At 60.6% G+C, this 230,686-nt stretch carries 180 protein-coding genes, 1 pseudogene and 2 riboswitches (2 of these 183 running past the window's edge); of the genes and pseudogenes, 96 read left to right on the top strand and 85 right to left on the bottom strand.

Going from position 1 to position 230,686, the window contains the following annotated elements; translation table 11 throughout:
- Together JN524_RS03345 and JN524_RS03340 are read right to left on the bottom strand one after the other, a co-directional pair.
- A protein-coding gene (locus JN524_RS03345; protein WP_202368463.1) for a cystathionine gamma-synthase crosses the window boundary here: on the bottom strand, positions 1-1,059 show its 5' portion. It extends 114 nt beyond the left edge of the window; only the first 1,059 of its 1,173 coding nucleotides appear in the window; the start codon lies at positions 1,057-1,059; its stop codon lies beyond the left edge, outside the window.
- Positions 1,056-2,432 (bottom strand): pyridoxal-phosphate dependent enzyme, encoded by a 1,377-nt coding sequence (locus JN524_RS03340; protein ID WP_098964290.1) that lies wholly within the window; start codon positions 2,430-2,432, stop codon positions 1,056-1,058. The genes JN524_RS03345 and JN524_RS03340 overlap by 4 nt, the downstream gene beginning before the upstream one ends.
- Positions 2,433-2,824: 392 nt before the next feature.
- Between JN524_RS03340 and metE the strand changes: the two genes are divergently transcribed.
- Positions 2,825-5,113: a 5-methyltetrahydropteroyltriglutamate--homocysteine S-methyltransferase gene (gene metE, locus JN524_RS03335; RefSeq protein WP_202368578.1), complete on the top strand. Its 2,289-nt coding sequence runs from the start codon at positions 2,825-2,827 to the stop codon at positions 5,111-5,113.
- A gap of 125 nt (positions 5,114-5,238) precedes the next feature.
- Here metE and JN524_RS03330 read toward each other — a convergent pair whose 3' ends face one another.
- Positions 5,239-6,174 (bottom strand): Ppx/GppA family phosphatase, encoded by a 936-nt coding sequence (locus JN524_RS03330; RefSeq protein WP_202368462.1) that lies wholly within the window; start codon positions 6,172-6,174, stop codon positions 5,239-5,241.
- A 429-nt stretch (positions 6,175-6,603) separates the two neighbouring features.
- On the opposite strand from JN524_RS03330, the gene JN524_RS03325 reads away from it, so the two are divergent.
- Both JN524_RS03325 and map read left to right on the top strand, forming a co-directional pair.
- Positions 6,604-6,831: a ParD-like family protein gene (locus JN524_RS03325; protein WP_003225727.1), complete on the top strand. Its 228-nt coding sequence runs from the start codon at positions 6,604-6,606 to the stop codon at positions 6,829-6,831.
- A complete protein-coding gene (gene map, locus JN524_RS03320) occupies positions 6,828-7,619 on the top strand; it encodes a type I methionyl aminopeptidase (protein WP_202368461.1) in 792 nt (263 codons plus the stop codon). The genes JN524_RS03325 and map overlap by 4 nt, the downstream gene beginning before the upstream one ends.
- Positions 7,620-7,731: 112 nt before the next feature.
- Here the strand turns inward: map and JN524_RS03315 are convergent, their stop codons facing one another.
- From JN524_RS03315 to ribBA, 5 genes are all read right to left on the bottom strand, one after another.
- Positions 7,732-8,886: an ABC transporter ATP-binding protein gene (locus JN524_RS03315; protein ID WP_202368460.1), complete on the bottom strand. Its 1,155-nt coding sequence runs from the start codon at positions 8,884-8,886 to the stop codon at positions 7,732-7,734.
- A gap of 17 nt (positions 8,887-8,903) precedes the next feature.
- Positions 8,904-9,713, bottom strand: a complete 810-nt coding sequence (locus JN524_RS03310; protein ID WP_202368459.1) for an ABC transporter permease — start codon at positions 9,711-9,713, stop codon at positions 8,904-8,906.
- Between the two features lie 6 nt (positions 9,714-9,719).
- Positions 9,720-10,634: an ABC transporter permease gene (locus JN524_RS03305; RefSeq protein WP_202368577.1), complete on the bottom strand. Its 915-nt coding sequence runs from the start codon at positions 10,632-10,634 to the stop codon at positions 9,720-9,722.
- The gene (locus JN524_RS03300) at positions 10,631-11,656 is read right to left on the bottom strand and encodes an ABC transporter substrate-binding protein (protein WP_102356547.1); all 1,026 of its coding nucleotides are present in this window, start codon (positions 11,654-11,656) and stop codon (positions 10,631-10,633) included. The genes JN524_RS03305 and JN524_RS03300 overlap by 4 nt, the downstream gene beginning before the upstream one ends.
- A 375-nt stretch (positions 11,657-12,031) precedes the next feature.
- On the bottom strand, positions 12,032-13,141 hold the full coding sequence (gene ribBA, locus JN524_RS03295) for a bifunctional 3,4-dihydroxy-2-butanone-4-phosphate synthase/GTP cyclohydrolase II (RefSeq protein ID WP_041062555.1): 1,110 nt from the start codon (positions 13,139-13,141) through the stop codon (positions 12,032-12,034).
- A 69-nt stretch (positions 13,142-13,210) separates the two neighbouring features.
- Here ribBA and JN524_RS03290 point away from each other — a divergent pair, with 69 nt between their 5' ends.
- Complete coding sequence (locus JN524_RS03290) at positions 13,211-13,504, top strand: DUF1330 domain-containing protein (RefSeq protein WP_202368458.1); 294 nt, start codon at positions 13,211-13,213, stop codon at positions 13,502-13,504.
- Between the two features lie 137 nt (positions 13,505-13,641).
- Here the strand turns inward: JN524_RS03290 and JN524_RS03285 are convergent, their stop codons facing one another.
- The 7 genes from JN524_RS03285 to JN524_RS03255 all read right to left on the bottom strand — a co-directional run bounded on the left by JN524_RS03285 (position 13,642) and on the right by JN524_RS03255 (position 18,971).
- The gene (locus JN524_RS03285) at positions 13,642-14,205 is read right to left on the bottom strand and encodes an NUDIX hydrolase (protein WP_041062549.1); all 564 of its coding nucleotides are present in this window, start codon (positions 14,203-14,205) and stop codon (positions 13,642-13,644) included.
- 1 nt (position 14,206) lies between these two features.
- Positions 14,207-14,959 carry a GntR family transcriptional regulator gene (locus JN524_RS03280; protein ID WP_007968636.1) on the bottom strand — a complete coding sequence of 251 codons (753 nt, stop codon included), beginning with the start codon at positions 14,957-14,959 and terminating at the stop codon, positions 14,207-14,209.
- A gap of 58 nt (positions 14,960-15,017) precedes the next feature.
- Positions 15,018-15,407: a carboxymuconolactone decarboxylase family protein gene (locus tag JN524_RS03275; protein WP_202368457.1), complete on the bottom strand. Its 390-nt coding sequence runs from the start codon at positions 15,405-15,407 to the stop codon at positions 15,018-15,020.
- 132 nt (positions 15,408-15,539) lie between these two features.
- Entirely contained in the window at positions 15,540-16,025 is a 486-nt protein-coding gene (locus JN524_RS03270; RefSeq protein ID WP_202368456.1) for a flavin reductase family protein, read from the bottom strand.
- A 12-nt stretch (positions 16,026-16,037) separates the two neighbouring features.
- Complete coding sequence (locus JN524_RS03265; RefSeq protein WP_202368455.1) at positions 16,038-17,519, bottom strand: aldehyde dehydrogenase; 1,482 nt, start codon at positions 17,517-17,519, stop codon at positions 16,038-16,040.
- A complete protein-coding gene (locus JN524_RS03260; RefSeq protein WP_202368454.1) occupies positions 17,516-18,349 on the bottom strand; it encodes an alpha/beta fold hydrolase in 834 nt (277 codons plus the stop codon). The genes JN524_RS03265 and JN524_RS03260 overlap by 4 nt, the downstream gene beginning before the upstream one ends.
- A 31-nt stretch (positions 18,350-18,380) precedes the next feature.
- On the bottom strand, positions 18,381-18,971 hold the full coding sequence (locus JN524_RS03255) for an amino acid synthesis family protein (RefSeq protein WP_065616192.1): 591 nt from the start codon (positions 18,969-18,971) through the stop codon (positions 18,381-18,383).
- Between the two features lie 449 nt (positions 18,972-19,420).
- Here JN524_RS03255 and JN524_RS03250 point away from each other — a divergent pair, with 449 nt between their 5' ends.
- Entirely contained in the window at positions 19,421-20,464 is a 1,044-nt protein-coding gene (locus JN524_RS03250) for a WD40/YVTN/BNR-like repeat-containing protein (RefSeq protein ID WP_202368453.1), read from the top strand.
- Positions 20,461-22,845, top strand: coding sequence for an efflux RND transporter permease subunit (locus JN524_RS03245; RefSeq protein WP_202368452.1), 2,385 nt, complete (start codon positions 20,461-20,463; stop codon positions 22,843-22,845). The genes JN524_RS03250 and JN524_RS03245 overlap by 4 nt, the downstream gene beginning before the upstream one ends.
- Positions 22,846-23,150: 305 nt before the next feature.
- Here the strand turns inward: JN524_RS03245 and JN524_RS03240 are convergent, their stop codons facing one another.
- Together JN524_RS03240 and JN524_RS03235 are read right to left on the bottom strand one after the other, a co-directional pair.
- A complete protein-coding gene (locus JN524_RS03240; protein WP_041062520.1) occupies positions 23,151-23,870 on the bottom strand; it encodes a FadR/GntR family transcriptional regulator in 720 nt (239 codons plus the stop codon).
- Positions 23,871-24,056: 186 nt separating this feature from the next.
- Positions 24,057-25,793: an IlvD/Edd family dehydratase gene (locus JN524_RS03235; RefSeq protein ID WP_027613081.1), complete on the bottom strand. Its 1,737-nt coding sequence runs from the start codon at positions 25,791-25,793 to the stop codon at positions 24,057-24,059.
- Between the two features lie 194 nt (positions 25,794-25,987).
- Between JN524_RS03235 and JN524_RS03230 the strand changes: the two genes are divergently transcribed.
- The 8 genes from JN524_RS03230 (at position 25,988) to JN524_RS03195 (ending at position 32,755) form a co-directional block, all read left to right on the top strand.
- Positions 25,988-27,310 (top strand): MFS transporter, encoded by a 1,323-nt coding sequence (locus tag JN524_RS03230; RefSeq protein WP_202368451.1) that lies wholly within the window; start codon positions 25,988-25,990, stop codon positions 27,308-27,310.
- A gap of 158 nt (positions 27,311-27,468) precedes the next feature.
- Positions 27,469-28,461, top strand: coding sequence for an AraD1 family protein (gene araD1, locus JN524_RS03225; protein ID WP_202368450.1), 993 nt, complete (start codon positions 27,469-27,471; stop codon positions 28,459-28,461).
- Positions 28,462-28,470: 9 nt separating this feature from the next.
- Entirely contained in the window at positions 28,471-30,051 is a 1,581-nt protein-coding gene (locus tag JN524_RS03220) for an aldehyde dehydrogenase (NADP(+)) (RefSeq protein ID WP_202368449.1), read from the top strand.
- A 122-nt stretch (positions 30,052-30,173) separates the two neighbouring features.
- Positions 30,174-30,521 carry a DUF5629 family protein gene (locus JN524_RS03215; protein WP_202368448.1) on the top strand — a complete coding sequence of 116 codons (348 nt, stop codon included), beginning with the start codon at positions 30,174-30,176 and terminating at the stop codon, positions 30,519-30,521.
- Positions 30,518-31,693 carry a lactonase family protein gene (locus JN524_RS03210; protein WP_202368447.1) on the top strand — a complete coding sequence of 392 codons (1,176 nt, stop codon included), beginning with the start codon at positions 30,518-30,520 and terminating at the stop codon, positions 31,691-31,693. Before JN524_RS03215 ends, JN524_RS03210 begins: the two co-directional genes overlap by 4 nt.
- Before the next feature lie 157 nt (positions 31,694-31,850).
- Entirely contained in the window at positions 31,851-32,030 is a 180-nt protein-coding gene (locus tag JN524_RS03205) for a hypothetical protein (protein WP_047598402.1), read from the top strand.
- Positions 32,031-32,291: 261 nt separating this feature from the next.
- Positions 32,292-32,501: a hypothetical protein gene (locus JN524_RS03200; protein ID WP_202368446.1), complete on the top strand. Its 210-nt coding sequence runs from the start codon at positions 32,292-32,294 to the stop codon at positions 32,499-32,501.
- Complete coding sequence (locus tag JN524_RS03195; protein ID WP_202368445.1) at positions 32,498-32,755, top strand: hypothetical protein; 258 nt, start codon at positions 32,498-32,500, stop codon at positions 32,753-32,755. Before JN524_RS03200 ends, JN524_RS03195 begins: the two co-directional genes overlap by 4 nt.
- A 99-nt stretch (positions 32,756-32,854) precedes the next feature.
- On the opposite strand, the gene JN524_RS03190 is transcribed toward JN524_RS03195, so the two are convergent.
- The 3 genes from JN524_RS03190 to JN524_RS03180 are packed head-to-tail and all read right to left on the bottom strand — an operon-like array spanning position 32,855 to position 38,318.
- Entirely contained in the window at positions 32,855-33,439 is a 585-nt protein-coding gene (locus JN524_RS03190) for a glutathione S-transferase (protein WP_202368444.1), read from the bottom strand.
- Positions 33,436-37,077, bottom strand: coding sequence for an SbcC/MukB-like Walker B domain-containing protein (locus JN524_RS03185; RefSeq protein ID WP_202368443.1), 3,642 nt, complete (start codon positions 37,075-37,077; stop codon positions 33,436-33,438). Before JN524_RS03185 ends, JN524_RS03190 begins: the two co-directional genes overlap by 4 nt.
- Positions 37,074-38,318 (bottom strand): exonuclease SbcCD subunit D C-terminal domain-containing protein, encoded by a 1,245-nt coding sequence (locus JN524_RS03180; protein ID WP_202368442.1) that lies wholly within the window; start codon positions 38,316-38,318, stop codon positions 37,074-37,076. The genes JN524_RS03185 and JN524_RS03180 overlap by 4 nt, the downstream gene beginning before the upstream one ends.
- Positions 38,319-39,014: 696 nt before the next feature.
- Between JN524_RS03180 and JN524_RS03175 the strand changes: the two genes are divergently transcribed.
- From JN524_RS03175 to JN524_RS03155, 5 genes are all read left to right on the top strand, one after another.
- A complete protein-coding gene (locus JN524_RS03175; protein ID WP_237402920.1) occupies positions 39,015-39,476 on the top strand; it encodes a hypothetical protein in 462 nt (153 codons plus the stop codon).
- Positions 39,477-39,554: 78 nt separating this feature from the next.
- Positions 39,555-39,857 carry a hypothetical protein gene (locus tag JN524_RS03170; protein ID WP_202368440.1) on the top strand — a complete coding sequence of 101 codons (303 nt, stop codon included), beginning with the start codon at positions 39,555-39,557 and terminating at the stop codon, positions 39,855-39,857.
- A 21-nt stretch (positions 39,858-39,878) separates the two neighbouring features.
- Positions 39,879-40,160, top strand: a complete 282-nt coding sequence (locus JN524_RS03165) for a hypothetical protein (RefSeq protein WP_237402919.1) — start codon at positions 39,879-39,881, stop codon at positions 40,158-40,160.
- A 175-nt stretch (positions 40,161-40,335) separates the two neighbouring features.
- Positions 40,336-40,638 (top strand): hypothetical protein, encoded by a 303-nt coding sequence (locus tag JN524_RS03160; protein WP_112997813.1) that lies wholly within the window; start codon positions 40,336-40,338, stop codon positions 40,636-40,638.
- 150 nt (positions 40,639-40,788) lie between these two features.
- On the top strand, positions 40,789-41,157 hold the full coding sequence (locus tag JN524_RS03155) for a hypothetical protein (RefSeq protein WP_202368439.1): 369 nt from the start codon (positions 40,789-40,791) through the stop codon (positions 41,155-41,157).
- A 137-nt stretch (positions 41,158-41,294) separates the two neighbouring features.
- Here the strand turns inward: JN524_RS03155 and JN524_RS03150 are convergent, their stop codons facing one another.
- From JN524_RS03150 to JN524_RS03115, 8 genes are all read right to left on the bottom strand, one after another.
- Positions 41,295-42,932, bottom strand: coding sequence for a BatD family protein (locus tag JN524_RS03150; protein WP_202368438.1), 1,638 nt, complete (start codon positions 42,930-42,932; stop codon positions 41,295-41,297).
- Positions 42,929-44,665: a tetratricopeptide repeat protein gene (locus JN524_RS03145; protein ID WP_202368437.1), complete on the bottom strand. Its 1,737-nt coding sequence runs from the start codon at positions 44,663-44,665 to the stop codon at positions 42,929-42,931. Before JN524_RS03145 ends, JN524_RS03150 begins: the two co-directional genes overlap by 4 nt.
- A complete protein-coding gene (locus tag JN524_RS03140) occupies positions 44,662-45,741 on the bottom strand; it encodes a vWA domain-containing protein (RefSeq protein WP_202368436.1) in 1,080 nt (359 codons plus the stop codon). The genes JN524_RS03145 and JN524_RS03140 overlap by 4 nt, the downstream gene beginning before the upstream one ends.
- Positions 45,734-46,231 (bottom strand): DUF4381 domain-containing protein, encoded by a 498-nt coding sequence (locus JN524_RS03135; RefSeq protein WP_007968588.1) that lies wholly within the window; start codon positions 46,229-46,231, stop codon positions 45,734-45,736. Before JN524_RS03135 ends, JN524_RS03140 begins: the two co-directional genes overlap by 8 nt.
- Entirely contained in the window at positions 46,228-47,172 is a 945-nt protein-coding gene (locus JN524_RS03130; RefSeq protein WP_027613096.1) for a DUF58 domain-containing protein, read from the bottom strand. Before JN524_RS03130 ends, JN524_RS03135 begins: the two co-directional genes overlap by 4 nt.
- 5 nt (positions 47,173-47,177) lie before the next feature.
- Positions 47,178-48,137 carry an AAA family ATPase gene (locus JN524_RS03125; RefSeq protein WP_003218556.1) on the bottom strand — a complete coding sequence of 320 codons (960 nt, stop codon included), beginning with the start codon at positions 48,135-48,137 and terminating at the stop codon, positions 47,178-47,180.
- A gap of 394 nt (positions 48,138-48,531) precedes the next feature.
- Complete coding sequence (locus JN524_RS03120) at positions 48,532-48,885, bottom strand: hypothetical protein (RefSeq protein ID WP_095136368.1); 354 nt, start codon at positions 48,883-48,885, stop codon at positions 48,532-48,534.
- Entirely contained in the window at positions 48,876-49,160 is a 285-nt protein-coding gene (locus JN524_RS03115) for a hypothetical protein (RefSeq protein WP_202368435.1), read from the bottom strand. Before JN524_RS03115 ends, JN524_RS03120 begins: the two co-directional genes overlap by 10 nt.
- Before the next feature lie 62 nt (positions 49,161-49,222).
- On the opposite strand from JN524_RS03115, the gene JN524_RS03110 reads away from it, so the two are divergent.
- The gene (locus JN524_RS03110; protein ID WP_202368434.1) at positions 49,223-50,614 is read left to right on the top strand and encodes a hypothetical protein; all 1,392 of its coding nucleotides are present in this window, start codon (positions 49,223-49,225) and stop codon (positions 50,612-50,614) included.
- A gap of 46 nt (positions 50,615-50,660) precedes the next feature.
- On the opposite strand, the gene cui is transcribed toward JN524_RS03110, so the two are convergent.
- The 3 genes from cui to JN524_RS03095 all read right to left on the bottom strand — a co-directional run bounded on the left by cui (position 50,661) and on the right by JN524_RS03095 (position 52,495).
- Positions 50,661-51,236, bottom strand: coding sequence for a colicin immunity protein Cui (cui, locus tag JN524_RS03105; protein ID WP_202368433.1), 576 nt, complete (start codon positions 51,234-51,236; stop codon positions 50,661-50,663).
- A gap of 78 nt (positions 51,237-51,314) precedes the next feature.
- The gene (locus JN524_RS03100) at positions 51,315-52,115 is read right to left on the bottom strand and encodes a colicin-like pore-forming protein (protein ID WP_202368432.1); all 801 of its coding nucleotides are present in this window, start codon (positions 52,113-52,115) and stop codon (positions 51,315-51,317) included.
- Positions 52,116-52,168: 53 nt separating this feature from the next.
- The gene (locus JN524_RS03095; RefSeq protein ID WP_202368431.1) at positions 52,169-52,495 is read right to left on the bottom strand and encodes a hypothetical protein; all 327 of its coding nucleotides are present in this window, start codon (positions 52,493-52,495) and stop codon (positions 52,169-52,171) included.
- A 686-nt stretch (positions 52,496-53,181) separates the two neighbouring features.
- Between JN524_RS03095 and JN524_RS03090 the strand changes: the two genes are divergently transcribed.
- Positions 53,182-58,077 carry an NAD-glutamate dehydrogenase gene (locus JN524_RS03090; RefSeq protein ID WP_202368430.1) on the top strand — a complete coding sequence of 1,632 codons (4,896 nt, stop codon included), beginning with the start codon at positions 53,182-53,184 and terminating at the stop codon, positions 58,075-58,077.
- A gap of 165 nt (positions 58,078-58,242) precedes the next feature.
- On the opposite strand, the gene JN524_RS03085 is transcribed toward JN524_RS03090, so the two are convergent.
- From JN524_RS03085 to pdxR, 4 genes are all read right to left on the bottom strand, one after another.
- Complete coding sequence (locus JN524_RS03085; RefSeq protein ID WP_202368429.1) at positions 58,243-58,956, bottom strand: ATPase; 714 nt, start codon at positions 58,954-58,956, stop codon at positions 58,243-58,245.
- 241 nt (positions 58,957-59,197) lie between these two features.
- A complete protein-coding gene (locus JN524_RS03080; RefSeq protein WP_202368428.1) occupies positions 59,198-59,599 on the bottom strand; it encodes a cupin domain-containing protein in 402 nt (133 codons plus the stop codon).
- Positions 59,600-59,787: 188 nt separating this feature from the next.
- Positions 59,788-60,081: a putative quinol monooxygenase gene (locus JN524_RS03075; protein WP_103486380.1), complete on the bottom strand. Its 294-nt coding sequence runs from the start codon at positions 60,079-60,081 to the stop codon at positions 59,788-59,790.
- 123 nt (positions 60,082-60,204) lie between these two features.
- Positions 60,205-61,638, bottom strand: coding sequence for a MocR-like pyridoxine biosynthesis transcription factor PdxR (gene pdxR / locus JN524_RS03070; RefSeq protein WP_202368427.1), 1,434 nt, complete (start codon positions 61,636-61,638; stop codon positions 60,205-60,207).
- A 317-nt stretch (positions 61,639-61,955) separates the two neighbouring features.
- Between pdxR and JN524_RS03065 the strand changes: the two genes are divergently transcribed.
- Complete coding sequence (locus JN524_RS03065) at positions 61,956-62,396, top strand: carboxymuconolactone decarboxylase family protein (RefSeq protein WP_202368426.1); 441 nt, start codon at positions 61,956-61,958, stop codon at positions 62,394-62,396.
- Between the two features lie 293 nt (positions 62,397-62,689).
- Here the strand turns inward: JN524_RS03065 and JN524_RS03060 are convergent, their stop codons facing one another.
- Entirely contained in the window at positions 62,690-63,004 is a 315-nt protein-coding gene (locus JN524_RS03060) for a hypothetical protein (RefSeq protein WP_202368425.1), read from the bottom strand.
- Between the two features lie 207 nt (positions 63,005-63,211).
- On the opposite strand from JN524_RS03060, the gene JN524_RS03055 reads away from it, so the two are divergent.
- The 3 genes from JN524_RS03055 to JN524_RS03045 are packed head-to-tail and all read left to right on the top strand — an operon-like array spanning position 63,212 to position 65,395.
- Positions 63,212-63,877 (top strand): secretin and TonB N-terminal domain-containing protein, encoded by a 666-nt coding sequence (locus JN524_RS03055; RefSeq protein ID WP_337248644.1) that lies wholly within the window; start codon positions 63,212-63,214, stop codon positions 63,875-63,877.
- Entirely contained in the window at positions 63,874-64,425 is a 552-nt protein-coding gene (locus JN524_RS03050) for an RNA polymerase sigma factor (RefSeq protein ID WP_027613107.1), read from the top strand. The genes JN524_RS03055 and JN524_RS03050 overlap by 4 nt, the downstream gene beginning before the upstream one ends.
- 31 nt (positions 64,426-64,456) lie before the next feature.
- Positions 64,457-65,395, top strand: coding sequence for a FecR family protein (locus JN524_RS03045; protein WP_202368423.1), 939 nt, complete (start codon positions 64,457-64,459; stop codon positions 65,393-65,395).
- Between the two features lie 212 nt (positions 65,396-65,607).
- Here the strand turns inward: JN524_RS03045 and JN524_RS03040 are convergent, their stop codons facing one another.
- Both JN524_RS03040 and gspH read right to left on the bottom strand, forming a co-directional pair.
- On the bottom strand, positions 65,608-66,216 hold the full coding sequence (locus JN524_RS03040) for a prepilin-type N-terminal cleavage/methylation domain-containing protein (RefSeq protein WP_202368422.1): 609 nt from the start codon (positions 66,214-66,216) through the stop codon (positions 65,608-65,610).
- Positions 66,213-66,665, bottom strand: coding sequence for a type II secretion system minor pseudopilin GspH (gspH, locus tag JN524_RS03035; protein ID WP_202368421.1), 453 nt, complete (start codon positions 66,663-66,665; stop codon positions 66,213-66,215). Before gspH ends, JN524_RS03040 begins: the two co-directional genes overlap by 4 nt.
- A gap of 132 nt (positions 66,666-66,797) precedes the next feature.
- Here gspH and JN524_RS03030 point away from each other — a divergent pair, with 132 nt between their 5' ends.
- The 3 genes from JN524_RS03030 to JN524_RS03020 all read left to right on the top strand — a co-directional run bounded on the left by JN524_RS03030 (position 66,798) and on the right by JN524_RS03020 (position 68,772).
- Positions 66,798-67,229 carry a type II secretion system protein N gene (locus JN524_RS03030; protein ID WP_202368420.1) on the top strand — a complete coding sequence of 144 codons (432 nt, stop codon included), beginning with the start codon at positions 66,798-66,800 and terminating at the stop codon, positions 67,227-67,229.
- Positions 67,230-67,354: 125 nt separating this feature from the next.
- Positions 67,355-68,059: a DUF6602 domain-containing protein gene (locus JN524_RS03025; RefSeq protein WP_202368419.1), complete on the top strand. Its 705-nt coding sequence runs from the start codon at positions 67,355-67,357 to the stop codon at positions 68,057-68,059.
- Between the two features lie 164 nt (positions 68,060-68,223).
- Positions 68,224-68,772: a hypothetical protein gene (locus JN524_RS03020; protein WP_202368418.1), complete on the top strand. Its 549-nt coding sequence runs from the start codon at positions 68,224-68,226 to the stop codon at positions 68,770-68,772.
- Between the two features lie 128 nt (positions 68,773-68,900).
- Here the strand turns inward: JN524_RS03020 and JN524_RS03015 are convergent, their stop codons facing one another.
- The 3 genes and pseudogenes from JN524_RS03015 to JN524_RS03005 form a co-directional block, all read right to left on the bottom strand.
- Positions 68,901-70,556 (bottom strand): HEPN domain-containing protein, encoded by a 1,656-nt coding sequence (locus tag JN524_RS03015; RefSeq protein WP_202368417.1) that lies wholly within the window; start codon positions 70,554-70,556, stop codon positions 68,901-68,903.
- A gap of 401 nt (positions 70,557-70,957) precedes the next feature.
- Entirely contained in the window at positions 70,958-72,739 is a 1,782-nt protein-coding gene (locus JN524_RS03010) for a HEPN domain-containing protein (protein ID WP_202368416.1), read from the bottom strand.
- Between the two features lie 388 nt (positions 72,740-73,127).
- Positions 73,128-73,416: pseudogene (locus tag JN524_RS03005) on the bottom strand (DUF6124 family protein); the annotation flags it as partial.
- A gap of 446 nt (positions 73,417-73,862) precedes the next feature.
- Here JN524_RS03005 and JN524_RS03000 point away from each other — a divergent pair.
- Complete coding sequence (locus JN524_RS03000) at positions 73,863-74,222, top strand: DUF6124 family protein (RefSeq protein ID WP_007968533.1); 360 nt, start codon at positions 73,863-73,865, stop codon at positions 74,220-74,222.
- A 227-nt stretch (positions 74,223-74,449) separates the two neighbouring features.
- Here the strand turns inward: JN524_RS03000 and gspI are convergent, their stop codons facing one another.
- The gene (gspI, locus tag JN524_RS02995) at positions 74,450-74,824 is read right to left on the bottom strand and encodes a type II secretion system minor pseudopilin GspI (RefSeq protein WP_202368415.1); all 375 of its coding nucleotides are present in this window, start codon (positions 74,822-74,824) and stop codon (positions 74,450-74,452) included.
- Positions 74,825-74,972: 148 nt separating this feature from the next.
- Here gspI and gspG point away from each other — a divergent pair, with 148 nt between their 5' ends.
- The 9 genes from gspG to JN524_RS02950 all read left to right on the top strand — a co-directional run bounded on the left by gspG (position 74,973) and on the right by JN524_RS02950 (position 97,746).
- Complete coding sequence (gene gspG / locus JN524_RS02990; RefSeq protein ID WP_041062388.1) at positions 74,973-75,431, top strand: type II secretion system major pseudopilin GspG; 459 nt, start codon at positions 74,973-74,975, stop codon at positions 75,429-75,431.
- A gap of 8 nt (positions 75,432-75,439) precedes the next feature.
- On the top strand, positions 75,440-76,393 hold the full coding sequence (gene gspK, locus JN524_RS02985) for a type II secretion system minor pseudopilin GspK (protein WP_202368414.1): 954 nt from the start codon (positions 75,440-75,442) through the stop codon (positions 76,391-76,393).
- Positions 76,390-77,574, top strand: a complete 1,185-nt coding sequence (gene gspL / locus JN524_RS02980) for a type II secretion system protein GspL (protein WP_202368413.1) — start codon at positions 76,390-76,392, stop codon at positions 77,572-77,574. Before gspK ends, gspL begins: the two co-directional genes overlap by 4 nt.
- Positions 77,567-78,115, top strand: a complete 549-nt coding sequence (gene gspM, locus JN524_RS02975) for a type II secretion system protein GspM (protein WP_202368412.1) — start codon at positions 77,567-77,569, stop codon at positions 78,113-78,115. Before gspL ends, gspM begins: the two co-directional genes overlap by 8 nt.
- The gene (gene gspD / locus JN524_RS02970) at positions 78,112-80,493 is read left to right on the top strand and encodes a type II secretion system secretin GspD (RefSeq protein ID WP_202368411.1); all 2,382 of its coding nucleotides are present in this window, start codon (positions 78,112-78,114) and stop codon (positions 80,491-80,493) included. Before gspM ends, gspD begins: the two co-directional genes overlap by 4 nt.
- A gap of 307 nt (positions 80,494-80,800) precedes the next feature.
- A complete protein-coding gene (gene gspE, locus JN524_RS02965; RefSeq protein WP_202368410.1) occupies positions 80,801-82,207 on the top strand; it encodes a type II secretion system ATPase GspE in 1,407 nt (468 codons plus the stop codon).
- Positions 82,207-83,418 (top strand): type II secretion system inner membrane protein GspF, encoded by a 1,212-nt coding sequence (gspF, locus tag JN524_RS02960; protein ID WP_202368409.1) that lies wholly within the window; start codon positions 82,207-82,209, stop codon positions 83,416-83,418. The genes gspE and gspF overlap by 1 nt, the downstream gene beginning before the upstream one ends.
- Positions 83,419-83,931: 513 nt before the next feature.
- The gene (locus JN524_RS02955) at positions 83,932-85,044 is read left to right on the top strand and encodes a substrate-binding domain-containing protein (protein WP_202368408.1); all 1,113 of its coding nucleotides are present in this window, start codon (positions 83,932-83,934) and stop codon (positions 85,042-85,044) included.
- 204 nt (positions 85,045-85,248) lie between these two features.
- A complete protein-coding gene (locus JN524_RS02950) occupies positions 85,249-97,746 on the top strand; it encodes a filamentous haemagglutinin family protein (RefSeq protein ID WP_202368407.1) in 12,498 nt (4,165 codons plus the stop codon).
- Between the two features lie 64 nt (positions 97,747-97,810).
- Here the strand turns inward: JN524_RS02950 and JN524_RS02945 are convergent, their stop codons facing one another.
- The 3 genes from JN524_RS02945 to JN524_RS02935 form a co-directional block, all read right to left on the bottom strand.
- Positions 97,811-98,080, bottom strand: a complete 270-nt coding sequence (locus JN524_RS02945) for a type II toxin-antitoxin system mRNA interferase toxin, RelE/StbE family (protein WP_202368406.1) — start codon at positions 98,078-98,080, stop codon at positions 97,811-97,813.
- Positions 98,070-98,261: a type II toxin-antitoxin system RelB family antitoxin gene (relB, locus tag JN524_RS02940; protein WP_003225628.1), complete on the bottom strand. Its 192-nt coding sequence runs from the start codon at positions 98,259-98,261 to the stop codon at positions 98,070-98,072. The genes JN524_RS02945 and relB overlap by 11 nt, the downstream gene beginning before the upstream one ends.
- A gap of 272 nt (positions 98,262-98,533) precedes the next feature.
- Positions 98,534-99,481, bottom strand: a complete 948-nt coding sequence (locus tag JN524_RS02935) for a SphA family protein (RefSeq protein WP_202368405.1) — start codon at positions 99,479-99,481, stop codon at positions 98,534-98,536.
- A 210-nt stretch (positions 99,482-99,691) separates the two neighbouring features.
- Between JN524_RS02935 and JN524_RS02930 the strand changes: the two genes are divergently transcribed.
- The 11 genes from JN524_RS02930 (at position 99,692) to JN524_RS02880 (ending at position 110,421) form a co-directional block, all read left to right on the top strand.
- Positions 99,692-100,789, top strand: coding sequence for an AraC family transcriptional regulator (locus tag JN524_RS02930; RefSeq protein ID WP_202368404.1), 1,098 nt, complete (start codon positions 99,692-99,694; stop codon positions 100,787-100,789).
- Between the two features lie 183 nt (positions 100,790-100,972).
- Complete coding sequence (locus tag JN524_RS02925; RefSeq protein WP_202368403.1) at positions 100,973-101,860, top strand: Dyp-type peroxidase; 888 nt, start codon at positions 100,973-100,975, stop codon at positions 101,858-101,860.
- 25 nt (positions 101,861-101,885) lie between these two features.
- A complete protein-coding gene (locus JN524_RS02920; RefSeq protein ID WP_202368402.1) occupies positions 101,886-102,851 on the top strand; it encodes a Gfo/Idh/MocA family protein in 966 nt (321 codons plus the stop codon).
- A 186-nt stretch (positions 102,852-103,037) separates the two neighbouring features.
- Positions 103,038-103,784 carry a GntR family transcriptional regulator gene (locus tag JN524_RS02915; protein WP_047597718.1) on the top strand — a complete coding sequence of 249 codons (747 nt, stop codon included), beginning with the start codon at positions 103,038-103,040 and terminating at the stop codon, positions 103,782-103,784.
- Between the two features lies 1 nt (position 103,785).
- Positions 103,786-105,516 (top strand): fumarate reductase/succinate dehydrogenase flavoprotein subunit, encoded by a 1,731-nt coding sequence (locus JN524_RS02910; protein ID WP_202368401.1) that lies wholly within the window; start codon positions 103,786-103,788, stop codon positions 105,514-105,516.
- Between the two features lie 25 nt (positions 105,517-105,541).
- Positions 105,542-105,787 (top strand): 4Fe-4S dicluster domain-containing protein, encoded by a 246-nt coding sequence (locus tag JN524_RS02905; RefSeq protein ID WP_003225615.1) that lies wholly within the window; start codon positions 105,542-105,544, stop codon positions 105,785-105,787.
- A 230-nt stretch (positions 105,788-106,017) separates the two neighbouring features.
- Positions 106,018-107,421 (top strand): ABC transporter substrate-binding protein, encoded by a 1,404-nt coding sequence (locus JN524_RS02900; protein WP_442964265.1) that lies wholly within the window; start codon positions 106,018-106,020, stop codon positions 107,419-107,421.
- Positions 107,422-107,556: 135 nt separating this feature from the next.
- Positions 107,557-108,339: an ABC transporter permease gene (locus JN524_RS02895; RefSeq protein ID WP_202368399.1), complete on the top strand. Its 783-nt coding sequence runs from the start codon at positions 107,557-107,559 to the stop codon at positions 108,337-108,339.
- Entirely contained in the window at positions 108,339-109,187 is an 849-nt protein-coding gene (locus JN524_RS02890; protein ID WP_202368398.1) for an ABC transporter ATP-binding protein, read from the top strand. The genes JN524_RS02895 and JN524_RS02890 overlap by 1 nt, the downstream gene beginning before the upstream one ends.
- Positions 109,184-110,146, top strand: a complete 963-nt coding sequence (locus JN524_RS02885) for a HEAT repeat domain-containing protein (RefSeq protein WP_202368397.1) — start codon at positions 109,184-109,186, stop codon at positions 110,144-110,146. Before JN524_RS02890 ends, JN524_RS02885 begins: the two co-directional genes overlap by 4 nt.
- Positions 110,143-110,421 (top strand): DUF971 domain-containing protein, encoded by a 279-nt coding sequence (locus JN524_RS02880; protein WP_202368396.1) that lies wholly within the window; start codon positions 110,143-110,145, stop codon positions 110,419-110,421. Before JN524_RS02885 ends, JN524_RS02880 begins: the two co-directional genes overlap by 4 nt.
- Positions 110,422-110,550: 129 nt before the next feature.
- On the opposite strand, the gene JN524_RS02875 is transcribed toward JN524_RS02880, so the two are convergent.
- The 3 genes from JN524_RS02875 to JN524_RS02865 all read right to left on the bottom strand — a co-directional run bounded on the left by JN524_RS02875 (position 110,551) and on the right by JN524_RS02865 (position 114,987).
- Positions 110,551-112,209 carry a phosphoethanolamine transferase gene (locus JN524_RS02875; protein WP_202368395.1) on the bottom strand — a complete coding sequence of 553 codons (1,659 nt, stop codon included), beginning with the start codon at positions 112,207-112,209 and terminating at the stop codon, positions 110,551-110,553.
- Between the two features lie 207 nt (positions 112,210-112,416).
- Positions 112,417-113,154: a TorF family putative porin gene (locus JN524_RS02870; RefSeq protein ID WP_202368394.1), complete on the bottom strand. Its 738-nt coding sequence runs from the start codon at positions 113,152-113,154 to the stop codon at positions 112,417-112,419.
- Positions 113,155-113,244: 90 nt separating this feature from the next.
- Positions 113,245-114,987, bottom strand: a complete 1,743-nt coding sequence (locus JN524_RS02865; protein WP_202368393.1) for an amidohydrolase — start codon at positions 114,985-114,987, stop codon at positions 113,245-113,247.
- A gap of 103 nt (positions 114,988-115,090) precedes the next feature.
- On the opposite strand from JN524_RS02865, the gene JN524_RS02860 reads away from it, so the two are divergent.
- The 11 genes from JN524_RS02860 to JN524_RS02810 all read left to right on the top strand — a co-directional run bounded on the left by JN524_RS02860 (position 115,091) and on the right by JN524_RS02810 (position 129,826).
- The gene (locus JN524_RS02860; protein WP_202368392.1) at positions 115,091-116,008 is read left to right on the top strand and encodes a LysR family transcriptional regulator; all 918 of its coding nucleotides are present in this window, start codon (positions 115,091-115,093) and stop codon (positions 116,006-116,008) included.
- Positions 116,009-116,124: 116 nt separating this feature from the next.
- Complete coding sequence (lexA, locus tag JN524_RS02855) at positions 116,125-116,742, top strand: transcriptional repressor LexA (protein WP_202368391.1); 618 nt, start codon at positions 116,125-116,127, stop codon at positions 116,740-116,742.
- Entirely contained in the window at positions 116,742-117,359 is a 618-nt protein-coding gene (gene imuA, locus JN524_RS02850) for a translesion DNA synthesis-associated protein ImuA (protein ID WP_097087240.1), read from the top strand. The genes lexA and imuA overlap by 1 nt, the downstream gene beginning before the upstream one ends.
- A gap of 7 nt (positions 117,360-117,366) precedes the next feature.
- Positions 117,367-118,782, top strand: a complete 1,416-nt coding sequence (locus JN524_RS02845; RefSeq protein ID WP_202368390.1) for a Y-family DNA polymerase — start codon at positions 117,367-117,369, stop codon at positions 118,780-118,782.
- Positions 118,779-121,856 carry an error-prone DNA polymerase gene (locus JN524_RS02840; protein ID WP_202368389.1) on the top strand — a complete coding sequence of 1,026 codons (3,078 nt, stop codon included), beginning with the start codon at positions 118,779-118,781 and terminating at the stop codon, positions 121,854-121,856. The genes JN524_RS02845 and JN524_RS02840 overlap by 4 nt, the downstream gene beginning before the upstream one ends.
- A 255-nt stretch (positions 121,857-122,111) precedes the next feature.
- The gene (locus tag JN524_RS02835) at positions 122,112-122,798 is read left to right on the top strand and encodes a CsgG/HfaB family protein (protein ID WP_171061824.1); all 687 of its coding nucleotides are present in this window, start codon (positions 122,112-122,114) and stop codon (positions 122,796-122,798) included.
- Positions 122,799-122,826: 28 nt separating this feature from the next.
- Complete coding sequence (locus tag JN524_RS02830; RefSeq protein ID WP_007969675.1) at positions 122,827-123,195, top strand: DUF4810 domain-containing protein; 369 nt, start codon at positions 122,827-122,829, stop codon at positions 123,193-123,195.
- The gene (locus JN524_RS02825; RefSeq protein ID WP_027613674.1) at positions 123,192-123,851 is read left to right on the top strand and encodes a DUF799 domain-containing protein; all 660 of its coding nucleotides are present in this window, start codon (positions 123,192-123,194) and stop codon (positions 123,849-123,851) included. The genes JN524_RS02830 and JN524_RS02825 overlap by 4 nt, the downstream gene beginning before the upstream one ends.
- Before the next feature lie 238 nt (positions 123,852-124,089).
- On the top strand, positions 124,090-124,779 hold the full coding sequence (locus tag JN524_RS02820) for a GntR family transcriptional regulator (protein ID WP_202368388.1): 690 nt from the start codon (positions 124,090-124,092) through the stop codon (positions 124,777-124,779).
- Between the two features lie 133 nt (positions 124,780-124,912).
- Positions 124,913-127,024: a hybrid sensor histidine kinase/response regulator gene (locus tag JN524_RS02815; RefSeq protein WP_202368387.1), complete on the top strand. Its 2,112-nt coding sequence runs from the start codon at positions 124,913-124,915 to the stop codon at positions 127,022-127,024.
- 168 nt (positions 127,025-127,192) lie between these two features.
- Positions 127,193-129,826 (top strand): excinuclease ABC subunit UvrA, encoded by a 2,634-nt coding sequence (locus JN524_RS02810; RefSeq protein ID WP_202368386.1) that lies wholly within the window; start codon positions 127,193-127,195, stop codon positions 129,824-129,826.
- Between the two features lie 364 nt (positions 129,827-130,190).
- Here JN524_RS02810 and JN524_RS02805 read toward each other — a convergent pair whose 3' ends face one another.
- From JN524_RS02805 to JN524_RS02780, 6 genes are read right to left on the bottom strand one after another with little or no spacing between them, the layout of a single operon-like run.
- Positions 130,191-132,134 carry a response regulator gene (locus JN524_RS02805; RefSeq protein ID WP_202368385.1) on the bottom strand — a complete coding sequence of 648 codons (1,944 nt, stop codon included), beginning with the start codon at positions 132,132-132,134 and terminating at the stop codon, positions 130,191-130,193.
- Entirely contained in the window at positions 132,124-132,999 is an 876-nt protein-coding gene (locus tag JN524_RS02800; protein ID WP_202368384.1) for a sensor histidine kinase, read from the bottom strand. The genes JN524_RS02805 and JN524_RS02800 overlap by 11 nt, the downstream gene beginning before the upstream one ends.
- Entirely contained in the window at positions 132,992-134,002 is a 1,011-nt protein-coding gene (locus JN524_RS02795) for an ATP-binding protein (RefSeq protein ID WP_202368575.1), read from the bottom strand. The genes JN524_RS02800 and JN524_RS02795 overlap by 8 nt, the downstream gene beginning before the upstream one ends.
- Positions 133,999-134,403: an anti-sigma regulatory factor gene (locus JN524_RS02790; protein ID WP_027613681.1), complete on the bottom strand. Its 405-nt coding sequence runs from the start codon at positions 134,401-134,403 to the stop codon at positions 133,999-134,001. Before JN524_RS02790 ends, JN524_RS02795 begins: the two co-directional genes overlap by 4 nt.
- Positions 134,400-134,762 carry an STAS domain-containing protein gene (locus JN524_RS02785; RefSeq protein WP_095136273.1) on the bottom strand — a complete coding sequence of 121 codons (363 nt, stop codon included), beginning with the start codon at positions 134,760-134,762 and terminating at the stop codon, positions 134,400-134,402. Before JN524_RS02785 ends, JN524_RS02790 begins: the two co-directional genes overlap by 4 nt.
- Positions 134,763-134,766: 4 nt before the next feature.
- On the bottom strand, positions 134,767-135,618 hold the full coding sequence (locus JN524_RS02780) for an STAS domain-containing protein (RefSeq protein ID WP_095136271.1): 852 nt from the start codon (positions 135,616-135,618) through the stop codon (positions 134,767-134,769).
- Positions 135,619-135,868: 250 nt separating this feature from the next.
- Between JN524_RS02780 and JN524_RS02775 the strand changes: the two genes are divergently transcribed.
- The gene (locus tag JN524_RS02775; protein ID WP_202368383.1) at positions 135,869-136,138 is read left to right on the top strand and encodes a hypothetical protein; all 270 of its coding nucleotides are present in this window, start codon (positions 135,869-135,871) and stop codon (positions 136,136-136,138) included.
- 62 nt (positions 136,139-136,200) lie between these two features.
- On the opposite strand, the gene JN524_RS02770 is transcribed toward JN524_RS02775, so the two are convergent.
- Positions 136,201-136,722 (bottom strand): DUF4142 domain-containing protein, encoded by a 522-nt coding sequence (locus JN524_RS02770; protein ID WP_097087254.1) that lies wholly within the window; start codon positions 136,720-136,722, stop codon positions 136,201-136,203.
- Positions 136,723-136,926: 204 nt separating this feature from the next.
- On the opposite strand from JN524_RS02770, the gene JN524_RS02765 reads away from it, so the two are divergent.
- Together JN524_RS02765 and JN524_RS02760 are read left to right on the top strand one after the other, a co-directional pair.
- Positions 136,927-137,169 carry a DUF465 domain-containing protein gene (locus JN524_RS02765; protein WP_027613686.1) on the top strand — a complete coding sequence of 81 codons (243 nt, stop codon included), beginning with the start codon at positions 136,927-136,929 and terminating at the stop codon, positions 137,167-137,169.
- Between the two features lie 108 nt (positions 137,170-137,277).
- Positions 137,278-137,442, top strand: a complete 165-nt coding sequence (locus JN524_RS02760; protein ID WP_167734148.1) for a hypothetical protein — start codon at positions 137,278-137,280, stop codon at positions 137,440-137,442.
- 133 nt (positions 137,443-137,575) lie between these two features.
- Here the strand turns inward: JN524_RS02760 and JN524_RS02755 are convergent, their stop codons facing one another.
- From JN524_RS02755 to JN524_RS02740, 4 genes are all read right to left on the bottom strand, one after another.
- On the bottom strand, positions 137,576-138,646 hold the full coding sequence (locus JN524_RS02755; RefSeq protein WP_202368382.1) for an SMP-30/gluconolactonase/LRE family protein: 1,071 nt from the start codon (positions 138,644-138,646) through the stop codon (positions 137,576-137,578).
- Positions 138,643-139,788: an SRPBCC family protein gene (locus tag JN524_RS02750; RefSeq protein WP_202368381.1), complete on the bottom strand. Its 1,146-nt coding sequence runs from the start codon at positions 139,786-139,788 to the stop codon at positions 138,643-138,645. Before JN524_RS02750 ends, JN524_RS02755 begins: the two co-directional genes overlap by 4 nt.
- Positions 139,789-139,900: 112 nt before the next feature.
- A complete protein-coding gene (locus JN524_RS02745) occupies positions 139,901-140,764 on the bottom strand; it encodes a LysR family transcriptional regulator (RefSeq protein ID WP_202368380.1) in 864 nt (287 codons plus the stop codon).
- 370 nt (positions 140,765-141,134) lie between these two features.
- On the bottom strand, positions 141,135-142,853 hold the full coding sequence (locus JN524_RS02740; protein ID WP_202368379.1) for a hydrogenase maturation protein: 1,719 nt from the start codon (positions 142,851-142,853) through the stop codon (positions 141,135-141,137).
- A gap of 295 nt (positions 142,854-143,148) precedes the next feature.
- On the opposite strand from JN524_RS02740, the gene JN524_RS02735 reads away from it, so the two are divergent.
- The 10 genes from JN524_RS02735 (at position 143,149) to JN524_RS02690 (ending at position 157,592) form a co-directional block, all read left to right on the top strand.
- Positions 143,149-143,658, top strand: coding sequence for a sigma-70 family RNA polymerase sigma factor (locus JN524_RS02735; protein WP_135295930.1), 510 nt, complete (start codon positions 143,149-143,151; stop codon positions 143,656-143,658).
- Positions 143,655-144,617, top strand: coding sequence for a FecR domain-containing protein (locus JN524_RS02730; protein ID WP_202368378.1), 963 nt, complete (start codon positions 143,655-143,657; stop codon positions 144,615-144,617). Before JN524_RS02735 ends, JN524_RS02730 begins: the two co-directional genes overlap by 4 nt.
- Before the next feature lie 190 nt (positions 144,618-144,807).
- On the top strand, positions 144,808-147,729 hold the full coding sequence (locus JN524_RS02725; RefSeq protein ID WP_202368377.1) for a TonB-dependent receptor: 2,922 nt from the start codon (positions 144,808-144,810) through the stop codon (positions 147,727-147,729).
- A gap of 269 nt (positions 147,730-147,998) precedes the next feature.
- Positions 147,999-148,475 (top strand): MbcA/ParS/Xre antitoxin family protein, encoded by a 477-nt coding sequence (locus JN524_RS02720; protein WP_202368376.1) that lies wholly within the window; start codon positions 147,999-148,001, stop codon positions 148,473-148,475.
- Positions 148,472-148,975: an RES family NAD+ phosphorylase gene (locus JN524_RS02715; protein WP_202368375.1), complete on the top strand. Its 504-nt coding sequence runs from the start codon at positions 148,472-148,474 to the stop codon at positions 148,973-148,975. Before JN524_RS02720 ends, JN524_RS02715 begins: the two co-directional genes overlap by 4 nt.
- Positions 148,976-149,091: 116 nt before the next feature.
- Positions 149,092-151,734, top strand: coding sequence for a TonB-dependent receptor (locus tag JN524_RS02710; protein WP_202368374.1), 2,643 nt, complete (start codon positions 149,092-149,094; stop codon positions 151,732-151,734).
- A gap of 331 nt (positions 151,735-152,065) precedes the next feature.
- Positions 152,066-153,916 carry an extracellular solute-binding protein gene (locus JN524_RS02705; RefSeq protein WP_202368373.1) on the top strand — a complete coding sequence of 617 codons (1,851 nt, stop codon included), beginning with the start codon at positions 152,066-152,068 and terminating at the stop codon, positions 153,914-153,916.
- Positions 153,903-154,967: a microcin C ABC transporter permease YejB gene (locus JN524_RS02700; RefSeq protein WP_202368372.1), complete on the top strand. Its 1,065-nt coding sequence runs from the start codon at positions 153,903-153,905 to the stop codon at positions 154,965-154,967. Before JN524_RS02705 ends, JN524_RS02700 begins: the two co-directional genes overlap by 14 nt.
- Positions 154,967-155,989 carry an ABC transporter permease gene (locus JN524_RS02695; protein WP_202368371.1) on the top strand — a complete coding sequence of 341 codons (1,023 nt, stop codon included), beginning with the start codon at positions 154,967-154,969 and terminating at the stop codon, positions 155,987-155,989. The genes JN524_RS02700 and JN524_RS02695 overlap by 1 nt, the downstream gene beginning before the upstream one ends.
- Position 155,990: 1 nt before the next feature.
- On the top strand, positions 155,991-157,592 hold the full coding sequence (locus JN524_RS02690; protein WP_202368370.1) for an ABC transporter ATP-binding protein: 1,602 nt from the start codon (positions 155,991-155,993) through the stop codon (positions 157,590-157,592).
- A 141-nt stretch (positions 157,593-157,733) separates the two neighbouring features.
- Here the strand turns inward: JN524_RS02690 and JN524_RS02685 are convergent, their stop codons facing one another.
- The gene (locus JN524_RS02685) at positions 157,734-158,051 is read right to left on the bottom strand and encodes an SCP2 sterol-binding domain-containing protein (protein ID WP_027613701.1); all 318 of its coding nucleotides are present in this window, start codon (positions 158,049-158,051) and stop codon (positions 157,734-157,736) included.
- A 62-nt stretch (positions 158,052-158,113) separates the two neighbouring features.
- Positions 158,114-158,824, bottom strand: coding sequence for a histidine phosphatase family protein (locus JN524_RS02680; protein WP_202368369.1), 711 nt, complete (start codon positions 158,822-158,824; stop codon positions 158,114-158,116).
- Between the two features lie 204 nt (positions 158,825-159,028).
- Here JN524_RS02680 and sohB point away from each other — a divergent pair, with 204 nt between their 5' ends.
- Together sohB and JN524_RS02670 are read left to right on the top strand one after the other, a co-directional pair.
- Positions 159,029-160,060 (top strand): protease SohB, encoded by a 1,032-nt coding sequence (gene sohB, locus JN524_RS02675; protein ID WP_027613703.1) that lies wholly within the window; start codon positions 159,029-159,031, stop codon positions 160,058-160,060.
- A 142-nt stretch (positions 160,061-160,202) separates the two neighbouring features.
- The gene (locus tag JN524_RS02670; RefSeq protein WP_237402916.1) at positions 160,203-164,978 is read left to right on the top strand and encodes a dermonecrotic toxin domain-containing protein; all 4,776 of its coding nucleotides are present in this window, start codon (positions 160,203-160,205) and stop codon (positions 164,976-164,978) included.
- A gap of 24 nt (positions 164,979-165,002) precedes the next feature.
- Here the strand turns inward: JN524_RS02670 and JN524_RS02665 are convergent, their stop codons facing one another.
- Both JN524_RS02665 and JN524_RS02660 read right to left on the bottom strand, forming a co-directional pair.
- Positions 165,003-165,497: a DUF934 domain-containing protein gene (locus JN524_RS02665; RefSeq protein WP_202368368.1), complete on the bottom strand. Its 495-nt coding sequence runs from the start codon at positions 165,495-165,497 to the stop codon at positions 165,003-165,005.
- Complete coding sequence (locus JN524_RS02660; RefSeq protein ID WP_202368367.1) at positions 165,481-167,139, bottom strand: nitrite/sulfite reductase; 1,659 nt, start codon at positions 167,137-167,139, stop codon at positions 165,481-165,483. Before JN524_RS02660 ends, JN524_RS02665 begins: the two co-directional genes overlap by 17 nt.
- A gap of 524 nt (positions 167,140-167,663) precedes the next feature.
- On the opposite strand from JN524_RS02660, the gene JN524_RS02655 reads away from it, so the two are divergent.
- On the top strand, positions 167,664-168,737 hold the full coding sequence (locus tag JN524_RS02655) for an ABC transporter substrate-binding protein (RefSeq protein ID WP_202368366.1): 1,074 nt from the start codon (positions 167,664-167,666) through the stop codon (positions 168,735-168,737).
- A gap of 6 nt (positions 168,738-168,743) precedes the next feature.
- Here JN524_RS02655 and JN524_RS02650 read toward each other — a convergent pair whose 3' ends face one another.
- Positions 168,744-168,962 carry a DUF2970 domain-containing protein gene (locus JN524_RS02650; protein ID WP_007967863.1) on the bottom strand — a complete coding sequence of 73 codons (219 nt, stop codon included), beginning with the start codon at positions 168,960-168,962 and terminating at the stop codon, positions 168,744-168,746.
- A 177-nt stretch (positions 168,963-169,139) separates the two neighbouring features.
- Between JN524_RS02650 and JN524_RS02645 the strand changes: the two genes are divergently transcribed.
- Positions 169,140-176,156, top strand: a complete 7,017-nt coding sequence (locus JN524_RS02645; RefSeq protein ID WP_202368365.1) for an NEL-type E3 ubiquitin ligase domain-containing protein — start codon at positions 169,140-169,142, stop codon at positions 176,154-176,156.
- Between the two features lie 50 nt (positions 176,157-176,206).
- Here JN524_RS02645 and metH read toward each other — a convergent pair whose 3' ends face one another.
- Positions 176,207-179,917 (bottom strand): methionine synthase, encoded by a 3,711-nt coding sequence (gene metH / locus JN524_RS02640; RefSeq protein WP_123586532.1) that lies wholly within the window; start codon positions 179,915-179,917, stop codon positions 176,207-176,209.
- A 156-nt stretch (positions 179,918-180,073) separates the two neighbouring features.
- On the opposite strand from metH, the gene JN524_RS02635 reads away from it, so the two are divergent.
- The 3 genes from JN524_RS02635 to nfuA all read left to right on the top strand — a co-directional run bounded on the left by JN524_RS02635 (position 180,074) and on the right by nfuA (position 184,219).
- Positions 180,074-182,368, top strand: a complete 2,295-nt coding sequence (locus JN524_RS02635; RefSeq protein WP_202368364.1) for a fatty acid cis/trans isomerase — start codon at positions 180,074-180,076, stop codon at positions 182,366-182,368.
- A 180-nt stretch (positions 182,369-182,548) separates the two neighbouring features.
- On the top strand, positions 182,549-183,577 hold the full coding sequence (locus JN524_RS02630) for an acyltransferase family protein (protein ID WP_202368363.1): 1,029 nt from the start codon (positions 182,549-182,551) through the stop codon (positions 183,575-183,577).
- A gap of 57 nt (positions 183,578-183,634) precedes the next feature.
- A complete protein-coding gene (gene nfuA, locus JN524_RS02625) occupies positions 183,635-184,219 on the top strand; it encodes a Fe-S biogenesis protein NfuA (protein WP_003225494.1) in 585 nt (194 codons plus the stop codon).
- A 140-nt stretch (positions 184,220-184,359) separates the two neighbouring features.
- Here the strand turns inward: nfuA and cobM are convergent, their stop codons facing one another.
- The 4 genes from cobM to JN524_RS02605 all read right to left on the bottom strand — a co-directional run bounded on the left by cobM (position 184,360) and on the right by JN524_RS02605 (position 186,505).
- Positions 184,360-185,106, bottom strand: a complete 747-nt coding sequence (cobM, locus tag JN524_RS02620) for a precorrin-4 C(11)-methyltransferase (RefSeq protein WP_202368362.1) — start codon at positions 185,104-185,106, stop codon at positions 184,360-184,362.
- A gap of 81 nt (positions 185,107-185,187) precedes the next feature.
- Positions 185,188-185,601 carry a cobalamin biosynthesis protein gene (locus JN524_RS02615; protein WP_202368361.1) on the bottom strand — a complete coding sequence of 138 codons (414 nt, stop codon included), beginning with the start codon at positions 185,599-185,601 and terminating at the stop codon, positions 185,188-185,190.
- The gene (locus JN524_RS02610) at positions 185,598-186,296 is read right to left on the bottom strand and encodes a CbtA family protein (RefSeq protein ID WP_202368360.1); all 699 of its coding nucleotides are present in this window, start codon (positions 186,294-186,296) and stop codon (positions 185,598-185,600) included. Before JN524_RS02610 ends, JN524_RS02615 begins: the two co-directional genes overlap by 4 nt.
- Before the next feature lie 11 nt (positions 186,297-186,307).
- Entirely contained in the window at positions 186,308-186,505 is a 198-nt protein-coding gene (locus tag JN524_RS02605) for a CbtB domain-containing protein (RefSeq protein WP_003225486.1), read from the bottom strand.
- 123 nt (positions 186,506-186,628) lie between these two features.
- Positions 186,629-186,850, bottom strand: a riboswitch (cobalamin riboswitch).
- A 939-nt stretch (positions 186,851-187,789) separates the two neighbouring features.
- Positions 187,790-188,002: riboswitch (cobalamin riboswitch) on the top strand.
- Positions 188,003-188,100: 98 nt separating this feature from the next.
- Here JN524_RS02605 and cobW point away from each other — a divergent pair.
- From cobW to JN524_RS02575, 6 genes are all read left to right on the top strand, one after another.
- The gene (gene cobW / locus JN524_RS02600; RefSeq protein ID WP_202368359.1) at positions 188,101-189,171 is read left to right on the top strand and encodes a cobalamin biosynthesis protein CobW; all 1,071 of its coding nucleotides are present in this window, start codon (positions 188,101-188,103) and stop codon (positions 189,169-189,171) included.
- Positions 189,172-189,174: 3 nt separating this feature from the next.
- On the top strand, positions 189,175-193,023 hold the full coding sequence (cobN, locus tag JN524_RS02595) for a cobaltochelatase subunit CobN (RefSeq protein ID WP_202368358.1): 3,849 nt from the start codon (positions 189,175-189,177) through the stop codon (positions 193,021-193,023).
- 143 nt (positions 193,024-193,166) lie between these two features.
- Positions 193,167-194,165 (top strand): ATP-binding protein, encoded by a 999-nt coding sequence (locus JN524_RS02590; RefSeq protein ID WP_202368357.1) that lies wholly within the window; start codon positions 193,167-193,169, stop codon positions 194,163-194,165.
- Positions 194,150-194,824 (top strand): vWA domain-containing protein, encoded by a 675-nt coding sequence (locus JN524_RS02585; RefSeq protein ID WP_202368573.1) that lies wholly within the window; start codon positions 194,150-194,152, stop codon positions 194,822-194,824. The genes JN524_RS02590 and JN524_RS02585 overlap by 16 nt, the downstream gene beginning before the upstream one ends.
- Before the next feature lie 172 nt (positions 194,825-194,996).
- The gene (locus JN524_RS02580) at positions 194,997-196,643 is read left to right on the top strand and encodes a phospholipase D-like domain-containing protein (protein WP_202368356.1); all 1,647 of its coding nucleotides are present in this window, start codon (positions 194,997-194,999) and stop codon (positions 196,641-196,643) included.
- A gap of 379 nt (positions 196,644-197,022) precedes the next feature.
- On the top strand, positions 197,023-198,582 hold the full coding sequence (locus tag JN524_RS02575; RefSeq protein WP_202368355.1) for a TerC family protein: 1,560 nt from the start codon (positions 197,023-197,025) through the stop codon (positions 198,580-198,582).
- A 103-nt stretch (positions 198,583-198,685) separates the two neighbouring features.
- Here the strand turns inward: JN524_RS02575 and JN524_RS02570 are convergent, their stop codons facing one another.
- The 6 genes from JN524_RS02570 to JN524_RS02545 all read right to left on the bottom strand — a co-directional run bounded on the left by JN524_RS02570 (position 198,686) and on the right by JN524_RS02545 (position 207,706).
- Positions 198,686-199,762: a GGDEF domain-containing protein gene (locus JN524_RS02570; protein WP_202368354.1), complete on the bottom strand. Its 1,077-nt coding sequence runs from the start codon at positions 199,760-199,762 to the stop codon at positions 198,686-198,688.
- Entirely contained in the window at positions 199,746-200,624 is an 879-nt protein-coding gene (locus JN524_RS02565) for a DUF4434 family protein (protein ID WP_202368353.1), read from the bottom strand. Before JN524_RS02565 ends, JN524_RS02570 begins: the two co-directional genes overlap by 17 nt.
- A complete protein-coding gene (locus JN524_RS02560; protein WP_202368352.1) occupies positions 200,624-203,785 on the bottom strand; it encodes an NfrA family protein in 3,162 nt (1,053 codons plus the stop codon). The genes JN524_RS02565 and JN524_RS02560 overlap by 1 nt, the downstream gene beginning before the upstream one ends.
- Positions 203,782-205,956: a cyclic di-3',5'-guanylate-activated glycosyltransferase NfrB gene (nfrB, locus tag JN524_RS02555; RefSeq protein WP_202368351.1), complete on the bottom strand. Its 2,175-nt coding sequence runs from the start codon at positions 205,954-205,956 to the stop codon at positions 203,782-203,784. Before nfrB ends, JN524_RS02560 begins: the two co-directional genes overlap by 4 nt.
- Positions 205,953-207,107, bottom strand: a complete 1,155-nt coding sequence (gene wecB, locus JN524_RS02550) for a non-hydrolyzing UDP-N-acetylglucosamine 2-epimerase (RefSeq protein ID WP_202368350.1) — start codon at positions 207,105-207,107, stop codon at positions 205,953-205,955. Before wecB ends, nfrB begins: the two co-directional genes overlap by 4 nt.
- A gap of 176 nt (positions 207,108-207,283) precedes the next feature.
- The gene (locus JN524_RS02545; protein ID WP_202368572.1) at positions 207,284-207,706 is read right to left on the bottom strand and encodes a thioredoxin family protein; all 423 of its coding nucleotides are present in this window, start codon (positions 207,704-207,706) and stop codon (positions 207,284-207,286) included.
- A 199-nt stretch (positions 207,707-207,905) separates the two neighbouring features.
- Here JN524_RS02545 and JN524_RS02540 point away from each other — a divergent pair, with 199 nt between their 5' ends.
- The 9 genes from JN524_RS02540 (at position 207,906) to JN524_RS02500 (ending at position 215,335) form a co-directional block, all read left to right on the top strand.
- Positions 207,906-208,319 (top strand): hypothetical protein, encoded by a 414-nt coding sequence (locus JN524_RS02540; protein ID WP_202368349.1) that lies wholly within the window; start codon positions 207,906-207,908, stop codon positions 208,317-208,319.
- Between the two features lie 344 nt (positions 208,320-208,663).
- Positions 208,664-209,512: a transporter substrate-binding domain-containing protein gene (locus tag JN524_RS02535; RefSeq protein WP_202368348.1), complete on the top strand. Its 849-nt coding sequence runs from the start codon at positions 208,664-208,666 to the stop codon at positions 209,510-209,512.
- A gap of 51 nt (positions 209,513-209,563) precedes the next feature.
- A complete protein-coding gene (locus JN524_RS02530) occupies positions 209,564-210,226 on the top strand; it encodes an amino acid ABC transporter permease (RefSeq protein ID WP_003225455.1) in 663 nt (220 codons plus the stop codon).
- 9 nt (positions 210,227-210,235) lie between these two features.
- Entirely contained in the window at positions 210,236-210,898 is a 663-nt protein-coding gene (locus tag JN524_RS02525) for an amino acid ABC transporter permease (RefSeq protein ID WP_134786515.1), read from the top strand.
- Positions 210,895-211,692, top strand: a complete 798-nt coding sequence (locus tag JN524_RS02520; protein ID WP_202368347.1) for an amino acid ABC transporter ATP-binding protein — start codon at positions 210,895-210,897, stop codon at positions 211,690-211,692. The genes JN524_RS02525 and JN524_RS02520 overlap by 4 nt, the downstream gene beginning before the upstream one ends.
- 29 nt (positions 211,693-211,721) lie before the next feature.
- Entirely contained in the window at positions 211,722-212,111 is a 390-nt protein-coding gene (locus tag JN524_RS02515; protein WP_007912330.1) for a RidA family protein, read from the top strand.
- Positions 212,112-212,241: 130 nt separating this feature from the next.
- Positions 212,242-213,006: an IclR family transcriptional regulator gene (locus JN524_RS02510; protein WP_027612656.1), complete on the top strand. Its 765-nt coding sequence runs from the start codon at positions 212,242-212,244 to the stop codon at positions 213,004-213,006.
- Between the two features lie 39 nt (positions 213,007-213,045).
- Positions 213,046-214,260: an amino acid deaminase gene (locus tag JN524_RS02505; RefSeq protein ID WP_202368346.1), complete on the top strand. Its 1,215-nt coding sequence runs from the start codon at positions 213,046-213,048 to the stop codon at positions 214,258-214,260.
- A gap of 139 nt (positions 214,261-214,399) precedes the next feature.
- Positions 214,400-215,335: a sugar kinase gene (locus tag JN524_RS02500; RefSeq protein ID WP_202368345.1), complete on the top strand. Its 936-nt coding sequence runs from the start codon at positions 214,400-214,402 to the stop codon at positions 215,333-215,335.
- A 109-nt stretch (positions 215,336-215,444) separates the two neighbouring features.
- On the opposite strand, the gene JN524_RS02495 is transcribed toward JN524_RS02500, so the two are convergent.
- Together JN524_RS02495 and JN524_RS02490 are read right to left on the bottom strand one after the other, a co-directional pair.
- On the bottom strand, positions 215,445-215,720 hold the full coding sequence (locus tag JN524_RS02495; protein WP_003225447.1) for a peptidylprolyl isomerase: 276 nt from the start codon (positions 215,718-215,720) through the stop codon (positions 215,445-215,447).
- Positions 215,721-215,759: 39 nt separating this feature from the next.
- Positions 215,760-218,309 carry a PAS domain-containing hybrid sensor histidine kinase/response regulator gene (locus tag JN524_RS02490; protein WP_202368344.1) on the bottom strand — a complete coding sequence of 850 codons (2,550 nt, stop codon included), beginning with the start codon at positions 218,307-218,309 and terminating at the stop codon, positions 215,760-215,762.
- Positions 218,310-218,442: 133 nt separating this feature from the next.
- Here JN524_RS02490 and JN524_RS02485 point away from each other — a divergent pair, with 133 nt between their 5' ends.
- On the top strand, positions 218,443-219,555 hold the full coding sequence (locus JN524_RS02485) for a PilT/PilU family type 4a pilus ATPase (protein WP_202368571.1): 1,113 nt from the start codon (positions 218,443-218,445) through the stop codon (positions 219,553-219,555).
- A gap of 109 nt (positions 219,556-219,664) precedes the next feature.
- Here JN524_RS02485 and JN524_RS02480 read toward each other — a convergent pair whose 3' ends face one another.
- The 8 genes from JN524_RS02480 to JN524_RS02445 all read right to left on the bottom strand — a co-directional run.
- Positions 219,665-221,620 carry an acetoacetate--CoA ligase gene (locus JN524_RS02480; protein ID WP_202368343.1) on the bottom strand — a complete coding sequence of 652 codons (1,956 nt, stop codon included), beginning with the start codon at positions 221,618-221,620 and terminating at the stop codon, positions 219,665-219,667.
- A 139-nt stretch (positions 221,621-221,759) separates the two neighbouring features.
- On the bottom strand, positions 221,760-222,533 hold the full coding sequence (gene hbdH, locus JN524_RS02475; protein ID WP_027612662.1) for a 3-hydroxybutyrate dehydrogenase: 774 nt from the start codon (positions 222,531-222,533) through the stop codon (positions 221,760-221,762).
- A 7-nt stretch (positions 222,534-222,540) separates the two neighbouring features.
- On the bottom strand, positions 222,541-223,932 hold the full coding sequence (locus JN524_RS02470) for a GntP family permease (protein WP_202368342.1): 1,392 nt from the start codon (positions 223,930-223,932) through the stop codon (positions 222,541-222,543).
- A gap of 283 nt (positions 223,933-224,215) precedes the next feature.
- On the bottom strand, positions 224,216-225,631 hold the full coding sequence (locus JN524_RS02465) for a sigma-54 interaction domain-containing protein (RefSeq protein WP_202368341.1): 1,416 nt from the start codon (positions 225,629-225,631) through the stop codon (positions 224,216-224,218).
- A gap of 169 nt (positions 225,632-225,800) precedes the next feature.
- Positions 225,801-227,375, bottom strand: a complete 1,575-nt coding sequence (locus tag JN524_RS02460) for an ABC transporter ATP-binding protein (RefSeq protein ID WP_134786510.1) — start codon at positions 227,373-227,375, stop codon at positions 225,801-225,803.
- A 9-nt stretch (positions 227,376-227,384) separates the two neighbouring features.
- A complete protein-coding gene (locus tag JN524_RS02455) occupies positions 227,385-228,407 on the bottom strand; it encodes an ABC transporter permease (protein ID WP_098964175.1) in 1,023 nt (340 codons plus the stop codon).
- A complete protein-coding gene (locus tag JN524_RS02450) occupies positions 228,407-229,468 on the bottom strand; it encodes a microcin C ABC transporter permease YejB (protein WP_027612667.1) in 1,062 nt (353 codons plus the stop codon). The genes JN524_RS02455 and JN524_RS02450 overlap by 1 nt, the downstream gene beginning before the upstream one ends.
- A protein-coding gene (locus JN524_RS02445; RefSeq protein WP_202368340.1) for an extracellular solute-binding protein crosses the window boundary here: on the bottom strand, positions 229,468-230,686 show its 3' portion. 650 nt of this gene lie beyond the right edge of the window; only the last 1,219 of its 1,869 coding nucleotides appear in the window; its start codon lies off the right edge, out of view — the gene reads right to left on this strand; its stop codon occupies positions 229,468-229,470. Before JN524_RS02445 ends, JN524_RS02450 begins: the two co-directional genes overlap by 1 nt.

Below are 230,686 nucleotides of genomic sequence, written 5' to 3'. Positions count from 1 at the left end.
TGGAATGGTCGCGTGAGTCATGATCGCCGGGTGCTCAATCAGGCTTTCGACGCCGCCCAGGCTCTCTGCCAGGGCAAAGATCTTCACGTTTTCCAGAAAACGCCGTGCACCCTCCAGATCACTGTTCAGATCCACCGAGATCATCCCGCCAAAACCATGCATCTGCCGTTTGGCCAACTCATGCTGCGGGTGCGACGGCAGGCCCGGGTAGTAGACGCGTTTGACCTGCGGTTGCTGCTCCAGCCACTTGGCCAGTTCCAGCGCGTTGCTGCAGTGACGTTCCATGCGCAGCGCCAGAGTTTTCACCCCGCGCAGGGTCAGGAACGCATCGAACGGGCCGGAAATCGCGCCGACCGCGTTCTGCAGGAAGCCGAGTTTGTCCGCGAGTTCGGCATTCTGCCCAACCACCGCGATACCACCGATCACATCGGAGTGACCGTTCAGGTACTTGGTGCTCGAGTGCAGCACGATGTCGAAACCCAGCTCCAGCGGGCGCTGAATGTACGGGCTGGCAAAGGTATTGTCAGCGACGCTGATGATCCCGCGTGCGCGGCAGATGCGCGCAATCGCGGCCAGATCCGACAGGCTCAGCAGCGGGTTGGTCGGCGACTCGACAATCACCAGGCGGGTGTCATCCTGCAGCGCCGCTTCGAACGCCGCCAGGTCAGTCAGATCGACGTAGCTGAAACGATGCCCGGCACTGCGCTGACGGACCTTGTCGAACAGGCGGAACGTGCCGCCGTACAGGTCATTGCCGGAGATGACGTGCGAACCGGCATCGATCAGTTCGAGCACGGTGGAAATCGTCGCCAGCCCGGAAGCGAAAGCAAAGGCGCGGGTGCCACCTTCCAGATCTGCCACGCAACGCTCCAGCGCAAAACGCGTCGGGTTGTGCGAGCGCCCGTAGTCGAAGCCCTTGTGCACGCCGGGGCTGTCTTGCAGGTACGTCGAGTTGGCGTAGATCGGCGGCATCAGCGCGCCTGTGGTCGGGTCAGGCGTTTGCCCGGCGTGGATCACCCGGGTCGCGAAGCCTTGGGAATTCTTGTCGTGCTGACTCATGCGAGGGATCTCCGCAATTGGTTGAGCATGTCGGTGCGGGTAATCAGGCCGTGGAAGCCCGAAGCATCGGCAATGATCGCGACGAGGCCGCGACTGAGCACCGCTTCAAGCTCGGCAAGGTTGGCACCGGGGGCGAGGGTTTGCAGTTTGTCGGTCATCACGCTGGACACCGATTGACTGAAGCGCGCGGCGTCTTCGTGCACCGGCAGCAGAATGTCCGATTCATCGATCACGCCGACCAGTTGTTTGCCTTCAACCAGCACTGGCAATTGCGAAACATCCGCCAGGCGCATGCGCTGGAACGCGGTCAGCAGGGTGTCGTCGGGGCCGACGCTGATCACGCGGCCATCTTCGAAGCGCCGGGCGATCAGATCGCGCAGGTCGCCATAGCGCTTGCGCTGCAACAGGCCCTGATCGGTCATCCACTGGTCGTTGTAGACCTTTGACAGATAGCGCGTGCCGGTGTCGCAGACGAAGCTGACCACGCGTTTCGGCTCGGTCTGTTCGCGGCAATAACGCAGCGCGGCGGCGAGCAGGGTGCCGGTCGACGAGCCACCGAGAATGCCTTCGGCGCGCAGCAACTGGCGGGCGTGGTCGAAGCTTTCTTCATCGCTGATCGAGTAGGCGTGGCGCACGCTGCTGAGGTCGGTGATTGACGGAATGAAATCTTCGCCGATGCCTTCCACCGCCCACGACCCGGGCGTCGGCATGGTGCCGTCGCGGCTGTACTGAGCCATCACCGAACCGACCGGGTCGGCGAGGACCATTTGCAGATCCGGTTGTACCCGTTTGAAGAAGCGGCTCAGCCCGGTCAGTGTGCCGGCGGAACCGACGCCAACCACGATCGCGTCCAGATCATGCTCGGTCTGCGCCCAGATCTCCGGCGCGGTGCTGCACTCGTGTGCCAGCGGGTTGGCGGGGTTGTTGAACTGGTCGGCGAAGAACGCGCCGGGAATGTCTTTCGCCAGTCGTGCGGCCACGTCCTGGTAATACTCGGGGTGGCCCTTGCCGACGTCCGAGCGGGTGATGTGCACTTCGGCACCCATGGCTTTCAAGTGCAGGACTTTCTCGGTGGACATCTTGTCCGGGACTACCAGCACCACGCGGTAGCCTTTGGCCCGGCCGACCAGCGCCAGACCCAGACCGGTGTTGCCGGCGGTGGCCTCGACGATGGTGCCACCCGGTTGCAGGCGCCCGTCGCGTTCAGCGGCATCGATCATCGCCAGACCGACGCGGTCCTTGATCGAGCCGCCGGGGTTTTGTGATTCCAGTTTGAGAAACAGTGTGCAGAGGCCGGTATCGAAGCGGGTAACTTGTACCAGCGGCGTATTGCCGATCAGCCCAAGTACGGCAGGGCGTGAATCCTTTGACATTTCTTCACCTCTTGTAGTGGTGTTGATCGCGTTCCATTCGCGGGGAAAAGCTCGCGTGCAACATAGGCTTAGACATGATCCGTCGCAACCTTTAACCCGCCGCTGCGCCAGCCATTTCGATCTAACCATAGAACAGAATCGCAGCCTGCAACGGCGCGGGTTTAGAGGGTTTACATCAAGGCGCCATCGAGTATTCAAAGGGCGTCGTGAGCTTCGCCTGCAGCTTGATCTGCAGATGAATATCCTGCAGGGCAAACCGTGTTTTCAGCGGAAAAACAGCTCACATCTGATCATGAGAGAAACTCGCGATCATCAAGATTAAAATGAGTTTGTCTCACTAGCGCTTGATCTCGACAATGGCCGCCATCAACAAGACATTGGAGTTGTTTGTCATGGCACTGGCCCATTCCCTCGGATTTCCGCGCATTGGTCGCGACCGCGAACTGAAAAAAGCGCAAGAGGCGTTCTGGAAAGGAGAACTGAACGAGGCCGGCCTGCGTGAAGTGGGTCGTGAACTGCGCAAGGCCCACTGGGACCTGCAGAAAAACGCCGGCATCGAGCTGCTGCCGGTAGGCGATTTCGCCTGGTACGACCAGGTGCTGACCCACTCGCTGATGTTCGGCGTGGTTCCCGAGCGCTTCCGTCCGCATGACGGCAAGGCCAGCCTGCAGACCCTGTTCAGCATGGCCCGTGGCGTCAGCGACAGCTGCTGCGGTGGTGCGCACGCACAGGAAATGACCAAGTGGTTCGACACCAACTACCACTATCTGGTCCCGGAATTCAGCGTTGATCAACAGTTCCAGCTCGGCTGGGAGCAGTTGTTCGAAGAGGTCGAAGAGGCCCGCGCACTGGGCCATAGCGTCAAACCGGTGATCATTGGCCCACTGACTTATCTATGGCTGGGCAAGGCCAAAGGCGCCGAGTTCGACAAGCTGGAATTGCTTGATCGTTTGCTGCCGCTGTACGGGCAGATCTTCGCCCGGCTGGCCGCACTCGGTGTGGAATGGGTGCAGATCGACGAGCCGATTCTGGTGCTCGACTTGCCGCAGGAGTGGAAGAATGCTTTCGAGCGTGCCTACAACCAGATCCAGCGTGATCCGCTGGAAAAACTGCTCGCCACCTACTTCGGCGGTCTGGAAGAGAACCTCGGTCTGGCCGCCAATCTGCCGGTCGATGGTTTGCACATCGATCTGGTGCGCGCAGCAGAACAGTACCCGACCATCCTCGATCGCCTGCCGGCCTACAAAGTGCTGTCGCTGGGTGTGGTCAACGGCCGCAACGTCTGGCGCTGCGATCTGGAACATGCGCTGGCGACGTTGCAGCATGCGCATGAGCGTCTGGGGGATCGGTTGTGGGTCGCGCCATCGTGCTCGTTGCTGCACAGCCCAGTGGATCTGAACCGCGAAGACCAGCTCGATGCCGAGCTGAAAAGCTGGCTGGCGTTTGCCGTGCAGAAGTGCGAGGAAGTCGCCGTGCTGGCGCAGGCGGCCAGCGAGCCGGAAGCGCCGAAAGTGCTGCGCGCCTTGGCCCAAAGTCGCTCGGTACAGACCAGCCGCGCCGCCTCGCCTCGTATTCACAAACCGGCAGTGCAGGCCCGTGTGGCGGCCATTACTGCACAGGATAGCCAGCGCCAATCGCCATTTACCCAGCGCATCGCCCAACAGCGCGCCGGTCTCGATCTGCCGCTGTTTCCGACCACGACTATCGGATCGTTTCCGCAAACTGCGTCGATCCGCCTGGCGCGTCAGTCGTTCAAGCAGGGCAAGCTAAGCGAAGCCGAATACACCGAAGCCATGTACAGCGAGATCCGTCACGCCGTGCAAATTCAGGAGCAGTTGGGCCTCGACGTGCTGGTGCACGGTGAAGCCGAGCGCAACGACATGGTCGAGTACTTCGCCGAGCAACTCGACGGCTACGTATTCACCCGTTTCGGCTGGGTGCAGAGCTATGGTTCGCGTTGCGTGAAACCGGCGGTGATCTTCGGTGATCTGAGTCGTCCGCAAGCCATGACCGTGGAGTGGATCCGTTACGCCCAGGGCCTGACCGGCAAGGTCATGAAAGGCATGCTGACGGGACCTGTGACCATGCTGATGTGGTCGTTCCCGCGCGAAGATGTGTCCCGTGAAGTGCAGGTGCGGCAACTGGCGCTGGCGCTCCGTGACGAAGTGGTGGATCTGGAGTCCGCCGGGATCAAAATCGTGCAGATCGACGAAGCCGCATTCCGCGAAGGCCTGCCGCTGCGCCGCGCGCAATGGCAGCACTATCTGGACTGGGCAACCGAAGCGTTCCGCCTGTGTGCCTCCGGTGTACGCGACGAAACGCAGATCCATACGCACATGTGCTACAGCGAATTCAATGATGTGATCGAGTCCATCGCCGCCATGGACGCCGACGTGATCACCATCGAAACCTCGCGTTCGGACATGGAACTGCTGGAGGCATTCGAGGCCTTCGATTACCCGAACGAGATCGGCCCGGGCGTCTACGACATTCACTCGCCGCGGGTGCCGGATGCTTCGGAAATGGCCAATCTTCTGCGCAAGGCGGCTCAGCGAGTTCCGGCCGAGCGGTTGTGGGTCAACCCGGATTGCGGTCTGAAAACCCGTGGCTGGCCGGAGACTGAAGCGGCGCTGGTGCACATGGTTGCCGCCGCCCGCCAGCTCCGCAAAGAACTGGCCTGAGAGGACAACCACCAAAACCTGTGGGAGCGGGCTTGCTCGCGAAAGCGGAGTGTCAGCTAAATAATTTTCGACTGACACTCCGCCTTCGCGAGCAAGCCCGCTCCCACACTGGGTTCAGTGATTGGTCAGTGACGGCTCATCAAGCCGTGCAACACACCGAGGCGCAGCCCCGGTTCCGACGGCACCATCTGCGAAATGCCAAACACCTTGAACGCCGCCAGCATCAGCACCAGCCCTCCCGGGAGGATGCTCTGGCGATGCGGTTGCAGACCGGCGAGCTTCAGTTGTTGAACGTTCTTCACCTTCAGCAGCAACAGCGACAGGCGCAACAACCCGCCATAGGTAATGCCGTCCTGACCGAAATCGTTCAAGCGATTGGCTTTAAGCACCTTCGCCAGCATCCGCGCCGTGCCGGAGGAACCAATGGTCTGCTGCCAGCCCTGAGCGCGATAGCGGCGGGCGACTTTTTCGAATTGCAGGATCGCCACGCGCTCGGCTTCTTGCAGTGCGCCGGGAGCAATGCGCCCGTCGGGGAAATAGCGTGCGCCCAGGCTACCGCTGCCAATGGCGATGCTTTCGGTGAGCAGCGGTTGCGACCCCTGGCCGAGAATCAGCTCGGTGGAACCACCACCGATGTCGACCACCAGACGCATGTCTTCTGCATCCGGCAGGGTATGAGCGACGCCGGCATAGACCAGTTGCGCCTCTTCATGGCCGGAAATGACGTCGATGCGAAACCCGAGATGGCGTTCGGCACTGTGCAGAAACAACTGCGCATTGTCGGCCTCGCGCACCGCGCTGGTCGCCACTGCCCGCACCTTGCCGGCCTCGAAGCCGCGCAGTTTCTTGCCGAACCGCGCCAGCGCCTGCCAGCCACGATCCAGCGCCATTTCGTCCAGCGCACCGCCGTCGAAGCCCTCGGCCAGCCGCACCGGTTCACGCAGGGTTTTGATCTCCTGAATCATGAAACCCTTACGGCTGCGCACCGACTGACCGATCATCATCCGAAATGCATTCGAACCCAGGTCGATGGCGGCAAACAGCGAGGCGTCTTCTTTCATGGGAATCCCTGCAAAGCATCCGTCGAAGGCTCAAGACGGTTTGCGAGGATTCTGCGGTGCGCTTGATGACATTCTGATGACGGGGCAGGGGCGGTTCAGTGAATTGTTGGTTGTCATGACACTGTCATTATCCGGCGCCTATCCTGAACCCATACATCGCGTGTTCTTAAAGTTTTTGCTGCCTCTTTGGGCAGCTTTTTTTTGCCTGAAATTCGGCATGTTTCCCCCAAGCCGACACCAAACCCTGTAGGAGCTGCAGCAGGCTGCGATCTTTTGATTTTGGTTTTTACAAACAAAAGCAAGATCAAAAGATCGCAGCCTGCGGCAGCTCCTACACGGTTATATCAGCAGGTTTGCGGAGTGTATTTGCAATTTTCCGTGAGGGTTGGCTAATATACGATCCATATACACTTCGTATCGGATTCGGATATGGGCATCGTAAAGATTTCAGAAGACATGCACGAGAACCTGCGCATCTCCAGCAACGCGCTCAGCCGCTCGATCAACGCGCAGGCCGAGCACTGGATGCGCATCGGCATGCTCGCCGAGCTGCACCCCAACCTCGACCACAGCGCCATTTGCCGCTTGCTGATCCGCGCCGAACAGAACGGCGGGCTGGATCTGCATCAACTGACTCAGGAAGCCGTCAGCGCATGAGAAATCAGATCAAGATCAATACCCCTGCGGAAATCGCGAAGTCGCGTGCGGCGGGCAAACTCGCCGCCGAAGTGCTGGCGATGCTGGTGCCGCACGTCAAGGCTGGGGTGACGACCGATGAGCTGGATCGGTTGTGCAACGATTACATCGTCAACGTGCAGAAAGCGATTCCGGCCAACGTCGGTTATCACGGTTTCCCGAAAACCGTCTGCGCCTCGGTCAACGATGTGGTGTGCCACGGCATCCCCTCGGGCACGCCGCTGAAGGATGGCGACATCGTCAACCTCGACATCGCGGTAATCAAGGATGGCTGGTTCGGCGACACCAGCCGCATGTACGTGGTCGGCGAGGCGACGCCTGAAGCACAACACCTGATCAAGACCACCTACGACGCCATGTGTGCCGGCATCCGCATGGTGCGTCCGGGCGCGACACTGGGCGACATCGGTCATGCGATCCAGAGCCTGGCGGAGAGCGAAGGTTTCAGCGTGGTGCGCGAGTACTGCGGGCATGGCATTGGCAAGGTGTATCACGATGAGCCGCAGATCCTGCATTACGGTTTTCCCAATCAGGGCATGAAGCTCAAGGCGGGGATGATCTTCACCGTCGAACCCATGCTCAATGCCGGCAAGCGCCATGTGAAGAACATGCCGGATGGCTGGACGGTGCTGACCAAGGATGGCTCGCTGTCGGCGCAGTGGGAGCATATGGTCGCGGTGACCGAAACCGGCTTCGAAATTCTCACGGCGTGGCCGGACGAGATAGAAGGATTCACCCCGATCAACTGAGTGGCACCGTTGGATTGCAATCTCATGTAGGAGCTGCCGCAGGCTGCGATCTTTTGATCTTTGAAAAGCAAAATCAAAAGATCGCAGCCTGCGGCAGCTCCTACACGGATTCTCAGTGGGAGCCGGCGGCTTTGTTGAGGTCGCTTTCGGTCCATTCGGTGTAGACGCAGGCGTCGGCAGTGGCCCAGCGCACGTGCACCGGATCACCGGCCTTTAGCGGCATGCCGGCTGCGGACAATGCCTTCACCGTCATCGAAGTCCCGCCCGAAGTGACCACACTGCAGGTCTGGCTCTCACCAAGAAACAACACCTCCACCACCTTAGCCGACACCTCATTCCAACCCGCCGCCAACGGCTCTTCGCTCGCCTGTTGCACGCTCAGCGCCACCGCCTTTTCCGGACGCACCATCAGCAGTATCTCCTGATCGGTGTGCAACCCAGCGGTCAGTCGAATCGACAATGACTGTCCTTCAAACGAAGCCGCCGCATTGCCGTGCGCCTTTAGCTTGAGGAAGTTCGAGTTGCCGAGGAACGACGCGACAAACGCGTTCGGCGGATTCTGATAAAGGTCATAACCGCTGCCCAGACCGACAATCTTGCCATGACTGAAAATCGCGATGCGCTGCGACAGACGCATGGCTTCTTCCTGATCGTGGGTCACGTAGACGATGGTGATGCCCAGGCGCCGATGCAATTGGCGCAGTTCATCCTGCAGGTCTTCACGCAGTTTTTTGTCCAGCGCACCGAGCGGTTCGTCCATCAACAGAATGCGTGGCTCGTAGACCAGCGCCCGGGCGATGGCGACGCGTTGCTGTTGCCCGCCAGAGAGTTGCGAAGGGCGGCGATGGGCGAATTGTTCGAGCTGCACCAGTTTCAACATCGCATCGACACGTTTGTCACGTTCGGCGGCGGCGAGTTTGCGGATCGCCAGCGGGAAGGCGATGTTGTCGCGCACCGACAGATGCGGGAACAGAGAATAACGCTGGAACACCATGCCGATGTCGCGCTTGTGCGGCGGCACGTTGACCAGCGACTGACCGTTGACCAGGATCTCGCCGCTGCTGGGGGTTTCGAACCCGGCGAGCATCGACAGCGTGGTGCTTTTGCCCGAGCCGCTGGAGCCGAGGAAGGTCAGGAACTCGCCGTCCTTGATGTCCAGCGAGATGTTGTCGACGGCGGCAAAGTCGCCGTAGTGCTTGTTCAGATTGCGCAGGCTGACCAGGGGTTTGTCGCTCTGCTGGGATGCGTCTTTGATCACGGCACTCATGTCGTACTCCTGGGCGCTCAGGCGCTGATTTCGTTGCGCCGGCGCAGCGCGGCGGCGATCACCATGACCAATACCGACAGGCCGATCAGCAGCGTCGAAGCGACGGCGATCACCGGGGTCAGGTCCTGGCGCAGGGTGGTCCACATTTTCACGGGAAGGGTTTGCAGGGTCGGGCTGGCCATCATCACGCTGAGCACCACTTCGTCCCACGACACCAGAAAGGCGAAGAGGGCGCCGGCGACCATGCCCGGGCGGATCGCCGGGAACGTCACCTTGAACACCGCTTGCAGGCGTGTGGCACCGCAGATCACCGCCGCGTCTTCAATCGACTGATCGAACAGCTTCAGCGAGTTGATGATCGAGATGATGGTGAACGGCAGCGCGACGATCACATGGCTGACCACAAAGGCGAACATGGTCCCGGTGTAACCGAGCTTGAGAAACAGCGCGTACACCGCCACCGCGATGATGACCAGCGGCACGATCATCGGCAGGGTGAACAGGCCGTAGAGCATTTCCCGACCGGGGAAGCGCCCGCGCACCAGAGCAAACGCGGTTGGCAGACCGAGGGCCACGGCACAGATCGTGGTCAGCACGGCAACCTTGAGGCTGGCCGCAGCGGCGTTCATCCAGTCGGCGTTGGAGAAGAACTGGCCGTACCATTTCAGCGTCCAGCCCGGCGGCGGGAACACCAGCCACTGCGACGAGCCGAACGACAGCAGGACGATGAACACGATCGGCAACAGCAGGAACAGGCCGATCAAACCGGTGGTGGCGTAGAGGCCGAAACGCATCCGCCGGCTCATGGCATTGGGAGTCAGGAGCATCTCGATTTACCTCGCGTTGCTGGCGCCAACCGGGGATTCCGGCTGAAGCTTCAGGTAGAAGTAGAACAGCACCAGCGTGATCGCGATCAGCAGCGCGGCGCCGGCACTGGCCAGGCCCCAGTTGAGGAACGATTGCACCTGCTGAATGATGAACTCCGGCAGCATCATGTTCTGCGCCCCGCCGAGCAGTGCCGGGGTGACGTAGTAACCGAGCGACATCACGAACACCATCAACCCGCCGGACGCCAGGCCTGGCCGGCACAGCGGCAGGAACACCCGGAAGAAGTTGGTCCACGGGCTGGCGCCGCAGATCGAACCGGCCTGCAGAATCATCGGGTCGATGGCCTGCATGGTCGCCTGCAGCGGCAGGACGATGAACGGGATCATGATGTAGCTCATGCCGATCACCACACCGGTCAGGTTGTGCACCATTTCCAGCGGCTGATCGATGATCCCCAGCGCCATCAGTGCCTTGTTGATCACCCCCGAGGCCTGCAGCAATACCAGCCACGAATAGGTGCGGGCGAGCAGGCTGGTCCACATCGACAGCAGCACGATGTTGAGGATCCAGCGGCCCCAGCCGCGCGGTACCAGAGTGATCGCCCAAGCCAGCGGGAAGCCCAGCAACAGGCTGAAAATCGTCACCAGCCCGGCCACCGAAAAGGTGTTGAGCAGCACCCGTGCATACGCCGAGTTGGCGAACAGTTGTTCATAGTTGCCAAGGCCCGGGGTCGGTTCCAGTACGCCGCGCAACAGCAGGCCAATCAACGGCGCGAGAAAGAACAGGCCGAGGAACAGCAGTGCCGGGAGCAAGTTGCCGGCACCTTTCCAGCGTTGTCTGAAGGTGGGGGTCGAGCCGGCAGCGCCGGTGGCGCTCCCGGTCACCGTTGCAGGACGGGGCGCAGCAGCCGCCATTTTCATTTGACCAGCCATTCGTTCCACCGTGTCGCGATGGCTTGGCCGTTCTTGGCCCAGTACGCGAAATCAAGAGTGATCTGATCCTTGGCGTAGGCAGTCGGCAGGTTCGGGGCCAGTACCGAGTCCAGACGCGCCACGCTGTCGACGTTGACCGGGGCGTAGGCGGTCAGGTTGGAGAAGTCCGCCTGGCCTTTGGCACTGCTGGCATTGGCCAGAAACTTCATCGCCGCGTCCTTGTTTTTCGAGCCTTTTGGAATCACCAGAATGTCGGCCATGACCAGGTTCTGTTTCCAGCTCACGCCGACCGGTGCGCCGTCTTCCTGCAGCGCGTGAATCCGGCCGTTCCAGAACTGGCCCATGCTCGCTTCACCGGAGGCCAGCAGTTGCTGCGACTGCGCGCCGCCGCCCCACCAGACGATGTCTTTCTTGATGGTGTCGAGTTTCTTGAAGGCGCGATCCAGATCCAGCGGGTAGAGCTTGTCGGCCGGCACGCCGTCGGCCAGCAGCGCCAGTTCGAGCACGCCTGGGCTTGGCCATTTATAGAGCGCGCGTTTGCCGGGGTAGGTCTTGGTGTCGAACAGCGCGGTCCAGTCTTGCGGCTTGGCCGCGCCGAGCTTGCCTTCGTTGTAGCCGAGGACGAAGGAGAAGAAGAACGAGCCGACGCCGTAATCGCTGACGAAACGCGGGTCGATCTTGTCGCGCTGGATGACTTTGAAATCGAGGGGTTCGAGCAGGCCTTCAGCGGCGGCGCGCAGGGCGAAATCGGCTTCGACATCGACCACGTCCCACTGCACGTTGCCGCTTTCGACCATGGCCTTGAGTTTGCCGTAGTCGGTCGGGCCGTCCTGCACCACGGTGATGCCGCTGGCCTTGCTGAACGGATCGGCCCAGGCCTGTTTCTGCGCATCCTGGGTGCTACCGCCCCAGCTGACGAAGTTCACGCTTTCGGCGGCCATTGCAGCCTGGCCGGTCACGCTCAGCAGTCCCGCAAAAAAGATCGCGGTTGCAGCTTTGTTTAACACCATTTTTACGCCCTCATTGTTGTGTTTTTGAGCGGGCTTGCGTTGTTGCCCGCCTGTCGGGAGCAGTAGCCGGACGGTTTTTCAGGTCGTCCGGTCTATGGAATATCATATTATGGTATTCCAAACTTTGTGCAAGCACTTTGCCTTACCGGTTATCTGTTGATTCTGGTTTTTTGCCCGTGCTCGGCACGAGTCATAGGGCGCACTTTAGAACCAGCCCCTCACCCCAGCCCTCTCCCAATGGGAGAGGGGAAAGGGAGCCGATCTCCATGCTGTTTAAAACTTGAGTTCGACTCGCAGTTTCAGGTCGATGTATAGCGGTAGAACAACTCGGTCGGCTCCCTCTACCTCCGGGAGAGGGCTGGGGTGAGGGCAGTGTTATTCGCTGAAGGGGATGCTCTCGACCACTTCCAGGTCATACCCGGTCAACCCGGCATATTTGAGCGGCGGCCCCAGATGCCGCAGCTTGCCCACCCCCAGGTTCTGCAGAATCTGCGCCCCGGTACCGACCTCCGAATAAATCCGCGATTGCGAGCGGCTGAACTGTCGTGGCGGCTGGGTCAATTGCGGCACGCGCTCCAGCAATGCCTGCGACGATTCATGGTTGGCCAACACTACGACCACGCCATGCCCTTCCGCCGCGACCCGTTGCAGCGCCGCCCACAGCGTCCAGTTGCTCGGCCCGCTGTACTCGGCGCCGACCAGATCACGCAGCGGATCAATCACATGCACGCGCACCAGTGTCGGTTCCTCGCGACGCAGATCGCCCATCACCATCGCCATGTGCACGCCACCCTCGATGCGGTCTTCAAAGGTGATCAGACGGAAAGTGCCGTGCACCGTCGGCAACTCGCGCTCGCCGATGCGTTCGATGGTGTGCTCGGTGCTGAGGCGGTAGTGGATCAGGTCGGCGATGGTGCCGATCCTGATCCCGTGCTTGCGGGCGAACACTTCCAGGTCCGGGCGGCGAGCCATGGTGCCGTCGTCGTTCATCACTTCGACGATCACCGAGGCTGGGGTGAAACCGGCGAGGCGGGCGAGGTCGCAGCCGGCTTCGGTGTGGCCGGCGCGGGTCAGCACGCCGCCTTCCTTGGCGCGCAGCGGGAAGATGTGCCCAGGCTGCACCAGGTCTTCGGCCCGGGCGTCTTTAGCGACGGCGGCCGCGACCGTACGCGCACGGTCAGCCGCAGAAATGCCAGTAGTCACGCCCACCGCGGCTTCAATCGATACGGTGAACGCGGTGCTGAACACACTGCCGTTGCTCGGCACCATCTGCTCAAGGCCTAGGCGCTGGCAGTGTTCGTCGGTCAACGTCAGGCAGATCAACCCGCGTGCTTCACGGGCCATGAAGCTGATGGCCTCGGGCGTGCAGCAGTCGGCGGCCAGCAGCAGGTCGCCTTCGTTTTCCCGATCTTCGTCATCGACCAGCAGGACCATTTTGCCGAGGCGATAATCTTCGAGGATTTCTTCGATGCTGTTGAAGGCCATGCTGGACTCTCAGGGTTGGTTGCAAATAATATTGGTATACCATAATACAAAATCAACAAAGAGATCACTATGAAGGCGTACTGGATTGCCCACGTGGATGTCGACGACACCGAGCACTACAGCCAATACACCCAGCGCGCACCGGCAGCCTTCGCCGCGTTCGGCGCGAAATTTCTGGCCCGGGGCGGACGCAGCGAAGCGCTGGAGGGCAGGGCTACTCCTCAGCGTAGCGTGGTGATCGAATTCGAGAGCTACGAGCAAGCGCTGGCGTGCTACCACTCGGCGGCGTATCAGGAGGCGAAACGTTATCGCGAGGAATGGGCGAGGGCGGAGATCGTCATCGTAGAAGGCATCGCGCCGTAACCCCTGTAGGAGCTGCCGCAGGCTGCGATCTTTTGATCTTGATTCTAAAAACAAGATCAAAAGATCGCAGCCTGCGGCAGCTCCTACAGGGATTTGGGGTGTGAGGGAATGTGGGGCACCGGCAGGGTGGGATGTGATCAGCGGATAAAGTGGATCTTCCCGCTGTCATCATTGCCCATGTAGATCCCATACACCCCGGCCTGACGCTCCTCGATGTAACGCTCGAGAATCTGCCGGATCGCCGGGTAATAGATCTGCTCCCACGGAATGTCCTCAGGGGCGAAGAATTTGTAGTCGAGGGTTTCCGGGCCGTACTGCCCGGTGATCTCCAGCGCGATTGCGCGGAAGATGATGTACACCTCGCTGATCTTCGGCACGCTGAAAATCGAATACGGCGAGACGATTTCCGCGCGCACGCCGCTTTCTTCCCAGACTTCACGCAGCGCCGCCTGCTCGGTGGTTTCGCCGCTTTCCATGAAACCGGCGGGCAGGGTCCAGGTGCCCGGGCGTGGCGGGATCGCCCGTTGGCACAAGAGGTATTTGCCGTCCTGCTCGATGATGCAGCCGGCGATGATTTTCGGGTTTACATAGTGGATGTAGCCGCAGCCGCGGCACATCAGGCGCTCGTGCGTATCGCCCGGCGGTACCTGCTGACCGAGGTCAGGGCCACCGCATTTCGGGCAAAAGCTCGGGCTGAACATGTCAGTGACCTATACGCGGTTCTTTCAGCGCGATGGGCAGGGTGATGTTCGGCGTGGCGCCGGTCTCTTCCTGTTTGCGCTTGAGGTAGTCGAGGGCCACGGCGGCGGCCGCGCGTACGTGATCGACACAGGCCTGATGCGCCGCCAGCGGATCGCCGCTCTTGATCGCCTCGACCATTTTTTCCATCTCGTGGTTACTGGCGCCGCGACGGTTTTCCTGGGACACCGAGGTCGCCCGCAGGTAGCTGATGCGCGCCTGCAACTGGCGCAATTGAGTGGCCGCAACGTGGTTGCCCGAGCCTTCGAGCAGGACGTCGTAGAAGCCCTGCACCGAGTCGATCACCTGCTGCAGTTCGCCGTCCTTGAGCGCCTTGCGGTTCTCGTCGAGGGCTTTTTCCAGGGCCTTGATGTCCTTGGCCTTGGCACGCAAGGTGAACAGCTGGACGATCAGGCCTTCAAGCACGCAGCGCAGCTCATAGATGTCGACCGCATCGGCGAGGGTGATGATCGCCACCCGTGGGCCTTTGGCATCGGCGAACTCGACCAGACCTTCGGACTCCAGGTGACGCAGCGCTTCGCGCACCGATGTGCGGCTGACACCGAGGCGATCGCACAGATCGCGTTCGACCAGACGATCACCGGGCATGAGCTGAAAATTCATGATCGCGCTACGCAGTTTATCCAGCACGATTTCGCGCAGGGTAACGGGGTTGCGATTGACCTTGAAGCTGTCGTCGAGTGGCTGGCGTTTCATGGGGTCCGCTCTTGAAGTTGGCTGTCCATGCCAGACGGGCATCTAAACAGCCGAGGGGTTAACTGGAGGTCTCGGCGTCGGCTTCGGCGAAGGCTTCACGGGCGAGCCGGAAACTGTCCACGGCTGCCGGGACGCCGCAATAAATACCGACCTGAAGCAGAATTTCGCGTATTTGCTCACGACTCAGGCCGTTACGCAAGGCGCCGCGCACATGCAGCTTGAGTTCGTGCGGACGGTTGAGCGCCGAGATCATCGCCAGGTTGATCATGCTGCGCTCCTTGAGCGACAAACCCTCACGGCCCCAGACATGGCCCCAGCAGTATTCGGTGACCATTTCCTGCAGTGGGCGGGTGAAGTCGTCGGCGTTGTCGATGGAGCGCTGCACATAGGCTTCGCCCAGCACCTGGGTGCGGATCTTCAGGCCTTTTTCGTACTTTTCGTTGCTCATAAATCTCCCTCACACACACACACATTGCCCTGTAGGAGCTGCCGAAGGCTGCGATCTTTTGATCTTGCTCTTAAAAATCAAAGTCAAAAGATCGCAGCCTGCGGCAGCTCCTACAGGGATTGTGTTTATCCATCAGGCCAGGGTTGGCAACGGCCCGAGCTTGCCCTTGTGATAAATCATCGGCGTCACCGGTTGCTCGGGCAGGATCAGGTTCTTCACCGCGCCGACAATGATCGCGTGATCACCACCGTCGTATTCACGCCACAACTCGCACTCGATGATTGCCGTGGCCTTGGCGAGGATCGGGTTACCGAGTTCGCTCAAATGCCACTCGATGCCGTTAGCCTTGTCCTTGCCTTTACCGGCGAAAGCGTAGGCCTCGGCGGTCTGGTCGGCGGACAGCAAATGGATCGCGAACTTCTTGCTGTCGCGCAGCACCGGGTAGGTGTCGGAAGCGTAGTTGGGGCAGAACAGCACCAGCGCCGGATCAATCGACAGCGCGCTGAAGGCGCTGGCGGTGATGCCGACGATGCCGCCCTCCGGGTCGAGGGTGGTGACCACCGTGACTCCGGACGGAAACGAGCTCATGACGTCTTTGTAAATGCCGGGTTCGATCATGTCGCAGGACTCCTAGCGCATCACAAACGGATCAGGCATCGGGGCCTGAGAGAGATTGATCCACACCGTTTTCAGTTCGGTGTAGGCCAGCACCGAATCGATGCCGCTTTCGCGTCCATAGCCACTGTTCTTGAAGCCGCCGATCGGCGCCATCGCCGACACCGCACGGTAGGTATTGACCCAGATGATCCCCGAACGCACATCCCGCGCCAAGCGATGGGCACGGCCCAGATCGCGTGTCCAGATGCCGGCGGCGAGGCCGAACTGCGAGTCGTTGGCGATCGCCAGCGCTTCGGCTTCATCTTTGAAGCGAATCACTGAAGCCACCGGGCCGAAGACTTCTTCCTGCATGATCTTCATCGAGTTGCAATCGCACTCGAACAGCGTCGGCTCGTAGAACCAGCCGTCACCGAGATTAGTCGGACGCTTGCCGCCGGTGCGCAACCGCGCGCCTTCAGCAAGGGCGTCAGCCACCAGACCTTCGACCACCGCCAATTGCTGCGCAGTAGCCATCGGGCCCATTTCGCTGTGATCTTCCTGCGGGTTGCCGATGCGGATGCGCTGGGCGCGTTCGACCAGGCGGTTGACGAACTCGTCGTAGATTTCGTCCTGCACCAACAAACGTGAGCCGGACACGCAGCTCTGGCCCGAGGCCGCATAGATCCCGGCAATCGCGCCGTTGATCGCGCTGTCCAGATCGGCGTCGGCGAAGATGATGTTCGGCGATTTGCCGCCGAGTTCCAGCGACAGTTTGGCGAAGTTTTCGGCGCTGCTGCGCACCACGTGCCGGGCCGTGGCCGCGCCGCCGGTGAAGGCGATCTTGCGGATCAGCGGATGACGGGTGAGGGCGGCGCCGGTGCTTGGGCCGTAACCGGTGACGACGTTGACCACGCCCGGCGGAATTCCGGCTTCGAGGGCCAGACGTGCCAGCTCAAGGATGGTCGCCGAGGCGTGTTCGGAAGGCTTGATCACGATGGTGTTGCCGGCGGCGAGGGCCGGGGCCAGTTTGATCGCGGTCAGGTATAGCGGGCTGTTCCACGGAATGATCGCGGCAACCACACCCATCGCTTCGTGCACGGTGTAGGCAAACAGGTCGGGCTTGTCCAGCGGCAGGGTGCCGCCTTCGAGCTTGTCGGCCAGGCCTGCGGTGTAGTGGAAGAACTCCGGCAGATAGCCGACCTGACCACGGGTTTCGCGGATCAGTTTGCCGTTGTCGCGGCTTTCCAGCTGCGCCAGTTGTTCCTTGTTTTCCGCGATCAGGTCACCGAGACGGCGCAGCAGTTTGCCGCGTGCGGTGGCGGTGAGGCCGCGCCAGGCCGGGCTGTCGAAAGCCGTCTGCGCCGCTTGCACGGCGCGTTCGACGTCAGCTTCACCGGCGTCAGGCAGTTCGGCCCAGGCTTGCGCGCTGGCCGGGTTGAGGCTTTCGAAGGTCTTGCCGGAGAGGGCGTCGACCCATTCTCCGCCGATGCACATCTGGAAGCGTGCGAGTGTCATGCAACGATCCCCTTTATATGGTTTTGTCGGGAGTGTGCGTATTCGAGGAATTCCAGCAGCGTTTGGTTGACCAGGCGCGGCGACTCTACCGGCATCATATGCCGTTGCTCGGGCAGCACCGCAACCTTCGCGCCGGGGATGCGTCGGGCCAGTTGCTCGGCCATTTCCGGGGTGGAACCGGGGTCGAGTTCGCCGGTGGCGATCAGCGTCGGCGCCTGGATGCTGCCGAGGTCGTCGGCGCGGTACATGTCCTGCGTGGCGAACAATTCGTAGGTGGTCAGGTAACCCTGCGGGTCGTTGCCGGCCAGGGTCTGACGAATGGCTGCGATCTGCGCCGGGTTGGCCGCCTGATATTCACGGCTGAACCAGCGCGACAGCGCCGCTTCGGCGTTGGCATCCGGGCCGTGCTCAGCGGCCTGCGCGGTACGGGCGATAACCCCGGCGCGCTGTTCTTCACTGCGGTTGAACACGCTGTTAAGCACCACCAGGCTTTGCAGGCGCTCCGGGTAGTGCAGGGCAAACGCCCGTGCCACCAGTCCGCCCATGGAGAAACCGATCACCGCTGCCTGGGGCAGACTCAGGTGATCGAGCAGCTCCAGCAACTGATCGGCATAACCGAGCAGGCCGGTGCCGCTGGCCGGGCGCGGGCTGGCGCCGTGGCCGAGCATGTCGTAGGCGATCACCCGGTACTGGGCAGACAGGCCAACGATCTGGCCGCCCCACATTTCTTTGTTCAGGCCCACGCCGTGGATCAAGACCACGGGCTGGCCTTGGCCGGTCGCCAGGTAACTGGTGCCAGCCGGGGTGAGTTCAGCGGTGAGCCGAATCATGGAGCGCTCCTGCAATGCCTTTTTATTGTGATTACTGGGCTTTTTCGGCGGCCAGTTCTTCCAGATCGATGTAGCGGTTGCCGATGCGCGGGTGCAGGCGACCACCGTCGGCGCACCCGAGCACCACCACGATTTCGTCGGCACGCGGCGCGTCCTCGATCTGCATTTCCAGCGTGATGTAGTGCGAACGCAGACCTTCGTCGTCCTTGTGCATCATCGGGATCTGGATTGAAGTGCCCGGGCCGCCGCGCTTGTTGGTGAAGCTCAGGTAGCTCTTGGCCTTGACTGCCTCGCGGTAGTGATTACCGAAGCGCAGGGTATGGATCACCGCCGAGGCGTGTTCGATCTCGCCGTCAGCGCCGACCACTGCCGCTTTGCCGTACGCCTCGATCTTCTCGGCACCGCCGATGATGCTCACCAGACGCTCGACCATCATGGCGCCGAGGTCGGAGCAGTTGGCGCGGATCTGCGGTTTCAGATCCTCGACGAAGCCGTTGCCGACCCACGGGTTCTTCATCACCACGGCCAGCCCGACCATGGTCACCGGCTTGTCCGTGGCCTTGCCGCCTTCGATGAAGGTTTCTTCGACATAGCTGACGATCTTGCGAATTTCGAAACTCATGAGCTGCTCCGTAGGGGGATTGAGAGTGTCTGTGCGTCTGATGGTATACCATAATACCGATCGTGCAAGTCCCCCGCGCAAGATTTGCCGGATCCATCCGGCGAATGGCGGTGTATTCACCTTCCATCCTCATCAATCCACCACGACGCGATATCGATGTAGGAGCTGCGGCACGCTGCGATCTTTTGATCTTGTTTTTAAAGACCCGGATCAAAAGATCGCAGCGTGCCGCAGCTCCTACAGGGGGTTGTGTCGGGACCATCCGGTTAACAAAAGATAACGTGGCGCCGATTGTCAGACGTTTCCAAAGCCCGATAGGATGAGCCAGCTTCCCAAGGCGCTCTGGACTGCGGGTTTCACGGCTATGCTTGTGACCTGTCAGTCACCACGAGCACCCTTGCGGCGCCCTAAGGCCCAATGGCCTAACAATAATAAATAGGGGAAGGTCTATGAGTCGTTGCCGCCCGCCGGCGTTTCGCAACACCGCGTTGCTGGCCACAGCCCTCACATTGCTGGGCTGTGCTGCCTTGTCGGCACCCGTGCTGGCCGCCGAAGCGCCCGCCGACGGGGTGTATTCCACCGAATCGGCCAAAGCCGCCAAAAGCCTGATACTCGATGTTGTCCACGCCGGCACCCGCTTGGTGGCGGTGGGTGATCGCGGGCACATTCTCTATTCCGATGACCAGGGCAAGACCTGGACCCAGGCCAAGGTGCCGACCCGGCAACTGCTGACGGCCGTGTATTTCGTCGACGACAAGCACGGCTGGGCGGTCGGCCACGACGCGCAGATCCTCGCCAGCGAAGACGGCGGCCTGACCTGGAGCAAACAGTTCGAAGACCTCAAGCGCGAAGCGCCGCTGCTCGACGTCTGGTTCCAGGACGTCAATCACGGTGTTGCGGTCGGCGCTTACGGTGCGCTGCTGGAAACCACCGACGGCGGCAAGAACTGGCAAGACGTCAGCGACCGCCTCGACAATCAGGATCAGTTCCACCTCAACGCCATCGCGGCGGTCAAGGACGCCGGGCTGTTCATCGTCGGCGAGCAGGGCAGCATGTTCCGCTCCCCGGACTGGGGCCAGACCTGGGAGAAACTCCAGGGCCCGTATCAAGGCTCGCTGTTCGGCGTGATCGGCACCGCGCAAGCGGAAACCCTGTTGGCCTACGGCCTGCGCGGCAACCTCTACCGCTCCAGCGACTTCGGCAGCACCTGGCAGCAGGTCGAACTCAAGGCCGCGCGCGGTGCGCTGGAGTTCGGTCTGTCCGGCGCCACGCTGCTCGCCGACGGCTCGATCGTGATCGTCGGCAACGGCGGCTCGGTGATCAGCAGCAGCGACAACGGCGAAACCTTCAGCGTGTTCAACCGCCCGGACCGCATCTCGCTGTCCTCGGTGACGGCGGCCGGCGACGGCAATCTGATTCTGACCGGGCAGGGCGGAGTGCACACCACACAGCCCAACGGCGCCGAAATCAATAATAAGAAGGCGGGGCTATGACTTCCTTGAGCACTCATCATCAGGACAAAGCGACGTTCCTCGAACGTCTGATTTTCAACAACCGCCCGGCCGTGATCCTGATCTGCCTGGTGGTCAGCGTCTTCCTGTTCTGGCAGGCCACGCTGATTCGCCCATCCACCAGTTTCGAAAAAATGATCCCGCTCAAGCATCCGTTCATCGAGAAGATGATGGAGCACCGCAACGATCTGGCGAACCTGGGCAACACCGTACGCATTTCGGTGGAAGCCAAGGACGGCGACATCTTCTCCAGGGAGTACATGGAGACCCTTCGCCAGATCAACGACGAGGTGTTCTACATCTCCGGCGTCGACCGCTCCGGCCTCAAGTCGCTGTGGAGCCCGAGCGTACGCTGGACCGAAGTGACCGAAGAGGGCTTTGCCGGCGGTGAAGTGATTCCGCAGAGCTACGACGGCTCGCCGGACAGCCTCGACATGCTGCGCAACAACGTGCTCAAGTCGGGCCAGGTCGGGCGGCTGGTGTCCAATGACTTCAAGTCGAGCATCGTCGACATCCCGCTGCTGGAGTCTTACCCGGACCCGCAGGATCAGGGCAAGTTGCTCGCCCTGGACTATCGGAAGTTCTCCCATGAGCTCGAAGACAAGATCCGCAACAAGTTCGAAGCGCAGAACCCCAACGTCAAGATCCACATCGTCGGTTTCGCCAAGAAGGTCGGTGACCTGATCGACGGGCTGGTGATGGTGGTGATGTTCTTCGGCATCGCTTTCGTCATCACCTTGATCCTGCTGCTGTGGTTCACCAACTGCCTGCGCAGTACCGTGGCGGTGTTGAGCACCACACTGGTGGCGGTGGTCTGGCAGCTCGGGCTGATGCACTTCTTCGGTTTCGGGCTGGATCCGTACTCGATGCTGGTGCCGTTCCTGATCTTCGCCATCGGCATTTCCCACGGCGTGCAGAAGATCAACGGTATCGCCCTGCAATCGAGTGAAGCGGACAACGCTCTGACCGCGGCGCGGCGTACCTTCCGGCAACTGTTCCTGCCGGGGATGATCGCGATTCTCGCTGACGCCGTGGGCTTCATCACGCTGCTGATCATCGACATCGGGGTGATCCGCGAACTGGCGATCGGCGCCTCCATCGGCGTGGCGGTGATCGTGTTCACCAACCTGATCCTGCTGCCGGTGGCGATTTCCTATGTCGGCATCAGCAAGCGCGCGATTGCCAAGAGCAAGAAGGACGCGAATCGCGAACATCCGTTCTGGCGCTTCCTGTCGAACTTCGCCAGCCCGAAAGTCGCGCCGGTCTCCATCGCCCTGGCGCTGATCGCCTTCGGCGGCGGCCTCTGGTACAGCCAGAACCTGAAAATCGGCGACCTCGACCAGGGCGCGCCGGAACTGCGTCCGGACTCGCGCTACAACAAGGACAACAACTTCATCATCAACAACTACTCCACCAGCTCCGATGTGCTGGTGGTGATGGTCAAGACCGCCACCGAAGGCTGCTCGCGCTACGAAGCGATGGCACCGATCGACGAACTGATGTGGAAGATGCAGAACACCGAGGGCGTGCAGTCGGCGATCTCGCTGGTGACCGTGTCCAAGCAGATGATCAAGGGCATGAACGAGGGCAACCTGAAATGGGAAACCCTGTCGCGCAACCCGGATGTGCTGAACAACTCGATCGCCCGCGCCGACGGCCTGTACAACAACAGCTGTTCGCTGGCGCCGGTGTTGATCTTCCTCAACGACCACAAGGCCGAAACCCTCGACCGTGCGGTACACGCGGTGCAGGAATTCGCCAAGGCCAACAACAAGGACGGCCTGGAGTTCATACTCGCCGCCGGTAACGCCGGGATCGAGGCGGCCACCAACGAAGTGATCAAACAAGCCGAGCTGACCATTCTGATCCTGGTGTACATCTGCGTGGCGGTGATGTGCATGATCACCTTCCGCTCGTGGGCGGCGACCCTGTGCATCGTCCTGCCGCTGGTGCTGACCTCGGTGCTGGGCAACGCGCTGATGGCGTTCATGGGCATCGGCGTCAAAGTCGCGACCCTGCCGGTGGTGGCGCTGGGCGTGGGCATCGGCGTGGACTACGGCATCTACATCTACAGCCGTCTGGAGAGTTTCCTGCGCGCCGGTCTGCCGTTGCAGGAAGCCTATTACCAGACCCTGAAATCCACCGGTAAAGCGGTGCTGTTCACCGGTCTTTGCCTGGCGATCGGCGTGTGCACCTGGATCTTCTCAGCGATCAAGTTCCAGGCCGACATGGGCCTGATGCTGACCTTCATGTTGCTATGGAACATGTTCGGTGCGCTGTGGCTGCTGCCGGCGCTGGCGAAGTTCCTGATCAAACCGGAGAAGCTGGCGGGGCAGAAGGGCAATTCGCTGTTTGCTCACTGATCCGGATGCCTGAAACAACAAAGCCGCAACCTTAGGGTTGCGGCTTTTTTATGAGTCAAGATCAAAAGCCCCTCACCCTAGCCCTCTCCCAGAGGGAGAGGGGACTGACCGAGGTGTGCGGCTTGATACATCGACCTGGAAATACCGAATCGATTATGGATTCACAGCAAATCATGAGATTTGAGATACCAGCCGATTATGGATTCAAAGCAAATCGTTCACGTCGGTGTAGGTCGTCAATATTCCCGGATCGGTCCCCTCTCCCTCGGGGAGAGGGCTAGGGTGAGGGCAAGCGGTCTCAAGGCTTACGAAAGATCCGCCCCAAGCACAACACTCAAGGCACTGCGCGCATCATCCAGCTGAACCAGCGTCGCGTGGCGGGCGCCAAGGGCATCACGGTTCTCGATCGCGGTGAGAATCGCCTTGTGCCGCGGCAACGCCAGCTCATGCAAATTCGGTCGCTGGTTGGAATGCTTCAACGCCTCGGCAATCGCCACCGACAACATGTTGCACAGGTTCGCCAACAGATCGTTGTGGGTCGCGTCAGCGATGCGGCTGTGGAAGTCCAGGTCCGGTTGCAGCAAGGCTTCCGGGGTCGGCGCGGCTTCCATGCGTTGATAGGCCTCGCCGATGGCCGCGATGTCGGCCTCGGTCGCGTGCTGGGCGGCGAGGGCGGCAGCGGCCGGTTCGATGATGCTGCGCACACTGGTCAGCACATTGAAGAATTCATTCTGCGGACTGCTTTGCATCAGCCAGTGCAGCACGTCCGGGTCGAGCATGTGCCATTCGCGACGGGCCTTGACCACCGTGCCGACGCGCGGTTTTGAATACACCAGCCCCTTGGCCACCAGCACTCGCGTGGCTTCGCGCAACACCGGGCGACTGACCGCATATTCCTCGCACAACAGCGCTTCGGCGGGCAGTTTGTCGTCGGGCAAAAAACGTCCGGAGACGATCTGCATGCCCAGTTCCTGGACAATGCGCGAGTGCATGCTTTTACGGTCGGAAGGTTTGCGGTAATCCATGGGGAACGGCGCGATCCTGAGCGATGGAGATGCCGCGCATCATAGCAGGCGTGCGGCGATCTTGAGGCTGATGCATAGCAAATGTAGGAGTGAGCCTGCTCGCGATGGCGGTGTGTCAGTCAGCATCAATACCAACTGGCGGACCGCTATCGCGAGCAGGCTCACTCCTACAGTAGATCTGCGGTGTCAGTGAGAATGGCGCGGGACTTCGGCCCCTCGGCAACCCACCAGGAAGTCGAAGTCACAGCCCTGATCTGCCTGCAGCACATGGTCGATGTACAACTGACGATAGCCACCCACCAACAACTGCTGCGGTGGCTGCAGATCCGCCATGCGCGCCGCCAGTTCGGCATCCGGAATATCCAGATGCAAACGCCCGCTGGCGCAATCCAGCTCGATCCAGTCGCCTTCCTGCACCACCGCCAACGGCCCGCCGGCTGCCGCTTCCGGGGCGACGTGCAACACCACCGTGCCGTACGCGGTGCCGCTCATTCGCGCATCAGAAATGCGCACCATATCGGTCACACCTTGCGCCAGCAGCTTGGCCGGCAAGCCCATGTTGCCGACCTCGGCCATGCCCGGATAACCCTTTGGCCCGCAGTTCTTCATCACCAGAATCGAATCTTTATCGACATCCAGTTCCGGATCATTGATCCGCGCCTTGTACATGTCGAAGTTCTCGAACACTACTGCGCGACCGCGATGCTGCATCAATTCCGGCGTGGCCGCGGACGGCTTGAGCACCGCACCGAGCGGCGCCAGGTTGCCGCGCAGCACGCAGATACCGCCGTCAGCGCGGATCGGATTGTCGAGGGTGCGGATCACTTCGTCCTCGCCATAGATCGGCGCATCCTTGGTGTTCTCGCCCAGCGATTTACCGTTGACGGTCAAGGCATTCGGATTGGGGATCAGATTGGCCTCACCGAGACGGCGCAGCACCGCCGGCAAGCCTCCGGCGTAGTAGAACTCCTCCATCAGGAAACGCCCGGACGGTTGCAGATCGACGATGGTCGGCATGCCGCGCCCGATGCGGGTCCAGTCGTCCAGGTCCAGCTCGACGCCGATGCGACCGGCGATGGCTTTCAAGTGGATCACCGCGTTGGTCGAACCGCCAATAGCCGCGTTGACCCGAATGGCGTTTTCAAAGGCTTCCTTGGTCAGGATCTTCGACAGGCGCAAGTCTTCGCGCACCATCTCCACCGCGCGCATGCCGGACATGTGCGCCAGCACATAACGCCGCGCATCCACCGCCGGAATCGCTGCGTTGTGCGGCAGGGACGTGCCCAGTGCTTCGGCCATGCAGGCCATGGTCGACGCGGTGCCCATAGTGTTACAGGTGCCCGCCGAGCGTGACATGCCGCCCTCGGCCGCGAGGAAGTCGTCAATGGTGATAGTGCCGGCCTTGACCTGCTCGCTGAGCTGCCAGACCACCGTGCCGGAGCCGATGTCCTTGCCCTTGTGCTTGCCGTTGAGCATCGGCCCGCCGGTGACGACGATCGCCGGCACATCGCAACTGGCCGCGCCCATCAGCAGCGCCGGAGTGGTTTTGTCGCAGCCGGTCAGCAGCACCACGCCGTCAATCGGGTTGCCGCGAATCGCTTCTTCGACGTCCATGCTCGCCAGGTTGCGAGTGAGCATGGCGGTCGGGCGCAGGTTCGACTCGCCATTGGAGAACACCGGGAATTCCACCGGAAAGCCGCCAGCCTCGATCACCCCGCGTTTGACGTGCTCCGCAATCTGGCGGAAATGCGCGTTGCACGGGGTCAGTTCCGACCAGGTGTTGCAGATGCCGATGATCGGCTTGCCATGAAACTGGTGGTCGGCGATGCCCTGATTCTTCATCCAGCTGCGGTACATGAAGCCGTTCTTGTCGGCAGTGCCAAACCATTGGGCCGAGCGCAGGGTGGGTTTCTTCTCAGACATGATCGGTTCTCTTATTGTAAGACTATTGTTTGCGAGTCACGGCTAAACATAAGCGCAAAATCGCCGCTTTGGAAGTGTTGTTGGGTAATTAGTAATACTATATAGTCGTTTTCGGTGGAGGGATTGGCCCTGGCGGTTTTCCGCGAGAGGCGTCCCCCGAGGTTCTATAAAAACAACAATCGGAGACCGATCCCATGAGCCAGGAACTGCGGCTTGTCCGGCGCATCACGCTGAAACTGATTCCCTTCCTGATCCTGCTGTACCTGATCGCCTATGTGGATCGCTCCGCCGTCGGCTTCGCCAAGCTGCACATGGGCGCCGACATCGGCATCGGTGACGCGGCCTATGGCCTCGGTGCCGGGCTGTTTTTCATTGGCTACTTTCTTCTCGAAATCCCCAGCAACCTGATGCTCGAACGCTTCGGTGCGCGGCGCTGGTTTGCGCGGATCATGATCACCTGGGGCGCGATCACCATCGGCATGGCGTTCGTCCAGGGCCCGCACAGTTTCTACGTGATGCGCTTTCTGCTCGGCGCGGCGGAGGCGGGGTTCTTCCCCGGCGTTCTGTACTACATCACCCAATGGTTTCCGGTGCGCCATCGCGGCAAGATCCTCGGCCTGTTCATCCTCTCTCAACCGATCGCGATGATGATCACCGGCCCGGTGTCCGGCGGCTTGCTGGGCATGGACGGCATCCTCGGTCTCCACGGCTGGCAGTGGCTGTTCATCGTCATCGGCACCCCGGCGATCCTCCTGACCTGGCCGGTATTGCGCTGGCTGCCCGACGGCCCGCAGAACGTCAAGTGGATGGATCAGGCCGAGAAAGACTGGCTGACCGGCGAACTGAAAAAAGATCTTCAGGAATACGGCCAGACCCGTCACGGCAACCCGCTGCATGCACTCAAGGACAAACGCGTGTTGCTGCTGGCGCTGTTTTACCTGCCGGTGACCCTGAGCATTTATGGCCTCGGCCTGTGGCTGCCGACGCTGATCAAACAGTTCGGCGGCAGCGATCTGGTGACCGGTTTCGTCTCGGCGGTGCCGTACATCTTTGGCATCGTCGGCCTGCTGATCGTGCCGCGCAGCTCCGACCGCATGAATGATCGCTACGGCCATCTGGCGGTGCTTTGTGTGCTGGGTGCGATCGGTCTGTTCCTGAGTGCATGGCTATCACTGCCGGTGGCGCAACTGGCGGCGCTGTGCCTGGTGGCGTTTGCGCTGTTTTCCTGCACGGCGGTGTTCTGGACCTTGCCGGGACGATTCTTCGCTGGGGCGAGTGCGGCGGCGGGGATTGCGCTGATCAACTCGGTGGGCAACCTCGGCGGCTACATCGGGCCGTTCGTGATCGGCGCGCTGAAGGAGTACACCGGGAATCTGGCTTCGGGGCTGTATTTCCTCAGTGGGGTGATGGTGTTCGGTTTGATCCTGACGGGCATCGTCTACCGCGTGCTTGAGCGCAAACACGTGCTGCCGGTCGAGCAGTTCGCCGCCAGTGCACGCGGTGCCACCCGAACCTGATATCAAACGAACCATCACCGCAAACCCTGTGGGAGCTGGCTTGCCAGCGATGGCGGCGGTACCTCCAACATCGCGGTGTCAGACAGATTGCTATCGCTGGCAAGCCAGCTCCCACAGGGTTTTGCAGTGTTTCGAAGTTTTGTTTACAGGAGAAATTTATGCATCTGGTTCAATTCGAATTGAATGACGGCGAGCGCCGCGTTGGCGTGGTCGACAACGGGCTGATCCGCGAAGTGCAGGACGCCCGCAGCGTACGCGATCTCGCACTGGCCGCGATCGAGGCCGGCGGCACTCTGGAGCAGCAAGTCCAAACCCACGGCCTGGGCATCAGTCATGACTATGCGCAGTTGCTCAAAGACCGGCGCATCCTGCCACCGCTGGATCACCCGGACCCGGCGCACTTGCTGGTCAGCGGTACCGGCCTGACGCACCTGGGCAGCGCTTCGGCGCGGGACAAGATGCACCAGCAGGCCGGCGACGAAGCGCAAATGACCGACACCATGCGCATCTTCAAATGGGGCGTGGAGGGTGGCAAACCGGCGGCGGGGCAGGCGGGCGTGCAGCCAGAATGGTTCTACAAGGGCGACGGCAGCATCGTTGTGCGTCCGGGCGAGGCCTTTCCGTTGCCACCGTTTGCCGAGGATGCCGGCGAGGAACCGGAAATGGCCGGGCTCTACGTCATCGGCCACGACGGCAAACCGTATCGCCTCGGTTTCGCAGTGGGCAACGAATTCTCCGACCACGTCATGGAACGCAAGAACTACCTGTACCTGGCCCACTCGAAACTGCGCAGTTGCAGCTACGGCCCGGAACTGCGCACCGGTGAATTGCCGCAGCATCTGGCTGGTACCAGCCGCATCCTGCGTAACGGCGAAGTGCTGTGGCAAAACGAATTTCTCAGCGGCGAGGCCAACATGTGCCACAGCCTCGCCAACCTCGAATACCACCACTTCAAATACCGCCAGTTCCTGCGTCCTGGCGACGTGCACATCCACTTTTTCGGCACCGCGACCCTGTCGTTCGCCGATGGCATCCGCACCCAACCGGGCGACCGGTTTGAAATCAGCCAGGCCGAATTCGGCGCACCGCTGGTCAACGGCATCGCTCCGGCAGCAGCGGCTTTTCAACCGGACAGCATCGGCACCCTTTAAGGAGCTCCCATGACTCAGATTCTTGGCCACAACTACATCGGCGGACAGCGCAGCGCAGCAGGCAACGTCAAACTGCAAAGCGTCGACGCGACTACTGGCGAACAGCTGCCGTACGATTTCATTCAAGCGACTGAAGCCGAAGTCGATGCCGCCGCCAAAGCCGCCGCCGCAGCGTACCCCGCTTATCGCAGCCTCAGCGCCGAACGCCGTGCGCAATTTCTCGACGCGATTGCCGATGAACTGGATGCCTTGGGTGATGAGTTCGTCGCGCTGGTCTGCCGCGAAACCGCGCTGCCTGCGGGGCGGATTCAGGGCGAGCGCGGGCGCACCAGCGGCCAGATGCGCCTGTTCGCCAAAGTCCTGCGGCGCGGAGATTTCTACGGCGCGCGAATCGATTTGCCATTGCCGGATCGCCAGCCATTGCCGCGCCCGGATCTGCGCCAGTACCGCATCGGCCTCGGCCCGGTGGCCGTGTTCGGTGCGAGCAACTTTCCGTTGGCGTTTTCCACTGCGGGCGGTGATACCGCTGCCGCGCTGGCCGCCGGTTGCCCGGTGGTGTTCAAGGCCCACAGCGGCCACATGGCAACCGCTGAACTTGTTGCCGACGCACTGATTCGCGCCGCCGAAAAAACCGCGATGCCGGCAGGCGTTTTCAACATGATCTACGGCGGTGGCGTTGGCGAATGGCTGGTCAAGCATCCGGCGATCCAGGCAGTCGGTTTCACCGGTTCGCTCAAGGGCGGTCGGGCACTGTGCGACATGGCAGCGGCGCGGCCGCAACCGATTCCGGTGTTCGCCGAAATGTCGAGCATCAACCCGGTGATCGTTCTGCCTCAAGCCTTGGCTGAGCGCTCGGAAACCATTGCCCGCGACCTGACCGCTTCGGTGGTGCAGGGCTGCGGCCAGTTCTGCACCAATCCGGGATTGGTCATCGGTATCCGCTCGCCGCAGTTCAGCGCCTTCGTCCAGCAAGTCGCCGGGCTGATTGGCGACCAACCGGCGCAGACCATGCTCAACGCCGGCACCCTCGGCAGCTATGGCAAAGGTCTGCAAAAGTTGCTGGCGCATTCCGGCATCGAGCATCTGGCGGGTAATCCGCAGCAGGGCAGTCAGGCGCAGCCGCAACTGTTCAAGGCAGACGTCAGCCTGTTGATCAACGGCGATGAAGTGCTGCAGGAAGAAGTGTTCGGCCCGACCACGGTGATCGTCGAAGTGGCGGACAAGGCCGAGCTGAGCGCCGCGCTGTTGGGGCTGCATGGACAGCTGACGGCGACGATGATCGGCGAACTGGTCGACTTCGAACGCTTCCCGGAGCTGACACCGCTGCTCGAACAGAAAGTCGGGCGGATCCTGCTCAATGGTTATCCAACGGGTGTGGAGGTGTGTGATTCGATGGTGCATGGCGGGCCGTATCCGGCGACATCCGATGCGCGCGGAACGTCGGTGGGGACGCTGGCGATCGATCGCTTCCTGCGCCCGGTGTGCTTCCAGAACTACCCCGATAGCTTGCTGCCGGAACCGCTGAAGAATGGCAATCCGTTGCGCATTCAGCGGCTGGTAGATGGCAAGCCATCACGCGACGCGTTGTAACTGTCAGCCAATTTCCCTGTGGGAGCTGGCTTGCCAGCGATGAGGACGGCACATTCAACATTGATGCGTCTGACAAATTGCTATCGCTGGCAAGCCAGCTCCCACAGGGTTCTGCGTCAACAATGAGCTATCATTGCCGGTTTCCCCCCCTGAAAGACTTGATTGCCATGACTGCCCAAACCCTTCTCAACGCCCTCGAACACTGCGGCATGGTCGAAATCGACGGCCTGCACGCCTTCGAATTCGCCCTCGACGAAGACGACAACCTGCACATCGAATGTATCGATGGCCGCACGGCCAAGCATTGGGAGTTCACCCCGGCGCAGGTTACGGCGGCGACGTTTGACGAAGACCTGCAGAGCTGGCTGATCATTGGCTACGCCAGCGACACCAAAACCACCGGCGAGCACCGTGTGGTCTGCCTTGGTGATGTAGTCAGCAGCAGCGACGACGAGGAAGATGATCAATGAACATGCGTAAATTCTGGCCGCTGCTGATGGCCGGCAGTGTCGGTGCGATGGGCCTGTCCAGTGCCAGCGCCGAGACTTATCAATTGCTGGTGGGCTCCTACACCGCAGGCACCAGCCAGGGCATCTATCGAATGAATTTCGATAGCGCCACCGGGCAGATCGACGCCAAGCCGCTGCAAGTGGTCAAGAGCGAAAACCCGTCGTGGCTGACCCTGTCCAAAGACCAGAAGCAGCTGTTCGTGGTCAACGAAAACGGCCCCGGCCAGAAAGACCCGGTCGGCCGCGTCAGCAGCTACTTGATCGATCCGAAGACCCACGCCCTGACCCTGATCAATCAAGTGCAGAGCCTGGGCAACGAGCCGACCCATTCGAGCCTCAGCGGCGATGCCAGCCATCTGTTCGTCAGCAACTATTCGGTGGTCGAAGATCCGGGTGGCACCCTCGCCGTGTTGCCGGTCGGCGCCGATGGCAAACTCAAACCCGTGGTGCAGATGAGCGCGCACCCGGCGAGCCGGGTCAATCCGGAGCGTCAGGCCTCGAACCACGTGCACTCGACCGTTTCCTCGCCGGATGGTCGCTATGTGTTCTCCAACGACCTCGGGGCGGATAAGGTCTTCATTTACAAATTCGACCCGAAGGCCAATCCGTACCTGCCGTTGACCCCGGCGAAAACCGCTTCGGTGAGCCTGCCGGCCGGCAGCGGCCCGCGTCATCTGCTGTTCAGTGCCGACGGCAAGCATGCCTGGCTGACCATGGAAATGAGCGCGCAGGTCGCGGTGTTCGACTACCACGACGGCGTGCTGACCCAGACGCAAATGGTCGATCTGGCCGCCGGTCAGCCGACCTCGGACAAAGCCGCCGCCGCGCTGCATGCGTCGGCCGATGGCAAGTTCCTCTACGTCAGCAACCGTGGCACCGCCAATCAGTTGCTGGTGTTCAGCATTGATCCGGCGACCGGTCAGCTCAAAGAGCTGCAAAAACGCTCGGTGGAAGGCGATCACCCGCGTGAGTTCAGCCTCGATCCGAGTGGCAAGTTCCTGCTGATCGCCAACCAGAAGAGCAACGCAATTGTCGTCGTCGAGCGCGATGCCAAGACCGGTCTGCTCGGCAAAACCGTGCAAAAACTGCCGATGGACGCCCCCAGCGACCTGAAGTTTATAGTGCGACAATAAGCCACAGGCCCCGGTTTACGGGGCCTGTCTCGTTGTATTAATCGCGCTGATATCCGGTAATGCTACAAAGCATTTCAAGCGATCAACCCTCGAGCGTTAAGTTTGCTCCACGGCCCAACCGGGCAAAGCAAGCCAACCGAACACGAGGGTTACCGCCATGAACTTCAATCTCTTCTCGATCATCGCCGCTTCCGCCATCTCCGCCACCGTTGCGTTGCCAGCCAGTGCCAACGTTGAAATAGCCGGCAAAAAATCCCACACCCAGAGCTACACCCAGAAATACCTGCAACAGAGCGCCAACTTCTACGCCGCGCTGGATCACAAAGCCCAACACTGAAAGTCTGATTTGGCACCACTCCCTGTAGGAGCTGCCGAAGGCTGCGATCTTTTGATCTTAAACGTCAAAAGATCGCAGCCTTCGGCAGCTCCTACACGTATGTGTGATCGAAAAATCTCCGCTCGATAGGTTTCCTTCAACGCCGAGATAGACCGGCTAAATAATCAACCAAGCTGATGTTTACTATGGCAAACCCTGAGTGGTTACCGCGGCTTTTTTGATTGATCCTGACGGCACTGAAACATGCCCACGGAGCACATCATGGCCAGTTCAATCATTACCTCAGCCAAGCGCGGCGCCTACCTGGCCATCGGTCTTTACCTGGCACTGGTGCTGTTCGTCAGCATCGCCGCGCAAACCCAACACAGCTTCGACGCACCGATCCAGGTCGCACACCCCGGCATCCAGTTCGAACACCGTGCAGACGTGCTGGTTGATCGTGCTGAACTCACAGGAGTGGGCGGAGCATGAAAGGCTACAGACTCTGGGTCATAGCCGGGCTGGCACTGATGACCAATGGTGCGGCGTTACTTGGCTTCGGCCAAGGCTCGGTGGGTGCGCTGGCGCGGGCCATAGAGGCCAATCACAGCATTGCGCACAATATCGAACGGGCCAATTCACTGGGGCTGATGGCCGGCAATCCGCCGATCAAGGCTGAGGTCGATTTTCTTGGGCCGTTTGAAGTGGATTGCATGGCACTAGGCATGTGCAACGCCCTGGCATGAAACACATCCCCTGTAGGAGCTGCCGAAGGCTGCGATCTTTTGATTTTGTTTTTAAGATCAAGATCAAAAGATCGCAGCCTTCGGCAGCTCCTACAGGGGTTATTTCTTCATGATCGAGGTGAAGAGTTCGGATTCGAGGAAGCGCTGTAGCCACGTCTGCAACCGCACATAAGGCGTCTGCGCAAACCACTCGCGATCAACATGCGCAAATTGCCGAACGAACGGCAGCAACGCCACATCCGCAAGACTCAAGTGATCGCTCAGCAAGTAATCGCGATCCCTCAGCAACTCATCCAACTGCTGCAAAAACAACGCCCCCTCAGCCCGATAAACCTCCATCGGCTGCTCGGGATAGCGCTCGGCGTATTTGTAGCGGTTCAAATGCACCTTGAACCCTTGATCATTAGCCTCGATCAACCCGGCAATCCGTGAATCCCCGCCGAGCAGCCAATCGTCCGGATCATGCTGCGCCAACGCCCAGCGCATGATCTCCAGACTTTCATCAATCACCTGTCCATCCGCATCCAGCACCGGCACCGTGCCTTTGGGCGAGATCGCCAGCATCGCGGCCGGTTTGGCCTTGAGGCTGACTTCGACGATCTCCACCGGCACGTCCGAATAACGCAGCGCCATCCGCGCACGCATCGCGTACGGGCAGCGGCGGAATGAATACAACGTGTTCATTTCACCTCCAGGGTGCTCAAGCCGTTGCCGAGGCGTTGCACCTGAATCTGCACCGGAATGCGTTCGTGCATTTCCTGCACGTGGGAAATCACCGCGACTTTGCGTCCCTGTGCCTGCAAACCGTCGAGGGCATCCATGGCCAGCTGCAGCGATTCCGGATCGAGGCTGCCGAAGCCTTCGTCGATGAACAGCGATTCGATTTTCAGCGTGCTCGAGGCCATCGATGCCAGCCCCAATGCAAGGGCCAGCGACACCAGGAAGGTTTCGCCGCCGGACAACGAATGCACCGAGCGCAATTCGTCGCCCATCTCGGTATCCATCACCAACAGGCCGAGCATGCTGCCGCCGCGTTTCAAACGATAGCGTTTGACCAGTTGGCGTAACTGCACGTTGGCGTGATGCACCAGCAGGTCGAGGTTGTAGGCCTGGGCGATCTTGCGGAAGGTGTCGCCGGTGGCCGAGCCGATCAAGGCATTCAGGCGCGCCCAGCGCTGGTACTCGGCATAGGCGTCGGCGATCTGCTTCGCGAGTGCCTGATTGGCGTTCTGCCGGCGCTGATCTTCAGCCTGTTCGGCGCGCAGTTCGGCGCACTGTTGCTCGCTGAGGTTGAACTGGTTCTGCAGGTCGGCGAGGGCGCTGGCGAGTTGCTCGGCATCGAGATTGCCGTTGTGTTGCGCCTGATGATCGGCCAGGCGCTGATCACGTTCCTGCAGCAGCACTTTGGCCTGTTCGATGGCTTTTTCGTTGTGCTGCAAGCGTTGGCGCAGTTCGCTGAGCTGCGTGTCATCGACGCGCAAAAGGTCTCCGAGACCGCCGTCATCCAGTTCAGGATGGCGTGCGCGCCAGTCGGCAATCTTCTGCGTCAGTTCGTCGTCTTCGCTTTGCAGCGCCTGCAAGCGTTCTTGCTGAGCCTTGAGTTCGGCGCCAATCTGCACCCGTTGCGTGCGCACGTTCTGCAGTTCCGCAGCCGTGCCGGTTTCGGCGTTGCGCGCCTGTTCCACAGCCTGTTCCAGTTGCTGCTGCCAGTGCTCGGCGCTGCTGTGTTCGCCCAGCAGTTGCGCGAGTTTCGCCTGACAGGCCTGTTGCTGCTCAGCCAGCGCGCTGAATTGCTGCTCGGCGCTTTGCAACTGCTGTACGCGGCTGAGCTGGCGATCCTGTTCCTTCTCCAGCGTCTGCTGGCGTTGCTGCTGTTCGGCCAACTCTTCTTTCTGCTGATCAACCTGCGCCAGGCGCTCGGCAATCTGCCGGTCCAGCTGCATGAAAGTCGCCGCCGGCTCGATACGTAAGGCTTCGAGGGTGTCGGCCGGCAGCAGGCTGGCGAACGCAGTGAGTTCTTCGTCGAGACGCTGACGGTCGCTGCTCAGTTCGCGTTGTTGGTTGCTCAGGTGTTGCGCCGTTTGCTGATGCGCGGTTTCGGCGTTACGCAGTTGCTGGGTCAGGCGCGCCGCATCCTGTTGCAGGGTAAGCAGGGCGCTCTGGCGTTGTTCGTCCTGAGTGATGCTCTGGTTCAGTTGATCGTTCTGCCGGGTCAGCCAGGCGTCGCGCTTGTCGGCGTCCTGGTTCAGTAACTGAGCGGACAGCGGATGGGCGTCGAGGCTCGGCGCTAGCGCCTGTTGCTGCGCGACCAGTTGTTCCTGTTGTTGCAGCAGCTCCTTTTGTTGAGCGATCACGCCACCGACTTCGGCGCGCAGTTCGATGAGCTTTTCCTTGAGCTGATCGACCACTTGCTGGGCGTTGGCCTGTTCGCTTTCATCATGACGGCCGAGGCTTTGCAGCAGCGCTTCCGGCTGATGATACGGATGCTCGTTGCTGCCACAGACCGGGCACGGCTGATCGTCCTGCAACTGCGCGCGCAGCTCTTCGACACTGGCGCTGCGTGCCAGGCGCTGACGTTCGAGCAATTCACGGGTGACGTTGAGGGTTTGTTCGGCGACGGTCAGCTCGGCCTTGGTTTTCACCCCGTCCTGGGTCAGGCGTTCGCGCTCCTGTTGCGCATCGAGCAAGCGCTGCTGCAGCTCGGCACCGCGTTTTTCCAGTTCCTGCTGACTGGCCCAGAGCCGCGTCAGGTCTTCGATGGCGCGCAGTTGTTTGCGGTTGTCCTGCAACAGATTGCCGAGGATACCGATCTGCTCGGCGACGGCATCCGGCTCGGCGCCGGCCTCTTTGAACAGCACTTCCAGTTGCTGTTTCTGCGTGGCCAACGCGTCGGCGCTGTGCGCGGCGTTCTGTTCGAGGGTCGCCAGTTCGGCCTGACCCTTGTTCAGGCGATTGCCGATCAGCATCAGCTGTTGCAGGCGATCGCGATAGGCATTCCACGCATCGCTGAGCGGTGCCAGATCGGCACTTTGTTCCAGTTCGGCGGCGATTTTCTGCAAGCGTTCAGCGACTTCGGCCTGTTTCGTCTGCAAGGCTTGAATCGCGCTCTGGCCTTCGGTGCAGGCTTGCTCGGCGGACCGCCGGGCTTCGGCGCTGAGTGCGGTGTCCCTGACGAGGCGGGCGAGGGTGCTTTGCTCGTCGAAGGCCTGACGCAGCAGCGGAGCGCTTTCGCTGTGCCGCTGCTGCGCTTCGCTCAGGGCGATGTTCGCTGCATCGAGCGCCTGTTCCAGTTGCGTCTGGCGTTCGTTGAGTTCGCCGTATTGTTGGGTGTGCGCGGCAATCTGTGCCGCCAGCGGTGTCAGTTGCGCATCGAGTTCGGTCTTGCGCGCGAACTGGTGGCGTTGTGGGGCGAGTTGCTCCAGGCGCGTCAGTTTCAGGCGTTCCCCGGCAAGACCTTCCCACTGTTGCTGCGCGCTGTGCAGTTGCTCGGCCGCCGCTTGCTGCGCGTCCTGCAACTGGCGCAAATCCTTGAGCCAGCTGTGCTGTTGTTCCAGTTGCTTGAGTTGCGCCTGTTGCAACTTCAACTGTTGCTGGGCGGTGCTGAAGCGTTCGTTCAGCTCGGCCCGAGCTTCGGGCGTCAGCGGGGTGACCCCGGTGGCTTGATCCTGCAGCAGCTTGTGCGCTTCGCGGGCCTCTTTGGTCTTGTCGAAGGCGCGGCGGCCGAGACGGGTGTAGAGCGCGGTGTCAGTGAGTTTTTCCAGCAGTTCGCTGCGGTCGTTGTCGTCGGCCTTGAGGAACGCGCTGAACTCGCTCTGGGCCAGCAGCACGGCGCGGGTGAACTGTTCGAAGTTCAGACCGAGCGCGGCTTCGAGCTGGGTCTTGTATTCGCCTTTCTGACTGGCGAGCAGTTGATCCTGATCGATGTCACGCAGGCTCTGACGGCTGATCTGCAACTTGCCGCCAGCCTTTTCCCGGGCACGGTTGGCTTCCCAGCGCGCACGGTAACGGCGGCCATCGACGCCGACGAAATCCACTTCCGCATAACCTTCACCAGTGCCGCGCCGCAGCAAGGTGCGCGGGTCGCCGGTGGCGATTTCACCGTCGGCGTCCGGCACTTTGGCGTCACGGCCGGTGTTGTTCAGGCGCGGCACGGCGCCGAACAACGCCAGGCACAGCGCATCGAGCAGGGTACTTTTACCGGCGCCGGTCGGCCCGGTGATCGCGAACAGCCCGGCACTGGCCAGCGGTTCGGCGGTGAAATCAATTTCGAACGGACCCGCCAGCGAGGCGAGGTTCTTCAAGCGAATGGCGAGAATCTTCATGGCTGCTCGCCCTCCATCTGTACGTCCTGCAGCAGTTCGGCGAAGTCCTTGAGCGTCTGCTCATCGACCTCGTTGCCATAGTTGTCGAGCCAGGCGCGACTGAATAGCTCCTGCGGAGTGAGTTGATCCAGTTCAACCAGCGCACTGCCGTCGTCGCCACCCTCGGCGCCACGGTTGCCGGCGTACTCGGCGGCGATCCGCACCAGGCGCACGGCTTTGCCTTGCAGGGCGTTTTCCACCTGATGGCGCAGATCCGGCTGCGGTTCGTCGAGGGTCACCCGCACTTCCAGCCATGGCTGGCGCTGGGTTTCGGCGAGCAGATCGATGTTCGGCAGGTCAGCCAGTTGCAGCAGAATCTCCGCCAGTGGCGCCGGGCCGATGCGTTGCAGGTTGACCGACCTTGGAATCAGTTTCGGTTCGACACTGACCAGGGTTTCGCCGTCGAGGGTGACGTCGAGAATCTGGTGCTGATAACCGATCTCCGAAAACGACAACGGAATCGGCGAGCCGCTGTAGCGAATGCGTTCTTCACCGTTGACCTTCTGCGGCTTGTGCAAATGGCCGAGGGCGACGTAACTGATGCTCGGCCCGAACAGGCTGGCGGGCAGCGCTTCGGCGTTACCGATGATCAGGCTGCGCTCGGAGTCTTCCGAGACCGAGCCGCCAGCCATGTGCGCGTGGCTGATGGCAACCAGCGCCTGACCCGGCTGGCGCTTGGCATTCGCCGCTTCGATCAGCCATTCATGCACCTGACCGATACCGCGCAGATAGTTGTCGCCCAGATGCGCACCGGTCACTTCAGCCGGACGCAGGAACGGCAGCGCCAGGCACCACGCGGCGATTTCACCTTGGGCATTCGGCAGTGGCAGCAGCAGCCGTTCGGCGTCGAGCTGGCCGTCATCCAGCCACAACACCCGCCCCAGTGCATGGGTGCGCAAGCGGCGCATCAACGGCGCCGGCAGTTCGATGCGCGAGCCGGAATCGTGGTTGCCGGCAATCATCACGATGGTCAGCAACGGCTGTTGCTCGTGAGCGCTGACGATAAAGTCGTAGAGGCGCTCCTGGGCTTTGACCGGCGGATTGACCGTGTCAAAGATGTCCCCGGCAATCAGCAGCACATCCGGCTGCGCCAGTTGCAGTTGGCGCAGCAGCCATTCGAGAAAGCACGCATGCTCGAAATCGCGCTCCTGGCCATGCAGGTTTTGCCCAAGGTGCCAGTCGGAGGTGTGGAACAGACGCAAGGTGGACTCCGCAACAGAAAAAGGTGATGGCCGCGGGGGAAATGACGGGCGGCTAAAGAAGAGGGGAGTTTACAGATTATTGGGGAGTCAGGGCTTGTCTGGGTAAGTCGAGGCTGGGCATTTCGGTGATGCCAGAAAGCGGTTATCTGGCGTTTGGCCATTATATTGATATCATTTGCGGCGAGTGCAGTACGCCCTCCGGGTTTTAGAAAACCCAACGGTTTCCGATGAGGCTGTGCTTCTAAAATGGCCATAAGGCAAAGCTTGAACAGAAAAAGGACGCTTCAGTCATGCCAAAATTTGCTTGTGTCTGCGGTCATGTAATGAACCTGTCTTCGGGTACGTCCGATTTCGAGTTGTCTTTAGTCGCCGAGCAGAAGATAGATGAAATTGGCTGTGCGCTATCAAATCGTTGGCTGTCTGAAGACGAGTTCTACGAAACGATAGACCAAGGGGCTTTGACGGTGTATCGATGCCAGCAGTGCGGACGGCTGCATTTGGATCAAGGGGGTGGGCAGTTTTCTTCCTATATAAAGGAAGTCAGTTAGTCGTTTGAGTCCGGATGATCGCAGTGCGAGGTGTAAATGGGGACAGACCACGTTTAAATAAACGTGGTCTGTCCCTTAGGCATTAGCAAGAAAAAGGAAGCTTGTGTTAAATAATAGATATGCTGTTGTTGTGGAGTCAGGATCTGACTTGCCTGACAGAGAGATTCTGGTCAGTCGGGCATGGGGCGACGTTCCCGTCTCCTACTTCCAGGATCAAGAGTCGTTTAACGATTGCAGCTTTCTCGATTTAAAAGTCAATAAATGGGAACTCAACAAGGAATGGAGCGCCCAGCATGACAGGGAACTCTGGATAAGAATTGAAAAGCTTAAAGGGGTTGCGCTCGATGACTTTCTGCGGAGAGACGGCTCTCTTTGGCCTGTCGATATGGCAGAAAAAACGCTCATGATTATTGAGTTGGACGAGGGAGGGAGTGCGCTGGACCATTGTCTGCTCCTGCGCTTGGTGTCAGTTTTTCTGGGGCAGTTCAGGGTCTACAGATGGTCCGACAGCATCGAAGAGGTGAGTGAAGAAATTGCCGTTTCCGTACCCGCTCAACAGGATGTTCTAGAGCGATTGATCAGATGTGAGCAGACTGCTAGCGGCAAGTAACGTGAAGAATTTGGTTATAGAAGGAATGTCAATGGCTCTGAGGAAGCTCCGCCTTTGCCCAGCCCCGAGGGTTAAAGAGTGATCACTGAAGATAGAAAACTCGTCCAGGAAATTTTCCAGTTGGTTGAAGCCGGCATAGTCCATGGCTATGACGCGTTCCGATATGGTGTGGAACTTGGAGAAGGCTTTGTAGAAACGGAATTGGCCGTCGAGAAAGGCGGAATTGAGAACTGGAACGCCGAAACCGATATAAACGGGGCGAAAATTCTTCGTCTGGTCGATCAGTTGCAGGCAAACGCAGTGGAACGCGGTGAACCATGGAAGGCGTTCGTTCTCTCTTATCGTGAAGGCGAACAAGTGAAAACGAAATTCAAGTATTGATCGGGGGCGCCGCATTTCCGCATGGTAAAGGTGACCCTGGTAAAGGTGACAGATTTATTTTTGGTGATCCAGTTCCATAAAGAGGTTTATATGCTTTGCCCAAGGTGTCAGCAGGACTTTATTGTTAAGGCGAAAATCAAAGCAACCGAAGCTTTTATTTTTACTTGTCCGGAGTGTGATGCAACGTGGTTCAAGATCGAAGAAATTGGGGTTGCGCCTTTTTTGGATTTTGCTACTTACATGAAGAGTATTGGCCTTGCCGGAATGTGGGAAGAGTTAGAAGTTATTGCTGAAAGAGTATGAGTTTCAGTAATTTCGGCTAGAGGAGTAAAAGGTCAGCGCGTTGTCAGGGGCAAATGGGGACAAACCACGTTTAGAAAGCACTGCGAAAACGTAGCCTGTCCCCGTTTTACATTGACGGTAAACACAAAGCCGTGGCTTTTAAAAATGAATCTCATCAAATTCCGGAGGTAATAGAGTGATTACAGAGGACTTCGAACTCGTTAAATCAATTTTTGAACTGGTCGAGACCGGAATTGTTCACGGTTATGAGTCCTTTCGATACAGCATTGAGTGGGGGGGGAACTATATGGAGACCGACCTCGCTGTGGAAAAAAATGGCTCAGAAATTTGGGACGCTGAAACTGATTTCAATCACTGGAAAATCTATGTGCTTGTAGAAAAGCTACACGAGCATGCGGTTGCTCGCGGTGAGCCATGGAAGTCATTTGTCCTGTCTTATCGCGAAGGCGAACAAGTCAAAACAAAATTCAACTATTAGACGATGATGCGTATTCCAGGCATCCAGGGTGCAGCGGGCGGTATTGCCGGCCGCTGACTTTCCTTTGATTTGCTGATCATCTCTGGTGGTCGTAATTTGAAATCATGTCCGCTTCATACCGATGCGGTTTGAAACTGCTGGAGAATGGAGATGCGGGTTGAAAGCTTGTTCAATCAGGCCAGAGGAATGGTTAAAGGGCTTTATTTTCATGCGATGGATGAGCTTGGGTTTCGTCCGGAGCAAGCTTTTGCCTATGCTCAGGATGATCTGGAACTCTTGATGCGCAAAGATGCGCCCGGTCCGAATGCGATTCTTCAAACCGCCATTTACATGGAAGGACTTCGCCGCGGCATGCAGTTGTCAAAAGAAGATCCATACACGATTGATATGTTGGGGATTTTGGCGCAGACCTACAGCAAATGCAGCGTTGAGAGCCTGATCGAGGCAGATGTCGATGACGAGGAGTTGAAAATTATCCAGTCGGATATGGAAACTGTGCGGAAGTTTTTTCTACTTTAAAAATGGTCAGGTCAAATATCGTTTGAAGGTCGATTGGATCGACCATTCAACATCAAAAGATCGCAGCCTGCGGCAGCTCCTACAGGGAATACATGTCCACTCTGTAGGAGCTGCCGCAGGCTGCGATCTTTTGCTTTTTACTTCGGATAAAGCGGCGGCAACCCGCTGTCACCCACCGGATCCTGCACCCGCTCCGCCGCCGGAATGGTACGAATCGCCCGCCACAAATCCTCACCCTGCCAATGCTGCCCGGTCTCGCTGTACAGCGCGCCATTGAGCCCATCCAGCGCATCCGACAACGGCACAAACCGCGCCGCCATATCTGCCAAAGTCTCCGGCTGCTGCCGCGCCCATGCATCCAGTGCCTGGCGCGTCGCTTGCGGGTCATTCGCCTGGCACGCCCGTTTGATGTCGTCCAGCAAGGTGCGCGGACTCGGCCCGGTTTGGGCGGCGCGATGCACCGCCGGTTGCCAGCGTGCACGCCACCACAGGCCGAAGCCGAGCAGGGTGGTGCAGGCGAGGATCAGCGTGCTGAGTTTCCACCACCACAGCACATCGTTATCGACGACGCTCGGTTGCAGATTGCCGGCCGGGGTGTCGACCTGCAGGCTCGGGTTGTTCGCTACTTGCAGGGTGCGCGCCGGCAGGCTGGTGTGTTCCAGATGATCTTCGAAGGTGTTCCACCAGATCACGTCTACCGTCGGCAACTCGATCGCGCCGCTGCGGCTGGGCACCAGCGCTTCGCGTTCTTCACGGCTGCCGATCAGGCCGCGCTCGCCGCTCTGGTTGCTCAGCACCGGTTGATCCGGGTAACGGCGCAGGCCGTTGGCTTCGGTGCCGGGCAGGGCCGGCAACTGCGAACTGGCCAGGCCTTCGGCTTTTAAAGTCAGGCTGCGGGTCAGGGAGTCGCCGACCTGAAGATGATCCGGCTCTGGGTTCCAGCTTTCGCTCAGGCTCAGGCTACGTGCGGGCAGCCATGGCGCATCGGCGGGGTAGGTCAGGGGTTTCGGTTTGACCGTCAGCGGAATCTCCGAGGAGCTGACGTGCAGCAGCTTGCCCGGTTTCGGGCCCTGCGCGGTCGCGTCCTGAGCGGGTTGGGTGTCGACCAGTGTGGCGCTGAAAGTCTGCGGGGCGATGGTCAGCAAGCCACTGTGCTGCGGGTAGATCGCATAGCGCATCTCGATCACGCCATGGCGCACGCCGTTGATGTCTTTCTCGTAAGTGCGCGTGTCGCCCAGTTGCTCGATGCGCGCGTCGGCGATCTGCAGCGGGGTCAGGCTGCTGTCGTCATACAGCGACACCGAGTGGTAGATGCGCAGGGTCAGGATCGCCTGGGCCTGCACGTACACGCTGGACTGGTCGAGGCTGGCCTCGATGAACACCGGGTCCAGGTTGTTTTTCTCTTCGCGGGTGTCGCTCTCGACCACTTGCACGGTGATCGGCTGGCTCTGCACCTCACCCAGTTGCAGCGGCGGAATAACCACACTGCCGTTCTCTTTCGGCAGCAGGGTGATGATCCAGCGCGTGGTGGCGCGGTTGTCGCCATTGAGGGTGTTCAACTGGTTGACCTGACGTGTGCCGCGCACCTCGAACAGCGGTTCCAGCGGCGTCAGGTCGGGTTTGCCGAACTGCGTGACGTCGCTGGTTTCGAGGGTGAGTTCGACCGTCTCGCCGGAGTTCAGGCGACTGCGATCCACGCTGGCCGTCAGCTCGGCCGCCTGGGCGGTGGCCGTGCAAAGCAGCAGGGGCAGCAAGAGAGCGGTGAAACGGGTCATCGAGTTTTTTCCTGATCCTGATGTTGTTGCTGTTCGTACCAGAATTTGCGTCGCAGCAGTTCGCCCGGGTCGTCGGGGATCTTGCCCAGCCATTGTTCCAGTGCCTGACGCTGCTCGCCTTCGAGGTTGTCCTCGCTCGGGCGCAGCGTTGGCACGGTGTCGGTTTCTTCCGCTTCATCGCTGCCTGGCACTTCGTTGGGGCCTGGTTGCGGCGGGGTGGTCGGCGGCGGTTCACTGGCCGACTCGCCGGGCTGGGCCTCGCTCGGGGTGTCACTTTTCACCGCGGGTGGTGGCGCGGTCGCTGGTGGCGATTCATCGCCGGGCACGTTCGGCTGCGCCGGTTGTGGCTGCGGCTCGACCGGCGGCGGGGTGTTCTTCTGTTTGAGCAGGTTTTCCACCAGGGCCTTGTTGGTCAGCGCCGGGCGCAAATCGGGTTGCAGTTCCAGCGCTTGCTCGTAGGCATCGATGGCTGCTTCCAGCTCACCACTTTTCGCCAAGGCGTTGCCACGATTGTAGTGGGCGCGGGCATCGCTGCCTTCGGCGAAACGCTGAGCGGCGCCACTGTAATCGCCGGCCTCGTACAACGCCAGCCCTTGCCACTGGTGATCTTCGAAGTGTTCGGCAGCCTCGGCCGGACGCTTCTGTTTGAGCAGGTGCAGGCCCTGTTGATCGGGGCGCAGCCACAGGTCTTCGAAGTCGAAAGCGTAGCTCGGCTGCGGCAGGCATAACAGCAAGGGCAGGCAGAACAACCAGCCACGCCGTCCGGCGCAGGCAGCCAGCAGCAATAGCGGCAACAACAGCCAGTAACCCTGATCGGCCCAGGTGTCGAGGCGCACGGTCTGGCCATCGTCGCGCAGGCTGCGCGGGCCATCGAGCAGGCCGAGGGCGCGCAAATCGGATTCGTCCAGCCGCGCGCTGTGGTACTCGCCGCCGACGCTGGCGAGGAATGCGCCAAGGCCAGGGCTGTCGAGTTGCGGCACGCGAATCGCGCCCTGTTCGTCCTTGAGGAAACTGCCGTCCTCCTGAGCGATCGGCGCGCCTTCAGCGGTGCCGATGCCGAGCATCAGCAGTTGCGCCGATTGCTGGCCGAGGGCGCGGCGGATGCCTTGGCGTTCTTCTTCGGTCAGCGAGGAGCCGATCAGCAGAATCCGTCCCTGACCGAGGGCGCCTTGCTTGAGCAAGGCCAATGCTTTGCTCACGCCGAGATCAGCGCGATGGCCGCTTTCCGGCATCAGCGATGGCTTGAGGGCGTCGAGCAGATTGTGGCTGGTCGCCAGGTCATCCGACAGCGGCACCAGCGTGTGCGCGCTGCCGGCGTAGACGACGATCGCGGTCTGCGCATCGCTGCGTGCCTGCAACAGGTCGAACAGCTTGCGCCGGGCCTGTTCCAGTCGCGTTGGCGGCGAGTCGGTGGCGAGCATTTCCGGGGTCAGCTCCAGAACGACGACCAGCGGGTCGGCAGGTTTCTGGCTGGTCTGTTCGACGCGCTCCCAGCTCGGCCCGAGCAGGGCGACGATGGTCAGCAGCCACGCCACGCCAAGGGCGACCCACGGCAGCTTGCTGGCGCGGCCATTGCCGCCGCTGAGCAGCGTCGCGTGGAACGCCGGCGGCAGAATCATCTGCCAGCGTCCAGCACGTTTCTGCCGGTGCCAGAGTTGCCAGATCAGCCAGCCGAGCAGCGGCAGGAGCAGCAGCCACCAGGGGCGGAACCAGTGCGGCCAGAGCGCGATCATCGGCGCCTCCGCAGACGCAGGCGCTTGAGACGCTCGCGCCAGTCAGGCAACGGACCTTGCAGATAAAGCTCCTTGGTAAACAGGCGTTGCAGCGGGTTGTCCGGCCACAATTCGCGGGCGACCAGCAACAGGCTCAGCAGCAGGGCCAACGCCAGTGGCCACTGATACAAGGCTTGCGCCGGGCGTGCCTGGGTTGGTTGCTGGGTCACCGGTTCGAGTTGATCGAGGGTGTCGCGGATCGCTTGCAGCTCTTTGCCGTCGCGGGCGCGGAAGTACTGGCCGCCGGTAGCGTTGGCGATGGCCTTGAGGGCCGGCTCGTCGAGGTCCAGGCTCGGATTGACCCCGAGCAGGCCGGTGCTGCCACTGTCTTGCGGGTCGGCACCGATGCCGATCGGGTAGATTTTCACCCCTTCGCTGGCGGCCAGTTTCGCCGCCGTCAACGGATCGATTTCGCCGCCGTTGTTGGCGCCGTCGGTGACCAGAATCAATACCCGGCTTTGTGCCGGACGCATGCGCAGGCGCTTCAGCGCCAGACCGATCGCATCGCCGATGGCGGTGTTCTTGCCGGCGATGCCGATGCGCGCTTCATCGAGCCAGACGCGCACGGTATGGCGGTCAAACGTCAGCGGTGCCTGCAGATAGGCCTGACTGCCGAACAGGATCAGACCGACGCGGTCGCCATCACGGCTTTCAAGGAAATCCCCGAGCAGATGCTGGACCAGTGACAAGCGACTGACGTCTTCGTCCTGCCACTGCATGTCGGGGAAATCCATCGAGCCGGACACGTCCACCGCCACCAGCAGATCGCGGCCGCTGGCGGCGATCGGCAACGGTTCGCCGAGCCATTGCGGGCGGGCGGCGGCGCTCAGCAGCAACAGCCACAGCAGCAGGAACGGTGCTTGCTGGCGCCACGCCGGCAGGTTGGCGCGGGCCCGGCGCCGCGCCAGACCTTCGAGGTCGGAGAGGAAACTCACGCGCAGCGCCGGCTCGCCGCTGTCGGCCACCGGCAACACCAGACGCATCAGCCACGGCAGCGGCAGAAGCACGAAGATCCACGGCCAGGCGAACTCAAACATGCTTGCGAATCCAGGTGTCGACGGCTTGGGTCAGGCCGGCGATGGCTTTGTCGTCAAGCTTGCATTCGGGTTTGTAAGCACCTTCGACCAGCACCATCCAGCGCGTCAGGCCGGCGGCCGGGCAGCGGTTGTCGAGAAACGCCAGCCATTTGCGGCCATTGAGCGTGTGGCTCTGGCTGTAGGGGTAGTGGTTGCGGCACAGGCGTTTGAGCAGACCGTTGAGCTGCTGCAGCCAGGCCCCGGCCGGTGCGCCGTCGTAGGGTTTGGGCATCTGTGCCAGTTCGGCCAGCGCGGCGATGCGTACCGGATCGAGCGGCTGTTCGGCGCGCACGATCGGGCGTTTCCTGGTCGGAATGAACCGGCGCAAACGCCACACGGCGAAGCCCAGCAGCGGCAGCAATAACAGCAGCAGCCACCAGCCCGGCGCTGGCGGCCAGAAGTCGATCGGCGGCGGCGAAATCAGCGGTTGCAGTTGTTCGAGGCCGTTCATCGACTGCTCCCCGGGCGCTGCGGATTGAGGAACTCGCGCATCTGCTCGACCATCTCGCTTTGCGTGCTCAGCGGCATCAATAGCACCCGCAGTTTTTGCGCGAGCAATTCCCAACGGGCGATGCGTGCCTCGGCCTGAGCGCGATAGGTCTGGCGCAGCTCGAAGTTGAGGGTGTCGAGTTCCAGTTGTGCGCCTCTTTCCGCGAATCTCAGCAGCCCGGCGGCGGGCAGGGCGTGATCCAGTGGATCGGATAGGGGCAACAGCAAAAGATCGCAGTGCCGCGACAGCAGGCTCAGTTGCTGCTCGGCGCTGTCGGACAGCGCGCGCTCATCGCAGATCACGATCACCAGGCTGCCCGGGCGCAACACCTCACGCGCCCGGCGCAGCGCCACGCCGAGGGCGTCGCGGTCCGGCTCGCGTTCGCTGTGCAGCGACTGATTGACTTTCACCAGGCGGTTGAGCAATTGCAGCAGGCTCTGCTTGCTGCGACGCGGTTTGATTTCGTAATGCTCGTTGTCGCCAAAGACCAGCCCGCCAACCCGATCATTGTGCCCCAGCGCCGCCCAGCCGATCAGCGCCGCCGCTTGCGCCGCGAGCACCGACTTGAACATCAGCCCGGAGCCGAAAAACAGCCGCGTGCTTTGCTCGACCATGATGAAAATCGGTCGCTCGCGTTCTTCATGGAATAGCTTGGTGTGCGGCTCCTGGGTACGCGCGGTCACGCGCCAGTCGATGGTGCGCACATCGTCGCCGGCCTGATAGACCCGCACCTGATCGAAGTCGACCCCGCGACCACGGAATTTCGAGTGATGCAGGCCGATCAGCGGGCTGCGCTGACTCGGCGTGGAAAACAGCTGCACTTCGCGCACACGGTGGCGCATCTCGATCAGATCGGTGAGGCTGATGCGGATGCCCGGTTCGGACGGCAGGGGGGCGTTCATGGGGGTCAAGCGACGGCTACGACGTCGAGAATCCGCTGCACCACCCGATCCTGATCGATGCCGGCGGCTTCGGCTTCAAACGACAGAATGATGCGGTGACGCAACACGTCGAACAGCACCGCCTGAATGTCTTCCGGGCTGACGAAGTCGCGCCCGGCCAGCCAGGCGTGGGCCCGGGCGCAACGGTCGAGGGCGATCGAGCCGCGTGGACTGGCGCCATAAGCGATCCACTCGGCCATTTCCGGGTCGAACTTGGCCGGGGTGCGCGTGGCCATGACCAGTTGCACCAGGTATTCCTCCACGGCGTCGGCCATGTACAGACCGAGGATTTCCTTGCGCGCGGCGAAAATCGCTTGCTGGCTGACCCGGCGCTCGGGTTTGGTTTCGCCGTTGAGCGCTTCGCCGCGGGCCTGTTGCAGGATGCGGCGTTCGACGGCGGCGTCGGGGAAGCCGATTTTCACGTGCATCAGGAAGCGGTCTAGCTGCGCTTCGGGCAGCGGGTAGGTGCCTTCCTGCTCGATCGGGTTCTGCGTGGCCATCACCAGAAACAGCGGTGACAGTTCATACGTGCTGCGGCCGACGCTGACCTGCCGTTCGGCCATGGCTTCGAGCAGCGCCGATTGCACCTTGGCCGGCGCACGGTTGATTTCGTCCGCCAGTACCAGGTTGTGGAAGATCGGCCCTTGCTGGAATACGAAACTGCCGGTTTCCGGGCGATAGATCTCGGTGCCAGTGATGTCGGCCGGCAGCAGGTCCGGGGTGAACTGGATGCGATGGAACTGGGCTTCGATGCCCTCGGCGAGTTCTTTGATCGCTTTGGTCTTGGCCAGACCCGGAGCGCCCTCGACCAGCATGTGGCCGTCGGCGAGCAGGGCGATGAGCAAACGCTCGATGAGTTTTTCCTGGCCGAGAATCTGCGTTGAAAGAAAGGTTCGCAGCGCCAGCAGCGCTTCACGATGTTCCATCGGTGACTGTTCCTGGAAAGGGTGGCCGCAGGCGTTCGGATAACGCCGGGGCTGGGGGCGTTACTTTAATCCATCGAGGGGTGCGGCGACTAACGGCATTTTGCGCAAAGTGCGGGAAATGACTGGGGGATTTGTTGGAATTTTGTAGCCGGAGAAAGGTGCAGTGTTCTTTCGGACGCCTTCGCGAGCAGGCTCGCTCCCACATTTGAACGGTGTACACCCGTCAATGTGGGAGCGAGCCTGCTCGCGAAGGGGGCAGTCCAGACGACTTCAAATTTCGCCTCATCGCTGGCAAGCCAGCTCCCACAGGTATTAGAGGTGCGAATGCGATTTGTGCAACACATCGGCCACTGTGGGAGCTGGCTTGCCAGCGATGAGGCCAGTCCAGCCGATATCAAATCTGGCTGATATAGGTCCCGGTGCCATCCAGAATATTCTTCAGGGTTTCTTCAACTTCAGGCAGATCCACCATATCCGGATTGAAAGTGATCTCCAGCACATCATCGCCATTCAGCGCATCGGCATCCGCCGCCGCGATTTCAATCTTCAGCAGGGTCTTGGACAGGGTGACTTTCACGCCGTCGAGCGTCGAAGGCTCGCCATCCAGGGTGATCTCCAACTCGTCCTCGTCCGGATAGCGGCTCATCAGAAACATGTCGCCCTTGTCGCTATGGCAGCAGAGCATGGCCATGTTGTCTTCTTCGTCGTCGCACGGGTTGACGATCAGTAGGGCGGTGGTCATTTGCATGGGGGAATTCCTGGCCGACGGGCGCTAAGTGCAATCGAAAGCGCGATTTTGCCAGCGTTGGCGCATTTGCGCTGCTCTCTTGCATGGGTTGCTTTGTTGATACCTGCAACAAGAGGGGGCGTGAAACCTGGCGGAATCAATGAACAAGGAAAATTCCGACAGATGAATCCTGTGTTGAGGGTTGAAATTTCCGAGGACGCCGCAGGGAAAATTAATTGTTTGAACTTGGCAGCCATTTTCTGCTTTTTCGCTTGTTTTATCGCCACGATTGTCATTATTTTGCGGTTCGAACGCAAAGGAGTGCGTCAACTCAAACCGAAAAAAAGGACCTCTTTCAATGCATTCGTATTTCGAACGCGCTGAGGAAATTGCACACCTGTCCGACGATCAGATCGAGCAGATTTATCAGCGATATCTGGACGGGGAAAAAAGCGCTGCGCTTCTGGCCGAGTATCAGATCCCTGCCACTGTTCGCAGCTTGCTCAAGGTTTTGCCGCCGATTGTCAGTCAGGATCTGAAGTGCCCTTATTGCGATGTGCCGATGTGGGTACGTCGGCACGCCCGGGGCACTCCGATCTCGCAGCGTCATCCTTACAAGTGCATACGGTGCGAGCACCGATCTGCATCCGCCCGCCATGGCCGACGCATGGCGTGTACTTGCCCGGCATGTTGCCAGGTTCATCAGCAACAATTGGCGGCGCAGGCCGAGCGTGATCGCCGCGAACTTGAATCGTGCTTCGGTATACCGAGTCCGGCGGTGCCGTATTCGACCCTTGGGTTTGTGCAGAAACTGACGTTGCTGGCCTTGCTTGACGATGGCAATGCCAACCATCCCGAATGGATCGCGCCGTTGAGCGCGACATCCCGAAGCGAACATCTGGCACCGAGCGTCGAGGCCAGCGAGGAAAGATTGAAGAGTCTGCACGAGGCTGGCGTGTTAACGGTCGCGACGAGCTCTGATATCAGGGCCTTCGATCGCACTGAGGGTTGCAGTATCAGTGACTATTCTGCAGTGCGCTGGCAGCCTAATGTGGCACTCGGCGGAGTTGCGCGCTGTAATCGGGAAAGTCTGTACCTGACGCTATATCAGGAGTTGTCCGGCGAGATTCAGGTCGCCTGGAAGAGCGAACTCTACGGGCTGATTTTCGATCTGGCCCGAGAAGAATCGCTTCAATACATCCGTGTGCTGGCCAACGAAGTCAGTTTTTCGTTCACGGCCGAGGCGCGTGCCGAAACGGTTGTGGGGCAACTCCTGCAGGATTTTTCAGTAAGCCAGCTCTACTACTTCGCCCGCCTGGCAGTAAAAAACGCTGCGCACTTCTACGCCACCGGTAACTCCAAAGGTCGCAATCATGCGTCCAACACCATCCCGCGCAACATGCTCGGGACCGCTCAGGATGCCCTGACTCGGAACTGGCGCAAAAACGCACACCGTGATTCGCGGGTACCGCAATCGGCGTTACATCGGTTGTTGTATGACGTAGTGCTCAAGGACAGCGGTGCCGGGTTTTCCAAGTCGCCGGGAATGTATTGGCGCGATGAACTGGTGCCGCAGTTCTTCTCCCGTGCAGCTTTTGACAGCGACCTGCTCGGTCATTTGAGGCTGTTTTGCCGAGAGTGTGACTCCAGCAATATCGACGCCAGCATGGATAAATTGATCCTGAAAACCATGTGTTACGACTGTGCCACCGTGAGCAAATTCAGGGCGTTCGAGGAGCTGCCTGACTGATGATGGGGGGCTGTAAACAGCTCAGGAAAAAGGGAAGGCATAGCGCTCAATGAGAGTGGCGGCGTTCCCTTTTTTCCTTCCGTTTTTTGAACAGCAAGTACGGAAAGTAAAAAAAGATTCGGTGGATCAGAAATGGGATGACAAAGAAAATTATCAACATGCCTGAAGAGAATGTCGAGTAAAACAATATGTTTTGTCCAAACAGGTTTCCATATTTCCCGGTGCCTTTTCCAAGATCTGTTTCGGTTAAATAAAAAGCTAACATAAAGAACATAATCATAAAGGCTGTAAAGAATATTCCGGTGATGAGTCGAGTTAAAATCCTGTTTTTGTACTGGGCAGGGTCAATCTTCATTGTTTTGTAAACTTTGTAGAATAGAATTGGCGCAAATATTGGTCCGGCAACCGCTACATAGTTTGCGGTTGCTTTGGAGCTGAAGGGGAATAAGGAAGACCAGAATCCGCTCAAGCCGAAAAGCTGGTTGTCCAGGAAGTCGTTGATGGCAAAATCCAGGCTGCTTTGCGGGAGTGCAGGAAGAAGAAGGTTTATAAAAAAGATCGGCGCGCAGAAAAGGCAAATCAATAATGGAGGCACAGTCAGTTCAGGCGGGTTTTTATTCATCTTGGTGTTCTCCGGTAGGCCGGCTGTGTTGTCTGTTTGACAGGGCCAGCCGGAAGGCTGGCCCGTTACAGATGTTTGCTATCCTTTTGAGGAAGCGCTGTTGAACTGATCAAGGATCAGTGTATTTATTTTTTCCACGTTATCTGCGCTCAAAAAGGCTGCTGCCAAGGCAATCAATAAGCCGACTATCACGATACCGGGTACGGTAGTGACCAGTGCCGGGAAGAAGTAGGCGGCGGTCACTGCCAGTAGTGCGCCCGCCCCCATACCAGCCGCAATACTCTCAAGCTCCAGCATCAGCGGTTTCCAATTGCCTTCCTGAAAACCAATCGCAGTTTTCTCGATCACCGAGTGCGCCTGCACGATTTTTCCGGTTACGCCAAATCCTTTGGCGAGCCGATTGACACTGTCCATGTAGGACGCCTTGTCCAGCGCGTTCAGTGCGTCGACAACCGCACGGGTATCCTGCGGGCTGAGCTTTGCATTCGGGTTGGTTCGCACCTGCTCGAACGTTCGCAGCGCCTCGTTGTAGCTCCTGATCTTTTTCCCTGATACATCCTTTTGAAGATCCATCACCACTTGATGCAGGTTGGCGCCGTATTTCTCGAGAATGAATTTGTTCGCGTCGGCGACGTAAGCCACCGCGCGTTTGTAGTCATCAATACGTTTGGCCTCCGCTTCAGCAGCGATCCGTTGTTTTTCTTCCTCCAGTCGCAGAGCAGCCTGACGCGCCTGCTCTTGTCTTTGCGCCTCTTCAGCTTGTCGCGCCGCTTCGGCGGCCTGCTGTTGGGCGAGGGCCTCGGCCTGTCGCCGAGCTATTTCGGCATACAGTCTGGTCTGGCGGTCTTGAAGATTTGCGATTTGTTCGTTCAGAAGCATGGCGTCGTAAGTGGCTTGTAACTTCGCATATTGTTGCGACGTTTTAATATCCCTTAATTTTTGCTGCAGTTCGGTGTTTTTTTTTGAAAAAGCAATTCATTGACAATGTTGGTGGCTTTGTTTAGCCATGTATCGGGAGTGGGGTGGGTCAGCGGTGGGTGTCTGCTGTCTATAATGTTCAGCTCTGTTTGCAAGCCTTGCTCTAAATTGCGCTTTTTTTCCAGATAGTCACTTTCTATCGCCAGTGTGAGCCCATGCATCGGGTTGCCCAGCGGATAATTCTTGAGAATATCTCCGCGAATGGTGCCAGGGTTCAAATTGATGATTTCCCAGGAGCCATCGCCGTAGATTATTGTTGTCGGAAGTTCAAGTTGTCGCATGTGTTGATTCCTTTCTTTGATAGAGACCCGTTCCGTGGGTCGGTTTGATAACTGATGTCTGGTTTTTTATGAGGTGCGCTTATATAGATAGCACTACCGATTTTTGCGTTCAAATTGTGCTGTAGGAATTCGGTCTTCAAATTATGTGAGACATTTCTTGTCAGTTTGTAAGGATTCTTTAGTGTGTTTCTACTTGTTGTTTTTATTGGTTTTTTGGTGCGAACAATCGAAGGCTGTGTAAGCTTTGGCTTGGGTGATTTTCCAAGGAGGAAAGGTGCGGCAGGAACGAATTTCAGGTAATCGGTCATTTCAGGTGCGCTTGCCTGTTGAGCGGCCACCTGAAGCGCGAGAATTCTCTTTGGCTGCTAATGTTTACCGGTGCGTGGGGCCGCGTTTACGTGCCAATGACCGAATATGTCGCAGCACCGCAAGCAGACACATTGTCGCACCCATTAAGCTGCGCAACGGATGAGCACCCGTAAAGACATTGTCGGCAGCCTCGACAGTCGTTTTTGCAGATGCCCATTCAATGGAAGGTGAATGTGACCCGAGTGTCTCGTCCAGCTTCACCCACCTGTCCCCCTGTTTCCTCTGCCCGAGAATCAGGAACAGGGCGACACAAGCCCCGCAAGGGGTGTTGCACGCGACGCTTTCCATCAATAACAAGCTTAAGCGGAGTACCACAGATGGCGTTCTTCACCGCAGCCAGCAAAGCCGACTTCCAGCACCAACTGCAAGCGGCACTGGCGCAGCACATCAGTGAACAGGCACTGCCACAAGTGGCGCTGTTCGCTGAACAATTCTTCGGCATCATTTCCCTGGACGAGCTGACTCAACGTCGCCTCTCCGACCTCGCTGGCTGTACTCTTTCCGCGTGGCGCCTGCTTGAGCGCTTCGATCACGCGCAACCGCAAGTGCGCGTCTACAACCCTGATTACGAACGCCACGGCTGGCAATCGACCCACACCGCTGTCGAGGTGCTGCACCACGACCTGCCATTTCTGGTCGACTCGGTCCGCACCGAGCTGAACCGCCGCGGCTACAGCATCCACACCCTGCAGACCACCGTGCTCAGCGTACGCCGTGGCAGCAAGGGCGAGCTGCTGGAAATCCTGCCAAAGGGCAGCACCGGCGAAGGCGTGCTGCACGAGTCGCTGATGTACCTGGAAATCGACCGCTGCGCCAACGCGGCCGAACTCAATGTGCTGAGCAAAGAGCTGGAGCAGGTGCTCGGTGAAGTGCGCGTCGCGGTCGCTGATTTCGAGCCGATGAAGGCCAAGGTGCAGGAGATCCTCACCAAGCTCGATAACAGTGCATTCGCCGTCGATGCCGACGAAAAGACCGAAATCAAGAGCTTCCTGGAATGGCTGGTGGGCAACCACTTCACCTTCCTCGGCTACGAAGAGTTCACCGTTGTCGATCAGGCCGATGGCGGTCATATCGAATACGACCAGAATTCCTTCCTCGGTCTGACCAAACTGCTGCGCACCGGTCTGACCAACGAAGACCGTCACATCGAAGACTACGCAGTGAACTACCTGCGCGAACCGACCCTGCTGTCGTTCGCCAAGGCTGCGCACCCGAGCCGCGTGCACCGTCCGGCCTACCCGGATTACGTGTCGATCCGTGAAATCGACGCTGATGGCAACGTCATCAAGGAACACCGCTTCATGGGCCTGTACACCTCCTCGGTGTATGGCGAGAGCGTGCGGGTCATTCCGTTCATCCGTCGCAAGGTCGAAGAAATCGAACGCCGCTCCGGCTTCCAGTCCAAGGCTCACCTGGGCAAGGAACTGGCGCAGGTACTCGAAGTGCTGCCGCGTGATGACCTGTTCCAGACCCCGGTCGACGAACTGTTCAGCACCGTGATGTCGATCGTGCAGATCCAGGAACGCAACAAGATCCGCGTGTTCCTGCGCAAAGACCCGTACGGTCGCTTCTGCTACTGCCTGGCCTACGTGCCGCGCGACATCTATTCCACCGAAGTGCGGCAGAAGATCCAGCAGGTGCTGATGGAGCGCCTGAAGGCCACCGACTGCGAGTTCTGGACCTTCTTCTCCGAGTCCGTGCTGGCTCGCGTGCAGCTGATCCTGCGTGTCGATCCGAAGAACCGCATCGACATCGATCCGTTGCTGCTGGAAAAAGAAGTGGTACAGGCCTGCCGCAGCTGGCAGGACGACTACGCGGCACTGACCGTCGAAAGTTTCGGCGAAGCCCACGGCACCAACGTGCTGGCGGATTTCCCGAAAGGCTTCCCGGCGGGTTACCGCGAGCGTTTCGCGGCGCATTCGGCCGTGGTCGACATGCAGCACCTGCTGAGCCTGAACGAAAAAAATCCGCTGGTGATGAGCTTCTATCAGCCGCTGGGCCAGGTGTCCGGTCAGCGCGAGCTGCATTGCAAGCTGTACCACGCCGACACCCCGCTGGCGCTGTCCGACGTCTTGCCGATTCTGGAAAACCTCGGCCTGCGCGTGCTGGGTGAGTTCCCGTACCGTTTGCGTCACACCAATGGCCGCGAGTTCTGGATTCATGACTTCGCGTTCACTGCGGCGGAAGGTCTGGAGCTGGATATCCAGCAACTCAACGACACCCTGCAGGACGCGTTCGTCCACATCGTCCGTGGCGATGCCGAGAACGATGCGTTCAACCGTCTGGTGCTGACTGCCGGTCTGCCGTGGCGCGACGTGGCGCTGCTGCGCGCCTACGCCCGTTACCTGAAGCAGATTCGTCTGGGCTTCGACCTGGGTTACATCGCCAGCACCCTGAACAACCACACCGACATCGCTCGCGAGCTGACCCGGTTGTTCAAGACCCGTTTCTACCTGGCGCGCAAGCTGGGCAGCGATGATCTGGAAGACAAGCAACAGCGTCTGGAACAGGCGATTCTGACTGCACTGGACGATGTTCAGGTGCTCAACGAAGACCGCATCCTGCGTCGTTACCTGGACCTGATCAAGGCCACTCTGCGTACCAACTTCTATCAGACTGACGCCAACGGCCAGAACAAGTCGTACTTCAGCTTCAAGTTCAACCCGCACGCGATCCCTGAGCTGCCGAAGCCGGTACCGAAGTTCGAAATCTTCGTTTACTCGCCACGCGTCGAAGGCGTGCACCTGCGCTTCGGCAACGTTGCGCGCGGTGGTCTGCGCTGGTCCGACCGTGAAGAAGACTTCCGTACCGAAGTCCTCGGCCTGGTAAAAGCCCAGCAAGTGAAGAACTCGGTCATCGTGCCGGTGGGCGCGAAGGGCGGCTTCCTGCCGCGTCGCCTGCCACTGGGCGGCAGCCGGGACGAGATCGCGGCCGAAGGCATCGCCTGCTACCGCATCTTCATCTCCGGTCTGCTGGACATCACCGACAACCTGAAAGACGGCGCGCTGGTACCGCCGGCCAACGTCGTGCGTCATGACGACGATGACCCGTACCTGGTGGTGGCCGCGGACAAGGGCACTGCGACCTTCTCCGACATCGCCAACGGCATCGCCATCGACTACGGTTTCTGGCTGGGCGACGCGTTCGCTTCCGGTGGTTCCGCCGGTTACGACCACAAGAAAATGGGCATCACCGCCAAGGGCGCGTGGGTCGGCGTACAGCGCCACTTCCGCGAGCGCGGCATCAATGTTCAGGAAGACAGCATCACTGTGGTCGGCGTCGGTGACATGGCCGGTGACGTATTCGGCAACGGCCTGTTGATGTCCGACAAGCTGCAACTGGTTGCCGCGTTCAACCACATGCACATCTTCATCGATCCGAACCCGAACCCGGCGACCAGCTTCGTCGAGCGTCAGCGCATGTTCGACCTGCCGCGTTCGGCCTGGACCGACTACGACACCAGCATCATGTCCGAAGGCGGCGGCATCTTCTCGCGCAGCGCGAAGAGCATCGCCATCTCGCCGCAGATGAAAGAACGCTTCGACATCAAGGCCGACAAGCTGACCCCGACCGAACTGCTGAACGCCTTGCTCAAGGCGCCGGTGGATCTGCTGTGGAACGGCGGTATCGGTACTTACGTCAAGGCCAGCAGCGAAAGCCATGCCGACGTGGGCGACAAGGCCAACGACGCACTGCGCGTCAACGGCAACGAGCTGCGCTGCAAAGTCGTGGGCGAGGGCGGTAACCTCGGCATGACCCAACTGGGTCGTGTGGAATTCGGTCTCAATGGCGGCGGTTCCAACACCGACTTCATCGACAACGCCGGTGGCGTGGACTGCTCCGACCACGAAGTGAACATCAAGATCCTGCTGAACGAAGTGGTTCAGGCCGGCGACATGACCGACAAGCAACGCAACCAGTTGCTGGCGAGCATGACCGACGAAGTTGGTGGTCTGGTGCTGGGCAACAACTACAAGCAGACCCAGGCTCTGTCCCTGGCGGCGCGTCGTGCCTACGAGCGCATTGCCGAGTACAAGCGTCTGATGAGCGATCTGGAAGGCCGTGGCAAGCTGGACCGTGCCATCGAGTTCCTGCCGACCGAAGAGCAGATCAACGAGCGCGTTGCGGCAGGCCATGGCCTGACCCGTCCCGAGCTGTCGGTGCTGATCTCGTACAGCAAGATCGACCTCAAGGAACAGCTGCTGAACTCGCTGGTGCCGGACGACGACTACCTGACCCGCGACATGGAAACTGCGTTCCCGCCGACCCTGGTCAGCAAGTTCTCCGAAGCCATGCGTCGTCACCGTCTGAAGCGCGAGATCGTCAGCACCCAGATCGCCAACGATCTGGTCAACCACATGGGCATCACCTTCGTTCAGCGACTCAAAGAGTCGACCGGCATGAGCCCGGCGAACGTGGCTGGCGCCTACGTGATCGTGCGTGACATCTTCCACCTCCCGCACTGGTTCCGTCAGATTGAAGCGCTGGACTACCAGGTTTCCGCTGACGTGCAACTGGAGCTGATGGACGAGCTGATGCGCCTGGGCCGTCGCGCTACGCGCTGGTTCCTGCGTGCCCGTCGCAACGAGCAGAACGCTGCCCGTGACGTCGCGCACTTCGGTCCGCACCTGAAGGAGCTGGGTCTGAAGCTCGACGAACTGCTGAGCGGCGAAATCCGTGAAAACTGGCAGGCGCGTTATCAGGCTTACGTCGCGGCCGGTGTGCCGGAGTTGCTGGCGCGTATGGTGGCGGGTACCTCGCACCTGTACACCCTGCTGCCGATCATCGAAGCGTCCGACGTCACTGGCCAGGATCCGGCCGAAGTGGCCAAGGCCTACTTCGCCGTGGGCAGTGCGCTGGACATCACCTGGTACCTGCAACAGATCAGCGCGCTGCCGGTTGAAAACAACTGGCAGGCCCTGGCTCGTGAAGCGTTCCGCGATGATGTGGACTGGCAGCAACGTGCGATCACCATCTCCGTCTTGCAACAGGGCGACGGCACTCAGGACGTGGAAGCACGTCTGGCGCTGTGGATGGCGCAGCACGAAAGCATGATCGAGCGCTGGCGCGCCATGCTGGTGGAAATCCGTGCGGCGAGCGGCACGGACTACGCCATGTATGCAGTAGCCAACCGTGAACTGCTTGACCTCGCGTTGAGCGGTCAAGCGGTGGTGCCTGCGACTGCTGCGAATGCCGAGCTTGAACTGGCCTGAGTAGTGGTTGAATGAAAAAGCCCCTGCATTGTGAGATGCAGGGGTTTTTTTATGTCTGTTGGTTTTGTGGTGGTCGGGCTGGCCCCTTCGCGAGCAGGCTCACTCCTACAAGGGAAACGCATTCCAACTGTAGGAGTGAGCCTGCTCGCGATGGCGCCCTTTATATCAATACAACTTATGTGCTTGTTTACTATCGAGCATCGACACTTTATCTGTCGGTCTGGTCAATAAATTATTCAGCGACTGATCAAACTTCTGCAACGCCCGAACTTGCACATCCTGCTGTTGATTAATATCCGCGACTATCTCTTCCGAACGCTTGAAGTCCGCCCACACCGGCGTCAGTTCCTTCGCTTCAGAACCTTTCGCCGTACCGATGTAGTTCAACTTCGCATCATAGAAATCCGCACTGACATCAGCCTTGATGTCGGAGCTGCGCGAAGTGATCAACTGGCTGTGGGTGTCGATGATCGCCACCACATCGGGGTGCGCCGCGCGCAGGCTCTGCATGTCCGGGTACACCGTGACCGAGCCGAACTGCCGTTGCAGCGAGGCCTTGACCCAATCCACCGCCATGTCCGGTTTCGAGGTGGCGACGTAGGCGTCATGGATCGGCTGCACCAGCAGGCTCTGGCCGAAACCGGTGCCGGCGTTGGCTTGATAGTCACGCAGGTATTCGCGGTTGGTCAGGGTGCTAGGGCTGTAGACCAAGCCCAGTGACACGCCGGGACCGCTTTGCACCTGGGCGGCGCTGCTACGGCCGACCGGTTGGGTGAACAATGTATCGAGGGACGACACCGCTTTCGGCGCGGTGGGTACGGAACAGGCGGACAAGGCTAAAACCGATATCGCCAAGGTACTGGCAAAGGCAAGTTTCATGATGAGTCTCCCGTGAAGCAACTTCAGTCGGAAAGTCAGAATTGTCGCGGCTGTGGGTGACGGGCGCACGACAGTTGACTCAGACTAAACCCGCCAACCTGTAAATAAGCTGACAATTTTTCGAGTTGTGGCGATGCATTAGTTTTATTGGCTTTAAAGCAAAGCGGTTAATTGCCTCGGGAAATAAAAAGGCGCAAAACAGTGTTTTGCGCCTTTTTATTTATGGCTGTGCCAACAACCATCAGTTTTTCAAGGGGATCAGTACTTGCTCGTCCGGGGCCAATACCATGAACACCAGCAACTTCGCCGGTTTGGTGTTGCTGGCATTTTTCGACACCAGATGTTCGGAGCCGGCCGGTTCGTACCAGAACTGGCCTTTCTTGTAAGTGATCGGCTGTTCGCCCTTGACCTGGGAAATCACTTCACCTTCGAGCACGTAGGCCATGGCGGTGCCGTCGTGCTTGTGGGCGATCGAGGACTGGCCGGGTTTGTAGTCGACTTCGATCATCATGGCTTTCTTGCCGGGGGCGTTCTTCAGCATCTGGTCTTGCAGGACGGTGACTTTCTCGGATGGGTCGTGGGCCAGTGCTGCGGCAGATACAGACAGGGCGAGAACGGCGGTGAAGAGGTGCAGGGCTTTCATGTTCGATCACCAGTTGGGGAGGGGTGGTGACCACAGTAGTCTGCGGGGTGGGGTATTCAAACGGCCAATATTCGGGAAGATCGGGTGACCAATCGGCCTCGGCCAAAAAACAAAAGAACGCAGCCTGCGGCAGCTCCTACAGGGATTGTGTAAGAGTTGCCGCAGGCTGCGATCTTTTGATCTTGCTTCTAAACGATCGGGAAACTGTTGAAATCCACACTATTGGCCAGACGGCTATCGATCAGGTCAATAAACCCCTGCGCCTCGGGCCGGTTGAAGTGCGCCTGCATTGCCGCTTCCGACTGCCAGCGCGCACTCACCGTCCAGCGGTGGCTGTCCTCGGGGCAGCGGTCGACCATGTAGGCGTCGCAGCCCGGTGTCTGACGCAAGGTGTCTACGATCTTCTGCAACTGCCGACCGAGCTCTTCCGAACGGCCGGCGGCGGCGCGCACCTGAACGGTGTTGATCACTTCGTTGGACATTGCTCACACTCCTGAATCAGGCCGGACGAATCCTGCTCATTGAGGGATAACGCCTGTGCAGAATAGGCCTGCACCCCGTGACCACCAATAACCAATCGGCGGTTTATCACCCAGACCAATCATTCACGCCACTTGTTGCAGAATGTCGCGCAGGCGATTCAGAGCGGTGTCGATATCGAGGGTTTCAATGGCGCCGAAGCCGAAGTACAGGCCGCTCTTCACCGGCTGTTGATAATGAAAAATGTCGATGGAATACAGCCCGACCTCGACTTTTTTCGCCAATTCGATCACTAGCGGCAGGTCGATCGGCACCTTGCACAGCACCGCCATGTGGAATCCGGCACTGGGCGGTATCGCCTCCAGCCACGGCGCCAGATCCGTGGCCATACGCGCCAGAATCCGTTCGCGGCGCTGGGCGTAAATCCCGTGGCAACGGCGGATGTGCTTGAGCAGGCAGCCTTCGGCAATGAACTTGGCCAGCGCCCATTGCGGCAGGGTCGAGGCGTGCAGGTCGGTGAGTTGTTTGGCGCGGATCACCGCTTCGAGAATCGCCGGTGGCAGGATCGCGTAACCCAGACGCAGCTCCGGCAGCAAGGTCTTGGAGAAGGTGCCGACGTAGGCCACGATGCCGCGCTGATCAAGGCTGAACAGAGAGTCCGTGGGCCGCCCTTCGTAGCGGAATTCGCTGTCATAGTCGTCCTCGATGATGATCGCGCCCAGCTCATAAGCCCGGGCCAGCAAAGCCTCGCGGCGCGCCTGGCTCATCGGCATGCCCAGCGGGAACTGGTGCGACGGCGTGACATAAATCATCCGCGTGCCCTCGGGAATCTGCTCGACCACAATCCCCTCGGCATCCACCGGGATTCCGACCACTTCGGCGCCGTGAGTGCCGAACAGCAACCGCGCGGGCGGATACCCCGGATCCTCCATCGCCACCCGGCTGCCGGGGCTGATCAGCACGCGAGTGATCAGGTCCAGCGCCTGCTGCGCGCCGTTGCACACCACGATGTCTTCGTCCTGACAGTTGATCCCGCGCGAAAAGGCGATGTGCCGGGCAATCGCATTGCGCAGCGCCGGTAGGCCTTCGGGCACACTGTAGAAACCTTTGGAGCCGGCCATCTGGCGCATCGCGTGCGACACGCAACGGCGCCAGTCGTCATGCGGGAACTGGCCCTTGCTGGTGGCGCCGCCGATGAAGTCGTAGCGCAACGAACCTTCCAGCGACGGGTGGCGCAAGAACACCGGCAGGTTGCGCCAACGCTCGATCACCTCGGCGCTGGCCAGTTCGGTGTGGCTTTGCTTGCGCTGAATCTGCGCCGGGCGGGCGTTGACGTAGGTGCCTTTGCCGATCACCCCGGTGAGGAAATTTTCGTAAGTCAGCTGCGCGTAGGTGTCGGAAATGGTCTTGCGCGAGATCCCCAGTTGCTCGGCCAGCAGACGGCTGGGTGGCAACTGCGTACCCGCCGCCAGCCGCCCGGACTCGATGGCGCCGCGCAGCTGCTGGTACAACTGACCGGCGAGGTCCTTGCGGCCATTGATCACGACGTGAAGTTCCATACCGACGCGGCTCCGGGGGGGCGAATTGAATGCCCGCCAGATTACTCCGCTTTGCCTGTTCGTCAGTAGATGCGCATCGGAAAATCCACAAATTGGCCCCAATCCCTGTAGGAGCTGCCGGAGGCTGCGATCTTTTGACTTTGATTTTTTATCGGCAAAAGCAAGATCAAAAGATCGCAGCCTGCGGCAGCTCCTACAGGGGATTTGTGTGGGGCCAGGGTTTCAGTGGTGTAGCGGTTTTCCGTGGAATTGGGGCTGTAACGCTGGCAGTTCAGCGCTTACCGTGAACTCATCATTCCGCTTCCCGAGACCTACCCATGTCCCCGCGTCTGGACTACTACAACGCATCGCCCAAGGCGATGAAAGCGATGATCGCCATGGAGGCGCTGACCAGCGACCTGAGCATCGAGGCGCCGCTGTTGCAACTGATCAGGATCCGCGCTTCTCAGCTCAACGGCTGCGCGTTCTGCACCGACATGCACTCGGTGGACGCGCGGCGGGCCGGGGAGAGTGAGCGGCGTTTGTATGCGATTGCGGTGTGGCGCGACAGCGGCTTTTTCAATGCGCGTGAGCGGGCGGCGTTGGCCTGGGCCGAGGCAGTGACGCTGTTGGCGGACAGTCATGTGCCGGATGATGTTTATCAGTTAGCCAAAGCGCAATTCAGCGAAGCCGAACTGGTGGATCTGACCATGGCCGTCACCACGATCAACAGCTGGAATCGCCTGGCGGTAAGCTTCCGCCAAACCCCAAGCGACTGACATGCACATAACCTGTGGCGAGGGAGCTTGCTCCCGCTCGGCTGCGCAGCAGTCGCAAAACCTTTGCATGCGGTCTGTCAGTTAAAACCGGTTCGGCAGATTTGGGGGCGCTGCGCACCCCAGCGGGAGCAAGCTCCCTCGCCACAAAGATTGGTCTTCAGTCCGGTGGAGAGATCGCAGCCTTCGGCAGCTCCTAGATGGGATCGAATGTAGGAGCTGCCGAAGGCTGCGATCTTTTGATTTTTAAAAGCAAGATCAAGAGATCGCAGCGTGCCGCAGCTCCTACAGGATCATCACTTTGGTGGGCGTTGCGGTTTGACTGAAGTGCCGAAAGTGTTGCCCATGCGTGTTCCAGTTGCGGCCGGGGTTGCAAGCCCAACCTGATTCGGTGGCCGCTTGTTCACCGGCACATTCAGTGCTTCCTGATTCTTTTCCGCAGCGGCAGCCCCTTCCGGATTGTTGCCCATCTGCTGACTCAGACAATCGTAATTCGGCGCCTTGTAGCCACCCACCGTCACCTCCACACAGCCCAGCGGCTGCTCGGCGTGGGCGCTGGCGATGGCGCTCAGCAGCAGCCCGCCGAGGGCGAATTTCCACAGTGATTTCATGCAAGCCTCCTGGCCGGCCCGAAGCGGCCGTTCTCTGAATGCAGTCTAGTGCAAGCCTTGGGCGAATCCCGTGATGGTTTTTTTGCACCGCCCGTCACACCAGATTCATAAACAGCCATCAGGATGACGGTTTTCAGGGGTACGTCAGCCGTGCAGCGAGGCAGTTCCAGGGACGGTCTTCAGCGTTCAGCGACTCTTGTGCGCCGGGTGAGTCTGGGGCTGCTGCTTGGCTGGTTGAGCAGTGCTGCGACAGCCGAACCCGCGCCCGCCGACTTGCGCATGACACTGCACATCCCGGCGCAAGACCTGGCCCGGGCGCTGGATCAGTACAGCCATGCCACCGGGGTGGCGGTGCTGGTCGACAGTCAGTTGAGTCGTGGCCGGCGCTCATTGGCGGTCGATGGCGAATACACCGCTGCCGATGCGCTGCGCCGTTTGCTCGGCGGCAGCGGGCTAATGGCGCGTTATGCCCGCGATGATGCGTTCACCTTGCAAGTGGCGCAGGTCGAGGACGCGCCATCGGCCCTGGAAAAGTCCACGCCGGCCAGCGCCGCCGTCAGTCGCAGCTACGCCACCGCGGTGCAAGCGGCGATCGAGCGCAACCTGTGCCGTTCGCCACTGACCCGTCCCGGCAGTTATCGCGCGGTGTTGCAGGTCTGGGTCGGGCGCGACGGCGTGGTGCAGCACAACCGGTTGGTCACCACCACCGGTGATGTACGGCGCGATACCGCGCTGGTGGAGAGCTTTCGCAATCTCAGGATCGACCGGCCGACGCCCAGCGCATTGCGTCAGCCGGTCACGTTGCTGTTGTTACCGGAGTCGTCAGGGAAACGCATGGAATGCACCAAATGGGAAGGAGTTTCCGGGGGATGAAAGACACCGGACAAGGTTCGATGGTCCAGCTGTTCCTGACGTCCTACGAGGACTTTCGGGTGCGCTTGCGACGCCGTCTCGGCTCGGAAGACCTGGCCAACGACGTGCTGCACGAAACCTACCTGCGGGTCGACCGCATGGAAACGCCGCCGAACCTGCTGCGGCCCAACGCCTACCTCTATCGCATGGCCCTGAACATCGCCGCCGACCGCCGTCAGGCCGATGCGCGCCTGCTCACCGGCGAGGAAGTCGAAGAGCTGCTGCAGATCGGCGACGAGGCGCTGGATCCGGCGCGGGTGGTCGGTGGGCAAAAAGAAATTCAGTCGCTGCTCAGCGCCCTTTACGAGCTGCCAGCGCGGCGTCGCCGAATCTTCATCGCGGCGCGGCTGGAGGAGGCGCCGCACCTGGAAATCTCCCAGCGCTTCGGCATCTCCACGCGCATGGTCGAAAAGGAAATCAAAGCTGCATTGGGCTTCTGCGCGGCGAAACTGGAAAGAAAAGTGTTTCAGCGGTTCGGTCGCGGGGCCGGAAAACCGTCTTCTGAATAGTGCCCGATCAATTCGTTGAGAATCTGCGCGTTTGAACATCTTTCGACTGACACCTGCCGAGCCATCGGCGGCCGACAATCTGCACAGCGAAGCCCACGACTGGTTGGTCCTGCTGACCTCCGGCCGCGCCACCGTGGCCGACGCCCGCGCCTTGCGCCAGTGGTGCGCGCAGAGCGCCGAACATGCCCAGGCTTTCGAGCAGGCCAAGGTGTTGTGGCACAACCTGCAGCCTGCCACTGAAATGCTGCAGTCGCCTCGGCGCTTCGGTCGCCGGGCGTTTCTCGGTGGCGCCATCGCGGCATCGGCGGCGTTCATGCTGGTGCGCGGGACGATTCCCGGCGGTTTCGAAGGACTCGGCGCCGATTACATTACCGAAGTCGGCCAGCAGAAGCGTTTCGAACCGGCCGACGGCGTGCGCCTGGAGCTCAACACCCAGACCCGCATCAACCAGCGCTCCGGCGATGACGGCGTGCAGGGTTTCGAACTGGTCAGCGGCGAAGTCGAAGTACAGACCGCGCGGTTGCCACTGGCGATGCAGGCCGGGGGCGGGTGGTTGCGGGCGAGTCAGGCGCGGTTCAACCTGCGCAACACCGATCAGCAAGTGTGCGTGACGTGCCTCGATGGTTCGGTAGACGTCAATGTCGATGGCCGCAGCCTGCGTTTGCAGCCGGGTGAGCAACTGACCTACGACGGGCAACAGGTGGGTGCAGTGCAAAGCGTCGACACCGCCGCAGTGATGAACTGGCGCCAACAGATACTGGTATTCAACGGCGCAACCCTCAGCCAGATGATCGACGAGATCAACCGCTACCGCCCAGGCATGTTGCTGCTGCTCAACCGCGAACTCGGCCAACGCCGCGTCCAGGCCCGCTTCAGCCTCGACCAACTCGCCGGCGTCGCCTTGCTGATCCGCGACGCCTACGGCGTCAAATGCACAGAGCTACCCGGCGGCGTAGTCGTCCTCAGCTAACCCAACCCCACCAACCCCTGTGGGAGCTGGCTTGCCAGCGATGGCGCCCTAACAACCAACCAATCCCCAACTGACTATCCCCAATCCCAATGTAGGAGCTGCCGAAGGCTGCGATCTTTTGATCTTCAAGAATCAGAATCAAAAGATCGCAGCCTTCGGCAGCTCCTACAGAAATCTCCGATGCGCAGAAATATCGGCATAACCCGCATACATCACTCCAACGGCCCCATCACCTGCCGATACCGCTCCACCCCCTGCGCCGTCTCCCGCGTCAACCGCACCTCCAACCCCAACGGATCCTCCCGCCGATTCCCACTCAACTGCCGCCAACCCTTATCCACCTCCCAAACCCGCACCTGCACATCACTCACCCCATCCAACACCGCCACCCCAGCCCCCGGCGCCGGCAACGGATAACGACTGCGCGCCTCAGCCACCGCCCGATACAACGTATCCCCCTTGACCCACCACCGCACCCGCTGCAAAGCCCCAGGCTGATCCGCCGCACTGCGAATAATATCCAGCCGAAACCCCTTGCTATCACTGCTCCGCACCGTCAGCGCAGGCGGGGCACTCGGCGGCTCATCATCCACGCCAACCTTCTTCGGCTCACTCAACTCAATCCCCGCGCGCATCTCCACATCACGCTGCAACTGATTCAACGCCCGCAACAAACTGTCGCTCTGCTCACTGCTCGCCTGCAAATGACTGTCCGCCCGCGTCACACTGTCCAGCCCGCGCCAGGCAATCAAACTGACCACCGCCATCAGCAGAATCGCGACCATCACCTCGATCAGGGTAAAGCCCCGTTGATCGTTCATTGCACACTGATCCTGCCACTGGCATCACGCAGCACACTCAGCCGATTCAGCCCATCAGACAGGGTCAATTGCAGCGGCGGATTAATCCACTCGGCGTTAAGCACCACCTTCTGCTTCGGCTCCACCCGCACCTCCAGCTTCGGACTCTGCCAGGTGCGCGGCCGCAACTGCGGGTCATCCTTGAAATGCTCAAAACCCCGACCACCGTCACCGCGCCGACTGAACCGAAAGCCCTTGCCATCACTCACCCAAACAATCGGCCGACCATCGGCGCGGGCCTCCGCCTGCGCCACCTGCAGCAACTGCGCCACCCGCTCGGCGTCCTTGCGCAGCAACTGCAGCGGATCCGGCTTGATACTCAGGCTGATCGCCGCACTGGCGATCCCGATGATCACCAGCACCACCATCAGCTCAATCAGCGTAAAGCCCCGTTGCTTGCCCGCCTTCATCGGTTGCGCACTCCGTTGCGTCCTGCCCCGTCCAAAAAAACATCCTGCACGGCCAACATGTAAGACGTGTGAAATAAAACCGTGAGAATTGCCGCGTAGCCTGTCAGCAGGGACAAAAAGGAGATTCAGCCCATGATGCTCACCACCCGCATATCCCCCCCGCAAACCGTCCAGGCCCTCGCACTGCTCGCCGCCCTGGTCGGCGTCGCGACCTGGTCGGCGCTACTCCTGACCTCCGCCGAATCGCATACCCCACCAGCCCCGCCGCAAATGCTCGCCGCGCGCAGTGACAGCCCGGCGTTGCAGTGGTTTTCCAACCAAACGGCGCCGGTGGACATCAAGGTGAGCGGGGTGATGGCGGGGAGTCGCGGGGCGGTGGCGATTTTGAGTTTGAACGATGGGCCGCCGCGGAGTTTTTTGCAGGGGGAGCGGGTGGGGCCTGGGGTGAAGTTGGTGGCGGTGGAAGGGGATGGGGTGGTGATTGAGCAGGGGGGGGAGAGGGTGCGGTTGGGGGTGGAGCGGTTGGGGGAGGGGGTGGAGATGCCGATCCTCACTAGGCCCTGATAAGTGGATGAGTGATTACTTCCGACCAGCGAGGCCATGGAGTTGAACTGGATTTAGTTTCTTTGCAGCTATCTACTGATTAGTAGACAATTCCGAAAAACTATTTCCTTGCAGGGAGCAGGTCAGTGAAGCCATTAGTTGAATACTGTGATGGTGCTGTAAAAGCCTTAAATGCTCAATACGAAATGACTAAAGTGCTGGGGCACTCTGCCACTGCAGGTTCAGCGCGAGAAAGACTTATTCAAGATTTTCTTCTTGCACATCTTCCGGAAATGACCAGTATCGTAAGCGGAGTGGTCATTGACTCGGAGGGGCGGCGCTCTAAACAACAAGATATTGTTCTGATGTTGAAGTCCATGCCGAGGCTTCCGTTCGCTAGTGGTCATGATCTGATATTTCAAGAGGGGGCCGTAGCAACTTTTGAAATTAAGACAGAAATCACAGCGTCTATTCTTGAGGCTATTGCTCTCAATATTGAAAGCGTTAACTCACTTGCTCCGAGTACGCTTGAGGGGGCCGGCTTGGGCGATATGGCTTGGCCTTATGCTAGAATTTTAAACGTTGTGCTCACATACGGAGGATCTTCTTTAGAGACTATTGAGCAGTCCCTGATAAAACTTCCCGAGGCGCGTCAGCCAGATGTTTATTTTGATCTGACAAAGGGGATTCTTGTAAAAAATGAAGGTCTTTTGTTTGGGCTAAATGGTTCAAACTCTTATCTTCGATTTAATGACCCTGGTGTTGGTCTTGCACGCCTACTTGCGCTGTTGTCTAAAGTTACAGGGCGCTTAATGATGCGAGCAGTTCAGTGGGAGGCGTATATGTCATAGAAGGAGAAGGGGGAGGTCGTCAAGTGGTTTCAGAGAATGGCGTAGTAAGTGTTGTCGATAACGCATTAGTGGCCATCGAAACCCTGTATGCAACGCAAAAGCAATTACGCGACTAAAACTGCCTTAGGCAGTCGCCCACTATTGCCGTGAAGGGTTGGCACAACATGGAAGGCTATATTGAATTCGACCGTTTTATTGATCTGGAAACGTCCCTCGAGCAACTTCTTACTCAGATTCAAAGGGTGCCAATGACGGCATCCAGTTGGAAGTGGGCGCTCATCGCAGCTCACTCCGCCCTGCAGGGGGCTGTATGCATTGCGCTTCGAGGTGCCGCGGGTTTTGATACATGGAAGCCGAAGTTTCTAAAGAAGTGGTTAGACGCGTACGAAAACAAGAAGGATTTGCCTAGTACTCAGCTCGATAATTTTATGAACCTGTTCGATAAGTTATTTGATAAAGAATCCGAAATAGAAAGGGATTTGATAAATAGCCTTAATGAGCACAGAAATAACTTTATTCACTTCAATGTCGATCATTTTTACATAGAGCGAAAATTGATTATTGATGCAATCAATGAGTCAATATCCGCGATGATTGCGGCACCAAGGCGCAGCAAGGGAGTATTTTTCTATGAGGAGTTACAGTCCCAGCGATTTGACGCACTATGCGAGAGCATACGCGAGAGGCTTAAGGTGTTAGCAGATGTCAAATAATAGTTTTGCAAGAGAAAAGGGGGCTGATTTATTTCTCAGAGTATAAATCAGCCCCTCTGAGTTGTTCTCTTTAAGTTTGTGTTATTGATATCGCTCTAAGTTTTGGTCACGCATGCAATAGCGTCACATCATTCATCGAGAATGATAAATACTCCATAAAGCTCTTTGATTTTTTCTCCGCACTCTAGATAAGCAGTGCCGAAATTTTTTATTCTTTCTTTTGCAACACCAAAAATATCTTCAAATGAATAACGTCCGCTATTCTTTTGGTTAAGCCACTCTTTGTGAATCCTGGAATATTTCTCGGAGTACTCTAGCACTCCGTTTGGGCTTTTGGCAAAGCAAGCATAAATATTAAAGGATGCCGCACTGGTGATTTTGTCGAATAATGACGGTGATACTTTAAGAAATGAATCAGGCTCTATTGTTCGTCGGAGGTGAACCAAGTCTAAGCCCTTGTTGTAGCTCAAAATATTTATTGTGTTGTATAGGCTCTGTATGAAGTCTCCTGTAGCGATGCCAAAATCTACTGTCGCATGGTATGTGAGTAAGAGCGTAAGTTTTTGAGTTGTTGAATGGATTCTTTCATATGGGTATTCTATCAAGTCAACGGCGTCGCCATGCGCAATTATATCCCTGACTTGTTTTATTAGTTTGAAGTCTTCATTGGATAGATTAATTATCTTGATGATGTCGGTATCTGTGTTGTCAATTAAATAGTTATATTTTTCAGTAAAGCTAAGTGTTCGCTGCTTTGGTAGGGCGGACTCGATGAGTGATCTTACTTCTGCTAATTGCTCTGGAGTTAGCGGGTGCTTAATTGAATCTAAAGCCCCAAGTAGTACATCGATTTTCTCAGCTTTTTTATTTGTAGGCTTGATACCGTCTTCCTTGGTTAGCCTGCTGGTGTAGCTGTCTAGCAAACTGACATAACCTAATACTTTGTACTCCCAAAAGCCCTCGTGTCGTTGCATTCCGGATAGGCGCGACCACTGGACCTTGCGAAACTTTGAATTGTAGTATTTTTCCAATATTGATTGCCAGCAGCCATCGAGAGTTGATCTTGAGATTAGTGCGTTGCGCCAAAATACATTTTCATCGAAATCTCGATCAGCTTTTTTAAAAGTAGGATAGTACAGCGGGACTGGATACCCACTACTGCCTTTCACCCATATGCTTGAAATGGATATTGGGTAAGCTATGAATATTGACAGAAGACTTGAGAGTTCAAGTGGTTTGTTCTTTATTTCGGAGAGCGAGAATTCGCCATCAGATCGCGTAAACACAAAATTCACATGCTCGTGAATTGTGCGCTCCTCTCGGTGCTTAGTAAGTGAAGAGTAAATCTCACTTCTCAGGGAGAAGCTATAATTTTCACTCTCAATATTTGCTAAAATTTGTGGCGGCGGAGTTGTCCAATTTAAATTTTCTCCTAGATTTCCTTTTACATATTGGTCGCACATGAACCAATCGGAAATATCTGCGTACTTGACGATTATCTCACTAGATCCGGAGGCTATATCTCCGCAAACTATCAAATCTGAATGTATTGTGTAATCTTGGTAAGTGCAGTTTGTAAGAGTAAATTTTTCACCGCCTTTGGTTTTGGCTTTTAGATGCGGCTCCCCATCTGGTCTTATGAACTGTCCAAATGCATCAAGGTTGACATGTGGGAAAACCCCGCCGCCAAAGTGTAGAGTTCCCGACCCAAGAGTGCCGTATCCATCAAGGTATATTTCAACGTCATATTCGTATTTTTTTGAAAAATCAATCTCATTGTTCATTTTTTTCGTTCGGCGAGATGAGTTCGATACATGTGTATAGACTATTTGGCACTTAAATTCATCTCGCGAATGAAAATATTTTGGCGATGTGAAACCTTATTTAGGCTAGTAATGCCAGGTTTTCAGAGGGGAGATTATCAACAAAGGGACTAATTTATTTCGAGAAAATAAATCAATCCCCTTTGTAATGCCCGAGCCATAAAACGAAGACCTCAGGCCTATCCTTTGCTGACCCGGTCACGTCGGTCAGCAAGGGCAGACGTCAGGAAAAAACGGGCATCCTAAACATGTTAAGTAAGTGCCATTCGGGGCTGATTTATTTTAAAGAAATAAATCAGCCCAATTTTTCAATGTGTTGTTTAAAATCCAGGTATTGCGTGGTGCGGAATGATGGGATATATCTACTTTGAGTGCTGAAATTTTAAAAGCAATAAATCTATATTTTCTTTTGAAAAGGCCAAATTCTTCTCAGATAATTTTTTTCTGTAAGCTAGATAGTTGAGTTCCACCATTTTGAATCCTTGCGCAACAGAAATTATCGTCGTGTCCTTTGAGGCCAGAGCCATAAGCCAACGCATTATTGAGTCTAAATAATCGTGGGTATTCTCGATTAAGACTTCAGCATAAGATGGTGTTGAGCCGTCATGCACGATGGTGTTTCTTGCACGGTAAATTCTACGAAGTTGCCACGCTACCCTTTTTTGATGATTATCCAGCGTACTCAGAATGGCGGCAGGACTAGATAGCAAGTTAGCAAGATGTTGGTATCGATCTTTGAGAAGATAAAAATCTCCAAAGCTTGCTTCAAGCTCTGTTCGCAAATCCTGATACTCTGGCAAGGCTAATAAATGTGCGGTTTTTGACGAAATTCCTTGCGTATCAATTCTTTTGTATAGTTCTCGTATATATTTTCTATTCCATTGCAGAAGGTCTTTAAAGAATCTGATTAGTAGTTTGTTTATGTATTCAAGGTTGAGGAAAGGTGTTATGGAAAGTGTTAGGTGGTCTATTTGAGCTAGGTCCTTATCTGTTTTGCTTGGGACTAATGACTCTAGCGCTATCCATAGGTTTATCATTTGATTTTCTATAGACTCGCTAGCTAGTGCAAGAGAGTGCAGTTCAGCGCTTCTGTGGAATTTCCTGAAAGATTCTTTATCTAGTGCGAAAGCTTTTACAAAACTAGCAAGTTTTTTAGATGCGACAGTTGGAATGGCATCGGCGCATTTGTGCATCGGATTCAGATGCTTGACTATTTTAGTGCAAATTCCGGTAGTCGCATTTTTTACCAAGCATTCATTTATGGGTTTAGGTGATTCTTTGTGATGGTAAAGACCAATCAGAGTTTGAATTGCCTCAACTGATGAGTCGGATATTATTTTTATAAAATTTGGTTCCTTACCTTTGATTTTCTCCAGAAAAACAAAAACCTCATTGCTTCCCAAGTGTATGTTGTGCTTCCTGGTGTCTTCTTCTGTTATTGGGCAGTTCTCAAGGTTTTCTAGAACTTCGAGGCCCAATCTTTTCGCAGCTTCGGAAAAGTCTACAAGATACGACGGGGCTTTATAAATTACATAGTGCTCCGTTGCTTTGTTGGAGAATAGGCTGAAGTAATCGTCGATCGCTTCGTTCCCCGATATTCTATCAGGCGAGTAGTGGAAGAATTTTTTTGATGCTCTGTGTATATATGTTGCAGTATATCCGCTGTTTAAAAGGGTTGTGATGTATGATCTTGTTAGCTTTCGTAATTTTGATTTTTGCCCTCCGCCAAGTAACTCTTCTTTCAGAAGTTCCTCATTCTTGTCCTTATAAGCGGATAGTGGAATTTGACGTAGTAATAGCTTGACAACGGTCGTTACGCTCGCATCTGAAGATTTTATATTGTCTAGCGTATTTGTTACTCCTACCTCATCAACTGACATTAGCTCACGTGCTACGTCGTCAGATTTTAAGTTGTCGCAGAGTTCGTTTAAGATATGAGTCAGATTAGGCTTCATCACAATGCCTGCGTCGATTGCTGCAATAGTCTCTACTGCTTCTTTGACTAACAATGCCGTATTCATTGCGGAGGGTTTGTAAGTGTCAAGAGTGTAGTCAAACATTAATTCGTCAATTAGCTGAGCTACAAAGATCAAACCCTCAGATACTGATTTGTTATCCCATTTATTTAGGCTTCGGAATCGCATCTTACTCCCCCTTTCCTATAAAGAATGATGAGATCGTCATGATGGCATTGTGGCGTGGTGTTGGGGAAGTGGGTTCGCGTTAAATTATTCAGTTTTCCTAATGCAGGATTGAATTTCTCTCAAATATTGTTATGTGCAAAAAAGTATCGGTTATAAAGGGTAGTTTATATGGCTCGCAATCAATACGATCTCCAATGTGGGCGGAAGATTTCCTCTCACCGGCGGCAGCTATTGGCTGGAATCAACAAAGGTGGATGATTGAACACCCAGAGAGATTTTGTACTTTAAGGGAAATGTGCACTGCACCAATTATTTAGCCGAGGTCGTCAGTACACCTGAAAACCTCGGCCATTTTCTTTCCGGCTGTTGAGCTACAGCGCTCAGCCGATCACGTCTTTACCTCAACATGATCCAACGCCTGATTCACCGCCAGCCCCGCAACCATAACAACCTGCGCAATCCCCAGCGCAGTCTTGCGGTGCGCAGGCTCCAGTATCGCGGCGAAGTTGCTGAGCATTTCGCTGGCGGAATCGAGGGATTCGCTGGCGTTGGCCAGGAGGGATTTGCTGTTGTAGGCGGGGTTGGCCAGGAACATGGGGTCGTATTTGGTGTGGCTGCCCATGATGTGTTGTTGTGGGGTTAGGTAGTGGTCAAGGGCGTTCGGCGGCTTCGTTCAGTGGAAAAAGGGGACTGATTTATTTCCAAAAAATAAATCTGAGACTTTCTCTCGCGTCCCCACCTCATGCAGGTGCCACAGTAAGGTCTCGATAAACACCAGCGTTTAAAAAAACATCTCCAGACACTCTCTCAGGCTACATATCCTTGCGCCTTTGCCTACAGCTACGCCAGAATCCGCCGGCTTGTGCGCCTTGGGGGTGGGTTCTATTGTGGTGCGGTCGCTGATGAAACAGCGATCGGGTTTAGCGACTCGACTTATAAATAGGTGCATCAGCGTTCCATGCTTTGTCGCAGATTCAATTTCTGCGACTCCGCTATGGTGGCTGTATGCGGGAGACCCTCGGGTCTGCCGGGTGCCTATAACCGGTTCGCTAACCTGCGTACAGCCGCCACCTTTCTGTTTAGCGACAGTTCTGGGCGGCTCCATTCTTATAGGAGCTTCACCATGATCAAACCAACACCCAACCCACCCGAAACCGCCTCGGTTTCCCCCTACGAATCCATCGATTCCAAAAAACTCCACGAAGCCGCCGACCGCGCGCTCGACCATTACCTCTGTCCGCCCGGTTCCACGCCGCCGCCACGTAAACACCGTGGGATGTATGCCGTGACGGCGGACAACAAAACCGAAGAGCTGCTGGTGGATGCCAGTGAAACACTCGCTTCGGCCAAAACCCTCGCGCAGAACATCGCCAGCTTGTTGCCGGTGTCGCAGCGTCATGCGCTGGCGGGGATTGCGCAGTTGATCATGCTGGGGGAGTTGGCGGTGAATCGGGCGTTGGATAATTTGCAGTTGCCGGGGTGATGTAGGTGTCGGGGACACCCGGTGATTGATCGGGTGTTCATTCTGACGCCTTCGCGAGCAAGCTCGCTCCCACAGGGTTTTAGGTTGATTGCGGATGTCGTGTGGGGCAGGCGTTGTTTTTTTGCCTGAGTTGTTTGTGGAGCTGCCGGAGGCTTCGGCTGCGATCGGACGATCTTTTGATTTGATGTTTAAAAACAAGATCAAAAGATCGCAGCCTTCGGCAGCTCCTACAGGGGGCGATTCAACAGGGTTTCTAGGCGGGCTAGGGGCGGGGTGTCCTGGTTGCGGTTGAAGACCTGGATGCCGACCTTGAGCAATCGGCCGTTTTCGGCTGTGGCGATGGCTTGTTCGCAGCGCAATAGCAGGCGTCCCTGATCACAATCAACAGCTTTCACGCCAGTCGGCAATTGACCTTCCAGTTGCAGCTCGGCCATCCGGCTCTGCGCCGCAATCATCGCCACCGAACGATCACGCAGAACTCCGCTGCTTTGGGTCATCAACCCGGCCACGCGCACGGCCGCCGACATGGCCACGGCAATGATCGCCAGCGCCACCAGCACTTCAATCAGGGTGAATCCGCTTTCTCGGGAACGCGTCGGCATAACAGGCCCAAAACCCAAACTCAGCCCTCGACCCTAACCCCCGTCCTTGACGGCTTGACGACGAAAACTCCCGAGGATTTTCAACATCCCTGACATATCTTCTTGCAACACTGCGCGTCGAATCGAATCAAGCCAAGGGAATGTCGAGATGGATATCGCGCAGTTCAAACAGCCCGGACGACCGAGTCGGATGCCCCGTGGGCAGCAGGGTTTTACCCTGATCGAGATCATGGTGGTGGTGGTGATTCTCGGGATTCTGGCGGCGATGGTGGTGCCCAAGGTGCTGGATCGGCCGGATCAGGCGCGGGCCACGGCGGCCAAGCAGGACATTGGCGGTTTGATGCAGGCGCTGAAGTTGTATCGCCTCGATCACGGCACTTACCCGAGCATGACTCAGGGTTTGAAAGTGCTGGTGGAGCGTCCGGCGGATGCGAAGAACAGTAACTGGCGTTCGTACCTGGAGCGTTTGCCGAATGACCCGTGGGGTCGTCCTTATCAATACCTCAACCCCGGCGCGAATGGCGAGATCGATATCTTTTCTCTCGGTGCCGACGGTCAGCCTGACGGCGACGGCGTGAATGCCGATATCGGTTCCTGGCAGCTGTAAGGCCGGCGATGAACAGCCAATCGAACCAGCAGGGGATGGCGATCATCAGTGCGCTGTTGATTGCGGCGGTGGTCGCGGTGATTGCGGCGGGGATGTTGACCCGGCAGAGCGTTTCGACCCGCGCGCTGGAGGCGGATCAGCAGCGGGTGCAGGGGCGCTGGGTGTTGCACGGTGGGCTGGAGATCAGCCGGCAGTTGCTTTGGGATGCGCGGCAGCGTGATCCGCTGACCCGGCTCGATCAGCCGTGGGCGCAGCGCTTGCATGCGCAGGGTTTCGAGGGGCGGCTGGAGGATGAGCAGGGCAAGTTCAACCTGCGCAATCTGGTGGCCAATGAGCGTATCGATGAGGCGCAGGTGCAGGCGTTTCAGCGGCTTTGCGCGTTGATCGGTATCAGCGCTGGGTTGAGTCAGCGCATCAGTCAGCGGGTGATCGGCTCCTATCCGTATCTGTCGAATCCGCAGATTGCCGAAAACACCGCGAGCAAAAACGCCTTTGACAGTGGCCGTGCCACGTCGCCGAATGCGTCGCGCAAGCCGCAGAATCCGAAGTTGCCGATGCTGCGCAGTGTCGATGATCTGCGCAGCGTCGAGGGCGTGAATGACGCGGTCATTGGCAAACTGGCGCCGTACCTGACGGTGATTCCGGCGACCACCTGGCTCAATGGCAATACCGCCACTGCACCGGTGTTGGCCGCGTATGTGCCGGGGTTGTCGCTGGAGCGCGCGCAGGCGCTGATCAATGAGCGCGATGCCGGGCGCTGGTTCATCAACCGTGGCGATTTCGTCAACCGCTTGCGCATGCCGAATCTGGAGCTGACCAGCGTCAAGGTCGGCATCACCAGTGACTGGTTTCGCCTGCGTGGCGAGGCGCGGCGTGATCAGCGTCGGGTCAGTCTCGATGCGTTGTTGCATCGCAGCGAGGACCGCTTGCCGCAAGTGATCTGGTCGCGGGTGGGTGTATGAATCAGTTGCGCGTGGGACTGCCGCCACTGGCGCAGTTGAGTCTCGACAGTGAGTTGGACTGTGCGTGGCTGGATCGGCAGGGGCAGGTCATTCGTGAGCAGCGTCAGACCTTTAGCCAACTGGGGCAGTCAGCGAAGCAGCCAGCGCTGAGCGTTTTTCTGCACCCGGCGGACAGCCTGCTGGCGAGCATCGACCTGCCGCCGCTGCCAGCGAACAAGACCGCAGCGGCGGTGCAATGCGCGGCGCAGGCCTTGATGCTTGGCGACAGCAATGACATGCACATCGCTCACAGTTCGCGGGATGAAGCGGGGCAGGTGCAGATAGCCTGGGCGCCGCGTCAGCGTTTGCAGCATTTGGGGCAACTGCTAAAGCAGGCCGGTCTGAATCTGCGCGGCTTGTACCCGGCGGCGTACTGCTTGCCGGTGCTGCCGGGTACGGTGGCCTGTCGGCAGGACGGCCATTTGTTGCTGCGCGAAAGCGTGCAGGTGGCGCGGGTGCAGCCGCTGTTCGACGACGAGATTGGTGATTGGCTGCTGACCTGCGGCACGCCGCTGCACTGGATCGGTTCTGCACCGCCGCCGGATGCGCAATTGCCGATGGCCGAGGCGCAGCGCTGGACCGGGCCGTTACCCGGTTGGGGCCTGCAGGGTGCGGTGCAACAGCAGCGCAACGAGCATCGCGGTTGGGGCCGGGCGCTGGGGCTTTGCGCATTGGCGGTGGCGGTGTGGGTCATAGGCTTGAACCTGTATGCCGCTCGCGAAGCCAGTCAGGGTCAGCAGCTCAAGGCGCAGATGGCGCTGCGGGTGAAACAGGCGTTTCCCGAGTTGCCGGTGATCCTCAATCCGCTGCAGCAGGCGCGTCAGCAACTGGCGGCGCGGCAGAAGGGCGCGGCGGAGGATCCGGCGCAGCCGTTTAATCGGCTGGTGTTGCAGGCCGGCAGTGGCATGCCGTTCATGGCCGGTACGGTTGAGCGCCTGACGTTTGTCGATGGCACGTTGCAGTTGAGTCTGCTGGCCGATGCCCGGCGCAGCGCCAATGACAAGGACAAGGATTGGCAAGCCGCATTGGCTCAGGTCGGGATCAGTGCGACGGCTGAGGATGAAGGCTGGCTGCTGCGCCCGAGCGACGAAGTCTCCACTCCCGAAGAAAGCGCTGACGACAGCGGAGCAGAAGATGAATAAGGCATCGCTCGCGGTCTATCGCGCCCGCTGGCAGGGTTTCAGCGCGCAGCTTCAAGTCCGCTGGCAGGCGCTGGCCCTGCGGGAAAAACGCATGGTCGGCGGCATGGCGGTGGTACTGCTGGCGCTGTTGGTGTGGGTCGCGCTGATCCAGCCGCCGCTGAAAAAAATCACTTACTGGCAAAGCGAAACCCCGAAGTTACGCGCCCAGACCGAAGCCCTTGAAGTGCTGTTGCGCGAGGTCAGCGTGCGTCCGCAGGGGCAAAGCATCGAGCAGTCTCTTGAGCAGACCCTGCAGGCTAGCGGCCTGGCCGGGCACTACCAATTGCAGGCCGGAGAGGCCGGCGTGTGGCAGTTGACGTTCGACGCGGCGCCGGCCGATGCAGTGCTCGACTGGCTGTTGAGCACTCCGGCACAGCTTTCTCTGCAAGTGGTCGAGGCCCGTCTGCAACGCGCCGACAACGCTTCGACCGAAGTCACTGCCGGCACATTGTCAGGCACCGTTCGCATGGATCAGGCGCTGGGCGCTAAGGAAGCTTCATGAAGGGGTCAGGATCCAAACCGGCGCGCATGGCGTTGCCGATGCTGCTGATGGCGTTGAGCGCGTGCAGCAACACCACCACGCCGCCGAACCAGCCGCCGTTGCTGGTGGACAGCGAACTCGGCCGCCCATTGGCCAACACCCAGCGCAGCGGTGATGCGCTGCTCGATCGGCAACGCGCCCAGGCACAAACCGCACCGCAACCACGGCAGATGCACAACATCACCGAACGCGCGCGCAGTGGCGGCGCCCCGCGCGGCAGCACACTGCCGAGCAATCCGCTGGGCGATCAACCGGTGACGCTGAATTTTGTCGATGCCGATATTCAAGCGGTGGTGCGCGCGTTGTCGCGTTCCACCGGTCAGCAGTTTCTGGTCGACCCTCGGGTCAAGGGCAGCCTGACGCTGGTCTCGGAAGGTCAGGTGCCGGCGCGGCAGGCTTACGACATGTTGCTCGCGGCGTTGCGCATGCAGGGCTTCAGCGTGGTCGATGTCGGCGGCGTCGCGCAGGTGGTGCCGGAAGCCGATGCGAAATTGCTCGGCGGGCCGATCTACAGCCCGGACAAACCCGCCGGCAACGGCATGCTCACCCGCACCTTTCGCCTGCAATATGAGAACGCGGTCAATCTGATTCCGGTGCTGCGGCCGATCGTCTCGCCGAACAACCCGATCAATGCCTACCCCGGCAACAACACCATCGTCGTCACCGATTACGCCGAGAACCTGACCCGCGTCGCCCAGTTGATCCAGACCATCGACACCCCGAGCGCGATCGACACCGACGTGGTGCAGATCCAGAACGGCATCGCCGCTGACATCGCGCCGATGGTCGCGGATCTGCTCGACGCGCCGGGCAACGATCCGACGCAGAAAATCGCGGTGATCGGCGACCCGCGCTCCAACACCATCATCATCCGCGCCGGCAGCCCCGAGCGCACCGAACTGGCGCGCAACCTGATCTACAAACTCGACAACGCGCAGAGCAATCCGAGCAATCTGCACGTGGTTTATTTGCGTAACGCGCAAGCGGCGAAACTGGCGCAGGCCTTGCGCGGACTGCTGACTGGCGAGAGCGACAGCGGCACCAGCGACAGTGCGCGCTCGGTGCTCAGTGCCATGGGCAGCAACGGCAACAACAATGGCGGATCGAGTGCGCAGAGCGGCACGCAAACCAGTGGCAACACCTCGACCACTTCCAGTACGGGCAGTACCGGCGGCAGTTATGCCCAGGGCAGCAGTTCGACCGGCAGCGGCGGCAGTCAGGCCAGTGAGCAGAACGTTGCGTTCAGCGCCGGCGGAGTGACGATTCAGGCTGATGCGACCACCAACACCTTGCTGATTTCTGCGCCGGAGCCGCTGTATCGCAACCTGCGCGAGGTCATCGATCTGCTCGACCAGCGCCGCGCGCAAGTGGTGATCGAGAGCCTGATTGTTGAGGTCGGCGAGGACGATGCCAGCGAATTCGGCGTGCAGTGGCAGACCGGTAATCTCGGCGGCAAAGGCGTGATCGGCGGGGCGAACCTCGGCGGTTCGGGGATCAATCTCAACGGCAAGACCAGCCTCGATGTGCTGCCGCAGGGATTGAACCTCGGTTACGTCAACGGCACTGTCGACATTCCCGGCATCGGCAAGATTCTCGACCTCAAAGTGTTGGCCCGGGCGTTGAAGAGCAAGGGCGGCACCAACGTGCTGTCGACGCCGAACCTGCTGACCCTCGATAACGAAGCGGCGAGCATTTTTGTCGGCCAGACCATTCCGTTTGTCAGCGGTAGCTACGTGACTGGCGGCGGTGGCACCAGCAACAACCCGTTCCAGACCGTGACCCGGGAAGAGGTGGGTTTGAAGCTGAATGTGCGGCCGCAGATTTCCGAGGGCGGCACGGTCAAGCTTGATATCTATCAGGAGGTCAGCAGCATCGACGAACGCGCGTCGGCCAGCGCGACGTCGGCGGGGATCGTCACCAACAAACGTGCGATCGACACCAGCATTCTGCTCGACGACGGCCAGATCATGGTGCTCGGCGGCTTGCTGCAGGACGGTTACAGCCAGAGCAACGAAGCGGTGCCATGGCTGGGCACCTTGCCGGGAATCGGCGCGCTGTTTCGCAACGAGCGCCGGGCGATCAGCAAGACCAACCTGATGGTGTTCCTGCGCCCGTACATCATCCGCGACAGCGAAGCGGGGCGCAGCATCACCCTCAACCGCTACGACTTCATGCGCCGCGCCCAGGGCGGGCTGCAACCGGAACGCAGCTGGGCAATGCCGGACATGCAGGCGCCGCAGTTGCCGACGGCGGCGCAGGGGGTGCCGAGCCCAGTTCCGGCTTCGGGACCTCGCGCGACTATCAAAGCGGTGCCGATCGAAAGGAGTACACGCTTTTGAATCCGACCCTCAATCTGAGAAGTAAACCTGTGGTGAGGGGATTTATCCCCGATGGGCAGCGAAGCGGCCCCAAAACCTATGCACGCGGTCAGTCAGATGTATTCGGATATCAGGTTTCGGGGCTGCTGCGCAGCCCATCGGGGATAAATCCCCTCACCACAAGAATTCCCCTCACCATAGAGAGCCGGGGCGACGCTGGACCTGTAGGAGCTGCCGAAGGCTGCGATCTTTTGATCTTTAAACGCAAAAGATCGCAGCCTGCGGCAGCTCCTACACGGGATTGTATTGTCATGGGGGGAGGGTGTAGATGAGTTCACTGCCCTACGCCTGGGCCAAGGCCCAGCGCATTCTGTTGTGCGACGGGGTACTGACGGTGTGCCCATCGACCCCCGGCTGGTCGATCAGCGAGGTGCGGCGGCAGTTCGGTGAGACGTCGCTCAAGCGTGTGCGCGACGACGAACTCGACGGCCTGCTCGCCACGGCCTACGCCGACACCGGCAGCGCCGCCGCTGTGGTTGGCGCAGCAGAAAATGAAGTCGACCTCGACCGGCTGATGCAGGACATGCCGGAAATCACTGACCTGCTCGACACCCAGGACGGCGCGCCGGTGATCCGCATGATCAACGCCTTGCTTACCCAGGCCGCGCGGGATGAAGCCAGCGACATTCACATCGAACCCTTCGAAACCCATTCGGTGGTGCGCTACCGGGTCGATGGCACCCTGCGTGACGTGGTTTCGCCGCGCAAGGCACTGCACGGTGCGCTGGTGTCGCGGATCAAGATCATGGCCCAGCTCGACATCGCCGAAAAACGCCTGCCGCAGGACGGCCGCATCGCGCTGCGCGTGGCCGGGCGGCCGATCGATATTCGCGTGTCGACCGTGCCAACCGGGCATGGCGAGCGGGTGGTGATGCGTTTGCTCGACAAACAGGCCGGGCGTCTGCACCTGGAAACCCTCGGCATGGACGCGCAGGTGCTGGCCAGACTCGATCACCTGATTCGCCAGCCCCACGGCATCGTGCTGGTCACCGGCCCCACCGGCAGCGGCAAGACCACCAGCCTCTACGCCGCGCTGGCACGCCTCGATGCCAGCACCAGCAACATCCTCACCGTCGAAGACCCGGTGGAATACGACCTGCCGGGGATCAGCCAGATTCAGGTCAACGCCAAGATCGACATGACCTTCGCCCTGGCATTGCGAGCGATCCTGCGGCAAGACCCGGACATCATCATGATCGGCGAGATCCGCGATCTGGAAACCGCACAAATCGCCGTGCAGGCGTCGCTCACCGGTCACCTGGTGCTGGCGACGCTGCACACCAACGACGCGGTGTCGGCGGTCAATCGCTTGATCGACATGGGTGTCGAGCCGTTTCTGCTGGCCTCGTCGATGCTTGGTGTGCTGGCCCAGCGGCTGGTGCGGCGCCTTTGCAAAGAGTGCAAACAGGAAGATTCAGCAGCGCCGGGCACCTGGCGCCCGGTGGGCTGCGCCGCCTGCAACCATACCGGCTACAGCGGTCGCACCGGCATCCACGAATTGTTCTGCATCGACGACGACATCCGCACCCTGATTCACCAAGGGGCAGGGGAGCAGGCCTTGCGTGCGGCGGCGTCCAAGGCCGGGATGTTCAGCCTGCGCGAGGACGGCGAGCGCTGGATTCGCAGCGGCGCCACCGCCCCTGAAGAAATCCTCCGTGTCACTCGGGACGCCTGATGAATCGCTATCGTTTTGAAGCCGCCGACGCCACTGGCAAGATCGAGTCCGGGCATCTGGAAGCAGACAGTCAGGGCGCGGCGTTCGGCGTGTTGCGCAGCCGTGGTTTGACCGCGTTGTCGGTGCACAAGGAAAGCAACGTCGCCCAGCATGGCGGCGGTGGCTTGTTCAGTGCGCGTATGTCGGACAACGACCTGGCCTGGGCCACCCGGCAACTGGCTAGTCTGCTCGGCGCCAGCCTGCCGCTTGAGGCCGCGCTCAGCGCGACGGTGGAGCAGGCCGAAAAAAAACACATCGCCCACACCCTCAGCGCGGTGCGCGCCGACGTGCGTAGTGGTATGCGTCTGGCCGAGTCACTGGCCGCGCGGCCACGGGATTTTCCGGAGATTTACCGCGCGTTGATCGCTGCGGGGGAGGAGTCCGGTGATCTGGCACAGGTGATGGAGCGGCTGGCGGACTACATCGAGGAGCGCAATAACCTGCGCGGCAAGATCCTTACCGCGTTTATCTATCCGGGTGTGGTCGGGCTGGTGTCGATCGGCATTGTGATTTTCCTGCTCAGTTACGTGGTGCCGCAGGTGGTCAGTGCGTTTTCTCAGGCGCGGCAGGACTTGCCGGGGTTGACCTTGGCGATGCTCACCGCCAGCGATTTCATTCGGGCGTGGGGCTGGTTGTGTGCGGCGCTGATCGCCGGTGCGTTCTGGAGCTGGCGCCTGTATCTGCGCAATCCGGTGGCGCGCTTGAGTTGGCATCACCGGGTGCTGAAGTTGCCGCTGATCGGGCGTTTCGTGTTGGGCCTGAACACCGCACGTTTCGCCTCGACCCTGGCGATTCTCGGCGGTGCCGGGGTGCCATTGCTGCGCGCGCTGGAGGCGGCGCGGCAGACGCTATCCAATGATCGCTTGAGCCTGAGTGTCAGCGACGCCACGGCCAAGGTTCGCGAAGGGGTCAACCTCGCGGCGGCGCTGCGGGTGGAGAACGTGTTTCCGCCGGTGCTGATTCACCTGATCGCCAGCGGCGAGAAAACCGGCGCACTGCCACCGATGCTCGAACGTGCGGCGCAAACGCTGTCCCGCGATATCGAACGGCGGGCGATGGGCATGACCGCGTTGCTCGAACCGCTGATGATCGTGGTGATGGGCGGGGTGGTGCTGGTGATTGTGATGGCGGTGTTGTTGCCGATCATTGAGATCAACCAGTTGGTGCAATAACTCCCTGTAGGAGCTGCCGAAGGCTGCGATCTTTTGATCTTGATCTTGAAAAGCAGAAGCAAAATCAAAAGATCGCAGCCTTCGGCAGCTCCTACAGAGAATGGAGTAAGCACCATCCACCTGTGGGAGCTGGCTTGCCAGCGATAGGGCCATGCAGAACAACAAATAATTCAGACTTTTTTCCAAGGCTTCAGCATCACCCGAGTCAAGTTCCCCCCATCCTCGGGTTCTCCTTTCTGTCATTTGCAACCACCCCGCAACGGCTGCAGCCAGTTTCAGCCAAACCCACGATCCAGACACCTCGCAATCCCCCGTAAACACCCGAGAAAACCGTCGGAAAATCAGCGCGCAGCTCCCGAGGTTTTTTCCTCTATCTGTCACCGGAAACTGCGAATTTCTCAGTGCGACTTAACCACGGACCCCGCTTGCGAAGGTCAGCGGTGAGTCTTCCCAGTGTCATGCAAGACCCCTGAAAACCTGTGTTCACAACCATCGTTGAAAAGGAGATTCTTCATGTTCAAGCGCACTCTGATCGCCGCTTCCCTGACCGTCGCCGCCCTGGCTTCCGCTCAAGCCATGGCCGTTACCGGTGGCGGTGCCACTCTGCCAGCCGCTCTGTACAAAGGTTCGGCCGACAGCATCCTGCCAGCCAACTTCAGCTACGCCGCCGTGGGCAGCGGTGCCGGCAAGACCGCTTTCCTGACCAACAACCCGGCCGGTTTCAGCACCACTGGCACCGTGCATTTCGCCGGTAGCGATTCGATCCTCAGCGCTGCGGAAATCAGCACCTACAACACCACCTACGGCGCTTCGTACGGCCCGCTGATTCAACTGCCGTCGGTGGCCACTTCGGTTGCCATCCCGTACAAAAAAGCCGGCCAGACCGCGCTGAACCTGACCAGCGCTCAGCTGTGCGATGCATTCTCCGGTGCCAAAACCACTTGGGGCCAGTTGCTCGGCACGACTGACACCACACCGATTCGCGTTGTTTACCGCAACGTTTCCAGCGGCACTTCGGAAATCCTCAGCCGTCACTTGAACTCGGTCTGCCCGACTCAGTTCGCCACCAACTCGACCTTCACCAACGCTCGTCTGCCAGCCGGTTCGGCATTGCCTTCGAACTGGGTCGGCGTCGCCAACACTTCTGATGTCGCCACTGCCGTGAACGCGGTTGACGGCTCGATCGGTTATGTCGGTCCGGACGGTGTCGACGCTACCAGCAACGCTGTTGTTGCTCGCGTTAACGGCGTGCAGCCAACTTCGCTCAACGTCACCCTCGCACTGTCGTCGGTGTCCGCTCCTTCGACGCCAGCCCAGGCTGCAAACCCTGCCAACTGGTCGCCAGTAGTAGCTAACCCGGCTTCGGGTTACAAACTGGCCGCCTACACCAACTTCATCTTCGGTCAGTGCTACAAGGATGCAACCGTGGCTGCGGCCGTCAAAGCCTTCCTGACTCAGCACTACAGCAACCCGGGCAACAACACTGCGACCCAGGCCCACAAGTTCGTCGCCGTGCCTAATGCCTGGAAAACCGCTGTGACCGCCAACTTCATCACCAACACTTCGGGCAACAACCTGGACATCAACAACGCCAGCGTCTGCAACGCTATCGGTCGTCCTTTGTAAGCTCGCGCGGTCGTAACACCGATGACGGCAACCTTCGGGTTGCCGTCATTTTTTTTGGCTCGGATACACGCCGAACATGAAGTTTGTGTGACATCCGTTCGGTCGCGCCCTCTGCCAACGGCCTATGTCGTAACAGCAGGTTTTTGCAGGCCTGCGGCATCTTTGAAAAACAAAGTGTGGCAATCAAAAAAGGATCTCGTAGTGATGCTCGCTCGCCCATCCCGTCGTCGTACCCACGTTCAGCCCTTCCAGCGTGATGCCGTGGAGCCGGCGCTGTGGCTGCTCAAGCCGTTGGCGCACGCGGTGGCGTTGTGTCTGGTGGCGGGCAGTGCGCAGGCGCAAACGGCGTTCAGTTCGAACTGGTTTGCCGCCAAGGGGGCAGCGCAGCAGGCCGCAGCGGCGCGTCCGAGCGTTGGCGGGTTGCCGGGGATGACACCGCCATTGGCCCAGCAACAAAAAGCCAATGCGCAATTGCAGCGTTCGATCCAGACCCTGAACAACACGGTTGCCGCGATTGCTGCGCAACAAGCGGCGCAGGCGGCCGGACGCGCTGCCGCGTTGGGCACGGTGCAGTTCGTGCCGGACGGTCTGGGCGAGGGCGGTTTGAAAGTCGATAACAGCCTGACCCAGGGTTGGCAGAACGCGAAGGGCCCGCAGCAGACCCGGGCCGACGGCAAGACCACGGTGAAGATCGAGCAGACCGCCGACAAGGCGATCCTCAACTGGGAAACCTTCAACGTCGGCCGCAACACCACCGTTGAATTCGCCCAGCAGCCGAACTGGGCAGTGCTCAACCGGGTCAACGACCCGAATGCCCGGGCCAGCCAGATCCAGGGCCAGATCAAGGCCGACGGCACGGTGATGCTGATCAACCGTAACGGCATCGTGTTCAGCGGCAGCAGTCAGGTCAACGTGCGCAACCTGGTGGCCGCTGCCGCCAACATCACCGATATCCAGTTCCGTGATCGTGGGCTGTATTTCGACAGCACCGGCACCCAGCCGACCTTCACCGATGCCGCCGGCAAGGTGCTGGTGGAACGCGGTGCCTCCATCGACACCCACAAGCCGGCATCGTCCACCGCTGCCGGTGGTTATGCCTTGCTGCTCGGCAGCGACGTACAGAACGACGGCAGCATCAGCACCGCCAAGGGCCAGACCGTGCTCGCCGCTGGTGATCGTTTCTACATCCGCAAGGGCTCGGGCACCGAGGGCAATGCGCTGTCCACCACCTTCGGCAACGAAGTCATTCCCGGATTCAAGACCGGTGCCGTGGCGGGCAATGTCACCAACAACGGACTGATCCAGTCGTCGACCGGCGACATCACTCTGACTGGTCACGAGGTCGTGCAGAACGGTGTGTTGCTCGCCAGCACTTCAGTGGCGACGCGGGGCACGATTCACCTCTCCAACCCGAGCACCGATGCTAACGGCAGCGTGACGCTGGGACAGGGCAGTGCCACGGCGATCATGCTCGACAGCAGCGACCTGACGGCCCTCGACAGCCAGCATCAGGCCGCGCTGACGGGCGTCACGGCCAACAACCGGATCCGTGGCGATCAGTCACGCGTCGAGATTCAGAGCGGCGGCAGTGTCGAGTTCCAGAGCGGTTCGATCACCCTGGCCACTGGCGGCCAGATCGCGGTCAATGCACAACGCCGCAGCCTGGTGCGCGACGGCGCGATGATCGATGTGTCCGGTGCCCTCGGCGTCAAAGTGGCGATGGAAAACAACAGCATCAAGATCAACGTGCAAGGCAACGAGCAGCGCGATGCCTCGGTCAACCGCGAGAAGGGCGCGCTCAACAGCAATGACATCTGGGTCGATGTGCGCGATCTGGTGTATGTGCCGGCCGGCACCAACGGCTACGCCACGGATCGCTGGTACACGGCGGGCGGTTTGCTCGAAGTCGGTGGTTATCTCGGCACTCAAGGGCACAGTGTCGGCGAATGGATGGCTCAGGGCGGCACGGTGAGTTTTGCCGGCAACGACGTGGTCACGGAAAAAGGTTCGCTGATCAACCTGTCCGGCGGCACCCTGGATGTGCAGAGCGGCGAGATTCGCCAGAGCTGGCTGCGTGGCGCCGACGGCAAGTTGTATGAAGTGTCGCGTGCGCCGGGGGACCTGCTCTACACCGGCCTGTACAAAGGCTATGAAGACAGCAGCCAACGCTGGGGCCAGACCAGTTATTACTACAGCCCGCTGATTGCCCCGCGTTCACGTTTCGAGTCGGGTTACACCGTGGGTCGCGATGCCGGGCAACTGGTGATCGCCACGGCCAACGCCGTTCTCGACGGGCAAATGATCGGCGAGGTGTATCAGGGCGAACGACAGAACCAGGCGCCGAAACCGGTGCTCGACGGCTATCAGCAGAGCCAGACCGCACTGGCCCGGCGTGCGCAGTTGATCGTCGGCAGTTACGACCCGACCTTCGTCGCGGCGTCGAACGGCCTGCTCTACACCCTCAATCCGACGCTGGATCAGGTGCAGATTGGTGGCGAGCGTCCGCTCGCCGGCAGTGATCTGAACCTGAGCGCCGCAGTGCCCGAGTCGCGCAAGGGCAAGTTGTATCTCGATAACGATCAACTCAACGGCGTCCGCCTGGGTGCCCTCAAGGTTGCAGCCAGGGATCAGGTGGTTGTTGACGGCGCGCTGACGGTCGATAACGGTGGCGACATCACCCTGTATTCCCCGGATGTGCAGATCGGCGCCGACCTGAGCGCGCGCGGCGGTAGCCTGCGTCTGGGCAACGTGCTCAATCAGTTTCTCAGTAGCGACACCGCTGACACTCGGCTCACGGCGAAGGTCGACAAGGCGACGCAAGTCACTGTGGCCGGCGGTGTGCGACTCGATACCCGTGGTGTATGGAGCAACCTGCGCAGCAACCCGGACGACGGTGCGAGCCTGGCGTATCTCAATGGTGGCCTGGTATCGATCCGCAGCAGCGGCGATATCGACCTTGGCGCGGGCAGCCTGCTCGATGTTTCCTCCGGTGGCGCTGTGCTGGCCAACGGCAAGACCCGGGGTGGCAAGGGCGGGGACCTGACGCTGGAATCCAGTGCGATTTCGGCGCCCGGTGAAACCCACCTGAACCTTGCGGGCGATCTGCGTGGCTACGGTGTCACGGGCGGCGGCACGCTGACGGTACAGGCCAACAGGATTCTCATCGGTCAGACCGACAAGGCGCTGGCCGACGATACACTGCAGCTGTCTGCTGATCTGTTGCGCAAGGGCTTTTCCGCCTACAACCTGATTGGCCTGAATGGGCTGGACGTTGCTGAAGGCACGGCGATCGACGTGCACATGCCGGTGTACCGTTTCGCCGATGCCGCGCCGAATCAGGTCAGTGGTGTCGATCCGCAAACGGCGCTGGAGCTGTGGACGCCGACGCTGTTCCAGGAAAACCCGACCAAGGGCCTGCTGACTCAACGTGCCGGCGCCAGCCTGACCTTGCAGGGCGGGGCCAGCCTGATCGGTCTGATCGATGCCGCCAACAGCACGTTGACGCTGGGCCGCGGTTCGCGGATCAGCGTCGATCCGGGGCAGAGCATCAAACTGCGCGGTGCCGGGCAGATCACCGTGGAAGGTGAACTGAATGCCTGGGGCGGTACGATTGATATCCGTCAGCAGCAGTTCGGTTCGAACAAACCGGCGACCTCCATTGTCGTGGCCGATTCGAACGCGCATGACCGTTCCATCTGGATCGGTGAACAGGCTGTGCTGGATGTCGCCGGACGCGCCACTACGGCAGTCGATGCGCTGGGCCGCACTTACGGTCAGGTCGGCAAGGGTGGCAGCATCATCATCGGCGGTGAAATCGATGCGAAACTGGCCACTGCCACGGCCGCCGATGCCTATGTGATCGTGCGTCAGGGCGCCCGGCTGGATGCCTCGGGCACCGAGGCCGTTCTGGATATCGCCGGCCAGGGGCCGACCCGCGTTGCGACGGATGGCGGGCGGATCAGCCTGAGTTCCTACAACGGCCTGTTCCTTGAGGGCAACCTGCGTGCAGCAGCGGGCGGTGTCGAGGCTGCCGGCGGTCGTCTGGACATTGCGCTTGAGACACCGCTGTACGTTGACTCGGCAAGCAATGCCGCGCGGGCGCCGCGAGAGATGATCATTGGCCAGGCACCGACGGACAAACCGCTCGCGCAGGATCTGCGTCCGGGCGAGGACGCCGCTGGCCTGCGCTACGGTCAGACGCGCTTGAGCGCAGACGGCCTGATGACGGGCGGCTTCGATAACCTGAGCCTGTTGAGCAACGGTTTGCTGTCGTTTGACGGCGACGTCAATCTGCACCTGAACCAGAGCCTGACGCTGTACGCCGGGGCGTTGGCGCTGGCCGACGCCTCCGCGAGTACGACCCGCGTCGATTTGAGCGCGCCGTACCTGCGCCTGTCCGGCGTGGGCACTTACCACGCCGGCTTCGGCCTGATACGGCCGCGATTGACCAATAATCCGACGACACAATTGTCGGACGCGACCTTCAACGCATCAGCCGACTTGCTGGATGTGGGCAATGGCCTGTCGTTCGGTACACAGGGTTCGATCCTGCAACTCGGTGCGCCGGCGCTCGCGTATGGCCGACGGGCATTTGGTCTGGTGAACCTCGACAGTCGTGGCGATCTGCGTTTCCTCGCGCCCAACGACGGTGCCGAAAAAACCCGGCTGTGGACGCCGGGTGACTTGAACCTCGGTGCTGCACAAATCTATCCCGCCAGTGATGTCCAGGCTGAAGTGCGCGTTGGCTATCAGGGCGCCGTTGCGGTGTCCGACCATACGCTACGGATCAGCAGCCACGGTGCGGCACCCGCTGAGGTGCCGTACTCGGTATTCGGCAATCTGAGTTTTTCCGCGGCGTACATCGAGCAGGGCGGGGTGGTTCGGGCCCCGCTGGGCAAAATTGTTCTGGGTGACGATCTGCAGACCACCAGTCATGAGGTTCGACTGCTGTCGGGCAGCACCACGTCGGTCAGCGGCGCCGGTCTGGTCATGCCATACGGTGGCACTACGGACGGCATCGATTATCTCTACAACGGTAAATCGGTGGTGTTGAACGGCATCACGGGCGATAAAAACGGCGTGGCGATCGGTGGGCAATACATCGAGGTGCAGAACGGTGCGCTGATCGATCTGTCCGGCGGTGGCGATCTTCGCGGCGCCGGTTTCATTTCCGGACGCGGCGGTTCTACCGACGCGCGCTTCAATCCGCTGGTGCGCAACGCCACCGATGGCACCTTCAGTCTGCCGGGGCTGGCGAGTAATCCGGTCTACGCCATCGTGCCGGGCAATCAGAGCCGTTACGCGCCGATCCTGGCCGAAGCCGGAGCGGTCGATCCGCGCATCGGCCAGCAGGTCACTATTGGCGCTGGCGTACCGGGGTTGGCAGCGGGGACTTACACGCTGCTGCCGTCCACCTTTGCCTTGTTGCCGGGCGCGTTCCGGGTCGAGGTCAATGGTCAGGCGACGCCGGCTGCGACGACGGCAGCGTTGCAGTTGCGCAACGGTTCGTGGACCAGCAGCGGGCAGATGTCGATTGCCAATACCGGACTGCGCGACAGTCTGGCCAGTCAGGTGATCCTGACGTCGGCTGACGTGTTGCGCCGTTACTCGCAGTACAACGAAACCTCGTTCACCCAGTTCATCCGCAGCGATGCCGCCCGGCGTGGCGTGCCGCGTGCGTTGGCGCCAATGGACGGCAAGGTGCTCGATCTGCGCCTGAGCACGGGTGGCAAGCAAGAGACTGCGTTGCAGTTCGATGGGCGAGCGCTGTTTGATGCCGCCGAGGGTGGGCTGATCGGCACGGCGGCGCTACGCGGCGGTTACGCCGGCGCCGAGTTCGAGGTGCTCGCTGCGGGGCGTGCGCCGACGCCGGGTTTCAGTGGCGTGTCGGTGTATGCCGACACGCTGAACAACCTCAATGCCGGACGTCTGACGCTCGGTGCGCTGCCGGAGGTGATTTACAACACGACCGGCAACATCATCAAGTTCGTGGGGACCTCCAGCAACATCACGTTGCGTGAAGGGGCCATCCTGTCAGCGCCGGAAGTCGTGCTGCGCACCACCTCGACCACCGGTGGCATCACGGTCGAAGCGGGCGCCGGGATCAACACCCTGGGGCGTGGCAATGTGGCCTTCGATTCAACGTCCGGCTACCTCTACCAGCCGCAAGCCTCGAGCCTGTTGGTGGTGTCCAACGGCTGGACCAATGTGCTGGCGCCAGAAGCGGCCAGCGGCATCAGCGGCGCGGGCAGCATCCGGATTGGCGCGTGTGTCACGTCATCTTGCAACGATCCGGCGCTGCTCTATTCGAGCGGCAGCATCACGGCGGCGACGGACAATCAGTTTGAACTGGGTGAAGCGGTACGTTTCGGCACGCGCCAACTGGCGCTGACTGTGGGCTCGGTCAACGCCGGCAGCGCCGCCGCGCTGGCGGACGCCGGCAGTCGCGTACCGGCCGGTCTTACCCTTAACCAGAATGTACTCGACCGACTGCTGCGCGGTGACACCCAATATGGCGCGCCAGCGCTGGAAACCCTGAGCCTGACCACTCGCGATGCCTTCAATTTCTACGGCAGCGTCAGCCTCGACACGATCGATTCGCAGACCGGCCAGAGCAAACTGCAGAACCTGCTGCTGGTCACTCCGGCGATCTACGGTCTGGGCGATGCCAACGATGTGGCGAGCATCCGCACCGCCAACCTGATCTGGAACGGCGCGACCCAGAGCCCGGGCGCAGTCATCACGGGCGGCGCGGGCACCGGCAGTGGCACGCTGGACATTCAGGCCCAGCGGATCGAGCTGGGTTACGGCCCGATGCCTCAGGCCAGCGGTCTGGATCAGAACAATCGTCTGGCGCTGGGTTTTGCCAACGTCAACCTGAGCGCCAGCGAGCGCATCACCGCCAATCACAAGGGCAGCCTGGCGGTGTATCAGGAGCAGGGCGCCTACGATCCGCTCACGGGTTACCGCTACAGCGGCGGCAATCTGAACCTGCGCACGCCGTTGCTCACCGGTGAGGCGGCATCGGTCAGCCTGCTCAAGGCCGGCAACAGCCTGACGCTCAGCGGGGCCGGGGCTGCCGGGGTGGCCAATGCCTTGGGGGCGGAGTTGAACCTTGAAGCCCGCGATGTCGTGCTCGATAGCCGTGTCGCCTTGGCCAGCGGCAAGCTGACCGTCAAGTCCGAGGGCGATTTGACGCTGGGCACTAGTGCCGTGCTGGACATGGCCGGGCGGACCTTGCCGTTCAACGATGTCAGCAAATACAGCTGGGGCGGCGACGTCTCGCTGTACAGCGCCAACGGCAATATCCGTCAGGCTGCGGGCTCGCGGATCGATCTGTCGGCGAACAACAATCAGTCCGGTAACCTCAGCGTCGTCGCTCTGGCCGATGCGGCCGGGATGGTCGATCTGCAAGGCGAGATTGTCGGCGGCAGCAGCGGTTACTACGACGCCGGGGGCACGCTGGTGCCGTACAAGGCCGGTGGCGTGGACATTCGCGCGCAACGACTGGGCGGTGACGCCAGTGAGCAATTTGCCGCGCTCAACCAGCGCTTGAATGCCGGGCAGGTTTACGGCAGCCGCAGCTTGCAGCTCAAGCAAGGCAACCTGGTGATCGGGGATGGCCTTAAGGCGAGCGAGGTCAATGTCTCGGTGGACAATGGCAGCCTGACGGCGACCGGTCTGATCGATGCCAGTGGCGAGCGTGTCGGCAGCATTCGCCTGTCGGCGAAAAATGGCCTGACGCTGGCGGGCAGCAGCGTGCTCGATGCCCATGGTCGCGTGCTGCGTGTCGACAGCTACGGCAAGATCATCGATGCGCCGAACCGTGCCACGGTCGAACTGAATTCCGGCGATGGTTTGCTTACGTTGGGCAGCGGCGCGCGTATCGACCTGCGCCACGGCACTGATGCCGTGCCCGGTTTCCTCGCCGGGCAACACGATGGAATGCTGCGCGGCACACTGGAGCTGAACGCGCCACGCCAGGGCAGCAATGACATCGCCATCGACGCCAGTGGTATGTTGACCATTCAGGGCGCTCGCTCCATCGGCCTCAACGGTATGCGCCGCTACACCGATGCCCGCGATGGTGTCGATCCGGCGGTCAGTGGCCGAGCGTATCAAGTCATCGATCAGGCCATGCTCGAGCGCATTCATGGCGACAGCAACGACTTTATCAACGCCGCACTGGGCAACAACGATCTGCTGCAACGCAGGCTCGCCGGGTTGAATAACGCCACGTATGCCGATGCGTTCCATTTGCGGCCCGGTGTGGAGATCGCCAGCAAGACGGCTGACGGTGATCTGGTGGTGGAGGGCGATCTGGATTTGTCCGGTTATCGCTACGCCAGTCTCAATCCGCACACGCAGCTGAACCCCTCCGTATATGGTTCCGGGGAAGCGGGCAGCCTGGTGATTCGTGCCGGTGGCAACCTCGATATTTACGGCAGCATCAATGACGGCTTCGCGCCGCCACCGGAAACCCTGGATGATGCCGGCTGGAAACTGATTGCCGGTGTGCAGCCGTTCGGTGGCGACCTGATTGTGCCGGGCAGTGGGGTGACGCTGGCCGAGGGCACGCAGTTCCCGATAGGCGCCACGCTCAATTACGACGTGACCCTCCAGGGCGCAGTGTTGGCCAGCGGCACGTTGCTGCCGACTCAGGCAGTGTTGGCTGAGGCGTATACCTTCAGCGCCGGCACCGTGCTGGCGGGGGCGATCCACGACAGCAACGGTCATCTGCTGTACGCCGCCGGTACGCTGCTCAGCGACAGCGTGACATTGCCTGCCGACACACGCCTGGGTGCCGGCATCCGTTTGAACAAGGCCACCGCCCTGCAAGCGATGAACTGGCCCAAGGGTGTGCCGTTGCCCAGCGTTTACGATGCAGACCTGACTACGTTCTCCGGAGTGAAATTAAAGGGCGAACTGGCCTTGCTGCGCGGTTCGCTGATTCCGTCGATGACCGATGTGAAGCTCGCCGAAGGCACTTCGCTGATCGAGTTGCGCCCGTTCAACGGCACACAACAGGGCAAGAACTGGGCGCTGGCCAGCATGCTGCCGTCGGGCAGTGCTTCATGGTCGATGCGCGTGGTGGCGGGTGCAGATCTTGATGCGGCCGACAGCCGTGCGGTCAAACCGCTGACCCCTGAAGGCCATCTGCGGCTGGCGGACAGTCATTACGGCGTCAACATCACCACCGCTGCGGGCAAGCTGGTCTGGGCTCCCGATAATCCCTTCTTTACTCCCTACGAGCCGGTCCCTGATGACATGCTCGAGTATTGCCAGCAGATTGCCGACTTGTGCGTACCGATGGCCCGTTGGGTCTGGGCGCCAGGCAGCGGAATGGGGCCGGATTACGAACCGGTTCCCGAGGAGGCTCAATTCATTTGTGATCTGCAGCCAGAGCTGTGCATCGGCAACAATCCCGGGAAAACGGCCAAGGCCCATACGCAGATGTTCAGTGTTCTGCGCACCGGTACTGGCGATCTCGATCTGATGGCTGCCGGCAACCTGAGCATGGATTCGCCTTTCGGCGTGTACACCGCCGGCACCCAATCAGCGAATATCGACCCGCTCTATAACCAGCCGCGCGGGCATCTTTCGGATAACGATTCGGTGTTGGGTACGGCCGGTGCCGCTTATGAAAAATGGGTCGACGGCGGCAGCGACAGCCTCTATCAGGCCTGGTATCCGCAGATGGGGGGCAACCTGACAATCAATGCCGGTGGCTCGATTTCCGGTGATTCGGTCGGGACGAAAGCCCAATCGACAGCGAGCGGGTTCCGCGAGCAGATGGCCAGTGTGGCAGTGGGCAACTGGCTGTGGCGCCAAGGCACGGGCAACCCGGATGTGCCCACGGCCTGGTGGATCAACTTCGGCAGTTATTCCACCCAAATGAACTCAGATCGGGTGATCAACACTGAACCCTACCTGGTGGGTTTCACCGGTTTCGGTACCTTGGGCGGTGGCAATATCAGCCTGCGGGCTGGTGGTGATGCCGGCATGCTCAAACCGGTAGGCGATGCCGTTAACTACCCGCGAGGTCAGGGGCTGATCGTCGCGGTAGGCAGCACCGGTCGAGTCGCCAGCGATGGCAGCGTGCAGATGACCGGTGGTGGTGACATGGACATTCGTATCGGCGGCACGCTCAACCCTTCGCTGCAAGCGCGGGCCGGAGAAACCGGCTTCGGCCAACCGAATCATGATCTGCAGGGCGCGCTGATCAACCTGCGCGGCGCGGCACACATGACGGGTGGAGCACTCGGCGGCATCAACCTGCAGTACGGCGTCGGCGCCGTGTTCAATGATCTTCGGGAAACCCGCGCACTTGATCCGTTTACCTCGACCACCGGTAGTGCTTCCGGAGGCGTGGTGCTGATTCCGGGTGACTCGGGCATGAGCCTGAGCAGCCGCGGTGATCTGGTGTTGGGCGGTGCCGCGGATCCTGGGCGAGTGAGTCTGATGAACGCCAGCCCGATCATGGCGGCCGACGCAAGCGTTGAGCAGGGCGGTATCCTCAGTGGCTTTTCATTGTGGACTGACCACACGGCAATCGATCTGTTCTCGGCTGGCGGGAACCTGACGCCGGGCACACAGATAGCAGAATTCAGTACATCCAACGGCCTGATCACGGGCCGCAATACCTCGCCTACCGACGGCCGATTTGTCTACCCATCGATTCTGCGCGCGGTGGCGGGCCAAGGGTCCGTTTATGCAGGGCCATCCGCGACATTCATTGGCGTAAACAACTACCCGCTGCAAGGTTACTCACTGCTTCTGGCGCCGTCGAAGTCGGGGCAGCTTGAACTGCTGGCAGGTGACTCTATCTACGCCGGTGGCTATGCGATCAACCAGTCGGGGGCCAGCCCGATGGCCGTGGCTACCCCGTTCAACCCGGCATTCAATACTTACACCAACAGCAACGCCGGAAAACCGCTGCGCACCAACTACAGCGACGATGGCGTGGCGGCAGAGGGCAACGTGCGATATCCGCTGTTTGCCTATGGTCCCAACACCTACTCGGGATCGAACGACGTACAGGGGCCGGCGCGATTCTATGCGCTGACGGGGGACCTGGTGGGCATTCGCAGTGGCGAAACGTTGAGCTTTTCCACTTCCAGACGCACCTGGTACGAAGCGGCGGGGCCTGTGTGGATGATCGCCGGACGCGACATCGTTGCCTCTGGCACTGCCCTGGGGCAGCCTGCGGCCGTGCCGACAGTGGAAATGAGTAGCGGCAAGGAGGACATTTTTTCCACCGGCAACCTGTTCGTCCACAATGACCTGCGAGATGTATCGCGCGTCTCGGCGGGCCGCGACATTCTCTACAGCAGCTTCGATATCGCCGGCCCCGGCACGCTGGACATTAATGCCGGGCGCAACATCCTCATGGAAAACCGCGCCAGCATTACCAGCCTCGGCGCGATAGTGGCCGGGGATTCGCGGCCTGGCGCCAGCGTGGTATTGCAGGCGGGCGTGGGCGCGCAGGGGCCGGATTACACAAGGTTCATCGCGCGTTACCTGAACCCGCAAAACCTTGCTGATCCGAATGCCGCTCTCAACGGCCAGCCGGGCAAAGTGGTCAAGACCTACCTCGACGAGTTGCAGAGCTGGCTGACGCTCGGCTACGGCTTCAGCGGCAACGCGGAGCAGGCACAGGCGTTCTATGCCGCGCTGCCAAGTGCCGAGCAGGCGATCTTTGCGCGGCAGGTGTACTTCGCCGAACTGCGCGCCGGCGGCCTGGAATACAACGACGCTGACGGCCCGCGCAAAGGCAGTTATCTGCGCGGTCGCAACGCCATTGCCGCGCTGTTCCCGAGCACCGATGTGGCGGGCAATCCGCTGCGTTACGACGGCGACATCACGCTCTACGGTGGTGCCGGGGTCAAGACCCTGTTCGGCGGCGATATCCAGATGCTCACGCCGGGCGGCGGTCAGGTGTTCGGCATCGAAGGCGCGGCGCCACCGTCCACCGCCGGGATCATCACCCAGGGTTCGGGCAACATTCAGCTCTACTCGCAGGGCAGCATTCTGCTGGGGCAGAGCCGGATCATGACCACCTTCGGCGGCTCGATCCTCGGCTGGTCGGCCGAGGGCGACATCAACGCCGGTCGCGGCTCGAAAACCACCGTGGTCTACACCCCGCCGAAACGGGTTTACGACACTTGGGGCAATGTAACCCTGTCGCCTTCGGTGCCGAGCACCGGTGCGGGTATCGCCACCCTTAACCCGATTGCCGAAGTCGCACCCGGCGACATCGACCTGATCGCGCCGCTGGGCACCATCGATGCGGGCGAGGCGGGGATTCGTGTCTCGGGCAACGTCAACATCGCCGCGCTAACCGTGGTCAACGCCGCCAACATCGCCGTGCAAGGCAAAACCAGTGGCGTACCGGTGGTGGCGGCGGTGAACACCGGTGCGATCACCTCGGCCAGTTCGGCGGCGTCTTCGGCAACCCAGGCCGCTGAGGACGTGGCGCGTCAGCAGCAAGCAGCAGCGCGGCAGAACCAGGCGTCGGTGTTCACCGTGCAGGTGCTGAGTTTCGGCAACGAGCAACTGGCGCCGACTCGCGATGGTGCAAGCCGTGCGCCGGCCAGCGGATACAACCCGAACAGCCCGGTGCAGGTGCTGGGCGCCGGGGTGCTGGATGAACAGGCCAAGCAGCAGTTGACCGAGGAGGAAGGGGGGCAGCTGACGTTGTAAAGGACTCTCGTGTAGTACTTTGGGCGACCGGTTGGTCGCCCTTTTTTTGTGTAGGCGGGAAGGTTCAGGGATACCCTTGTCGAGCATGCAATACGTTCAGGATTTCGATCCGCTCGGTTACCCGATAAACCACGACGTAGTTGGGATGGACAACGATTTCCCGGGTACCGACGACCTTGCCGAGGCGATAAAGGTAGGGGTGACGTGGAAGGGCCGAGGTAGCCGCTTCGATGGCGGCGTTCAGTTGACTGGCCGCCACGGCGTTACGGTCAGCGATGTAGTTCAGGGTTTGCCAGAGTTGAGTGCGAGCTTCAGGTCGCCAGTCAACCCGCACTGTTTTTGTTGAGTTTCGATTCGATGAGGGCGCGCATCTCGGCCATCACCTGCTCGTGGGGGATGTTGGGCCGCGGATCATCCATCGAGGCCTGTACCTGTGCCCGGAACCAGCGATCATAGCTGGCGGCCTGCTCTGGGGTTTCGAAGTCTGAAACGATAAGGGAAAGTTCGGCGCTCATAGTGACCTCCATGATCAATGTGAAGCAGTCTAAGGGGGATGTGGCTCGCTGTCGTCACTGGCAAGACGAAGTGCGAAGTATCCCGAAGCGCTGGCGGGGAAGATGTCAGACGTTTCCCTTGCCCATAAGGGAAAATCGACGCACGTTGTCATCGGATTCGCCCACAACACCGCCGCCTGTGTAGGAGCTGCCGCAGGCTGCGATCTTTTGATCTGGCTTTTAAAAACAAAAGTCAAAAGATCGCAGCCTGCGGCAGCTCCTACAGGTCGAGGTCAGAAGGCGTAGGGGATGCTGACCTTGGCCCAGAGCATGTCGCCTTCGGGGCGGTTCTCCACATCAAACTCCTTGGCCCAGCGAATCTCCGCACTGGCGTATTTGAGGAAGGTCAGGTGCAGCGCCGGGCCAATCGCGAAGACTTTGCCGCGCACGCCGTCATCCACATCCTGCCCGGCGAATTGCACGGTGTGGCCGTACTGTTTGTCGTCGGTGGTCTGCTTGAGGTAGTAGCCGTTGATACCGAACATCACATCGTCGGTGATCTTGTAGCTGGCCGAGTAATCGAAGTGGAAGATCTGCCCGGACTTGTAGTCGGTGTCCTTGTTCTTCTCATTGAAGCTGTAAGTGGTCTTCATCGACACTTCGGTCTTGTCGGTCGGCAGCCAGGTGAAGGAGAACAGCGGCTTGTAGGTGTAGAAATTGTTGCTGGTGTTGGCCAGCCGATCGACGCTGTATTCGCCGGTGGGCACCGTGATTTCCACGGCAGCGCCGAGGGTCAGGTTCTTGCCCATGTCCCACAGGATGATCGGCGCAACGGTGGTGTCGCCCATTCCTTCGCGGGTATCGCTGAGACCGAATACCGAGACTTCCTGCTTGAGCCAGGGCTGGGCGATGTAGCCGGCCAGGCGTCCGCCGAACACGCGCACCGGGCTCAGGTAATCAATACGCGGGATCACCGCCGTGGATTCGATTTCGACATTCGGCACCTTGCCGCCCAACGAGCTGATGTTGAGCTTGGTCGACTTGTAATGGTTGTAGTAGAGGTTGAACGCGACCATGTTCTGCGGAAGGCTGTCGACTTCCAGCGGCAGCATGAAAAATCCGTCGGTGCCGGGGCCGATGTTGTCGACGCCGGCTTCGGTGGCCAGGGCCGGCAGGCACGCGGTGCATCCGAGCAAAGTCAGTGCCAGACGCAAGGGGAAAGTGGCGCGGTTCGGGCTCATGGCTGTCCTCATTATTATTGTGGTGGGACGTGGCGCCGGTACGCAGAACGTCCGGCACCATAGAAATAAGCGCTTGGCGCCCGACGGGGCAGGGTATTGGCGGACAGTTAGGGGGACTTCTGCGGACAGTCGGCCAACCCTGTGCTAACTTCCTTCGACATAGCCGGTTACAAAAAAAACAATCAAGCGTGATCCGGAATGTCAGCCCCCATGAACGTAAAAGTCCAAGACCCCACTTTTGAATTGGCGCTGGTTTCGCCGTTCCTCCTGCAAACCCTCGCCGAAGTCGTGCACAACAAAGGCATCGACCCCGAAAGCCTGTGTCGTGGCCTGGGTTTCGGCCTCGAAGATCTGCAGGATCCGGCGCAGCGGATTTCCTACCGCCAGGCCGTGGCGATGATTCAACGGGCGCTCAAAGTGTTGCCCAATCAGGGCCTGGGGCTGTGGGTCGGCGCGCAGAATGTGTTGGGTACGCTGGGGCTGCTCGGGCATGTGCTGTCGCTGTGCAAGACCTTGCGTGATGCCTTTGCCCTCGGCATCCGCCATCAGCACACCTCCGGCGGAATCGTGGTGTCCAGCGTCGACATGGACGGTGATCGGGTGCACCTCGACGCCGAGTGCCGCTTGCCGTTTGCCGATGTGCAGGTGTTCGCGGTCGAAGAGTTTTTCGCCAGCCTGCTGGTGTATGGCCGGGCCTTGGCGGGCCATGATTTCAAGGCGATCGCCGTGGAGTTTGTGCACGCTGCACCGGATTATCTGAGCGAATACCACCGCTTGCTCGGGCCCGATGTGCGCTTCGGCTGTCTGCACAATCGCATGCTGATCGATGCCCGGTGGCTGGACGTCAACCTGCCCAATCATCATTCGCTGGCGTTGCGTCAGGCGGTTGCGTTGCTGGAGTTGGAAGCGGCGCAGGTGCACCAGAAACTCGATCTGATTCAGGCCGTAGAGCGGGCGATTGCCCGGGACCTGAGCCGGGGCAGCCATATCGAAAAAATCGCCGGCGATCTGAACATGAGCAGTCGCACCTTGCGCCGCCGTTTGACCGAGCATGCGCTGACCTTTGAAGCGCTGCTGGAACAGGTACGTCAGGCGCGGACCATGAGCCTGCTGGCCAATCCGGACATGCCCATCGAGCGGATTACCGAAGAAGTCGGCTACAGCGACGTGCGCAGTTTTCGCCGGGCGTTCAAGCGCTGGACCGGGATGAGCCCGAGTGCGTGGCGGCATGACACAAACCCTAACCCCACCCCTCTCCCAGAGGGAGAGGGGGCCGACCGAGGTGTCTCGCGTTATACATCGACCTGAAAGATTTTTGTCGATTATGGATTCGGTACATCATTTTCAAGTCGGCATATCTCTACAGCTTCCCCCGTTCAGTTCCCTCTCCCTCTGGGAGAGGGTTAGGGTGAGGGGCTTTTAGCATTCTTCAAACCCACACAAACCCTCTGGCCACAGGTAAACTCCCGCGCTCTTTCCCAAGGAGTTCACATGAGTTACTACCAGCCGGGCATTCTCGCCACCCCTGTTCCTGCGCAAGCACGTCACCTGTTTTTCGCCCTTGCATCGGTTGAAGCACTGCCGCGGGCGATCGACAACTTGCTGAATCTGGTGGACGGCAAGTCGGCTGTGATCGGTTTCGGTGAATCCCTGACCAAGGTCCTGAACGTGCAAATCGACGGCCTGCGCAGCTTTCCGGCCATGAGCGGCGTCGGCGTGGAAAACCCGTCGACCCAGCATGCGCTGTGGGTCTGGCTGCACGGGGTCGACCGTGGTGAACTGCTCAATCGCTGCAACGCCTTCGAGGCCGCGCTGGCCCCGGCGCTGCGTCTGGTAGACATGCAGGAAACCTTCCGCCACAAGGACGGCCATGACCTGACCGGCTACGAAGACGGCACCGAGAACCCGCACGATGACGCCGCGATCGCCGCCGCGTTGCTGGGCGAGGGCGCTGATGGTCTGGTCGGTGGCAGCTTCGCCGCGATCCAGCAGTGGCAGCACGACCTCAAGGGTTTCCATAAATTGTCTGCCGAAGATAAGGACAACATCATGGGCCGTCGCCTCAGCGACAACGAAGAGATTGACGACGCGCCAGTCTCCGCCCACGTCAAACGTACCGCCCAGGAAAGCTTCGCCCCCGAAGCCTTCGTCGTGCGCCGTTCGATGCCGTGGATCGACGGTGATCGCGCGGGCCTGATGTTCCTCGCCTTCGGTGTTTCGCTGGACGCCTTCGAAGCCCAATTGCGGCGCATGAGCGGTCTGGAAGACGGCATCACTGATGGTCTGTATCGCATCAGCCGGCCGATCACCGGCGGCTACTACTGGTGCCCGCCCATCAAGGACGGTCACCTCGATCTGCGCGCGTTGCGCATCGGCTGAGTGTTTCAAACACAGGGAGTTGACCATGGATGTGGTGCGTTGGGGCATGATCGGTTGCGGCAGCGTCACTGAACGCAAGAGCGGGCCGGCCTTCTACAAGGCGCCCGGCTCGGCGCTGGTGGCGGTGATGGGCCGACGCCTTGAAGCGGTGAACGATTACGCCGCGCGCCACGGCATCGCCCGGGTCTACACCGATGTCGATGCGCTGATCAACGACCCCGAGGTGGACGCGGTGTACATCGCCACGCCACCCGACAGCCACCACGCCTACAGCCTGAAAGTCGCCGCCGCCGGCAAGCATTGCTGCGTCGAGAAACCGATGGCGCTCAATGCCGGGCAAAGCCGCGAGATGCAGCAGGCGTTTGCTGATGCCGGTCTGCACCTGTTCGTTTCCTACTACCGCCGTTCGTTGCCGCGCTTTGCCCAGGTTCGGCAATGGCTGGCGCAGGGCCGCATCGGCGAGGTGCGGCACCTGAGCTGGACGCTGACCAAGGCCCCCTCGGCGGCGGATCTGGACGGCAGCGCCAACTGGCGAACCGACCCGAGCGTGGCCGGTGGCGGCTACTTTGCCGATCTGGCCAGCCATGGTTTCGACCTGTTCCAGTACCTGCTCGGCGATATCGTCGAAGTCGCCGGTTTCACTGCGCGTCAGGCCGGTTTGTATGCGGCGGAAGACGCGGTCAGCGCCAGTTGGCGGTTCTCGTCCGGGGCGCTGGGCATGGGTTGCTGGAGCTTTGTCGCGGATCGGCGCGAGGACCGGGTGGAGATCATCGGCAGTCAGGGTCGGATCGCGTTCTCCGTATTTGACGAGCATCCGGTGCAGCTGTTCGCCGATGAGCAGATCAGCCTGGAGATCCCCCATCACGAGCACATTCAGTGGCATCACGTGCTGGGGATGAATGCGCATATTCGTGGTGATTCGCAGCATCCGGCAGTCGCCGCGCAAGCCCTGAAGACCGATTGGGTCATGGATCAGATCCTTAAACGCTAAAGTCAAAGGATCGCAGCCTTCGGCAGCTCCTACAGAGGGATCGCATTTTCAAACTGTAGGAGCTGCCGAAGGCTGCGATTTTTTGTTTTTCAAGAGCGCATCTAAGGTTATGCCCAAACAATATTTCTCAAGCTTGTCATAACGTCTCTAAGATCACGTCATAACTCGTTATAACAAGTGATCCTGATGACCGATAACGTCCTGTCCCTCAGTAGCGTCCCGTTGCACACCCAACTGCGCGATGTCCTGCGTGCGCGCATTCTTGATGGCGAATACCCGCAAGACAGCCAGATGCCGTCCGAAAGTGAGCTCGGCACGCTGTTTAAAGTCAGCCGCATCACCGTGCGCCAGGCGCTGGGTGATCTGCAGAAGGAAGGGCTGATCTTCAAGATCCACGGCAAGGGCACCTTCGTCGCCAAGCCGAAAACCTTTCAGAACGTCAGCAGCCTGCAAGGCCTCGCCGAGTCCATGACCGGGCGCGGCTACGAGGTGATCAACCGCCTGCGCAGTTTCAAATTCATCCCCGCCGACAAACGTGTCGCCGAGCGCTTGCAGGTGGCCGAAGGCGAGACCGTGGCGCAGATCAAACGCGTTCGGCTGATCAACCGCGAACCGATCTCGCTGGAAATCACCTACCTGCCCAAAGCGATTGGCGAACGGCTGGAGAAGGCCGATCTGGTGACTCGCGACATCTTCCTGATTCTGGAAAACGACTGCGGCATCGCCCTCGGCCACGCTGATCTGGCGATTGACGCGGTGCTGGCCGACAGCGACCTGACCCAGGCACTGAATGTCGAGGCCGGCTCGCCGATCATGCGCATCGAACGTCTGACCCACGACGCCAACGGCCAGCCGCTGGACTTCGAACACCTTTACTACCGTGGCGATGCATTCCAGTACCGCCTGCGGATCGACCGGCAAAAAGGGGCGTGACATGACCCGCAAGACCTTGGAACAGGAATACGACATCGTCGTGATCGGCGGTGGCACCGCCGGCCCGATGGCGGCGATCAAGGCCAAAGAGAAGAACCGCGACCTGCGTGTATTGTTGGTCGACAAGGCCAACGTCAAACGCAGCGGCGCGATCAGCATGGGCATGGACGGCCTGAACAACGCGATCATCCCCGGCCACTCGACGCCGGAGCAGTACACCAAGGAAATCACCATCGCCAACGACGGCATCGTCAATCAGGCGGCGGTGTACGCCTACGCCACTCACAGCTTCGAAACCATCGAGCAACTGGATCGCTGGGGCGTGAAGTTCGAGAAGGACGAGACCGGCGATTACGCGGTGAAAAAAGTCCACCACATGGGCGCCTACGTGCTGCCGATGCCGGAAGGGCACGACATCAAGAAAGTCCTTTACCGGCAGTTGAAACGCGCGCGGGTGAGCATCACCAACCGGCTGGTCTGCACCCGTTTGCTCACCGACGAGGAGGGCGCGGTCAACGGGGTGATGGGCTTCGATTGCCGCAGCGCTGACTTCCATGTGATCAAGGCCAAAGCGGTGATCCTCGCGTGCGGCGCGGCCGGTCGCCTCGGTCTGCCATCCTCGGGTTACCTGATGGGCACCTACGAGAACCCGACCAACGCCGGCGACGGCTACGCCATGGCGTATCACGCCGGGGCCGAGCTGGCCAACCTCGAATGCTTCCAGATCAACCCGTTGATCAAGGACTACAACGGCCCGGCCTGCGCCTACGTCACCGGCCCGCTCGGCGGCTACACCGCCAACAACAAGGGCGAACGCTTCATCGAGTGCGACTACTGGAGCGGGCAGATGATGTGGGAGTTCCACCAGGAACTGGAAAGCGGCAATGGCCCGGTGTTTCTCAAACTCGATCACTTGGCCGAGGAAACCATCCAGAACATCGAAGAGATCTTGCACAGTAACGAGCGCCCGAGTCGTGGTCAGTTCCACGCCAATCGCGGCACCGATTACCGCACGCAGATGGTCGAGATGCACATCTCGGAGATCGGTTTTTGCAGCGGCCATTCGGCGTCCGGGGTATGGGTCAACGAGCGGGCCGAGACCTCGGTGAAAGGCTTGTACTCGGCGGGTGACATGGCCGCCGTGCCGCACAACTACATGCTCGGCGCGTTCACCTACGGCTGGTTTGCCGGGCACAACGCGGCGGATTTTGTCGCCGGGCGCGAGTTTTCCGCGCTGGATGCCGCACAGATCGAAAAGGAGCAAGCGCGGGTCTATGCGCCGCTGGATCGCGAACAGGGTCTGCCGCCGGCGCAGGTCGAGTACAAGCTGCGGCGCTTCGTCAACGACTACCTGCAACCGCCGAAAGTGACCAAAAAAATGCAGATCGGCTTGCAGCGTTTCAGCGACATCGAACGCGACCTCGATCAGATGAAGGCTAACAACGCTCACGAACTGATGCGCGCGATGGAAACCAGCGTGATCCGCGACTGCGCCGAAATGGCCGCGCGCGCCTCGCTGTTCCGCGCCGAGAGCCGCTGGGGCCTGTACCACTACCGCGTCGATCACCCGCAGCGTAACGACAGTGAGTGGTTCTGCCACTGTCATTTGAAGAAGGGCGAAGACGGCCGGATGACCAGTTTCAAGAAACCTGTCGAGCCGTACATCATCCCGCTCGATGCCGAAGAAATGCAGGCTTACGACCGCTTGCGGGTGGGCGCTTTCGCCGCTTGATGCATAACCAGAGAGAGTCTGAACCATGGCCTATCAAGCCCAGGAAATCTTCTTCCGCTCCAACGCCCCGGTCACTGTGGACGAGGACAAATGCATCGCCGAAAAGGGCTGCACCGTGTGCGTCGACGTCTGCCCGATGGACCTGCTGGCAATCAACCCGGCCACACAAAAGGCCTACATGGCGTTCGATGAATGCTGGTACTGCATGCCGTGTGAGAAGGATTGCCCGACCGGTGCCGTAAAGGTCGACATCCCCTATCTCCTGCGCTGAACCCGATCCATTGTGGGAGCGAGCCTGCTCGCGAATGCGGTGATCCAGCCAGCACATCGACACCTGAAAAACCGCTTTCGCGAGCAGGCTCGCTCCCACAGGGATTTGTGGCAAGCCATCAGCTACCCGGAACACCCGGACGCTGGAAAAACCGAAACCCCCTCGTTTCCCACCGCGCCCTGATCGCGGCGGAGACGAACATCCAATAAATGATTCGAGGGGAAACACTCATGTTGCGTCCAGCAATTGCCGGTCTGGTACTGGCTTCATTCACCCTGTCGGCCTCGGCCGAAACCATCCGCATCGCCATCGGCACTCAGGACACCACCATCAACTGCGCCGCCGGCGGGCTGTTGATTCGTGAACTCGGTCTGCTCGACAAATACCTGCCGCACGACGGCGCCTACAAAGACGCGAAATACGACGTGCAGTGGAAGAATTTCACCAGCGGTGCGCCGCTGACCAACGAGATGGTCGCCGGCAAACTCGACTTCGGCGCCATGGCCGATTTCCCCGGCGCGTTCAACGGTGTCGCGTTCGAAACCGCCGGCAAGCACAGCCTGTTCATCAGCGTGCTGTCGGGCAGCATCAAGGGCAGCGGCAACGGCATTGTGGTGCCGAGCGCGTCCGGGGTGCAGGCGCTGAGCGAACTCAAGGGCAAGACCATCTCGGTGCCATTCGCCTCGACCGCCCACGGCATGCTGCTGCGCGCGGTGGCGGAGCAGGGATGGGATCCGCTCAAGGATGTGAACATCATCGCCCAGCCACCGGAAGTCGCAGGCTCTGCATTGCAGGCCGGCAAAATCGACGCTCACGCCGATTTCGTGCCGTTCGCCGAGCTGTTCCCGAGCCGTGGTTTCGCCCGCAAGATCTACGACGGTGCTCAGGCCAACGCGCCGACTTTCCACGGTGCACTGGTGGATCAGGCCTACGCGAAACAGTACCCGGAAATCGTCGTCGCTTACCTGCGGGCGAGCATCGAGGCCAATCAGTTGCTGGCCGCCGAGCCTGAGAAGTACAGCGAGCTGATCGCCAAGGTCAGCGGCGTCGATGCCGAGGTCAACTACCTGTTCCACGGCCCGCTTGGCGTGCAGACCCGCGACCTGAGCTGGAAGCCGGAATACCGTCAGGCGGTGGGCACGGCGATCGACACCCTGAAGCTGTTGAAGAAGGCTGATCGCGGCCTCGACCTCAACACCTTTATTGATGATCAGTACATCCGCGCCGCCTTCAAGGCCGCGAATCTGGACTACACCGCGCAACTCGCCAACTACGCGCAAACGCCGTTGAAAGCGCTGGATGCGGCGACCGGTAAAGCCATCACCGACTTCAGCCACGTCGCCGAAATCTGGGTGCGCGGTGAAGACAAGGTGCGCCAGTACGCCTCAGCGGAGTCGGCGTTCACCGCGCTCGCCGCACTGAAGCAGGAAGGCAAAAACATCCGCGCGGTGTATGCGCAGGCCAGTGACAGCGGGATCAAGCTGCTTGCCGATCAGGCGTGGTTCGCCAGTGACGCCAAGGGGCGGTTGAGTGCGTTCCTGCTCAAGGGCCAGGCGCAGCAGTTCGCGGCGGCGCAGGGTGGCAAGGTCTTCGACTTTACCGATGCCACGACCCAGGCCGTAGCCAGCCGCTAACCCGAGAACACCACGCTCCCTGTAGGAGCTGCCGAAGCCTGCGATCTTTTGATCTTGCTTTTTAAAATCAAAATCCAGATCAAAAGATCGCAGGCTTCGGCAGCTCCTACACGGGGCGTGGTGAAAGGAATATTTATGTTCAAATCCATTAAGCGCTGGGTTCCAAGGGCCGCGTCTTTGCTGCTCTGCCTGCTGTTCTGGCAACTCGCCGCCAGCCACCACTGGAACCTCGGCCTGGTCACCTTCGCCAACGTGCCCACCCCGTTGGCGGTGATCGAAGCGGCGTTGGGTCTGGGCGATTCCGGCAAGCTGCTGCAACACCTGACCGCCAGTCTCAGCCGGGTCTTCGCCGGTTACCTCGCGGCACTGGTGATCGGCATCGCTCTGGGCTTGGCCATCGGCCGCTCGAAATGGGCCGAAGACCTGCTGCTGCCACCGCTGGAAGTGCTGCGGCCGATTCCGGCGGTGGCGTGGATTCCGTTGGCGATCCTGATGTTCCCGTCGTCGGAGCTGTCGATGGTCTTCATCACCTTCACCGGTGCGCTGTTCCCGATCCTGCTCAACACCGTGCACGGCGTCGAAGGCGTTGATCCACGGCTGATCGCCTCGGCGAAAAGCCTCGGGGCAGGGCGCCGGGCGATTTTGCTTGAAGTGATTTTGCCCGGCGCCGCGCCGAGCATCATCACCGGCCTCGCCATCGGTATGGGCACCTCGTGGTTCTGTCTGGTGACCGCCGAGATGATCTCCGGCCAGTTCGGCATCGGTTACTACACCTGGGAGTCCTACACCATTCAGAACTACGCCGACATCGTCGTCGGCATGCTGCTGATCGGTGTGCTGGGCATGGGCAGCAGTCTGCTGATCAAGCGCCTGGGCGGGCTGTTCACGCCCTGGCATCGACCACGAGGAAAAGCCTGATGAGCGCAATGCAAACCCCGGAAGGGCGGATCGATATTCGCCAATTGTCGATCGTTCTCGGTGAGGGGCATCAAGCCTTCGAAGCCGTGCAGGGGCTGGATTGCCAGATCGAACCGGGCCAGTTCGTGTGCATTCTCGGCCCGTCCGGTTGCGGCAAATCGACCTTGCTCGGTGCACTCGCCGGGCACCTGCAAGCCCATGCCGGCAGCCTCAAAGTCGACGGCGGCGAGGTGTCCGGGCCGTCGCCGCAACGCGGCATGGTGTTCCAGCATCACACGCTGTTTCCGTGGCGCACGGTGCGCGACAACGTCGCTTTCGGCCTGAAGATGCGCGGCATCGGCAAAATCGAGCGCCAGCGTGAGGCCGACGAAATGCTCAAACTGGTGGGCCTCGACGGCTTCGCCGAGCGCTGGCCCGATCAGCTTTCCGGCGGCATGCAGCAACGGGTGGAGATCGCCCGGGTGCTGGTCAACCGTCCGCGTCTGTTGCTGATGGACGAGCCGTTCGGCGCGCTGGATGCCTTGACCCGCCTGAACATGCAGGAACTGCTGCTGGACATCTGGACGCGGATTCGCACCACCGTGGTGTTCGTTACTCACGATATCGACGAGGCGCTGTTCCTCGCCGATCGGCTATTGGTGATGAGCGCACGTCCGGGGCGAATCATCGAGGACCTGCGCCTGGACTTCCCGCGTCCGCGTACCAGCGAACTGGTGACCAGCCCCGAATTCTCCCGCCTCAAGCGCCATTGCCTCGACCTGCTGCGCCACGACAACCCCCGACCGCTGCCGCGCCTCAACCCGCTCGGCCTGCCTCCCGAAAACCCTTTGCCGCGATTTGCCCTATGACCTCATTTTTTGCTGTGACCGATAACGATGACATCCTCGCCCTGCAACCGCGTCTGACCGCTGACGATGCCGGTGTGCGGCGCATTGCCCTGATCGAACTGGCGGATCTGGAAGAACCGGACGGCCTGCTGTGGCTGGTCGAAAGACTGAGCGAAGATCCGGCCGAAGAAGTCCGCGCCGAAGCTGCGCGGCTGCTGGAAGCGTGGGAAGACGAACCGGTAGTGGCTGCGCTGTGCCGGGCGCTGACCGATCCGTCTGCGGCAGTGCAGGCCGCCGCCGCGCAGAGTCTGAGCCTGCTCAAGAGTGAAGCGGCAGGCCGGGTGATTCTGCCGTGGACCGATCATGCTGAAGTCAGTGTGCGAATCGCCGCGTTTCGGGCTCTGCGCGAGTTGCGTTTTGCCGATGCCGCGCCGGCAGCTATCACCGCATTGAGCGATGCCGATGCCAATGTGCGTCGCGAAGCCGTCGGTGTGCTCGGCTGGCTCAAGCAGCTCGACGCACTGCCGGCGTTGGCGCAACTGGCCAGCGCCGACCCGGACACCGAAGTGCGCCGCGCCGCCACCGGCGCCCTCGGTCTGGCGTCCGGCGCCGACGTGCTGCCAGCCTTGCGTCAAGCGCTGCAGGACGATGCCTGGCAAGTGCGCGAAGAAGCGGCCACGACGCTGGGCAAGGTCGGACACAGCGACGCCGGGCCGGCGTTGATCGCAGCCCTCGGCGATGACTATTGGCAAGTGCGCCTGCGTGCTACCCGCAGCCTCGGTCGCTTGCGTTTTGCGCCGGCGCTGGACGCCCTGATCGAGACCCTTGGCCATCGCATCAGCAACCTGCGCAAGGAAGCGGCGCTAGCCCTCGGTGAGTTGCATGATCGCGGCGCGGTGGCGGCGTTGCAGGCGGCGCAGGATGACGGTGATCCGGAAGTGCGCAAAGCGGTGCGGATTGCCTTGAGTCAGTTGCAATGAACCCGCTGTCAGTCGGCAATTCGCAGAGCCAGCAGACGTTGCGCCTGAGCTGGCCGGACGGCCGCGAATCGCTGTTCAATCACGCCGAACTGCGCCGCCAGTGCCCGTGCTCGCAGTGCCGCGCGTTTCGCCTGAAAGGTGTGACTCCGCTGGTGGATGAGCGTGTTCGCCTGATCGAGATCAACCCGCAGGGCTACGGCGTGCAACTGGTGTTCAGCGACGGCCATCAACGCGGGATCTACCCGTGGGACTATTTGGCCCAGCTGAGTGCTTGATATGCCGCAGCCTCCTTGTAGGAGTGAGCCTGCTCGCGATAACGGTGTATCAGCCGACATCATTGTTGAATGACACACCGCTATCGCGAGCAGGCTCACTCCTACAAGGGAATTTGCGCGATATGCGAGCTATTGCGCAGCCGTCATGGCTGGCCGGCACCCGCGAAACACATCCAGCCCCGGCTGATACAGCGCGGTCTTCACCTCGAACAACCCCAGCACCGAATGAAACAGGTTGTCATGGCTCAGATCCGGCTGCCCGGTCTTGCCTTGCAGGCAATCGCGATCAATCCCCAGTTGCGCCAGCGTGTTGCTGCCAAACCACATCACCATCGGCACATGGGTCTGCGCCTCGGGCGCCAATGCATAAGGCGCGGCGTGCAGGTACAGGCCGTTTTCGCCCAGAGATTCGCCGTGATCGGAGACATACACCATCGAGGTGTCCAGTGAGTCCTGATTGCGCTTGAGCAACTCGATGACCTTGGCGAGGAAGTGGTCGGTGTAGAGGATCGTGTTGTCGTACACGTTTACCAGTTCATCACGGCTGCAACTGCCCAACTGGTTAGTGTGGCAGATCGGCTTGAAGCGTTCCAAAGCTTGCGGATAACGCTCGTAGTATTCCGGGCCATGGCTGCCGTCGGCGTGCAACACGATGATCGCGTGGCCCTTGAGGCTGTCGATGTAGCTTTGCAGGTCGGCCAGCAGTGCTTCGTCGAGGCAGTTGTTGCCGTCGCAGAACGGCCCCGGCTGGTTCTTCGCGATGTCGCGGTGCGGCACGCGCAGGCAGGTGCCCTTGCAGTCGCTGTTGTTGTCCAGCCACAGCACCTGCACGCCGGCGCGTTGCAGGATATCCAGCAGGCCTTCGTAGGTTTTGCCTTTCTTGTCGCTGTAGTCCTCACGCGGGAACATCGAGAACATGCACGGCACCGATACCGCCGTGGACGTGCCGCAGGAGTGCACCTGGGTGAAGTTGAGGATGTCCAGTTTGCTCAGCTCGGGATTGGTCTCGCGCGCATAGCCGTTGAGCGAGAAATGATCGGCGCGGGCGGTTTCGCCGACCACAAACACCATCAGCGACTTCTTCTCGCGGCTGGCGGCTTTCGCGCTCATCACCGCGTCTTCACCGATGGCCTGCACCACAAAGTGCTTTTTGATGCCCAGGCGCTGCTTGGTGTACTTGCTGATGGCGTAGATGTAATTGGTCGGGTTGATGAAATGGGTGAGCTTGTCTTCTTCGCGGAAGATCGGCGCATAGGTCGAATAGAACGCGCCCACCGAGGCGCCGATCACCAGCACGCACGCGGCGATCACCAGCAGCTTGTTGAGCAGGCCGCGAAAGAACGGCCGATAACGCACCGGCCAGCGCCAGATCAACGCCGCCGGCAGCACGCCGAGCAGCAACACGTAAGCCAGCAGCTTGCCGTTGAACAGCGCGGCAGCCTCGGCGGGATTGGTTTCGAACACGTTCTGAATCATCACCGTATCGATGGTGATCCCGTATTCGTTCATGAAATACGCAGCGCAGGCCGAGAGCAGGGCGACCACGCTCAGCGCCGGTTTCAGCGTCCAGCGAAACGAAACGAGGGTCAGCAGCAGGGTGATCGCCGCCCACAGGAACAGACCGAACGAGGCGAAAAATGCCAGTTTGTGCACGCCTTGCAGGGTGATCAGCGTACCCAGCGCCTTCCAGGTCGCCAGGTTGTACAGCGCCACCAGTGCCAGGGAAAACAACAACACCAGGCGGGTGGAAGTGATGGACGGTAAACGCAGTCCTTTGCCCAAAGCCATTACAGACATTCCTCTACTCGAATAGAACACGCGCGGAAACGCGCGTAACTGTAGAAGAACAATAGTAAAAATTTCGTAAACATCCTGTAACAAACACCCCCCCATCCCATGTAGGAGCTGCCGCAGGCTGCGATCTTTTGATTTTGTTTTTTACGATCAAGATCAAAAGATCGCAGCCTGCGGCAGCTCCTACACGGGGTGGGGGAGTCAGAAAGATTTGCTCAGGCTGGCGACCACCGTCGCCGTGCACACATCCTTGAATCCCCAGTTGCTCAGGCACTGGTTCTGCGACAGATCGGTATCGATATAGCTCAGGCCCAACACCACCCCGGCCAGGTTGTGGGTCAGCTTGACCTCCCATTCACGGTAACTGTCCTCGCCACGCCCGGACGCCGAATACAGGTGCGGGTCCTTGAAATCCATGTTGCCGTAACGCAGCTTCAGCCCCGAATCGAATAGCAACTCGGTTTCATAACCGACATAGGTGTAGAGCGAGCTCTGCTTGCTGTCGATCCCCGGCGCATCGCTGGAGTAATACGCCGCCAGCTTCACCCCGTAGACGCCGAGAATTCCGTAGACCTCGCTCTGGTTGAACTGGCTTTCCCTGGGGTAGGCGTACTTGAGGTAACCCAGATCGAGGCTGACATCCTCGGTGGCCTGCCACAGCCAGCCGGCGTAGTAATCGACTTCCTGCCGGGTTTTCAGGCCACCGCCAAAATCGACGTTGGAGCTCCAGGCACCCACGTACAGGCCGCTGCTGTGGGCCAGGGTCAGACCGGCCTGCACGGCCGGGTCATTTTGGGTTTGCGAGATGCCGCGGGTGCGGTAGTCGCTGGCCAGGGTCAGGTCGAGCAGCACGGCGAAATCGTCGTTCAGGGGGATCGCGTAACTGCTCAAGGGCAGCAGGCTCAAGGAACTCAGGGCGAGCAAGGGCAAGGCTTTCATGGAGAAGTCCCGATGTTGTGATTGTTATGGGGGCTGGATGCAAAACCTGTAGGAGCTGCCGAAGGCAGCTCCTACAGGGGGAACGGGTTGTTATTGGGTGGCGGTGTAGACCCGTCGTCCGCCAAACCAGGTTTGCAGGACCTGGGTGTCATGCAGGGCTTTTTCGTCGACGCTGAACACGTCGCGGTCGACCACAATGAAATCAGCCTGTTTGCCCGGCGTCAGTGAGCCGATCTGCTGGTCCAGGCCTATGGTTCGCGCCGCGTTGGCGGTATAGGCGTAGAACATGCTTTCGCGATCCAGACGTTCGTCGGCATTCAGCACGCCCAGCGGCCCGACGCGGGTGATGGCCTGGGCCATGGCGTTGAACGGGTTGGGCGACGACACCGGCCAGTCGCTGGCACCGGCAATCGTCGCGCCCTGTTTCAGCAGCGAGTGCGCCGGGTATTGATAGCGAAAGGCGAGGGCGCTGACGTAGGGCTTGATCATGTCGGTGGTGTAGTCATCGGCGCTGGCCCACAACAGTTGCATCGAGGCGACCACGTTCAGCGGTTTGAAGCGGGCGAACTCTTTCGGGTTGACCATCTGCAGGTGGGTGATCGAGTGAGTGATGCCGCTCTGCCGATCCTTGCGCGCACGTTCGATGCCATTGAGTGATTCACGCACCGCACGGTCGCCGATGGCGTGGATGTGCACCAGCCAGCCGTGCTGGTCGATGGCGCTGACCAGCTCGCCGAAATGCTTTGGATCGATCAGCAGTTCGCCCTGTTTGTGCGAGTTGCTGTACGGGTCGATCATCGCCGCGCTCTGCGCCGGGTACTCGATCACGCCGTCGGCGAAGATCTTGACCCCGGGCAGGGTCAGGTTGGGGATGCCCTGAAACTGCTGGCGCACCTTATCCAGCGTGTCGAGGTCGGCGGGCAGGCTTTTCGGGTTGGCCACCAGCAGCGCTGCAACGTGCACGCTCATGCCGCCGCTTTCCGACAGCGCTTTGTAGGCTGGCAGCACGCCGACGGTTTTCTCAGTGGGTTTGAGGGCGAAGACCGGTTCGCCCGGTGCGGCGTTGGCGGCGGGGTCCATCCACGCGGTGATGCCGAGGCTGTTGTTGAAGCGCACCGCGGATTTGGCTGCGGTGAGCATATCGGCCGGGCTCGGCACCGGCATTTTCGCGGCAACCCGGTCCCAGCCGGCATCGACCAGGAAGCCGTTGGGCTCGCCGTTGGCCAGTTTGCCGATCGTGTCTTGTTCCGAAGAGGGCAGGGTCTTGAGCAACGCCGCGTCGATACCGGCGCGCTTGAGCATCACGTTGTTGGCCCACGCGGTGTGGTGATCGCTGCCGGTGAACACCACCGGCACGTCAGCCCATTCGCCGTGGTTGAAGGTCTTGCTCAGCGCTTCGGCCTGCGCCCAGTACGCTGAGCTCATGCCGGCAATGCTCAGCACATCGCCATGTCTGGCCTTGCCGTCGTCACGCCAGGCGCGCAGGCGTTTTTCCAGTTCGTCGAGGGCGACGACTTCGTCTTCCATGTTGGCCGAGACCATTTCCAGGCCACCGAAAATCGCGTGGGAATGGCTGTCGATCAAACCTGGCATCAGCGTCTTGCCGCCGAGGTCGATCACCTGGGTACCGGACTCGATCAGCGCCTTGATCTGCGCATCGCTGCCGACTTTCAGCACCTTGCCGTTTTCCACGGCCAACGCCTGCACCTTCGGTTGCGAACGGTCGGCGGTGAAAATCTTGCCGTTGACCAGTACCAGATCGGTGGCGGCCATGGCTTCCATCGAGGCAAAACTTACAGCGCTAACCAGCAGGCTCGGGATGAATCTTTTCATTGAAGATTTCCTTGTTATTGCGTCTGATGGCCAGATTAGTGGCTGATGCTGGCCGACAGAATGCCTCCCTCACGAAAAACGTTTTTGCCTGAATGGAAAAAGCATGGACAAGCTGGGTGCACTGAAAATGTTCGTGGTCACCGCGCAACTCGGCAGTTTCAGCCGCGCGGCGGAGCAGTTGGGCAAGACCCCATCGGCGCTGACCAAAGCTGTCAATCATTTGGAGTCGGAACTTGGCGCGCGGCTGTTCGAACGCAGTACGCGGCGGATTCTGCTGACCGAAATCGGCCGCGTTTATCTGGAAACCGCGCGGCTGGTGCTGCAGCGGCTGGAGGAGGCCAGCGAGGAAATCGAGCAGTTGCAGCACGGTCTGCGCGGCAGCCTGAAAATCACCGCACCGCTGGCGTACGGGCGGGCGTTTCTCGATCAGGTGTGCGACGGCTTTTTGCAGCAATACCCGCAGATCAGCCTGCAAGTGGACCTGTGCGACGCGTTCGTCAATCTGCTGGAAAGCGGCTATGACCTGGCCTTGCGCGAGGGCCATGACGATCTGCCGGGGCTGATCGCCCGGGTGGTTGGCAGCAATCGCTTGGCGTTGTGCGGCAGCCCGGACTATCTGGCGCGCAAAGGGTTGCCGGTGAATCCGCAAACCCTTGAGCAGCATGAATGGCTGTTGTATCAGCATCCGTTGCTCAGTCGCGAGTTCTGGTGGGCCGAGCGCGACGGCCAGCGGCTGAGCCTGCCACAGCCGACGGCGCCGCGCTTGCGCAGCGACAATTACGACCTGTTGATGGCCAGTGCTTTGGCCGGACGCGGTTTGCTGCACACGCCGCTGTGGAGCGCCGCGCCGTACATTGCCGACGGGCGTCTGGTGCGGGTCATGGCTGACTACGAAATCGACCCCGACACTTTCGGCCCGCACATTCTTGCGGTGTACCCGAGCCATCGACGGGCCACGGCCAAGGTCGTGGCGTTCATCGATTACATTGCCGCCTTCCTCGCCGAACGCGGCCTCAACTGACACCCGTTCCCTGTAGGAGCTGACGAGTGAAACGAGGCAGCGATCTTGTGATTTTTGTGGATCGCCAGCGCAGGCCGACTGGCGGTGCTTGTCAGTAAAATCCCACAGGAGTACAAATGTACTCCATGACCAATCTTACTCCTCGCCGTACCGCCATCCTGACCTTTATCCGCGAACGCATCGCCGAACACGGTCAGCCCCCAAGCCTCGCTGAAATCAGCGAGGCTTTTGGTTTTGCCTCGCGCAGCGTGGCGCGCAAGCACGTGCTGGCGCTCACCGAAGCCGGGTTTATCGAGGTCAATCCGCACCAGGCCCGGGGCATTCGTCTGCTCGGGCAAGCGCCGCGGCCGGAGCTGCTGGATATTCCCGTGCTCGGCCGGGTCGCTGCCGGCGCTCCGATCGGTGCCGATGCCGACATCCATAACCGCTTGATGCTCGACCCGGCGCTGTTCTCCCGCACTCCTGACTACATGCTGCGGGTGCAGGGCGATTCGATGATCGAGGACGGCATTCTCGACGGTGATCTGGTGGGAGTGAAACGCAATCCCGAGGCGCTCAACGGCCAGATCGTGGTGGCACGACTCGACGGTGAGGTGACGATCAAACGCTTCGAACGTGTCGGCGCTACGGTGCGCCTGCTGCCGCGCAACCCGGCGTACCAGCCGATTGTCGTGCGCGACGATCAGGATCTGGCCATCGAAGGGGTGTTCTGCGGTCTGGTGAGGCAAGGCTGATGGGCGCCGTCGTTGCACTCGATACGCTGTTCAATGGCGGCCAGGTCTGGAAGGGCCGGCCTGCGCCACCAGCCGCCAGCCCGCAACCCACCGGGCATGCCGCGCTGGATGCGGCACTGCCCAGCGGTGGCTGGCCGGAAGCGGCGCTGAGCGAAATCCTCCTGGCCGGGCCCGGGGTCGGCGAGTTGCAACTGGTGTGGCCGACGCTGGCGCGGATGTCGGCGGCGGGCGAGCGCATCGTGCTGGTGGCGCCACCGTTCGTGCCGTACCCGCAGGCGTGGGCGAACGCCGGGGTCGATCTGCGTCAATTGTCGGTAATCCAGGCCAGCGAACGCGATGCCTTGTGGGCGGCGGAACAATGCCTGCGTTCCGGCAGTTGCGGCGCGGTGCTGTGCTGGCCGCACAAGGCCGATGACCGAGCGTTGCGGCGTTTGCAGGTGGCGGCGGAAACCGGCCAGACCCTGGCGTTTGCCTGGCGCCCGCTGAGCGAGGCGATCAACCCGTCGCCGGCCGCGTTGCGTATTGCCATCGACGCCAGACCGGCCCAGTTGCGCGTGCTCAAGTGCCGTGGCGGACTGGCGCGCACGGCGCCGATTGCCTTTGCCGTGGGGCACTGAGGTCGTCATGCGCTGGGTGTGTATTCTGTTCCCGCAATTGGCCCTCGACGCGGTGCTGCGTCAGCGTGCCGATCCTTCTGAGCCGTTGGTGCTGCTCAGCGGCCCGGCCCAGCGCCGGGTGCTGCAAGCGGTGAATGCAGCGGCGCGCCAGCTCGGCTTGCGCGCCGGCCAGTCGATGACCGCCGCGCAGGCCCTAAGCAAAGGCTTTGCCACCGCCGATTACGACCTCGCCGAGGTCGAGCACTGGCAGCAGTTTCTCGCCGCGTGGGCCTATCGTTTCAGCGCGCAGGTCAGCGTGCATTATCCGCGTACCGTGGTGTTCGAGATCGAGTCGAGCCTGGGCCTGTTCGGCTCCTGGGCGCAGTTCGAAGCGCGGCTGCGCAAGGAGCTGACCGAGCTGGGTTTCCGCCATCGCATCGTCGCCGCACCGAATCCGGTGGCGGCGCGGGTGCTGGCCAACGCCTACGACGGTCTCGTGGTACCTGACGGTGAAGCCCTGCAGCATCACCTCGGAAAGTTGCCCGTCGACCGTGTCGGGCTGGAGCCGCAGGTCGCCACCGCGCTGACGCGTATGGGGCTGCGCAACCTGAACCAACTGCAGAGCCTGCCGCGTCAGGCCCTGGCCCGGCGTTTCGAAGCGTCGATGCTCAAGCATCTCGACACCCTGTTCGGTGCACGGCCGCTGGCCTTGGCGTTCTATCTGCCGCCGGATCGCTTCGATATACGCATCGAACTGAATTTCGACGTGCAATCCCATCAGGCGCTGCTGTTCCCGTTACGCCGCTTGACCGCTGACCTGTCGGCATTCCTCTGCGGACGTGACAGCGGCGTGCAGCGTTTCGACCTGCATCTGGAGCACGCCGGGCTGCCGGACACGCTGATCAAGGTCGGCCTGCTCAGCGCCGAGCGCGATCCGGCGATGCTCTTTGAACTGGCCCGTGGGCGACTGGAACAAGTCCAGGTCGAGGCCCCGGTGCGCGGCTTTCGCCTGCGCGCAGAAGACCTGCCGAGTTTCGTCCCGCAGTTTCAGGAACTGTTCGATGACCGTCCGCAACAGACCTTGCCCTGGGAGCAATTGCGCGAACGCCTGCGCGCACGGCTCGGTGATGACGCGGTGCAGGGACTGCGCTTTCAGGCCGACCACCGACCGGAATGTGCGTGGCAGAACGGCGTCGACAAGCAGCGTTGCAGCGGTTTGCCGAGCGTGCAGCGCCCGGGCTGGTTGCTCGGCGAACCGCAGAGTGTGCCGGAAGGTTCGGCGCGGATTCTCATGGGCCCGGAGCGCATCGAGTCCGGCTGGTGGGACGGTGACGACGTGCGCCGCGATTATTACCTGATCCAGAACCGCGCCGGTCAGCAGGGCTGGGCCTATCGGGCGGTGGGCGAGGGCGGTCCGTTGTGGCTGCAGGGCTGGTTTGCATGAGCGATGGTTATGCCGAGCTGCATTGCCTGTCGAACTTCAGTTTCCAGCGCGGCGCCTCCAGTGCCCTTGAGCTGTTCCAGCGGGCGAAAAAACACGGTTATCAGGCGCTGGCGATCACTGACGAATGCACGCTGGCCGGGATCGTCCGCGCCTGGCAAGCGGCGAAATCAGTGGAGCTGCCGCTGATCATCGGCAGCGAAATCCGCATCGATAACGGCCCGAAACTGATACTGCTGGTGGAGAACCTGGCGGGCTATCAGGCCTTGTGCGGCTTGATCACTCAGGCCCGGCGGCGTACGCAGAAGGGCCAGTACCAAGTGCTGCGCGAAGATTTCAGCGAGCCGTTGCCGGGGCTGTTCACCGTGTGGGTGCCGGACAGCGTCGATGACGTGGAGGAGGGCCGCTGGCTGAAACAGACTTTCGGCGAGCGTCTGTATCTGGCGGTGCAGTTGCATCGCGGGCAAGACGATCAGCGGCGGCTGGCGGCACTGCTGAGTCTGGCCGAGCAACTGCAGATCGCCGCCGTGGCCAGCGGCGACGTGCACATGCACGCCCGTGGCCGGCGCGCCTTGCAGGACACCATGACCGCGATTCGTCATCACGTCCCGGTGGCCGAGGCCGGGTTGCGCCTGCACCCCAACGGCGAGCGGCACCTGCGCAGCCTCGAGGTGTTGCGTGAGTTGTATCCGCAAGCGTTGCTCGACGCCTCGGTGCAACTGGCCCGGCGCTGCACTTTCGAGCTGAGCGAGTTGCGCTATCAGTATCCGAAAGAGCTGGTGCCAGAGGGGCACACCGGCAGTTCCTGGTTGCGCCAACTGACCGACGAGGGCATCGCCTGGCGCTGGCCGAAAGGGCCGCAGGCCAAAGTGCTCAAGCAAATCGACGATGAGCTGAAACTGATCGCCGAGCTCGGCTACGAGAGCTACTTCCTCACCGTGCACGACGTAGTGAGTTTCGCCCGCAAGCAAAAAATTCTCTGTCAGGGCCGTGGTTCAGCGGCCAACTCGGCGGTGTGTTTTGCCCTGGGCATCACCGAGATCGACCCGGACCGCACCACGCTGCTGTTCGAGCGTTTCATGTCGAAAGAACGCAACGAGCCGCCGGACATCGACGTCGATTTCGAGCACGAGCGCCGCGAAGAAGTCCTGCAATACGTGTTTCGCCGGTATGGCCGACACCGGGCGGCGCTGACGGCGGTGGTCAGCACCTACCACGCTGCCGGTGCGGTGCGCGACGTAGCCAAGGCCCTTGGGCTACCGCCGGATCAGATCAATGCACTGGCCGATTGCTGCGGCCACTGGAGCGACGAAACACCGCCGCTGGCGCGCTTGCTCGAAGGCGGCTTCGACCCCGACAGCCCGGTGCTGCGTCGGGTGCTGAGCCTGACCGGGCAACTGATCGGCTTTCCCCGGCACTTGTCGCAACACCCCGGCGGCTTCGTGATTTCCGAGCAACCGCTGGACACCCTGGTACCAGTTGAAAACGCCGCCATGGCCGAGCGCACGATCATTCAATGGGACAAGGACGACCTCGACGCGGTCGGGTTGCTCAAGGTCGATATCCTCGCGCTAGGCATGCTCAGTGCGATCCGTCGCTGCTTCGACTTGCTGCGCCGTCATCGCCATCAGGATCTGAGCCTGGCGACGATTCCTGCTGAAGACAAACCGACCTACGAAATGATCAGCCGTGCCGACACTATTGGCGTGTTCCAGATTGAATCGCGGGCGCAAATGTCGATGTTGCCGCGGCTGAAACCGGCAAAGTTCTACGATCTGGTGATCGAAGTGGCGATTGTCCGCCCGGGGCCGATTCAGGGCGGAATGGTTCATCCGTACCTGCGCCGTCGCAACAAGGAAGAGCCGACAACCTATCCCTCGCCGGAACTGGAAGTGGTGCTCAAACGCACCCTCGGCGTACCGCTGTTTCAGGAACAGGTGATGCAGATCGCCATCGTCGCCGCCGACTACAGCCCCGGCGAGGCCGATCAGTTGCGCCGCTCGATGGCCGCGTGGAAACGCCACGGCGGGCTGGAGCCGCACAAGGCACGGCTGGCCGCAGGGATGAAGAAAAACGGCTACACCGAGGAGTTCGCCGCGCAGATTTTCGAGCAGATCAAGGGTTTCGGCAGCTATGGTTTTCCCGAGTCCCACGCCGCCAGTTTTGCCTTGCTGACTTACGCCAGTTGCTGGCTCAAGTGCCACGAACCGGCGGCGTTCGCCTGCGCGTTGATCAACAGTTGGCCGATGGGTTTTTACAGCCCGGATCAGATCCTTCAGGACGCCCGTCGGCATCAGTTGCAGATCCGTCCGGTGGACGTGCGCGCCAGCGACTGGGATTGCAGCCTGGAGCCGATCAGCGGCGCGCAGCCGGCGATCCGCATGGGCCTGCGGATGATCAAGGGTTTTCGCGAGGACGACGCCCGGCGCATAGAAGCGGCGCGGGCGCGGGGGGCGTTCGCCGATGTCGCCGATCTGGGTGAGCGGGCCGCGCTCGACAGTCGCGCTCAGGCGCTGCTGGCCGACTCCGGAGCCTTGCGCGGGATGGCCGGCCATCGACATCGCGCACGCTGGGAAGTGGCCGGGGTGCAGAAACAGCTGGGCCTGTTTGCCGGTTTGCCGAGCCAGGAGGAAGCCGATGTGCTGCTGCCCAAACCGAGTGTCGGCGAGGACCTGCAGGCCGATTACGCGACAATCGGCACCACGCTGGGGCCGCATCCGCTGGCGCTGCTGCGTGGCGAACTGAAGGCGCGGCGTTGCCGCAGCTCTCAGGAGTTGCTGGACGTCGAGCACGGTCGGCCGGTGAGCATCGCCGGGCTGGTCACCGGGCGGCAGCGACCGGGCACTGCCAGCGGCGTGACCTTCGTCACCCTCGAAGACGAGTTCGGCAATGTCAACGTGGTGGTCTGGCGCGATCTGGCCGAGCGCCAGCGTCAGGTGCTGGTCGGTTCGCAATTGCTCAAGGTCGATGGCCGCTGGGAGCGGGAGGGCGAAGTACGGCATTTGATCGCTGGCCGGCTGAGCGACCTGAGTCCGTTGCTCGATGGCATCCGCGTACAAAGCCGCGACTTCCACTAACACAGATCCCCCTGTAGGAGCTGCCGCAGGCTGCGATCTTTTGATCTTGTTTTTAAAAATCCAAGTCAAAAGATCGCAGCCTTCGGCAGCTCCTACATTGGGGGATTTGTGGTGTTCAGATCAGCCAATCCATTGGCGTCAAAAAAACCTGTCTTCCATGATGGCACTTTGTCATAATGCCGGCCCTTTTCCGCTCCCCACTGCCTTGCCGTGCCGGGGCACACCGTTTTTTTTCAGAAGGAATGCACAGTGAGAATGATCTCCCGGATGTTGGTCTCAGGCGTTGCGATTGCCGTGCTCGGCACCCTCGCCGGCTCCCTTGCCGGGTGCGCCACCGAAAGCTCCCGCGCCCTGCCGGTGGCCAAGGTCGAGAGCGCCACGCAAGCCTGGAGCGGCGCTCGCGTACCGATGGCGGTGGGCAAGTTCGATAACCGCTCCAGCTACATGCGCGGGATCTTCTCCGACGGCGTTGATCGTCTCGGCGGCCAAGCCAAGACCATCCTGATCACTCACTTGCAGCAGACCAACCGTTTCTCGGTACTGGATCGCGACAACATGGGCGAGATCCAGCAGGAAGCGGCGATCAAGGGCCAGGCCCAGCGCCTCAAGGGTGCCGATTACGTGGTCACCGGTGACGTCACCGAGTTCGGTCGCAAGGAAACCGGCGACCACCAGCTTTTCGGCATTCTCGGTCGGGGCAAGACCCAGGTCGCCTACGCCAAGGTCAACCTGAACATCGTTAACATCAGCACCTCCGAAGTGGTGTATTCGACTCAGGGCGCTGGTGAATACGCCTTGTCCAACCGCGAAATCATCGGCTTCGGCGGCACCGCTGCCTACGACTCCACCCTCAACGGCAAAGTCCTCGATCTGGCCATGCGCGAGGCGATCAATCGTCTGGTCGATGGCATGAACGCCGGTGCCTGGAAACCGGGCAACTGATCGTTATTCATTGCAAGGAGCAACACCCATGAATCTGACTTTGTCGCGGTCGCTGCTGGCCCTGACGCTGGCCGCCAGCGCCTTGCTGGCCGGTTGCAGCAGCCCGAAAACCCTGTACCAGTGGGAAGACTACCAACCGCAGGTCTACGAATACTTCAAAGGCGAAGAGCCGAAAGAAGCCCAGGCCGAAGTGCTGGAGCGCGACCTGCAGAAGATCCGCTCCACCGGCAAGGCGGTGCCGCCGGGCTATCACGCGCACCTGGGCCTGCTGTACCTGAGCATGGGCAAGGACGATCAGATGGTGCAGCAGTTCCGCACCGAGAAAGCGCTGTTCCCCGAGTCCGGCCCGTACATGGATTTTCTGCTTAAAAACGCCAAGACCGGAGACGCCCAATGATTTCGCGCACCCTGAAACTGCTGGCCGCCGGTTTGGCCCTGACCGTACTCGGTGGCTGCGTCGCGCCGAAAACCGTGGATTACTCGGCGTACAAGCAGGCGCGGCCGAAGACCATTCTGGTGCTGCCACCGCTGAACACCTCGCCGGACGTCAAGGCTTCCTACAGCTTGCTGTCGCAGGTGACGTTCCCATTGGCCGAAGCCGGTTACTACGTGCTGCCGATCACCCTGGTGGACGAAACCTTCCGCCAGAACGGCCTGACCACCCCGGATGACATTCATCAGGCGCCGGCCAACAAGCTCAAGGAAATCTTCGGCGCCGACGCTGCGCTGTACATTACTGTGACCGAGTACGGTACGCGCTACATGGTGATCAGCAGCGAAACTGCAGTGACTGCCACTGCCAAACTGGTCGACCTGAAATCCGGCACCACGCTGTGGACCGGTTCGGCGCGGGCGTCGAGCGAAGAGGGCGGCAACAACAGTGGTGGCGGCCTGGTCGGCATGCTGATCACTGCCGCGGTGAAGCAGGTGATCAACAGTTCGACCGACGCCGGGTATCCGATTGCCGGCGTGGCGAGCAATCGTCTGTTGTCGGCCGGTCAGCACGCCGGTCTGTTGTACGGCCCGCGTTCGCCGAAATACGGTACTGACTGACCATCAAAAGATCGCAGCCTGCGGCAGCTCCAGGGGGAATGCATTCCAAATGCAGGAGCTGTCGCCGGCTGCGATCTTTTTGCATCATTACGGGCCTCTCGTTCACTTGACCCCACCTGACTTGCGATTCATCCCCTGCATCTCGACGCCGAAGGCGATATCCTGCGCCACACTTATCTGCGCAAACGGCGAATAACGCTGAAACACCGTGTTTGCCCGAGGCTAAAGGAGTGTTCGAATGACCGAGAAGAAACTGGAAACCACGGTCGACCGCGTCTACCAAGGGGTTTACCAGGCGATCAGCAAGCGTTCGCTGCGTCCGGGGATGAAGCTGGGCGAAGCGTCCCTGGCCGAACTGTTCAATGTCAGCCGCACGTCGGTACGCGCCGCGCTCAAGCAACTGGAAGCCGAGGGACTGGTCACCATCGAGCCGAATAAAGGTGCATCGGTGTCGCTGCCGAGCAACGAAGAGATCCGCTCGCTGTTCGAAACCCGGCGGCTGATCGAAATCGGTATGGTCACCGAACTCTGTCGGCGCAAGGACACCGCCGCCATGCAGGTCTTGCGCGAGCACCTGCTACTGGAGGACGCAGCCCACGCGGCAGGCGATCACGAGCAACTGATTTACCTGCTCGGCGAGTTCCACCTCAAACTGGCGCGCAGCCTCAACAACCCGGTGCTGCTCGACTGGTTCCAGAAGCTGATTTCCCGCGCCTCGCTGTACGTTGCCGCACTGGATGACGACAGCCATGAAGCCTGCCGTGACAACGAACATCTGCGCCTGATCGAATACATCGAGGCGGGCGATCAGAGCGCGGCCATCGAACTGACCTGCACGCATTTGAACGGCATCGAGAAGGCGATTCTCGACGTCGCGGCGAAGATGAAAACTGGCTACCATCCGCTCAAGCACCTGATCGGGGTCTGATCCGGGCCTGGTTTGAAATCGGCTATACCTCTAATGAAACCATTACGGCCGATGAGGCTCGAAACAGACGGGCGTCGCGGCGTTCGGCCGTTGCGATGTATCGGGCAAACACCAAAGGACACCGAGTCAATCGATGCAGTTTTTATCCGATAGCTACGGTTGTGAAGGCTGGAAAGGCGAGATGGCCGGGCGCATTTGTGCGTTCGACTGGCGTCAGACCGAACTCGGCCCGCTCGACACCTGGCCTGCCAGCCTGTGCAGTGCCGTGCAATTGATGCTGGCCTCGCCGTTGCCGATGGTCATGCTCTGGGGCCACGCCGGCTACATGATCTACAACGACGCCTACTCGCAGTTTGCCGGTGGCCGCCACCCCTATCTGTTGGGGGTGCCGGTGGAGCTGGGCTGGCCGGAAGTCGCCGAGTTCAACCGGCATGTGGTCGACACCTGTCTGGCGGGCGGCACGTTGTCGTACCGCAACAAGGAACTGGTGCTGTTGCGCGATGGCGTGCCCGAAGATGTCTGGATGGATCTGTATTACAGCCCGGTGGCCAACGATGACGGGGTGCCTTCCGGAGTGATGGCGATGGTGGTCGAGACCACCGAGTTGGTGCGTTCCGAGCGCCTGCGTCAGGCGGCAGAAGACGCTTATCGGGCCGACAACGAACGGGTGCGTCTAGCGCTGAATGCCGGGGCCTTGCTTGGCTCGTTTGTCTGGGACGTGAAGAACAATGTGCTGTCGGCCGATGAGCGTTTCGCCCGGACCTTTTGCTATCCGCCGGAGCAGGATCTGAGCAACCTGCCGCAATCCTTGACTGAGTCGCGGATTCACCCGGACGACCTGGCGTGGGTGCATGATCGGGTCAGTCATTCGCTGCAGACCGGCGAGCCGTACAACGCCGAGTACCGCGTGTTGCGGGCCGACGGCAGCTATATGTGGGTGCTTGCCAGTGGCGCATGCGAGTTTGACGAGCAAGGCGCGCCGCTCCGTTTCCCCGGGGTGTTGATCGACATCCATGAACGCAAGATCGCCGAAGAATCCCTGCTCAAATTCACGCGCAACCTGGAGCAGCGGGTGGCCAGTGAAGTGGATGCCCGGCTGGCGGCGGAAGAGCAACTGCGCCAGTCGCAGAAGCTTGAAGCCATCGGCGGACTGACCGGCGGCGTGGCCCACGATTTCAACAACCTGCTGCAGGTAATTGCCGGCAACCTGCATTTGCTGGCGCGGCATGAGCCGGACAATGCCAACGTGCAACGCCGGGTCAGCGCCTCGCTGGCAGCGGTCGAGCGCGGCGCCAAGCTGTCGTCGCAACTGCTCGCTTTTGCCCGGCGCCAGCCGTTGTCACCGGCGGTGTGCGATCCGCGGCAAATCTTCGACGGCGTCGGCGAATTGCTGCAGCGCGCGTTGGGCGAAACCATTCAGATCGACGTGCAACTGCCGCAAGAGCCGTGGCATATCAACGTCGACCGCAATCAACTGGAAAACGCCATTCTCAATCTGGCGATCAACGCCCGGGACGCGATGAAAGGCGAGGGCACGATTGTTCTCAGTGCCATTAATACTCGGCTGGACAGCACTTTTTGCGCGGGCAAAGGCATCGTCGCCGGCGATTTCGTGCGGGTGGTGGTCGGCGATACTGGCGTCGGTATTGCGCCGCAAATGCTCGAGCAAGTGTTTGAGCCATTCTTCACCACCAAGGCCGACGGACAGGGCACAGGGCTCGGTCTGAGCATGGTGTTCGGCTTCGTCAAACAGAGTGGTGGCCACGTCGAGATCGACAGCACCGTGGGCGAAGGCACGCGGGTGCAACTGTACTTTCCGCGCAGCCTGCGTCCGGTTCTCGATGAGACGCCGAGCGTCGACCTGCAACAGGGCGGCGGCCACGAAACCATTCTGGTGGTTGAAGACAACGACGCGGTGCGCGCCTCGGCAGTGGAGTTGCTGCGCGAGGAAGGCTACCGCGTACTGACTGCGAGCAATGGCGACGTGGCAATGCAGTTGCTGCTGGACGGCGCGCAAGTGGATCTGATTTTCACCGATGTGGTGATGCCGGGGCTGATCAAGAGTTCTGATCTGGCAGCCTGGGCCAAGGTGCAGACACCACCGGTGGCGGTGCTGTTCACCTCCGGCCACACCCGCGACATCATTTCACGCAACCACCAGTTGAGCCCGGACACGCACTTGCTCGGCAAACCGTATGGCCCGGAGGCGTTGTTGCAGATGATTCGCTCGGTGCTGAGCGCCTGATTCCCTGTGGCGAGGGGATTTATCCCCGATGGAGTGCGCAGCACTCCCCAGCATTTTTACAGCTATATGGGATTTGCAGTGACTGCGCCGGCTGCGCCGCCGATCGGGGATAAATCCCCTCACCACAGGGTTCAACTTCGCTCCTAATTTTTCTGCAGGGACCGCCCAATGACTTCCAAGCGTAATTCCAAAGCACCCGCCGGCATGGTTCGGGTGCGTGGCGCCCGGGAACACAATCTGAAAAATGTCGACGTCGATATCCCTCGCGACGCGCTGGTGGTGTTCACCGGGGTTTCGGGTTCGGGCAAGTCGTCGCTTGCGTTTTCAACGTTGTACGCCGAAGCCCAGCGGCGTTATTTCGAGTCGGTCGCGCCGTATGCGCGGCGACTGATCGATCAGGTCGGGGTGCCGGATGTCGATTCCATCGAAGGCCTGCCACCCGCCGTGGCCCTGCAACAGCAGCGGGGTACGCCGAGCACGCGTTCGTCGGTGGGCAGCGTGACCACCTTGTCGAGCCTGATCCGCATGCTCTATTCCCGCGCCGGCAGTTATCCACCGGGGCAGCCGATGCTCTATGCCGAGGATTTTTCGCCGAACACCCCGCAAGGCGCGTGCCCGGAGTGCCACGGTCTGGGCCGGGTCTACGAGGTGACCGAGGCGCTGATGGTGCCCGATCCGAACCTGACCATCCGCCAACGCGCCGTGGCCTCCTGGCCGCTGGCGTGGCAGGGGCAGAACCTGCGCGACATCCTCGTGACCATGGGCATCGACGTCGATATCCCCTGGAAGAAACTGCCGAAAAAGCAGCGTGACTGGATTCTGTTCACCGAAGAAACCCCGACCGTGCCGGTGTACGCCGGGCTGACCCCGGAGGAAACCCGGGTCGCCCTCAAGCGCAAGATGGAACCGAGTTATCAGGGCACCTTCACCGGTGCCCGCCGCTACATCCTGCACACCTTTACCCACTCGCAAAGTGCGCTGATGAAGAAGCGCGTTTCGCAATTCATGCTCGGCAGCCCGTGCCCGTTGTGCGACGGCAAACGCCTGAAGCGTGAAGCGTTGTCGGTGACCTTTGCCGGTTACGACATCGGTGAACTGTCGCAGATGCCACTGCTGCAAGTGGCCGAAGTATTGAAACCCGTGGCTGCGGCGACCTATCTGCAGCAGGCCGAAGAAAGCGGCGAAACCCTCAGCCATGCGCAAACCCGCGAGGCGCGCCAGCAGCGCGTGGCCCACGGTGCCAGCGGCCACGCCAGTGCGCCGGACGTACGCCACACGCCAAACCTGTCGCTGGAAAAACGCCTGGCGGCGCAGCGGATTGCCGAGGACTTGCTGGAGCGGGTCAGCACCCTGACCGATCTGGGCCTCGGTTATCTGGCGCTGGAGCGCAGCACGCCGACGTTGTCCTCTGGCGAGCTGCAGCGCCTGCGCCTGGCGACGCAATTGGGCTCGCAACTGTTCGGCGTGATCTACGTGCTCGACGAGCCATCCGCCGGTCTGCATCCGGCCGATGGCGAGGCGCTGTTCGAAGCCTTGCAGCGCTTGAAGGCCGACGGCAACACGCTGTTTGTAGTCGAGCACGATCTGGAAACCATGCGCCGCGCCGACTGGCTGATCGACGTCGGCCCGGCGGCGGGTGAGAAGGGCGGACAGGTGTTGTACAGCGGACCTCCGGCCGGGCTGGCCGAGATCGACGAATCGCAGACCCGCGCTTATCTGTTTGCTGAAGAGCAGCGGCAGACCCGCACTGCGCGCAAGCCGACAGGGTGGCTGAAACTTGACGGGATCAGCCGCAATAACCTGCACAACCTCAGCGCTGAATTTCCCTTGGGCTGCTTCACCTCGGTGACCGGGGTTTCCGGTTCGGGCAAGTCGAGTCTGGTCAGTCAGGCGTTGCTCGAACTGGTCGGCGCGCAACTTGGGCGGCCACTGGTTGAGGACGAGCCGGAAGAGCTCAGCCTCGAAGACGATACGCCGCAGGCCAGCAGCGGTCAGGTGACGGCGGGGCTGGAGTCGATCAAACGTCTGGTGCAGGTCGATCAAAAGCCGATCGGCCGCACGCCACGTTCGAATCTGGCGACCTACACCGGGCTGTTCGACAACGTGCGCAAACTGTTCGCCGCCACACCCGAGGCGCGGGCGGCGGGGTATGACGCCGGGCAGTTTTCCTTCAACGTCGCCAAGGGGCGTTGCCCGACCTGCGAGGGTGAAGGTTTTGTCAGCGTCGAGTTGCTGTTCATGCCGAGCGTGTATGCGCCGTGCCCGACCTGTCATGGCGCGCGTTACAACCCGCAGACCCTGGCGATTGAGTGGCAAGGCTTGAGCATTGCGCAGGTGCTGCAACTGACCGTGGAAGAGGCGGTAGAAGTGTTCAACGAGCAGCCGGGGATTCGCCGTTCACTGGAGGTGCTGCGTGACATCGGCCTCGGTTATCTGCGGCTCGGCCAACCGGCCACCGAGTTGTCGGGCGGTGAGGCGCAACGGATCAAACTGGCCACTGAGCTGCAGCGCAATCAGCGCGGCGCGACCCTGTATGTGCTGGATGAACCGACTACCGGGCTGCATCCGCGGGACGTCGATCGGCTGCTGGAACAACTGGATACGCTGGTCACGGCCGGGCACACGGTGATCGTGGTGGAACATGAAATGCGCGTGGTGGCGCAGAGTGACTGGGTGATCGACATTGGCCCGGGGGCTGGTGATCAGGGCGGCAAAATCGTCGCCGCCGGCACGCCGCAGAAAGTTGCCGCGAGCAAGAAGAGCCGAACGGCACCGTTTCTGGCCAGGGCCTTGAACCAATAACCGCGGCGATCCCACTGGCCCCATCGCCAGCAGGCTAACTCCCACAGGTTTGCGGTGTGCACAAGACTAGTGATCAACAAAAACCTTGTGGGAGCTGGCTTGCCAGCGATAGCAGTATGTCAGGCAATGAGAGGCTGAATGTGCCGACGCCATCGCGGGCAAGCCCGCTCCCACAGGTTCTGCGGTGTGCAGAAGGCTGGTGATCACCACCGATCCCGTGTGGGAGCTGGCTTGCCAGCGATAGCGGTGTGTCAGGCAATGAGATGCTGCCTGAACCGACGCCATCGCGGGCAAGCCCGGCTCCCACAGGTTATCGGGTGTGTATAAACCTTGTGGGAGCGAGCCTGCTGGCGGTGGCGGTGTGTCAGGCGCCATCAAGCGTGCGGCGGACCTTGTCCAGCAGTTCGCTGATCTGGAAGGGTTTGACCAGCATTTCCATGCCACTGCCGAGAAACACCTGGCGATTGATCGCGGTCTCGGCATAACCGGTCATGAACAGAATCGGCAGGCTTTCACGCCAGCCCCGCGCCACGTCCGCCAGTTCCCGGCCGCTCATGCGCGGCAGGCCGACGTCGCTCAGCAGCAGGTCGATCGTCGGGTCATTCTGCAAGCGCTCCAGCGCGGTTTCGATATCCGCCGCCTGCGTGCAGCGGTAACCCGCGTCTTCCAGCACTTCGGTGACGAACATACGCACTGCCGGCATGTCCTCGACAATCAGGACATGCTCGCCGGCACCCTGCGGATCCACCTTCGGCGCCGGGATGTCGGCGCCGGTCGGGTCGTTCGTCGCCGGCAGCATGATGGTCACTTCGGTGCCACGCCGTGCCACGCTGCGGATATGTGCATCGCCACCGGACTGGCGGGCGAAGCCGTAGATGGTCGACAACCCCAGACCCGTACCCTGGCCCAGCGGTTTGGTGGTGAAGAACGGGTCGAACACCTTGTCGATCACACTGTGCTCGATACCGGTGCCGTCATCGCGCACCGACAGCGCGACATACGCACCATCGGCCATGTTCGGGTCGCCGTGGGAATACGCCGCATAGGTGTTGACCCAGATATTGCCGCCTCGGGGCAGCGCATCCCGGGCATTGATGACCAGATTCAGCACAGCGCTTTCCAGCTGTACCGGGTCGACCAGGGCAATCGCCGGTTTGTTGGTCAGTTCAAGCTTGAGGGTGATGCGTTCGCCGATGGTGCGCATCAGCAATTCTTCCAGCGAGCGCACCTGCTCATTGATGTCCACCGGCCGGGTATCCAGTGGCTGTTGGCGGGCGAAGGCCAGCAGACGATGAGTGAGGGACGCCGCACTCATCGCCGAATTCAGTGCGGCTTCGGCGTAGAACTGCACCTTGTCCGGACGCGCATCGGCCATGCGTTTCTGGATCAGTTCGAGGCTGGTGATGATCCCGGTCAGCAGATTGTTGAAATCGTGGGCAATGCCTCCGGTGAGCTTGCCCAGGGCGTCCATCTTCTGCACTTGCAGCAACTGCGATTCGGCACGCACCCGCTCGGCAACTTCCTTGGCCAGTTGTGTGGTGGTGTCGTCCAGCTGTGCCAGGTGCGAGCGCTCACGGTGGCGATGTTCGGTGACGTCTTCGACGAATACCAGGCTCAGTTGCGGTGTGCGGTATGGCGAAATCTGCCACTCGGTTTCGCGGATCTCGCCCTGTACGCGCATGTTCAACGTGCCTTTCCAGCGCTCGCCATCGACCAGCCGCAGGCGCAACTCGTTGAGGATCGCGCCCTGGTCTTGGTCAAAGCACTCGCTGAGAGTTTCCGGGGCACGGTTGTCCTGAATCATCTGCGCGAAGGCGTGGTTGCACTCGTGCACCTTCAGGTTGGCATCAAGCACGGCAATCGGCGCCGAGACATTGACGAAAATCTCGCGGAAGCGGGCCTCGCTCTCGCGCAGCGCGTTTTCGGTATCACGTACCCGCAGCAGAGTGCGCAGGGTCGCCAGCAATACGTCCGGGTCCACCGGGTGAATCAGGTAGGCGTCGGCCCCGGCGTTCAGGCCGGTGATGATGTCGCCGGTCTGGATCGACGCGGCAGACACGTGGATCACCGGCAGCAGCGCGGTGCGTGCATCAGCACGCAAGATACGCACGATGTCGAAGCCGCTCATGTCCGGCAGGTTGACGTCGAGGATCAGCGCATCGAGTGGCTCGCTCGCGATCAGAGCCAGGCCTTCGCTGCCGGTGCCGGCCTCCAGCACCTCGTAGTCATGGCGCTCCAGGCGCCGGCGCAAGGCGTAGCGGGTGGCGGCGTTGTCGTCGACGATCAATAGACGGATGTCACGTTTCATCGACGTTCTCCAAGGCGAGCGCCAGCGGAATGATCACGAAAAAGGTCGAGCCGACCCCCGGTGTGCTGTCCATCCCGACCTCGCCGCCGAGCAGGGCAGCGAAGCGCTTGCACAAGGACAAGCCAAGGCCGGTCCCACGCAGACGTTTCTGCAGCGGCGAGTCGACCTGGGAGAAGTCCTCGAACAATGCACCGTGCAGCTCCGGCGCGATACCGATACCGGTGTCGCTGACAGCAAAACGTACTTTGTCCGAGCCTTCCAGGCGCGCCGAAACCCGCACTTCACCGCGGGTGGTGAATTTCAGCGAGTTGGAAATGAAGTTGCGCAGAATCTGCCCGAGTTTTTTGTCGTCGGTGTACAGGCGTGGCAGGCCGACCGGCTCTTCGAAGATCAGGTCCACCGCCGATGCATCGACGATCGGCCGGAACATCCCGCGCAGGGCGGAGAACAGGTCGAACATGTCGAACCATGCCGGGGAAATAGTGATCCGCCCGGCTTCGATCTTCGCCAGATCGAGCAAGTCATCGACCATGTCGCTGAGTTCACGCGCGGCGCTGCTGACGAACGCCACCTGCTTGTGCTGCTCGGGGCTGAGCGGGCCGTCGAGCTCATCGGCCAGCAAGCTGTTGATGCTGAGGATCGAGCCGAGCGGTGTGCGGAACTCATGGCTCATGTACGACAGAAAGCGGCTTTTCAGGTCCGAAGCCTGCCTCAGTTCTTCCGCCTGGGTGTCGAGTTCGGCGTAGAGCGCCAGCACGCCCTGGTTGGTCTCGTCGAGTTCTGCGCGCAGGGCGGCGGTCTCGCTCTGCAATCGGGCGATCAGCGCAGCCTGTTCGGCGGCATTCAGGCTTGGCGACTCAGCCATGGGCGGCCTCCAGGGCAACGACCAGCACGGTTACATCGTCGCGCCCGCGACAGAAGTCACGGTGCAGGACGCTGGCTATCACGGCAGGATGGCGGTGCACCAGACCGGGGTAGTCTTGAAGATTCCAACGGGACTGCAGGCCGTCGCTGTACATGATCAATAGATGTCCGTTCACGTGAGCATAGTCAAAGGGCTGGGCTTTTCGGTATTGACCGCCGACGATGCCAGGGTGCGAGGCCAGCCCGCGCGACTTGTCGGCGGTGAGCAGGCTGGCGCCGATGTTGCCCACGCCAGTAAAGGTCAGCCCGTCGCGGGCGGCATTGAACTGGGCGAACGCGGCGGCGCCGCCACGGCTGCCGATCATGTCGCGGTGCATATCCTCCATCAGCAGCACCGGACTGGCGAACGGGGTCTGGGCGAACACCCGCTCGCCGGCCTTGGCCGCGCGTTCGGCATCCTCACCGTGGCCGAGGCCGTCGATGATCAGCGCACTGACATTCGCGCCGTTGTACGCCAGGTGCCAGGTATCGCCGCACGCTGGGTCGTTATGCAGCGAATGCTGGCTGACGCCGAAGCGCAAGTCCGGTTGGCGGTCGCCGCGCGGATACAAACGCGCCAGCAGCACCGCGCCACGGGCGTCGGCATGCACGTCGAAGACTTCGGTCTGACGCGCCACAGCGCCCAGTCCGATACCCTGGGTGCCACCGGTGGAAAAACCATCGGTCAGGCACGCGTCCAGATCAAAGCCCTGGGCGCGATCGACCGCGAGCATCTCGATGCCGAACCCGCCTGGGCGCGGCAGCAGCCGCAGATGAAATTCGCCGCGACCGGCATGCTTGAGCACGTTGCTGGCCAGTTCGGTGGCGACCAGCGCCACCCGCCCGGCATCGGTTGCATCAAAACCGTGTTGCTCGGCGAGCCGTTGCGCGGTGCGCCGGGCATGGCCGATCTGGCTGCTGTCTTCGATCAGCAGCACCTGGGTCAGTGACCCTGCGATATTCATGTCCATCGGGTGATCGTTATTCGCGTGCCCTTGCCCGGCGCGGTGTCCAGTTCGAACTCCTCGACCAGGCGTTTTGCCCCGGTCAGGCCCAGGCCCATACCGCTGCCGGAGGTCCAGCCGTCGGTCATCGCCAGTTTGATATCGGCAATACCGGGGCCTTCGTCACGGAACGTCAGGCGCAGACCGACCTTGTGATCTTCATCGAGAATCTGCCAGTCCATGTCGCCGCCGCCACCGTACACCATGGTGTTGCGGGCCAGCTCGCTGACCGCCGTGACCATTTTGGTCAGGTCGATAAGGCGCATCCCGCATTCGGTGGCGAGTTTGCGGGCGGTCTGGCGTGCGAGCACGACATCCTGCTCGATATGGATGGGTTGAGTACCGCTGCTGCGTACGGTCATTGCCGGTCTACTCGTTCCTGCAGCAGTTTCATCCCGCGCTCGACGTTCAGTGCGGTGCTGACACCCGGCAGGGTCAAACCGAGTTCGACCAGGGTGATCGCCACGGCGGGTTGCATGCCGACCAGCATGGTTTCGGCGTCCATGATTTTCGACAGCCCGGAGATGGTGCTGATCATCCGGCCAATGAACGAGTCGACCATGTCCAGCGCCGAGATATCGATCAGCACACCGCGAGCCGAAGTGTTGCTGATGCGCTCGGACAAGTCGTCCTGCAACGTGAGGGCGAGTTGGTCATGCATGTCGACCTGAATGGTCACCAGCAGGAACTTGCCCATTTGGAGAATCGGGATACGTTCCATCGGCTTAGACCGCTTTGCCGAGGCTGATGCCCAGGCGGGTGAGGGCAAGCTTCAGCGCGTCGGCCAGATTGGCCTTGGTCACCACGCCCTGCAGGTCGAGGCCCAGGTGGACGATGGTCTGAGCGATTTGCGGACGCACGCCGCTGATGATGCAATCGGCACCCATCAGACGAATCGCGGTCACGGTTTTCAGCAGGTGCTGCGCGACCAGGGTGTCGACGGTCGGTACGCCGGTGATGTCGATGATGGCGATTTCCGAACCGGTGTCGACGATGCGTTGCAGCAAGGACTCCATCACCACTTGGGTGCGTTGCGAATCGAGGGTGCCGATCATCGGCAGCGCCAGGACGCCGTCCCACAGTTTGACCACCGGCGTGGAGAGCTCCAGCAGTTCTTCCTGTTGGCGTTTGATCACCGCTTCACGCGACTTCTGGAAGGTGCGGATGGTGTGCATGCCGAAGGCGTCGAACAGTTCGGAAATTTCCCAGAGTTGTTCGGCGAGCAGCGCTGGCTGTTCTTTATAGTGCGCTTGCAGCAGGGCAAACAGCGGGCCCTTCAGGGCGAAGATGAAACTGGCAGTCTGTTGCGAATCCTGACCGAGCTGGGCACGGCTGTGGGAGAGCTTTTCGAGGAACTGGCGGGTGGCTTCCCAACCCGGCGCATTGATGTTGGTGCCGTTGTCATCCTGCAGACCATTGATCACCAGTTGCAGGAATTCGCTGGTCTGTTGTTGCAGGTCATGGTCTTTGAGATTGCGGGTGGCGCCGCTGGCTTCCAGGCCGTTGATCCATTCGCTCAGCAGTTGTGGTTGTTTGTTTTTCATCGCATCGAATGTGCTGTTCTGCAGTGCTGCCATGTTCCTGTTGCTCCGTAGCGTATTGGGGCCGGTTCTGTAAAAAGTGACCGGTGCGAAGTCAGTGACCTTTGCCGTTCGAAATAGTTGATCGGTTGCTCAGGGATACTTTTGATCCGGCGCAAGGAATGCCCCGATAACTCTAGTCGGCGCCCCTGAACTCAGCGATGTTTTGAACGTTGGCACCGTAGCGGCTTCGAATATACAAGGCTGGCGGGTTTGAGTCGCGCCGGTAGTGAAAAACGAGGTAGCCATGAACGAGCAAACCAAGCAACAACAGAACCAGGGTACAGAGCCGATCAACCGCAACGACCCGGCCATCGACCCGCAAGTGCCGGGACAGAGTCCGCCAACGCAACCCACGGGTGGCACCGAGCAGGCGCAGAGCGCCGATCCGGTGGTGGATCAAAAGAACAAACACACCGACAACGACAACGAGTTCAGCCCCGGTTTCGAACCTGAGCCCGATCGTCCGAAGCCCGGTGAAGAAACCGATGCCGACATCGATACTGACGGCGGTTGATCGCGCTGAAACGACAAAAGGCCGCATTTATCAATGCGGCCTTTTGCTATACAGCGCCCGGGTTACTTGCTCGGGTGCTTGGCTTGCAGCTCTTTGGCCGCGGTCAGGTGTTTTTCCAGCGCCGGGAGCATTTTCTGTGCAAAGGCCTTCAGTTCGGGGGCGCCTTTGACTTTGTCGTCGGTCACGGTGTTGGCTTCTTTCTTGAACAGCTCGATGGTTTCTTCGTGGGCCTTGACCTGGTTGTTGGCGTAGGCCGCGTCGAAGGACTCATCGCGCATGTCGAGGATCTTTTCCTTGGCCTGCTTGACCAGGGTGGTGGTGTCCGGGACCTCGATGTCATTGGCCTTGGCAATGCTGGCCAGCTCATCGTTGGCCTTGCTGTGGTCGGTGATCATCATGTTGGCGAACGCCTTGATGTCGGCCGACTGACTTTTTTCCAAGGCAAGGCGACTGGTCTCGATCTCCGCGATGCCACCGGCAGCGGCGTTGTCGACGAAGTCGTTCGAGGTGGCGGCGAAGGCACTGCCCATGCCGCTGCTCAGCGCGACAGCCAGAACGAGATGACGCAGGTTGAATCCGTCCATTGATGTATCTCCACACAGGTTTTTGTTGACGTTATGCAATGGAGGGAGCGCAGCGGAAAAAGGTTTGATCGCGTTTCCGACAGGGCGACGAACGGCCACCGCTGGTCTGACAGGTGGTCGACAGAACGGCCCGACCAAGGCCATTCTGATAACTGCCAGCGCAATCGGTCGCGTTGGTTGCCGATCAACTGACGGAGGTGTTCCATGCCGGTGACTCATGACCTGTATCAGGATTTGAAGCTAACGAAGGAAGAGGTCCAGCAAAAACGCACCGAGGATCCATTTCTGGATGCACTGATCAACAAGTATTCCCAGGCGGACGCCGAAGTAGTCAAGGCCGAGACGGCGACCTCGGATGCACCCAGCGATGACACCCTGAAGAAACTCAAAGAGAAACGCTTGCAGGTCAAAGACAAGATCGTCGCGCAGTTACAGGCTCGATCCTGACCGTCAGTCGCTTCACCGCTTCACAATGGTGAAATGACTGAACGCAGCCCCCGACCGGCACCTCGAATGTACAGAGTCTTCACTCAGCGACTCTTTGCGAGGTGCCCCATGAACAAACCCAGATTCCCCAGTGAAGAGCAGGGCGGTTTCGACCCGGTGCCCACGCATCCGGAACCCAACAGCCCGGCACACACCACCACTTTTCCCGAAGAGCCGGATGAGGATCTTCCTGAAGACGAAGATCCGGACAAGTTCGACAGATCGGGCAACTGATAGTCCGCTATCGCTGGCAAGCCAGCTCCCACAAAATTTTGGGTGAGCCGACAGATAACGGATACCCGCAAATCCCTGTGGGAGCTGGCTTGCCAGCGATGGCGTCAGTCATTCCAGCACACATCCAGCGGACTCACTTCAATGCATCAGCCAACGGCAACCGCGCCATGTGCGTAGCCTTCAGCGACCCCAGATACAACCAGTCCCCATACTCGCGCGCTGTGGTGATCGGCGAGTAATTGCCGCTGCTGGCGTCCTGCAGATTGGCGATCACCTTGCCCTGAAGATCCAGCCCCAGGACGAACCCGCGTTTCTCCACCGGTTTTGGCAGCACCGTCAGCGCGCGCACGATCATCTTGCGCACCAGCGGATGCCCGGCGGTGCCATCGAGCAAGGCACTGCGCGGCGCGTACAGCGCAACCCAGAAGCGGTTGCTGCCATTGAACGCGAGGTTGTCCGGCAGGCCGGGCAGGTTGTCGATGAACAGGTCATGGGTGCCGGCCTTGGGCCCCGTCAGCCAGTAACGACTGATGCGGTAGGCGCCGGTTTCGTTGACCAGCACATAAGCGTCATCCGGGCCGAGGGTCACGCCGTTGGCAAACTGCAGTTTGTCCAGCAGCACGCTGGTCTTGCCGGTCTGGAAGTCATAGCGCAGCAGGCGACCGTCAGCGCCATGTTCAATGATCGCCTCACCGTCATGGCCGTAGCCCCAACGGCTGCTGGCATCGCTGAAATAGGCGTAGTGCCCGGACTTGTCGATCGCCACATCGTCGGTAAAACCGAAAGGCAGGCCATTGGCCTCGGTGGTCAGCGGAATCAACTGACCCTGGGCATCGAGCGAGAGCAAACCCTTGACCCCGTCGGCGATCACCAGCAAACCGTTGGGATGCCGCGCCAGGCCCAGCGGCCGGCCACCAGTGTCGCTCAGCACCTTGCGCTCCTTGCCATCGAGGCTGGTGCGGATCAGTCGCCCGTCATGCAGGCCAGTGATCAGGTAATCGCCCTCCAGCAGCAGTGCTTCGGGGCCGTCGATGTTGCTCGGGCCAACCTGTTCGACGGCCTTGAGCCGCTGGTTTTCCGCGTAGACCCCTTCGTTCAGTGACGGCGCCGCTGGCGGTTTCCACGCCACCGGCTGCACCTTGGTCGGCATCAGCAGCAGAAACGCGATGACGAGGATCACCAGCAATAACAGCAGACGCTTCATGAAAGGTGCCCCATCAGCGTCAGGTGCCTGAGCGCCATGTCGCGCAGGGCCTGCATCGAGGTCGCCGATTCACGTTCGATGCGGCGCTTGAGCAGCAGCAGATTGGCCAGGCGCATGCCAAGGCCATCGAACCGGTAATCCAGGGTGCGCACGAACCGCGTGCCGTCGTCTTGCGCCGCGCACTCGTAGGTCAACAGCAGCGACAAACCATGATCGCCCCGCGCCCGGGCGCACCAGCGGCGGCCGGGCAGATACTCGGTGACCTCCCAGCGCAAATGGCCGGCGCGCCCGCCGGCATGAATGTCTTCTTCGAAACGCGCGCCGGCATGCAGCGGGCCTTGCGGACCGTCGATTTTCAGCGACGAGGGGTGCCACTCGGGCCAGTGGTTGACGCTGGCGGCGTAGCGAAGCACGGCGATCGGTTCGCCGGCGATATCGATCTGGTGCTGCATGCGGGTCATGGGCGATCTCGAATAGCGCAACGGGGCGGGTTGCGGCTCCCAGTACAGGGTGCCGAACAGGTAGTCCATCAGCGGGAAAACGATATTGAAATTACGCTCCTGCATGCATTCGCGACGATGGTGCAGTTCGTGCAGATGACGCATCTGGCGGATCCATGGCAAGCGGGTCAGCAGGTTGTGCGGTGGCAGATGCTCGCAAGCGTGAAACACCTCGTAGGTCAGATAACCCAGGACCATGCAGCCGCCGAACAGCCCGGCGACATTGGCGTTGAACTGCGCGAGCAGCCACCACAGCGGCAGGGTGAAAACCAGTGTATGCACGACGATCAGCCAGGCCGGAAACAGAATCACCCGCCAGTCGCGGGCGCCGTCATACGTCATGTGGCCGGGGGTGAAAAAGCTGTGATGGTCGCCGGCATGCCGCGCATAGAACAGCTTGGCGAAGGTCTTTTTGTGGTGGCCGAGATGGCGATGGACCATGTACACGCCAAAGTTGAACAACAGCAGGGTCAGCGGCACGCTCAGCCATTCCAGCGGCTGCACCTGATGCGCGCTGCTCCAGAAAGCGCCGATCGCGAGTACGCCGAACAGCAGCACGAAGGCGCCGTGCAACCACGGGTTGTACAGCGGATGAATGGCCGCACGGTAGCGGCTGCGGAATGCCTCGGTGGTCTGCCTCACTGCGTTCACCTGCGGGTATTGTTGTTATACCCGGCAGATTAGCCGATTCGGTCGTTTGTGCAGGCCGCACCTTGGCGGCACTTGCGCCATGCTCCGGTGTAAAGCGGCCGACTCAGCTCAACGGGTTCCAGCGTTGCGACCAGTCGTCATCGGTGGCGATCACCTGGCGCAGCAGATCGAACGCCTGTTGCAGCGTCGCCGAGTCGCGCTCGCGGGCGTACACCAGATAGGTTGGATAACCGAATTCCGGGGCTTTGCTCACCGCTTCCAGTGCGCCGCTTTCCAGATAGCTGCGCACCACACGGGTACGGAAGTAGCCGCTACCGCCATGTTCGAGGATGTATTGCAGGGCCAGCGGGCCGAGGTTGAAACTCAGCGCAGCTTTGGCCTTGTCCGGCAGGGCGGCGTCGTGCTGACGACGGAAATCCGGCCCCCAGTCGATGTAGACGTAGGGATCCGGACGGTTCGGTGCACGCACCAGAATCAGTTTTTCTTCCAGCACCTGCTCGACCTGCAGGCCGGGCCAGTATTCCGGCTGATAGACGAGCGCAGCATCGAGCACGCCGAGTTCGAGTTGGCGCAACAGGTTTTCACCGTCGCGGATTTCCATGCGCAGGGCGTGGCCGGGGATCTTTTCGCGCAGTTCGGCGGCCCAGCTGAGCATCAACGGGTTGCACAGGCTGACTTCGCCGCCGATGTGCAGCACGTTGTGATAGCCGTCCAGCAACGGCAGGTCGCGCCGCGCGGCTTCCCAGGTCTGCACCAGTTGATTGGCGTAGACCACGAAGGCCTCGCCATTGGCGGTCAGCTTTGCCCCGGCGCGGTTGCGCACGAACAGCGTACTGCCCAGCTGACTTTCGAGTTTCTGCACCCGGGCGGTGATCGCCGTCTGCGTGACGAACAACTTCTGCGCCGCCGCCGCGAGGCTGCCGTGGCGAACGATTTCCAGAAAGGTGCGGGCGAGGTCGATGTCCATGGGCGGGCCGATGTCTGAGGTGCGGGCATTGTAAAGGCAAAAGCCCCTCACCCTAACCCTCTCCCGGAGGGAGAGGGGACTGATTGGGGGATATTGAAGAAGTACACCGACTTGAGCGATCAGCGTTGAATCCATAATCGGCCGAGATATTCCAGGTCGATGCGGGGCGCCAGACACTTTGGTCAGTTTCCTCTCCCTTGGGAGAGGGGGCTGATTGGGGGATATTGAAGAAATACACCGACTTGAGCGATCAGCGTTGAATCCATAATCGACCGAGATATTTCAGGTCGATGCGGGGCGCCAGACACTTTGGTCAGTTCCCTCTCCCTTGGGAGAGGGCCAGGGTGAGGGGAAGGCAGTCACCGCAAAATCAACTGGCCAACTCGGTCGAACGCACCCGCGCCCAGTCTTCCACCAATCGCGCCGGTGTGCCGCAGGCTTTGCGCTTGTAGACGAAGTTACTGCACTTCTCGGCAAACTGGTTGCGGTTGTAGACCATGTCTTCCTGCATTTCCTGCAGCTCGTTTTCCCGGCATTGCTCGATCAGCACCTGATCCACGCGCAACTTGCGTTCACGCACGGCAGCGTAGGTCGGATCGTTCAGCGTTGCGTTGGCCCGCTGCAGCAGCCACAGCGAAAACTCATCCGGGCAGCGCGGGCCGATTTCCTGGACCATGCCCAGTTGCAGCGCCTGCGTGGCACTGACCGGCAGGCAGGCCTGGGTCAGTTGCTCGGCCATCGCCGGGCCGACGGCGCGGGGCAGGCTGTAGGTCCAGTATTCCGAGCCATACAGGCCCATGCTTTTGTAATGCGGATTGAGCACGATGTCGGCACGGGCAAACACGATGTCGGCAGCCAGCGCCAGCATCACGCCGCCTGCCCCGGCATTGCCGGTCACGCCGCTGACCACCAGTTGCCGCGCGCTGAGCAGTTCGGCGCAGACATCGTCGATCGCCTGAATATTCGCCCAGGCTTCAGCACCCGGGTCCTGCGCCGCTTGGATCACATTCAGGTGCACACCGTTGGAAAAGCTGCCGCGTCCGCCCTTGATCAGCAGCACCCGAGTGTCACGGGACTTGGCCCAGCGCAGCGCTTCAACCATGCGCTGACACTGTTCGGTGCTCATCGCGCCGTTGTAGAACTCGAACGTCAGTTCCCCGACATGCCCGGATTCGCGGTAGCGGATCGGCTGATACGCCTCGTCGTTGAACGGCTCGCTGGCGATCGACCAGTCGAGGGTCGGCACGCCGTCCAGTTGCCCGGCCAGCACATGCCGCGCCGGTTGCTTGAAGGTCTCTTCGCCGGGCAGTGGTTTGCGCCGCAGCGAGCCGATCCACAGGCTGTGATCGCCGGTCGCGACCAGCACCGCGTCGTCATGCACGGCGAGGATCTGGCCGGGAATGCCGGTGCGCTGATCAAGGTGCGCGTCGTACACGTAATACTGCCCGCCGGCCAGACTCGCCAGGACCCCGGGCTGGCCGTCCGCGGCGTCGATGCAGCGTTTGATGAAGCGCGAGCAGTCGTGCCAGCTGAAGGTGCGGTCATCCTGCTTCATGTTCGGCTGCAAGCGGCCGCGTACTTTGGGGTCGGTGTAATCCAGCGCCACCGGTTGCACGCCGTCGATGAATTTCTCGACCACTTCGCGAATGCAGCGAATCGCCGCATCGCTGACCCGACCGTTGTACAGCTCGGACTTGCGCAAACCCGACGGCAGATTGAATTCGCAGGTGGCCCACACTGGGCCGGCGTCCATTTCTTCCACCGCTTGCAGGGCGGTCACGCCCCAGCGCGTCAGTTCGTTGGTGATCGCCCAGTCCAGGGCGCTGGCGCCACGATCGCCGACGATGCCCGGGTGAATGATCACCACCGGGCGCCGCGCATTGCTCCACAGTGCATGCGGCACACGATCCTTGAGGAACGGGCAGATCACCAGATCGGCGCCGCTGTGTTCGATCTGTTCGCACACCGACGCCTCGTCGGTGAACACCACGACGCTGGGCGAGTGCCCGGCCTGACGCAGTTCCAGCCAGGCGCGTTGAGTCAGGCCGTTGAAGGCCGATGACAGCAGAATAATCTTCAGTGATCGCATGGTTTTCTTCCTTGAAGGGATAGCCGCGGGCTCCCGGTGAGCCGTCCTTGGCGCTCGATGGAGCGCGCAGATTAGTCAGTGCTTGCGCGCTGGCAACTGATCGGGGTCAACGTTGTGTCAGTCAATATTTCTGCAGCGACGGAACGCCTTATTCTCAAAGGTTTGATTGTCCTGATTTTTAATTACTTCAAATGTACGCATCGCTATTGCACAGTCGCGCCTGATCAAGAGCCGGACGATCCCGGCAGAACGATGGTTTTTCGCAGCGGGTGGGACCCGTTTCAGGGAGCAAGGCATGGGGGATGTTCAAAACCCGCATTACCGGATGATTGGGCAAATGTTCCAAAAGGACTATCGCTGGCTGTGCGCTGCCGTTGGCCGCACACTGGGTTGCCCGCACAGCGCACAGGACATCGCCTCGGAAACCTTTTTACGGGTGCTGGCCTTGCCGGACCCGAGCGCGATTCGCGAACCCAGGGCGCTGCTGACCACCATCGCCCGGCGGTTGGTCTATGAAGGCTGGCGCCGCCAGGACCTGGAACGTGCTTATCTGGAAAGCTTGGCGCTGGCGCCGGAACCGGTGCATCCATCACCGGAAGAACGCGCGTTGGTGATCGAGGCGTTACTGGCGGTCGATCGCTTGCTCAATGGCTTGTCGGCCAAGGCCAAAGCCGCGTTTCTCTACCATCAGCTCGACGGTTTGACCTACAGCGAAATCGGCGAACGGCTCGGGGTTTCCACCAGTCGGGTGCAGCAATACATGGTCGAGGCGTTCAAACGCTGCTATCAGGCGATGCAGGCATGAGGCCGGACGAGGCGGTGATCGATGAAGCGGCGCAGTGGATGGCGCTGTTGCAGTCCGGCGAGGCCAGCGCTGGCGAGCGTGCGGCGTTCGAAGTGTGGCGCGCGGCTGATCCGCGCCATCAGCGGATCATTGAACAAATGGGCGGCGGCCTTAACCTGCTGCGCAGCCCGACCTTGCGCGGGCTGTCGCGCAACAGTCTGCTGCACAGCCTGAATGCGCCGTCGAGCCGGCGGCGCTTTGTCAGTGGCAGCTTGAGCGTGCTCGGCATCGCTGTGCTGGCCGGTCTGCTCGGGCGCCGCTATGGCTGGCTGCCGGAAGCGGGGGAGTTGGCGACCGGCACCGGCGAGCGGCGCGATTTCACTCTCGAGGATGGCAGTGCGCTGAGTCTGAATGCGCGGACGCGGGTGGTGGCGCAATTCGATGCGACTCAACGCTTGTTGGCGTTGCGCTCGGGTGAGTTGCTGGTGGATGTGGCCAGGGATCCTGCGCGGCCGTTTGTGGTCGCGACCGAACACGGGCGGATGCGGGCGCTAGGGACGAAATTTCTGGTGCAACAGGGCGACGATGCTACGCGGCTGGTGATGCTGCACTCGCAGGTCGAAGTGATCACCGCCGGCGGTGCGCGGCAGGTGGTGGAGGCGGGGGAGAGTCTGCTGTTCAACGCTCAGGACATTCTGGCTCTGGAACGCAGCACCGGCCAGGAAAGTGCCTGGGTGCAAGGTCGACTGGAAGTGCGCGACCGACCGCTGAGCGAAGTGATCGACAACCTGCGCCGCTATCGCCGGGGCATTCTGCACCTGAGTCCCGAGGTGGCCGATCTGCGCCTGAGCGGCCTCTATCCGCTCGATGACAGTGACCGCACCCTGCAACTGCTGGAGCGCTCGCTGCCGATCCGCGTCACCTGGCACAACCCTTACTGGGTCAGCATCGAACCCTCAATTCCACCTAACACCCTGTAGGAGCTGCCGCAGGCTGCGATCTTTTGATCTTTAAAAGCGAAAATCAAAAGATCGCAGCCTTCGGCAGCTCCTACATGATGTGTGTGGAGTCCGGTTATAGGTTTATGACTTCTTGGCCTAATCGCCGCCCTATAAAAAGCGCCGGCCCGCTGCTCATTCCCTGCAGACGCCTTCAACAGGGAAGCCCTTGATGATTTCATTCAAACAACAATTACCGCGCCTGACCCTAGCCGCCGCATTGGCGATGGGGCTGGGGCCGATCGCGGTGTATGCGCAGGATTCTGCGGCCCAGGTCTACACCTTCGACATCGCCAGCGGCCCGCTCGACGAGGTCTTGCTGGACATCTCACGCCAGACCGGCGTACCGATTTCCTTCAGCCAGAATCTGGTGCAAGGCAAACGCAGCAGTGCCGTGCGCGGAGCGTTGGGCGGGCGTCAGGCCGTCGAGAAGGCCTTGCTCGGCAGCGGCCTGCAAGTCGAGCAAAGTGCCCAGGGCCTGAGCGTGCGCGAAGGCGCAGCGAGCACGCCAGTGGCGGCCAAAGTCGGTGCCGTGGCCCCGGCCACAAGCGCCGATTACCGCATGGAAAAAGTCACCGTCACCGGCTCGCGAATTGCCCGCGCGCAAAGCGATGGCGCGACCCCGGTCAACGTCATCACCCACGAAGAGATGGAAGCGCGCGGCTACAAGAACGTCTATGACGCCCTGGCGACGCAGACGCAAAACACCGGCATGACCCAAGGCGAGGACTACGGCAACACCTGGCAACCGGCAGCCAGTGCGATCAACCTGCGTGGCCTCGGCCCCAACCACACGCTGGTGCTGATCAACGGCCGGCGCGTCGCCGATTACCCGACGCCCTATGACGGCAAGGTCAACTTCACTAACCTGGCGAACATTCCCTCGGCGGTCATCGAACGCATCGAAATCCTCAGCAGCGGCGCCTCGGCGATCTACGGTTCGGACGCGATTGCCGGGGTGGTCAATATCATCCTCAAGAAGCAGATCAATGGCGTCGACGTCAATCTCAAGGGCGGCACCAGCGAGCGTGGCGGTGGCGACAATAAACGCCTGCAAATCAGCGGTGGCGGCAGTTGGGGCGACTTCGACGGCCTGTTCGGTCTGGAGCTGACCAACCGCGATCCGATCTGGGCCGACGATCGCGGCTTCATGCAGAGCGGCCCGCTGGCGGATGTCGGTTACCGTCGCGACCTGAGCAACAACCGCTACCTCGGCCCCGGTTGCGGCGCCTATCAAGGCACCTTCGACAACAAGCTGTTGAACAACGCTGGCCGTTGCCGCACCGATCAGATGTACAACGATTACTGGACCATTCAGACGCAAAAGGAAAACTACGACGGCTACACCCGCGGCACCTGGCACTTCAGCGACAGCGGTCAGGTGTTTGCCGACTTGATGTATGGCCTTGATCACATCCAGAACAACACCCGTGGCCCGACCTTCACTTCACCGGATTTCATCAACCAGAACAGCGGCAATCTCGAGCGCTGGTATCGGCGTTACGGTGAAGAGGAAATTGGTGGCCGTACCAGCAACAACAGCAAGTGGACCGACACTTCGTGGACCGGCACCCTCGGCCTCTCGGACAAGATCGCCGACACCGGCTGGAGCTATGATCTGGCCGCCAACCGCTCGGAATATCGCAGTGTTCGCACCACGCGCTACACGCCGCTGTCATCGATTCAGGATTTCTACCTCGGCCCGCAATTGGGCGTGAGTGGCGGTTATCCGGTATTCGCCCCGGACGCCTCGCGCCTCGATCGCCCGCTGACGCCACAAGAGTGGGAGCAGTTTCGCAGCAACCTGACCCAGCGCAGCAAGTCGGTTTCCACCAGCTACAACGCCTCGATCAATGGCGACTTGTTTGACCTGCCGGCCGGCCCGGTCGGATTCGCCGGCGTGCTGGAAGCGGGCAAGCAGGAATATCGCGTCGACCCGGATGACGCTCTGAATAACGGTACCTTTTATGGCGTGAGCCCGGCGCAAAGCTCCGGTGGTTCGCGCAAGCGCTACGCGGCGGGTGGCGAGTTCAGCATTCCGGTCACCGATACCGTGCTGGCCACCGCCGCCGGGCGTTGGGATCAGTACAAATTCAGCGGTCGCAGCGAGCAGCAGAAGACCTACAACCTGGGCCTGGAGTGGCGCCCGATCACCAGCCTGTTGCTGCGTGGCAGTTACGGCACCAGTTTCCGCGCGCCGGATCTGAATTACATCTACCAGTCCGACAGCAACGGTTACTACCCGGCGCAGATCGACTACTACGGTTGCAGCCAGGGCGTGCAGGGCGCGTGTGATCGTGGGCGGGTCGACTACACCCAGAGCGGCACCCCGGATCTTGAGTCCGAACGCGGCAAGTCCTGGACCTATGGGTTTGTCTGGTCGCCGTCGCGCAATTTCGATTTCTCCACCGATTTCTGGCGTGTAGAGATCGACGACCTGCTGACCACCGTCGACGAAAACCGCCTGTTGCAGCAAGAGAATGAATGCCGCAACGGCACCCAGGACATCAACTCGGCCAACTGCCAGTCGACCCTGGCGCGCATCGATCGCAACCCGGGCAATGCCGCGATTGATCCCAATCAGTTGCAGCGAGTGCGGGTCAATGCGATCAACGCCGCCAGCGAGCGGGTCAGTGGTCTGGACTTCAAGAGCAACATCCGCTGGGGCGCCGGCCAGTACGGCGCGTTCAGTTCGGCGCTGGGCTATACCCTGGTGCTTTCGCATTTCTATAAAGAGTCGGACGAGGCGCCGACCCAGGACTGGCGCACATCGCGGACCAATTACGACTGGCGCAGCAAGGTCAACGCCAGTTTGACCTGGGATTACCAGAAGGCCACGGCGACGCTGATGGGCATTCGTTACGGCTCCGTGACCAACGGCGCGGGTGACGGGCGTCTCTCGCCATGGACGGTGTTCAACGCCAGCGCCCGCTACAAACTCAACGTCCGCGCCAGCGTCGGCCTGACCGTGAACAACGTGCTCAACCAGATCAAGCACGATGACTCGGCTGGCTGGCCGTATTACCCGACCGGCAACTACGACCCGTACGGGCGGCAGTGGTGGCTGGATGTGAGTTATCACTTCGGCAGTTGAGCACACGGTATGCGTGAGTAACGTCCTACGGAAACGGGAGATTTTTTCGCAGAAACGGGGATATTTCCGACGACATTCTCAGGTTGGTCGTCGGAAGCGCGATCTATAGCATCGGAGCTGACATTGAAGTCGTAAACGGCTTGGACGCTCAGGCCTCTGATAACGGATGGATTATGCGAACTCCCCACCTCGAATACGAAACGCCTGCTTATTCCCAACGCCTTCAATGGCGCACCGATCGTGCCAGATGCCTCATGGAGGATGTCGCGATGCCCAGCGTCAAGGTACCCCGGCTTACGGGGGTGAAGAGGGCCGAGGGCAGACCTGTCGACTTGCTCGTCCATGGCCGGAACATAGGCGACGACGCCTTTCTGATTGTTGACCTGACCGACGAAGGTTTTGAGCTGAACGATGTCGTCAACATGCTTTCAACCTCCGAGCTTTATCTGCAAGGCGATATGGTCAAACGCATCACCGGCAAGTCGGTCAGCACCGTACGGCGATTACTGAAGGAAGGTAAAACGGTACGGCTTGACCCTCAGCAGAGCGTCGTTGCCTACCAATATGCGTTGGTACTGGAAAAGGCCATTCGCGCCTTCGGACGCCAGTCACGGGCCGAGGAATGGCTGCGCAAACCCAGCACCTACCTGAACGGACGCGTACCCGCGGAGTTTATCCGGCATTCACTGGGGTTTCAGATGGTGGAGCAGTATCTGGGGCAGCTGATATACGGGGTTTACACATGAATCCCTTGCCCTGGGACGAGCAGTGGTATGCCTGGCGGCTGGACCCCGAGATTTACGGCGGGACGTGGGACAGCGGGATGGGTTCGAATCTCAATGGTGGCCGATGGAACATACCTGGGCGGCGAGTCGTTTATGCATCAGTCGATCCGTCGTCGGCCATTCTGGAGGTGGCAGCCAATCACAGCTTTGATGCGCTGGACCGTGAACCTTATGTGCTCACGTGTTTTGAGGTCGTCAGCGAAGCAAAAGTGAAAATCGTCCAGCCGGAGGATGTGCCGAATCCATATTGGTTGAGCCCCGCCAAGCCTTCCCCCAATCAACAACTGTTCGCCGAGGCGTTATTGGCAGAGCATCCGTTTGTACTGATCCCCTCGGCGGCAACCCGGCACTCGTGGAATCTGCTGGTGAGCTGCGAATTGGCGGAGGGGCAGTTCAGGATGGTTTCCCAGGAGCGGTTCGGGCTGGATACAAGATTGCTGAGGGAGATGGAACTGGCTTGATTTACACCGGCCATTTTTTGCATAACCTCATCACCCAACGGTCTAAATCGGGCTCTATAAAACGCTGATGTCCATTGCACATCCCTGCATAAACCAAAACGCAGGGATGGCTGTTCATGATCCATTTTTCACCCGTTAGATCCCGTTTGAGCCTGGCCTTGCTGCTGGCGATCAATACCTTGCCGGCAGTCGCTGCCGACGAGCCAACAACCCAATTGCAACGGGTCGAAGTCACCGGCACGGCGATTCGCCGGGTCGATGCGGAAACAGCGGTGCCGGTCACCATTCTGCGAGTTGAAGAATTGCGCGAGCAGGGGGTGAGCACCACGGAAGAACTGGTCAGCCGGATTTCCGCCAACCAGTCCTCGGTCGGCTCCGGTCGTTCGGTGGGTTCGAGCAGCGGCGGGGCGTCGTATGCCGACTTGCGCGGCATCGGCCCGAACAAGACGCTGGTACTGCTCAATGGCCGGCGGCTGAGTAACAACGCGACCAATGCGATCAACGGTTCCGGGGTTGACCTGAACACCATTCCGTTCGCCGCCATTGATCGCGTCGAAGTCCTGCGTGACGGCGCTTCGGCGTTATACGGCACCGATGCGATCGGCGGGGTGATCAACTTCATCACCAAGACCAGTCTCACCGAAGGCCAACTCAGCACCAACTACGACACGCCGACCCATGCCGGCGGTGGGGAAAGTCGTAACTTCAGCGGCAGCTGGGGTTTTGGCGATTTGCAGGATGACCGTTTCAACGTGTTCGGCGTGGTCAGTCATGACAAGCAGCAACGACTGGCTGCCGAGGATCGCGGCTACACCTACAACTATCAGCCGGGACGCGGCCTCGATTACACCTCCGGCACCGCATCGCCGGCCAACTGGAGTCAGGGCAGCAACGCCACCAACCCGCTGGCCGGTACCGGCTGCAACGCCCCAGGCCTGCTGGCGCGCAATGGCATCTGCCGCCAGAGCCTGTGGAACTACCTCGATCTGGTGCCGGAAACCGAGAAGACCTCGGCTTTCGCCAAAGCCACCGGCAAGCTCGCGGATGATCACAACGTCAGCCTCGAATACTTCTGGGCACGTAACGAAAACCGCACGCAGATCGGCCCCGGTACGCTGATGGGCAATCAGGTCAATCCCGGCACGACGTTCTATCCCGGTAACGGCATTACCCCCGGCCCCAACGGCTTCGCCCTCGACCCGACGCAACCGGTGGATGTGAACTGGCGCGAAACCGCCGTCGGCGCGCGCCAGCATGAAGACGACAACACCGGCCAGCGTTTGCTGTTGAGCTTCGACGGCAGCGTGGTGGGTTGGGACTACAACGTCGGTGCATCGTACAACCAGAACAAAGTGGTCAATGCCATCGAGGCCGGTTACGTCAACGACCGCGCCGTCAGCGCCGGTATTGCCAACGGCATCATCAACCCGTTTGGCGCGCAGACCGCCGCCGGACAGGCGCTGCTGGCAGCCAATGCGGTGGACGGCGATTACTCGACGGCGGTCGGGCGGGTCAAGGCGATAGACGGGCGTGTCAGTCGTGAGATCGGTGACTGGTTCGGCGCTGGTCCTTCGGCACTGGCGCTGGGTGGCGAATACCGCAAGGAAGATTTCCATCAGGACTTCGCCCAGTTCGCTGCCGATGTGCAGAGCCTGGGTGTCGACCCGAATGCCAGCGTCGCCGGGGATCGCAGCGTCTCGGCGCAGTACGCCGAGGTCAACGTGCCGGTGCTCGATAGCCTGGAATTGTCCGCCGCCGTGCGCCACGACAAGTACAGCGACTTCGGCAGCACCACCAACCCGAAATACTCGTTCCGCTTCCAGCCGTTCAAGCAACTGGTGGTGCGCGGCGCCTACAGCGAGGGCTTCCGCGCACCGTCGTTGTACGAGTTGTACAACCCCAATTTCACCACCTTCACTGTCGCCAACTACAACGACCCACGGCTGTGCGCCGGTGGCAATCCGAGCAACGGCGGGATCGCCAACCGCGACTGCGCCCAGCAGTTTTACAGCCGCACCGGTGGCAACACCGACCTCAGTCCGGAAACCGCGCGCAACGTCACCCTCGGTTTCGTCTATCAACCATTCGAGCGCCTGAGCACCGGGCTGGATTTCTGGTGGATCAACATCGCCAACCAGATCGCCGAATTCCCGGAATCGGCGGTGTTCGAAAACCCGCAGCTGTATCCGGATCGTCTGGTGCGCAAGCCGGACGGCTCCATTGATCACATCGTTACCGGCCTGGCCAACCTCGGCAAGATCAAGACCAATGGCGTCGACGTCAGTTTCGACTACCGCTTGCCGAGCACCCCGTACGGCAACTTCGGCATTGGCCTGCAAGGCACCTATGTCAGCCGTTACGAGTACCAGCAGCAGCTCAAGGGCGACTACATCGACAAGCTCGGAGATTTCCGTGGTGGCGATTTTTCCTCGGCCGGCGCCGTGGCCCGCTGGCGCCACAGCCTGACCGGCAGCTGGAACTACGGCCCCTACGGTGTGGCACTGACCAACCGCTACACCAGCGGCTACCACGACTCCGACCGCGAGACCCACGATTACGTCGGCTCGTACAACGTCTGGGATCTGGCCGGCACCTACACCTGGCGTAAAACCCTGAGCGTGACCCTCGGCGCGAAGAACCTGTTCGACCGCGAGCCGCCGTTCAGCAACCAGACCTACACCTTCCAGAGCGGCTACGACCCGAAATACGGCGACCCGTTCGGGCGGACGTTGTACACGCGGGTCAATTACAAGTTTTGACCCGCTCTGTGTACTGACCCGCTCTGTGTAGGAGCTGCCGAAGGCTGCGATCTTTTGACGTTAAAGATCAACAGATCGCAGCCTGCGGCAGCTCCTACAGGGATCGGATTTCATGGAAGGGGCGGGTTTTAGTCACTTATTGATCTAAGCCTGCCCTATAAAAATTGCCGGCCTGTTGCACATCACAGGTAGGCAGGATGTTTGGTGATTGTTCGGGCCTCATCGCTGGCAAGCCAGCTCCCACAGTGACTTGTGAACACCACTAACCGTGTGGGAGCTGGCTTGCCAGCGATGAGGCCATAAGCAGCACCGTGCAAAAAAGGATCTGCCAATGCTTTCAAGGCTCATTCTGCTCAGCGCTTTTGCGCTGCTAAGCCCATTCAGTTGGGCCGCCCCACAAACCGCCCTCACGGTCTACGGCGAAGCCCCCAAATACGCTCCGGACTTTCAGCACCTGGCCTACGCCAACCCCAACGCGCCCAAGGGCGGGACGCTACGGCGCTCCTCACTGGAAAGCGGCCCGTTCGATCACCTGATTCCGTACATCGACAAAGGCACCGGTGTCGCCGACATCGATGGCTGGCTCTACGCGCCGCTGGCCTATCGCAGCAAGGACGAACCCTATAGCGTCTACGGCCTGGTGGCGCAGCAGATGGAACTGGATGCGGATCGTCGCTGGCTGCGCTTCTACCTCAATCCCAAGGCGCGGTTCGACGACGGCACGCCAATCACTGCCGAAGACGTGCGTTACACCTTCGAGCTGTTCACCACTCAGGGCAGCCTCAAATATCGCCAGCAGTTTCGTGACGTCGCCGACGTAGTGGTGGAGTCGCCAACGCAAGTGCGCTTCAATTTCAAGAACAACGACAGCCGCACCTTGCCACTGGATCTGGCAACGCTGCCGGTGTTACCGGAACACTGGTGGCGCACGCGCAATTTCGCCGAGGGCGCCGGTTTCGAGATCCCGCCGGGCAGCGGCCCGTACCGGATCAGCGCGGTGGATGCCGGCCGCAGCGTGAAATTTCAGCGCGTTGCCGACTGGTGGGCCAAGGACCTGCCGATCACTCGCGGCCTCTATAACTTCGATCACTTGAGCGTGGAGTTCTTCGCCGACACCGATGTTTCCCGGCAAGTGCTCAAGGCCGGTGGCTTCGATTACAACCGCGAGTTTTCCGCGACCAGTTACACCATCGGCTATGCCGGCGCGGCGCTGGAGCAGGGCAAATTGCTTCGCGAACATCTGGCACCGGGTGCTGCGCAAGGTTCGCAGGGTTTCGTGTTCAACCTGCAAAAACCGATGTTTCAGGATCGTCGGGTGCGGCAGGCGATCGCCATGCTCTGGGATTTCGAGTGGAGCAACCGGCAGATGATGCGCAGCATGTACCTGCGCCAGCGCAGTTACTTTTCGCACAGCGCATTGGCGGCCACCGAGTTGCCGGACGCCGAGGAACTGAAAGTCCTCGAACCGTGGCGCGGCAAGATCCCCGACGAGGTGTTCACCCAAGTCTTCGAAGCACCAAAAACCGATGGCAGCGGCAACATTCGCGCCGAGCAGTTGCAAGCGTTGAAGTTGCTGGAAGCCGCCGGCTGGAAACCCCGTGGCGATCAGTTGGTGAATGCCAAAGGCGAGCCACTGCAGTTCACCTTTCTCAACGGTCAGAAGGGTTTTGAACGGCTGCTGCTGCCGTTCAAGCGCAACCTAGCGCAGATCGGTATCGGCTTCGATATTCGCCAGGTCGACACCGCGCAATACACCAACCGCGTGCGCAATCGCGACTACGACATGATCGTGGTCGGCTACCCGGTAAGTCAGGCGCCGGGGCGCGAGATGTTCAATTACTTCGGCTCCGACGGCGCCGACGATCCCGGCTCGAACAACTACATGGTGTTGCGCGATCCGGCCGTCGATGCCTTGCTCGAAGGGCTGGTGCAGGCCGACAACCGCGAAAGCCTGCTGCGCCATGCCCACGCTTTGGATCGGGTGTTGCAGTGGGGTTATTACTGGATTCCCAACTATTACCCGCCGGGGATTTCCACGGTGTGGTGGAACCGTTTTGGTCGCCCGGCAACGGCGCCGCTGTATGACGCCGGACTCGATACCTGGTGGGAAATCAGCCCGACCGCGCTGACCGCCACGCAGATGCAGCAACAGCAAAAGGAGTACGCCCATGTTGGGTTATAGCCTGCGGCGTCTGCTGCTGATCGTGCCGACGTTGCTCGCCATTCTGCTGGTCAACTTCGTCATTGTGCAGGCCGCGCCGGGTGGCCCGGTGGAACAGGCGATTGCCCGGTTGCAGGGCATTGGTGTCGGCGCGGCGGTGGGCGGTGGTCATGTTGAAACCATCGGTGGCGAATCCCGCGCCACCCGGGGTCTCGACCCGAAACTGGTGGCCGACATCGAGCGCCAGTACGGCTTCGACAAACCGGCTGATGAGCGCCTGTGGCTGATGCTCAAGAGCTACGCGCAACTGGATTTCGGCCAGAGCTTTTTCCGCGGTGCCAGCGTCACCGAACTGATCTGGCAGAAGTTACCAGTGACCTTGTCACTGGGCTTGTGGGCCACGTTGATCACTTATCTGGTGTCGATTCCGCTGGGCATCCGCAAGGCCGTGCACAACGGTTCGGCGTTCGATGTCTGGAGCAGCGTGGCGATCATCGTCGGCTACGCGATGCCGGGGTTTCTGTTTGCTCTGCTGCTGATCATCGTGTTTGCCGGCGGCAGCGCGCTGGACTGGTTTCCGGTACGCGGACTGGTCTCCGACAACTTCGCCGAGCTGTCGCCGTGGGCCAAGGTCGCGGACTACTTCTGGCATCTGGTGTTGCCGGTCACCGCGCTGGTGATCGGCGGATTCGCCACGCTGACCATCCTCACCAAAAACAGCTTTCTCAACGAGATCTCGCGGCTGTATGTGGTGACGGCGCGGGCCAAGGGCCTGAGTGAACGTCAGGTGCTGTACGGCCATGTGTTTCGCAACGCGATGCTGCTGGTGGTGGCCGGCCTGCCTCAGGCACTGGTGACGGTGTTTTTCGGCGGCTCGCTGCTGATCGAAGTGATCTTCTCGCTGGATGGCCTTGGTCGCCTGAGTTACGAAGCGGCGGTGTCGCGCGACTACCCGGTGGTGTTCGGTTCGCTGTTCATCTTCACCCTGTTCGGCCTGCTGATAAAACTCCTCGGCGACCTGTGCTACACGCTGGTCGACCCGCGCATCGACTTCACCGCGAGGACTGCCTGATGCTGACCTTATCTCCCATAGGACAGCGCCGTTGGGCGCGGTTCAAGGCGCATCGGCGTGGCTGGTGGTCACTGTGGCTGTTTTTGCTGCTGTTCGGCCTGAGCCTGGGCGGCGAGCTGATCGCCAATGACAAACCGCTAATGGTCGAGTATCGGGGCCAGTGGTACTTCCCGGCGTTCAAGCGCTACACCGAGCAGGATTTCGGCGGCGAACTGCCGTTCCAGCCGGACTATCGCAGCGCGCAGGTGCGGCAACTGATCGAGGGGCAGGGCGGGCGGATGTGGTTTGCGCCGATCCCGTTCGGTTTCGATACGGTGAATTACGACCTGACTGAACCGGCACCGAGTCCACCGAGCGGCGAGAACTGGCTGGGCACTGACGATCAGGCGCGGGATGTGCTGGCGCGGGTGATCTTCGGTACGCGGGTGTCGCTGCTGTTTGCCTTGGCGCTGACTGCCTCCAGTGCGCTGATCGGCATTGCGGCCGGGGCCTTGCAAGGTTATTACGGTGGCTGGGTCGATCTGCTCGGGCAGCGGTTGCTGGAAGTGTGGTCGGGGCTGCCGGTGTTGTATCTGCTGATTATTCTGTCCGGGTTCGTCGAGCCGAATTTCTGGTGGTTGCTGGGGATCATGGCGCTGTTTTCCTGGCTGAGTCTGGTCGATGTGGTGCGCGCCGAGTTCCTGCGCAGCCGCGGTCTGGAATACGTGAAAGCCGCGCGGGCGCTGGGGGTTGGCGATGTGCAGGTGATCAGTCGGCACATCCTGCCCAACGCCATGAGTGCGACCCTGACCTATTTGCCGTTCATTCTTACCGGAGCGATCGCGACCCTGTCGGCGCTGGATTTTCTCGGTTTCGGCATGCCCGCCGGCAGCGCCTCGCTGGGCGAACTGATTGGCCAGGGCAAGAGCAATCTGCAAGCGCCGTGGTTGGGGCTGACGGCATTTTTTGCCCTGGCGCTGATTCTTTCTCTGTTGGTGTTCATCGGTGAGGCCTGCCGAGATGCTTATGATCCGAGGGCTTGAGATGAGCGATAACCTGATCGAAATCCGCGACCTGCGTGTGGCGTTCAACGGCCAGCCAGTGGTGCATGGCATCGACCTCGATATTCGTCCGGGCGAATGCCTGGCACTGGTCGGCGAGTCCGGCTCGGGCAAATCGGTGACCGCCCACAGCATCCTGCAATTGCTTGATCCGAACATCACGCGGATCGACGGCAGCATTCGTTATGCCGGGGAAGAGCTGCTCGGCGTGCATGAGCGCTATCTGCGCCAGTTACGGGGCAACCGTATCGCGATGATTTTTCAGGAGCCGATGAGCTCGCTGAATCCGCTGCACACGATCGAGCGGCAACTCGGTGAGAGCCTGGCGCTGCACAAAGGCCTGGCCGGCGCGCAGGCCCGTGAACGGATTCTTGAACTGCTCGAACTGGTGGGGATTCAGAAACCGCGCGAACGGCTCAAGGCCTATCCGCATCAACTCTCCGGCGGCCAGCGCCAGCGGGTGATGATCGCCATGGCGCTGGCTTGCGAGCCGCAATTGCTGATCGCCGACGAGCCGACCACCGCGCTGGATGTGACGGTGCAGCGCAGGATTCTGTTGCTGCTTAAAGAGCTGCAACAGCGCCTGGGCATGGCGCTGTTGATCATCAGCCATGACTTGAATCTGGTGCGCACCATTGCGCAACGGGTGGCGGTGATGCGCGGTGGGCGGATCGTCGAGCAGGCGTCGTGCGAGCAACTGTTCCGTGCGCCGCAGCATCCCTATAGCATCGAGTTGCTCAACGCCGAGCCGGGGGGCGAGGCGCTATGCCGGGATGTGGCGCAGGACTTGTTGCAGGTGCGCGATCTGCATGTGCGCTTTCGCCTGGGTGGTGGCTGGCTGCGGCCGAAGAATTGGCTGCAGGCGGTCAAGGGCATTGATCTGAACCTGCAGCGCGGCAAGACGCTGGGGATTGTCGGCGAGTCGGGCTCGGGCAAGTCGACCTTGGGTCAGGCGATTTTGCGCCTGATCGACGCCGAGGGCAGCATTCGCTTTGCCGGTGAGGCGCTGGAGCTATTGAGCGGCAAGCAACTGCGGCCGCTACGCAAACGCCTGCAAGTGGTGTTTCAGGATCCGTTCGGCAGCCTCAGTCCGCGCCTGTGCGTGGCGCAGATCATTGCCGAAGGCTTGCAGGTGCACAGTGATTTGAATGCTGCCGAGCGTGAGCAGGCGGTGATCGATGTGCTGCGTGAAGTCGGTCTGGATCCGGCGACCCGACATCGCTATCCGCACGAGTTCTCCGGTGGCCAGCGGCAACGGATCGCCATCGCTCGGGCGCTGGTGCTCAAGCCTGATTTGATTCTGCTCGATGAGCCGACCTCGGCACTGGATCGCACGGTGCAGAAGCAGATCGTTGCTTTATTGCGGCGACTGCAGGAAGAGCACGGGTTGACTTACCTGTTCATCAGTCATGATCTGGCGGTGGTGCGGGCGTTGGCCCATGACCTGATTGTGATGAAGGATGGCGAAGTGTTGGAGCGGGGCGAGACCAATGTGCTGTTCAGTGCGGCGCAACATCCCTATACGCAGGAGCTGCTGGCGGCATCAAATGTTGGCGCGAAATCTTTTCCCGACAGGCACTTGTAGGAGCTGTCGAGTGAAACGAGGCTGCGATCTTTTGATCGTAAAAGCAAGATCAAAAGATCGCAGCGTGCCGCAGCTCCTACAGGGGCCAGACGCAAAAATCCCGCCACAGAGGCGGGATTTTCTTTAAGCCGGTCGCAGGTCTTACGATGGAAACAGCTCGGACAGTTTCATCGACAGCATCATGTCGCCTTCAACGCGCAGCTTGCCGCCCATGAACGCTTGCATGCCGTCGGTTTCACCGCTGACGATGTCTTTCAGAGTTGCGCTGTCCAGTACCAGGGTGCAGTTGGCGTCCGGGTTTTCACCTTCCTGGATGTCGCAAGTACCGTCTTTGACGATCAGCGCGTAGTGCTTGTCTTCGTCGGTGATGTTGAAACCGAAAACCAGATCCAGACCGGCAGCAGCGGCTGGGTTGAACTTGGCTTGCATCGCTTTTACGGCATCAGCTACGGAGGTCATGGTTCGATCCTTTCTTGGGTTAGGCGCTGGTTGATTACAGCAAGGGTCACAATTATCCGGACTCAGCGGAAAGTGATGAGTTCCGGAGCCTTCAGCAGTTGCAGGTGTGCGTGACTGTTGAAGGAGGCCAAAGCCACCTCGCGACCGCGGAACTTCAGCTGGTTGAGCGAGGTGTTGACGATTTGCCAATTCAGTTCAAAGGCCTGCCGGGCAGGCATTTGGGTAATCAGGTGGAGCAGGGCGGTGATGGTGCCGCCGGAGGTGAACACGGCGATTTTCTGGTTGCCGTCGGCCTGTTCGAGGATCCGGTGCAGGCCACCCTGAACCCGCTCGACAAACCCCAGCCAGCTTTCCAGCCCGGGTGTGTCGTAGGTGCCAGCCAGCCAGCGCTCGATGACCAGGGCGAAGATACGCTGGAATTCAGCGCGGTTCTGCGCCGCGTTGCGCAGGATGTCGATGGCTTCCGGCTCGTCCTCGAGCATGGCCGGGATCAGGGCGCGGATGATCGCGTCGGCATTGAACTCGTTGAACGCGGAGTCGGTCTCCAGCGTCGGTACCGACAGGCCCTTGGCGCTGAATTGCTCCAGCGCACTGCTGGCCGTGTGTTGCTGACGACGCAGGTCGCCGGCCAGGCAGCGATCAAAGCGGATTCCCAGCTCGGCGAGGTGCTGGCCGAGGACTTCTGCCTGGCGCACACCGATGGGCGACAGGACGTCATAGTCGTCTGCACCAAAGGAGGCCTGGCCATGTCGAATCAGATAGATGCTGCCCACGTCCGCGTCATCCCGGTACGTTGAAGGTTTGGCGAGGTTATGAGGATGAAAGAGTGCTGTCAATGAAAAAACATACGCTTGTTTGAAATGCTCGTTACAGGCCTGTTGCCAGAGGTTTCACGGCTGGCCGACGAGGCGGCGCATGGGTATGCTGGAACCATCCCGCGCGTGTTTTGCATCCGCGCATTGTTTTAAGGAGTCTCTGTGGAGTTTTTCACCGAATACGCCAGCTTCCTGGCCAAGACCGTAACGCTGGTGGTCGCCATCCTGGTGGTGCTCGCCAGTTTTGCTGCATTGCGCAGCAAGGGCCGGCGCAAGTCGGCAGGGCAGTTGCAGGTCAGCAAGCTCAACGATTTCTATAAAGGCTTGCGTGAACGTCTGGAGCAGACCCTGCTCGACAAGGATCAGCTCAAGGCTTTGCGCAAGGGCCAGGCCAAATCGGAAAAATCCGAGAAGAAGCAGAAGAACAAACCCGAGAGCAAATCCCGGGTGTTCGTGCTCGATTTCGACGGTGACATCAAGGCCTCGGCCACCGAGAGCCTGCGTCACGAAATCACCGCACTGCTGACCCTCGCCACGCCAAAGGACGAAGTGGTACTGCGTCTGGAAAGCGGCGGCGGCATGGTGCACAGCTACGGCCTGGCGTCTTCGCAACTGGCACGTATTCGCGAAGCCGGCGTGCCCTTGACCGTGTGCATCGACAAGGTCGCGGCCAGCGGCGGTTACATGATGGCCTGCATTGGCGAGAAGATCATCAGCGCACCGTTCGCGATCCTCGGTTCGATCGGCGTCGTCGCGCAGTTGCCCAACGTCAATCGCCTGCTGAAAAAGCACGACATCGACTTTGAAGTGCTGACTGCCGGTGAATACAAGCGCACCCTGACCGTGTTTGGCGAAAATACCGAAAAGGGCCGCGAGAAATTCCAGGAAGACCTGGACATTACTCATCAACTGTTCAAGAACTTCGTTTCCCGTTATCGCCCGCAACTGGCCATCGACGAAGTGGCCACCGGTGAGGTCTGGCTTGGTGTTGCAGCGCTGGACAAACAACTGGTCGACGAACTCAAGACCAGCGATGAATACCTGGCAGACCGGGCGAAGAAAGCCGAGGTTTATCACCTGCATTACGCCGAGCGCAAAAGCCTGCAGGAGCGCATCGGCATGGCTGCCAGCGGTTCAGTGGATCGCGTGCTGCTGAGCTGGTGGAGCCGCTTGACCCAGCAACGCTTCTGGTAAGAAAAGGCCAAAGAAAAACCCCTTTCACTGTAACGGTGAAAGGGGTTTTTTTATGGTGGCGGTATATAGGTATAGTTTGAGTTTGAATAGTTGATTCGAACTTGAAGTTTTTCATCGGCAATTCGCGCTTTTATAAAAAGGCTTGCTCGATAAGCTGTTGCTACTTTCAGCTTTCGAGATGTTCAATATGGCTTCTTTACCTGTCCAGGCTGTCACGCCTGTATTAACACCCGAACAAAAAGGCATGTTCTTTGAGTTAATCAAGAACAATGCTCCCGGCTGGCTGCTGTCGGCATCGGATGAACTGCGTCAGAAACTTTACCAAAGCATGATGGCCAGCCATCGCGCCCAAAGTGAAGTGGACCCGTTTCTGAAGACGCTCAAGTCGCCCGAAGCATTTTGCGCGCCGTTACTGACCAGCGCCATGTCGCAAAGACTCGGCCAGCCGCTGGTAATAACGGGTGTGATTTTTCAGCACGTGCGCTCCACTTCCAGCCTGCTGGGCTTGCGCAGGAAGCTGGTATTGCCAATCGATCGGGATCTGCTGATGGCCGCCTGTGAGAATTTTGAAATCAGCGAGACACAGGCGACCAATTACAACGACACTTCATTGATCTATATCCCCGAAAAAGTCACTGGTCGGGAAGCTCGTATATTGCCGATACAACCCCATGAATTTGCGCGATTGTGTCGAACGCTGGATTTGGGAAAACAGTATCAGGAACATCTTCGTGCGGTGTTCAACATCAGCGCCGATGATCATCCATTACGCAGCAAGTTTGTTGCGAACTTGCAGTGTCGCTTCGAGGTGGATCGGCATATAGCAGTAATGAAGAACCATATCAGTGTCGAAGTTCATCGGATGTTACAGGGAGTAGAGGAGCGCGCGGGCCGGATCAGGCTGGGAACCAACACCCTGGGTTATCAGGCCTTGCGGATGCTTGGCGCCACACTCAACGGTGCGCTGTTTATCGGCCCGGTCAGCGAGCACGCCGACAACGACTACCGTTGCGTTGTTTACCTGCCAGGTGATCCTCGGCACCCGCTCAAGGAGTACTCCTCCTTCAGCAATTTCGAGAAAGAGCTGAGCGAGCGATTGAAAGACAGGGGATTTCGCCAGTTCTTCATGCGCTATATCAAGATCGGCGAACGCGCCGCGTGGGTGACGGACCTCGAACAGCGCCTGTATCCACGCAGTCACTCGATGCTGCCTCCTACGGTTTTGTATGTGACATTGTCCGGTGTCGATTTCGCGGGTGATCCGTTCAATCTGATGTATCGCCAACACGCCGAACAAACCATGGCGGACGCGCGGCTCATTGTGGTTCCCACGGACGATGAGGACGAAAAAAGCCGACTTGCCCGACTGGACACCTACAAGGCGATCGGCCTGGATCTTTTACTGGTGGCCGCATCGTTCATCCCCGTTGCCGGTGAGTTATTGCTGGCGGTCGCGGCGGTGCAATTGCTCTCGCATGTTTACGAAGGGATCGCCAGCTGGTCCAGAGGCGAGCAGGAACAGGCAACGGATTACTTTTTCGATGTCGTCGAAAACCTGATTCTGATGGCGGCTTTCGCCGCCGGTACGCGGGCGGTGAGCAGCGCGTTCAAGGTCGTCCGGTCATCGGTGTTCATTGAGCGCTTGCGCCTCGTCAGCCTGGCTTCAGGGCAGCCTCGCCTCTGGAAGCCCGACCTGCGCCCCTATCGGCTGCGTCGAGCACCGCCTGCCGGGGTGCGACCCGATGAGCGAGGCTTGCGCTGGGTCGACGGTCAAGCGTTTCTGACGCTCGATACACACCATCATGCGGTGCGGCCCGAACCGCAGACCGGATTGTGGGAGGTGGTGGCGCCACCGGCCTCTACGATCCGCTATTCGCCGCTTCTCGAAACCAACGACCGGGGGGCCTGGCGGCATGATTCAGAACGGGTTCAGGACTGGGATCGATTAAGACTGTTTCGCCGCTTCGGCTACGCGCGCGAGGACGTGTCGGATGCCGTCGCGCTGCAGATCCTGGACGTCAGTGGCATCGAGGACAGCGTGATGCGCCAGGTTCATGTGGATCGTGGCCATCCGCCGGCGTTGTTGGTCGACACGCTCCGGCGGTTTCGCGCCGATGCAGCGGTGACGGATTTCATCGATCAACTGCAGATTCCGCTGTCGGCGCCCTTGGCAGACCCTGACCTGCAATTGCACTTGTTGACCACATCGACTGCCTGGCCGGCCGACACTGTGGTCAGTGTCCTCGAGGCCGCGGGCACGCAACTGAGCCGTTATGGCGCGCCAACCGCGACCACGACCCTGACCATCAGCCAGCAGGACTTGAGCGGAGGGAAACTCTACCGGTCCCTGCTGGCGGCCCTCGGTAACCGGCAGCGCGAGAGCCTGCTCGGGCTGACCTCCCTGGACCCGGCCGTTCAGGCCCGCAGGCTACAGCAAATCGTCGATGCACAAGCGCAAGGTCATCGAGTGCAGCTGTTCCAGCGAATCTACAGGCGCACCGAAGTGGCGGGTAATGGCAGGGTGTCGTTCCTTCAGCACTCCTTCGCCGATCTGCCCGCCAGTGTTGCCGAAGAATTGGTGGAGGGTGCGTTGAGTGGCGAGGCGCAAGAGCTGGATGCGGGTCGCGTACCGTTGCGACTGGCGCAAGAAGTCCGTCGATATCAGCAGGCGATCGCTGTCTGTCGGGCCTATGAAGGGTTGCACCTGGATAGCGGCGGTGGTCAAGACACCCACCGCGTGGTGCTCGATGCCCTTGAGCACTTGCCGGGTGGGTCGGGAACGTCATCGTCGCAGATACAGGACGCAGCGGTCAGTCACGACGAGCGTGCGGCGACGGGATCAGGCAAGCCTTATTTTCAGGTGCTATGGCAGGGGATGTCGACGCATCACCGATCCGCGCTGGGCCTCTCGGGCGAAACAACTTCGCAAGCACTGCGGGAGAAAATCACTCAGCTTGCCTACGAACGTCGAGCGACGTTCGCCAGGACGATTGGGGAGCGCCCCGGCGCTGTTTCGCCCCTGAGGCGGGCACACCGTCCACAGGCAGGGGCAGGGACACATTCCGGTACCGATATTTCGGTGATGATACGCCGTGCCCAGGAACTCTATCCGGCACATTCCCCCGCGCAGATCCATGCGCTACTGAACGCCCTGGGCAGAAATGAGATATCGGTGTTGATGAAGCTGGAGATGCTGCGACGGGAATTTCTCGGTATCCGCGCAGCCTTGAACCATTGGGTGACACGGGAAACCTGGTGCAATGGCGTTGATGGTTCATGGCGTGAAGTTCCACGGGCGCCGAAGGTTCGTGCGATGCGCGCGATCATCCGCTGTTGGCGCAGAGAGCCAGGATCTTTTGAGGATGCCTTGCCCGATACCTTGAGCTTGCCGCCGGAGCCTTTGGGCGAGTTGCCATTGGTGGTCGGCGACTTCCGCCATGTCACGCATCTGGTGATGGACGGCATTAATCCGACACTGGGGCTGACGGCGTTTCTGCATAATTTCAGCAACCTGCGAAGTCTTTCCCTGAGGGGAAATCAACTGACCCGGCTACCGTTGGCGCTGGAGCGTTTGCCCTGGTTGACGCATCTGGATCTGAGTGACAATCGGATTCGGCTGCCGTCTGCATCGGCGCCTTCGCTGGTGCAGCTGACCAATCTGCGGGTACTGGATCTGGATTTCAATCCGGACCTTGTGCATGCCCCGGATGTCAGTCTGCTGCCGAACCTGGAAATACTGCGCTTGCGTGGTTGCGCCATTGATCGCTGGCCTGAAGGGATTGTCGGTTTGAACCGACCGCAATTGCTCGATTTGCGCGATAACCAGATAACCACCATACCGCAGGCGGTTCTCATGGGGCCGCCGGCGTTGAACCGCGCCATTCGGCTGATTGGCAATCCCTTGGCGCCTGACGCCTTGCTGAAGATCGTTGCGTACCAGCAGGCGAACGGTGCCAGTTTCGGAGTGATCGGCCGGGCCTATCGTCATCAGCCAAGACCTGGTGTGCAGCCTGAGGGCCAGAGTGCCCGCTGGTTGACCGACCAGCCTGCCGCCGTAGCGACGCCGCGCAGCGTGATGTGGGAGGCCGTGAGGGCCGCGCCTGGCTCGCGGGATTTCTTTGTCGTACTTTCGCAATTGATCCATACGGCTGATTACACCAGGTTGTACCCGTATTTCAGTGAGCGCGTGTGGAATGTCATCGAGGCAGCGGCTGAAGATACATGGCTGCGCGGCCGGTTGTTCAGCACGGCCCGTGTCGGCACCACCAGCGTCGATGGCTACTCGGCGGTGTTCAGCGAAATGGAAGTTCAGGTGTTGTGCTATCGGGCCATGGTCGCGTCCGGAGTCGGCGGCGCATCGCTCGAACGGCAATTGACCGGGTTGCTCAGAGGCCTGTTCCGCTTGCAGGCTTTGGAGCAGCAGGTCGTGGCGGATATCAATGCCAGCGCCCAACCGAGGGTCTACGAGCACGCACTCGAATTCAGCCTGGCCTATCGGGTGGGACTGGCGGGACGGCTCGATCTGCCGGGACAGCCAAGGGCGATAAGCAGCCCTTTGAACGTCGAGGTATCGCAGGAGAACCTGGATCAGGCCTATCAGGCCGTCATGCGTATAGAAAGCTCTTCAGCGTTTCCTGACTGGTGCGTCAGTCAGCGATTCTGGGTCGAATTTCTCGAATCAGTCCACCCTGATGCTTTCGCCGTCATCAATGATCGGACCGCACGGGCACTGGCGCGACTTGACGGGCAGACCGAACTCGCGCGCGATCAGGCAGCGGTGCAGATGAACGCGATTCACGACAATTTCAGAAATGAGCGTCAGGCGCTGATTCGCCAGCTCACCGATCAGGCACTCGCGCGCCATCCGGCCAATGAGCTGGCCAGTTCGGATACAGAAGAGGAGGGAAGTACGCCTTGAGCAGGTGCTCAAGGCGTATTCGAGTCAGCGGCGACGGAACAGCGGCAGCGGTTCGTCAGTGGCGGCCTGGTAGGTCACCGAGAAGTCTTTCAGGCTTTCCAGTGCCTCGTACGGGTCCTTGTCGGCGCGCAGGGCGAACGCATCGAAACCGCAACGGTGCATGTAGAACAGCTGATCGCGTAGCACATCGCCTATCGCCCGCAGTTCACCTTTGAAACCATAGCGGTCGCGCAGCAGACGGGCGTTGGAGTAGTTGCGGCCATCGGTGAAGGCCGGGAAGTTCAGGGCGATCACCTGAAACTGTTCCACGTCGTCACCGATTTCCTCGGCTTCTTCGTCGGCGTCCAGCCACACACCCAGACCGCCATCGCGGGCCTTAAGCGCGTGAGCATGATCGCGCCACAGGGCCAGCGGCACGATCAGGTCGTCGCAGTTGGAGATGCCGTCGAGGGTCGCGTCCTTGGGCAGCAGGTGCCAGGTTTCGTCGACGACTTCGTTGTTCTTAATGATTCGCTGCATAGACGCGTTCCTTGAAGAGGTCGATGCCAATACGCTGGTAGGTGTCGATGAAGCGCTCGTCTTCGGTACGTTGTTCAACGTACACGTCGATCAGCTTCGAGATCACGTCCGGCATGTCGTCCTGGGCGAAGGACGGGCCGAGGATCTTGCCCAGGCTGGCGTCACGGCTGGCGCTGCCACCGAGGGACACCTGGTAGAACTCTTCACCTTTCTTGTCCACCCCGAGGATGCCGATGTGGCCGACGTGGTGGTGACCACAGGCGTTCATGCAACCGGAGATGTTGAGGTCCAGCTCACCGATGTCGAACAGATAGTCCAGGTCGTCGAAACGGCGCTGGATCGATTCGGCGATCGGGATCGACTTGGCGTTGGCCAGCGAGCAGAAATCACCGCCCGGGCAGCAGATGATGTCGGTCAGCAGGCCGATGTTCGGCGTGGCAAAACCGCCTTCACGCAGCTCGCCCCAGAGGGTGAACAACTGGCTCTGCTCGACGTCGGCGAGAATGATGTTCTGCTCGTGGGAGGTGCGCAGTTGACCGAAGCTGTAGCGCTCGGCCAGATCGGCGACGGCATCGAGCTGCTTGTCGGTGATGTCGCCCGGCGCAACGCCGGTCGGCTTCAGCGACAGGGTCACGGCCACATAGCCCGGCTTTTTGTGCGCCAGGGTATTGCGCGAACGCCAGCGGGCGAAACCCGGATGCTCTTTGTCGAGTTCGGCCAGGGCGGCAGTATGGTTCTCCAGAACCTTGTAGTCCGGATCGACGAAGTGCTTGGCGACGCGATGCAGTTCGGCTTCGGTCAGCGTGGTCTGGCCACCGCGCAGGTGTTCCATCTCGGCGTCGACTTTCTGCGCGAACACTTCAGGGGTCAGCGCCTTGACGAGGATCTTGATCCGCGCCTTGTATTTGTTGTCGCGACGGCCATAACGGTTGTACACCCGCAGGATGGCGTCGAGGTAGCTCAACAGGTCCTGCCACGGCAGGAACTCGTTGATGAAGGCGCCGACCACCGGGGTACGGCCCAGGCCACCGCCGACCAGTACACGGAAGCCCAGCTCGCCGGCGGCGTTGTGGACCGGCTCCAGGCCGATGTCGTGGACTTCGATGGCCGCACGGTCAGCGGTCGAACCGTTGACGGCGATCTTGAACTTGCGCGGCAGGTAGGCGAATTCCGGGTGGAATGTCGTCCACTGACGGACGATTTCGCACCATGGGCGTGGGTCGATCACTTCATCGGCAGCGACACCGGCGAACTGGTCGGTGGTGACGTTGCGCAGGCAGTTGCCGCTGGTCTGGATCGCGTGCATCTGCACGGTGGCCAGTTCCGCGAGGATATCCGGGATGTCTTCCACCGCCGGCCAGTTGAACTGCACGTTCTGCCGGGTACTGATGTGGGCGTAGCCCTTGTCGTAGTCGCGGGCAATCTTGGCCATCATGCGCACCTGACGGGAAGTCAGTTGGCCGTAAGGCACCGCCACGCGCAACATCGGCGCAAAACGCTGGATGTAGAGGCCATTTTGCAGGCGCAGGGGGCGGAATTCTTCTTCGCTCAGCTCGCCTGCCAGATAGCGTCGGGTCTGATCACGGAACTGCTTGACGCGGTCCTCGATGATCCGCTGATCGTACTCGTCGTATACGTACATATAAGTCCTGTTCTCAGGCTTTGGGCTACTCGGAAAACGCTGCGTTTTCGCTTGCTGGAGTCCGATGGTGCCTCGGCAATTACGCGCGCACGGCCGCGCACTCCCTAACGGAGCCGGGGCAATATACCCGTTTGCAGTTATGCGCAAAAGTGATGTTTGAGTATATGTAAAGAACCAAATCGCCTAACGAGAATAGTTGTTGATTAACCCACATTTGTCGCGGGGACAATCATCGTCTTAACTGTGATCGAGTCTTTCTGCAATCACCGATAAAACCGACAAGAGGCGATGCAATGAGCAATCCGACCAAGGCAAGAAAAAGCGATAGCAGTGTCGATGCATGGGCCATTCTGTTCCTGATTATTCTGGTAGTAGGGACGGCGGTATTCTGGGTCAGTCATCAGTAAACGACCGATTCGGGCCCGCTTCCGACGATTGTCGGACAAAAAACGGGATCAGGCGTCAATAGTCGCTGGTTCGAGGGCTATAATGCGCGGCCATTTTTCCTTGGGCCCGGATCATTCATGTTGAAGTTTTTCCACCTCAGCCTTCTGCTGTTCGGTGCGGTTTTCGGCTCTGCGGCCCGGGCCGAGTCGGTGCTGTTCCTCAATCCTGGGTCAACTCAGGAAGCCTTCTGGGTCAGCTATTCGCAATTCATGCAGGCGGCCGCCCGCGACCTGGGCGTCGATTTGCAGATTCTCTATTCCCAGCGCCAGCCGGAATTCACCCTGGCCCAGGCCAGAGTTGCCCTGCAGGGACCGAATCGTCCCGACTATCTGGTATTCGTCAACGAGCAGTACGTGGCGCCGCAGATCCTGCGTATGGCGGAGGGCAGCGGGGTCAAGCTGTTCATGGTCAACGCGGTGCTCACCCCCGATCAGCAGGCGATGATCGGCGAGCGTGCCGATCGCATCGGCAGCCTGGTGCCGAATGACGAGGAGGGCGGCTACCTGATGATGAAGGAGCTGATTCGCCTGCATCCGCCGGTGGCGCGGGGCGAACAGATTGAGGTGCTGGCGTTTTCCGGCCTGAAGATCACCCCGTCAGCGCAATTGCGCGAGCAGGGCATGCAACGCGCTCTGGCCGAGCATCCGCAGGTGAGACTGCGGCAACTGGTGTACAGCGGCTGGACCCGGCAGCGTGCCTACGAGCAGGCGCGGCAACTGGTCAGCCGTTATCCGAAGGTGTCGCTGGTGTGGGCAGCCAATGATGAAATGGCCTTCGGCGCCATGCATGCGTTTGCCGAAGCCGGCAAAGTCCCTGGCAAGGATGTGCTGTTCAGCGCGGTCAATACCTCACCCGAGGCGTTGCAGGCGGTGGTCGACGGGCGCTTGAGCGCGCTGGTGGGCGGTCACTTCACCCTCGGCGGCTGGGCGCTGGTGGAGTTGCACGATTATGAGCAGGGCGTCGATCTGGATCGTTTTGGCGGACGTGACCGGCAATTGTCGCTGCTGCAACTGATCGACAAGCATCAGGCACAGCAAATGCTGGCCATGGGCGCGTCGCCGGATTACGGCGTGAGTTTTCGCAAGTTGTCGGCCAAGGGCCACCCCACGTCGTATCGCTACCCGTTCAGCCTGCAGATCCTGATGCACTGAACCCTGTCAGACCCCGGCGAAATGCAGTACCAGCTTGACGATGACAAACAGCGTCAAGGCGAACACGGCGGTGAAGCCGATCCCCAGGATCACGAAATGGCTGGGCTTGCCATGGGTGAAGTCCCTTGCCCGGTTCTTCCCGCTTTGCACGCCGAATGCCGCAGCCATCACGCTGTGCAGCATCTGCCAGAAGCTCGGTGGCTTGTTGTCGACTGGATCGTCCATAAATCCCCCGTCCGAAAGGCTGTCCCGATAGCATAGTCAATCCAGCGGGTTGTGCCGTGGTCGCACGCGGGTTCCAGACTTGTCCGGTAACACGTCCACGCCAAAACGATAACTATGTACCGCAGATCACCGTGGCGGACATGGTGTCCTGTCCTCCCATTTTTCAGGAGAGACAGGATGTCCACTCATCCCCCGACATTGCCCCGCGCGCCGGTCAGCGCCAGCCTTCACGGCAAGCTGCTGGAGCAGATGATCCCCGATTGGCTGATTGCCGCTTCGCCCGCACGGCGAGCCGCGATGAAAGCAGCCAGTACCCGTCCAGCGCACGGCTATCACCATTTCTCGAATGATCAGCAAAAAGCCTTGAAAGACCGGGTCACGGCGGCCTTTGTCGCCCAGACCCGGCTCGACAAGACCATGGCCGGCCTTGAAAGCGTCGATGCATTTGCCCAGGCGCTGCTCGGCAAGGCACTCAAGGACCAATTCAACGTCACGGTCGATCTCGGCAAGACCTTGCTGTGTCTCAGAAGGCCCCTCGAACTCGGGGTGCTGGAGGTGGAAGTTTCCACGTTCGAAGTGTTGAAGCTGCCCTTGCTGCAAGCGGCATTGCACAACTTCGAGGCTTCGGAATGTGAAACAGGTGCCTATTACGCCAGATCCGGTTTCGTGGTCGAGACGGCAACCCCGGGCGAGTTTCAGGCAGTAGACATCGGTATCACGGTCAGGCAGTTTCTGACGCTGTGTCGTTCGCTGGACGTCGGTGCCCGTTATCAGGCAAGGATCAAAGCGTTTTTCGAGAAAACCGACACCTTGCGCCGGCACTTCATTGCCAGCCAGAAAACCGCGTTGCGTGCCGCCGCTGAATGGGCGCTGCTGAAAAAGGACATCGAGCCCGCCGACTACCGGATGATTCTGTCGGTGGTGGACGGCCAGATCCATCCGCAGCTCGACGGCAAGGCCGTGTGGTTTCGTGATCTGAGCCTGATGAAGCGGCGGATGACCGGTTGCGTGGTGTTCAGCATCAGCGAGCGCTACCGCTACACCAACGAGTTCATCGTCTACATTCCCCATGACCCGCAACACCCGCTCAAGCGTTACACCATGGCGCAGATGCGTGAGGTGTTCAAACGCAAGTTCACCGCTGCTGACCCCACGGCTTCGGGGCCAGGCCCGACCGCTTACCAGCAGTTTTTCAGTCAGTTCGTGGCCTATGCCGACCGTCCTTACTATTTCAGTCAGTTCACCCAAAAGGCTGCGGACTCGCCGAGTGACCCGTTGCATTCAATCTGGGTCAAGGTCGCGCAGCTGATACCGCCACTGTCGACCATCGCGCGAATCAAGGAGCTGCCACCCGAAACCCCCGGCAAGCGCGAGCGGCAGCCCGAACCGTTTCTCGACCCGTTGCCGACCACGCGCAAAGGCGTGGCCGGGATCTGGGCCGACAACACCGATCTGTGGCAATACCTCTACGAACAGCACCGGGCCAAATTCATCGCCGATGCGAAGGCCCACGCCGTCCCCACAGCAGACGTCGACGCCCGGGTACGCGCAGAAAAACTCAGTCATCTGCTCGAACTCGGCATGATGGCGTTGAATATGGTGTCGATGTTTGTCCCGGTACTGGGCGAAATCATGATGACCGTGATGGCCGGGCAGTTGCTCTATGAATCATTCGAAGGTGCCATCGAATGGTCGGAAGGTGATCGCCAGGCTGCCAAGGCGCATCTGGTCGATGTGGCGCAGAACCTGGCGCTGATTGGCGTGATGGGCGCGGTCGGCAAGGGCGCAGGCCGACTCCAGGCGGCCTCCGCCGAGCCCGTGATCGAGCACTTGCAACCGGTCGAGCGACCTGATGGCTCGGTCCGCCTGTGGAAGCCTGACCTCGATGCTTACGTCAGTGACAGTGTCTTGCCGGCGAGTGCCGTGCCTGATGCGCAGGGCGTGTATCGATTCGACGGCAAGACCTTCATTCGCCAGCAGGGCAAGCTCTACCAGACGCACTACGACGAGACCCTGAAAAGCTGGCGCATCCGCCACCCGCATGATCCTGCGGCGTATCAACCGATCCTTGAGCACAATCGACTGGGGGCCTGGCGCCACAGCCTGGAGCGACCGCTGAGCTGGGATCGACTGACCCTGCTGCGGCGCATCGGGCATTCGACTGAGGCGTTTTCGGATGCGCAACTGCTCGAAATCGCCGATGTCAGTGGTGTCAGTGATGAGGCCCTGCGTCAGATGCACCTCGATCATCAGCCAGCGCCACTGGCCCTGGCCGATACGCTGCGCCTGTACGAGGCGGATCAGCAGGTCGGGCGGCTGATCGATCAGGTCGAACGAGGAACCCCCCTGGATGATTCGTATCTGCTGACGCTGCCAATGCTCACACAGATGCCGCGCTGGCCGAGCGGAAAGATTCTGCAAGTCTTCGGCGGAGCGCAGTTGTCGGGTCCCAGCCGGCTGTTCGGCGCGGAATCGGGCTCAATCGAGGGCCAGACGCATACACCGATCCAGGTGACCCGCGCCGAAGTGCTCGACGGCCAATTGCCTGAGCGTATTCTGGCCGCGCTGGATGAGCCGCAAACACGTTGGCTGCTGGGCGCCGAGCCGGCGCGTGTGGTCGAATCCTGGCCGCTGGAACTGCGCAAACAGATCGCCGATTACCTGCGCACCCGGCAACCGGCGATGTTCGACAGGCTCTATGACGAGCCCGCGTTGAACGACCGGCGAATCGCCAGGCTGCAAGCCGCGACACCGGGGTTGGGCAGTTCGGCGGCAATCCGCGTGCTGCTGGAGGCGAACGCCGAGGAGCTGGCGCGCCTGCAAAGCCGCAAGCGGGTGCCGTTGCGGCTGCTGGAGATCTCCCGTGAATTTGCCCGGCAGCGCCGCTTCAACCACGCGGTCGCTGGGCTGCACATGGAAAATTCCGGCGGCAGCGAAAGCCAATGGCTGGCCTTGCGCGCCCTGGAACGACTGCCGGGCTGGTCGGACGAGGTGCGTCTCGAGGTGCGCGAAGGTAGCCTCGACGGGCCGTTGATTGACAGTGTCGGCAACGAAAGTGCCGGCCAAACCAAGTATCTGGTCAAGCGCGGGCCGGTCTATCAGGCGTACAACGAGCGTGGGGAGGAGCTCAACAGTATTCCGCGTCACGGCGACAACTTCTTTGCCTCAATCCTCCATGCGTTGCCCGATCAGTCGCGACAGGATCTGGGTTTTGTCCAGGTTACGCGCAGCGCCGGACTGCGTCGGGCACTGATCGGGTATGTGGCCCGACACCGTGCCGAACTGGCGCGACTGGCGAGCAGACGCCATGGCCACAAGAAGCGCTTCAAGGCGCCGGTGCGGGTACGCCAGCACGGGTTGGGTTATTACGCCAGCGGTCGCGGCGAAGGCGTCAATCCGTTGCTGGTGACGCGCGTGCAGGATGTGTATCCGGCGCTAACGGATCAGCAGGCGGGCGGGTTCATTCTCAAACAACTGGCCGCCGGGCGGACTGACGCGCAGATCTACGAGCTGTTGCAAAGGCGCCTGCGTGAATGGCAGGAACTCGAATCGACGCTGGCGCAATGGGAAGGTGTGCCGGCCCCGGAGCCGACGCTGGAGTCGATGATCGGCGGCCGATCCAGCGTGGTGCGCAGCCTCAAGCAGAGCTGGCGCAATTCGCCGCTGGCCGATAGCCGCGTGAGTGCCGCACGACTCGATCTGACCTGCGACGACCCGTTGCCGGTGCTGGCCGCGGATTTTTCGCATGTGCGCGATCTGCGAGTCAGGGGGCGGTGCATCACCGATGCCAACGTCGATGAACTGTTGGGCAGTTTCCCCAGGCTCAAGGCGCTGCGCATCAACGCCACCGCAGAAGCGTTCACTAACGTGCCGGTGGTGTTGCAGAACATGCCGGAATTCACTGACCTGACGCTTTACAGCGCAATGCCCTATGCCGCCGATATGCCGGCACGCCTGGCTCAATTGACCCGGCTGGAAGCTTTGAGTGTCAGCACCTCGAGCTATCAGCCGCTGGCTTTCGACGTCAGCGGCATGCGTAATCTGCGCACACTGGAAATCGTCGCCTATTCATTGTTCGACTGGCCTGCGGGTGCGCTGGAGTTACCGGCCCTGGAGCGTCTGAACCTCAGGGACACCGGAATCAGCACCGTGCCGGCAACACTGTTGCAGGGGCATGGAAAACTCTGGTCGGGGCTGTCGCTGGACTGGTCAAGATTCTCCCGGGAAAACTTCACGGGCGTGTACGAATACGTCAAGACCCATCCAGAACACCTGATCGATCGCGAGACGATGGTCAGGGATTATTGCCGCGGCGAGTTGCGGCGCCTGGGCGAGGGCGTGAATCAATCACCCGAGGGGGTGTTCAATCGTTTCTTCGAGCAATGGCCGGACGAGCAGCAGCGTTTCACCGCGATCAATACCTTGAGCGATCAATATGCCGCGCTGGATAGCCAGCTCAATCAGTGGCAGCAGCGCGTGGTGGTGTCGGAAGAATCGCTGCGCGAACTCGTCGCGCGATCAAACCTGGCCCATGTCCTGAAAACCAGTTGGCGCAAGGGCATGTTCAAACGCTACGGCGCGACCATCAGTGCTTCGACCCTGGACTTGTCGGGGCTGATGCTCAGCGAACTGCCGGCGTTACCCGCTGACGCATTTGCGCATGTACGCACGCTGCTGCTCAACGGTCAGCGCGTTGCAGCTGCGCAGATGCGCGGTTTCCTCAGTGCGTTCAGCGAAGTACGAACCCTCGATCTGAGTGACAATGCCTTGCACGAATGGCCGATCGAGGCGCAAAGCCTTTCGCGCCTGGTGCACCTGGATCTGGCCGACAACCAGTTGACCGACGCTTCAGGCCTGGAGCGCGGATTGAGTGAATTGCCTGCGCTCGAACAGTTGAATCTGCGGAACAATCCGCTAAGCGAACTGAACGTTGGCAGCCAGCAGCGTTTGAAGGCCCTCGACCTGCAGGCAACGCACCTGCAACAGTGGCCGACAGGGGCCGAAGGTCTGTCGCAACTGGCGTGGCTGGATCTGCGCGACACCCGTATCAGCACGCTGCCGCCTGCCGTGCTCGAAAGCACCGCACTGCTCAATACCAACCTGACCGGTACGCCGCTGACCGCCGCGGCGTCGGCTGAACTGCGTCTGGCGCAACGGCGGCTCGAAGACACCCTCGGCCTGCCTGCCGGCGCGCTGGATGCGTTTGCCCGGCAGCCAGTGCCGGCGACCTTTCCGCCGGCAGAGAACGGTGTATCAGTGGCCCGCCAGTTGCTGCCGCTGACGCAGGCACCGGTCAGTACCGGGCTGACACGGATGCGCCAGGACCTGCAGCGAGTGCAGCCGGCCCTTAGCGATGAACAAGCCACGCAAATGATCGAGGCGCTGCGCAATGAGGGTGCAACCGAAGTGCAGATCCGCGAGCGGATCACCGGTTGGAGTCAGACCTTTGAAACCCTCGTTCGCCAACTCAATGGCTGGCTGTATACCCGGGAAACCCGTGGCGTCGATTGGGTTATCTCCTCGCAATCACGCAGCCTGGCGGCGTGGCGCATCCTCACCTGCTGGCGCGCACGGTTATCGGTTGCCGGGGGCGATGCGGTTCTGGATCTCAACGGCCTGCAATTGGGCGATCTGCCGCCGCTGCCTGAAGACTTTGGGCATGTCGGCAGTTTGAATCTGACAGGCACACGAGTGACGGCCGAGGGCAGCAACGGCTTTCTCAAGGCTTTCACCCGCCTGCGCAGTCTGACCCTCAATGGCAATGAGCTCACCGCGCTGCCTGATGCCGTCCGGCAAATGCCGGAGCTTGAGCGACTCGAGCTTGCCAGCAACAACTTCAGTGACACCGAGCATCTGTATGCCGCGCTGTCCGGTCTGCAGCATCTGCAGGCACTGGACCTGGGCTACAACCATCTCGATGCGTTCGACGTCAGTTACTTCGAGCATTTGCATAGTCTGGATCTGCGCAACAACAACCTGGCCGAATGGCCGGCCGGGACGCTGGATGCGCAGCACCTGCGGACACTCAACCTCAGTCGCAACGACATCACCGCCATCCCCGAACAGGCGCTGGACGGTGAGCACGATGAGCTGATGGACGGCACCGACCTGACTGACAACTACAACCTCTCGGAGGAATCCCTCGAAAGGCTCAGAACCTATCAGGCTGCGGGTAACCGCCCGCGAGTGCTCGGTTTTTCCAGTTCCGATCTGGAGGAAATGGCTGACGACGTTGCCGGCGGGCTGAGTGAAACCACCGACAGCATCGAGTCCGACGAAACCCTCCCGGGCGAACAGGCCCATGCGCAACAGAAAGCGCCGTGGCTGGCGAATCTGCCGGCGGAGCAGGCGTTGGCACGCGACAGGCTCTGGGATCAACTCGCTGCCGAACCGGATAGCGCGGCATTCTTCCATTTGCTTGATCGATTGCAGGACACCCAGGAGTTTCGCGTGGCCAACGCCGATCTGACCCGACGGGTGTGGATGGTCATGGAAGCGGCGGCGGCCAACAGTGAGCTGCGCGAGGTGATTTTCGCCGGTTCGGCCACACACGGGACTTGCGTGGACGGGCGCATCCTTACGTTCAGTGGTCTGGAGGGCAAGGTCTTCACTTACAACGCCTTGCTCGATTTGCCGGCCGGCCGCCCGGGAATCCGCGGCGAGGCCTTGTTGTCGCTGTCGCGGCAGCTGTTTCGGCTGGACAAGGTCGATGAACTGGCAAAAGCGGCGGCGGCGCGCAGTGGTTTCGACGAAGCCGAAGTCCGCCTCGGCTACCGGATCGGTCTGACCGGGGGCTGGGACGATGGACTGGAATTGCCCGGGCAGCCGAAAAACATGAAATTTGCCTCCGGTGTCACCCCGCAGCAGTTGGTCAATGCGCGGGCCGAGGTGGTTAACGCGGAACGCTCCGAGAGATTTCTGGAGGACCTGATCCAGCGCGATTACTGGCTGGACTATCTCAAGGAGCAGCAGCCCGAAGCGTTCAGGCAAATGGATGAACTGCAGTTGATGGAGGAGGGTGAGGACGAAGGCTTGAGTGCTGACGATCCGCTGTATCTGAGCAGGTTGTTCGACCAGGCGGCCGCGCGAAATGCCAGGCTCATCGAATTGTCGCGAGAGGAGATCGAACGGATCGGTTTGTCTGCCGGCAACGCACAACGGCCCGGTACGTCCGGGCCATTGTCAGGCGGGTAAAACCCGCTGAACGGTCAGTCCCCGGCAAGTCCGGGGACTGACCATTGCGCTTATTCGTCGTAACCGAGGTTCGGCGCCAGCCAGCGCTCGGTCACGCTCAGCTCCTGACCTTTGCGCGAGGTGTAGCTTTGTACCTGATCCTTGTCGACCTTGCCGACGGCGAAGTATTGCGCCTGCGGATGGGCGAAGTACCAGCCGCTGACCGCTGCCGCCGGGAACATCGCGTAATGCTCGGTAAGGAACACGCCGCTGCGCCCGGCGCGCATTTCGCTGGCTTCAGGATCGAGCAGGGTGAACAGCGTGGCTTTCTCGGTGTGATCCGGGCAGGCCGGATAACCCGGTGCTGGACGGATACCGGAGTACTGTTCTTTGATCAGCGCGTCGTTGTCCAGCACCTCATCCTTGGCGTAACCCCAGTGCTCTTTGCGCACTTGCTGGTGCAGCCATTCGGCGCAGGCTTCGGCCAAGCGGTCGGCGAGGGCCTTGACCATGATCGAGTTGTAGTCGTCGCCAGCGTCCTGATAGGCCTTGGCGACTTCTTCGGCGCCGATGCCGGCGGTGGTGATGAAACCACCGACGTAGTCGGTCACTTCGCTGTCTTTCGGTGCAACGAAGTCGGCCAGCGAGAAATTCGGCTTGCCGTCGGTCTTGATGATCTGCTGGCGCAGGTGATGCAGGCGCGCCATCGGCTTGCCGTCATCGCCGTACAGTTCGATGTCGTCGTCATGCACCTGGTTGGCCGGCCAGAAACCGAACACCGCCCGGGCGCTGATCAGCTGCTCGTCGATCAGCTTGGTGAGCATCTCGCGCGCGTCCTTGTACAGCGCGGTGGCCGCTTCACCGACCACTTCGTCTTCGAGGATGCGCGGGAATTTGCCGGCCAGGTCCCAGGAGATGAAGAACGGCGTCCAGTCGATGTACTCGGCCAGAACGTTGAGGTCGATGTTGTCCAGCACGCGGGTACCGGTGAAGGTCGGTTTGACCGGCGTGTAGTTCGCCCAGTCGAACTGCGGCTTCTTGGCGATCGCCGCCGCGTAGCTCAGGCGCTCGGTACGGGCGCTGCGGTTGGCGGTGCGCTCACGCACATCGACGTATTCCAGACGGGTCTTCTCGACGAAACCGGCCTTGAGTTCCTTGGACAACAACTGTGTCGCCACACCGACCGCACGCGAGGCATCGGTCACGTAGACCACCGCGTCGTTGCTGTACTTCGGCTCGATCTTCACCGCAGTGTGCGCCTTGGACGTGGTCGCGCCACCGATCATCAGCGGCAGATGGAAATCCTGACGCTGCATCTCGCGGGCCACGTGGACCATCTCGTCCAGCGACGGGGTAATCAGGCCGGACAGGCCGATGATGTCGCACTTTTCTTCCTTGGCCACCTGGAGGATTTTCTCCGCCGGGACCATCACGCCGAGGTCGACGATGTCGTAGCCGTTGCAACCCAGCACCACGCCGACGATGTTCTTGCCGATGTCGTGCACGTCGCCTTTCACCGTGGCCATCAGGATCTTGCCCTTGGCTTCCGGTTTGTCGCCTTTTTCCAGTTCGATGAACGGGATCAGATGCGCCACGGCCTGCTTCATTACGCGGGCGGATTTCACCACCTGCGGCAGGAACATTTTGCCGGCGCCGAACAGGTCGCCGACGATGTTCATGCCGGACATCAGCGGGCCTTCGATGACTTCGATCGGCCGCGCGAACGACTGGCGCGACTCTTCGGTGTCTTCGACGATGTGGGTGGTGATGCCCTTGACCAGCGCATGCTCCAGACGCTTGTTGACGTCCCAGCTGCGCCACTCTTCGGTCTCGGCTTCCTTGACGCTGCCGTCGCCCTTGTACTTGTCGGCGATGGCGAGGAGGGCGTCGGTGCCTTCCGGCGTGCGGTTGAGGATCACGTCTTCGACGGCGTCGCGCAGCTCCTGCGGGATCTGGTCGTAGATTTCCAGCTGACCGGCGTTGACGATACCCATGGTCAGGCCGGCGCGGATCGCGTACAGCAGGAACACCGAGTGAATCGCTTCACGCACCGGGTTGTTGCCACGGAACGAGAACGACACGTTGGAGACGCCGCCGGAACTCAGCGCATACGGCAGCTCGTCGCGGATGTAGGCACAGGCGTTGATGAAGTCCACAGCGTAGTTGTTGTGTTCTTCGATGCCGGTGGCCACGGCGAAGATGTTCGGGTCGAAGATGATGTCTTCCGGCGGGAAGCCGACTTCGTTGACCAGAATGTCGTAGGAGCGTTTGCAGATTTCTTTCTTGCGCGCTTCGGTGTCGGCCTGGCCGGCTTCGTCGAACGCCATCACCACCACCGCAGCGCCGTAGCGTTTGCACAGCTTGGCGTGATGGATGAACTGCTCGACGCCTTCTTTCATGCTGATCGAGTTGACGATGCCCTTGCCCTGAATGCACTTCAGGCCGGCTTCGATCACTTCCCATTTCGAGGAGTCGATCATGATCGGCACGCGGGAGATGTCCGGCTCACCGGCGATCAGATTGAGGAAGGTCACCATGGCCTTCTTCGAATCGAGCATGCCTTCGTCCATGTTGATGTCGATCACCTGCGCGCCGGCCTCGACCTGCTGCAGGGCGACTTCCAGGGCTTCGGTGTAGTTGTCTTCACGAATCAGACGGGCGAACTTGGCGGAACCGGTGATGTTGGTGCGCTCGCCGACGTTGACGAACAGCGAGCTGCGATCGATGGTGAACGGCTCCAGGCCGGACAGACGGCAAGCCTTGGGAATGTCCGGAATCTGTCGCGGCGCGTAACCGGCGACCGCTTTGGCGATGGCTTCGATGTGGCCCGGGGTGGTGCCGCAGCAACCGCCGACGATATTGAGGAAGCCGCTCTGGGCGAATTCTTCGATGACCTTGGCGGTGTCCACCGGCAACTCGTCGTACTCGCCGAACTCGTTCGGCAAACCGGCGTTCGGGTGCGCGGAAACGTGGGTGCTGGCCTTGTTCGACAGCTCTTCCAGGTACGGACGCAGTTCACTGGCGCCGAGGGCGCAGTTGAGGCCGACCGAGATTGGCTTGGCGTGGGCCACGGAGTTCCAGAACGCTTCGGTGGTCTGGCCCGAGAGGGTGCGGCCGGACGCATCGGTGATGGTCCCGGAAATCATGATCGGCAGTTCGATGTGCAGCTCTTCGAACACCCCTTGCACGGCGAAGATCGCGGCTTTGGCGTTGAGTGTGTCGAAGATGGTTTCGATCAGGATCAGGTCGACGCCGCCCTCGATCAGGCCTTTGGTGGCTTCGGTGTAGTTCTCGACCAGTTCATCGAAGGTGACGTTGCGGTAGCCGGGGTTGTTGACGTCCGGCGAGAGCGAGCAGGTGCGGCTGGTCGGGCCGAGCACGCCGGCAACGAAACGCGGCTTGGCCGGGTTCTCGGCGGTCTTGGCGTCGGCCACCTTGCGCGCCAGTCGTGCGCCTTCTACGTTTAATTCGTACGCCAGCTCTTCCATGCCGTAGTCGGCCATGGAAATGCGCGTGGCGTTGAAGGTGTTGGTTTCAAGGATGTCGGCGCCGGCATCCAGATAGGCCTTTTCGATGCCGCCGATCACGTCGGGACGAGTGATCACCAGCAGGTCGTTGTTGCCCTTGACGTCACTCGGCCAGTCAGCGAAGCGTTTGCCGCGATAATCCTGCTCTTCGAGCTTGTAGCTCTGGATCATCGTGCCCATGCCGCCGTCGAGAATCAGGATGCGCTCTTTGAGGGCTTGCTTGAGAGCTTGAAGGCGGACGCTGCGATCGGACATTGGGACTACTCGAAAAGACCATGACGAAGGGCCGGGATCATAACAAACCTGTGCGCTTTTGGAGCACGTGCTGCTTTTGCATGAATATCGTTCATGTTGGTACGAGCGTCATACTGTAGAATCGCGGGCGTTTTTTTCACGATCGGGATCATGGGCATGTCGTACCGCGTCATCAGCATTTTCTTGCTGTTCTTAAGCTGGGGCGCCGTTGCGCAGGAACCCGCGATCTCACCTTCTATTTCATATACGCGTGACATCCAGCCGATCTTCACCGAGAAGTGTGTGGCCTGCCATGCCTGCTACGACTCGGCGTGCCAGCTCAATCTGGGCAGCGGCGAAGGCGCAGGGCGGGGCGCAAGCAAGATGCCGGTCTACGACGGCGAACGCACTCAGGCGGCGCCGACCACGCGGCTGTTCTACGACGCCTTCGGCAAACGTGCCTGGCAGCAGAAGGGCTTTTATTCGGTACTCGACGCTCAGGGCAGCCAGGCGGCGCTGATGGCGCGGATGCTGGAACTGGGCCACAAAACCCCGCTGACCCCGAATGCCAAGCTGCCGGAAGACATCGTGCTCGGCCTGCAACGGGAAAACATGTGCGCGATGCCCGCCGAGTTTGACGGCTATGCCGGCGCCCACCCGAAAGAAGGCATGCCGCTGGCGGTGACCGGGCTGACCGATCAGCAATACCAGACCCTGCAACGCTGGCTGGCGTCCGGTGCGCCGATCGACGAGCAAGGCCTGGCGCCGAGCGCCAAAGAAGCGCTGCAAATCGTCCAGTGGGAAAACCTGCTCAATGCGCCGGGGGCGCGGCAGAGTCTGGTCGGGCGCTGGCTGTTCGAACACTGGTTCCTCGCGCACCTCTATTTCAAGGACGGCGAGCCGGGGCACTACTTCCAGTGGGTGCGTTCGCGCACGCCGACCGGGCAGCCGATCGACCTGATCGCCACCCGTCGCCCGAATGACGACCCGGGCACCCAGGTTTACTACCGCTTGTGGCCGGTGCAAGGGGTTATCGTGCACAAGACCCACATCACCTATCCGCTGAGTGCGGCGAAGATGGCGCGCGTCAAGAGTCTGTTCTACAGCGGCAACTGGCAGGTCAACGCGCTGCCGGGATACGGGCCGCAGAGCCGGGCCAACCCCTTCGCCACCTTCGAGGCGATTCCGGCGCAGGCGCGTTATCAGTTCATGCTCGACAACGCTGAATATTTCGTGCGCACTTTTATTCGCGGGCCGGTGTGCCGTGGGCAGATTGCGACGGACGTGATTCGCGACAACTTCTGGGCGCTGTTCCAGGCTCCGGAACACGATCTGTATATCACCGACCCCAACTATCGCGGCCAGGCCACGCCGTTGCTGGCAATGCCCGGGCAGAACGACGACGTCGGCAGTGTGCTGAGCCTGTGGCACAACTACCGCAACAAGCGAAATGAATACGAAGCCCTGCGCCGTGACAGCTACGCCGAACTGCCGGCTCCGAGCTGGTCAACCCTGTGGGCCGGCAACGACAACGCGCTGCTGAGCATTTTCCGCCACTTCGACAGTGCGTCGGTGACCAAAGGCCTGATCGGCGAAGTGCCACAGACCATGTGGCTGTTCGACTATCCACTGCTGGAGCGCACCTATTATCAGTTGGCGGTCAACTTCGATGTGTTCGGCAACGTCTCCCATCAGGCGCAGACTCGTCTGTATTTCGACCTGATCCGCAACGGCGCCGAGCAGAACTTCCTGCGCCTGATGCCGGCCGATTCCCGCGAGGACTACCTCGACGATTGGTACCAAAGCAGCGGCCAGTTCAAGATGTGGCTCGACTATGAGGCGATCGACGACGACAAACCGACCGCGCTGAAACTCGATCCGAAGGACCCGAAATACGATTTCGCCATGCAGTTGCTGGCGCGTTACGGCGACCTGAATGCGCGGCCGGATCCGATCAACCGCTGTGACGGCGCCTACTGCTCGCGGCCGAATATCGACCCGGCGCTACAGAACGCCGAGCAGGCACTCAGTCGCCTGACCTCGCGTCCGGCCGGCGGTTTGAAGGTGATCGACCAATTGCCGGAAGCAACCATGCTGCGCATCGAAACTCGCAGCGGCAAACGCGAGATGTACAGCCTGCTGCGCAACCGTGCGCACAGTAACGTGGCGTTCCTGTTGGGCGAGTCGCTGCGCTATCAGCCAGGGCTGGACACCTTGACCATCTACCCGGGCGTACTGAGCAGCTATCCGAATTTCATCTTCAACATTCCAGCCGAACAAGTGCCGGAGTTTGTCGATGCCATGGAGAATGCCAAGGATGCCGATCGTTTCGAGAAAATCGTCGAACGCTGGGGGATTCGCCGCAGTCATCCGCAATTCTGGTTCTATTTCCACGACCTGAGCCAATACATCCACGAAACCGATCCGGTGGAAGAGGGCGTGCTGGACATGAACCGCTACCAGAATCTTTGATCATTGAGACCAACCTGCTGTCCCAATTCCAAGCAACACCGCAAAGCCCCTGTAGGAGCTGTCGAGTGCAACGAGGCTGCGATCTTTTGATCTTTTAGCCACAAGATCAAAAGATCGCAGCGTGCCGCAGCTCCTACAGGGGGGCGGTGGTTATTAAGGAATTGTGGACGGGAGCCTTCAATGTTGATTTCAGTGCAGGCCCTGCGGGCGCTTGCCGCGTGGACGGTGGTCTGTCACCACTTCATGCAGATTTTCTTCGACTTCAAGGCGCGCGGCCCGGTCGGGCAGTTCTTCATCGAGAAAGGCGCAGTCGGCGTCGATGTTTTCTTCGTCATCAGTGGTCTGGTGATTTTCCTCTCCACCGAAAAAAGCAAAGCGCTGCCGCCCGCGCGCTTTCTGCTGTACCGACTTTTTCGCATCGTCCCGGCGTACTGGCTGTACACGCTGTTGATGGCGTTGCTGGTGTTGTTCGCCCGGCCGATGTTGCCGGATCAGACGGTGGACTGGGCGCATTTCCTCGCGTCGCTGTTATTTATTCCTGCGCAAAATCCCGGCGGCTACGGGATCTATCCGACGCTGAATGTCGGCTGGACGCTCAATTACGAAATGCTCTTCTATGTGTTGTTTGCATGCGCGCTGGTGTTCCGCTGGCAGGTGCGCTTGCTGGTGGTCGCCGCATTGCTGTTTTCGGTGTGTCAGGCGTTCGGCTGGTTCAACGAATTTTACCGTTCGGACATCGTCTACGAGTTTTTGCTGGGGATCGGCATTGGCGTGCTGTATCGCCGGGGCTGGATTGGCGCCGGCCTGTGGCTGCCACTGTTGGCGATTGGCGCCGCGTTGTTGGCGATCTATCACCTGGCGCCGGCGCCAAGGCTGTTGAACTGGGGCGTGCCGAGCGCGGTGCTGGTGATGGCCAGCATGTCGTTGGAGCGCTACGTCGAGCGCAATCGGGTGATGAAATGGCTCGGTGACTGTTCCTATTCGGTGTATCTGATGCACGTGCTGGTGCTGTCGGTTGGTGGTTATATCGCGCGGCGCTACGGAATCAACCCGTATCTGATGTTCGCTATTTGTGCCTTGGCAATCGCCGTCGGTTCGTGGCTGAGCTACGAATGGGTGGAAAAACGCAGCTATCAGTGGCTTAAAGCGCGGATCGATGGCGAACCGGTCAGCGCACCTGTCGAAAATCTTTCCCGACAAAAATACTAGGACTTTGTCCGGCGCAATGATTGGCGTAAACTGCGCCCAAGCCTGCGAGGAGTTTCCATGACCGCTATTACCATTACTGACGCCGCCCACGATTACCTGGCCGATCTGCTCTCCAAGCAGAACACCCCGGGCATCGGCATCCGCGTCTTCATCACCCAGCCTGGCACTCAGTACGCCGAAACCTGCATTGCCTACTGCAAGCCGGGCGAAGAAAAACCTGAAGATACCGCGCTGGGGCTGAAAAGCTTCACCGCCTATATCGACTCGTTCAGCGAAGCGTTCCTTGACGACGCCGTCGTCGATTACGCCACCGACCGCATGGGCGGCCAGCTGACCATCAAGGCGCCAAACGCCAAAGTCCCGATGGTCAACGCCGACAGCCCGGTCAACGAGCGCATCAACTACTACCTGCAAACCGAGATCAACCCGGGGCTGGCCAGCCACGGCGGTCAGGTCAGCCTGATCGATGTGGTCGAGGACGGCATTGCCGTGCTGCAGTTCGGTGGCGGCTGCCAGGGCTGCGGCCAGGCCGACGTGACCTTGAAGGAAGGCATCGAGCGCACCTTGCTCGAGCGTATTCCTGAGCTCAAAGGTGTGCGCGACGTGACCGACCACACGCAGAAAGAAAACGCCTACTACTAAGACGTTCGCTGCGTACCGGAAAAACGGCGCCCCGTGAGCGCCGTTTTTTTATGGGTGAAGCAAAAGATCGCAGCCTTCGGCAGCTCCTACAGGACCCCATTTCCATGTTGGAGCTGCCGAAGGCTGCGATCTTTTGATTTTTAAGGCCTGTAGAGGTGCGCATGCCCCGCGCGATACAGCGACGACTCGCTAAACACCTCACTGCCCAACACCCGTCCCACCAGAATCAACGCCGTACGCCGAAACCCCTTGGCCGCAACCTTCTCGGCAATATCCTCCAGCGTCCCCACCACCCAGTCCTGATCCGGCCACGTCGCCCGGTGAATCACCGCAATCGGGCAATCCGCGCCGTAATGCGGCAGCAGTTCGGCGATGATTTTCTGCAGATGATTGACCCCCAGATGAATCGCCATGGTCGCGCCATGCTGCGCAAGACTGCTCAACTCCTCACCCGCCGGCATTGCGGTCTTGTCCGCGTAGCGGGTCAGAATCACGCTCTGCGACACGTCCGGCAGTGTCAGTTCCGCGCCTAGCAAGGCTGCACACGCTGCGGTCGCGGTGACGCCGGGAATGATCTCGAACGGAATATTCAGCTCGCGCAGATAACGAATCTGCTCGCCAATCGCGCCATACAGGCTCGGATCACCCGAATGCACCCGCGCCACGTCCTGGCCATTGGCATGGGCGGATTTGATCAATTCAATGATCTGCTCCAGATGCAATTCGGCGCTGTTGACCACGGTTTCAGCCTGATGCCCCTCCAGCACAGCGGCCGGTACCAGCGAGCCTGCGTAGATGATCACCGGGCAACTGCGGATCAGCCGCTGGCCTTTGACAGTGATCAATTCCGGGTCGCCGGGGCCGGCGCCGATGAAGTAGACGGTCATGAAGAAATCCTGTGAAAAACGGGGCAGGGCAACGCTTCAGATGAAGATTGCTCATGATCAAACGGGGGGATTATCGGGAATTTACGCAGCGCCGGCCAATGCCAAGGTTGCCTGAGCGTATTTTTGCCGGGAAATCAGCAGTTTTGCCGGTGCCTGAATCAACTGCTCGGCAAGGGCCAGGGCGGCACTTTCCGCTACGCCGTAGCAACCGGTGCGCTCGTAGGCGATCTGCGAATGGTGGCTCAGGCGTTGCTGATAATTGGCCAGTTCTTCGCTGCTGAAATACAACAGCGGCAGCGCCAGTTGGCTGGCCAGTTCCTGCAGGCCGGGTTCATCGCGTTTAAGATCGATGCTGGCCAAGGCCTTGACCGCTTCAAGTTCTATACGATGCGCCTGTAATGCCTGATCGAGTAACGCGCGCAGCGTGCTGGCCGGGCAGCCGCGCTGGCAGCCCAGGCCGACCACAAAGGTCGGCGCTGCGCGGTCATCGGTCATGCGTGGTATTGACCATCGCTTTTGCGGCGGAACAACCAGGCGCTGATCAGGCCCAGGGCCAGCCAGAACGCCACGTTGGTCAACTGCGAAGCGATTTTGAACTGAGTTTCCAGCGCCTCCGGGGCGAGCATCGAATGCACTTCCGGTTGCGGCGCGCCGATCACGTGCGGCACGGCGAGGATCGCCACGCCCAGCAGCTTCATCAGCCAGTGGCGGCTGAACACAATCAACGCCAGGCCAACAGCGGTGGAAGCGGCGGTGCCGATCCACCAGGTTTGCCGCGACGCCAGATCGGCTGCAGCCGTGCCCGGCAGTTCAGGCGGCAGGCCCAGGGTCGGCGCGAGCACGAAGGTCGCGTAACCGGCCAGGCCCCAGAGCAGGCCTTGCGAGGTTTTGGTCGGTGCACGCAGGGTGTACAGGCCAGCGAGCATCAGGGCGAAACCGACCGCCACCACCAGATTGCCGCCGGTGGTCGAGACCACGCGTTGCCAGCCGTCATCCGGCTCCCAGGCTTCGGCGTCATGGGTGTGAGCAGCCGTACCGGCGGCGTGTTCGTGAGCGGCCACCGGTTCGGATTTCTCGAAGGTTTCGGCCTGCAGAATCAGTGGCGAGACCCAGAAGCTTTGCAGCAACGTCAGCAGCAGGGCGGCCAGCAGGCCGGTGAACCCTGCGGTTTGCGCGATACGCTTGATCATGTCGGCAGGTCTCAGTGGCACGGGAACGCGGCGCTGTGGCGGGTATCGTGAGCGGCGTTGTGCACCGCTTCGATGTGCGAGAAACCGGCGAAGTACACAAGGCTGGCACCCAGAATCGACGCGAAGATCGCGGCGGTCAGGCGTTGGCTCAAGGTGGCGGTGCTGGAGATTTTGTCGGTGTTGCTGCCGGTGCTGCTGATGATCGACATGGCGCTTCCCTCTGGAGTGTCAGCGGGTGATATAGAGCGCATGAAAACCCCTGCGAGTCGGGCACGCAGAGGTTCGAACAGCGCCCGCCCACCGCGGGTTTGTTATGTTCAGTGACGCAAACAGCGCACTGTGTGTTGCGGGCCGGTCTCCGGGCTCACGAGGGGTTGGCGTCTGGCCGACCTGCAAGCGTCACCTTCCCATGCCGCATTGGCACAGTGGATCTGACGCTTCGCTCGCTTACCGTTGCGGGGGCAGCACCGGACTGACATGGCTTTGAGTAAAGCACATGATTCACCGGTTTCCCGTTTCACCCTGTGAAGGGCACCCGTAACAAGTTGTGTAGGAGAGCATGGATTGGGGAATTTAGTCAATTTTGGGGGTGGATCCGTTGCTGCGGTAACGGCCACTTAGGGTTCCGCCCTTACGGCGGGTCACTTTTGGCAAACGCCCCAAAAGTAACCAAAAGGTCTATGCCCTGACGTTCGGCCCTCGCCTAGGCTCGGGTTCCTTCGCTGCGGGATTCATCCGGGGGGCAGCGCCTACGGTTTGCTTCGCTGCACCTCCTCTCGCTGTGTTTGGCTGCGCCAAACGGTCGCTGCGCTCCCACCCCCGGATCAATCCCTCCACTCAGCCTGCCGACGGGCCCTGAGATCAAAAGCGGTACTCGAGCTAACGCTCATTGTGTTGAGTGGTGAAAAGCGGATGCGGTCTGCTGTGATTTCTGTGGGAGCTGGCTTGCCAGCGATGGCGGCCTGACAGCCGACCAATCTCTTACTGAATGCACCCAGTCCCATGTAGGAGCTGCCGAAGGCTGCGATCTTTTGATCTGGCTCTGGCTCTGGCTCTGGCTCTGGCTCTGGCTTTTGATGTGGCTCTTGATTTTTTGCCCCTTCGGCAGGCCGAGCGTAGGTGTTCATCCGGGGGTTAGGCGCGCAGCGCCATGCGGCGGAGCCGCATCCATCGAGAGGAGGTGCAGCGAAGCAAACCGGAGGCGATGCCCCCGGATGGACACCGTAGCGAGGGAACACTGAGCCTAAGCGAAGTGCCGTACGCCGGGGGCAAAGCCTTTTGCTTACTTTTCGGCGTCTGGAAAAGTGAGTCGCTGTAAGAGCGAAACCGCCAGCGGCAACACCCGCAGCAACGGATAAGCCCCCAATCCACCCAAAACCTATAACTCGGCGTCTGGAAAAGGTGACTCGCTGTAAGAGCGAAACCGCCAGCAGCAACACCCGCAGCAACGGATATGCCCCCAATCCAACCATTGACCGGTCACCACCCGATGCGTAGCCTTGCACTTTCGAGGTTCTTCGGCCCACGCCGAAGCTAAGAAGGGAACGCGGTCAAAGCCGCGGCTGCCCCCGCAACTGTGAACGGTGAAGTTCGTTGCCACGCCACTGCCAGCTCAATCCACTGAGCCCGCGGGAAGGCGCAACGAACGCCGGGCCCAAGGCCTGAACACCGTCAGCCAGGAGACCTGCCTCGTCACAGATTTCTCACTACAACCGGGCGGGGTGATCCGGTGGCGAATTCTTCCGCGCGCACGCTCGCAGCGGATCTCGTCCCGTATGCCCGCCACCTTGCCAAAGGGCATCCGATGAAAACATTGGCCAAACTCCCCGTCACCATCGTCACCGGTTTCCTCGGCTCGGGCAAAACCACCTTGCTGCGACACATGCTCGACAACGCTCAGGGCCGTCGCATCGCCGTGATCGTCAACGAGTTCGGCGAGCTGGGTATCGACGGTGAGATCCTCAAGCAATGCACCATCGGCTGCACCGAAGAAGAAGCCACTGGCCGCGTCTACGAACTGGCCAACGGTTGCCTGTGCTGCACGGTGCAGGAGGAGTTCTTCCCGGTGATGCGTGAACTGGTCGCCCGTCGCGGTGACCTCGATCACATCCTGATCGAGACGTCCGGTCTGGCCCTGCCAAAACCGCTGGTACAAGCCTTCCAATGGCCGGAAATCCGTAGCGCCTGCACCGTTGACGCGGTGATCACCGTGGTCGACAGCCCGGCCGTGGCCGCCGGCACCTTCGCCGCGTTCCCGGATCAGGTCGATGCCCAGCGCAAACTCGACCCGAACCTGGATCACGAGTCGCCGCTGCACGAACTGTTCGCCGACCAACTGGCCAGCGCCGATCTGGTGATCCTCAACAAGGCCGACCAGACCAGCGCAGAAGATCTGGCTCGCGTTCGCGCCGAAGTCGCCGAAGAACTGCCACCAGCAGTAAAAATCATCGAAGCCAGCAACGGTCGCCTGCCGCTGGACGTGCTGATCGGCCTCGGTGCCGGATCCGAAGAACATATCGACAGCCGCCACAGCCATCACGATCACCACCACGACGGTGATGACGACCACGATGACCACGATCACGACGCCTTCGATTCGATCTCGATCGAACTGCCGCAAGCCGACGAAAGCCTGCTGCTCGACGCGCTGACGCAACTGGTTGTGCAGCACGGCATTCTGCGCGTGAAGGGCTTCGCGGCGATTCCGAACAAGCCGATGCGCCTGTTGATTCAGGGCGTGGGCACGCGTTTCGACAAGCACTTCGACCGCCAGTGGGGCGCTGACGAAGCGCGCGTCACCCGTCTGGTGCTGATCGGTCAGGAACTCGTCGCTGCGCAACTCGAAGCGCAACTGCGCGCCGCGCTCAGCGTTTAAGCCATGCACCTGCTCAGGACCCAGCCCGGCGGTTTCGTGTCGGATGACAACATTGCCGACCTTGGACAAACCCCCGCCGAGCTGGTGATCCTGTGCAGCGGCGATTCAAGCCTGGCGCTGCTCGCCGAAGCCGCGCAGCAACTGCCCGAGGATTACCCGAGCCTGCGCCTGGCCAATCCGATGCAGGTGCAGAATCACGCCTCGGTCGATCTGTATGTCGATGAGGTGCTGCGTCACGCCAAGGTCATTCTGATTTCGCTGCACGGCGGCATCGCTTATTGGCGTTATGGCGTCGAGCGTCTGGTGGAGTTGTCTGAGCGCGGGGTGCAGGTGATTCTGGTGCCCGGTGATGATCGTCCCGACCCGGAACTCAGCGACCTGAGCACCGTGCCCGCCGAAGATCGCGACCGTCTCTGGCAGTTCTTGCGTCAGGGTGGCATGGGCAATGCGCTGGACTTCTTCCATTGCCTGGCCAACCGCTGGCTGGCGCGCGACTACGCCTGGGGCGAGCCGCAAGCACTGCCGCGTACGGCGATTTACCAGCCACAGAAAAACACCGCCGCACTGAGCGACTGGCAAGCCGAATGGCTGCCCGGTCAACCGGTCGCGGCGTTGTTGTTTTATCGCTCGCATTTGCAAGCGGCGAACACCGCGTTCATTGACGTGTTTTGCCAGCGCTTGCAGGCGGCGGGGCTCAATCCGTTGCCGATCGCGGTCGCCAGCCTGAAAGAACCCGGCTGCCTGTCGGTGGTCGAGGACTGGCTGGATGAGGTGGAGGCGGCGGTGATTCTCAACACCACCGGGTTCGCGCAGTCCAGTCCAGAAGCCCCGCATCTGCGGCCGTTCCGGCGCAATATTCCGGTGATTCAGGCGATCTGCGCTCAGGACAACGAACCGGGCTGGCGCGACAGCGAGCAGGGCCTCGGGCCACGGGATCTGGCGATGCACATCGCCTTGCCGGAACTTGATGGACGCATCATCAGCCGGCCGATCAGCTTCAAGGATCTGGCCTGGCGCAGCGAGCGCAGTCAGTCCGACGTGGTCTGCTATCGGGCGCAACCCGAACGCATGGATTTTGTCGCTGAACTGGCCCGACGCTGGAGCGATCTGGCGCGGCTGCCGAACGCTGAAAAACGTATTGCGCTGATCCTCGCCAACTACCCGACCCGCGATGGTCGAATCGGCAATGGCGTCGGTCTGGACACGCCGGCGGCGGCATTGAATATCCTGCGCGCGTTGCAGGCGGAAGGCTTCCCGCTGACGGCGCAGTTGCCGGACAGCGGCACCGAACTGATCCAGCAATTGCTCGGCGGCGTCAGCAACGACCTCGACAGCATCGACCTGCGTCCGTGCCAGCAAAGCCTGGCGATGGACGCCTATCTGGCGATGTTCAACGCGCTGCCGCAAGCCAATCGCGCGGCAGTGCTGGAACGCTGGGGCGCGCCGCAAAACGATCCGATGTGCCGTGACGGACGGATGATGATCGCCGGTCTGCGTTTTGGCCTGACCTTCGTCGGCATTCAACCGGCGCGCGGTTATCAGGTCGATCCGAGTGCGGTGTACCACGACCCGGATCTGGTGCCGCCGCACGGCTATCTGGCGTTCTATTTCTGGCTGCGCAACACCTACGGTGCGCACGCGGTGATTCACGTCGGCAAGCACGGCAACCTCGAATGGCTGCCGGGTAAGGGCGTCGGCCTTTCGGAAAATTGCTGGCCCGACGCATTGCTCGGGCCGCTGCCGAACATTTATCCGTTTATCGTCAACGACCCGGGCGAGGGCGCCCAGGCCAAGCGGCGCACGCAAGCGGTGATCATCGACCACTTGATGCCGCCGCTGACCCGCGCCGAAACCTACGGCCCGCTGCGCAATCTGGAATTGCTGGCCGACGAATATTACGAGGCGCAACTGCTCGATCCGCGTCGCGCCCGCGAGCTGCAGCGCGACATTCTGCAACTGGTGCGCGAAACGCAGATCGACCGCGAACTGCAATTCGACGCCGGTCTGGACAGCGACGCCGACGCAGCGATCTGGCTGCCGCGTCTGGACACCTACCTCTGTGACCTGAAGGAATCGCAGATCCGCGATGGCCTGCACATATTCGGCGAGTCGCCGACCGGACGTTTGCGCATCGACACGCTACTGGCGTTACTGCGTATCCCGCGTGGCGACGGCAAGGGTGCGCAGTCGAGTCTGCTGCGGGCGTTGGCCAAGGCGTTTGAGTTGGGCTTTGATCCGCTGGATTGTGTGCTTGCCGATCCGTGGAGCGGCCCGCGTCCGCCAGAGCTGCAAAGCGTCAGCGACGAAATCTGGCGAACTGCCGGCGATACCCGCGAACGCCTTGAGCTATTCGCCACCCAACTGATCTCCCAAACAGTGCACGCCCCTTGTAGGAGTGAGCCTGCTCGCGATAGCGGTGTGTTATTCAACACTGAATTGCCTGACCTGACGCCATCGCGAGCAGGCTCACTCCTACAGGAACCGAGGGGGGCTGAAGTGAGGGCAATCATTGAAAACCTGCGCGAAGTCGTCGCCCCACGCCTCGACGCCTGCGGCCCCGCCGAAATGCACGGTCTGCTCGACGCCCTCAACGGCCGCTTCGTCCCCGCCGGCCCAAGTGGCGCGCCCAGTCGTGGTCGTCTCGACGTGTTGCCCACCGGGCGCAACTTCTATTCGGTGGACGTACGTAATCTGCCGACCACCACCGCGTGGCGCATCGGATTCCAGTCCGCCACGCTGATTCTCGAGCGGCACCTGCAAGATCACGGCGATCACCTGCGCCAGCTCGGTTTATCGGTGTGGGGCACGGCGACCATGCGCACCGGCGGTGACGACATCGCGCAGGCCATGGCGCTGATGGGCGTGCGTCCGGTGTGGGCCACCGGCAGTCAGCGCGTCGATGATTTCGAGATTCTGCCGCTGAGCCTGCTCGATCGGCCACGGGTCGATGTCACGCTGCGGGTCTCGGGCTTCTTCCGCGATGCCTTTGCCAACCTGATTCGTCTGTTCGACGCTGCCGTGCAAGCGGTGGCGGCGCTGGACGAACCGGATGACCTCAACCCGCTGGCGGCGAAGGTGCGTGCCGAGCGCGAGGCGCTGTTGCAATCGGGGCTGGATGCCGACGCGGCGCGGCGTCAGGCCGGCTGGCGGATCTTCGGCGCCAAACCCGGTGCCTATGGCGCAGGCGTACAGGGCGCGATCGACAGTCGCTTGTGGCAGAGTCGCGAGGATCTGGCCGAGGTCTATCTGAATTGGGGCGCTTACGCTTACGGCGGGGCGGACGAGGGCACCGCCGCTCGTGAACAGTTCGTCCAGCGTCTGAGTCAGGTGCAAGCGGTGCTACAGAACCAGGACAATCGCGAGCACGATTTGCTCGATTCCAACGACTATTACCAGTTTCAGGGCGGCATGCTCGCGGCGGTGGAAACCCTGCGCGGCGAAGCGGCGGCGAGTTATCACGGTGATCACAGCCAGCCGGATCTGCCGAGAATCCGTACCCTGAAAGAAGAACTGAACCGGGTGATCCGCTCGCGGGCGGCTAATCCGAAATGGATCGACGGGGTCAAGCGTCACGGCTATAAAGGCGCGTTCGAACTGGCGGCGACAGTCGATAACCTGTTCGCTTTCGACGCCACCACGCAACTGATCGACGATCATCAGTACGCGTTGCTGGCGGAAGCCTATCTGCTCGATCCGGCGACCCGCGATTTTGTCCGCGAGCACAATCCGCATGCCCTGCGCGACATGACCGAGCGGATGCTGGAAGCGCAGCAGCGCGGGATGTGGCAGGAACCCGGCGTGTATAAAGAAGCCTTGGAAAACCTGCTACTGGATATAGAAGAAGACACCTGACACACCACAACATTTTGTAGGAGTGAGCCTGCTCGCGATAGCGGTGTATCAGCCAACCTATTTGTCGCTGACCCACCACTATCGCGAGCAGGCTCACTCCTACATTGAAATGAATTCACACCGACCATGACCGAGTATTGAAGATGACCGACACCCCGCATTTCCCGCTCTCCGCCGTGGTCGGCGCCGATGACCTGAAACTCGCGCTGTGCCTCACCGCCATCGACCCGAAAATCGGTGGCGTGCTGATTGAGGGCCCGCGCGGCATGGCCAAATCGACCCTGGCCCGTGGCTTGGCCGATCTGCTCGCCAGCGGTCAATTCGTCACGCTGCCATTGGGTGCCACCGAAGAACGTCTGGTCGGCACCCTCGATCTCGACGCCGCGCTGAGTGACGGACGGGCGCAGTTTTCTCCCGGGGTTTTGGCCAAGGCTGACGGCGGTGTGCTGTACGTCGATGAGGTGAACCTGCTGCCCGATCATCTGGTGGATCTGCTGCTCGATGTGGCAGCCAGTGGCACCAACCTGATCGAGCGCGACGGTATTTCCCATCGGCATTCGGCGCGATTTGTATTGATCGGCACGATGAACCCGGAAGAGGGCGAACTGCGTCCGCAACTGCTTGACCGTTTCGGCCTGAACGTCGCTCTCAGCGGCCACACCGCGCCAAACGAACGCGGGCAGATCATCCGCCGCCGCCTGGATTTCGACAGCGATCCACAGGCGTTCTGCGCGCAGTGGGAAGCCCGGCAGCAAGCGCTGCGCGAACGCTGTGAACAGGCGCGCATCGCCTTGGCGAGCATTGCGCTGGACGACGACGCGTTGGCAAACATCACCGAGCGTTGTTTTGCGGCGGGCGTCGATGGCTTGCGTGCCGATCTGGTCTGGCTGCGGGCGGCCCGTGCGCACGCGGCATGGCGCGGCGCGGCAGCGATTGCCGAGCAGGACATCGATGCTGTGGCGGAATTTGCCCTGCGGCATCGGCGTCGCGAACCTTCTTCGTCGAGTCCGCAATCGCCCGCGCAGAGCCCGGCCAAATCCCAGGCTGAACCAGGCGAGGGGCAGGGGCAGTGGGGTGATATGCCCGCCCCGGCACTGGCCACTGGCGCTCGCCGCGAAGTGCCGAGCTGGCCAAAAAAGTAACCGGCATTCGTCCCCGATCCGACGCGGGGGCGAATGCCAGACCCCGCGCCGGACGCCTCGACCAGGGACGCCAGGGTAAGCGCCACGCCGCGCGCAGCGGCCTGGTGAACTGGCCGGGTACGTTGCTTAACGGTCGGCCGCAGACCCGCGCCGATTTGCAGTTCCAGCTGCGCACTCGTTCTGCCCATGAATTGTGGCTGGTGATCGTCGACGCCTCGGCATCGACGCGTCGGCATCAGGCGCTGAGCGATGCCAAGGGCCTGCTCGCGCAATTGTTCGATGATGCTTATCGGCAGCGCGCGCGACTTGCCTTGCTGACCGCCAGCGGCAGCGCGCCAAAATGGCAGGTGCAAGGTCTGAAGGCATCGAGTGGCTTACGCACCTGGCTGGAGGCGTTGGGGGCGGGCGGCGGCACGCCGTTGGTGGCGGCGTTGACGCAGGCACAGCAATGGCTGGTGCAGCGACAAAAGCGCTTCCCGGCCGAGCAGCAGCGCTTGCTGGTGGTCACGGATGGGCGTTTGAAAGCCTTACCGTCGATGCCGCCGCTGGAGTGTCCGGGATTGTTGATCGACATTGAGCGCGGGCCCATCCGATTGGCACGGGCGCGGGAATTAGCGGCGGCGCTGAGTGCGGAATATCGGCATATCGATGATGTGTGAAGTCTGAGCGGGCCTCTTCGCGAGCAGGCTCGCTCCCACAAGGAATGTGAACGCTGCTTTACCTGTGGGAGCGAGCTTGCTCGCGAAGAGGCCACCTCGGTTCAAACGGATATCATCAAAACTTGCAGCGCTGCTCTATGCTCCACCCCAGCCCAATCACAAGGAGTGAATCATGCGGGTACTGGTCGCCAATCCTCAGGACGATTTTCGCGTCAAAGCCTACGCCGGCACCAACGGCGTGTTGCTCGCCATGGACCTCGCCGAGCCCCGACGCAAAGGCCTGCTCGGCTTCGCCATCGAGAAGCAGCAGGGTGACAAGCCGTGGTTGTTCCTGTTCAACAGCCTGACGTTTCCCGGCAAGGCTCACACTTTCCCCCAGTATCACGCCACGCCCAGCGATAAGGCCCCTTTGCAGAAATTCCGCTGGGCCGATTACGCGGTGGATCCGGGGACAACAATGCACTATCGCGTGCATCTGGCCTACGGCACGGCGGATGCACCGCTACTGGGCGAATCACTGGAGCTGAGCATCACCAGTGACGATGGTCATCCGGCCAACCAAAGCGTGATCTTCAACCGCGCGGTGGCCGCCAGTCAGGCCTTCCAGCGCAAATTTCCCGACCTCGACGCGCAGATCAGCGCCAACAAGAACCTGCCCATCGAAGCCTGGCCCGACGCGGCGCGCCTGTGGCTGGAGAACGGGCTGCTGGAGCGATTACTGGGCTTTATCGAACGTGCGGTGGACGCGCAGTGGGCGCTGGACATCGCGATCTACGAGTATCAGTTGCAGGCGATCATCGACGCTGTAAATGCGGCATTTGCCCGTGGGGTTCAGGTGCGCGTGCTGTATCACGCGCAACCTGATGATCCCGATACCACCCTGAACGAAACGAACCTTGCCAAATTGCCGATGGCGAACAAGCGCGGCCGGGTCACCCATAACATCTTTCACGACAAATTCATTGTTCTCAGCCGCGTCGATGGCGCTGGTCAACGGCAACCGCAGGCGGTGCTGTGCGGTAGCACCAATTTCACCGCCAATGGCGTGTATCGCCAGGCAAACGTGGTGCATACGCTCGACGACGTGACGATTGCCGCGCGGTATTTGCGAGTGTTCGAAGAGGTCTGGGCCAACCCCGCCGACGTCGCTGCGACGCGCAACTGGATCACCGAACACAACCCGATGGACCCGACACAGGCGCTGTTCGCCGGGTTCTCGCCACGCAGCGGTGGTGGCGATTTGCGTGAGTTTGTCGAGATCATCGAGGCGGCCAGGAAGGACGTGCTGTTCGTCACCGCGTTCACCTTGCCGGACGCGATCCTCAACGCGCTGCTCGGCAAACCGCACGACGACATCCTGCGTTACGGCCTGCAAAATACCGCGAGCAGCATCACCGGATTTCATGCCGACCGCACCGCCGAATTCGCTGCCACAGCATTACTCAACACCGGGCTGGAAGGCTGGCTGAAAGAAAACATGAAAGGCCAGAAGGGCAACCTGCTGGTGCACACCAAAGCGGTCGTCACCGACTTCACCACCGATGCGCCGACCATCATCAGCGGCAGCCACAACCTCAGCACCTCGGCCAGCAACGGCAATGACGAAAATTACCTGATCATTCGCGGCGATACTGATCTGGCGGATCGCTATGGCCTGGAATTGCTGCGGTTTTATGAGCATTACCGCTTTCGCTATTTTGCGAAAAAACTCGAGCTCAAGCAGGTGAGTCCGCTGGCGGTGGATGACAGCTGGACCCACGATTATTACGTGGAGGGGGATTTGCGCCAGCTGTCGCGGTTGCGCTTTGCCGGACGATGACAGCCACTGTAGGAGCCGCCGAAGGCTGCGATCTTTTGATCTTGACCTTGAAAAAACAAAGTCAAAAGATCGCAGCCTGCGGCAGCTCCTACAGGGGGCAGTGGGCTGTTGATACAGATTTTGAAATGATTTGCCGCTGTAGAAAATGTGCCTTGAGCCTGTACGCTCCAAGGCCATTTTTCATTCAGGATTTGCATGAACACCCTCTTGGAGCCTCCCAGTCGTACCTTCTCCACGCGCCATGGCGCGGTCTTGACGTACTCGCAGTATCCGGTTTTCCGACTCCCGTCTATCGTTGACAACGCGGCTTCAGAGCCTTCGCGTTGCACTTTGCCGTGTCCGGCAGCCTGAATTCACTGAAGAGAGATCGAGACATTTTATGGAATGGTTAGCGGATCCCACGGCCTGGTTAGGCTTGTTGACTTTGATCGTGCTGGAACTGGTGCTGGGTATCGACAACCTGGTGTTCATCGCGATCCTGGCAGACAAACTGCCGCCGCATCAGCGCGATCGTGCGCGGATCATCGGCCTGTCGCTGGCGCTGATCATGCGCCTGGGCCTGTTGGCGAGTATTTCCTGGCTGGTGACCCTCACGCAGCCGTTGTTCGAGGTGTTCGGCAAGAGCTTCTCCGGTCGTGACCTGATCATGCTGTTCGGTGGTGTGTTCCTGCTGTTCAAGGCGACGATGGAGTTGCACGAACGACTCGAAGGCCACGTCGGCCAGCGTTCGACCAACGCCGCTTACGCGCTGTTCTGGCCAATCGTCGCGCAGATCGTGGTGCTCGACGCGGTGTTCTCGCTGGACGCGGTAATCACCGCAGTCGGCATGGTCGATGAACTGGCGGTGATGATGATCGCGGTGATCATTTCCATCGGCCTGATGATCGTCGCCAGCAAGCCGCTGACCCGCTTCGTCAATGCGCACCCGACGGTGATCATGCTGTGTCTGGGCTTCCTGATGATGATCGGTTTCGCCCTGACGGCCGAAGGCCTGGGTTTCCACATCCCGAAAGGCTATCTGTATGCGGCGATTGGTTTCTCGATCCTGATCGAGGTGTTCAACCAGATCGCCCGGGCCCGACGCAAACGTTCGATGCAAGGCTTGCGTCCCATACGTGAGCGCACGGCCCACGCGGTAATGCGTCTGCTGGGCGGGCGCAAGCTGGAGGCGGAGGAGGTCGGCGAGGAAATTTCCGATCTGCTGGATGACGGCGAATCCCCGAGTGCGGAGCTGTTCGATCGCCGCGAGCGAGTGATGATCAGTGGTGTGCTGCAACTGGCCGAGAGGCCGATTCGGAACCTGATGACCGTACGTGCCGATGTCGACACCATCGATCTGGCCGACGACGTCGAAACGATTCGCACAAAATTGATGCACTCGTCGTATTCACGTCTGCCGCTGATTCGCCACGGCGCGGTGGATGAGCCGCTGGGCTTCGTGCACAAGAAGGAACTGCTCAAGGAATACCTGGCCGGTACCGAGCCGAATCTGGAGCACCTGGCGCGCAAGACCATCAACCTGCTCGACAGCTATTCGATCCTTAATGCGCTGGAACAGATGCGCGCGGCGTCGACCCACATCGCCTTCGTGGTCAACGAATTTGGTGACTTCGTCGGCGTGTTGACCATGACCGACATCCTCGAATCGATTGCCGGCGAACTGCCCGATGCCAGCGAAATCGAAGGCCCGGACGTGATCGAGGAGCAGGGCGGGTTCGTCGTCAGCGGCGCACTGAACCTGACCCGTGTTCGCCAGCGCACCGGATTTGGCGCCGAACCGACCGAGGACTATCAGACCCTGGCCGGACTGGTGATGAGCCTGCTGGATCGCTTGCCGATGAAGGGCGACCGGCTGCAGTACGAAGGCTGGCAAATGACCGTGGTGGCCGTGGAAGAGCGACGGGTGACGCGGGTGTTATTGGTGCGTGAAATCGTGTAATCCTTGGGCGCTCCTTTCGCGAGCAGGCTCGCTCCCACTGTGGAATGTGTTCCAGAGTGGGAGCGAGCCTGCTCGCGAATGCAATCTGTCCTGCGCCACAAAATCACTGATGAAAAGTGAAGCGATCCTTGCCCGTATGCTTTGACTCATACAACGCGTCATCCGCCTTGATCAACGCCTGATTAAGTGTGTCGCCATCTTCCACCCGAGCCACACCCATGCTGATCGTGACCGGGTGCTGTGTCGGTTGCTCGCGAACCACCCGGCACAACTCGCCAGCCAGCGCCTCGACATCCTCGCGGCGCACACCCGTCAGGTAAATCGCAAACTCTTCGCCGCCCAGACGTGCGAAATCGTGGTGCACCATTACTGTCTTGATATCGGCTGCCACGCGTTTCAGCACTTCATCACCGATGTCGTGACCGTACACATCATTCACTTTCTTGAAGTTGTCGATATCGATCATCGCCAGGTAATGGTTGTGCGCACGAGGCACCGCTTGCAGGTGTTTTTGCGCGACGGTCATGAACGATCGACGGTTGGGGATTTCGGTCAGCGTGTCGTTATAGGCCTGATCCAGCAGCAGCCGGGACATGATGTAATTGTAGAGCTTGGCCTCACGCAATTTGAGAAAGGTGTAGATTGTCAACGAGCAGAGAAACACGCTGTAGCAAGCAGTCATCACGCCACGCAGCTCAATCAGGGTAGTGGGGGTGTTGATGAACGGGTTGAGGACTAGCCAGATGATCACCTGCGTCGCAAAGAATGCCCAGCGACTCAATGGCAGCACCGAGACGCTATACAGCATGCTGGCCGCAGCGAGCACCAGCCAGGAGCTATGAACGGCAGGCGGGATACCGGTGACAATCAATCGCACGCCCACGGTAAGGCCGAGTACGAACAGCAGCGTGATCACGTCAAAATGCCGGGCCTTGCGGGTGAAGCCCAGCACCACAGTCAGCGTTGCAAAGAACGTGACGAAGGCCATCGAGCGCCAGGTGAAGCCTTGTTCACCGAGAAAACTGACGACCAGATCGAACACCAGCCAGATGGCAATACTGGCGGCGTAGATCAGCAGGCTGAACGTGTGCAGCCGTTCGAATTCATGCTGGATGAACTCGGCCCGCAACTCGGCGGGCGCGGTTTTTTTCAGTACCTGCTCTTCAATGAGTTTGTACATTGCTGCTTTGCTGTTTGCGCTGGTTGTCGAGGATCACCCGGCCCCATGGGCGGTAACGAAGGGAAAATACCGCGCTGGCGTGGCAGCCTGTGGAAGTCGCATCGGGCGACGCAGGTTCGGCACGAAAGGCCTGTCCCTCGGCACTGACCTGCCGAAATGCCTCGCGCACGATGCCCACGGAGCAGGGCAGTGCGCTGGCATAGCCGCTGCGTACCACCGGTGACAGTTTCTTGGTACCGGCGCCATCCTGCCACCACACCTGAATCCCGGCGGCGCTCAGTTCGCCCAGCCATTGCCCGTTCACCCCCGGCGCGAGTTTGCCGGCGCTGAATGCACTGATGTGCAACGGCGCATCGAGCTTGCTGGCGAAATCCTTGAGCTGGCGTTGCAATGTGGCTCGGCGATCGGTCGCCAGGAAGTGCAAGTCGTCCAGCTCCAGTGGCAGATACCAGCCACTGACCGGCAGCTTCCAGTCCTTGCGCAATTTTTGCTGTTGCGCCAATGACTGGCCCAACTGTGCCTGCCAGTAGGTGCCGAGGCCAGCACTGTCGAGCTCGTCGATGCGCTGGTAGTAGCCCGGATCCATCTTCAACCCGAGCACCAGTTGCAAGCCTTGTTGTTGCGCCAGCTTCAGGCTGTTGGCCAGCCAGCCACTGGCACCGCCAAAGTCCGAATCACCATAGGCTGTCCACTGCACGATCACGCTGCGGGCACCCTGACGCGCCGTGTCTCGCCAGATTTGCTGCCACTGAGCCTGACTGAGGCTGGCATCGACATTCAGCGGTTGGTAAAACACGCGCTCGTCGGCACGCACAAAGACTGCGCCAAGCAGCAGAAAGAAAAACATCATCCAGCGCGCCATCAGAAATTCCACTCCACGCCCAGCAACACACCGTTGCCACCGTCATACAGATTGCCGCCCAGCGATTGCTGGTACTCGGTGCGCACCGTCAGTTTCGAGCGGTAAGCGTTGTAGCGATCATCGTCATACCACCACTGCCAGCGCAGGCCGACCCCGGTGCGCAGATCCTGACGCCAGTCGTTGCTCGGGTCCTGACTGGCGAATTCGAGAAAGCCATACGGCATGATCGTCTGTGCGGCGTTGGACGGCAGCTTCCACGCATGCCCTTGCTGGAAACGCGACAGCCACTGGTGATCGCCAGCCTTGGTCCACCACGCGGCATCCAGGTATAGAAAACGCTCATCCCAGTCGCTTTCATCGACGCGCCAGTCGTTGCGGTACTGGCCCTGATCGAGGAACGAAGCTGTGGCGCGCAACAGGTAGTCGGTGGTGGTGTGGCCGTCCTGGCGATGATCGTCGAGCTGATCCGAGAGCTTGTGCGGATTGATCATCTGCCCAAGGCTCAGGCCGTGATTGTCCTGCTCATCAAACTGGCTCTGTTTGTAGATTTCAGCGTAGAGGTTGATGTTTTGCGTACCCCAAGGCTTGTAGCGCAGACCGACGCCCGCCGCAGCGGATTCAGCGTAGCTGGAGCGACTCTGACCACCGAGCAGAACCCGCCCGTAGACTGACAGCGTGCTGCCCGCGCGGCTCGGTTCTTCGCCCAGCGCGTGGTCCCACATCGCCACTTGCACGTTCTGCGAGCTGGCACTGCGGCGTGTACCTTTGCTGTTGTCGTCGCGCAGGAAATCGTTGGTCGATACCCCCGCAGGCGACCAGGTGCTGGCGAGGGTGAAGCTGTCACGACGCGACAGGGTTTCGTGGGCGCGACGCTGGCGGTAGCGCCGGGATTCCATGCTGCCGTCTTCGTCGTCGGCGGCCACAGGATTCTGCTCCAGATCAATGACCCGACGCAGTTCCTTGCGTGCCGAGGCGCTGTCTTCGACTTCGTCATAGCGCCAGGCAAGGGTTTCGCCAAGACGGTAATCCTCGGGGAAGTCCCGAGTGGCATGCTGCAGGTACGGAATCGCCCGGGCGCGTTCTTCGCGAGTCGGCGCGCCGGACAGGCGCATACCGTAATCGGCGCGGTAACGCGGGTTGTTCGGTTCGCGGCGTACCGCTTCCGCCAGCCACGCATTGCTTTGCGCCAGGTCGCCGGCCTTTTGTGCGGTGACGGACGCGGCATAGAAGTGCCCGGCATCCGGCGCTTGCTGCAACGCCTGACGCTGGCGCTGCAAGGCCTGGGCGTGGTCGCCTCGGGCATCGGCAATCGCTGCGCCGAGTGCCCATTCGTTGGCACCACGAGTCCTGCTTTGTTGCCAGTAACCCTCGGCAGCCTGGCTGTCACCGGCATTCAGCGCGCTACGGCTGGCGGTCAGACGGGCGTTGTCGCTGAGTTCGGCGGCGGGAATGCTGCGCCATATCGCCAAGGCGCTTGCGGAGTCGCCCGCAGCTTCCAGCGCGTAGGCCAGCGGCAAACGGCTGCTGCGGTCACCGAGTTTTTCCGCCTGCTGGTAATAAACCACCGCTTCACCGGGGCGATCCGGCATGGCGCAGCGGCCGAGGGCACGATAATCGCCAGCGGCTTGCGGGTGATTGCCAAGTGCTTGCTGCACGGCATCGCACTGACCGTTTTCCGCCAGTTGCGCAAGCAATTGGCCGCGAGTGGCACCGTCGATATGACGGATCAGTGATGCCATCCGCTGCTGTTGTGCGGGTGTGGTCTCTTTGGATGATGCGTAGATTCCGGCCAGACGTTGCAGCGCGTTGCCCGGCAGGCGTCCACTGAAGCGGTCATAAGCGTCTTCCAGCAACTGTTGCGCGTGGGCACGATCACCGCTGTCGAGTGCGAGGAAACTGGCCTGGTTCAGCGACACCAGATCGCCGGTCTGACGGTAGTGGTATTCCCACAGTGTTTGTTCCTCGGTGCGGCGCCCCATGGTTTGGGCGAGTAGTGCGCGGCGTTTGACCACTGCCGGGGTCTGTTGCTGCCCGGCGAGCCAGACCATGACCTTGCTGCTCTGGCCCTGTTCCTGCCAGACATCGAGCAGTTGCGCCTGTCGCCGGTTCTCCCACGGTTGCGGCAGGGTTGTACTTTGCAGCAGATCGGTGGCTTGCAGGCGCTGGGCGAGCACCAGCCATGCTTGTGGATCATCGCTTGGCTGGCAACTGCGCAATTGTGTCAGTGCTGCTTCCGGGTCGTGACGCGACAACCAGTCGACGGTTTCCAGACAGGGGCGCTGCAGGTCGTTGCTCAGGCGTTGAACGCTTGGCACATCGTCGGTCTGGCGTGCCAGTTCCCACAGCCGCTGGCGTTGCGCCGGATCCGCCAGGTCTTCGGCAGGCAGTGACTGCAGCCAGCGCTGCGCCTGTTGATCGTGGCCCATGGCGATGGCGCGATCGACCATCGCCAGACGCACCTTGCGCGCGGCTGCAGCACTTGGGGCCTGTTGCAGCAGTTGTTGCAGCGGTTTTTCGTCCAGTCGCTGCACATATGCGTTGGCCAGACGTTGCCAACCCTCGACATCCAGTTGCTTGCGCGCCGCGAGCGGCGCCAGTTGCTCGATGGTGCCGCTCCAGTCGCGCAGTTGCTCGGACCAGTTGGCGCGGGCCAGACGCAAAATGTTGTCGTCGCCCTTGGGCGCCAGTTGCGCCAGCCAGTCGTAGGCCTTGGCCGCGCCGCCGAATTTGGCCAGGCTCAGGCTGTAGGCCTGCCACAGGCGCACGCGGTCATTGAGGTCGCTGGTCGCCATCCATCGTTCGACCTGAGTGCTGCTCGGCGGATCCTGTTCGATCCAGGTCAGACGCAAGTCCAGCGTCGCTTCGCTGTCATTGGCCGGCAAGGCTTCGACGGCGTCCTTGTAACGCCGCTGTTTAGCCAGCGATTCCACCAGCAACGCCCGCGCTTCGTCGTTCTTCGGAACCTTTTCCAGCAGGTGGCGCATCAGCCGTTCGACTTCTTTCCAGTTGTCTTTTTTGGCTTCGCGGTAGCTGCGATCCATGTAGGGATAGCTGCGGAACTGTTCAAAGTCGCTCAGCGGCGCGGCGTGCAGCGGGTAGGCGCTGCTCAGGCCGAGCAACAGGCCACCCATTAACAAAGTGTGGCGATGGACAGGTTTCATGCGACCTCCCGGACGATGCGGTAAGCCGCTTGTTGTTCACTGGCCTGATCGGCCAGGGCTTGCTGGAGCACTTGCTCAGTGATCATGCCGCGGGAAATCAGATGTTCGCCGAGGGACATCTTGTCCGCGTCGAAGTCGATCAGCGCCTGATTGAACAGGGTCGGAGGCACCATGCCGCGCACCTGCAATAGATTACCGAGCAACACCTGATGGCGGCTGACACGTTCCAGCAGGGCTTCGTCGTCCTGATGGCGCTCAAGCACTTGCAGCATGTGACGCACTTCCTCATTTTGCCGGGGGCTGGCGTACCAGTAGCGAATCCCCAACGTCACGCGACCCTGTGGTGCCAGGCGACAGCGCACTGGGCGTTTCAACTGGCGACTGATTGCGCCGAGCGAAACCTGGCTGACGGGGCCTTCGGAGGCCAGCACCAGAGTCTCGCCTTCCTCGGCGACCGGCAGCACGCCGTAGTGGCTCGCAACCCGGCGCGGTACGGCGTCGATCAGGCGCGGGTCGAGCTTGAATGGATTGAGCGGGGCCCATTCCAGCTCCAGTTGTTCGGCCAGTTCCTGTACCAGTTGGGTGCTGTTGATGTAGTCACGCAACAGCAGCTCGCGGCCCAGACGGCGACGCACTGGACTGGTGATCGCGGCGTCCAGTTGTTCTTCATTGAGCAGGCCTTTTTCCACCAGTCGATGGCCCAGCGGCGTGCGTTGGGCCTTGGTCAATGCCGGAAATTCGTGGGTTGTCTTGTCCCAGGCTACGCGCCGCGAATCGCCCATCTCCATGACCTGACGCAATGCGCGCAGGTTGGCGAAGAAATTGACGAAGTTGCTCCACATCATCCGCGGTGCCGAGAGCAGGCCCTCGACCAGCCCGTAATAACGGGTAACGAACCAACCGCGCTGAAACAGCCGGTTGAGCAGCATGAAGCCGTTGAGCCAGAGCAATACCGAGAGCAGCGAGCTGTCGGAGAGAATCGATGGATAGCGCCACGAGTCGGGCGAAATCACCGTAATCAGCCACATCGCGATCAGCACCACGAACAGCAGGTTGACCAGAAAACTCAACATGTAGGCGATCAGCCCGCGACGGTCACGCCACAGGAAGTAGTTGAGCAGGCCCTTGCGGCTCCAGCCGAGGTTCTTGGTGCCCTGAAAGACGATGCCGACGATCCAGCGCGATTTCTGCCGAATGGCGTGTTGCAGGTCGCGAGGAAAATGCTCGCGCACGCAGATCACCTGGGAGAACTCGCGGTTCATCCCCAGCACCCATGGTTGGTCCAGTGCCAGTTTCGGATCGCTGACCGAATAACGGGCAAAGATGCACTTCATGCCTTTTTGCTTGAGGCGGAAACCGATGTCGTAGTCCTCGGTGAGACTCTGCACATCGAAGGCGATGCCGTCGCCGTCTTCAAGCAGGGCGCTGATCGCCTTGCGACTGAAACAGGTGCCGACCCCGGCGCTCGGCACCTGGCCGGTCAGCGCTTCGCGCACGATGACATCCTTGCCGTGGTTCTCGGCGAACTCGTCGACATAGTGTCCGGCGGTAAAACCTTTCCATTCTGGGGCGTAGGGGTAAACCGGGATCTGAATCAGGTCCTTGTTCGGCAGCAGATAGTTGAACAGGCGCAATTCCATCGGCGAAATCACGTCTTCGGCATCGTGCAGGATGAAGCCGGCGAACTGGATCTTCGCCTCGTTTTCAAAGCGCAGGATCGCGTCAATGATGTTGTTCAGGCAGTCGGCCTTGCTGGTCGGGCCGGGGCGGGCGCAGACCACTTTGTGCACGTTGGGGTAGTGCTGGCAGACCGCGTCGACGTCGGCCTGGGTTTCGGCGTCGTTGGGGTAGGTGCCAACGAAAATCTGATAATTCTCGTAATCGATGGTCGAGGCGGCCAGACGTGCCATTTCGCCGACCACACCGACTTCATTCCACGCCGGCACCATGATTGCCAGGGGCTTTTCGGGAATGGTATAGAGCCGCTCTTCGTCGGCGCGCTCGAATTTTTCGTAGATCCGCCAGCGCCGGATCAGCTTGCGGAACCAGTAGACCAGGTCGATGAACAGGTCATCCAGACCAAGGATGAACATCAACAGGGCGAGGCCAATCGCCACATATTTGAGAGCAAACAGCACATACGCAAAGAAGTCGACCCAACCCAGACTCATACGTCGGTACCCGCTGCCGAGAGAGCGCTCAGCCAGGCGTGGAGGCGGGTGGCAATCAGTTCACTGGCGTGGCCGTCGCCATAAGGAAAGTGCACGCGGCTCATGCGGGTGTAGGTGTCCTCGTCGTCCAGCAGTTGGCTGGCCTCCTTGACGATACGGGACTTGTCGGTTCCCACCAGCAGCATGGTGCCGCTTTCAAGCACCGACGGCCGTTCGGTCACATCGCGTAGCACCAGCAACGGTTTGCCGATGGCTGGCGCTTCTTCCTGCACACCACCGGAATCGGTGAGGATGAAATGCGCCCGACCCATCAACCAGACAAAGTTCGGGTAGTCCTGCGGGGCGATCAGGTAAATGTTGGGTTTGTCCGAGAGCGTGCCATACACCACCTCTTGCACCAGCGGGTTGAGGTGTACCGGGTAGACGAACTGGACGTCCGGGTAACGCTCGGCGAGTTCGGCCAGCGCCTGACAGATGTTGCGAAAGCCATCTCCGATGTTTTCCCGGCGATGGCTGGTGATCAGGATCATCCGGCGTTCATCATCGAGTACAGCCAGCGGCGAGTCGGCGGCGGGCTGCCAGTGGGTTTGTTGCTGGTGATCGCGCATCCACAGCAAGGCATCGATCACGGTATTGCCGGTGATCTCGATGTTGTCCTCGGGCACGCCTTCGCGCAGCAGATTGGCGGCTGTCTTTGAGGTCGGCGGGAAATGCAGGTCGGCGATCACTCCGGTCAGGCGCCGGTTGGCCTCTTCCGGCCAGGGGGCGCGCAGGTTGCCGGTACGCAGGCCTGCTTCGACGTGGCCGATCGGTAATTGGCGATTGAACGCGGCGAGGGCGGCGATGAAGCTGGTGGTGGTGTCGCCGTGCACCAGCACGATGTCCGGCTTGATGCGTTCGTAGGCTTGGTCGAGTTGTCCGAGCAGGTTCTGCGAGAGGCCGTTGATGGTTTGGCCTTGGGTCATCACTTGCAGGTCTTCGTCGACCGTCAGTTCAAAGGCGTCGAGCACTTGGGTGAGCATCTCCCGATGCTGGCCGGTGGAACAGATGTTCAGTTGGATGTCAGGCCACTGACGCAGAACCCGGGCCAGCGGGGCCATTTTAATGGCCTCCGGACGAGTACCGAAAACCATCATGACTTTGAAAGACATTGACCCCTCCTGGGACATGGCAACGATGGGCGCTGACGCCGCGAGCGTGTGTTCTCTTGCTGAGAAATAAAGAAAAGCAGCCGGATGGGAGCTTGTCCAATCCGGCCGGAGGCTTGTGTGTTACCGATGATTTGGAACGAAAGTGCCTTCGATTGAATTGCACTTAGGTGGCACTTTCAGCAAAAGTTCCGCTGACGTTGGCGAGGGAGGGTGCAGAGGGTACGCAGGGTATGACGCAGCCAGAGCAGATCATGCTGTGGCTGGCGGGCGAGGGCCGGCGCTTTTGTTCTGCCGATGTGTCGGGCGAAATCTTCACTTAATGTTTCTGCCGTGCCGATGCCCTTGAGCTTCTTCATGAGTTTGCCGTTCTTGTAGAACAGCACGGTCGGCGTGCCGGTGACCAGCGGATGGCGCGGCGACTCGCGGGTATTGAGCATGTAGATGTTCGCCCGCAGCCGATACGGCTCGGCCACCTCGCGAAACACCGGCCCGGCCCATTCGCAGGCGGGGCAGTGCTCATTGGCGAAATACAGGATCACCGGGCGCCAGGTTTTCAGGGCTTTGCGGTAAACCGGGGCCAAGCGGGAAGAAGAGGTCATCGTGCTCACTGTTATCTCCTTTTCAGTGACCATCCGAGAACGATTCGAAAGTTAAGAGCAGAAACCAAAGCGTGTCTACTGTCAGACCTGACAGGTGTGCGAATACTCTTCTGAGCGTTGAATGAATGGGCTGCTTCCTGAGCGCATTGATTCCCAATGACGCACGGAGGTGTTCGACTCAATGACAGGACTTGCAAACATGAGTGCAGAAAATCTGATTCTCAATGGTGATTTTTCTCAAGGCGAAAAGCACTGGGACATATATAAACCAATTCACAATCCAAAAGCGAAGGCCGAGTTCCGTGACGGTTATTGTCATGTAGAGTGGGGTGTCATGGTGAGCCAAACAGTGAAACTGGAAATCGGCAAGTACCGTCTGAGCTTTGAATCTCTTTTTCAAGAGGCTTCCGATAGCTACGTGAATCTGGCTCTGGAGATGACGGGTTACCGGCAAGAACTAACAATTCAGCGTGGGGGGGATTACTCGCACAACGCAATCGAGTTCGAGGTTACTAAAGTTGGAGATGGTGAAAAGGATTGGTTTTCGTTGGGGTTGAATGGGCACCAGGCCGGCGGGAAGTTTCGCAAGATCAAGCTCGTTCAGATTTCTTGACCCTTAACGACTGAAGCGCAGGGTAAGAAGCTGATTCTCACAGAAAAGAGCTCGTCGGGATCGGATTCAATCCAATCCGATCCGATCCGATCCCGGCAACACCGAAAGGGTGCTGAGTGCTCACCAAACGTGTCACCAATGCCCAACTTTGTTGCCAATCGTAGCGCTGGATTTCCATGCGTCCGCGTACCAAGGTGACCTCCAGAATGTAACCCGCTGATTCAAAGTACGTTTTTATTTATGAGATGGTCACTGCTTCCTGTGGCACACTTTCTGCTGTTTATTCCGTAGTAACAAACCGTGTTCCGGTATAGCGGAATAAACATCATCCTGGAGTGCTTGCCATGCATCGCTGTCCTTCGTTGTTCAAAGCGTGTGTTTTCGTTCTTGCGGCTTCGTCCGCTGTGGTGGGCATGGCCCAGGCAGCCGATAGCAAGCTCGACAGTGTTCTGGCCCGGGGCAAGCTGATTGTCGGCACCGGCAGCACCAATGCGCCGTGGCACTTTCAGGGTGCGGATGGCAAGTTGCAGGGCTTTGATATCGACATCGCCAGGATGGTGGCCAAGGGGTTGTTCAATGACCCAAGCAAAGTCGAGTTCGTCGTGCAGTCGTCCGACGCGCGAATTCCCAATCTGCTGACCGACAAGGTCGACATGAGCTGCCAGTTCATCACCGTCACTGCCAGCCGTGCGCAGCAAGTGGCGTTCACCCTGCCGTACTATCGCGAAGGCGTCGGCCTACTGCTGCCGGCCACCAGCAAGTACAAGGAAATCGAAGACCTGCAGGCCGCTGGCGACAGCGTCACCGTGGCCGTGCTGCAAAACGTCTACGCCGAAGAATTGGTGCATCAGGCGCTGCCCAAGGCCAAGGTCGATCAGTACGACAGCGTCGACCTGATGTATCAGGCGGTGAACTCCGGTCGCGCCGATGCCGCTGCTACCGATCAGTCGTCGGTCAAGTACCTGATGGTGCAGAACCCTGGCCGCTACCGCAGCCCGACCTACGCCTGGAGCCCACAGACCTACGCCTGCGCAGTCAAACGCGGCGATCAGGACTGGCTGAACTTCGTCAACACCACTCTGCATGAAGCCATGACCGGCGTTGAGTTCCCGACTTACGCGGCATCCTTCAAGCAATGGTTCGGTGTCGACCTGCCGTCGCCGGCCATCGGTTTCCCTGTCGAATTCAAATGATCCCGTGAGAGTGGGGCGCCTGTACGCGCCCCGCTCAAGGTACTGCTGACCATGAACTATCAGTTGAACTTTGCTGCCGTGTGGCGCGATTTCGACACCTTGCTGGCGGGGCTCGGTCTGGGTCTTGAACTGGCGCTGGTGTCGATCGCCATCGGCTGCGTGATCGGCCTGCTGATGGCGTTTGCCTTGCTGTCGAAGCATCGCGCCTTGCGGGTGCTGGCCTCGGTGTACGTCACGGTGGTGCGTAACACGCCGATTCTGGTGTTGATTCTGTTGATCTACTTTGCCTTGCCAAGCCTGGGCATTCGTCTGGACAAGATCCCGTCGTTCATCATCACGCTGTCGCTGTATGCCGGTGCTTATCTGACCGAAGTGTTCCGTGGCGGCTTGCTGAGCATTCCCAAAGGCCAGCGCGAGGCGGGGCTGGCGATCGGTCTCGGTGAATGGCAAGTCAAGGCCTACGTCACCGTGCCGGTGATGCTGCGCAACGTGCTGCCGGCGCTGTCGAACAACTTCATCTCGCTGTTCAAGGACACCTCGCTGGCCGCCGCGATTGCGGTGCCGGAGCTGACCTATTACGCGCGCAAGATCAACGTCGAGAGCTACCGGGTGATCGAAACCTGGCTGGTGACCACGGCGTTGTATGTCGCGGCCTGTTACCTCATTGCCATGCTGCTGCGTTACCTCGAGCAGCGTCTGGCGATCCGCCGATAGGAGGCTGCGATGTACGAATCTCCCAGTTGGTTGCATGAATTGTGGTTGGCACGCGAGACGTTGCTGCAAGGCTTCCTGACCAGTGTGCAGGTGTCGGCGCTGGCGATTCTGTTCGGCACGCTGCTCGGCGTCGTCACCGGTCTGGTGCTGACTTACGGCAAGTTCTGGATGCGCGCGCCGTTCCGCTTTTATGTCGACATTATTCGCGGCACGCCGGTGTTTGTACTGGTGCTGGCCTGCTTCTACATGGCGCCGGCGCTGGGCTGGCAGATCAGCGCGTTTCAGGCCGGTGCGCTGGGCCTGACGCTGTTCTGCGGCTCGCACGTTGCCGAGATTGTGCGCGGTGCCTTGCAGGCATTGCCACGTGGACAGATGGAAGCGAGCAAGGCGATCGGCCTGACGTTTTATCAATCCCTCGGTTACGTGCTGTTGCCCCAGGCGTTGCGGCAGATCCTGCCGACCTGGGTCAACTCGTCCACCGAAATCGTCAAGGCCTCGACCCTGCTCTCGGTGATCGGCGTCGCCGAATTGTTGCTCAGCACCCAACAGATCATCGCCCGGACCTTCATGACTCTGGAGTTCTACCTGTTCGCCGGTTTTCTGTTCTTCGTCATCAACTACGGCATCGAATTACTCGGCCGGCATATTGAAAAGCGGGTGGCCCTGCCATGACTCAAGCTCAAGTTTCCAAGGTTCAGAACGCTCAGCCGCTGCTGGACATCCGTGGCCTGCACAAGCAGTACGGCGCAGTCGAAGTGCTCAAGGGCGTCGACCTGAGCATGCAGCGTGGCAACGTCGTGACGCTGATCGGTTCCAGCGGTTCGGGCAAGACCACCTTGCTGCGCTGCGTGAACATGCTCGAAGAGTTTCAGGGCGGGCAGATCCTGCTCGACGGCGAGTCCATCGGCTATGACGAGGTTGGCGGTAAACGTGTGCGTCACGCCGAAAAAGTCATCGCCCGCCATCGCGCCATGACCGGCATGGCGTTCCAGCAATTCAACCTGTTCCCGCATCTGACCGCCTTGCAGAACGTCACCCTCGGTCTGCTCAAGGTAAAGAAAATGCACAAGGACCAAGCCGTGGTGCTGGCCGAAAAATGGCTGGAGCGGGTCGGCCTGCTGGAGCGGCGCAATCACTTTCCCGGGCAGTTGTCCGGTGGTCAGCAACAGCGTGTGGCGATTGCCCGGGCGATTGCGATGAACCCCAGCCTGATGCTGTTCGACGAAGTCACCTCGGCCCTCGATCCGGAGCTGGTCGGTGAAGTGTTGAACGTGATCAAGGGCCTGGCCGAAGACGGCATGACCATGTTGCTGGTGACCCACGAGATGCGTTTCGCCTTCGAGGTCTCGGACAAGATCGTGTTCATGAATCAGGGGCGGATCGAAGAGCAGGGGCCGCCCAAGGAACTGTTCGAACGCCCGCAATCACCGCGTCTGGCTGAGTTTCTCAAGAGCACGCGGTTCTAATTTTTGCTTTGTAATCAGGAGAAGTACCCATGAGCATTACTCGATACGGCACCGGCAGCACCGCCGCTGGCGGTCAGCCACGTCCCTTCGCGCGCGCCGTTGAAGCGGATGGCTGGCTGCACGTGTCCGGCCAGGTACCGGCGGTGGATGGCGAGATCATCGTTGGCGGCATCGTCGAGCAGACCCACCAGACCATGAAAAACCTGATCGCGATTCTCGAAGAGGCCGGTTATGGCCTGGAGGACGTGGTGCGCGCCGGCGTCTGGCTGGATGATCCACGGGATTTCAGCAGTTTCAACAAGGTTTTCGGCGAGTACTTCAAACCTGAACACGCCCCGGCACGGGCCTGTGTGCAGGCGAGCATGATGGTCGATTGCAAGGTCGAGATCGACTGTATTGCCTACAAGAAAAAGGCCTGATTGACGCCGGCTCTTGTAGGAGCTGCCGAAGGCTGCGATCTTTTGGCAATTTTGGATGCGCCACAAAGGCAAGATCAAAAGATCGCAGCCTGCGGCAGCTCCTACAGAGGCATTTTGAGTGAGTACTGACATGACCGAAGACACCATCAAACGCCGGGCCCGTGGTCTGGACCGGGCGTTCGATATCCTCGATTTCCTCAAGGAGATCGGCCAGCCGCTGCGTCCGAACGACATCGCCAATGGCATCGGCAGCCCGAAATCCACGGTCTACGAACTGGTGGCGTCGCTGCTGGAACGACGGATTCTGGAGCCGGTGGGCAAGGACGGTCACGTGTATCTTGGTCGCCAGCTGTACTTCCTCGGGCAGGCGCACCTGCGCCATTTCGACCTCAGCCGCGAGGCCGATCACGCCTTGCAGGAGATCGTCAGCCAGACCCGGGAAACCGCGCAGATGTGCCTGCTCAACGGGCGCAAATACACGGTGGCGCTGATGAAGGAGGGCGAGCGGCATTTCCGCATTTCGTCCGACATCGGCGAAAACGCGCCGATCCCGTGGACCGCGTCCGGACGCCTGCTGCTGGCGCACCTGAGTGATCAACAAATCATCGATCTGATCGACGAAGACGACTACATCCTGCCCGACGGCGAGCGCCTGCCGCTGGAACGCTTTCTGGCGGAGATTCGCCAGGCCGGCATCGACGGATTCTTCTCGTTCGACAGCGTGGCCGACACCTTCACCCATTGCTTCGCCGCGCCGGTCAAAGACCCCAGTGGCGTGGCCATCTGCACCCTATGCATCGTCGCCCCACGGGCCGATGCGAAGAACAATTACGACGACTATCGCCGGGTGCTGATCGAGAGCGCCAACAGCCTCGCCCGGCGCATCAACGAATAACCGCGGCTGCCTGCGGCCGCGACAGTGAGGAGTTCAAGCATGACGACTGCCATCAATACCGCTGTGGAAAAGGGCGACGCTGCCGTTGGCGCGCACCTTGTGCGCGACGTCAGCCTGCCGGCGCTGGTGTTGCACCGCGAGGCGCTGGAGCACAACATTCGCTGGATGCAGAAGTTCGTCAGCGACAGCGGCGCCGAACTCGCGCCCCACGGCAAGACCAGCATGACCCCGGCGCTGTTCCAGCGTCAGCTCGATGCCGGAGCGTGGGGCATCACCCTCGCCAGCGCCACCCAGACTCGCGCCGCATACGCCCACGGTGTACGCCGGGTGTTGATGGCCAACCAACTGGTCGGCACGCCGAACATGGCGCTGATCGCCGATCTGCTGGCCGACCCGGATTTCGATTTCTACTGCATGGTCGATCACCCGGACAACGTCGCCGATCTCGGTGCCTACTTCGCCTCGCGCGGGGTCAAATTGAACGTGATGATCGAGTACGGCGTGGTCGGTGGCCGCTGCGGTTGCCGCAGCGAGCAGGAAGTCATCGCGCTGGCCCAGGCGATCAACGCGCAACCGGCGCTGGCCCTGACCGGTATCGAAGGTTACGAAGGGGTGATCCATGGCGATCACGCGGTCAGCGGCATTCGCGAATTCGCCGCGTCGCTGGTGCGCCTGGCGGTGCAGTTGCAGGACAGCGGCGCGTTTGCCATTGCCAAGCCGATCATCACCGCGTCGGGTTCGGCGTGGTACGACCTGATCGCCGAGTCGTTCGAAGCGCAGAACGCCAGCGGACGCTTCCTCAGCGTGCTGCGCCCGGGCAGTTATGTCGCCCACGATCATGGCATCTACAAGGAAGCGCAGTGCTGCGTGCTGGATCGTCGCAGTGATCTGCACGAAGGATTGCGTCCGGCGCTGGAAGTCTGGGCCCACGTGCAATCGCTGCCGGAGCCGGGGTTTGCGGTGATCGCCCTCGGCAAGCGCGACGTGGCGTTCGATGCCGGACTGCCGGTGCCGCTGCTGCGCTACAAGGCCGGTGTGGTGCCGGCGGTCGGCGATGACGTTGGCGCGTGCAAGGTGACAGCGGTGATGGACCAGCACGCGTTCATGAACGTGGCGCCGGGGGTTGAATTGCGGGTGGGCGATATCATTTCCTTCGGCACTTCGCACCCGTGCCTGACCTTCGACAAGTGGCGGGTGGGGTTGCTGGTGGATGAGCAGTTGGCGGTGGTCGAGAGCATGGAGACTTGTTTCTAAGGCTTGAGACCGAGTCGCGGCCATTCGCTGGCAAGCCAGCTCCCACAGGGATCTCATGAACTGTGAAGATCATGTGGGAGCTGGCTTGCCAGCGATGTGGCCGGATCAACCACCACCGAATCAGCAGAGACGCCACCCAATGACCAGCCTCAGCCCCCTGGGCCCGAACACCCCGCGCATTGCCCTGATCGGCGAGTGCATGATCGAACTCCAGCACCGCGCCGATGGCAGCCTGCAGCAAAGCTTCGGCGGCGATACCTTGAACACCGCGGTGTACCTGTCCCGCGCCCTCGGCGACAAAGCCCAGGTCGATTACGTCACCGCGCTCGGCGACGACAGCTTCAGCGACGCCATGTGCCAGAGCTGGGCCGATGAAGGCATCGGCCTGGATCTCGTGCAGCGTCTGCCCGGTCGCTTGCCGGGCCTGTACTGCATCCAGACCGACGCCAGCGGTGAACGGCGTTTCCTCTACTGGCGCAATGAAGCGGCGGTGCGCGATTGCTTTACCACCCCGGCGGCCGAGCCGATTCTGGCGGCGCTGCCGGACTACGATGTGTTGTATTTCAGCGGCATCACCCTCGCAGTGTTAGGTGCGAAGGGTCGCGAACGCTTGATCCAGACCCTGATCGAAGCGCGCCAACGCGATGCGCGGATCGTCTTCGACAACAACTATCGGCCACGCTTGTGGGCCTCACCGGAAGAGGCGCGGGCGGCCTATCGCAGCGTGCTGCCGCATGTCGATCTGGCGTTGCTGACGGTGGATGACGAGCAGGCGCTGTTCCATTTTACCGATTGCGACGCGGTGTTCGAGGCGTACGCGCAGATCGGCACGCCGGAAGTGGTCCTCAAGCGCGGCGCCGAGGCGTGTCTGATTCGTTGTGATGGCGAGGCGTTCGAAGTGCCGGCGCAGCAGGTCGAGAAGGTGGTGGATACGACGGCGGCGGGGGATTCGTTCAGTGCGGCGTATCTGGCCAGGCGTTTGCTGGGTGGCAGTCCGGTCGAGGCGGCGCAGGCGGGGCATTGGCTGGCAAGTCGGGTGATTCAGTTCCCGGGAGCCCTGATCCCCAAGGACTGACAACTATCCCTGTAGGAGCTGCCGCAGGCTGCGATCTTTTGATTTTGCTTTTTTAAGATCAAAAGATCGCAGCCTGCGGCAGCTCCTACAGGGAAACAGGGCAATCAGGTCAATCGCGGAAAAACACCTGCACCAGGTGATAGCCGAACTTGCTCTTGATCGGCCCATGCACCGTGCGCAGCGGCTTCTTGAAGATCACCGCATCGATCGCGCCGACCATCTGCCCCGGCCGCACTTCACCCAGATCACCGCCGCGTTTGCCGGACGGGCAGGTCGAGTATTTCTTCGCCAGCACATCAAACGCTTCGCCCTTGGCAATGCGTTGTTTGAGCTGTTCGGCCTCTTCGGCGGTTTTCACCAGAATGTGGCGGGCTTGGGCTTTCATCGTGCGATACCTGTAACGGGGTGACGGCGGGGCGCGGGATTATGCCTCAAGTGACGGCGTTTGGTTGATCATCTCGCGGATCTTGTTGGCCAGCACTTCAATCGAAAACGGCTTGGCCACCATGTCCATGCCATCCTCGAGAAAGCCCTGACGCTCGGCGGCTTTCTGCGCGTAACCGGTCATGAACAGCACTTTCAGGCCTGGGCGGTGCTGGCGGGCGATTTCCGCCAGTTGCCGGCCATTCATCCCCGGCAGGCCGACATCGGTCACCAGCAGATCCACGCGCATCTCCGATTCCAGCAGCGGCAGGGCGGCGCTGGCGTCGGCGGCTTCGTGGGCGAGGTAACCCAACTCCTTGAGCAGATCGAGCACCAGCATGCGCACCGCCGGGTCATCCTCAACCACCACCACGGTTTCCCCGCAAGTGGCCGTCGGCGCTGCACCGAAGGTTTCCACGACAGGCCGTTCCGGCTCCAGCAGGTTCAGGCGCGGCAAGTACAAGCGCACACAGGTACCCTGATTCGGCAGGCTGTCGAGGCTGACATGGCCGCCCGACTGCTGGGCGAAGCCATAAATCATCGACAGTCCGAGCCCGGTGCCCTGGCCGATCGGTTTGGTGGTGAAGAACGGATCGAACGCCTTGGCGCGCACCGACGGCGTCATGCCGGTGCCGTTGTCGCTGACCGCCAGCATCAGGTAGTCGCCGGCCTTGACCGGTTCGAGGGTGGTGATGTCGTTGCCGTCGAGGTAGACGTTGGCGGTTTCGATCAGCAGCTCGCCGCCATCGGGCATGGCGTCGCGGGCGTTGATCACCAGGTTGAGCAGGGCATTTTCCAGTTGGCTGACGTCGGTGCTGATCGGCCAGACATCGTCGGCCAGGCGCAGCGTGAGTTCGATCGGGTCGCCCTTGGTGCGGCGGATCAAATCCTCCAGCGAATGAATCAGTTCGTTGACGTTGAGGGTCTTGCGGTCCAGCGACTGTCGGCGCGAGAACGCCAGCAAGCGATGGGTCAGCGCGGCCGCTCGGTTGGCCGACGACACCGCCGCTTCGGTGAAACGGCCGATTTCATCGGCGCGGCCGTCGGCGATGTAGCGTTGCATCAGGTCGAGGCTGCCGATGATTCCGGTGAGCATGTTGTTGAAGTCGTGGGCGATACCGCCGGTGAGCTGGCCGACCGCTTCCATCTTTTGCGCATGGCGCAACGCGTCTTCGGCGCGCTCGCGTTCGAACATCTCGTTCTGCAGACGTTGATTGGCCTGGGCCAGTTGTTCGGTACGGGCGCTGACCCGTTCTTCCAGGGTTTCATTGAGATTGCGCAGGGCTTCTTCGGTCTTCTTCCGTTCGGATTCGTCGATCACGAAAATATAGAAACCGTTGACTGAGCCGTCGGCGCCGTGGCGCGGCAGGTAATTCATCAGCGCATGGCGGTTGCTGCCGTCGCGATGCGGGGTGTACAGGCTGAACGAGCAGGGCCGCCCGGCCAGGGCTTCGGCAATATACGGCGCGCGCAGGAAGTAGGCTTCTTCGCCGATCACTTCGCGAATGGTGCGGCCATACAGCTCCTGCGGCGTCAGGCCATACCAGTCCAGATACGCCGCATTGTTCAGGCGGAAGCGCTCTTCGTGGTCGACGTAACTGATGAGGATCGGCATTGCATTGATGATCAGCTGCAATTCCGTCTGGCTCTGGCGCAGCGCCTGCTCGGTGTGCTTGCGCTCGGTCAGGTCCAGCGCTGCGCCGAGGAAGCGCACTGGTCGCCCGTGGTGATCCTTGTAACAGCGGCCCCGGGCAAACACCCAACGCAGCTCGCCGTCGGCTTTGAGCAGGCGATATTCCTCGGCGTACTCGGTGCCGTGGGTGATGCAATGCTTGATGCTGCGGGCGATAAGCGCGCGGTCTTCGGGGTGCACGCCTTGCAGGTAGTCGCTGATCGGCAACTGGCCGGCCTGTGCCGGGTCGATGCCGTGCAACTGGGCGAAATGCGCGTCGGCGATGAAGCGGTCTTCGCCGATATCCCAATCCCAGGTGCCAACAGCATCGGTGGCGGCCAGCGCCAGTTGCAGGCGTTCTTCAGTGTCGCGCTGAGCCTTGAGACTTTCTTCGGAACGGCGTTGCAATTCGAGGGCGATGCGCCGGCGTTCGTTGGTTTCGATGGCCGTCACCAGGATTCCGGCCACTTGCGTGCTTTCATCGCGGATGGGGCTGTAGGTCAGGTCCAGCCAGAAGTCGGACTCTACGCCTTCACGTTGCAGGGTAAATCGCCGCTCGCTGTAGGTGCGCACCTGGCCTTGTAGGACGGCTCGATAAATCGGGTCGGTAAAGTCCTGAAGTTCCGGCCATATAAGGTGCGCCGGCTGTCCGAAAGCGTGCGGATGCTTGCTGCCGGCGAGCATCGCAAAGCCATTGTTGTAGATCTGCGTGAGCTGCGGCCCCCACAACAGCAGCATCGGCATCGGCGAGTGAATCACGATGTCCACCGCGGTGCGCAGGCTTTGCGGCCAGGTGCCAGAAGCGCCCAACGGAGTGCGGCTCCAGTCGGTACGGGCGATCAGGGCTTGGGCGTCATCGGGGGAGGGTGCTGCGTTCATCACATGTATCCTGAGCGTCGGTCAGTGCGTTGGCATCTACTATTCTTGCACTTGCGGTAGACGCTGTATGACCCGTTACGTCACGACAGCGGGTCATTTCTGTTCATTGAATGCTTCGCGGGTGCTTATTGCCATGGAAATCGATGCACTGTTGCTCCGTCTGTCGAGCCAGCACGGCTCTGACCTGTTCCTGTCCACGGGAGCGCCACCCAGTGCGCGCATCGATGGCGTGCTGACGCCGTTCAGCGAGCGGCCGTTCAAGCCCGGCGAGGTCGAGACCATCGCCAACTCCCTGATGGACGCCGAGCAACGGCGCGAGTTCGATCGGGATCTGGAAATGAACCTGGCAATTTCCCGTACGGGCATCGGACGGTTTCGGGTGAACATCTTCAAGCAACGCAATGATGTGTCAATCGTGATCCGCAACGTCAAACTCGATATCCCGCGCTTCGAAGACCTGAAACTGCCGCCGGTGCTGCTGGAAACGGTAATGCTCAAGCAGGGGCTGATCCTGTTCGTTGGCGCCACCGACTCCGGCAAATCCACCTCGCTGGCCGCATTGATCGATCACCGCAACCGCCATAGCAGCGGGCACATCATCACCATCGAAGACCCGGTGGAGTATATCCATCGACACCAGCGCTCGATCATCAATCAACGCGAAGTCGGCGTCGATACCCGCAGTTTCCATGCGGCGCTGAAAAACACCCTGCGTCAGGCCCCGGACGTGGTGCTGATCGGCGAGATCCGCGACCGCGAAACCATGGAGCATGCGCTGACATTCGCCGACACCGGGCACCTGGTGCTGTCGACGCTGCATGCGCACAACGCTAATCAGGCGCTGGACCGTATCGTCAATCTGTTCCCCGAAGAGCGCCGCCCGCAGTTGCTGCATGCACTGGGCAACAATCTCAAGGCGTTCGTCTCGCAACGGCTGGTGCGCACTGTGGACGGTCAGCGCCGGGCGGCGGTCGAAGTGATGCTCGGCACCCCGACCATCGCCGACCTGATCCGCCGCAACGAGTTGGGCGAACTCAAAGGCATCATGGAGAAGTCCGGCGAGGTCGGCATGCAGACCTTCGACGCGGCGCTGTACGGGCTGGTGGTGGAGGGCGTGATCAGTGAGGACGAAGCACTCAAACATGCAGATTCGCAGAACAATCTGCGCCTGCGCTTGAAGCTGCACGCCGAGGCGAGCCCGGCGCCCGCACCTTCATCATCAGGCGAGTGGGGCCTGATGGACTGAACACCGTTCCCCTGTAGGAGCCAGCCTGCTGGCGATAGCGGAGTGTCATTCATCCAAATATCAACTGATGCGCCGCCATCGCAGCAGCCTGGCTCCTGCAGGATCAACGTTAATCCGACAGCTCCGGGCGATTGCGAAACTGCTCCAGCGCCTCCGGATTGGCCAACGCATCGGTATTTTTCACCGGCTCGCCATGCACCACATTGCGCACCGCGAGTTCCACCACCTTGCCGCTGATGGTGCGCGGAATATCGGTCACCGCGACGATCTTCGCCGGCATGTGGCGCGGTGTGGTGTTGGCGCGGATCACCTGGCGGATCTGTTGTTGCAGGTGGTCATCCAGCGTCACGCCATCCTGCAGACGGACAAACAGCACTACGCGCACATCGTCTTGCCATTGCTGTCCGATCGCCACGCTGTCCAGCACCTGCGGGACTTTCTCGACCTGACGATAGATTTCCGCCGTGCCGATGCGCACCCCGCCGGGGTTGAGCACGGCGTCGGAGCGGCCGTGGATCAGCATCCCACCGTGGGGCAATTGCTCGGCGTAGTCGCCCTGGGCCCAGACACCGGGGAACAGGCTGAAATAGGATTTGCGCAGCTTTTCGCCATCGTCATCGTGCCAGAGTCCAACGGGCATCGCCGGGAAGTGCCGGGTGCAGACCAGTTCGCCTTTTTCGCCGACCACGGCAACGCCCGCGTCGTTCCACACTTCAACCGCCATGCCCAGGCTCTTGCCCATGATTTCGCCGCGGCGCACCGCCGACAGCGGATTACCGTTGACGAAGCACGACACCACATCGGTGCCGCCGGACATCGACGCCAGGCACACATCGCGCTTGAAGTCGCGGTAGACGAAGTCATAACTCTGCGGCGACAGCGCGGAGCCGGTGCACAGCAGGGTCTTCAGGCTCCTCAGATCATGGCTGTGCGCAGGCTTCAAACCGCTGCTTTCAAGTGTCGCGAGAAACTTGGGGCTGGTGCCGAACACACTGATGCGCTCGTCGTCGATCAGGTCGAGCAAGCGCTCATGGCCCGGGTGAAACGGCGAGCCGTCATACAGCACCACCGCGCTGCCGACCGCGAGGGCCGAGACCAGCCAGTTCCACATCATCCAGCCGCAAGTGGTGTAGTAGAACAATCGGTCACCGGGGCCGAGATCGACGTGCAGCCCATGCTCCTTGGCATGCTGCAGCAGCACGCCGCCGGTGCTGTGCACGATGCATTTCGGCACGCCGGTGGTGCCACTGGAATACAACACGTACAACGGGTGATTGAACGGCACCGGGACAAACCGCGGTTCGCCGCCGGGTTGGTAGAAATCGTCCCACAACGTCACGTTGGCGTGGGTTCGGTAATCCTCGGTACGGGCCTGCGCGCGAGCGTAGGGCACGATGATCAACTGCTGCAACGATGGCAGTTGCGCGAGAATTTCGTTGACCTTGGTGGTCTGGTCGATGTCTTTGCCGGCGTAACGGTAGCCAGCGCAGGTGATCAACACTTTGGGTTCGATCTGGCCGAAACGGTCGATCACGCCGTGGGTGCCGAAGTCCGGCGACGAGCACGACCAGATCGCGCCGAGGCTGGTGGTCGCGAGCATCGCCACCAGGGTCTGCCAGGTGTTGGGCATGCACGCGGCCACCCGATCACCGAGGCCGACACCGGCGGCTTGCAGGCTGGCCTGAAAACCGGCGACGTGCTCGGCCAGTTCGGCCCAGGTCAGCTGTTCGCGCTGACCGTTTTCCGCCACGGCGATCACTGCAACGGTATCGTCACGACGGCGCAGCAGGTGTTCGGCAAAATTCAGGGTCGCGCCGGGAAACCATTCGGCACTGGGCATCTGTGCGCCTTCACGCAGGACGGTGTCGGGCTGGGTGTGAAAGCGGATGTCGAAGAAATCGACGATCGCCTGCCAGAACGCTGCGCGCTGATCCACGCTCCAACGGTGCAGATCGGTGTAGCTGCTCAGCGCCTGGCCATGACGCTGATTGATGTCGCGGCGGAACTGATCCATGCGCGATTGGGCGATACGCTCGGCGTCGGGTTGCCAGAGGAGGTCGGACATTGGTTTGCCTCTTGTTTTGTTGTTCATGACACATCACTTGTAGGAGTGAGCCTGCTCGCGATAGCGGAATTACATTCAACATTGATGTTGGCTGATACACCGCTTTCGCGAGCAGGCTCGCTCCTACAGGGGCGCAGCATTACTGCGCCAACCACCCCCCATCAATATTCCACGCCGCCCCGCGCACCTGACTGCCAGCCTCGCTGCACAGAAACAACACCAATTCCCCCAGATGCTGCGGCGTGACGAACTCCAGCGACGGCTGCTTCTCCGCCAGCAGATCATGCTGTGCCTGCTGCGGGTCGACCCCTTTGGCAGCACGATCATCGATCTGTTTCTGCACCAGCGGCGTCAGCACCCAGCCCGGGCAGATCGCATTGCAGGTGACATTGCTGGTGGCTGTCTCGAGGCCGACCACTTTGGTCAAACCGATCACGCCATGCTTGGCCGCAACATACGCAGCCTTGCCAGTCGAACCCACCTGACCATGCACCGAAGCGATATTGACGATTCGCCCCCAGCCCTTGGCACGCATCCCCGGCAAGCTGAGGCGGGTGCTGTGGAACACCGATGAGAGGTTGATCGCGATGATCGAATCCCAGCGCTCAACCGGGAACTCCTCAACGGCGGCGACATGCTGGATCCCGGCGTTGTTGACCAGAATGTCGACGCCGCCAAATTCACGTTCGGCGTAAGCGATCATCTCGGCGATCTGCGCCGGGTCGCTGACATCGGCTGGATGATGACCGACCTTGCCGCCAAACTGGCCGACTTCGGCGATCACGCTCGAGGCATCACCGAAACCGTTGAGAATCAGGTTGGCGCCGGCCTTGGCCAGGCTCAGGGCGATGCCCAGACCGATGCCGCTGGTGGAACCGGTAACCAGTGCGGTCTTGCCCGAAAGAGTCGTCATGAATACCTCACACAATGCCAGTGGCGTAGAAAGTGCCAATCACTACGAAGACCGCCAGGGTCTTGATCAGCGTAATACAGAAAATGTCTTTATAGGCTTCGCGGTGGGTCAGACCAGTGACCGCCAGCAGGGTGATCACCGCGCCGTTGTGCGGCAGTGTGTCCATGCCGCCGCTGGCCATCGCGGCCACGCGGTGCAGCACTTCCAGCGGAATGTTTGCCGCGTGCGCCGCCGCGATGAACTGCTCGGACATCGCCGCCAGCGCGATGCTCATGCCGCCCGATGCCGAGCCGGTGATACCCGCCAGCAGGGTCACGGTGATCGCTTCGTTGACCAGCGGATTGGGGATTTGCTTGAGCCAGTCGGCCAGTACCAGAAAGCCCGGCAACGAGGCTATTACCGCACCGAAACCGTATTCCGAGGCGGTGTTCATCGCCGCCAGCAGTGCGCCGCTGACCGCGCTTTTGCTGCCTTCGGCGAGTTTGCTGCGAATCGCCTTGAAGCCGAACACCAGCACCATCAGGATGCCGATCAGCAATGCCGCCTGCACCGCCCAGATCGCCGTGAGCTTGGCGATTTCCGTGGTCACCGGCGTGGCCATCCCCGGCAGCGCCAGGCTGTGGGTCTTGCCGTACCACTGCGGAATCCACTGGGTGAACAGCAGGTTCATGATGCCCACCGCCAGCAGCGGCGACAGGGCGAGCCATGGGTTCGGCAGCTTCAGGTCTTCCGCGGTTTCCGGCTCGTTTCGCAGCTCGGTGCCATAACCTTCGCCGGCGCGCTGCGCTTTGTTGCGTTGGCGCTGCAGGAACAGCATGCCTGAGCAGAACACGAAAATCGTGCCGATCACCCCCAGCCACGGCGCCGCCCACGCGGTGGTATTGAAGAAGGTGCTGGGGATGATGTTCTGGATCTGCGGAGTGCCGGGCAGGGCGTCCATGGTGAAGGAGAACGCGCCGAGGGCGATGGTCGCCGGGATCAGGCGCTTGGGGATATTGCTCTGGCGGAACATTTCGGCGGCAAACGGATACACCGCAAACACCACCACGAACAACGACACGCCGCCGTAGGTGAGCAGGGCGCAAACCAGCACGATCACCAGCATCGCCTGACGGGTGCCGAGCAAGCGAATCGCCGCCGCCACGATCGAACGGGAGAACCCCGACAATTCGATCAACTTGCCGAACACGGCACCGAGCAGGAACACCGGAAAATACAGTTTGATGAAACCGACCATTTTCTCCATGAACACCCCGGTGAAGGCAGGGGCGACGGCAGAGGGGTCGGTCAGCAAGACAGCGCCGAGGGCGGCAATCGGGGCGAAGAGGATGACGCTATAGCCACGGTAGGCGGCGAGCATCAGCAGCGCAAGGGCTGCCAAGGCAATGATCACACTCATGGAGTGTCTCCAGGGATTGTTATTTTTGTGGGTGTTGCGGGTGTGGAACAGGCTTTAGCGAGATCTGTGCCAGATATTCAAGGTATTGAAATATAAGGGTTTTACTGGAGTCGGCCGTCAGCCATTTGCAGGGTTTGTCTCGATAGTGAGACTTTTTGAGGCGAAAAGATCGCAGCCTTCGGCAGCTCCTACATGGGATTTCCGTATCAACCCTGTAGGAGCTGCCGAAGGCTGCGATCTTTTGATCTTGAAGTTAATGTCTCGCCAGTGAGACTAAATCTCTTTATTGAGACTCGGCGATACCCAAGGCCAACATCTTCTTGTACAGAGTCGACCGCCCCAACCCCAGCCGAGCCGCCGCCTCTGGTACTTTGCCCGCACATTGCGCGAGGGCAGACTGGATCAGCTGCCGGTCAAACCGCTGCCGCGCCTCGGCGAAAGTCTCTTCCGCCAACGGCTTCAGCGTCGTTACCGACGGGCGCTCAACCGGGGTAAAGGTGCCGATGGCCGCGCGAATATCCTCTTCAGTAAGGATCAGGTCATCGCTGAGCAGCGCCGCGCGTTCCAACACGTTGCGCAACTCGCGGATGTTTCCCGGCCACGCATGTTGCCCGAGCAGATCCAGCGCTGCGCGACTCAGCTCATGCTGACTGCGCAGTTCTTCAAGAATCGCCTCGCTGAGTGCCGGCAGATCGTCGAGACGTTCGCGCAGCGGCGGAACCTGGATCGGCAGCACGTTAAGTCGGTAATACAGGTCGGCGCGGAACTCACCGCGCTTGATCGCGGCTTGCAGATCGGTCGAAGTCGCGGCGATCACTCGCACATCGCTCTGGATCACGTCGTTGGAGCCAACCGGTTCGAACTCCTTTTCCTGCAGCACCCGCAGCAGTTTGCTTTGCAGCGGCAACGGCATGTCGCCGATCTCATCGAGAAACAGCGTACCGCCCTGAGCGATCTGCAACTTGCCGGTGCGACCCTTGCGGTCGGCGCCGGTAAACGCGCCAGGCGCGGTGCCGAAGAATTCCGCTTCGAGCAACGCCTCCGGGATTGCGGCGCTGTTGATGCTGACGAAGGCTTTATGTGCTCGTGGCGAAGCGCTGTGAATCGCCTGGGCCAGCAACTCCTTGCCGGTGCCGGTTTCACCGAGCAACAACACCGGGGATTCGGCGCTGGCACTGCGGCGGGCGCGGCGTTTGACTTCGAGGCTGGCGCTGCTGGTGCCAATGAAATGGGCGAAGTTGTATTTGGTCTGCCGCGCCCGCAGCAGCGAGCGGGTCGAAGCCAGTTCTTCCTGCATGCTCAGGTAGCGCTTGAGCATCGGTGACAGGCTGCGCAATTCGTCGAACAGAGCAAACCCGATGGCGCCGATCACTGCGCCGGCATCGTCGTGGATCGGCAGGCGCATCACCACCAGCGGCTCTTTCGGCGTGTCCTGCATGTCCAGCAGGATCGGCCGGCCGGTGCGCACCACTTCACGCAACAAGCTGCCGGGGATCACGCTTTCGCAGGGTTGGCCGATGGCTTTTTTCGCCGACTCCAGCCCAAAACGCCGGGCATAGCGTTCGTTCATCCAGACGATGTTCGCATCACGATCGACAATCACCGTGCCTTCGCTGGACTGCTCGATGATCTCGAACAGCGAGCGGATCGCCAGCGTGCGCACGCGTTGGTAGTCCTTGAGGCTTTCGGCGGTGTTCATGGGTTGGCGGATCCGGAGTTTGGGTTGTCTGTTCGGGCCTCTTCGCTGGCAAGCCAGCTCCCACAGGTTTCTCTGGGGTACCCCATATTTGGGTACAACCCGAATCCCTGTGGGAGCGGGCTTGCTCGCGAAGGCCGCGACTCGGTATCAAGGCAAGCGCCGATTATGCCTACCCCGGATGCGCCGCCGCCAACAGCTCCTTGGTGTAAGGATGCTGCGGCGAGTCGAACACCTCGTGGCTGGCACCTCGCTCGACCACTTTGCCGTCCTTGATCACGATCATGTCATGCGCCAGTGCCCGCACCACCGCCAGGTCGTGGCTGATGAACAGGTAGGTCAAACCGTGTTTTTCCTGAAGGTCGCGGAGCAGGGCGACCACTTGTTTCTGCACGGTACGATCGAGGGCTGACGTCGGTTCGTCGAGCAGGATCAGTGCCGGTTTCAGCACCAGCGCCCGGGCGATTGCGATACGCTGGCGCTGACCACCGGAAAATTCGTGCGGGTAGCGATGACGGCTTTCCGGGTCCAGGCCGACTTCCTTGAGTACACGGATCACCTGTGCATCGCACTCATCGGCGCTGGACTGACAATGCACCTCCAGCCCTTCACTGATGATCTGCGCCACGGACATACGTGGACTGAGGCTGCCGAACGGATCCTGAAACACCACCTGCATCTGCCGACGCCACGGTCGCAATTGCTTCTGATCGAGGCCATCGAGGGCGGTGCCCTGAAAACGGATACTGCCCTCGGAATCGAGCAACCGCAGAATCGCCTGACCCAGCGTCGACTTGCCCGAACCGGACTCACCGACAATGCCCAAGGTTTTGCCGCGCTGGATATTCAGGCTGATGCCGTCCACCGCGCGTAAATATTGTTTGCGCTGGAACAGCCCGCCACCGACGACGAACTCGACGCGCAGATCATCCACCTCCAGCACGTTCTCGCGTTCATCGCGGGGCAGGGCTTCGCCTTCCGGCTCGGCGTTGAGCAGCACGCAGCTGTAAGGATGCTTTGGCTCGGTAAACAGGGTTTCGCACGGGGCTTGCTCGACGATTTCGCCAGCCTTCATCACGCACACCCGTTGCGCAATGCTGCGCACCAGATTGAGGTCGTGACTGATCAGCAGCAGCGACATGCCCAGGCGTTGTTGCAGGGATTTGAGCAGCAGCAGGATCTTGCGTTGCACTGTCACATCCAGCGCGGTGGTCGGCTCGTCAGCGATCAGCAGTTCCGGCTCGCAAGCCAGCGCCATGGCAATCATTACTCGTTGCCGCTGGCCGCCGGACAGTTGATGCGGATAGGCCTTGAGGCGCTCTTTGGGCTTTTGAATGCCCACCAGTTCCAGCAGTTCAAGGATGCGCTGTTGCGCCGCTTTACCGCCCAGACCGCGATGCACCAGCAGCGTTTCACCGATTTGCTTTTCGATGGTGTGCAGCGGATTGAGCGAGGTCATCGGCTCCTGAAAGATCATCGCGATCCGGTTGCCGCGCAGTTCACGCAGTACCTTCGGATCGGCGCCGAGCAGCTCCTGACCGCGATAGCGAATGCTGCCGCTGGTTTGCGCATCGCCTTCGGGGAGCAACTGCAGGATCGAATGCGCGGTCACCGATTTGCCCGAGCCCGACTCGCCGACCAGCGCCAGGCACTCGCCGGGCCGGATGTCCAGGCACAGGTCGCGCACCGCCGGCTGGCCATGGAAGGCGACGTTCAGGTCACGGATTTCGATCAGGTTATCAGTCATGGTCACACTTCAGGATCGAGGGTCGAACGCGTCACGTAACGCTTCGCCGATGAACACCAGTAAAGAAAGAATCAGCGCCAGGGTGAAGAATGCCGTCAGCCCGAGCCACGGCGCTTGCAGGTTCTGCTTGCCCTGACCAATCAGTTCGCCCAGCGAAGCGCTGCCGGCGGGCATGCCGAAACCGAGGAAGTCGAGAGCGGTGAGGGTAGAAATCGCTCCGGTCAGAATGAACGGCAGGTAACTCAGCGTCGCGTTCATCGCATTCGGCAGGATGTGCCGGAAAATCACCTTGCGGTCGCTCAGGCCCAAGGCGCGAGCGGCTTTGACGTATTCCAGATTACGCCCGCGCAGGAACTCGGCGCGCACCACATCTACCAGTGCCAGCCATGAAAACAGCGCCATGATTCCCAGCAGCCACCAGAAATTCGGCTCGACGAAACCGGACAAAATGATCAGCAGGTACAGCACCGGCAATCCGCTCCAGACCTCCAGCAAACGCTGCCCGAGCAGATCGACCCAACCGCCGTAATAGCCTTGCAGGGCGCCGGCGGCAATGCCGATCAGCGCGCTGACGGCGGTCAGCATCAGGGCAAACAGGATCGATACCCGGGCACCGAAAATCACCCGCGCCAACACATCACGCGCCTGATCGTCGGTGCCGAGCCAGTTGACCTTTGAGGGCGGGCTCGGCGCAGGTTGATTGAGGTCGTAGTTGGGCGTGTCGTCGCTGAACGGGATCGGCGGGAACAGCAGCCAGCCACCGTCCTTGCGGATCAGGTTCTGCACATAGTCACTGCGATAATCGGCCTGGAACGGCAATTGCCCACCAAACTCCTGTTCGGTGTAGCGCTTGAAGACCGGGAAGTAGAGCTGGTTCTGGTAGCTCACCACCAGTGGTTTGTCATTGGCGATCAGTTCACCGCCCAGCGTCACCACGAACAGTCCGATAAACAACCACAACGACCACCAGCCACGGCGGTTTTTCTTGAATCGCGCGAAACGACGACGGCCCAGAGGCGAGAGCTTGAACATCAGGCGTTCCTCGCGGCGAAGTCGATACGTGGGTCGACCAGGGTGTAGCACAAGTCGCCGATCAGTTTTATCAGGAGGCCGAACAGGGTGAAGATGAACAGCGAGCCGAACACCACCGGATAGTCGCGAGAAACCGCCGCTTCGTAACTCATGCGGCCGAGGCCGTCGAGAGAGAAGATCACTTCGATCAACAGCGAACCGGCAAAGAACACACTGATGAACGCCTGCGGAATCCCCGAGACCACCAGCAGCATCGCATTGCGGAACACATGGCCGTAAAGCACGCGGCGCTCGCTCAAGCCTTTGGCGCGGGCGGTGACTACGTACTGGCGGGTGATTTCATTGAGGAACGAGTTTTTGGTGAGGATCGTCAGCGTGGCGAAGCCGCCAATCACCAGCGCCGTCACCGGCAACACCAGGTGCCAGAAGTAATCGGCAATCTTGCCCAGGGTCGACAGCGATTCGAAGTTGTCCGAGACCAGACCGCGCACTGGAAACCAGTTCAATGAGGTGCCACCGGCAAACACCACGATCAGAAACATTGCGAACAGAAACGCCGGCATCGCGTAGCCGATGATGATCGCGGTGCTGCTCCAGATGTCGAAATGGCTGCCGTGATGCACCGCTTTGCGGATGCCCAGCGGGATCGACACCAGATAGGTGATCAGCGTCGCCCACAAGCCCAAGGAAATGGTCACCGGCATTTTTTCCAGAATCAGATCGGTGACCGTCGCACCGCGGAAAAAGCTTTTGCCGAAGTCCAGCTGTGCGTAGTTCTTGAGCATCAGCCATAGGCGTTCATGCGCCGGTTTGTCGAAACCGTACTGCTTTTCGATGTCCTTGATCAGTTGCGGATCGAGGCCACGGCTGGCACGCGAAGTGTTGCTCATGGTTTCGCTGGAACTGCCGCCGACACTCGCACCGCCGATTCCTTGCAGATGGGCGATGGCCTGTTCGACCGGGCCACCGGGTGCGGCCTGAATGATCACGAAATTGACCAGCAGGATGATCACCAGCGTCGGAATGATCAGCAGCAGGCGCCGCAGAATGTATGCCCACATCAGTGCGGTCCTCCGGGTCTGCCACGCCCGATTTTTTCGGCGGTCATCTGCTGGTTGGTCAACGGCGTGCTGCTGATTTCCCACCAGCTCTCGATGGCTTCGTCATTGCTGGCCTGGATCGCCGGCATGCCGAATCGGTTCCACCAGACGGTGGAGGTGCCCGGCGGGTAATAGTTGGGAATCCAGTAGTAGTTCCATTGCAGCACCCGGTCCAGAGCGTGGGCGTAGTGCAACATGTCGCTTTGGGTCGAGGCGCGGATCAGGCCGTTGATCAGGGTGTCGACCGCCGGATTTTTCAGCACCATGTAGTTGTTGGCGCCGGGGTCGTTGGCCGATATCGAGCCGAAGTAGTTGAGCAACTCGCCGCCCGGAGACGTGCTGACCGGGTAGCCGGTGACGATCATGTCGTAGTCGCGGCTCATCAGGCGATTGACGTATTGCGAGGAGTCGATGCGACGGATATTCAGCTCAATGCCGATCTGCTTCAGCGTGCGCTTGTAAGGCAGAAGCAGGCGATCCATACCGTTCTGGCTGACCAGAAAGGTGAAACTCAAAGGTTCGCCTTCGGCGTTGACCAGTTGGTCGCCCTCGGGTTTCCAGCCAGCCTGTTCGAGCAATTCCAGGGCTTGCAGTTGCTTGTCGCGGATCAGCCCGCTGCCATCGGTTTTCGGCGCCTCGAAGACCTGGGTGAACACTTCGTCGGGAACCTGCCCGCGCAACGGCTCGAGGATTTTCAGCTCGGCGGCATCCGGCAACTCGCGGGCTGCCAGTGCGGTATTGGAGAAATAGCTCTGCTGGCGGATGTACATGTTGCGCATCATCTGCCGGTTGCTCCACTCGAAATCCCAGAGCATCGCCAGCGCCTGGCGCACCCGACGATCCTGGAACATCGGTTTCTGCAGGTTGAACACGAACCCCTGAGCCGATTGCGGGGCCTCGGTGGCCAGGTGGGCTTTCTGCAAACGTCCGTCACTCAGCGCAGGGCTGTCGTAACCGATCGAATAGCCGGTGGCGGAAAACTCCCGGTTGTAGTCATAGGCACCGCCGCGCAATACCTGGCGTGCGACATCGGTGTCGCCGAAATACTCGATGCTGAAGTGATCGAAGTTATACAGGCCGCGACTGACCGGCAGATCCTTGCCCCACCAGTCGGGGTTGCGTTCAAAGGTGATGCTGCGCCCGGAGTCGACCTTGCCGACCCGATACGGGCCGCTGCCC

Origin of the sequence: Pseudomonas sp. MWU318 (assembly GCF_016756945.1) — a bacterium.
Lineage (GTDB): Bacteria > Pseudomonadota > Gammaproteobacteria > Pseudomonadales > Pseudomonadaceae > Aquipseudomonas > Aquipseudomonas putida_A.
This window is presented reverse-complemented; position numbering and strand designations above follow the sequence as displayed.

Bases quoted from the DNA above. Each gene is read 5' to 3' on its own strand.
- JN524_RS03340 (WP_098964290.1), bottom strand. From the start codon at position 2,432: ATGTCAAAGGATTCACGCCCTGCCGTACTTGGGCTGATCGGCAATACG.
- metE (WP_202368578.1), top strand. From the start codon at position 2,825: ATGGCACTGGCCCATTCCCTCGGATTTCCGCGCATTGGTCGCGACCGC.
- JN524_RS03330 (WP_202368462.1), bottom strand. From the start codon at position 6,174: ATGAAAGAAGACGCCTCGCTGTTTGCCGCCATCGACCTGGGTTCGAAT.
- JN524_RS03325 (WP_003225727.1), top strand. From the start codon at position 6,604: ATGGGCATCGTAAAGATTTCAGAAGACATGCACGAGAACCTGCGCATC.
- map (WP_202368461.1), top strand. From the start codon at position 6,828: ATGAGAAATCAGATCAAGATCAATACCCCTGCGGAAATCGCGAAGTCG.
- JN524_RS03315 (WP_202368460.1), bottom strand. From the start codon at position 8,886: ATGAGTGCCGTGATCAAAGACGCATCCCAGCAGAGCGACAAACCCCTG.
- JN524_RS03310 (WP_202368459.1), bottom strand. From the start codon at position 9,713: ATGCTCCTGACTCCCAATGCCATGAGCCGGCGGATGCGTTTCGGCCTC.
- JN524_RS03305 (WP_202368577.1), bottom strand. From the start codon at position 10,634: ATGAAAATGGCGGCTGCTGCGCCCCGTCCTGCAACGGTGACCGGGAGC.
- JN524_RS03300 (WP_102356547.1), bottom strand. From the start codon at position 11,656: ATGGTGTTAAACAAAGCTGCAACCGCGATCTTTTTTGCGGGACTGCTG.
- ribBA (WP_041062555.1), bottom strand. From the start codon at position 13,141: ATGGCCTTCAACAGCATCGAAGAAATCCTCGAAGATTATCGCCTCGGC.
- JN524_RS03290 (WP_202368458.1), top strand. From the start codon at position 13,211: ATGAAGGCGTACTGGATTGCCCACGTGGATGTCGACGACACCGAGCAC.
- JN524_RS03285 (WP_041062549.1), bottom strand. From the start codon at position 14,205: ATGTTCAGCCCGAGCTTTTGCCCGAAATGCGGTGGCCCTGACCTCGGT.
- JN524_RS03280 (WP_007968636.1), bottom strand. From the start codon at position 14,959: ATGAAACGCCAGCCACTCGACGACAGCTTCAAGGTCAATCGCAACCCC.
- JN524_RS03275 (WP_202368457.1), bottom strand. From the start codon at position 15,407: ATGAGCAACGAAAAGTACGAAAAAGGCCTGAAGATCCGCACCCAGGTG.
- JN524_RS03270 (WP_202368456.1), bottom strand. From the start codon at position 16,025: ATGATCGAACCCGGCATTTACAAAGACGTCATGAGCTCGTTTCCGTCC.
- JN524_RS03265 (WP_202368455.1), bottom strand. From the start codon at position 17,519: ATGACACTCGCACGCTTCCAGATGTGCATCGGCGGAGAATGGGTCGAC.
- JN524_RS03260 (WP_202368454.1), bottom strand. From the start codon at position 18,349: ATGATTCGGCTCACCGCTGAACTCACCCCGGCTGGCACCAGTTACCTG.
- JN524_RS03255 (WP_065616192.1), bottom strand. From the start codon at position 18,971: ATGAGTTTCGAAATTCGCAAGATCGTCAGCTATGTCGAAGAAACCTTC.
- JN524_RS03250 (WP_202368453.1), top strand. From the start codon at position 19,421: ATGAGTCGTTGCCGCCCGCCGGCGTTTCGCAACACCGCGTTGCTGGCC.
- JN524_RS03245 (WP_202368452.1), top strand. From the start codon at position 20,461: ATGACTTCCTTGAGCACTCATCATCAGGACAAAGCGACGTTCCTCGAA.
- JN524_RS03240 (WP_041062520.1), bottom strand. From the start codon at position 23,870: ATGGATTACCGCAAACCTTCCGACCGTAAAAGCATGCACTCGCGCATT.
- JN524_RS03235 (WP_027613081.1), bottom strand. From the start codon at position 25,793: ATGTCTGAGAAGAAACCCACCCTGCGCTCGGCCCAATGGTTTGGCACT.
- JN524_RS03230 (WP_202368451.1), top strand. From the start codon at position 25,988: ATGAGCCAGGAACTGCGGCTTGTCCGGCGCATCACGCTGAAACTGATT.
- araD1 (WP_202368450.1), top strand. From the start codon at position 27,469: ATGCATCTGGTTCAATTCGAATTGAATGACGGCGAGCGCCGCGTTGGC.
- JN524_RS03220 (WP_202368449.1), top strand. From the start codon at position 28,471: ATGACTCAGATTCTTGGCCACAACTACATCGGCGGACAGCGCAGCGCA.
- JN524_RS03215 (WP_202368448.1), top strand. From the start codon at position 30,174: ATGAGCTATCATTGCCGGTTTCCCCCCCTGAAAGACTTGATTGCCATG.
- JN524_RS03210 (WP_202368447.1), top strand. From the start codon at position 30,518: ATGAACATGCGTAAATTCTGGCCGCTGCTGATGGCCGGCAGTGTCGGT.
- JN524_RS03205 (WP_047598402.1), top strand. From the start codon at position 31,851: ATGAACTTCAATCTCTTCTCGATCATCGCCGCTTCCGCCATCTCCGCC.
- JN524_RS03200 (WP_202368446.1), top strand. From the start codon at position 32,292: ATGGCCAGTTCAATCATTACCTCAGCCAAGCGCGGCGCCTACCTGGCC.
- JN524_RS03195 (WP_202368445.1), top strand. From the start codon at position 32,498: ATGAAAGGCTACAGACTCTGGGTCATAGCCGGGCTGGCACTGATGACC.
- JN524_RS03190 (WP_202368444.1), bottom strand. From the start codon at position 33,439: ATGAACACGTTGTATTCATTCCGCCGCTGCCCGTACGCGATGCGTGCG.
- JN524_RS03185 (WP_202368443.1), bottom strand. From the start codon at position 37,077: ATGAAGATTCTCGCCATTCGCTTGAAGAACCTCGCCTCGCTGGCGGGT.
- JN524_RS03165 (WP_237402919.1), top strand. From the start codon at position 39,879: ATGGTAAAGGTGACCCTGGTAAAGGTGACAGATTTATTTTTGGTGATC.
- JN524_RS03155 (WP_202368439.1), top strand. From the start codon at position 40,789: ATGCGGGTTGAAAGCTTGTTCAATCAGGCCAGAGGAATGGTTAAAGGG.
- JN524_RS03150 (WP_202368438.1), bottom strand. From the start codon at position 42,932: ATGACCCGTTTCACCGCTCTCTTGCTGCCCCTGCTGCTTTGCACGGCC.
- JN524_RS03145 (WP_202368437.1), bottom strand. From the start codon at position 44,665: ATGATCGCGCTCTGGCCGCACTGGTTCCGCCCCTGGTGGCTGCTGCTC.
- JN524_RS03140 (WP_202368436.1), bottom strand. From the start codon at position 45,741: ATGTTTGAGTTCGCCTGGCCGTGGATCTTCGTGCTTCTGCCGCTGCCG.
- JN524_RS03135 (WP_007968588.1), bottom strand. From the start codon at position 46,231: ATGAACGGCCTCGAACAACTGCAACCGCTGATTTCGCCGCCGCCGATC.
- JN524_RS03130 (WP_027613096.1), bottom strand. From the start codon at position 47,172: ATGAACGCCCCCCTGCCGTCCGAACCGGGCATCCGCATCAGCCTCACC.
- JN524_RS03125 (WP_003218556.1), bottom strand. From the start codon at position 48,137: ATGGAACATCGTGAAGCGCTGCTGGCGCTGCGAACCTTTCTTTCAACG.
- JN524_RS03120 (WP_095136368.1), bottom strand. From the start codon at position 48,885: ATGCAAATGACCACCGCCCTACTGATCGTCAACCCGTGCGACGACGAA.
- JN524_RS03115 (WP_202368435.1), bottom strand. From the start codon at position 49,160: ATGACAATCGTGGCGATAAAACAAGCGAAAAAGCAGAAAATGGCTGCC.
- JN524_RS03110 (WP_202368434.1), top strand. From the start codon at position 49,223: ATGCATTCGTATTTCGAACGCGCTGAGGAAATTGCACACCTGTCCGAC.
- cui (WP_202368433.1), bottom strand. From the start codon at position 51,236: ATGAATAAAAACCCGCCTGAACTGACTGTGCCTCCATTATTGATTTGC.
- JN524_RS03100 (WP_202368432.1), bottom strand. From the start codon at position 52,115: ATGCTTCTGAACGAACAAATCGCAAATCTTCAAGACCGCCAGACCAGA.
- JN524_RS03095 (WP_202368431.1), bottom strand. From the start codon at position 52,495: ATGCGACAACTTGAACTTCCGACAACAATAATCTACGGCGATGGCTCC.
- JN524_RS03090 (WP_202368430.1), top strand. From the start codon at position 53,182: ATGGCGTTCTTCACCGCAGCCAGCAAAGCCGACTTCCAGCACCAACTG.
- JN524_RS03085 (WP_202368429.1), bottom strand. From the start codon at position 58,956: ATGAAACTTGCCTTTGCCAGTACCTTGGCGATATCGGTTTTAGCCTTG.
- JN524_RS03080 (WP_202368428.1), bottom strand. From the start codon at position 59,599: ATGAAAGCCCTGCACCTCTTCACCGCCGTTCTCGCCCTGTCTGTATCT.
- JN524_RS03075 (WP_103486380.1), bottom strand. From the start codon at position 60,081: ATGTCCAACGAAGTGATCAACACCGTTCAGGTGCGCGCCGCCGCCGGC.
- pdxR (WP_202368427.1), bottom strand. From the start codon at position 61,638: ATGGAACTTCACGTCGTGATCAATGGCCGCAAGGACCTCGCCGGTCAG.
- JN524_RS03065 (WP_202368426.1), top strand. From the start codon at position 61,956: ATGTCCCCGCGTCTGGACTACTACAACGCATCGCCCAAGGCGATGAAA.
- JN524_RS03060 (WP_202368425.1), bottom strand. From the start codon at position 63,004: ATGAAATCACTGTGGAAATTCGCCCTCGGCGGGCTGCTGCTGAGCGCC.
- JN524_RS03050 (WP_027613107.1), top strand. From the start codon at position 63,874: ATGAAAGACACCGGACAAGGTTCGATGGTCCAGCTGTTCCTGACGTCC.
- JN524_RS03040 (WP_202368422.1), bottom strand. From the start codon at position 66,216: ATGAACGATCAACGGGGCTTTACCCTGATCGAGGTGATGGTCGCGATT.
- gspH (WP_202368421.1), bottom strand. From the start codon at position 66,665: ATGAAGGCGGGCAAGCAACGGGGCTTTACGCTGATTGAGCTGATGGTG.
- JN524_RS03030 (WP_202368420.1), top strand. From the start codon at position 66,798: ATGATGCTCACCACCCGCATATCCCCCCCGCAAACCGTCCAGGCCCTC.
- JN524_RS03020 (WP_202368418.1), top strand. From the start codon at position 68,224: ATGGAAGGCTATATTGAATTCGACCGTTTTATTGATCTGGAAACGTCC.
- JN524_RS03015 (WP_202368417.1), bottom strand. From the start codon at position 70,556: ATGAACAATGAGATTGATTTTTCAAAAAAATACGAATATGACGTTGAA.
- JN524_RS03010 (WP_202368416.1), bottom strand. From the start codon at position 72,739: ATGCGATTCCGAAGCCTAAATAAATGGGATAACAAATCAGTATCTGAG.
- JN524_RS03000 (WP_007968533.1), top strand. From the start codon at position 73,863: ATGATCAAACCAACACCCAACCCACCCGAAACCGCCTCGGTTTCCCCC.
- gspI (WP_202368415.1), bottom strand. From the start codon at position 74,824: ATGCCGACGCGTTCCCGAGAAAGCGGATTCACCCTGATTGAAGTGCTG.
- gspG (WP_041062388.1), top strand. From the start codon at position 74,973: ATGGATATCGCGCAGTTCAAACAGCCCGGACGACCGAGTCGGATGCCC.
- gspK (WP_202368414.1), top strand. From the start codon at position 75,440: ATGAACAGCCAATCGAACCAGCAGGGGATGGCGATCATCAGTGCGCTG.
- gspL (WP_202368413.1), top strand. From the start codon at position 76,390: ATGAATCAGTTGCGCGTGGGACTGCCGCCACTGGCGCAGTTGAGTCTC.
- gspM (WP_202368412.1), top strand. From the start codon at position 77,567: ATGAATAAGGCATCGCTCGCGGTCTATCGCGCCCGCTGGCAGGGTTTC.
- gspD (WP_202368411.1), top strand. From the start codon at position 78,112: ATGAAGGGGTCAGGATCCAAACCGGCGCGCATGGCGTTGCCGATGCTG.
- gspE (WP_202368410.1), top strand. From the start codon at position 80,801: ATGAGTTCACTGCCCTACGCCTGGGCCAAGGCCCAGCGCATTCTGTTG.
- gspF (WP_202368409.1), top strand. From the start codon at position 82,207: ATGAATCGCTATCGTTTTGAAGCCGCCGACGCCACTGGCAAGATCGAG.
- JN524_RS02955 (WP_202368408.1), top strand. From the start codon at position 83,932: ATGTTCAAGCGCACTCTGATCGCCGCTTCCCTGACCGTCGCCGCCCTG.
- JN524_RS02950 (WP_202368407.1), top strand. From the start codon at position 85,249: ATGCTCGCTCGCCCATCCCGTCGTCGTACCCACGTTCAGCCCTTCCAG.
- relB (WP_003225628.1), bottom strand. From the start codon at position 98,261: ATGAGCGCCGAACTTTCCCTTATCGTTTCAGACTTCGAAACCCCAGAG.
- JN524_RS02935 (WP_202368405.1), bottom strand. From the start codon at position 99,481: ATGAGCCCGAACCGCGCCACTTTCCCCTTGCGTCTGGCACTGACTTTG.
- JN524_RS02930 (WP_202368404.1), top strand. From the start codon at position 99,692: ATGAACGTAAAAGTCCAAGACCCCACTTTTGAATTGGCGCTGGTTTCG.
- JN524_RS02925 (WP_202368403.1), top strand. From the start codon at position 100,973: ATGAGTTACTACCAGCCGGGCATTCTCGCCACCCCTGTTCCTGCGCAA.
- JN524_RS02920 (WP_202368402.1), top strand. From the start codon at position 101,886: ATGGATGTGGTGCGTTGGGGCATGATCGGTTGCGGCAGCGTCACTGAA.
- JN524_RS02915 (WP_047597718.1), top strand. From the start codon at position 103,038: ATGACCGATAACGTCCTGTCCCTCAGTAGCGTCCCGTTGCACACCCAA.
- JN524_RS02910 (WP_202368401.1), top strand. From the start codon at position 103,786: ATGACCCGCAAGACCTTGGAACAGGAATACGACATCGTCGTGATCGGC.
- JN524_RS02905 (WP_003225615.1), top strand. From the start codon at position 105,542: ATGGCCTATCAAGCCCAGGAAATCTTCTTCCGCTCCAACGCCCCGGTC.
- JN524_RS02900 (WP_442964265.1), top strand. From the start codon at position 106,018: ATGTTGCGTCCAGCAATTGCCGGTCTGGTACTGGCTTCATTCACCCTG.
- JN524_RS02895 (WP_202368399.1), top strand. From the start codon at position 107,557: ATGTTCAAATCCATTAAGCGCTGGGTTCCAAGGGCCGCGTCTTTGCTG.
- JN524_RS02890 (WP_202368398.1), top strand. From the start codon at position 108,339: ATGAGCGCAATGCAAACCCCGGAAGGGCGGATCGATATTCGCCAATTG.
- JN524_RS02885 (WP_202368397.1), top strand. From the start codon at position 109,184: ATGACCTCATTTTTTGCTGTGACCGATAACGATGACATCCTCGCCCTG.
- JN524_RS02880 (WP_202368396.1), top strand. From the start codon at position 110,143: ATGAACCCGCTGTCAGTCGGCAATTCGCAGAGCCAGCAGACGTTGCGC.
- JN524_RS02875 (WP_202368395.1), bottom strand. From the start codon at position 112,209: ATGGCTTTGGGCAAAGGACTGCGTTTACCGTCCATCACTTCCACCCGC.
- JN524_RS02870 (WP_202368394.1), bottom strand. From the start codon at position 113,154: ATGAAAGCCTTGCCCTTGCTCGCCCTGAGTTCCTTGAGCCTGCTGCCC.
- JN524_RS02865 (WP_202368393.1), bottom strand. From the start codon at position 114,987: ATGAAAAGATTCATCCCGAGCCTGCTGGTTAGCGCTGTAAGTTTTGCC.
- JN524_RS02860 (WP_202368392.1), top strand. From the start codon at position 115,091: ATGGACAAGCTGGGTGCACTGAAAATGTTCGTGGTCACCGCGCAACTC.
- lexA (WP_202368391.1), top strand. From the start codon at position 116,125: ATGTACTCCATGACCAATCTTACTCCTCGCCGTACCGCCATCCTGACC.
- imuA (WP_097087240.1), top strand. From the start codon at position 116,742: ATGGGCGCCGTCGTTGCACTCGATACGCTGTTCAATGGCGGCCAGGTC.
- JN524_RS02845 (WP_202368390.1), top strand. From the start codon at position 117,367: ATGCGCTGGGTGTGTATTCTGTTCCCGCAATTGGCCCTCGACGCGGTG.
- JN524_RS02840 (WP_202368389.1), top strand. From the start codon at position 118,779: ATGAGCGATGGTTATGCCGAGCTGCATTGCCTGTCGAACTTCAGTTTC.
- JN524_RS02835 (WP_171061824.1), top strand. From the start codon at position 122,112: ATGATCTCCCGGATGTTGGTCTCAGGCGTTGCGATTGCCGTGCTCGGC.
- JN524_RS02830 (WP_007969675.1), top strand. From the start codon at position 122,827: ATGAATCTGACTTTGTCGCGGTCGCTGCTGGCCCTGACGCTGGCCGCC.
- JN524_RS02825 (WP_027613674.1), top strand. From the start codon at position 123,192: ATGATTTCGCGCACCCTGAAACTGCTGGCCGCCGGTTTGGCCCTGACC.
- JN524_RS02820 (WP_202368388.1), top strand. From the start codon at position 124,090: ATGACCGAGAAGAAACTGGAAACCACGGTCGACCGCGTCTACCAAGGG.
- JN524_RS02815 (WP_202368387.1), top strand. From the start codon at position 124,913: ATGCAGTTTTTATCCGATAGCTACGGTTGTGAAGGCTGGAAAGGCGAG.
- JN524_RS02810 (WP_202368386.1), top strand. From the start codon at position 127,193: ATGACTTCCAAGCGTAATTCCAAAGCACCCGCCGGCATGGTTCGGGTG.
- JN524_RS02805 (WP_202368385.1), bottom strand. From the start codon at position 132,134: ATGAAACGTGACATCCGTCTATTGATCGTCGACGACAACGCCGCCACC.
- JN524_RS02800 (WP_202368384.1), bottom strand. From the start codon at position 132,999: ATGGCTGAGTCGCCAAGCCTGAATGCCGCCGAACAGGCTGCGCTGATC.
- JN524_RS02795 (WP_202368575.1), bottom strand. From the start codon at position 134,002: ATGAATATCGCAGGGTCACTGACCCAGGTGCTGCTGATCGAAGACAGC.
- JN524_RS02790 (WP_027613681.1), bottom strand. From the start codon at position 134,403: ATGACCGTACGCAGCAGCGGTACTCAACCCATCCATATCGAGCAGGAT.
- JN524_RS02785 (WP_095136273.1), bottom strand. From the start codon at position 134,762: ATGGAACGTATCCCGATTCTCCAAATGGGCAAGTTCCTGCTGGTGACC.
- JN524_RS02780 (WP_095136271.1), bottom strand. From the start codon at position 135,618: ATGGCAGCACTGCAGAACAGCACATTCGATGCGATGAAAAACAAACAA.
- JN524_RS02775 (WP_202368383.1), top strand. From the start codon at position 135,869: ATGAACGAGCAAACCAAGCAACAACAGAACCAGGGTACAGAGCCGATC.
- JN524_RS02770 (WP_097087254.1), bottom strand. From the start codon at position 136,722: ATGGACGGATTCAACCTGCGTCATCTCGTTCTGGCTGTCGCGCTGAGC.
- JN524_RS02765 (WP_027613686.1), top strand. From the start codon at position 136,927: ATGCCGGTGACTCATGACCTGTATCAGGATTTGAAGCTAACGAAGGAA.
- JN524_RS02760 (WP_167734148.1), top strand. From the start codon at position 137,278: ATGAACAAACCCAGATTCCCCAGTGAAGAGCAGGGCGGTTTCGACCCG.
- JN524_RS02755 (WP_202368382.1), bottom strand. From the start codon at position 138,646: ATGAAGCGTCTGCTGTTATTGCTGGTGATCCTCGTCATCGCGTTTCTG.
- JN524_RS02745 (WP_202368380.1), bottom strand. From the start codon at position 140,764: ATGGACATCGACCTCGCCCGCACCTTTCTGGAAATCGTTCGCCACGGC.
- JN524_RS02740 (WP_202368379.1), bottom strand. From the start codon at position 142,853: ATGCGATCACTGAAGATTATTCTGCTGTCATCGGCCTTCAACGGCCTG.
- JN524_RS02735 (WP_135295930.1), top strand. From the start codon at position 143,149: ATGGGGGATGTTCAAAACCCGCATTACCGGATGATTGGGCAAATGTTC.
- JN524_RS02730 (WP_202368378.1), top strand. From the start codon at position 143,655: ATGAGGCCGGACGAGGCGGTGATCGATGAAGCGGCGCAGTGGATGGCG.
- JN524_RS02725 (WP_202368377.1), top strand. From the start codon at position 144,808: ATGATTTCATTCAAACAACAATTACCGCGCCTGACCCTAGCCGCCGCA.
- JN524_RS02720 (WP_202368376.1), top strand. From the start codon at position 147,999: ATGCCCAGCGTCAAGGTACCCCGGCTTACGGGGGTGAAGAGGGCCGAG.
- JN524_RS02715 (WP_202368375.1), top strand. From the start codon at position 148,472: ATGAATCCCTTGCCCTGGGACGAGCAGTGGTATGCCTGGCGGCTGGAC.
- JN524_RS02710 (WP_202368374.1), top strand. From the start codon at position 149,092: ATGATCCATTTTTCACCCGTTAGATCCCGTTTGAGCCTGGCCTTGCTG.
- JN524_RS02705 (WP_202368373.1), top strand. From the start codon at position 152,066: ATGCTTTCAAGGCTCATTCTGCTCAGCGCTTTTGCGCTGCTAAGCCCA.
- JN524_RS02700 (WP_202368372.1), top strand. From the start codon at position 153,903: ATGTTGGGTTATAGCCTGCGGCGTCTGCTGCTGATCGTGCCGACGTTG.
- JN524_RS02695 (WP_202368371.1), top strand. From the start codon at position 154,967: ATGCTGACCTTATCTCCCATAGGACAGCGCCGTTGGGCGCGGTTCAAG.
- JN524_RS02690 (WP_202368370.1), top strand. From the start codon at position 155,991: ATGAGCGATAACCTGATCGAAATCCGCGACCTGCGTGTGGCGTTCAAC.
- JN524_RS02685 (WP_027613701.1), bottom strand. From the start codon at position 158,051: ATGACCTCCGTAGCTGATGCCGTAAAAGCGATGCAAGCCAAGTTCAAC.
- JN524_RS02665 (WP_202368368.1), bottom strand. From the start codon at position 165,497: ATGCAGCGAATCATTAAGAACAACGAAGTCGTCGACGAAACCTGGCAC.
- JN524_RS02660 (WP_202368367.1), bottom strand. From the start codon at position 167,139: ATGTACGTATACGACGAGTACGATCAGCGGATCATCGAGGACCGCGTC.
- JN524_RS02655 (WP_202368366.1), top strand. From the start codon at position 167,664: ATGTTGAAGTTTTTCCACCTCAGCCTTCTGCTGTTCGGTGCGGTTTTC.
- JN524_RS02650 (WP_007967863.1), bottom strand. From the start codon at position 168,962: ATGGACGATCCAGTCGACAACAAGCCACCGAGCTTCTGGCAGATGCTG.
- JN524_RS02645 (WP_202368365.1), top strand. From the start codon at position 169,140: ATGTCCACTCATCCCCCGACATTGCCCCGCGCGCCGGTCAGCGCCAGC.
- metH (WP_123586532.1), bottom strand. From the start codon at position 179,917: ATGTCCGATCGCAGCGTCCGCCTTCAAGCTCTCAAGCAAGCCCTCAAA.
- JN524_RS02635 (WP_202368364.1), top strand. From the start codon at position 180,074: ATGTCGTACCGCGTCATCAGCATTTTCTTGCTGTTCTTAAGCTGGGGC.
- JN524_RS02630 (WP_202368363.1), top strand. From the start codon at position 182,549: ATGTTGATTTCAGTGCAGGCCCTGCGGGCGCTTGCCGCGTGGACGGTG.
- nfuA (WP_003225494.1), top strand. From the start codon at position 183,635: ATGACCGCTATTACCATTACTGACGCCGCCCACGATTACCTGGCCGAT.
- cobM (WP_202368362.1), bottom strand. From the start codon at position 185,106: ATGACCGTCTACTTCATCGGCGCCGGCCCCGGCGACCCGGAATTGATC.
- JN524_RS02615 (WP_202368361.1), bottom strand. From the start codon at position 185,601: ATGACCGATGACCGCGCAGCGCCGACCTTTGTGGTCGGCCTGGGCTGC.
- JN524_RS02610 (WP_202368360.1), bottom strand. From the start codon at position 186,296: ATGATCAAGCGTATCGCGCAAACCGCAGGGTTCACCGGCCTGCTGGCC.
- JN524_RS02605 (WP_003225486.1), bottom strand. From the start codon at position 186,505: ATGTCGATCATCAGCAGCACCGGCAGCAACACCGACAAAATCTCCAGC.
- cobW (WP_202368359.1), top strand. From the start codon at position 188,101: ATGAAAACATTGGCCAAACTCCCCGTCACCATCGTCACCGGTTTCCTC.
- cobN (WP_202368358.1), top strand. From the start codon at position 189,175: ATGCACCTGCTCAGGACCCAGCCCGGCGGTTTCGTGTCGGATGACAAC.
- JN524_RS02590 (WP_202368357.1), top strand. From the start codon at position 193,167: ATGACCGACACCCCGCATTTCCCGCTCTCCGCCGTGGTCGGCGCCGAT.
- JN524_RS02580 (WP_202368356.1), top strand. From the start codon at position 194,997: ATGCGGGTACTGGTCGCCAATCCTCAGGACGATTTTCGCGTCAAAGCC.
- JN524_RS02575 (WP_202368355.1), top strand. From the start codon at position 197,023: ATGGAATGGTTAGCGGATCCCACGGCCTGGTTAGGCTTGTTGACTTTG.
- JN524_RS02570 (WP_202368354.1), bottom strand. From the start codon at position 199,762: ATGTACAAACTCATTGAAGAGCAGGTACTGAAAAAAACCGCGCCCGCC.
- JN524_RS02565 (WP_202368353.1), bottom strand. From the start codon at position 200,624: ATGGCGCGCTGGATGATGTTTTTCTTTCTGCTGCTTGGCGCAGTCTTT.
- JN524_RS02560 (WP_202368352.1), bottom strand. From the start codon at position 203,785: ATGAAACCTGTCCATCGCCACACTTTGTTAATGGGTGGCCTGTTGCTC.
- nfrB (WP_202368351.1), bottom strand. From the start codon at position 205,956: ATGAGTCTGGGTTGGGTCGACTTCTTTGCGTATGTGCTGTTTGCTCTC.
- wecB (WP_202368350.1), bottom strand. From the start codon at position 207,107: ATGTCTTTCAAAGTCATGATGGTTTTCGGTACTCGTCCGGAGGCCATT.
- JN524_RS02545 (WP_202368572.1), bottom strand. From the start codon at position 207,706: ATGACCTCTTCTTCCCGCTTGGCCCCGGTTTACCGCAAAGCCCTGAAA.
- JN524_RS02540 (WP_202368349.1), top strand. From the start codon at position 207,906: ATGAGTGCAGAAAATCTGATTCTCAATGGTGATTTTTCTCAAGGCGAA.
- JN524_RS02535 (WP_202368348.1), top strand. From the start codon at position 208,664: ATGCATCGCTGTCCTTCGTTGTTCAAAGCGTGTGTTTTCGTTCTTGCG.
- JN524_RS02530 (WP_003225455.1), top strand. From the start codon at position 209,564: ATGAACTATCAGTTGAACTTTGCTGCCGTGTGGCGCGATTTCGACACC.
- JN524_RS02525 (WP_134786515.1), top strand. From the start codon at position 210,236: ATGTACGAATCTCCCAGTTGGTTGCATGAATTGTGGTTGGCACGCGAG.
- JN524_RS02520 (WP_202368347.1), top strand. From the start codon at position 210,895: ATGACTCAAGCTCAAGTTTCCAAGGTTCAGAACGCTCAGCCGCTGCTG.
- JN524_RS02515 (WP_007912330.1), top strand. From the start codon at position 211,722: ATGAGCATTACTCGATACGGCACCGGCAGCACCGCCGCTGGCGGTCAG.
- JN524_RS02510 (WP_027612656.1), top strand. From the start codon at position 212,242: ATGACCGAAGACACCATCAAACGCCGGGCCCGTGGTCTGGACCGGGCG.
- JN524_RS02505 (WP_202368346.1), top strand. From the start codon at position 213,046: ATGACGACTGCCATCAATACCGCTGTGGAAAAGGGCGACGCTGCCGTT.
- JN524_RS02500 (WP_202368345.1), top strand. From the start codon at position 214,400: ATGACCAGCCTCAGCCCCCTGGGCCCGAACACCCCGCGCATTGCCCTG.
- JN524_RS02495 (WP_003225447.1), bottom strand. From the start codon at position 215,720: ATGAAAGCCCAAGCCCGCCACATTCTGGTGAAAACCGCCGAAGAGGCC.
- JN524_RS02490 (WP_202368344.1), bottom strand. From the start codon at position 218,309: ATGAACGCAGCACCCTCCCCCGATGACGCCCAAGCCCTGATCGCCCGT.
- JN524_RS02485 (WP_202368571.1), top strand. From the start codon at position 218,443: ATGGAAATCGATGCACTGTTGCTCCGTCTGTCGAGCCAGCACGGCTCT.
- JN524_RS02480 (WP_202368343.1), bottom strand. From the start codon at position 221,620: ATGTCCGACCTCCTCTGGCAACCCGACGCCGAGCGTATCGCCCAATCG.
- hbdH (WP_027612662.1), bottom strand. From the start codon at position 222,533: ATGACGACTCTTTCGGGCAAGACCGCACTGGTTACCGGTTCCACCAGC.
- JN524_RS02470 (WP_202368342.1), bottom strand. From the start codon at position 223,932: ATGAGTGTGATCATTGCCTTGGCAGCCCTTGCGCTGCTGATGCTCGCC.
- JN524_RS02465 (WP_202368341.1), bottom strand. From the start codon at position 225,631: ATGAACACCGCCGAAAGCCTCAAGGACTACCAACGCGTGCGCACGCTG.
- JN524_RS02460 (WP_134786510.1), bottom strand. From the start codon at position 227,375: ATGACTGATAACCTGATCGAAATCCGTGACCTGAACGTCGCCTTCCAT.
- JN524_RS02455 (WP_098964175.1), bottom strand. From the start codon at position 228,407: ATGTTCAAGCTCTCGCCTCTGGGCCGTCGTCGTTTCGCGCGATTCAAG.
- JN524_RS02450 (WP_027612667.1), bottom strand. From the start codon at position 229,468: ATGTGGGCATACATTCTGCGGCGCCTGCTGCTGATCATTCCGACGCTG.